This window comes from Achromobacter sp. JCM 18799 (genome assembly GCF_055395645.1).
Map to the genome: position 1 here is coordinate 331,568 of NZ_AP043866.1, position 224,587 is coordinate 556,154.

Annotated in this window: 203 protein-coding genes, 1 tRNA gene, 2 pseudogenes and 1 riboswitch (2 of these 207 cut by a window edge); of the genes and pseudogenes, 112 read left to right on the top strand and 94 right to left on the bottom strand. The window is 67.1% G+C overall.

What is annotated here, in order from left to right; translation table 11 throughout:
- Positions 1-94 carry the 5' portion of a GntR family transcriptional regulator gene (locus ACZ5YA_RS01840; protein ID WP_280014927.1) on the bottom strand. Its footprint begins 590 nt before the window's first position, so only the first 94 of its 684 coding nucleotides appear in the window; its start codon is at positions 92-94; the stop codon falls past the left edge of the window.
- Positions 95-105: 11 nt separating this feature from the next.
- Entirely contained in the window at positions 106-1,881 is a 1,776-nt protein-coding gene (locus ACZ5YA_RS01845) for an IlvD/Edd family dehydratase (RefSeq protein ID WP_464091924.1), read from the bottom strand.
- A gap of 220 nt (positions 1,882-2,101) precedes the next feature.
- On the opposite strand from ACZ5YA_RS01845, the gene ACZ5YA_RS01850 reads away from it, so the two are divergent.
- Entirely contained in the window at positions 2,102-3,097 is a 996-nt protein-coding gene (locus ACZ5YA_RS01850) for a Bug family tripartite tricarboxylate transporter substrate binding protein (protein WP_059378475.1), read from the top strand.
- A gap of 259 nt (positions 3,098-3,356) precedes the next feature.
- On the opposite strand, the gene ACZ5YA_RS01855 is transcribed toward ACZ5YA_RS01850, so the two are convergent.
- Positions 3,357-4,436 (bottom strand): IS630 family transposase, encoded by a 1,080-nt coding sequence (locus ACZ5YA_RS01855; RefSeq protein WP_005801445.1) that lies wholly within the window; start codon positions 4,434-4,436, stop codon positions 3,357-3,359.
- Between the two features lie 130 nt (positions 4,437-4,566).
- Between ACZ5YA_RS01855 and pdeR the strand changes: the two genes are divergently transcribed.
- Positions 4,567-6,564, top strand: coding sequence for a cyclic di-GMP phosphodiesterase (gene pdeR, locus ACZ5YA_RS01860; protein ID WP_251880683.1), 1,998 nt, complete (start codon positions 4,567-4,569; stop codon positions 6,562-6,564).
- A gap of 24 nt (positions 6,565-6,588) precedes the next feature.
- On the opposite strand, the gene ACZ5YA_RS01865 is transcribed toward pdeR, so the two are convergent.
- The gene (locus ACZ5YA_RS01865) at positions 6,589-7,473 is read right to left on the bottom strand and encodes a crotonase/enoyl-CoA hydratase family protein (protein ID WP_054459094.1); all 885 of its coding nucleotides are present in this window, start codon (positions 7,471-7,473) and stop codon (positions 6,589-6,591) included.
- Positions 7,474-7,819: 346 nt separating this feature from the next.
- A complete protein-coding gene (locus ACZ5YA_RS01870; protein ID WP_464091925.1) occupies positions 7,820-8,563 on the bottom strand; it encodes an SDR family oxidoreductase in 744 nt (247 codons plus the stop codon).
- 116 nt (positions 8,564-8,679) lie between these two features.
- On the opposite strand from ACZ5YA_RS01870, the gene ACZ5YA_RS01875 reads away from it, so the two are divergent.
- Positions 8,680-9,591 (top strand): LysR family transcriptional regulator, encoded by a 912-nt coding sequence (locus tag ACZ5YA_RS01875; RefSeq protein ID WP_118933883.1) that lies wholly within the window; start codon positions 8,680-8,682, stop codon positions 9,589-9,591.
- Here ACZ5YA_RS01875 and ACZ5YA_RS01880 read toward each other — a convergent pair.
- The 4 genes and pseudogenes from ACZ5YA_RS01880 to ACZ5YA_RS01895 all read right to left on the bottom strand — a co-directional run bounded on the left by ACZ5YA_RS01880 (position 9,570) and on the right by ACZ5YA_RS01895 (position 14,586).
- Positions 9,570-10,964 carry a GntP family permease gene (locus ACZ5YA_RS01880; protein ID WP_059378482.1) on the bottom strand — a complete coding sequence of 465 codons (1,395 nt, stop codon included), beginning with the start codon at positions 10,962-10,964 and terminating at the stop codon, positions 9,570-9,572. The genes ACZ5YA_RS01875 and ACZ5YA_RS01880 overlap by 22 nt on opposite strands.
- Before the next feature lie 86 nt (positions 10,965-11,050).
- Positions 11,051-11,858, bottom strand: a pseudogene (locus ACZ5YA_RS01885) (aminoglycoside phosphotransferase family protein).
- A gap of 29 nt (positions 11,859-11,887) precedes the next feature.
- Positions 11,888-13,153, bottom strand: a complete 1,266-nt coding sequence (locus tag ACZ5YA_RS01890) for an MFS transporter (RefSeq protein ID WP_464091926.1) — start codon at positions 13,151-13,153, stop codon at positions 11,888-11,890.
- Between the two features lie 8 nt (positions 13,154-13,161).
- Positions 13,162-14,586 (bottom strand): amidase, encoded by a 1,425-nt coding sequence (locus ACZ5YA_RS01895; RefSeq protein WP_464091927.1) that lies wholly within the window; start codon positions 14,584-14,586, stop codon positions 13,162-13,164.
- 124 nt (positions 14,587-14,710) lie between these two features.
- Between ACZ5YA_RS01895 and gcvA the strand changes: the two genes are divergently transcribed.
- Positions 14,711-15,607, top strand: coding sequence for a transcriptional regulator GcvA (gcvA, locus tag ACZ5YA_RS01900; RefSeq protein WP_251880675.1), 897 nt, complete (start codon positions 14,711-14,713; stop codon positions 15,605-15,607).
- 4 nt (positions 15,608-15,611) lie between these two features.
- Here the strand turns inward: gcvA and ACZ5YA_RS01905 are convergent, their stop codons facing one another.
- Entirely contained in the window at positions 15,612-16,055 is a 444-nt protein-coding gene (locus ACZ5YA_RS01905) for an NUDIX hydrolase (protein ID WP_464091928.1), read from the bottom strand.
- A 148-nt stretch (positions 16,056-16,203) separates the two neighbouring features.
- Between ACZ5YA_RS01905 and ACZ5YA_RS01910 the strand changes: the two genes are divergently transcribed.
- The 4 genes from ACZ5YA_RS01910 to ACZ5YA_RS01925 all read left to right on the top strand — a co-directional run bounded on the left by ACZ5YA_RS01910 (position 16,204) and on the right by ACZ5YA_RS01925 (position 19,984).
- On the top strand, positions 16,204-17,079 hold the full coding sequence (locus ACZ5YA_RS01910) for a LysR family transcriptional regulator (protein WP_059378492.1): 876 nt from the start codon (positions 16,204-16,206) through the stop codon (positions 17,077-17,079).
- Between the two features lie 131 nt (positions 17,080-17,210).
- Positions 17,211-17,996 carry an aldolase gene (locus ACZ5YA_RS01915; protein ID WP_059378493.1) on the top strand — a complete coding sequence of 262 codons (786 nt, stop codon included), beginning with the start codon at positions 17,211-17,213 and terminating at the stop codon, positions 17,994-17,996.
- A gap of 45 nt (positions 17,997-18,041) precedes the next feature.
- Positions 18,042-19,379 carry an MFS transporter gene (locus tag ACZ5YA_RS01920; protein WP_118933899.1) on the top strand — a complete coding sequence of 446 codons (1,338 nt, stop codon included), beginning with the start codon at positions 18,042-18,044 and terminating at the stop codon, positions 19,377-19,379.
- Between the two features lie 11 nt (positions 19,380-19,390).
- Entirely contained in the window at positions 19,391-19,984 is a 594-nt protein-coding gene (locus ACZ5YA_RS01925) for a 2-hydroxychromene-2-carboxylate isomerase (RefSeq protein ID WP_059378509.1), read from the top strand.
- 60 nt (positions 19,985-20,044) lie between these two features.
- Here the strand turns inward: ACZ5YA_RS01925 and ACZ5YA_RS01930 are convergent, their stop codons facing one another.
- Positions 20,045-21,361 (bottom strand): MFS transporter, encoded by a 1,317-nt coding sequence (locus ACZ5YA_RS01930; protein WP_410469187.1) that lies wholly within the window; start codon positions 21,359-21,361, stop codon positions 20,045-20,047.
- Between the two features lie 252 nt (positions 21,362-21,613).
- Positions 21,614-22,504 (bottom strand): LysR family transcriptional regulator, encoded by an 891-nt coding sequence (locus ACZ5YA_RS01935; protein WP_464091929.1) that lies wholly within the window; start codon positions 22,502-22,504, stop codon positions 21,614-21,616.
- A gap of 99 nt (positions 22,505-22,603) precedes the next feature.
- On the opposite strand from ACZ5YA_RS01935, the gene ACZ5YA_RS01940 reads away from it, so the two are divergent.
- Positions 22,604-23,959, top strand: a complete 1,356-nt coding sequence (locus tag ACZ5YA_RS01940) for a dihydroorotase (protein ID WP_306632969.1) — start codon at positions 22,604-22,606, stop codon at positions 23,957-23,959.
- Between the two features lie 11 nt (positions 23,960-23,970).
- On the top strand, positions 23,971-25,233 hold the full coding sequence (locus tag ACZ5YA_RS01945) for an allantoate amidohydrolase (RefSeq protein ID WP_464091930.1): 1,263 nt from the start codon (positions 23,971-23,973) through the stop codon (positions 25,231-25,233).
- Between the two features lie 34 nt (positions 25,234-25,267).
- Here ACZ5YA_RS01945 and ACZ5YA_RS01950 read toward each other — a convergent pair whose 3' ends face one another.
- The 4 genes from ACZ5YA_RS01950 to ACZ5YA_RS01965 form a co-directional block, all read right to left on the bottom strand.
- A complete protein-coding gene (locus ACZ5YA_RS01950; protein ID WP_464091931.1) occupies positions 25,268-26,506 on the bottom strand; it encodes an ABC transporter substrate-binding protein in 1,239 nt (412 codons plus the stop codon).
- Positions 26,507-26,629: 123 nt separating this feature from the next.
- Positions 26,630-27,373, bottom strand: a complete 744-nt coding sequence (locus ACZ5YA_RS01955; RefSeq protein WP_059380589.1) for a GntR family transcriptional regulator — start codon at positions 27,371-27,373, stop codon at positions 26,630-26,632.
- A 2-nt stretch (positions 27,374-27,375) separates the two neighbouring features.
- Positions 27,376-28,992, bottom strand: coding sequence for an AMP-binding protein (locus ACZ5YA_RS01960; RefSeq protein WP_464091932.1), 1,617 nt, complete (start codon positions 28,990-28,992; stop codon positions 27,376-27,378).
- Positions 28,993-28,995: 3 nt separating this feature from the next.
- Positions 28,996-30,036, bottom strand: coding sequence for a cyclase family protein (locus ACZ5YA_RS01965; RefSeq protein ID WP_251880668.1), 1,041 nt, complete (start codon positions 30,034-30,036; stop codon positions 28,996-28,998).
- A gap of 103 nt (positions 30,037-30,139) precedes the next feature.
- Here ACZ5YA_RS01965 and ACZ5YA_RS01970 point away from each other — a divergent pair, with 103 nt between their 5' ends.
- Both ACZ5YA_RS01970 and ACZ5YA_RS01975 read left to right on the top strand, forming a co-directional pair.
- On the top strand, positions 30,140-31,135 hold the full coding sequence (locus ACZ5YA_RS01970; protein WP_059380587.1) for a Bug family tripartite tricarboxylate transporter substrate binding protein: 996 nt from the start codon (positions 30,140-30,142) through the stop codon (positions 31,133-31,135).
- On the top strand, positions 31,132-31,854 hold the full coding sequence (locus ACZ5YA_RS01975; RefSeq protein WP_059380586.1) for an SDR family oxidoreductase: 723 nt from the start codon (positions 31,132-31,134) through the stop codon (positions 31,852-31,854). Before ACZ5YA_RS01970 ends, ACZ5YA_RS01975 begins: the two co-directional genes overlap by 4 nt.
- Here the strand turns inward: ACZ5YA_RS01975 and ACZ5YA_RS01980 are convergent.
- On the bottom strand, positions 31,851-32,726 hold the full coding sequence (locus tag ACZ5YA_RS01980; RefSeq protein WP_118935028.1) for a GlxA family transcriptional regulator: 876 nt from the start codon (positions 32,724-32,726) through the stop codon (positions 31,851-31,853). The two genes, ACZ5YA_RS01975 and ACZ5YA_RS01980, sit on opposite strands and share 4 nt — an antisense overlap.
- A 90-nt stretch (positions 32,727-32,816) precedes the next feature.
- On the opposite strand from ACZ5YA_RS01980, the gene ACZ5YA_RS01985 reads away from it, so the two are divergent.
- Entirely contained in the window at positions 32,817-33,491 is a 675-nt protein-coding gene (locus tag ACZ5YA_RS01985) for a DJ-1/PfpI family protein (RefSeq protein WP_464091933.1), read from the top strand.
- Between the two features lie 19 nt (positions 33,492-33,510).
- On the opposite strand, the gene ACZ5YA_RS01990 is transcribed toward ACZ5YA_RS01985, so the two are convergent.
- Positions 33,511-33,993 (bottom strand): Lrp/AsnC family transcriptional regulator, encoded by a 483-nt coding sequence (locus ACZ5YA_RS01990; RefSeq protein WP_054454795.1) that lies wholly within the window; start codon positions 33,991-33,993, stop codon positions 33,511-33,513.
- Positions 33,994-34,135: 142 nt separating this feature from the next.
- Here ACZ5YA_RS01990 and ACZ5YA_RS01995 point away from each other — a divergent pair, with 142 nt between their 5' ends.
- Positions 34,136-34,759 (top strand): LysE family translocator, encoded by a 624-nt coding sequence (locus tag ACZ5YA_RS01995; protein ID WP_464091934.1) that lies wholly within the window; start codon positions 34,136-34,138, stop codon positions 34,757-34,759.
- 43 nt (positions 34,760-34,802) lie between these two features.
- Here ACZ5YA_RS01995 and ACZ5YA_RS02000 read toward each other — a convergent pair whose 3' ends face one another.
- Positions 34,803-36,689 carry an ABC transporter ATP-binding protein gene (locus tag ACZ5YA_RS02000; protein ID WP_059380583.1) on the bottom strand — a complete coding sequence of 629 codons (1,887 nt, stop codon included), beginning with the start codon at positions 36,687-36,689 and terminating at the stop codon, positions 34,803-34,805.
- 352 nt (positions 36,690-37,041) lie between these two features.
- Positions 37,042-37,755 (bottom strand): GntR family transcriptional regulator, encoded by a 714-nt coding sequence (locus tag ACZ5YA_RS02005; protein ID WP_280014901.1) that lies wholly within the window; start codon positions 37,753-37,755, stop codon positions 37,042-37,044.
- A gap of 139 nt (positions 37,756-37,894) precedes the next feature.
- Between ACZ5YA_RS02005 and ACZ5YA_RS02010 the strand changes: the two genes are divergently transcribed.
- The 14 genes from ACZ5YA_RS02010 to ACZ5YA_RS02075 all read left to right on the top strand — a co-directional run bounded on the left by ACZ5YA_RS02010 (position 37,895) and on the right by ACZ5YA_RS02075 (position 49,383).
- On the top strand, positions 37,895-38,758 hold the full coding sequence (locus ACZ5YA_RS02010) for a VOC family protein (RefSeq protein ID WP_054456504.1): 864 nt from the start codon (positions 37,895-37,897) through the stop codon (positions 38,756-38,758).
- Positions 38,755-39,480, top strand: coding sequence for a class II aldolase/adducin family protein (locus tag ACZ5YA_RS02015; protein ID WP_464091935.1), 726 nt, complete (start codon positions 38,755-38,757; stop codon positions 39,478-39,480). The genes ACZ5YA_RS02010 and ACZ5YA_RS02015 overlap by 4 nt, the downstream gene beginning before the upstream one ends.
- Positions 39,477-40,931 carry a 2-hydroxymuconic semialdehyde dehydrogenase gene (locus tag ACZ5YA_RS02020; RefSeq protein WP_059374175.1) on the top strand — a complete coding sequence of 485 codons (1,455 nt, stop codon included), beginning with the start codon at positions 39,477-39,479 and terminating at the stop codon, positions 40,929-40,931. Before ACZ5YA_RS02015 ends, ACZ5YA_RS02020 begins: the two co-directional genes overlap by 4 nt.
- 74 nt (positions 40,932-41,005) lie before the next feature.
- The gene (locus ACZ5YA_RS02025) at positions 41,006-42,181 is read left to right on the top strand and encodes an ABC transporter substrate-binding protein (RefSeq protein WP_059374176.1); all 1,176 of its coding nucleotides are present in this window, start codon (positions 41,006-41,008) and stop codon (positions 42,179-42,181) included.
- 19 nt (positions 42,182-42,200) lie between these two features.
- The gene (locus ACZ5YA_RS02030; protein WP_059374177.1) at positions 42,201-43,121 is read left to right on the top strand and encodes a branched-chain amino acid ABC transporter permease; all 921 of its coding nucleotides are present in this window, start codon (positions 42,201-42,203) and stop codon (positions 43,119-43,121) included.
- Positions 43,122-43,149: 28 nt separating this feature from the next.
- Positions 43,150-44,181: a branched-chain amino acid ABC transporter permease gene (locus ACZ5YA_RS02035; protein ID WP_059374463.1), complete on the top strand. Its 1,032-nt coding sequence runs from the start codon at positions 43,150-43,152 to the stop codon at positions 44,179-44,181.
- A complete protein-coding gene (locus tag ACZ5YA_RS02040) occupies positions 44,178-44,951 on the top strand; it encodes an ABC transporter ATP-binding protein (RefSeq protein WP_280014898.1) in 774 nt (257 codons plus the stop codon). Before ACZ5YA_RS02035 ends, ACZ5YA_RS02040 begins: the two co-directional genes overlap by 4 nt.
- 11 nt (positions 44,952-44,962) lie before the next feature.
- Positions 44,963-45,661, top strand: a complete 699-nt coding sequence (locus ACZ5YA_RS02045; RefSeq protein ID WP_118932987.1) for an ABC transporter ATP-binding protein — start codon at positions 44,963-44,965, stop codon at positions 45,659-45,661.
- A 1-nt stretch (position 45,662) separates the two neighbouring features.
- The gene (locus ACZ5YA_RS02050; RefSeq protein WP_251880660.1) at positions 45,663-46,433 is read left to right on the top strand and encodes an SDR family NAD(P)-dependent oxidoreductase; all 771 of its coding nucleotides are present in this window, start codon (positions 45,663-45,665) and stop codon (positions 46,431-46,433) included.
- Between the two features lie 89 nt (positions 46,434-46,522).
- Positions 46,523-46,966, top strand: a complete 444-nt coding sequence (gene aac(6'), locus ACZ5YA_RS02055) for an aminoglycoside 6'-N-acetyltransferase (RefSeq protein WP_280014896.1) — start codon at positions 46,523-46,525, stop codon at positions 46,964-46,966.
- 98 nt (positions 46,967-47,064) lie between these two features.
- Positions 47,065-47,316 (top strand): hypothetical protein, encoded by a 252-nt coding sequence (locus ACZ5YA_RS02060; protein WP_059374182.1) that lies wholly within the window; start codon positions 47,065-47,067, stop codon positions 47,314-47,316.
- A gap of 3 nt (positions 47,317-47,319) precedes the next feature.
- Positions 47,320-47,988 carry a hypothetical protein gene (locus tag ACZ5YA_RS02065; protein ID WP_464091936.1) on the top strand — a complete coding sequence of 223 codons (669 nt, stop codon included), beginning with the start codon at positions 47,320-47,322 and terminating at the stop codon, positions 47,986-47,988.
- A 68-nt stretch (positions 47,989-48,056) separates the two neighbouring features.
- Positions 48,057-48,359: an ArsR/SmtB family transcription factor gene (locus ACZ5YA_RS02070; protein ID WP_054456511.1), complete on the top strand. Its 303-nt coding sequence runs from the start codon at positions 48,057-48,059 to the stop codon at positions 48,357-48,359.
- A 61-nt stretch (positions 48,360-48,420) separates the two neighbouring features.
- The gene (locus tag ACZ5YA_RS02075; RefSeq protein WP_251880654.1) at positions 48,421-49,383 is read left to right on the top strand and encodes a zinc-dependent alcohol dehydrogenase family protein; all 963 of its coding nucleotides are present in this window, start codon (positions 48,421-48,423) and stop codon (positions 49,381-49,383) included.
- Between the two features lie 16 nt (positions 49,384-49,399).
- On the opposite strand, the gene ACZ5YA_RS02080 is transcribed toward ACZ5YA_RS02075, so the two are convergent.
- The 14 genes from ACZ5YA_RS02080 to ACZ5YA_RS02145 all read right to left on the bottom strand — a co-directional run bounded on the left by ACZ5YA_RS02080 (position 49,400) and on the right by ACZ5YA_RS02145 (position 64,793).
- Positions 49,400-51,802 (bottom strand): TonB-dependent siderophore receptor, encoded by a 2,403-nt coding sequence (locus ACZ5YA_RS02080; RefSeq protein WP_251880653.1) that lies wholly within the window; start codon positions 51,800-51,802, stop codon positions 49,400-49,402.
- Positions 51,803-51,916: 114 nt separating this feature from the next.
- The gene (locus tag ACZ5YA_RS02085) at positions 51,917-52,942 is read right to left on the bottom strand and encodes a FecR domain-containing protein (RefSeq protein WP_464091937.1); all 1,026 of its coding nucleotides are present in this window, start codon (positions 52,940-52,942) and stop codon (positions 51,917-51,919) included.
- Positions 52,943-52,976: 34 nt separating this feature from the next.
- On the bottom strand, positions 52,977-53,483 hold the full coding sequence (locus tag ACZ5YA_RS02090; RefSeq protein WP_059374186.1) for a sigma-70 family RNA polymerase sigma factor: 507 nt from the start codon (positions 53,481-53,483) through the stop codon (positions 52,977-52,979).
- A 194-nt stretch (positions 53,484-53,677) separates the two neighbouring features.
- A complete protein-coding gene (locus ACZ5YA_RS02095; RefSeq protein ID WP_464091938.1) occupies positions 53,678-54,187 on the bottom strand; it encodes a flavin reductase family protein in 510 nt (169 codons plus the stop codon).
- 75 nt (positions 54,188-54,262) lie between these two features.
- Positions 54,263-55,291: a methionine synthase gene (locus tag ACZ5YA_RS02100; protein ID WP_118933039.1), complete on the bottom strand. Its 1,029-nt coding sequence runs from the start codon at positions 55,289-55,291 to the stop codon at positions 54,263-54,265.
- A 26-nt stretch (positions 55,292-55,317) separates the two neighbouring features.
- Positions 55,318-56,301, bottom strand: coding sequence for a DUF1852 domain-containing protein (locus ACZ5YA_RS02105; protein ID WP_118932994.1), 984 nt, complete (start codon positions 56,299-56,301; stop codon positions 55,318-55,320).
- A 236-nt stretch (positions 56,302-56,537) separates the two neighbouring features.
- A complete protein-coding gene (locus ACZ5YA_RS02110; RefSeq protein ID WP_059374189.1) occupies positions 56,538-57,428 on the bottom strand; it encodes a LysR family transcriptional regulator in 891 nt (296 codons plus the stop codon).
- Between the two features lie 56 nt (positions 57,429-57,484).
- Positions 57,485-59,962 carry a TonB-dependent siderophore receptor gene (locus ACZ5YA_RS02115; RefSeq protein ID WP_464091939.1) on the bottom strand — a complete coding sequence of 826 codons (2,478 nt, stop codon included), beginning with the start codon at positions 59,960-59,962 and terminating at the stop codon, positions 57,485-57,487.
- A 140-nt stretch (positions 59,963-60,102) separates the two neighbouring features.
- Entirely contained in the window at positions 60,103-61,062 is a 960-nt protein-coding gene (locus tag ACZ5YA_RS02120) for a FecR domain-containing protein (protein WP_464091940.1), read from the bottom strand.
- Positions 61,059-61,571 carry a sigma-70 family RNA polymerase sigma factor gene (locus tag ACZ5YA_RS02125; protein WP_118932997.1) on the bottom strand — a complete coding sequence of 171 codons (513 nt, stop codon included), beginning with the start codon at positions 61,569-61,571 and terminating at the stop codon, positions 61,059-61,061. Before ACZ5YA_RS02125 ends, ACZ5YA_RS02120 begins: the two co-directional genes overlap by 4 nt.
- Positions 61,572-61,726: 155 nt before the next feature.
- Positions 61,727-62,062, bottom strand: a complete 336-nt coding sequence (locus ACZ5YA_RS02130) for a hypothetical protein (protein ID WP_251880648.1) — start codon at positions 62,060-62,062, stop codon at positions 61,727-61,729.
- Positions 62,063-62,920, bottom strand: a complete 858-nt coding sequence (locus ACZ5YA_RS02135; RefSeq protein WP_464091941.1) for a hypothetical protein — start codon at positions 62,918-62,920, stop codon at positions 62,063-62,065. It abuts the gene before it with no gap.
- Between the two features lie 309 nt (positions 62,921-63,229).
- The gene (locus ACZ5YA_RS02140; RefSeq protein WP_464091942.1) at positions 63,230-64,396 is read right to left on the bottom strand and encodes an oxidoreductase; all 1,167 of its coding nucleotides are present in this window, start codon (positions 64,394-64,396) and stop codon (positions 63,230-63,232) included.
- A 1-nt stretch (position 64,397) separates the two neighbouring features.
- A complete protein-coding gene (locus ACZ5YA_RS02145) occupies positions 64,398-64,793 on the bottom strand; it encodes a RidA family protein (protein WP_118932999.1) in 396 nt (131 codons plus the stop codon).
- A 139-nt stretch (positions 64,794-64,932) separates the two neighbouring features.
- Here ACZ5YA_RS02145 and ACZ5YA_RS02150 point away from each other — a divergent pair, with 139 nt between their 5' ends.
- Positions 64,933-65,841 (top strand): LysR substrate-binding domain-containing protein, encoded by a 909-nt coding sequence (locus tag ACZ5YA_RS02150; protein ID WP_464091943.1) that lies wholly within the window; start codon positions 64,933-64,935, stop codon positions 65,839-65,841.
- A gap of 31 nt (positions 65,842-65,872) precedes the next feature.
- Here ACZ5YA_RS02150 and ACZ5YA_RS02155 read toward each other — a convergent pair.
- Positions 65,873-66,564, bottom strand: a pseudogene (locus ACZ5YA_RS02155) (TetR/AcrR family transcriptional regulator).
- A gap of 15 nt (positions 66,565-66,579) precedes the next feature.
- Here ACZ5YA_RS02155 and ACZ5YA_RS02160 point away from each other — a divergent pair.
- Positions 66,580-68,007, top strand: a complete 1,428-nt coding sequence (locus tag ACZ5YA_RS02160) for an MFS transporter (RefSeq protein ID WP_464091944.1) — start codon at positions 66,580-66,582, stop codon at positions 68,005-68,007.
- On the opposite strand, the gene ACZ5YA_RS02165 is transcribed toward ACZ5YA_RS02160, so the two are convergent.
- On the bottom strand, positions 67,985-68,914 hold the full coding sequence (locus ACZ5YA_RS02165; protein WP_118933001.1) for a LysR family transcriptional regulator: 930 nt from the start codon (positions 68,912-68,914) through the stop codon (positions 67,985-67,987). The genes ACZ5YA_RS02160 and ACZ5YA_RS02165 overlap by 23 nt on opposite strands.
- A gap of 153 nt (positions 68,915-69,067) precedes the next feature.
- On the opposite strand from ACZ5YA_RS02165, the gene ACZ5YA_RS02170 reads away from it, so the two are divergent.
- The gene (locus ACZ5YA_RS02170; RefSeq protein WP_464091945.1) at positions 69,068-71,650 is read left to right on the top strand and encodes a penicillin G acylase; all 2,583 of its coding nucleotides are present in this window, start codon (positions 69,068-69,070) and stop codon (positions 71,648-71,650) included.
- Here the strand turns inward: ACZ5YA_RS02170 and ACZ5YA_RS02175 are convergent.
- On the bottom strand, positions 71,622-75,233 hold the full coding sequence (locus tag ACZ5YA_RS02175; protein ID WP_464091946.1) for an ABC transporter ATP-binding protein/permease: 3,612 nt from the start codon (positions 75,231-75,233) through the stop codon (positions 71,622-71,624). The genes ACZ5YA_RS02170 and ACZ5YA_RS02175 overlap by 29 nt on opposite strands.
- 92 nt (positions 75,234-75,325) lie before the next feature.
- Between ACZ5YA_RS02175 and ACZ5YA_RS02180 the strand changes: the two genes are divergently transcribed.
- Entirely contained in the window at positions 75,326-76,294 is a 969-nt protein-coding gene (locus ACZ5YA_RS02180) for a LysR substrate-binding domain-containing protein (RefSeq protein WP_059374199.1), read from the top strand.
- 15 nt (positions 76,295-76,309) lie between these two features.
- On the opposite strand, the gene ACZ5YA_RS02185 is transcribed toward ACZ5YA_RS02180, so the two are convergent.
- The 10 genes from ACZ5YA_RS02185 to ACZ5YA_RS02230 form a co-directional block, all read right to left on the bottom strand.
- Positions 76,310-77,038, bottom strand: coding sequence for a GntR family transcriptional regulator (locus ACZ5YA_RS02185; RefSeq protein WP_059374200.1), 729 nt, complete (start codon positions 77,036-77,038; stop codon positions 76,310-76,312).
- Positions 77,035-78,564, bottom strand: a complete 1,530-nt coding sequence (locus tag ACZ5YA_RS02190; protein WP_118933004.1) for an AMP-binding protein — start codon at positions 78,562-78,564, stop codon at positions 77,035-77,037. Before ACZ5YA_RS02190 ends, ACZ5YA_RS02185 begins: the two co-directional genes overlap by 4 nt.
- Positions 78,565-78,593: 29 nt before the next feature.
- Positions 78,594-79,832 carry a thiolase family protein gene (locus tag ACZ5YA_RS02195; RefSeq protein ID WP_464091947.1) on the bottom strand — a complete coding sequence of 413 codons (1,239 nt, stop codon included), beginning with the start codon at positions 79,830-79,832 and terminating at the stop codon, positions 78,594-78,596.
- The gene (locus tag ACZ5YA_RS02200) at positions 79,829-80,536 is read right to left on the bottom strand and encodes an ABC transporter ATP-binding protein (RefSeq protein ID WP_059374203.1); all 708 of its coding nucleotides are present in this window, start codon (positions 80,534-80,536) and stop codon (positions 79,829-79,831) included. The genes ACZ5YA_RS02195 and ACZ5YA_RS02200 overlap by 4 nt, the downstream gene beginning before the upstream one ends.
- Positions 80,533-81,288, bottom strand: coding sequence for an ABC transporter ATP-binding protein (locus tag ACZ5YA_RS02205; RefSeq protein WP_118933007.1), 756 nt, complete (start codon positions 81,286-81,288; stop codon positions 80,533-80,535). Before ACZ5YA_RS02205 ends, ACZ5YA_RS02200 begins: the two co-directional genes overlap by 4 nt.
- On the bottom strand, positions 81,285-82,301 hold the full coding sequence (locus ACZ5YA_RS02210) for a branched-chain amino acid ABC transporter permease (protein WP_464091948.1): 1,017 nt from the start codon (positions 82,299-82,301) through the stop codon (positions 81,285-81,287). The genes ACZ5YA_RS02205 and ACZ5YA_RS02210 overlap by 4 nt, the downstream gene beginning before the upstream one ends.
- Complete coding sequence (locus ACZ5YA_RS02215) at positions 82,298-83,155, bottom strand: branched-chain amino acid ABC transporter permease (RefSeq protein ID WP_059374206.1); 858 nt, start codon at positions 83,153-83,155, stop codon at positions 82,298-82,300. Before ACZ5YA_RS02215 ends, ACZ5YA_RS02210 begins: the two co-directional genes overlap by 4 nt.
- 83 nt (positions 83,156-83,238) lie before the next feature.
- Positions 83,239-84,420, bottom strand: a complete 1,182-nt coding sequence (locus ACZ5YA_RS02220; RefSeq protein WP_118933009.1) for an ABC transporter substrate-binding protein — start codon at positions 84,418-84,420, stop codon at positions 83,239-83,241.
- 173 nt (positions 84,421-84,593) lie between these two features.
- Complete coding sequence (hutG, locus tag ACZ5YA_RS02225; RefSeq protein WP_118933010.1) at positions 84,594-85,397, bottom strand: N-formylglutamate deformylase; 804 nt, start codon at positions 85,395-85,397, stop codon at positions 84,594-84,596.
- A gap of 118 nt (positions 85,398-85,515) precedes the next feature.
- On the bottom strand, positions 85,516-86,469 hold the full coding sequence (locus tag ACZ5YA_RS02230) for a LysR family transcriptional regulator (RefSeq protein ID WP_280014878.1): 954 nt from the start codon (positions 86,467-86,469) through the stop codon (positions 85,516-85,518).
- 104 nt (positions 86,470-86,573) lie between these two features.
- Between ACZ5YA_RS02230 and ACZ5YA_RS02235 the strand changes: the two genes are divergently transcribed.
- The gene (locus tag ACZ5YA_RS02235; protein WP_464091949.1) at positions 86,574-87,839 is read left to right on the top strand and encodes an MFS transporter; all 1,266 of its coding nucleotides are present in this window, start codon (positions 86,574-86,576) and stop codon (positions 87,837-87,839) included.
- Here ACZ5YA_RS02235 and ACZ5YA_RS02240 read toward each other — a convergent pair.
- On the bottom strand, positions 87,800-88,438 hold the full coding sequence (locus ACZ5YA_RS02240; protein WP_059374210.1) for a TetR/AcrR family transcriptional regulator: 639 nt from the start codon (positions 88,436-88,438) through the stop codon (positions 87,800-87,802). The two genes, ACZ5YA_RS02235 and ACZ5YA_RS02240, sit on opposite strands and share 40 nt — an antisense overlap.
- A gap of 150 nt (positions 88,439-88,588) precedes the next feature.
- On the opposite strand from ACZ5YA_RS02240, the gene ACZ5YA_RS02245 reads away from it, so the two are divergent.
- From ACZ5YA_RS02245 to ACZ5YA_RS02260, 4 genes are read left to right on the top strand one after another with little or no spacing between them, the layout of a single operon-like run.
- A complete protein-coding gene (locus ACZ5YA_RS02245) occupies positions 88,589-89,272 on the top strand; it encodes a MarC family NAAT transporter (protein ID WP_059374211.1) in 684 nt (227 codons plus the stop codon).
- Positions 89,259-90,293 carry an Lnb N-terminal periplasmic domain-containing protein gene (locus ACZ5YA_RS02250; RefSeq protein WP_306632920.1) on the top strand — a complete coding sequence of 345 codons (1,035 nt, stop codon included), beginning with the start codon at positions 89,259-89,261 and terminating at the stop codon, positions 90,291-90,293. The genes ACZ5YA_RS02245 and ACZ5YA_RS02250 overlap by 14 nt, the downstream gene beginning before the upstream one ends.
- Entirely contained in the window at positions 90,290-92,191 is a 1,902-nt protein-coding gene (locus ACZ5YA_RS02255; protein ID WP_464091950.1) for an esterase/lipase family protein, read from the top strand. The genes ACZ5YA_RS02250 and ACZ5YA_RS02255 overlap by 4 nt, the downstream gene beginning before the upstream one ends.
- Positions 92,191-92,412, top strand: coding sequence for a hypothetical protein (locus ACZ5YA_RS02260; protein ID WP_124260369.1), 222 nt, complete (start codon positions 92,191-92,193; stop codon positions 92,410-92,412). Before ACZ5YA_RS02255 ends, ACZ5YA_RS02260 begins: the two co-directional genes overlap by 1 nt.
- A gap of 47 nt (positions 92,413-92,459) precedes the next feature.
- On the opposite strand, the gene ACZ5YA_RS02265 is transcribed toward ACZ5YA_RS02260, so the two are convergent.
- Complete coding sequence (locus ACZ5YA_RS02265; protein WP_059374215.1) at positions 92,460-93,740, bottom strand: LLM class flavin-dependent oxidoreductase; 1,281 nt, start codon at positions 93,738-93,740, stop codon at positions 92,460-92,462.
- Between the two features lie 174 nt (positions 93,741-93,914).
- Positions 93,915-94,021, top strand: a riboswitch (TPP riboswitch).
- A gap of 102 nt (positions 94,022-94,123) precedes the next feature.
- Between ACZ5YA_RS02265 and ACZ5YA_RS02270 the strand changes: the two genes are divergently transcribed.
- Complete coding sequence (locus tag ACZ5YA_RS02270; protein WP_464091951.1) at positions 94,124-95,575, top strand: sodium:solute symporter family protein; 1,452 nt, start codon at positions 94,124-94,126, stop codon at positions 95,573-95,575.
- 47 nt (positions 95,576-95,622) lie between these two features.
- On the opposite strand, the gene ACZ5YA_RS02275 is transcribed toward ACZ5YA_RS02270, so the two are convergent.
- Genes ACZ5YA_RS02275 through ACZ5YA_RS02285 form a run of 3 tightly spaced genes read right to left on the bottom strand, consistent with a single transcriptional unit; the run spans position 95,623 to position 99,506 of the window.
- Positions 95,623-97,134 (bottom strand): AMP-binding protein, encoded by a 1,512-nt coding sequence (locus ACZ5YA_RS02275; protein ID WP_059374217.1) that lies wholly within the window; start codon positions 97,132-97,134, stop codon positions 95,623-95,625.
- Entirely contained in the window at positions 97,131-98,345 is a 1,215-nt protein-coding gene (locus tag ACZ5YA_RS02280; RefSeq protein ID WP_059374218.1) for a thiolase family protein, read from the bottom strand. The genes ACZ5YA_RS02275 and ACZ5YA_RS02280 overlap by 4 nt, the downstream gene beginning before the upstream one ends.
- A gap of 27 nt (positions 98,346-98,372) precedes the next feature.
- On the bottom strand, positions 98,373-99,506 hold the full coding sequence (locus ACZ5YA_RS02285; RefSeq protein ID WP_059374219.1) for an ABC transporter substrate-binding protein: 1,134 nt from the start codon (positions 99,504-99,506) through the stop codon (positions 98,373-98,375).
- Positions 99,507-99,628: 122 nt separating this feature from the next.
- Between ACZ5YA_RS02285 and ACZ5YA_RS02290 the strand changes: the two genes are divergently transcribed.
- Together ACZ5YA_RS02290 and ACZ5YA_RS02295 are read left to right on the top strand one after the other, a co-directional pair.
- On the top strand, positions 99,629-100,585 hold the full coding sequence (locus tag ACZ5YA_RS02290; RefSeq protein WP_059374220.1) for a LysR substrate-binding domain-containing protein: 957 nt from the start codon (positions 99,629-99,631) through the stop codon (positions 100,583-100,585).
- Between the two features lie 160 nt (positions 100,586-100,745).
- Positions 100,746-101,459: an autoinducer binding domain-containing protein gene (locus tag ACZ5YA_RS02295; RefSeq protein WP_059374221.1), complete on the top strand. Its 714-nt coding sequence runs from the start codon at positions 100,746-100,748 to the stop codon at positions 101,457-101,459.
- Between the two features lie 134 nt (positions 101,460-101,593).
- Here ACZ5YA_RS02295 and ACZ5YA_RS02300 read toward each other — a convergent pair.
- Together ACZ5YA_RS02300 and xth are read right to left on the bottom strand one after the other, a co-directional pair.
- Positions 101,594-101,669: transfer RNA gene (locus ACZ5YA_RS02300), tRNA-Ala, on the bottom strand.
- Between the two features lie 66 nt (positions 101,670-101,735).
- The gene (gene xth, locus ACZ5YA_RS02305; RefSeq protein WP_059374222.1) at positions 101,736-102,518 is read right to left on the bottom strand and encodes an exodeoxyribonuclease III; all 783 of its coding nucleotides are present in this window, start codon (positions 102,516-102,518) and stop codon (positions 101,736-101,738) included.
- A gap of 349 nt (positions 102,519-102,867) precedes the next feature.
- Between xth and ACZ5YA_RS02310 the strand changes: the two genes are divergently transcribed.
- The 5 genes from ACZ5YA_RS02310 to ACZ5YA_RS02330 all read left to right on the top strand — a co-directional run bounded on the left by ACZ5YA_RS02310 (position 102,868) and on the right by ACZ5YA_RS02330 (position 104,898).
- Positions 102,868-103,389 carry a sigma-70 family RNA polymerase sigma factor gene (locus tag ACZ5YA_RS02310; protein ID WP_464091952.1) on the top strand — a complete coding sequence of 174 codons (522 nt, stop codon included), beginning with the start codon at positions 102,868-102,870 and terminating at the stop codon, positions 103,387-103,389.
- A gap of 151 nt (positions 103,390-103,540) precedes the next feature.
- Positions 103,541-103,789, top strand: coding sequence for a FecR/PupR family sigma factor regulator (locus ACZ5YA_RS02315; protein WP_464091953.1), 249 nt, complete (start codon positions 103,541-103,543; stop codon positions 103,787-103,789).
- 284 nt (positions 103,790-104,073) lie between these two features.
- On the top strand, positions 104,074-104,214 hold the full coding sequence (locus tag ACZ5YA_RS02320; RefSeq protein ID WP_464091954.1) for a hypothetical protein: 141 nt from the start codon (positions 104,074-104,076) through the stop codon (positions 104,212-104,214).
- Positions 104,215-104,416: 202 nt separating this feature from the next.
- Entirely contained in the window at positions 104,417-104,683 is a 267-nt protein-coding gene (locus ACZ5YA_RS02325; protein ID WP_059374273.1) for a hypothetical protein, read from the top strand.
- Positions 104,680-104,898, top strand: a complete 219-nt coding sequence (locus ACZ5YA_RS02330) for a hypothetical protein (RefSeq protein WP_059374274.1) — start codon at positions 104,680-104,682, stop codon at positions 104,896-104,898. Before ACZ5YA_RS02325 ends, ACZ5YA_RS02330 begins: the two co-directional genes overlap by 4 nt.
- 41 nt (positions 104,899-104,939) lie before the next feature.
- On the opposite strand, the gene ACZ5YA_RS02335 is transcribed toward ACZ5YA_RS02330, so the two are convergent.
- A complete protein-coding gene (locus ACZ5YA_RS02335) occupies positions 104,940-105,725 on the bottom strand; it encodes a 3-oxoacyl-ACP reductase (protein ID WP_059374275.1) in 786 nt (261 codons plus the stop codon).
- Positions 105,726-105,743: 18 nt separating this feature from the next.
- On the bottom strand, positions 105,744-106,547 hold the full coding sequence (locus tag ACZ5YA_RS02340) for a FadR/GntR family transcriptional regulator (RefSeq protein WP_054456557.1): 804 nt from the start codon (positions 106,545-106,547) through the stop codon (positions 105,744-105,746).
- Between the two features lie 245 nt (positions 106,548-106,792).
- Between ACZ5YA_RS02340 and ACZ5YA_RS02345 the strand changes: the two genes are divergently transcribed.
- Both ACZ5YA_RS02345 and ACZ5YA_RS02350 read left to right on the top strand, forming a co-directional pair.
- Positions 106,793-108,229 (top strand): aldehyde dehydrogenase family protein, encoded by a 1,437-nt coding sequence (locus ACZ5YA_RS02345; RefSeq protein ID WP_187523986.1) that lies wholly within the window; start codon positions 106,793-106,795, stop codon positions 108,227-108,229.
- Positions 108,230-108,319: 90 nt separating this feature from the next.
- Positions 108,320-109,024 carry a riboflavin synthase gene (locus ACZ5YA_RS02350; RefSeq protein WP_059374277.1) on the top strand — a complete coding sequence of 235 codons (705 nt, stop codon included), beginning with the start codon at positions 108,320-108,322 and terminating at the stop codon, positions 109,022-109,024.
- A 33-nt stretch (positions 109,025-109,057) separates the two neighbouring features.
- On the opposite strand, the gene ACZ5YA_RS02355 is transcribed toward ACZ5YA_RS02350, so the two are convergent.
- From ACZ5YA_RS02355 to ACZ5YA_RS02365, 3 genes are all read right to left on the bottom strand, one after another.
- Positions 109,058-109,579: a 2'-5' RNA ligase family protein gene (locus ACZ5YA_RS02355; RefSeq protein ID WP_280014786.1), complete on the bottom strand. Its 522-nt coding sequence runs from the start codon at positions 109,577-109,579 to the stop codon at positions 109,058-109,060.
- 65 nt (positions 109,580-109,644) lie between these two features.
- Positions 109,645-111,138: a M81 family metallopeptidase gene (locus ACZ5YA_RS02360; RefSeq protein ID WP_280014784.1), complete on the bottom strand. Its 1,494-nt coding sequence runs from the start codon at positions 111,136-111,138 to the stop codon at positions 109,645-109,647.
- 23 nt (positions 111,139-111,161) lie between these two features.
- Positions 111,162-112,463: an MFS transporter gene (locus ACZ5YA_RS02365; RefSeq protein ID WP_118933024.1), complete on the bottom strand. Its 1,302-nt coding sequence runs from the start codon at positions 112,461-112,463 to the stop codon at positions 111,162-111,164.
- Positions 112,464-112,656: 193 nt separating this feature from the next.
- Here ACZ5YA_RS02365 and ACZ5YA_RS02370 point away from each other — a divergent pair, with 193 nt between their 5' ends.
- Complete coding sequence (locus ACZ5YA_RS02370) at positions 112,657-113,571, top strand: LysR family transcriptional regulator (protein ID WP_251880631.1); 915 nt, start codon at positions 112,657-112,659, stop codon at positions 113,569-113,571.
- Between the two features lie 57 nt (positions 113,572-113,628).
- Entirely contained in the window at positions 113,629-114,213 is a 585-nt protein-coding gene (speG, locus tag ACZ5YA_RS02375; protein WP_013393257.1) for a spermidine N1-acetyltransferase, read from the top strand.
- Between the two features lie 70 nt (positions 114,214-114,283).
- Here speG and rtcR read toward each other — a convergent pair whose 3' ends face one another.
- Complete coding sequence (rtcR, locus tag ACZ5YA_RS02380) at positions 114,284-115,897, bottom strand: RNA repair transcriptional activator RtcR (RefSeq protein WP_280014780.1); 1,614 nt, start codon at positions 115,895-115,897, stop codon at positions 114,284-114,286.
- 207 nt (positions 115,898-116,104) lie between these two features.
- Here rtcR and ACZ5YA_RS02385 point away from each other — a divergent pair, with 207 nt between their 5' ends.
- From ACZ5YA_RS02385 to rtcA, 4 genes are all read left to right on the top strand, one after another.
- On the top strand, positions 116,105-117,667 hold the full coding sequence (locus tag ACZ5YA_RS02385; RefSeq protein ID WP_464091955.1) for a vWA domain-containing protein: 1,563 nt from the start codon (positions 116,105-116,107) through the stop codon (positions 117,665-117,667).
- A gap of 282 nt (positions 117,668-117,949) precedes the next feature.
- The gene (locus ACZ5YA_RS02390) at positions 117,950-119,173 is read left to right on the top strand and encodes an RtcB family protein (RefSeq protein WP_464091956.1); all 1,224 of its coding nucleotides are present in this window, start codon (positions 117,950-117,952) and stop codon (positions 119,171-119,173) included.
- Between the two features lie 39 nt (positions 119,174-119,212).
- Positions 119,213-120,031: a nucleotidyltransferase domain-containing protein gene (locus ACZ5YA_RS02395; RefSeq protein ID WP_118933027.1), complete on the top strand. Its 819-nt coding sequence runs from the start codon at positions 119,213-119,215 to the stop codon at positions 120,029-120,031.
- A gap of 17 nt (positions 120,032-120,048) precedes the next feature.
- Positions 120,049-121,092 carry an RNA 3'-terminal phosphate cyclase gene (rtcA, locus tag ACZ5YA_RS02400; protein WP_464091957.1) on the top strand — a complete coding sequence of 348 codons (1,044 nt, stop codon included), beginning with the start codon at positions 120,049-120,051 and terminating at the stop codon, positions 121,090-121,092.
- A gap of 12 nt (positions 121,093-121,104) precedes the next feature.
- Here the strand turns inward: rtcA and ACZ5YA_RS02405 are convergent, their stop codons facing one another.
- A complete protein-coding gene (locus ACZ5YA_RS02405) occupies positions 121,105-123,495 on the bottom strand; it encodes a heavy metal translocating P-type ATPase (protein ID WP_306632899.1) in 2,391 nt (796 codons plus the stop codon).
- A 133-nt stretch (positions 123,496-123,628) separates the two neighbouring features.
- Here ACZ5YA_RS02405 and cadR point away from each other — a divergent pair, with 133 nt between their 5' ends.
- The 6 genes from cadR (at position 123,629) to ACZ5YA_RS02435 (ending at position 128,922) form a co-directional block, all read left to right on the top strand.
- Positions 123,629-124,063 carry a Cd(II)/Pb(II)-responsive transcriptional regulator gene (gene cadR, locus ACZ5YA_RS02410; protein WP_054456564.1) on the top strand — a complete coding sequence of 145 codons (435 nt, stop codon included), beginning with the start codon at positions 123,629-123,631 and terminating at the stop codon, positions 124,061-124,063.
- A gap of 188 nt (positions 124,064-124,251) precedes the next feature.
- The gene (locus tag ACZ5YA_RS02415; RefSeq protein WP_464091958.1) at positions 124,252-125,433 is read left to right on the top strand and encodes a CaiB/BaiF CoA transferase family protein; all 1,182 of its coding nucleotides are present in this window, start codon (positions 124,252-124,254) and stop codon (positions 125,431-125,433) included.
- Between the two features lie 79 nt (positions 125,434-125,512).
- Entirely contained in the window at positions 125,513-126,256 is a 744-nt protein-coding gene (locus ACZ5YA_RS02420; protein WP_251880625.1) for a FadR/GntR family transcriptional regulator, read from the top strand.
- Positions 126,253-127,068: an enoyl-CoA hydratase gene (locus ACZ5YA_RS02425; protein WP_059374288.1), complete on the top strand. Its 816-nt coding sequence runs from the start codon at positions 126,253-126,255 to the stop codon at positions 127,066-127,068. The genes ACZ5YA_RS02420 and ACZ5YA_RS02425 overlap by 4 nt, the downstream gene beginning before the upstream one ends.
- Before the next feature lie 178 nt (positions 127,069-127,246).
- Entirely contained in the window at positions 127,247-128,230 is a 984-nt protein-coding gene (locus ACZ5YA_RS02430) for a Bug family tripartite tricarboxylate transporter substrate binding protein (RefSeq protein ID WP_118933033.1), read from the top strand.
- Between the two features lie 86 nt (positions 128,231-128,316).
- Entirely contained in the window at positions 128,317-128,922 is a 606-nt protein-coding gene (locus ACZ5YA_RS02435) for a nitroreductase family protein (RefSeq protein ID WP_464091959.1), read from the top strand.
- Here the strand turns inward: ACZ5YA_RS02435 and ACZ5YA_RS02440 are convergent.
- Positions 128,883-130,379: an MFS transporter gene (locus ACZ5YA_RS02440; protein WP_464091960.1), complete on the bottom strand. Its 1,497-nt coding sequence runs from the start codon at positions 130,377-130,379 to the stop codon at positions 128,883-128,885. The genes ACZ5YA_RS02435 and ACZ5YA_RS02440 overlap by 40 nt on opposite strands.
- A 118-nt stretch (positions 130,380-130,497) precedes the next feature.
- Between ACZ5YA_RS02440 and ACZ5YA_RS02445 the strand changes: the two genes are divergently transcribed.
- The gene (locus tag ACZ5YA_RS02445; protein ID WP_464091961.1) at positions 130,498-131,325 is read left to right on the top strand and encodes an AraC family transcriptional regulator; all 828 of its coding nucleotides are present in this window, start codon (positions 130,498-130,500) and stop codon (positions 131,323-131,325) included.
- Between the two features lie 196 nt (positions 131,326-131,521).
- Here the strand turns inward: ACZ5YA_RS02445 and ACZ5YA_RS02450 are convergent, their stop codons facing one another.
- Positions 131,522-131,863, bottom strand: coding sequence for a hypothetical protein (locus tag ACZ5YA_RS02450; RefSeq protein WP_059374290.1), 342 nt, complete (start codon positions 131,861-131,863; stop codon positions 131,522-131,524).
- A 272-nt stretch (positions 131,864-132,135) separates the two neighbouring features.
- Here ACZ5YA_RS02450 and ACZ5YA_RS02455 point away from each other — a divergent pair, with 272 nt between their 5' ends.
- From ACZ5YA_RS02455 to lpdA, 4 genes are read left to right on the top strand one after another with little or no spacing between them, the layout of a single operon-like run.
- The gene (locus ACZ5YA_RS02455) at positions 132,136-133,368 is read left to right on the top strand and encodes a 3-methyl-2-oxobutanoate dehydrogenase (2-methylpropanoyl-transferring) subunit alpha (RefSeq protein WP_059374291.1); all 1,233 of its coding nucleotides are present in this window, start codon (positions 132,136-132,138) and stop codon (positions 133,366-133,368) included.
- 2 nt (positions 133,369-133,370) lie between these two features.
- Positions 133,371-134,414 carry an alpha-ketoacid dehydrogenase subunit beta gene (locus tag ACZ5YA_RS02460; RefSeq protein ID WP_059374292.1) on the top strand — a complete coding sequence of 348 codons (1,044 nt, stop codon included), beginning with the start codon at positions 133,371-133,373 and terminating at the stop codon, positions 134,412-134,414.
- 3 nt (positions 134,415-134,417) lie between these two features.
- Complete coding sequence (locus ACZ5YA_RS02465; RefSeq protein WP_187774051.1) at positions 134,418-135,746, top strand: dihydrolipoamide acetyltransferase family protein; 1,329 nt, start codon at positions 134,418-134,420, stop codon at positions 135,744-135,746.
- 2 nt (positions 135,747-135,748) lie between these two features.
- Positions 135,749-137,152 (top strand): dihydrolipoyl dehydrogenase, encoded by a 1,404-nt coding sequence (gene lpdA / locus ACZ5YA_RS02470; RefSeq protein ID WP_464091962.1) that lies wholly within the window; start codon positions 135,749-135,751, stop codon positions 137,150-137,152.
- 54 nt (positions 137,153-137,206) lie between these two features.
- Here lpdA and ACZ5YA_RS02475 read toward each other — a convergent pair whose 3' ends face one another.
- Positions 137,207-138,118 (bottom strand): LysR substrate-binding domain-containing protein, encoded by a 912-nt coding sequence (locus ACZ5YA_RS02475; protein ID WP_059374295.1) that lies wholly within the window; start codon positions 138,116-138,118, stop codon positions 137,207-137,209.
- A gap of 89 nt (positions 138,119-138,207) precedes the next feature.
- Here ACZ5YA_RS02475 and ACZ5YA_RS02480 point away from each other — a divergent pair, with 89 nt between their 5' ends.
- Both ACZ5YA_RS02480 and ACZ5YA_RS02485 read left to right on the top strand, forming a co-directional pair.
- Positions 138,208-139,491 (top strand): amidase, encoded by a 1,284-nt coding sequence (locus ACZ5YA_RS02480; RefSeq protein WP_464091963.1) that lies wholly within the window; start codon positions 138,208-138,210, stop codon positions 139,489-139,491.
- Position 139,492: 1 nt separating this feature from the next.
- The gene (locus ACZ5YA_RS02485) at positions 139,493-140,470 is read left to right on the top strand and encodes a Bug family tripartite tricarboxylate transporter substrate binding protein (protein WP_251880617.1); all 978 of its coding nucleotides are present in this window, start codon (positions 139,493-139,495) and stop codon (positions 140,468-140,470) included.
- A gap of 3 nt (positions 140,471-140,473) precedes the next feature.
- On the opposite strand, the gene ACZ5YA_RS02490 is transcribed toward ACZ5YA_RS02485, so the two are convergent.
- Complete coding sequence (locus tag ACZ5YA_RS02490; protein WP_464091964.1) at positions 140,474-142,477, bottom strand: PEP/pyruvate-binding domain-containing protein; 2,004 nt, start codon at positions 142,475-142,477, stop codon at positions 140,474-140,476.
- A gap of 432 nt (positions 142,478-142,909) precedes the next feature.
- Here ACZ5YA_RS02490 and cnbCb point away from each other — a divergent pair, with 432 nt between their 5' ends.
- Both cnbCb and ACZ5YA_RS02500 read left to right on the top strand, forming a co-directional pair.
- Complete coding sequence (cnbCb, locus tag ACZ5YA_RS02495) at positions 142,910-143,836, top strand: 2-aminophenol 1,6-dioxygenase subunit beta (protein WP_464091965.1); 927 nt, start codon at positions 142,910-142,912, stop codon at positions 143,834-143,836.
- A 19-nt stretch (positions 143,837-143,855) separates the two neighbouring features.
- Positions 143,856-144,674 (top strand): DODA-type extradiol aromatic ring-opening family dioxygenase, encoded by an 819-nt coding sequence (locus tag ACZ5YA_RS02500; protein WP_280016401.1) that lies wholly within the window; start codon positions 143,856-143,858, stop codon positions 144,672-144,674.
- Positions 144,675-144,736: 62 nt separating this feature from the next.
- On the opposite strand, the gene ACZ5YA_RS02505 is transcribed toward ACZ5YA_RS02500, so the two are convergent.
- From ACZ5YA_RS02505 to ACZ5YA_RS02540, 8 genes are read right to left on the bottom strand one after another with little or no spacing between them, the layout of a single operon-like run.
- Positions 144,737-146,290, bottom strand: coding sequence for a fumarate hydratase (locus ACZ5YA_RS02505; protein WP_419343060.1), 1,554 nt, complete (start codon positions 146,288-146,290; stop codon positions 144,737-144,739).
- A 38-nt stretch (positions 146,291-146,328) separates the two neighbouring features.
- The gene (locus ACZ5YA_RS02510; protein ID WP_187524041.1) at positions 146,329-147,681 is read right to left on the bottom strand and encodes an MFS transporter; all 1,353 of its coding nucleotides are present in this window, start codon (positions 147,679-147,681) and stop codon (positions 146,329-146,331) included.
- A gap of 54 nt (positions 147,682-147,735) precedes the next feature.
- The gene (maiA, locus tag ACZ5YA_RS02515) at positions 147,736-148,404 is read right to left on the bottom strand and encodes a maleylacetoacetate isomerase (RefSeq protein ID WP_464091966.1); all 669 of its coding nucleotides are present in this window, start codon (positions 148,402-148,404) and stop codon (positions 147,736-147,738) included.
- A gap of 12 nt (positions 148,405-148,416) precedes the next feature.
- Positions 148,417-149,451 (bottom strand): fumarylacetoacetate hydrolase family protein, encoded by a 1,035-nt coding sequence (locus tag ACZ5YA_RS02520; RefSeq protein WP_059374303.1) that lies wholly within the window; start codon positions 149,449-149,451, stop codon positions 148,417-148,419.
- 57 nt (positions 149,452-149,508) lie between these two features.
- Positions 149,509-150,468: an MBL fold metallo-hydrolase gene (locus tag ACZ5YA_RS02525; protein WP_059374304.1), complete on the bottom strand. Its 960-nt coding sequence runs from the start codon at positions 150,466-150,468 to the stop codon at positions 149,509-149,511.
- 33 nt (positions 150,469-150,501) lie between these two features.
- Positions 150,502-151,104 carry a VOC family protein gene (locus ACZ5YA_RS02530; RefSeq protein WP_464091967.1) on the bottom strand — a complete coding sequence of 201 codons (603 nt, stop codon included), beginning with the start codon at positions 151,102-151,104 and terminating at the stop codon, positions 150,502-150,504.
- Positions 151,101-151,307, bottom strand: a complete 207-nt coding sequence (locus ACZ5YA_RS02535) for a DUF2783 domain-containing protein (RefSeq protein WP_280016397.1) — start codon at positions 151,305-151,307, stop codon at positions 151,101-151,103. Before ACZ5YA_RS02535 ends, ACZ5YA_RS02530 begins: the two co-directional genes overlap by 4 nt.
- On the bottom strand, positions 151,282-152,982 hold the full coding sequence (locus tag ACZ5YA_RS02540; protein ID WP_464091968.1) for an FAD-dependent oxidoreductase: 1,701 nt from the start codon (positions 152,980-152,982) through the stop codon (positions 151,282-151,284). The genes ACZ5YA_RS02535 and ACZ5YA_RS02540 overlap by 26 nt, the downstream gene beginning before the upstream one ends.
- A gap of 148 nt (positions 152,983-153,130) precedes the next feature.
- Between ACZ5YA_RS02540 and ACZ5YA_RS02545 the strand changes: the two genes are divergently transcribed.
- Positions 153,131-153,940, top strand: a complete 810-nt coding sequence (locus ACZ5YA_RS02545) for a helix-turn-helix transcriptional regulator (protein ID WP_118934660.1) — start codon at positions 153,131-153,133, stop codon at positions 153,938-153,940.
- A gap of 85 nt (positions 153,941-154,025) precedes the next feature.
- On the opposite strand, the gene ACZ5YA_RS02550 is transcribed toward ACZ5YA_RS02545, so the two are convergent.
- A complete protein-coding gene (locus ACZ5YA_RS02550; RefSeq protein WP_464091969.1) occupies positions 154,026-155,219 on the bottom strand; it encodes an MFS transporter in 1,194 nt (397 codons plus the stop codon).
- Between the two features lie 108 nt (positions 155,220-155,327).
- On the opposite strand from ACZ5YA_RS02550, the gene ACZ5YA_RS02555 reads away from it, so the two are divergent.
- The 3 genes from ACZ5YA_RS02555 to ACZ5YA_RS02565 all read left to right on the top strand — a co-directional run bounded on the left by ACZ5YA_RS02555 (position 155,328) and on the right by ACZ5YA_RS02565 (position 157,058).
- Entirely contained in the window at positions 155,328-156,236 is a 909-nt protein-coding gene (locus tag ACZ5YA_RS02555; RefSeq protein ID WP_464091970.1) for a LysR family transcriptional regulator, read from the top strand.
- 162 nt (positions 156,237-156,398) lie between these two features.
- Positions 156,399-156,584, top strand: coding sequence for a type II toxin-antitoxin system HicA family toxin (locus ACZ5YA_RS02560; RefSeq protein WP_119449491.1), 186 nt, complete (start codon positions 156,399-156,401; stop codon positions 156,582-156,584).
- A gap of 54 nt (positions 156,585-156,638) precedes the next feature.
- Positions 156,639-157,058 (top strand): type II toxin-antitoxin system HicB family antitoxin, encoded by a 420-nt coding sequence (locus ACZ5YA_RS02565; protein ID WP_464091971.1) that lies wholly within the window; start codon positions 156,639-156,641, stop codon positions 157,056-157,058.
- An 83-nt stretch (positions 157,059-157,141) separates the two neighbouring features.
- Here the strand turns inward: ACZ5YA_RS02565 and argH are convergent, their stop codons facing one another.
- Positions 157,142-158,560 carry an argininosuccinate lyase gene (gene argH, locus ACZ5YA_RS02570; RefSeq protein WP_306632870.1) on the bottom strand — a complete coding sequence of 473 codons (1,419 nt, stop codon included), beginning with the start codon at positions 158,558-158,560 and terminating at the stop codon, positions 157,142-157,144.
- A 137-nt stretch (positions 158,561-158,697) separates the two neighbouring features.
- Here argH and ACZ5YA_RS02575 point away from each other — a divergent pair, with 137 nt between their 5' ends.
- From ACZ5YA_RS02575 to ACZ5YA_RS02585, 3 genes are all read left to right on the top strand, one after another.
- Positions 158,698-160,047, top strand: a complete 1,350-nt coding sequence (locus ACZ5YA_RS02575; protein WP_118934652.1) for a mechanosensitive ion channel family protein — start codon at positions 158,698-158,700, stop codon at positions 160,045-160,047.
- A gap of 90 nt (positions 160,048-160,137) precedes the next feature.
- Positions 160,138-162,195, top strand: coding sequence for an NAD(+) synthase (locus ACZ5YA_RS02580; RefSeq protein WP_419343073.1), 2,058 nt, complete (start codon positions 160,138-160,140; stop codon positions 162,193-162,195).
- Between the two features lie 126 nt (positions 162,196-162,321).
- Positions 162,322-162,660: a P-II family nitrogen regulator gene (locus tag ACZ5YA_RS02585; protein ID WP_013393295.1), complete on the top strand. Its 339-nt coding sequence runs from the start codon at positions 162,322-162,324 to the stop codon at positions 162,658-162,660.
- Positions 162,661-162,777: 117 nt separating this feature from the next.
- Here the strand turns inward: ACZ5YA_RS02585 and gspF are convergent, their stop codons facing one another.
- Positions 162,778-163,983: a type II secretion system inner membrane protein GspF gene (gene gspF / locus ACZ5YA_RS02590; protein WP_059374497.1), complete on the bottom strand. Its 1,206-nt coding sequence runs from the start codon at positions 163,981-163,983 to the stop codon at positions 162,778-162,780.
- Between the two features lie 176 nt (positions 163,984-164,159).
- Here gspF and gspD point away from each other — a divergent pair, with 176 nt between their 5' ends.
- Complete coding sequence (gene gspD, locus ACZ5YA_RS02595) at positions 164,160-166,529, top strand: type II secretion system secretin GspD (protein ID WP_464091972.1); 2,370 nt, start codon at positions 164,160-164,162, stop codon at positions 166,527-166,529.
- A complete protein-coding gene (gspE, locus tag ACZ5YA_RS02600) occupies positions 166,526-167,953 on the top strand; it encodes a type II secretion system ATPase GspE (RefSeq protein WP_251880606.1) in 1,428 nt (475 codons plus the stop codon). Before gspD ends, gspE begins: the two co-directional genes overlap by 4 nt.
- 3 nt (positions 167,954-167,956) lie before the next feature.
- On the opposite strand, the gene ACZ5YA_RS02605 is transcribed toward gspE, so the two are convergent.
- From ACZ5YA_RS02605 to ACZ5YA_RS02650, 10 genes are all read right to left on the bottom strand, one after another.
- Positions 167,957-168,205 (bottom strand): prevent-host-death protein, encoded by a 249-nt coding sequence (locus ACZ5YA_RS02605; RefSeq protein ID WP_306632866.1) that lies wholly within the window; start codon positions 168,203-168,205, stop codon positions 167,957-167,959.
- 121 nt (positions 168,206-168,326) lie between these two features.
- Positions 168,327-169,079 (bottom strand): type II secretion system protein N, encoded by a 753-nt coding sequence (gspN, locus tag ACZ5YA_RS02610; RefSeq protein WP_464091973.1) that lies wholly within the window; start codon positions 169,077-169,079, stop codon positions 168,327-168,329.
- Between the two features lies 1 nt (position 169,080).
- A complete protein-coding gene (gene gspM, locus ACZ5YA_RS02615; protein WP_306632865.1) occupies positions 169,081-169,668 on the bottom strand; it encodes a type II secretion system protein GspM in 588 nt (195 codons plus the stop codon).
- Positions 169,665-170,657 (bottom strand): type II secretion system protein GspL, encoded by a 993-nt coding sequence (gene gspL, locus ACZ5YA_RS02620; protein ID WP_464091974.1) that lies wholly within the window; start codon positions 170,655-170,657, stop codon positions 169,665-169,667. Before gspL ends, gspM begins: the two co-directional genes overlap by 4 nt.
- The gene (gene gspK / locus ACZ5YA_RS02625; protein ID WP_280016386.1) at positions 170,654-171,598 is read right to left on the bottom strand and encodes a type II secretion system minor pseudopilin GspK; all 945 of its coding nucleotides are present in this window, start codon (positions 171,596-171,598) and stop codon (positions 170,654-170,656) included. Before gspK ends, gspL begins: the two co-directional genes overlap by 4 nt.
- The gene (locus tag ACZ5YA_RS02630; protein WP_306632862.1) at positions 171,595-172,200 is read right to left on the bottom strand and encodes a PulJ/GspJ family protein; all 606 of its coding nucleotides are present in this window, start codon (positions 172,198-172,200) and stop codon (positions 171,595-171,597) included. The genes gspK and ACZ5YA_RS02630 overlap by 4 nt, the downstream gene beginning before the upstream one ends.
- A gap of 2 nt (positions 172,201-172,202) precedes the next feature.
- Positions 172,203-172,604 (bottom strand): type II secretion system minor pseudopilin GspI, encoded by a 402-nt coding sequence (gene gspI, locus ACZ5YA_RS02635; protein WP_059374318.1) that lies wholly within the window; start codon positions 172,602-172,604, stop codon positions 172,203-172,205.
- Positions 172,591-173,079 (bottom strand): type II secretion system minor pseudopilin GspH, encoded by a 489-nt coding sequence (gene gspH / locus ACZ5YA_RS02640; RefSeq protein WP_280016384.1) that lies wholly within the window; start codon positions 173,077-173,079, stop codon positions 172,591-172,593. The genes gspI and gspH overlap by 14 nt, the downstream gene beginning before the upstream one ends.
- The gene (gspG, locus tag ACZ5YA_RS02645) at positions 173,051-173,479 is read right to left on the bottom strand and encodes a type II secretion system major pseudopilin GspG (RefSeq protein ID WP_059374320.1); all 429 of its coding nucleotides are present in this window, start codon (positions 173,477-173,479) and stop codon (positions 173,051-173,053) included. Before gspG ends, gspH begins: the two co-directional genes overlap by 29 nt.
- A 110-nt stretch (positions 173,480-173,589) precedes the next feature.
- Positions 173,590-174,024 (bottom strand): hypothetical protein, encoded by a 435-nt coding sequence (locus ACZ5YA_RS02650; protein WP_464091975.1) that lies wholly within the window; start codon positions 174,022-174,024, stop codon positions 173,590-173,592.
- A 197-nt stretch (positions 174,025-174,221) separates the two neighbouring features.
- Here ACZ5YA_RS02650 and ACZ5YA_RS02655 point away from each other — a divergent pair, with 197 nt between their 5' ends.
- The 4 genes from ACZ5YA_RS02655 (at position 174,222) to ACZ5YA_RS02670 (ending at position 180,774) form a co-directional block, all read left to right on the top strand.
- Positions 174,222-176,165, top strand: a complete 1,944-nt coding sequence (locus tag ACZ5YA_RS02655) for a PhoX family protein (RefSeq protein ID WP_419343088.1) — start codon at positions 174,222-174,224, stop codon at positions 176,163-176,165.
- A gap of 194 nt (positions 176,166-176,359) precedes the next feature.
- Entirely contained in the window at positions 176,360-178,366 is a 2,007-nt protein-coding gene (locus ACZ5YA_RS02660; RefSeq protein ID WP_464091976.1) for an alkaline phosphatase family protein, read from the top strand.
- Between the two features lie 18 nt (positions 178,367-178,384).
- A complete protein-coding gene (locus ACZ5YA_RS02665) occupies positions 178,385-178,567 on the top strand; it encodes a hypothetical protein (protein ID WP_059374323.1) in 183 nt (60 codons plus the stop codon).
- Between the two features lie 35 nt (positions 178,568-178,602).
- On the top strand, positions 178,603-180,774 hold the full coding sequence (locus ACZ5YA_RS02670) for a phosphocholine-specific phospholipase C (protein ID WP_251880582.1): 2,172 nt from the start codon (positions 178,603-178,605) through the stop codon (positions 180,772-180,774).
- 3 nt (positions 180,775-180,777) lie between these two features.
- Here ACZ5YA_RS02670 and ACZ5YA_RS02675 read toward each other — a convergent pair whose 3' ends face one another.
- Complete coding sequence (locus tag ACZ5YA_RS02675; protein ID WP_118933542.1) at positions 180,778-181,680, bottom strand: LysR family transcriptional regulator; 903 nt, start codon at positions 181,678-181,680, stop codon at positions 180,778-180,780.
- A gap of 93 nt (positions 181,681-181,773) precedes the next feature.
- Here ACZ5YA_RS02675 and ggt point away from each other — a divergent pair, with 93 nt between their 5' ends.
- From ggt to ACZ5YA_RS02700, 5 genes are all read left to right on the top strand, one after another.
- Positions 181,774-183,402, top strand: a complete 1,629-nt coding sequence (gene ggt / locus ACZ5YA_RS02680; RefSeq protein WP_059374330.1) for a gamma-glutamyltransferase — start codon at positions 181,774-181,776, stop codon at positions 183,400-183,402.
- A gap of 35 nt (positions 183,403-183,437) precedes the next feature.
- A complete protein-coding gene (locus ACZ5YA_RS02685; RefSeq protein WP_464091977.1) occupies positions 183,438-184,949 on the top strand; it encodes an ABC transporter substrate-binding protein in 1,512 nt (503 codons plus the stop codon).
- Between the two features lie 129 nt (positions 184,950-185,078).
- A complete protein-coding gene (locus ACZ5YA_RS02690) occupies positions 185,079-186,023 on the top strand; it encodes an ABC transporter permease (RefSeq protein WP_059374332.1) in 945 nt (314 codons plus the stop codon).
- Positions 186,020-186,898, top strand: a complete 879-nt coding sequence (locus ACZ5YA_RS02695) for an ABC transporter permease (protein ID WP_054456608.1) — start codon at positions 186,020-186,022, stop codon at positions 186,896-186,898. Before ACZ5YA_RS02690 ends, ACZ5YA_RS02695 begins: the two co-directional genes overlap by 4 nt.
- A gap of 17 nt (positions 186,899-186,915) precedes the next feature.
- Complete coding sequence (locus ACZ5YA_RS02700; protein WP_118933543.1) at positions 186,916-188,772, top strand: dipeptide ABC transporter ATP-binding protein; 1,857 nt, start codon at positions 186,916-186,918, stop codon at positions 188,770-188,772.
- Between the two features lie 63 nt (positions 188,773-188,835).
- Here the strand turns inward: ACZ5YA_RS02700 and ACZ5YA_RS02705 are convergent, their stop codons facing one another.
- Positions 188,836-189,477: a LysE family translocator gene (locus ACZ5YA_RS02705; RefSeq protein WP_464091978.1), complete on the bottom strand. Its 642-nt coding sequence runs from the start codon at positions 189,475-189,477 to the stop codon at positions 188,836-188,838.
- A 151-nt stretch (positions 189,478-189,628) separates the two neighbouring features.
- On the opposite strand from ACZ5YA_RS02705, the gene ACZ5YA_RS02710 reads away from it, so the two are divergent.
- Complete coding sequence (locus tag ACZ5YA_RS02710; RefSeq protein WP_059374335.1) at positions 189,629-190,165, top strand: YaeQ family protein; 537 nt, start codon at positions 189,629-189,631, stop codon at positions 190,163-190,165.
- A 16-nt stretch (positions 190,166-190,181) separates the two neighbouring features.
- Here ACZ5YA_RS02710 and ACZ5YA_RS02715 read toward each other — a convergent pair whose 3' ends face one another.
- Positions 190,182-191,162 (bottom strand): Bug family tripartite tricarboxylate transporter substrate binding protein, encoded by a 981-nt coding sequence (locus ACZ5YA_RS02715; RefSeq protein ID WP_165867902.1) that lies wholly within the window; start codon positions 191,160-191,162, stop codon positions 190,182-190,184.
- A gap of 22 nt (positions 191,163-191,184) precedes the next feature.
- Positions 191,185-193,431, bottom strand: coding sequence for an arylsulfatase (locus ACZ5YA_RS02720; protein WP_464091979.1), 2,247 nt, complete (start codon positions 193,429-193,431; stop codon positions 191,185-191,187).
- 99 nt (positions 193,432-193,530) lie between these two features.
- On the opposite strand from ACZ5YA_RS02720, the gene ACZ5YA_RS02725 reads away from it, so the two are divergent.
- A complete protein-coding gene (locus ACZ5YA_RS02725) occupies positions 193,531-194,943 on the top strand; it encodes an aminotransferase-like domain-containing protein (protein WP_419343096.1) in 1,413 nt (470 codons plus the stop codon).
- 22 nt (positions 194,944-194,965) lie between these two features.
- On the opposite strand, the gene ACZ5YA_RS02730 is transcribed toward ACZ5YA_RS02725, so the two are convergent.
- Positions 194,966-196,072: a hypothetical protein gene (locus tag ACZ5YA_RS02730; RefSeq protein ID WP_464091980.1), complete on the bottom strand. Its 1,107-nt coding sequence runs from the start codon at positions 196,070-196,072 to the stop codon at positions 194,966-194,968.
- Positions 196,065-196,694: a hypothetical protein gene (locus ACZ5YA_RS02735; RefSeq protein WP_118933549.1), complete on the bottom strand. Its 630-nt coding sequence runs from the start codon at positions 196,692-196,694 to the stop codon at positions 196,065-196,067. Before ACZ5YA_RS02735 ends, ACZ5YA_RS02730 begins: the two co-directional genes overlap by 8 nt.
- A gap of 117 nt (positions 196,695-196,811) precedes the next feature.
- Between ACZ5YA_RS02735 and ACZ5YA_RS02740 the strand changes: the two genes are divergently transcribed.
- The 14 genes from ACZ5YA_RS02740 to ACZ5YA_RS02805 all read left to right on the top strand — a co-directional run bounded on the left by ACZ5YA_RS02740 (position 196,812) and on the right by ACZ5YA_RS02805 (position 212,290).
- A complete protein-coding gene (locus tag ACZ5YA_RS02740) occupies positions 196,812-198,518 on the top strand; it encodes a sensor domain-containing diguanylate cyclase (protein WP_118933550.1) in 1,707 nt (568 codons plus the stop codon).
- Between the two features lie 62 nt (positions 198,519-198,580).
- Positions 198,581-199,378 (top strand): GntR family transcriptional regulator, encoded by a 798-nt coding sequence (locus tag ACZ5YA_RS02745; protein ID WP_118933551.1) that lies wholly within the window; start codon positions 198,581-198,583, stop codon positions 199,376-199,378.
- Positions 199,379-199,395: 17 nt separating this feature from the next.
- On the top strand, positions 199,396-200,601 hold the full coding sequence (locus ACZ5YA_RS02750) for an ABC transporter substrate-binding protein (RefSeq protein ID WP_059374343.1): 1,206 nt from the start codon (positions 199,396-199,398) through the stop codon (positions 200,599-200,601).
- Positions 200,602-200,603: 2 nt separating this feature from the next.
- A complete protein-coding gene (locus ACZ5YA_RS02755; protein ID WP_059374344.1) occupies positions 200,604-201,476 on the top strand; it encodes a branched-chain amino acid ABC transporter permease in 873 nt (290 codons plus the stop codon).
- Positions 201,477-201,478: 2 nt separating this feature from the next.
- On the top strand, positions 201,479-202,450 hold the full coding sequence (locus tag ACZ5YA_RS02760) for a branched-chain amino acid ABC transporter permease (RefSeq protein ID WP_251880562.1): 972 nt from the start codon (positions 201,479-201,481) through the stop codon (positions 202,448-202,450).
- Complete coding sequence (locus ACZ5YA_RS02765; RefSeq protein ID WP_059374346.1) at positions 202,443-203,198, top strand: ABC transporter ATP-binding protein; 756 nt, start codon at positions 202,443-202,445, stop codon at positions 203,196-203,198. Before ACZ5YA_RS02760 ends, ACZ5YA_RS02765 begins: the two co-directional genes overlap by 8 nt.
- Entirely contained in the window at positions 203,195-203,905 is a 711-nt protein-coding gene (locus ACZ5YA_RS02770; protein ID WP_419343101.1) for an ABC transporter ATP-binding protein, read from the top strand. Before ACZ5YA_RS02765 ends, ACZ5YA_RS02770 begins: the two co-directional genes overlap by 4 nt.
- A 2-nt stretch (positions 203,906-203,907) precedes the next feature.
- On the top strand, positions 203,908-205,176 hold the full coding sequence (locus ACZ5YA_RS02775) for a 3-isopropylmalate dehydratase large subunit (protein WP_464091981.1): 1,269 nt from the start codon (positions 203,908-203,910) through the stop codon (positions 205,174-205,176).
- Positions 205,173-205,673 (top strand): LeuD/DmdB family oxidoreductase small subunit, encoded by a 501-nt coding sequence (locus ACZ5YA_RS02780; RefSeq protein ID WP_464091982.1) that lies wholly within the window; start codon positions 205,173-205,175, stop codon positions 205,671-205,673. Before ACZ5YA_RS02775 ends, ACZ5YA_RS02780 begins: the two co-directional genes overlap by 4 nt.
- Before the next feature lie 10 nt (positions 205,674-205,683).
- Positions 205,684-207,354 carry a hydantoinase B/oxoprolinase family protein gene (locus tag ACZ5YA_RS02785; RefSeq protein WP_118933557.1) on the top strand — a complete coding sequence of 557 codons (1,671 nt, stop codon included), beginning with the start codon at positions 205,684-205,686 and terminating at the stop codon, positions 207,352-207,354.
- Positions 207,351-209,399, top strand: a complete 2,049-nt coding sequence (locus ACZ5YA_RS02790) for a hydantoinase/oxoprolinase family protein (RefSeq protein ID WP_118933558.1) — start codon at positions 207,351-207,353, stop codon at positions 209,397-209,399. Before ACZ5YA_RS02785 ends, ACZ5YA_RS02790 begins: the two co-directional genes overlap by 4 nt.
- 11 nt (positions 209,400-209,410) lie before the next feature.
- Complete coding sequence (locus ACZ5YA_RS02795) at positions 209,411-210,019, top strand: cysteine hydrolase family protein (protein ID WP_059374360.1); 609 nt, start codon at positions 209,411-209,413, stop codon at positions 210,017-210,019.
- Positions 210,016-211,413 (top strand): FAD-dependent oxidoreductase, encoded by a 1,398-nt coding sequence (locus tag ACZ5YA_RS02800; protein WP_464091983.1) that lies wholly within the window; start codon positions 210,016-210,018, stop codon positions 211,411-211,413. Before ACZ5YA_RS02795 ends, ACZ5YA_RS02800 begins: the two co-directional genes overlap by 4 nt.
- Positions 211,414-211,426: 13 nt before the next feature.
- Positions 211,427-212,290 carry an isocitrate lyase/PEP mutase family protein gene (locus ACZ5YA_RS02805; RefSeq protein ID WP_251880556.1) on the top strand — a complete coding sequence of 288 codons (864 nt, stop codon included), beginning with the start codon at positions 211,427-211,429 and terminating at the stop codon, positions 212,288-212,290.
- A gap of 10 nt (positions 212,291-212,300) precedes the next feature.
- Here ACZ5YA_RS02805 and ACZ5YA_RS02810 read toward each other — a convergent pair whose 3' ends face one another.
- Positions 212,301-212,921 carry a chorismate--pyruvate lyase family protein gene (locus ACZ5YA_RS02810; RefSeq protein WP_464091984.1) on the bottom strand — a complete coding sequence of 207 codons (621 nt, stop codon included), beginning with the start codon at positions 212,919-212,921 and terminating at the stop codon, positions 212,301-212,303.
- A gap of 289 nt (positions 212,922-213,210) precedes the next feature.
- Between ACZ5YA_RS02810 and ACZ5YA_RS02815 the strand changes: the two genes are divergently transcribed.
- From ACZ5YA_RS02815 to ACZ5YA_RS02855, 9 genes are all read left to right on the top strand, one after another.
- Entirely contained in the window at positions 213,211-214,101 is an 891-nt protein-coding gene (locus ACZ5YA_RS02815; RefSeq protein ID WP_251880554.1) for a nitrilase family protein, read from the top strand.
- A gap of 37 nt (positions 214,102-214,138) precedes the next feature.
- The gene (locus ACZ5YA_RS02820) at positions 214,139-215,305 is read left to right on the top strand and encodes a substrate-binding protein (RefSeq protein WP_464091985.1); all 1,167 of its coding nucleotides are present in this window, start codon (positions 214,139-214,141) and stop codon (positions 215,303-215,305) included.
- A gap of 53 nt (positions 215,306-215,358) precedes the next feature.
- Positions 215,359-216,192: a branched-chain amino acid ABC transporter permease gene (locus ACZ5YA_RS02825; protein WP_059374371.1), complete on the top strand. Its 834-nt coding sequence runs from the start codon at positions 215,359-215,361 to the stop codon at positions 216,190-216,192.
- Positions 216,185-218,011, top strand: coding sequence for a branched-chain amino acid ABC transporter ATP-binding protein/permease (locus ACZ5YA_RS02830; protein ID WP_118933562.1), 1,827 nt, complete (start codon positions 216,185-216,187; stop codon positions 218,009-218,011). Before ACZ5YA_RS02825 ends, ACZ5YA_RS02830 begins: the two co-directional genes overlap by 8 nt.
- The gene (locus ACZ5YA_RS02835) at positions 218,008-218,724 is read left to right on the top strand and encodes an ABC transporter ATP-binding protein (RefSeq protein ID WP_118933563.1); all 717 of its coding nucleotides are present in this window, start codon (positions 218,008-218,010) and stop codon (positions 218,722-218,724) included. The genes ACZ5YA_RS02830 and ACZ5YA_RS02835 overlap by 4 nt, the downstream gene beginning before the upstream one ends.
- Before the next feature lie 61 nt (positions 218,725-218,785).
- Positions 218,786-219,949 carry a transporter substrate-binding domain-containing protein gene (locus ACZ5YA_RS02840; RefSeq protein WP_059374375.1) on the top strand — a complete coding sequence of 388 codons (1,164 nt, stop codon included), beginning with the start codon at positions 218,786-218,788 and terminating at the stop codon, positions 219,947-219,949.
- Positions 219,950-219,951: 2 nt separating this feature from the next.
- Positions 219,952-220,587: an ANTAR domain-containing response regulator gene (locus ACZ5YA_RS02845; protein WP_054456633.1), complete on the top strand. Its 636-nt coding sequence runs from the start codon at positions 219,952-219,954 to the stop codon at positions 220,585-220,587.
- A 34-nt stretch (positions 220,588-220,621) separates the two neighbouring features.
- Positions 220,622-222,121, top strand: a complete 1,500-nt coding sequence (locus tag ACZ5YA_RS02850; RefSeq protein ID WP_280016367.1) for a M81 family metallopeptidase — start codon at positions 220,622-220,624, stop codon at positions 222,119-222,121.
- Positions 222,122-222,156: 35 nt separating this feature from the next.
- Positions 222,157-222,888 (top strand): pseudouridine synthase, encoded by a 732-nt coding sequence (locus ACZ5YA_RS02855; protein ID WP_280016366.1) that lies wholly within the window; start codon positions 222,157-222,159, stop codon positions 222,886-222,888.
- A 67-nt stretch (positions 222,889-222,955) separates the two neighbouring features.
- Here the strand turns inward: ACZ5YA_RS02855 and ACZ5YA_RS02860 are convergent, their stop codons facing one another.
- Complete coding sequence (locus ACZ5YA_RS02860; protein ID WP_059374511.1) at positions 222,956-223,861, bottom strand: LysR family transcriptional regulator; 906 nt, start codon at positions 223,859-223,861, stop codon at positions 222,956-222,958.
- A gap of 255 nt (positions 223,862-224,116) precedes the next feature.
- On the opposite strand from ACZ5YA_RS02860, the gene ACZ5YA_RS02865 reads away from it, so the two are divergent.
- Positions 224,117-224,587: the start of an efflux RND transporter periplasmic adaptor subunit gene (locus ACZ5YA_RS02865; RefSeq protein WP_059374384.1), read on the top strand. Its footprint extends 726 nt past the window's final position; the window shows 471 of its 1,197 coding nt (coding positions 1-471); it begins with the start codon at positions 224,117-224,119; the stop codon falls past the right edge of the window.

A 224,587-nucleotide genomic window follows, 5' to 3' on the forward strand; every position in this document is an offset into this window, starting at 1 on the left:
GGCCGAAGACGATGTCTTCTTCCAGGATGGCGACCGCGGCCTGCGCGGCGTCCGGGGCCAGTACCGGCGCGGAGTCGGGGGCGAGGGCGTCCATGGGCTTGCCGCCTACTTCTTGGGCACGGTGTCGCGCGTGACGCCGGCGCGCAGGAAGTCGAAGTCCACGCCCTGGTCGGCCTGGGTCACGGTCTGCAGGAACAGCTTGCGGTAGCCGCGTTCGGCGACGGGGCGGACGATGGGCTGGGCCGCGGCGCGGCGCGCCAGTTCGGCGTCGTCCACCAGCAGCGCGATCTCGCGGTTGGCCACCGACAGGCGGATGCGGTCGCCGTTCTGCACGTAGGCCAGCGGGCCGCCGATGGCGGCTTCGGGCGTGACGTGCAGCACGATGGTGCCGGCGGCGGTGCCGCTCATGCGGCCGTCGGAGATGCGCACCATGTCCTTCACGCCGGCGCGCGCCAGCTTCCTGGGGATGGGCATGTAGCCGGCTTCGGGCATGCCCGGCGCGCCGGTCGGGCCGATGCGCTTGAGCACCAGGATGTCTTCGGCGGTGACGTCCAGCGCCTCGTCGTCGATGCGCCGCGCCATGTCCTCGGCGTCCTCGAACACCACGGCGCGGCCTTCGTGCTCCATCAGCTTGGGGTTGGCGGCGGATTGCTTGATGATGGCGCCGCCGGGGGCCAGGTTGCCGCGCAGCACGGCCAGGCCGCCCACGGGGTAGATGGGCGAGGCCGCCGTGCGGATCACGTCCTGCGGGAAAGCGGGCGGGGCGTCGTCGAGTTCCTCGCCCAGCGTGCGGCCCGACACGGTCAGCGCGTCCAGGTGCAGGTAGGGACGCAGCTCGCGCAGCAGCGCCGGCATGCCGCCGGCGTGGTGGAAGTCTTCCATGTAGTGCTGGCCGGAGGGCTTGAGGTCGACCAGCACGGGCGTTTCGCGGCTGATGCGGTCCAGTCCGGCCAGGTCGATGTCGATGCCCAGGCGGCCGGCGATGGCCGTCAGGTGCACGATGCCGTTGGTGGAGCCGCCGATGGCCAGCAGCACGCGCAGGGCGTTCTCGATGGATTTGCCGTTGAGGATGCGCTCAGGCGTTAGGCGCGAGGCGGCCATGGCCACGGCGGTGGCGCCGGTCTTCTCGGCGACGCGCACGCGGTCGGCGGTGACGGCCGGGGCCGACGCGCCGCCGGCCACCATCATGCCCAGGGCTTCGGTGATGCAGGCCATGGTGCTGGCCGTACCCATCACGGAACAGGTGCCCACGCTGGCGACCAGCTGGTTGTTCACGTCCGAGATCTCGGCCGCGTCGATCTCTTCGGCGCGGTAGCGGCCCCAGTAGCGGCGGCAGTCGGTGCAGGCGCCCACGCGCTCGCCGCGGTGCGAGCCGGTCAGCATGGATCCCGTGACCAGCTGGATGGCGGGCACGCCGGCGGACGCCGCGCCCATCAGTTGGGCCGGTACGGTCTTGTCGCAGCCGCCGATCAATACCACGGCGTCCATGGGCTGGGCCCGGATCATTTCCTCGGTGTCCATGGACATGAGGTTGCGCAGGTACATGCTGGTGGGCTGGGAGAAGCTCTCGTGCACCGAAATGGTGGGGAAGTCCATGGGCAGGCCGCCGGCCAGCATGACGCCGCGCTTGACCGCCTCGATCAGTTGCGGGGCGTTGCCGTGGCAGGGGTTGTAGCTGCTGCCCGTGTTGACGATGCCGATGATGGGGCGCGACAAGGCGTCGTCGGTCAAGCCCGCTCCCTTGATGAAGGCCTTGCGCAGGAACAGCGAAAAGCCGGTGTCGCCGTAGTTGGTGAGCCCGCGGGCCACGCCGCGCGCCGTGGCGCCGTCACTGCTGAAAGGGCCCGGCGCAGCTGCGTGGTTCTTGGTCTCGTCCTTCATTTTTGATCTCGATAATATTATTGATAATCTGATGACGGCATCATAGCCAGCCTTTGAAAACGCCCGCAAGCGATTTATCAGTGCCGTTTAATTGATCTTATTAATAGATCAGTCGATAGAAAAATTCTGATTCTTCAATCAAGTTGCCGAACCTACACTGGCCCGGTTGACGAGCCGGGCGTCCGTTTCATTCCTATACCCATCCCGGCAGGAGACCTACATGTCAGACCTGCGTCTGCGGCCGCGCCGCGCCGTGTTGTTTTCCCTGCTGGCCTTGTGCGCCGGCATGTCCGCTCCCGCCCTGGCCGCCGACGCCTACCCCGACAAGCCCATCCGCATGATCGTGCCGTACCCGCCCGGAGGCGCGACCGACGTCATCGGCCGCGTGCTGGCGCAGGAGCTGACCGGCGCGCTGGGCCAGTCGGTGATCGTGGAGAACCGGGCGGGCGCCGCCGGCAACATCGGCGCCGACCAGGTCGCCAAGGCGCAGCCCGACGGCTACACGCTGCTGATGGGCGCGCTGACCAGCCATTCCATCAACGCCGCCCTGTACCGCGGCCGCGTCACCTATGACGTGGAGAAGAGCTTCGCGCCGGTGTCCATCGTGGGCACGGTGCCGCTGGTGTTCGTGGTGAATCCGTCGGTGCAGGCGAAAACGCTGGCCGAGTTCATCGCGCTGGCCAAGTCCAAGCCCGGCTACATCACCATGGGTTCTGCCGGCAACGGTTCGCCGCAGCATCTGGCCGCCGAAATGTTCAAGCGCACCGCTGGCGTGGAAGTGCTGCACGTGCCCTACAAGGGTAGCGGCCCGGCCATGACCGACCTGATGGGCGGGCAGGTGCTCAGCATGATCGAAACCGTGCCCGCGGCGCAGGGCAGCATCAAGGCCGGCAAGCTGCGCGCGCTGGCGGTGACGTCGGCGCAACGGGTGGACGCGCTGCCGGACGTGCCGACCGCGGCCGAAGCCGGCCTGAAGGATTTCGAGGTCAGTTCGATGTTCGGGATCGTGGCGCCGGCCAATACCCCGGCGCCGGTGATCGAGCGTTTGAATGGCGAGCTGAAGAAGATCCTGGCCAAGCCGGAGGTCCAGGCCTCGCTGCTGAACCAGGGCGCCATCGCCACCTGGACCACGCCAGCCGACGCCGGCGCCCGCGTGTCGGCCGAGCTGGCGCGTTGGACCAAGGTCATCGACGAAGCGGGCGTGAAGGGGGATTAATACCCCTAAAGTTGTGGCTATACGTCACACGCCGGAAGTTCCGCCGGGAACCTCCGGCGATTTTGTTTGTGCGCGCGCTCGCGAAAGACGCAACAAGGCTTGCGCGCAAACTGAGGAATACGCACTGAAAAAAGGGTGCATGCAAAGTTTTGCGCTATGAACCGCCAAAAGGGACGCAATAAACCGCAATAAAGCTCTCGCGAGATTGTATACAGTGGTTGACCCCGAATAGACTAGTGTGGTGTCTCAAAAGTAATCATCAAATAATGGTACTCGCTGCCCGCGCCACAGATGCCAAGATGGTGTCCGCACTTTTATGCCACACGAACGGCTTGGGATCCTCGTTGTGACGATCAATGTATTCCCGTATGGATTGCTCCAGCTGAGCAACGCTGGTGTGGGCGCTGCGCTTGATCCACTGCTCGCTGATCTGGCTAAAGAAACGCTCGACCAGATTGAGCCAGGACGCTGAGGTGGGCGTGAAGTGAACGTGGTAGCGAGGATGGGCTGCTAGCCAGGCCCGCACTGCCTGCGTCTTGTGCGTGCCGTAGTTGTCCATGATCAGGTGGATGTCTTGTTCGCCAGGCACCGCTGCATCGATGGCTTTGAGGAACTGCAGGAATTCCACACTGCGGTGACGGCGCTTGAGCTGTCCTATGACTTTGCCAGTGGCCACATCCAGCGCTGCAAACAGCGACGTTGTGCCATGGCGCTTGTAATCGTGCGTGCGCGTGCTGGGTTTGCCAAACGTCAGTGGTAACCCTGGTTGGGTGCGATCCAGAGCCTGGATCTGGCTCTTCTCGTCCACGCACAGCACCAAGGCGCGATCGGGTGGTGCCATATACAGCCCCACCACATCCCGTACCTTGTCCACGAAATGGGGATCCGTCGATAGCTTGAAGGTTTCTTGCAGGTGCGGCTTCAGCCCAAAGGCATGCCAGATGCGCTGCACCGTCGCGGGCGATACGCCAGCGTGCCGACTCATCTGGCGCACGCTCCAGTGCGTGGCGTTGTCAGGCTTGCTCTGGCGAACCTTGTCCACAATGAGCTGAACCTGCTCGTCGCCCACACTGCGCGGGCGGCCAGCGCGCGGGGCATCGGTCAAACCCGCCAGACGATACGCCCGGTAGCGCCGCCGCCACTTGGAGACAGTTTGCACCGTCGTGCCCAAGCGTTGGGCAATCATGGTGCCCGACTCCCCATCTGCGCAGCCCAGCACGATTCGCATGCGCAGCTTCTCGTCCTCGGGCGCTTTGCGTACGCGCAGTCGCGCATGCAGCTCTGCGCGCTCGGCATCGGTGATCTGCAGCTTCGTGGCGGGGCGTCCAGGGTGGGCCATCAGCGTAGTCTCCTATAAGGAAGCTGATTCGACCAACACCGGTCAAAATAGTTCTATCTATTTTTGAGACACCACACTAGGCCGTAATGTAGTTTGCGGGCCTTCCCAGGACGGCAGAAGGGGGATAACAATGACAGACGACCAGGACGAAAAGTCGATTCTGTACACGCATTTCGGAACGCATAGTCCGTATTGGCGTCTGTCCGCCGATAGCGACGCGTTCGAACTTGCAGCAGTCAAGGGCGCAGCCAATATCGCGATGGCATTGCGCCCGGAACAAGCCGAGACGATACGCAGCCTGACGGGCATCACGTCCAGCGTGCGCATCGACATCTCGCTGTACGGCGACATGCTCAGGCTCCACCTGGTGGGCCGCAAGATCAATCCCAACGAATGGGCCGGCACCGCGTCCGCCCATTCCGACACTGAATCCGTGGCCAAGGATCTGGTCGAAGGCCTGTCCTTTGCCGAGACCGTGGTGTCCGAGGCCAACTCGGTCATCGTCATCGTCGACCAGAACGGCCGGGTGCAGCGCTTCAACAAGCTCAGCGAGGAATACACCGGCAAGCGCGAGCAGGACATCATCGGCCGCAGCGTGTTCGAGATGTTCATGACGCGCGAAGAGGCGATCGCCTCGCGCCGCAATATCGCCGAGTTCTACAAGCGTGGGCAATCCTACGAGGCCGAGCGCCTCATCAATACGGTCAAGGGGCCGCGCCTCTTCCTGTTCCGCAACAAGTTCGTCACCAGCGGCAGCGGCGAAAAGCGCGTCTACCTGATCTGCTCGGGCACCGACATCACCGAGGAACGCCAGGCGCAGGAGCGCCTGCGGGTGCTGGCCAATACCGACATGCTGACCAACCTGCCCAACCGCCACGCGATCACGACGCGGCTGAAGGCGGCGCTGGCGGCGGGCGAGGACGGGCGGGGCGGCGTGCTGTTCCTGGACCTGGACAATTTCAAGCGCATCAACGATCACTACGGCCACGGCTTCGGCGACCGTCTGTTGAAGTCGGTGGCGGTCGCGATCTCGTCCTGCCTCGCCGAAGGCCAGACCCTGGCGCGGCTGGGCGGGGACGAATTCATCGTGCTGCACGAGGCCGCGCAGACCTGGGAGCTGGAGGCGACCGCCCAGCGCATCATCGAACGGCTGCGCGAGCCTTTCCGCCAGGGGCTGATCGAGGTCTACACCAGTTGCTCCATCGGCATCGCCATGTATCCGGAGCACGGCGCCGACCTGGACAGCGTGGTGCGCAGCGCCGACATCGCCATGTATGTGGCCAAGGAAGCGGGGCGCCATACCTACCGCGTGTTCCAGCCCGAGATGGACCGCCGCAACGCGGACTACGTCTGGCTGGACACCAATCTGCGCAAGGCGCTGGCCGAAGACCATCTGATGCTGTACTACCAGCCCAAGCTGGCCGGCCGCAATGGCGAGGTCGACGGGGTCGAAGCCCTGGTGCGCTGGCGTTCGCCGGAACGCGGCATGGTCGGCCCCGCCGTCTTCATTCCGTACGCCGAGGAGTCGGGCCTGATCTCGCCGCTGGGCGTATGGGTCATGCGTGAAGCGGCCAGGCAGGCCGCGGCCTGGAAGCGCGACGGCCTGAACATCCGCATCGCCATCAACATGTCGGCGCGGCAGTTGAATGACAAGGGCGTGGTCAGCGACTTCATGCGCGCCATCAACGACGCCAGCCTGGATCCCTGCCTGCTGGACATCGAACTGACCGAAAGCTGCCTGATCGACGACGAAGGCGCCGCCATCGAACTGATCAAGCAGTTCCGCCAACTTGGCGCGCGGGTCCATCTGGACGACTTCGGCACCGGCTATTCCTCGTTGTCGCAGCTGGCCCGCATTCCGCTGGACGCGATCAAGCTGGACGCCAGCTTCGTGCGCGGCGTCAACGAGAACCCGGTGTCGCAGGCGCTGGCGCGCGCCATCGTCGCGGTGGCGCGCACGCTGGAGCTCAAGGTGATCGCCGAGGGCGTGGAAACCACCGAAGAAGCCGTGTTCGTCGACACCCTGGGCGTGGACGCCAAACAGGGCTACCTGTACGCCAAGCCCATGCCGGCGGCGGAGTTCACCGCCTGGCTGGCTCAGCGCCGCCGGCTGCATCTCATTGCCTGACGCAGCCGGCAGCGCCTTACCGCATCAATGCATGGTGGCTTCCAGCGCGGACTCCGCGCTGGAAGAACTGCGGCGGTTCTGCGCCATCACCAGGCGCTCCATGTAGGCGCGGTCCTTCGGGTCGATCGAGAACGCGGCTTCGACCCAATCTTCGGTAATGTCCATCAGCTCCGAGCGCGACAGGCTCAGCACGCGCTGGCGCGCGCGCAACATGGCGCGCATGCCGTTGAGCTTGGGCCGCATCACGTCGATGAAGGTGCGCGTGGCCTTGTAGGCGTCGCCCGGCTCGAACAGCACGTCGACCAGGCCGCGGCCATGGAACCATTCGGCGGTGTGGGATTCGCCCGTGCCTATCAGTTCTTCGGCCAGCTTCATGCCCGAGCGCCGCGCCACCAGCGAGTAGCCGCCCATGCCAGGGAAGAGGTTGAACGCCATTTCAGGAAAGCCCATGCGGGCGGTGTTCTGCGCCAGCACGAAGTGGTGCGCCAACGCGGCCTCGAAGCCGCCGCCCAGGGCGGTGCCTTCGATCATCGCCAGCGAGATCGCGCCAGTGTCGAAGCCGCGGGTGGCGGCATGCACGCAATCCACGCAAGCCCGGGCGTACGCCCGCAGCGCTTCGCGCTTGCCGGTGCGTATGGCTTCCGCGAAGAAATTCAGATCGCCGCCCACGTTATAGATCTGAGGAACGAGCGAGCCGGTGACCCAGAAGTCGATCGGCAGGCCAGAGTCCTTGGCGGCGCGCGCCAGGGTCATGATCTCGTCGATCAGTTCATGGTTGAAGCACGGACGCGGTTGAGCGCGCAGCATCATCCACATGACCCGACGTCCCTCCTCGTAGAACGCCGAGAGCTGCTTCAGGTTGCCGGCGGCGGTGAAGGGGTGGCAATCCGGATGAATGAGTTGATTCATTTACTTTCGTCCAATTGATCAAGGTGAGTCGGAGTACTACGGGATCAGCCTAATACAGACCTTCCGGCTCTCGTCTCATGCAAAACTCGTCCAGCTGGCCAGACTTGTCCGTAAGTCAAAGGCCCGAGTGATCAACGGAGAAACGCGATGAGCGGACGCAGCCGCTCAACCCATCAGGCGATGGGGGCATGGGTAAAACGGATGAGGGGTACACGCAATTTCGCGGCTATCGGGGCGATGCGCCGCGCGTGCGCCGAAGTCGGCGCGCTCATGCGTAGGGATGAGGGATGGCGCGGCCGGGCGGCCGCGCGCGGGCTTGCGTTTTGCGGTGCTGGAATGCGCCAGGTCAGGCGACGCCGCCGTTGGCGCGCAGGATCTGGCCGTTGACCCAACCCGCCTCGGGGCCCGCCAGGAACGACACCACGTTGGCGATGTCATCGGGCTGGCCCAGGCGCTCCAGCGGCGGCATCTTGGCATAGTGCTCGATCAGCTCGGGGCTCTTGCCGTTGAGGAAGAGGTCGGTGGCGACGGGGCCGGGCGCCACCGCGTTGACGGTGATGCGGCGGCCGCGCAATTCCTTGGCGAACACCTGGGTGAGGCTTTCCACCGCCGCCTTGCTGGCGATGTAGACGGAGTAGTTCGGCAGGTTGAGCGCGATGGTGGTGCTGGACACGTTGACGATGCTGCCGCCGTCGGCCAGCCGCGTGGCGGCTTCGCGCAGCGTGTTGAAGGTGCCGCGGGTGTTGATGCCGAAGGTCTGGTCGTAGAGCTCGTCGCTGGTTTCGGCCAGCGGCACCATCTTCAGGATGCCGGCGCTGTTGACCAGCACGTCGATGCGCCCCAACTCCGCTTCCACCTGGTCGAACATGGCGCGCACCTGGTCCACCCGCGACACGTCGGCGCGCACGGCCAGGGCGCGGCCGCCCGCCGCGCGGATGTCATCGGCCAGGGTTGCGGCCTCGGCGGCGCTGGAGGCGTAGTTGATGGCGACGGCGTGGCCGTCTCGCGCCAGGCGGCGGACGATGGCGGCGCCTATGCCGCGCGATCCGCCGGTGACGAGCGCGATGCGTTGCGTGGCCTGGGTGTTCATGTCGTATCTCCGGTTGGATTGGGGGGTGAGGCGTATCTTGAACTATTCCAGAAGAAAGATAATTACTCTATATTCGCTAACATAATTTCATCTGCATTAATAATAGGTGAGTGACGATGGACCGGTTCCAGGAAATGCTGGTGTTCGTGCGCATCGCCGAAAGGCGCAGCTTTTCCAAGGCCGCCGAGGACCTGCAGATTCCGCGCCCCACGGTCACCAACCTGGTCAAGCGGATGGAAGCGCGCCTGGGGGCGCGGCTGCTTGAACGCACCACGCGCCAGGTGCGGCTGACCCATGACGGCGAGGCCCACTACCAGCGCTGCGTGCGGCTCCTGGCGGATCTGGAAGAGGCCGACGGCGCATTCCTGGACACCTCGCCCAAGGGCCTGCTGCGCGTCAACGCGCAGGGCACGCTGGCCAGGTTCTTCGTCATGCCCGGACTGCCGGCCTTCCTGGAACGCTATCCCGACATCGTGCTGCAGCTGGGCGAGGACGACCGGCTGGTGGACCTGGTGCGCGAAGGCGTGGATTGCGTGCTGCGTACCGGCACGCTGCAGGATTCTTCGCTGGTGGGACGCCAGATCGCGCTGATGCCGCAAGTCACGGTGGCCAGCCCCGCCTATCTGGCGCGCTACGGCGAGCCGCGGCGGCTGGAAGACCTGGAAGGCCACCGGGCGGTGGACTACCTGTCCAGCGCCACGGGGCGCAGCCTGCCGCTGGATTTCACGGTCGATGGCAAGAACGTGCAGGTGCGCCCCAGGGCCGTGGTCAGCGTGACCGGCGCGGAGCTCTACACCAGCGCCGCGCTGGCCGGACTGGGATTGGTGCAGGTGCCGCGCTACCGCGTCGAGCGCGAGCTGGCGACGGGCGAGCTGAAGATCGTGCTGCCCGGCGCGCCGCCCGCGCCCATGCCCGTGTCGGTGCTGTATCCGCAGAACCGCCAGGTGTCGGCGCGGGTGCGCGTCTTCACGCAATGGCTGGCGGAGGTCATCGCCGCCGGCCTGGCTCAGACGATGCCGGTCAGGTAGTACACCGCGATCGCCAGGAAGACCGAAGCGGTCGATATCAGCGTGATGGCGAAGATGTCGCCGTAGGACTGGCGGTGCGTCAGGCCCGTGACCGCCAGCAGCGTGATGACCGCGCCGTTGTGCGGCAGCGTGTCCATGCCGCCGCTGGCCATGGCGGCGATGCGGTGCAGCACCTCCATGGGGATGCCCGCCGCGTGGGCGCTGTCGATGAAGGTCTGCGCCATGGCCGCCAGCGCGATGCTCATGCCGCCCGAGGCCGAACCGGTGATGCCGGCCAGCGAGGTCACGGCCACTGCCTCGCCCACCAGCGGGTCGGGGATGGCCTTGAGCGCGTCGGCCACCAGCAGGAAGCCGGGCAGGGCGGCAATCACGCCGCCAAAGCCGTATTCCGCCGCCGTGTTCATCGACGCCAGCAACGCGCCCGACACCGCGTTCTTGCTGCCTTCGGCGAAGTGCGCCTTGATGCCGCGGAACGAGAACAGCAGGATGGTGACGATGCCTGCGATCAGCGCGCCCATCACCGCCCACAGCGCTACCTGGTCTTCGGCATTGACGGGCATGGGCTTGGGCAGGCCGGGCAGCGCGACTTCGGAGCCGGCCGGATACCAGCCCGGTATCCAGCGCGTCAGCAGGTAGTTGACGACGCCCACTACCACCAGCGGCAGCAGGGCGACCAGCGGATGGTGTTCGCGTTCATTGGGCGGCGTGACCGGTTCGTTGCGCAGGTCGGTGCCGTAGGTCTCGCCGGCGGCCGCCGCGCGCTTGCGCCGCCACTCCAGATAGGCGATGCCGGCGGTCAGCGTGAAGCAGGCGCCGATCAGGCCCAGCCAGGGCGCGGCCCAGGTGGTCGTTTCGAAGAAGGTGGTGGGGATGATGTTCTGGATCTGCGGCGTGCCGGGCAGGGCGGTCATGGTGAAGGTGAACGCGCCCAGGGCGATCGCGCCCGGCATCAGCCGCTTCGGGATGCCGCCCTGGCGGAACATCTCGGCCGCGAACGGATAGACCGCGAACACCACCACGAACAGCGACACGCCGCCGTAGGTCAGCACCGCGCAGACCAGCACGATGGCCATGATGGCGCGTTCGGCGCCGATCAGGCGCAGCACCGCCTGCACGATGGCGCGCGAGAAGCCCGACAGCTCGATCAGCTTGCCGAACACGGCGCCCAGCAAGAACACGGGGAAGTAGAGCTTGGCGAAGCCCGCCATGCGCTCCATGAAGATGCCCGAGAACACGGGCGCCAGCGCCGACGGGTCGGTCAGCAGCACCGCGCCCATGGCCGCGATGGGCGCGCACAGGATCACGCTATAGCCTCGATACGCCGCCAGCATCAGGAACGCCAGCGCCGCCACCACGATGAACAATCCGGTCATTCGGTACTCCGGGAATGAAGAGATAAGGGGTGTGGGGCTACACCTTACCGCATCAAACCGGATACCTTGTTTGCAACGGCCGGGATTCAGCGATCCAGCAGCGCCTGCGCCTGGCGGGCGATATCCAGGTCGATCGCGGCGTCCTCGCCTCCACCCATGAACCAGGCGGCGGACAGGCCGCACCAGGCCAGGATCCATTGCAGCAGCCGGCGGCGCTCCAGGCCGGATTGCGCCACGACAAGTTCCAGCCGCCGCTCGAAGCGTCCTGGCACGATGGCGACGGGCGGGATCGGATCCGCCAGGTCCGGGTTGCAGAAGATGTTGGCGTAGTCGAAGGCGCGCTCGCCGTGCAGGCGCTTGGGGTCGATGACCAGCCAGCCGCGCTCGCCGAAGTCCAGGATGTTGTCGTGGTGCACGTCGCCGTGCAGCACTGTCGGGTCGCGCGGGCTGTCGAGCAGGGCGCGGGCGTGGCGCGCTGTGCGCCAGGATGCCGCCTTGCGCCTGCGCCATGGGCCACAGTTCCTCGAACCATTCTTCCAGCGGACGCAGCGCGGGCAGCGGCCGGGCGCGCGGCGCGTGCAGATCCTGCAGCACGCCGCAGATGATGCGGGTGGCCTCGTCGTCGCGCCCATTGCGGGCGTAGTCGGCCAGCGAGCGCGTGCCGGTGGCCCGCTCCAGCAGGATGGCTGCGTCGTCGTGCGCCAGCACGCGCGCGGCGCCCTGGCCGTCCCACCAGCGCATCAGCACGCCGCCTTGCTTCTCGTCTTCCTCGTGCGAGACCTTGAGCATGGCGGGTTGGCCGCGATGGCGCACGGGCAGCAATTGGGCGGCGCGCGTGATGATGGGAGCGCCGTCGGGGGTCAGTTGCCAGCGGGAAAGGTAGGTGTCGAACATGGGCTTGCGGGGAGTGCTGGGACGGACCTCTATAGTAGAACCCGGCGCGGCATGGCCTGCGTCGCGCGTTGCCGCGGCAGCAATGCCGTAATCGCCGCCGCCAGCGCATTGCCTGCCGCGCTGGCGACGATGGGCAGCAGATAGGAGCCGCTGAGGTCGTACGCATGGCCCGCCGCCACCGGGCCGATCAGCGTGCCGAACGCCACGCTGGTGTAGAGCGCGCCGATGATGCCGCTGACGTGGCGGCCGCCGAAGTAATCCATGACCACCGCCGGCATCAAGGCCACCCAGCCGCCGTAGAACGCGCCGAACACCAGCGCGAACAGCGCCAGCGTCCAGAACTGGCCGCAAGCGCCCCATAGCGCCAGCGACGCCGCCATGCCGCCATACATCGTGGCGAGCGAGGCGCGCCGGCCCAGCCGGTCGGCCAGCGAACCCAGCAGGAACCGGCCCGCCGTGCTGCCCACGCCGACCATGCCCAGCAGCAGCACGGCCCGTCCCGGCGCGATGCCGTGATCCAGGGCATAGGGGATGAGATGCACGAAGGGCACGAAGACGCCGAAGGCGCCGGCCATGGCCGCCAGGTACAGCAGCAGGAAGACCCTGCTGCGGATGGCGGCGAGCACCGGCACGCCGGCAGGCGCGGATGCAGGCGCCGCGCGGACGGGGGGCGCGGCGTCGCCATCAGGCTGCAGTCCCCGGTCTTGCGGCGAATTTTCAACCCAGCGCGCCGCGGCGCAGCCCAGCACCGCCACGGCGGCGGCCAGCGCCAGATAGGCGGCGCGCCAGCCCCACAGGTCGATCAAGGCAGAGGCGAGCGGCGGCACCAGCAGCGTGCCCACGCCGATGCCGCTGACCGCCAGCCCCGAGGCCAGCCCGCGCCGGCGCAGGAACCAGCGCTGCACCGCGCCTACCACCGGCACGTAGGCGCAGCCCACGCCCAGCCCGACGCCCAAGCCGTAGGCCAGGTAGATCTGCATCATGCTCTGCGCGGCGCTGGCAAGCGCCAGGCCCAGCGCCACCAGCAGCATGCCTATCCAGGCCATGCGGCGCGAGCCGTAGCGGTCCGCCAGCGGACCGCTGACGACGCCAAAACCGAAGTAGAGGAATCCCGCCAGCGAGAACACCAGCGACACCGCGCCGCGCGTGGCCGAGAAGTCGCGTTGCAAGGCGTCGACGAAGGCGCTGAAGGAATAGGCGCTGCCAAAGCCCAGCAAGGTGATGGCGAAGGCCGCGGCCACCACCCGCCAGCCATGGAAGATCGCGCTGGCGCCGTGTTGCGCATGCAGGTTCATCGCCGGCCTCACAGCGCCGGCCGGCGCAGATGCCAGCTTGTCGCCGCCTGGAACGCGGCGCCCAGCCGGAACAGCACGGATTCGTCCAGATGGGCCGCCACCAGTTGCATGCCCATGGGCATGCCGGCTTCGCACTGCCCGGCGGGCAGCGTCAGGCAGGGATGACCCGTCATGTCGAACACGCAGGTGTAGCGTTGCAGCGCTTCGACCAGTCCGGGCTGCAGTCCCAGGACGCTGATGGCTTCGAGCGTGAGCGGCGCCATGGGCTGCACCGGCGTCAGCAGCGCATCGACCCGGCCGAGCAAGGCATCGACCTTGCCTCGCGTGGCCATGCGGCGCAACAGGATGCGCTGGTATTCGAGGCCGGAGAGCGCGCTTCCCGCTTCGATCACGCCGGCCAGCACCGGTCCGTACTCCGCCTTGCGGGATGGATAGGTGCCGGCGTGCGCAACCGCCGCCTCGACCGCGCAGAGCGGCGCCCAGTCGCGCACGGCCTGCGCGGCGTCCTCGATGGGGAACTGCAGCGGCACCAAGGCCGCGCCCAGCTGTTCGAAGACCCGCATTGCCGTTTCCATCATGCGCTGAGTCCGCGCATCGACGTTGCCGTGGTTCCAGTTCACATCCACGCCGATCCGCAGACCGGCGACCGGAACGGCGGCCTCCAGGGTGTAGCGCGGCACGGGCGCTTGCAGCGCGGTCGGATCCTTCGCATCGGGGCCGGCTATCGCTTCCAGCAGCGCCGCGGCGTCGGCCGCGCTGCGCGCGATGACGCCGGCGTGATCCAGCGAGGCCGCCAGTTCGAACACGCCGTGGCGGCTGACGCGGCCCCAGGTCGGCTTGATGCCGGTCAGCCCCGCGGCCGCGCAAGGCCAGCGGATGGAACCGCCGGTGTCCGAGGCGGTCGCGCCGAAGCACAGGCCGGCGGCCGTCGCCACCGCCGATCCGCTGGATGAGATGCCGATCCAGTAATCCGCGTGCCAGGGATTGCGCGGCGGCGCGACGTCGGGGTGATGGTCGGAGTACGCGCCTTCGGTCATTTGCAGCTGCCCCAGCAGCACGGCGCCCGCGTCGCGCAGGCGGCGGGCTACCGTGGCGTCATGGTCGGCGGGCACGCCGCGGTGAATCGCGGTGCCGGCAGCCGTCGGCACGCCCTTGCGCCGGAACAGGTCCTTCAGCGCGAGGGGGACGCCATGCAGGGGGCCGCGGTAGCGCCCCTGGCGTATTTCGATTTCGGCGGCCTGCGCTTCCTGCAGCGCGGAGGCCGCGGTTACATGGGCATAACTGCGCAGATCGCCGTCCAGCGCTTCGATGCGCCGTAGTTGCGCGCGCGTGATCTCCACCGGCGAGACCTCGCCCGACCGGATCAGGGCGGCGAGCGCCAGCAGGTCAAGGTGGTGCAGGTCGGCGGCCTTGATGTCTTCCGTATAGTTCATCTATTCTTTATCCATCTTGTACATGTCACAGACCCGATCAAGTTAATGTCTGTATGGCGTGGGTACAAACCATGATTTCTATTCGATTTGAATTAGAAAAACTAAATCATTGAATTTTTCGGACATGACCACTCCGCGACTGCCTCCGCTCAACGCGCTGCGGGCCTTCGAAGCTGCCGCCCGCCATCTGTCGGTGAAGGACGCGGCGCAGGAACTGTGCGTGACGCCCGGGGCGGTCAGCCAGATGATCAAGTCGCTGGAGCAGCATCTGGGCGTGGCCCTGTTCCTGCGCGTGAACCGCGGCATCCAGCTGACGGACGCCGGTCACGGCTTCCTGCCGCCGGTGCGCAACGCCTTCCGCCAGATCCTGGCCGCGTCCGCCCGCGTTGCCCAACCGCCCGAAAGCCGCGTGCTCACCGTCAGCACCACCGCGTTCTTCGCATCGGCCTGGCTGATCCCCCGGCTGCACGAGTTCCAAGCCCGCCATCCGGAGATCGATCTGCAGCTCGTCACCAGCAACGCGTTGGCGGCTTTCGGCCGGGACGGCGCGGACATCGCCATCCGCCACGGACTGGGCCGCTATGCGGGACTGCAAAGCGAACACCTGCTGACCGTGGAAGTGGTGCCGGTGGCATCGGCTGCTTTGGTAACCAAGCTGGGCATGCCGGCCGGTGTGCGGGATTTGCTGCGCTGGCCGCGCGTGCACGATGAAGCGCGCAACGGCTGGCAACTGTGGTTCGCGACCCAGGGCGTGGAGGACGCGGGCATGCCTAGAGGCCCCGCTTTCGATGATGGCAGCCTGTTGCTGCAGGCCGTGGCCGCGGGCCAGGGGGCGGGCCTGCTGCCCGTGGCGATGGTGCAGGACGACGTGGCGGCCGGACGTCTGGTCCGGCTGGCCGGCGACGCCTGGCTGGATGAGTTCGGCTACTACCTGGTGTGGCCGGGCAGGGGCGCCATGCCGGAGAAGGCGCGGGTGTTTCGCGATTGGCTGCTGGAAAGCGGCCTGGGGGCGCCTGCCTGAAGCGCTACGGCGCGGCGGACGACAGCGCCGCGGCCTTGCGCGCCAGTTCGGCCACGCCGAAGCTGGTCGCGAGCGAATGATCTTCCAATGCTTCCAGCGGCACCCAGCGGGCGTCGGCGGCGTCGTCGCCCGCCACCGGTTCGCCGGATTGCCAGCGGCACAGCACCGCGATCAGGATGAAGTGGCGGCGCAGCGCGCCCGCGTCGTCGCGGTCGTAGACGTCCACCGCGTCGAACACCTGCAGCGGTTGCGCGCGCACGCTGGTTTCCTCCAGCAGTTCACGCGCGGCGGCGGCAAGCACGCCTTCGCCCGCGTAGATCTTGCCGCCGGGAAAGGCCCAGCGGCCCTGGTCGGGCGGGTTGGCGCGTTGCACCAGCAGCACGCGGCCGTCGCGCACGACGGCGGCGATGGTGGCGGCGATGGGACGTTGGGGCGGGGGCGCGGTCATGCGGGGTTCCTTTGCGCAGCTGGGGGCCGGGTATGCCAGGGTACGCCAAGCCGGGCTTAGCGCAAATCCCCGTGGTGCCGGACCGGCCCCTGGTGCACACTGTCAGCCGCGCCGCATGAGCGCATCGAAAAGGGGGCGGGAGGGCAGCATGGATACACCGGACCGGCAGTTGCGCTATTTCTTGCGCATCGCGGAACTCAAATCGCTATCGCGCGCGGCGGAAGACCTGGACCAGACCCAGTCCGGGCTGAGCCGGCAACTGGCGGCGTTGGAAGCCCACGTGGGCAAGCCGCTGTTCGTGCGCACCGGCCGCGGAGTCGAGCTGACCGAGGCGGGCGCGCGGCTGTTCGACGGCATCCAGCCCGCGTACAAGAACATCGACCGGGTGCTGGAGGCCGTGCGCCAGCGCGAAGGCGTGACGCAGGGCACAGTCCGGCTGGCTACCGTGCATACGCTCAGCTACTACTTCATGGCCGAGGTGGTGGCCAGTTTCGTCAGCAGCCATGAACACGTGAACCTGTCCGTGATGGGCCGCAGTTCGCCCGAGGTAGTGGCGCTGGTGGAAAGCGGCAAGGCGGACGTGGGCTTTGTCTACGACGCGGCGGTCGCTTCGGACAACCTGGCGTCGGCCACGCTGTTCGACGACGACATGTGCCTGATCGTGCGCGGCGACGTGGAACTGCCGGACGACGTCGACCTGGCCGGCATGGACCTGCGGCTGGTAGGCTTTCCGCCGCACTACGCGCTGCGCAAGATGATCCATAGCGCGGGGCTGGAGCCGGAGTTCGTGGCCGAGGCCGAAACCATAGACGCCATGCTCAAGCTGGTGTCCTCGGGCGTGGGCGCCTGTATCCTGCCGTCCCGCATCCCCGACAAGCTGCTGACCGAATACGGCCTGCGCAAGGTCCGGGTCCAGAGCCCCATCTTGCGGCGCCGCGTGGTCGCCATCACCTTGGCCAACCGCCAGCCTTTGCCGCTGGTGAGCGAACTGCTGGCCGTCGCCCACCGCATCGCGCTGCAGTAGCGGAGCCGGCAGGCTCGAATAGCAGCTATGACCCTGGCTGCATGGCTGTATTGCGGCTGGCTTTCCATACTGTGCATACCTCGCGCGGCGTCCGGTGGCGCCGATGACGCGGGCATTACACAGGGGAAGACATGAGCACCGCATTAAGAGAGAAATCATATTTCGACTCCCGCGCCACGCAGGAAATGGCGCAGCATCTGCGCGCCGTGCCGCGCAGCATCCAGGAAACCATGGCCTATGCCTGTCGCATCCTGGCCATGACCGAGCAGGAAGCCGGGCTGGCCGGCCAGATCAGCGTGCGCTCGCAGCGTCCGGGCGCCTACTGGACCTTGCGCTTCGGGCTGGGCTTTGACGAAGCCACGCCGGCCGATTTCATCGAAGTCGACCGCGACCTGCACACGCTGACGGGGGAAGGCATGGCCAACCCGGCCACGCGTTTTCATCTGTGGGTGTACGAGGCGCGGCCCGACGTGCAGTCCATCATCCACACGCATTCGCCCTGGGCCTCGGCGCTGGCCGCGGCGCGCCAGCCGCTGGTGATCTCGCAGATGGACATGACGCCGCTGCACGACGACTGCGCCTTCCTGGGCGAGTGGCCGGGCGTGCCGATCGCGGACCAGGAAGGGGTGATCATCTCCGGCGCGCTGGGCAAAAAGCGCGCCATCATCCTGGCGCATCACGGCTACCTGACGGCCGGCGTTTCGTGCGAAGAGGCGACCTACCTGTCGGTCTACCTGGAGCGCGCGGCGCGCATGCAGATCCGCGCGCAGGCCTTCGGTCCGCTGACGCCGGTCGATGACGCGCTGGCGCGCGAAGCGCACGACTATCTGCTCAAGCCCTCGATCGTCAACGCGACGTTCAATTACTGGGCTCGGCAGACGCATGGCATTGCGCCCTTGCCGTTGCCCGCCGCCTGATACCGCGCAGCCCCATTCTTCCAGCACTTTTTTCGGGGAGTCATGATGATGACGACCAAGCCTGCGGCTGCGCGCTCGCGCCGCGATTACGTGACGGCCGGACTGGCCAGCATGATGGGCACCACCATCGAGTGGTACGACTTTTTTCTCTACGGCACCGCTGCCGCGCTGATCTTCAACAAAATCTTCTTTCCGTCCTTCGACCCGTTGACGGGCACGCTGGCGGCGTTCGCCACCTATTCCGTGGGCTTTTTCGCGCGGCCGCTGGGCGGCGTGATCTTCGGCCATTACGGCGACAAGATCGGCCGCAAATCCATGCTGCTCATCACCCTGTTGCTGATGGGCGTGCCCACCATCCTGATCGGGTTGATCCCTTCGTATGAGCAGATCGGCTACTGGGCCGCAGTGCTGCTGGTGCTGATGCGCTTCCTGCAAGGCATCGCCGTCGGCGGCGAGTGGGGCGGGGCGGTGCTGATGGCGGTGGAACACGCGCCGGACGGCAAGAAGGGCTTTTTCGGCAGCCTGCCGCAGGCCGGCGTGGCGCCGGGCCTGATCCTGTCGTCGCTGGCGATGGGGGCGGTCGCCAGCCTGCCCGAGGCCGACATGCTGGCCTGGGGCTGGCGCCTGCCGTTCCTGGCCAGCGTGGTGTTGCTGCTGGTGGGCTGGTTCATCCGGGTCAAGGTGGCCGAGTCGCCCGACTTCGAGCAGATGAAGGAGAAGGGCGCCAAGGTCGAGGTGCCGGTGGCGGAAGTCCTGAAGCACCACCGCCGCGCGCTGCTGGTGGTGGTGGGCGCCAGGCTGGCGGAGGTGACCTGGTTCTACACCGTGGTGACCTTCTCGCTGGCCTACGCCACGGGCACCCTGGGCATCGCTCGCTCGGTGATGCTGGATGCCACGATCTGGGGCGCGGCCGTGGCGCTGTTCACCATGCCGCTGTTCGGCATGCTGGGCGACAAGATCGGCCACAAGTGGGTATTCATGGTCGGCACCCTGGGCATCCTGGCCTGCGCGCCGGTGTTCTTCCATCTGCTGGGCACGCGGGACACGGGGTGGATCATCCTGGCGGTTTGCCTGGCGGTCGGCCTGGTCTACGCTTGCCTCTACGGGCCGGAAGGCACCTTGTTCTCCAGCCAGTTTCCGGCCGAGGTGCGCTACACCGGCATTTCGCTGGCGGTGCAGGTGTCCGGCGCCATCGGCGGCGGCCTGGCGCCCATCGTGGCGACCTGGCTGCTGGCCAAGGGCGGGGGCGATCCGCAGTACGTGGTGTGGTACTTGAGCATTCTCGGTGTGATCGCTTTGTTCAGCGCCTGGCTGATGCGCAGCGAGGCGCCTGCGGTTGCGGCCCTGCGGGTGCCTGCCCGCGCCAACCTGAGAACGCCATGATTGAGGACGCCATGAAGACCATCGACTACTACTTCTGGATGAACTCCGACTGGGCCTACCTCGGCGCCGACAGGCTGGAGGCGCTGGCGGCCCGGCAGCAGGCGCGGATCCGCTATCTGCCGGTGGACCTGCCCGAGGTCTATGCCCGCACCGGCGGCATCCTGCTGGGCCTGCGCGCGCCGGAGCGCCAGGCTTACCGCGTGACGGAGCTGGCGCGCTGGTGCCGCAAGCTGGACATCCACGTCAATCCGCAGCCGGCCTACATGTGCCCGGATGCCAGCCTGGCTTCGCGCATCGTGATCGCGGCCGACCACGCCGGCCTGCCGGTGGCGGCGCTGTACAAGGCCATCCTGAAAGCGGAGTGGTGCGACGAGCAGGACATCTCCGACGAAGCCACCCTGCGCGCCATCCTGCGGCAGCAGGGGCTGGACGCCCCGGCATTGCTGACCGCGGCGGCCGAGCCCGGCATCGAGGCCGTCTACCGCCGCAACACCAACGACGCGGTCGCGGCCGGGGTGTTCGGATCGCCTTCGTATGTGTACCGGGGCGAGGTGTTCTGGGGCCAGGACCGGTTGGAGATGCTGGAGGAGGCCGTGGCGGCCTGAATAAAGCAGGAGTTGGCGGGCCGTTGTGAACTTCTTGCTCGACGGCCCGCCAGGGCGATGTCAGATATGCTTGCCCTGCGGCAGCACGGTCAGGGCTAGCAGCGCGACGAGACTGGCGGCCATGACATACAGCGCCGGGGCAAAGGCCACGCCCGTGGTGTAAGTGATCCAGGTCAGGATGGCCGGAGCGAAGCCTCCCAGCACGGTTACCGCCGTGTTGTACGTCAGGGACATGCCCGAGGAACGTACCGCGGTGGGAAAGACCTCGGACAGCGCGGCGGGCGCCACGCCGACATACATAGCCACCATCAGACAGAACAATGACTGCACCACGATCAGCGTCATCTGCGTGTGCGATGCCTGCAGCCACATCATCAGGGGATAGACGGCGACCATCAGCACTGCGGCGGCGGCGCGCAGCATGTTGCGGCGTCCGTAGCGGTCCGACAGGGTGCCGGAGAACACACAGCCGCCAGTCAAGAACAGATTGCCCACCAGCGCCGCCAGGAAGGCTTCCGAACTCGTGAACCCCATCGATTTCTGTACGTAGATCGGCATGAAAATGATGAGGGCATAGGGGCCGACTGCCCAGAGCACTGACATGCAGAGGCCGGTCAGCAGTTCCTTGGGATAGTCACGGATGACGGCCAACAGGGGCGCCTTGACGCGGGCATTCTGGCGGGCCTGGCGTTCCTGTTCCTCGCGGAAGTGCGGCGTTTCGTCCAGCGCCGCGCGCATCCACAAGCCCACCGGCGCGATGGCCAGGCCCAGGATGAAGGGTATGCGCCAGCCCCATTCACCAACCTGTTCTTCGGTAAGCAGGGTGGTGACCAGGGTTGCCACGAGCGCGCCCAGCAAATTGGAGATGCCCATGCTTGCCTGCAGCCAGGAAGCGTACTGGCCGCGTTTGCCTGCGGGGGCGTGCTCCACCAGGAAGGCCGTGGCGCCGCCGACTTCGCCGCCGGCCGAGAAGCCTTGCAACACTCGGCCGCAGACGATCAGGAGCGGGGCGCCCACGCCGATGGCGGCATAGGGAGGCGCGGCAGCGATCAGCAGCGTGCCCAGGGCCATCAGCATGATGGTTAGCGTCAGGGTCGCCTTGCGGCCGGCCCGGTCGCCATAGGAGCCAAGCACCAGCGCGCCCAGCGGACGGACCACAAAGCCCAGACCGAAGGCCAGGAACGACGTCATCAATTGCACGGTCGGGTTGGCGTTCTGAAAAAAGTTCTGTCCGATGTAGACCGCGAACAGGGCATAGACGGTGAAGTCATACCATTCGAGCGCATTGCCTGCCGAAGCGGCAATGACTGCCTTGCGTCCGCTGTGATGCTGCGCGGATTGGGTCGCGTTGCGGGTCGGCACGGCCTCGGCTCCCAGGTTCATCGATATGTCCTTCATTGTTTCCCAGTTCAGATCGTGAGCGTTCGGGGGGCGTCCTGGCGCATAGATGACCAGTTCCCCGGAACAGACGAGCGCATCATAGAAATCAATGCCGATAATGTCGTATTACCTTTTGTTCCTGGTCCATAACATCACATTAATCATTCGCCCACGCCATAGCGGGGCGTGGGGGACGGTTCAGGTCAGGATAAGGGATAACCCCAGGAGGCTTGAGCGGACCAGGAGAACCTAGTTGTGCCGCTCCAACTCGTGCAGCACGTTGATGAAAGCCAGCGCGGGGCGCGACAGGGGCTGCAACTGCAAGTAGAAGACGTTCACTGGCGCGTTGACGGTGCCCCGGATGGGCACCGCCACCACGTTCGACCAGGTAGGGCCAGCCACCGTGATTTCGTCCACCAGCGCCACGCCTGCGCCCGCCTGCACCAGGGCGCAGGCGACATGGGCCTGCTGCACCTCGATGAGCGGCTCGGGCCGCGAGTCCTCGTTGCCGAATAGCCGGTTGATCAGCATGCCAAAAGGGATGTCGGCGCTGTAGCCGATCAGGGGTTCGTTGACCAGATCGGGCACCTCTACCTGGCCTTGCGCCGCCAGCGGATGTCCCTTGGGCAGGACCGCGACGATCTTGTTTTCGTAGAGAGGTTGAGAGGCCAGGCTCGGGTGTTCCACCGGCATATAAGCCACGCCCAATTCGATCTGCTGCGTCAGCAAGGCCTGTTGCAGTGTTGCCGGTATCTGAGTTTGCAGCACGATGCGCATCTGGGGATAACGCTTGCGGAACAGCGCGATCGCGCGGGGCAGCAAGGACTGGCCCAGGCTGGGGCTGCAGGACAGCCGCAGTTGCCCCTCGCGGTTTTCGGCGAGATTGTCGGCGACCTCGTTCACGCGCTGCACGTTCTGGTATAGCGCCGTGACTTCCACGAACAGGCGGTGGGCCTCAGGCGTGGGGTAGAGCCGGCCCTTGATGCGCTGGAACAGCGTCAGGCCCAGGCGCTGCTCCGTATAGGCGATCAGCCGGCTGACCGCGGGCTGGGACACGAAAAGCAGCTTGGAGGCGCCACTGATGGAACCGCTGAGCATGATCGCCCGGAAGACTTCGATCTGCCGTAGATTCAATTTCATATGATTAACCTGATGTTAATTCTCACGCACATATAAGCATAAGACGTTTTGGATGGCCGCTCCTACACTGCCTGCACTCAACACAGGATGGAAGCGGTCATGAGCGATTTCGATTTGGTGGTGCGCGGCAATATCGTCGACCCGGATGGCGTGGTGATGGATGGCTGGCTGGCGGTGAGAGACGGCAGGATCGCGGCGCGCGGCGCTGGCCAGGCCCCCGCGGGCCGCGACAGCGTGGATGCGCGGGGCCAGTGGATCGTGCCCGGCGTGGTCGACGGGCAGGTGCACTCGGGCAGCCAGCTGAACCAGGAAGGACTGGGCTGGGCGTCGCGTGCGGCTGCGGCCGGCGGGGTGACGGTCATGGTGGACATGCCCTACGACGATCCGGAACCCGTGGCTTCGCGTCCGCAGCTGGACGCCAAGATCGCCGAGGTGGAGCGCGATTGCCATGTGGACGTGGCGCTGTTCGGCACCCTGAACACCCAGCACGGCCTGGCGGCTGCGGCGGGTCTCATCGAAGGCGGCGTATGCGCCTTCAAGTTTTCGACCTTCGAAGCCACCCCGGGCCGCTTTCCCCGCATCGAAGAAGACGACCTGTATGAAGCCTTCCGCCTGATCGCTCCGTCCGGACTGGTTTGCGGCGTGCACAACCAGATGCAGGAACTGACCCGCAAGAACATCGCGCGGCTGGTCGAGGCCGACGATACCGGCTGGGACGCGTTCATGCGGGCGCATACGCCGCTGATCGAGAACCTGGCGACGGCGCTGATCTATGAAATCGGCGCCGAAACCGGCGCGCGCGCCCATGCGGTACACGTATCGACTTCCCGCGGTTTCGAGATCTGCAACATGTACCGCCGCAATGGCCATCGCGCCAGCATTGAAACCTGCGTGCAGTACCTGATGCTGAACCATGAAGAGCACACCCGCCGCTTCGGCGCGAAAACCAAGCACTATCCGCCGATCCGTCCCAAGGCCGAGGTCGATCTGCTCTGGACCCATATCGCCAAGGATGAGTGCACCTTCGTGTCGTCGGACCATGTCAGCTGGGGCCTGGAGCGCAAGCAGAATCCGAACGTATTCAAGAACTCGTCCGGCGGCCCCGGCCTGGAAACGCTGTTGCCCGCTTTCTGGACCGGCTGCGAAGAGCATGGCATCGCGCCGTCCATGGTGGTGCGCCAACTGAGCCGCAACCCCGCGCAGCACTTCCTGCTGGATGACCGCAAGGGCTCGTTGGAGGTGGGCAAGGACGCCGACATCGTCATCCTCAAGCCGGAACGTTATGCCTTTGATCCGTCCACCAGTCTGTCGGCGGTGCAGTGGAGTTCGTTCGAAGGCCGCGAGTTCACCGTGCGCGTCGCGGGCACCTGGTGCCGCGGCCAGCAGGTCTACGATGGCAAGGGCATCGTCAACCAGAAGGGCGACGGCCGCTTCCTGCGTCCGCGCCAGGCCTGAGGGAAACGGCAATGTCTGTGCAGTTTCCCCCCCTGAACGCCGAGCGCCTCTGGGCCCGCGTCGAAACCCTTTCCCGCTACACCCTGCCCGAGGTCCCCTGGACCCGCCGCGCGTTCTCGCCGCTGTTCGATGAAGCGCGCGCCTGGCTGCGCGGCGAATTCGAGGCCGCGGGCCTCACGACCCGCCTGGACGCCGGCGGCAACCTGATAGGCACGCTGGCCGGGCGCGATCCCGCGCGCAAGCCCATCGCCACCGGCTCGCACTGCGACACCGTGATGGCCGGGGGCCGTTTCGACGGCATCATCGGCGTGCTGGCCGGCATCGAAGTCGCGCACACCCTGCGTGAACAGGGCGTGCAGCTGGAACACCCCTTCGAGGTCATCGACTTCCTGTCCGAGGAGCCCAGCGACTACGGCATTTCCTGTGTCGGCAGCCGCGCGCTCTGCGGTCAGTTGACGCCCGACATGCTGGCGGCCCGCAACCCCGAGGGCGAGACGCTGGCGGCCGGCATCGCGCGCATCGGCGGCGACCCGTCGGCGCTGGGCGCGCCGCTGCGCGCTGCCGATGGCACCGCGGCGTTCGTGGAACTGCATATCGAACAAGGTCCGGTGCTGGAAAGCCGCGGCCTGCCCATCGGCGTGGTCACCAACATCGTCGGCATCCGCCGCGTGCTGATCACGGTGGAAGGCCAGCCCGACCATGCCGGCACCACGCCCATGGACATCCGCCGCGACGCCCTGGTGGGCGCGGCCCGCATCATCGATGCCGCCCACCGCCAGGCCAGCGCGGCCAGCGGCAATCCGCATTACGTGGTCGCCACCGTGGGCCGGCTGTCCATGACGCCCAACGCCGCCAACGCGGTGCCGGGCCGCGTCGAACTGACGCTGGAAATGCGCAGCGACAGCGACGCCGTGCTGGACGCCTTCCCCGAGACTCTGATGGCCGGCGCGGCCACGGACTTGACCGCGCTGCGCCTGTCCGCAAGCTTCACCCAGCTGAGCCGCGCGCGGCCCACCGACTGCACGCCGCTGGTGATGGACGCGGTGCAGGCCGCCGCCGACCAGTTGGGCTACGCCTCCATGCGCCTGCCCAGCGGCGCCGGCCACGACGCGGTCTACATGGCGCCCACCGGCCCCATCGGCATGATCTTCATCCCTTGTCTGAACGGCCGCAGCCATTGCCCGGAAGAGTGGATCGAGCCCGCGCAGCTGCTGGACGGCACCCGCGTGCTGTACCAGTCGGTGCTGGAACTGGACCGCAAGCTGCGGGCATAGCGAGGCGGGCGCCCGCCGGGCGCCCGCAAAACCGTTACTTCTTCACCAACGGGCAGGACGAGCGCGACAGCGGCATGAAGGCCTGATCGCCGGGCAGGGTGGCCACGAGCTTGTAGTAATCCCAGGGGCGCTTGGACTCGGACGGCTTCTTCACTTCGAACAGGTACATGTCGTGCACCATGCGGCCGTCCTCGCGGATGCGGCCGTTGGTGGCGAAGAAGTCGTTGATGGGCATGGACTTCATCTGCTTCATCACCGCCGTGGGTTCGTCGGTGCCGGCCGCCTGCACCGCCTTCAGGTAGTGCATCACCGATGAATATGTGCCGGCCTGGCTCATGTTGGGCATCTTCTTGAGCTTGTCGTAGTAGCGCTGGGACCAGGCCCGGGTCTGGTCGTTCATGTCCCAGTAGAAGGCTTCGGTCAGCGTCAGCCCGGCGGCGGCGTCCAGGCCGATGGCGTGGATGTCGTTGATGTACAGCAGCAGTCCGGCCATGTTCTGGCCACCCTTGGTCAGCCCGAATTCGCTGGCGGCCTTGATGGCGTTGACCGTGTCGCCGCCGGCGTTGGCCAGGCCCACGATCTGCGCGCGGCTGGCCTGGGCCTGCAGCAGGTACGAGGCGAAGTCGCTGGAGCCCAGGGGGTGGCGCGACGCGCCCAGCACGGTGCCGCCGTTGGCCTTGACGACTTCGGTGGCGGACGCCTGCAAGGTGTGGCCGAAAGCGTAGTCGGCCGTCAGGAAGTACCAGCTCTTGCCGCCTTGCTCGACCGTGGCGCGCGCCGTGGTGTTGGCCAGCGACCAGGTGTCGTAGGTGTAGTGCACGGAATAGGGCGAGCACAGGTCGTTGGTGATGCGTTCGGTGCCAGGCCCGCTGAACACCACGATCTTCTTTTTCTCGCGGGCCACTTCCAGCACGGCCAGCGCGGGGGCGGAGCCGGCCACGTCCATGATGGCGTCGACCTTCTGGGTGTCGTACCACTCGCGCGCCTTGGCGGCGGCGATGTCGGCCTTGTTCTGGTGGTCCACCACCATCAGGTCGATCTTCTTGCCCAGCACCGTGCCGCCGAAGTCGGCGATGGCCATTTCGGCGGCGGTCGCGCTGCCCTTGCCCGTGACGTCGGCGTATACGCCGCTCATGTCCAGGATCAGGCCCAGGCGGACCACGTCGTCGGAGATTGCCTGCGCCATGGCGCTGGGCGCGGCGGCAAAGGCGGATAACAGGGCTAGCGTGCTGCGCAACTTCAGGGAAATCCGGGGGGTTCTACGGCATTGCATGGTTGTCTCCTTTATGCCGGATCTTGTTCGGATACTGCTGGCGCTTGGGGATCTGCTGCGGCGCTCTGTTCTGGCTTGACGCTGGCGGGTCGAGGTGGGGGGACTCCTTGTCTTGAATGTGGTCTAGCGATGGGACAGCAGGTCGAATTCCATCCGCACCTTGCTGAACGGGAACTCCAGCCGCGCGTAATACACCACACGGCCGTCGATGCAGGCGTAGCGGCGTATTTCCGCCACGGGCGAGGACACGGGAATCTGCAGGGACTCGGCGGATTCCTGGCCGGCCTCGATCACGTTCAGCACCTGGCGCGCTTCGCTGATGCGCGCGCCGTAGAACTGGTCCAGCACCGGCGCCACGGTGCTCTTGCGGATTTGGGCGCGGTGCTTGCGGAACAGCGCGCTGTCCAGGAAGACCTCGCTGTAGCAGAAGGGGGCGCCATCGGTGGTGTGCACCCGCCGCAGGTACTGGAAGCTGCCGCCGCGGTCGGCGTCGCACGGCATGCCCAGGGTGTCGGGCAGGGGCGAATCGGCGCTGGACTCCACCAGTGAAACCGTGCCCAGCTGGTTGCTCAGCTCCACGGTTTCGGCCCAGGTCTTGGGGATCAGCAGGGTGGGCGTTTCAGGCAGTTCGGCATTGACGAAAGTGCCCGACCCGCGGGAGCGGCGGATCAGGCCATCGTCTTCCAGCAGGCCGAATGCCTGGCGGATGGTCGCCCGTGAAATGCCATAGGTTTCCATCAGCGCTTCCAGCGGCGGAATCTGCTGGCCGGGCCGCCACGTGCGGTTCTGGATATTGCTGCGAAACAGCGCCGCCGCCTGCAGATACAGCGGCTGGGGGCTGCGCGAGAAGAGCTTGGGGTCGGGCATGTTCAGGCGGAGGGCGTCGTGGTCGGAGCCGCGAGTATGGCATCGGCCATTTCGCGCAGCCGATGCTTCTGGATCTTGACCGAGTTGGCGCTTTCCACCGAGGGGAATTCATCCAGCACGGTAAAGCCCGCCGGCGTCTTGAAGCCCGCCATCGCGGCTTTGCACGCGGCGGTCCAGCCCGCCGGGTCGGCCGCGGCGCCCGGTTGCAGCAGCACGAAGGCGTAGGGCACGGTCTTGCCCTTTTGCGTCGCGCCGACCACCTGGCAGGCGCGCACGCCCTGCAGGGTTTCGACCACCTGTTCGATTTCCACCGGATTGACCAGGAAGCCGGACAGGCGCAATGAATCGCCCATGCGGGTCTGGAACACGAACTGGCGCGGATTCAGCGTGTAGCCGAGATCGCCGGTCTTGAAGTAGCCGTCATCCGTGCAGGCGCCGCGGGTGGCCTCGGGATTGTCCAGATAGCCCTGCATCAGGCTGGGCGAGAGGATTTCGAGTTCGCCGGACTGGCCATGCGGCAGGATTTCGCCCGTGGCGGGATCGCGGGCGCGCACGCGCGCCTCGGGGTAGATCAGCGTGCCGCCCGGCTGGTGGCGCGCGGACACGTCGCCCTCGGCGGGATCGCGCGGCTGGCCGGCGACCAGGGCCACCAGCTCGCTGGAACCGTACAGGCCGGTCAGCGGCACGCCGGCCTCGCGGGCCAGGTCCAGCATGTTGTCCAGCGCCGGCGTGAAGCTGGCGAAGCCGAACAGCCGCACCGAGTCGAAGTCGCCTTGGGCTCCCGCCCGCATCATGCCGACCAGGGCCTCGTTGTTGGCGTAGGTGTGCGTCACCGCGTGGCGGCGCACCGCGGCAGAGGACTGGGCGGCGTCGAACACCGGCGCGCAGACCACGGGCGCGCCTTGCGCCAGGCCGCCGGCCAGCGTCGCGAAGCCGAAGGCGCCGCAGAAGGGCGCGCTGGCGAGCACGCAGCTTCGGTCGTCATAGCCATAGGCCCGCGCCACGGTCGCGCCGTGGTTCAACAGCGTGCGCTGGTCGTGCAGCACGAACTTGGGCTTGGACGTGGTGCCGGACGTGGTGAAGCACAGCACACCCGCATTGGGCTGGGCCGGCGGCGCCGCGTCTGCGCAGGACCGCAGGTCCTGGTAGCGGTGGGCAGGCTTGCCATGAAAGCTGGCGGGCAGCGTCTCGTCGGCATTCGTCAGCGCGATCACGCCTTGCAGGCGCTCCAGATGTTCCGGCGCGACCTCGCCCAGGATGCCCTGGAAGTCTATGCCCTTGAACCCCGGCCAGAACACCAGCCAGTCCGCCTTGCCGCGTCCCAGGATGTCAGCCAGCTCCAGCGCCCGGAAGCGCGTGTTGACCGCCAGCACCAGCGCGCCCAGGTGCGCGCAGGCCAGGAACGATTCCACCCAGGCGGCGCAATTGGGCAGCCAGACCGCCACGCGCTGCCCCGGGCGCACGCCGATGCGGGCAAGGCCGGCGGCCAGCGCGCGGCTGTGCGTCCGCAGTTGCGCCGCGCCGATGGGCTGGTCCTGGTCGATCAGCAGCGGCGCATCGGGCTGGCGCGCGGCCAAGGCGTCCAGGTGTTCGGAGAAAGTCGAGTACGGCATGTTCATGGCTTACACCGTGGCGATGGGCGTCACGGGAGAACCCACCGCGCCAGGCATGCGCAAGGGCGGGGCGGTCAGCAGGAAGCGGTTGCGGCCTTGCGCGTGCAGCCAGTCGGCCAGGTCTTTCAGGTACCAGAGTTCGGCCAGCGGCAGGCCCAGCTTGAAGAGGCAATGGTGGTGCAGCGGCAGGATCGAATGTCCAGGGCCGGACGTGCGCGCCGGATAGGCTTCGACCGCATAGTTGTCCGCGCAGATCGCGGCGATGCCGGATTGCGTGATCCAGTCCAGCAGCGCCCGGTCGGAGCCGTCCAGCACGGCGCCGGTCTGTTCCAGCTTGTGCGGGTCGGGCTGGCCGTCCATGGCCACGATTTCCTCGGCAAAGCCGGTGCGCAGCACCAGCATGTCGCCGCGTTCAACCGTGACGTTCTGCGCCCGCATGGCGGCCTGCAGGCCCGCCAGGTCGACGACCGTGCGGCCGGAACCGTACGCGCGCGCCAGGTCCACCAGCACGCCGCGGCCCTGCATGCCTTTTTCGGCATAGCGGTTGATGCCGAGCTTGCGCGCATACGATCCGCCGGGCGGGCAGCAGGCGTCGTCCGAGTTGTCGGGATCCGCGCCGCCGAACACGTCCACGCCGGCCGCGTAGCCGTTGTAGTAGACGCGGCGCGCCTCGCCGTCCCCTTGGATGTCGAACAGCGCGCCCACGTGGCACAGGCCGTCCCACTGGGTGGAGTACTGCATGGACAGCGTGACCTGGTCGTCGGACAGCACGTCCACGGCTTCGGGCTGCACCTGCGACATCTGGAAGTTCAGGTAGGGCGTGCCTTCGCGGAAGGTGGGCTTGAGTGTGGGGGCGTGGCGGCGCGGATTCAGCACGTTGCCGCCCGGCAGGTCCAGCGGCAGCGACAGGCAGAACACCTTGCCCGCGCGCACTTCCCGCACCGCCTGCAGCACTTTTTCCTCGGTCAGCAGGTTCAGGCGGCCGATCTCGTCATCCGGGCCGAAGTCGCCCCAGGTGGAGCCTTCGGGGCGTTGGGTCCAGCGTTTCATCTGCTTGTCTCCTGGAGGTTTTCTATGTTCTTATGAATATAGTACGTATTTACGTACTTTAAAAAGAAATCCGCAATCAGCGGGTTCGATAGGAGACAAGCCCATGACGCAATTCCTGCAACGCAGGTTGGCGATCACTGCGCCGGCCCTGGCCGCGCTGGCCTTCCTGACCTTGCCCGCGGCGCACGCCGCCGGCTATCCCGATCATCCCGTCACCGTCGTCGTGCCTTATCCGCCGGGCGGGGGCGCCGACATCTTCGGCCGCGCCATCGCCCACGCGCTGGAACCGGGCCTGAAGCAGACCGTGCTGGTCGAGAACAAGCCCGGCGCCGGCGGCAACATCGGCATGGCCTACGTGGCGCGCGCCAAGCCCGACGGCTACACGCTGGGCCTGGGCACCATCGGCACCCAGACCATCAACCAGTTCCTCTACAACAACATGGCGTTCGACCCCGAACGCGACCTGGTGCCCATCGCGCTGGTGTCCACCACGCCCAACGTCATCGCCGTCAGCGCCAAGTCGCCCTACAAAACGGTGGCGGACGTGATCAAGGCGGCCCAGCAATCCAAGGACAAGAAGCTGACCTATGCGTCGCCCGGCATCGGGTCCTCGGTGCACCTGACCGGCGCTTATTTCGAAGCCATGGCGGGCGTGACCATGCTGCACGTGCCGTTCAAGGGCACGTCCGCATCGCTGCCGGCGGTGGCCGGCGGGCAGGTCGACCTGCTGTTCGACAACCTGCCGGGCGCGCTGGCGCAGATCAAGGACGGCAATCTGGTCCGAGGCGTGGCGGTCACGTCCGCGGCTCGCGATGCTTCGGTGCCCAACCTGCCGACCGTCGCGGAATCCGGCCTGCCGGGCTTTGACGTCACCGCCTGGTTTGCGCTGTACGCCCCGCGCAACACGCCGGAGCCCGTGGTCCGGCAGCTGATCGAAGCCGCGCGCAGCGGGCTGAAGAATCCGGCCGTCGCGGCCAACTTCGCCGGCATGGGCGCCAAGCCTGGCACGCTCTTCGGCGCGGACCTAGCGGCCTTCGAGGCTGCGGAACGCAAGAAGTGGGGCGGACTCATCAAGGACAAGGGAATCACCGCGCAATGAACACGCCCACCGCACTGGTCACCGGCGGCAGCCGGGGCATAGGCCGCGCCATCGTCGCGCGCCTGATCGACGATGGCTTTCAGGTCGTCAACTTCAGCCGCGGCGCGCCCGAAGCCCTCTTGCCTGGCGAGACGTTCCGCTCGGTCGACCTGAGCGACCCCGCAGTCACCGTGGCCGCCGCGCAGGAGTTGGCGGCCGAACGCCGGATCCTGCATCTGGTCAACAACGCCGGCATGATCCAGGTCGCGCGCATCGGCGACGTCACCCAGGAGCAGATGGCGCGGATCATGGCGCTGAACGTCACGGCGCCGGTCCTGCTGATGCAGGCCCTGCTGCCCGGCATGCGGGCGGCGGGCTACGGGCGTGTGGTGAACATCGGCAGCCGCGCCGCCCTGGGCAAGGACGGACGCACCGTCTACGGCGCGTCCAAGGCGGCGTTGGCCGGGATGACGCGGACCTGGGCGCTGGAGCTGGCGGGCAGCGGCATCACGGTGAACACCGTGGCGCCCGGACCCATCGCGACTGAACTGTTCAACCAGTCCAACCCGCCGGGCGCGCCACAGACCTTGGCCTTGGAGGCGGCGATTCCGGCAGGAAGGGTGGGCCGGCCCGAAGAGGTCGCGCATGCGGTCTCCATGTTCATGGACCGGCGGGCGGGTTTCATGACGGGACAGATGCTGTACGTGTGCGGCGGCGTGTCGGTGGGGCTGGCCGGCTAGCCGCTCAGCGCCTGACCCAGCTGCGCCATTTCCTTCCTGGACATCTTGCCGGATGCCGCCAGCGCCTGCGCCCGTTCCAGGCGCAGGCGCTTGAGCACTTCGGTGGGCGCGACGCCGAAATGCGCGGCGAATTTCCGCTGGAAGGTGCGGCGCGACATCTGGCAGGCATCGGCCATGTCGTCGACCGACCAGCGCGCCGACAACTGCGCCTCGATTTTTTCCACCAGGTCGCGGAACGGCGCGGCCACGCGGTCCTGCATACGCAGCGCCTGGCTGTACTGGCGCTGGTCGCCGTTGCGGCGCATGAATACGACCAACCGGCGCGCGACCCGCTGCGACAGGTCGGCGCCGAAGTCGCGTTCGATCAGCGCCAGCGCCAGGTCGATGCCGGCGGTGACGCCGGCCGAGGTCCAGTACTTGCCGCTTTCGATGTAGATGCGGTCGTCTTCGACGCGCAGGGCCGGGTGTAGCTGGCGCAGCCGGTCGGCCGAGCGCCAGTGGGTGGTGACGGCGCGGCCGTCCAGCAGGCCGGCGGCGGCCAGCACGAAGGCGCCAGTGCAGACGCTGCAGGTGCGTCCGGCGTCCGCGTCGCGGCGGCGCAGCCAGGCGCGCGTCTCGCCATGGGCGCCCGCGAAATCGGCGCCGGGACCGCCGGGTACGAACATCATGTCCAGGCGCTCATCGCCGTCGTCGGCAAAAGTGCCGTCCACCTGCATGCGCAGGCCCTGTTCCCAGGTGCTGACCTGCGGCGTGGCGGCGATGGTGCCCAGGCGGTAGAGCTTGCGGCCGGCTTCCTCGTTGGCCGAACTGAAGGCTTGCCATGGTCCGGCCAGATCCAGCGGCTGGAAGCCGTCGTACAGGACGAATTGCACGCGCAATGGCGCATCGGGCGGCGTATTTGGCGCACGCGTCCGGGCGCGTCCGCCTATGCTGGAAGTCGTCGTTTCTAACGGAGCATCGTCATGCATGTGAATTTTCTCTTGTTCGAAGGGCTGACCCAGCTGGACATGACCGGACCGTACGAAGTGCTGGCAGGCGCGCCGGGCTTCACCGTGGATTTTGTCGCAAAAACGCGCGATCCGGTGCGCAGCGATCGCGGGCTGTGTTTCGTGCCCACGCAGACCATCGCATCGGCGCCGCCCTGCGACTTGCTGGTGGTGCCAGGCGGGCCGGGCACGGATGATGCCATTGTCGACGCCGACTGGGTAGCGTTTACACGTGCGCAAGGCCTGGCGGCGCGCTACGTATTCGGCATCTGCACCGGTTCGCTGCTGCTGGGCGCGGCTGGCCTGCTGCGCGGCAGGCGTGCTTCCAGCCACTGGCGCGCACGTGAACTGCTGTCGCGCTTCGGCGCCATTCCCAGCGATGAGCGCATGTGCGTGGACGGCAAGTTCTACACCGCGGGCGGCGTGACCTCCGGCATCGACATGGGGCTGAAGGTGGTGGCGGACCTGTGCGGCGAGGACGTGGCCAAGCTGATTCAGCTGCAGATCGAATACGACCCCAAGCCGCCGTTTCCTGGCGGCACGCCCAAGACCTCGGAGCCGGCCGTGGTGCGGCGTTATCTGGAGATGTCGCAGGCGCGCTTCGAGCGCCGCTCGCAGGCGGTGGACCGGGCCGCGGCCGCGATGGCGTGAGTTCGTGCGCGCGGCGCGCTCACTTCGCCAGATGATCCAGCGGCAGCGGGCTTTGCGGCTTGACGGTCTGGATGGCGAAGTTGCTGCGGATGTCCTTCACGCCGGGCAGCTTCAATAGCGTGCCCAGCAGAAAGCGTTCGTAGGCGCGCAGGTCGGGCACCACCACCTGCAGCAGAAAGTCGGACTCGCCCGACACCAGGTGCGCGGCGATGACTTCCGGCAAGGTGCTGACTTCCTCGCGGAACAGGGCCGAGTCGCGCTCGTGGTGCCGCTCCACCTTGATGCCGACGAAGACGGTCAGGCCCAGGCCGACTTCGTCCGGCGCCAGGCGGGCTTCGTATCCCTGGATGACGCCGGCTTCTTCCAGCAGCCGCACCCGCCGCAGGCAGGGCGAAGGGGACAGGCCGATCTGTTCGGCGAGTTCGACATTGGTCAGCCGGCCGTTCTGCTGCAGGGCTTCCAGGATCCGGCGGTCGTAGGCGTCCAGTTCGCGTTTTGGCATGAAATTAGGATTAGGTTTGTTTGATTGGCTGAGTATGCCAATCATCATAAATCCAATGGCATGAATAGGATGCACATGCCAGCGCCATTTTCCTAGAATGATAGCCTGAGTCAGGACGAAAAGGAGCGGGGAAATGGCGGATATGGCGATGTTTCTAGGGGCTTTGCTGATCGTCTACGTGGTGCCGGGACCCGACATGATCCTGCTGCTGGAAACCGGTGTGCTGCGCGGCAGAGGGCAGGCGCTGGCGGTGGCCGCGGGGCTGGCCATCGCGCGGGCCGCCCACGTGACCCTGGCCGCGCTGGGATTGGCGGCGCTGTTCAAGACCCATCCCTGGGCGTTCGATGCGGCGCGCACGGTGGGCGGCTGCTATCTGGTCTGGTTGGGCTTGCGGCTATTGCGCGCAGGACCCGTGTCCTACGATGCTTCCGGGCAGGCGCCCGCGAGCCGCGCGGGACTGGGGCCGGCGCTATTGAGCGGCGTGTTGACCAATGTGCTCAATCCCAAGGCCTTGCTGTTCTGCTCGGTGCTGCTGCCGCAATTCGTGTCGCCCGCCCAGGGGCCGATAGGCCAGCAGTTCGCCGTGCTGGGCGTGATCCTGGTCAGCCTGGGCCTGGCGCTGGACGTGCTGTGCGCGTTGGCGGGCGGGGCGGTGGGGCGCTGGATGTCGGCCAGCCCCCGTGCGCAGAAGATCCAGAGCCGGGCGTTCGGGCTGGCGTTGATCGGCTTCGGCTTGCGCCTGACCGTGGCCCAGCGTCCGGCCTGAACCGCCGGCCCCGCAGCTTGCGCCGCGGGACCGGCCGCCAGGTTTACTTGGCGTAGGCGTACGAGGACTCGTCGGCTTCCTCGTCCTTCGGCCGCGGCGGGACCGCGCCGTCCTCCAGCAATTCCGACTGCGTCAGGCCCTTGGTCAGCTCCAGCGCCTGGCGTTCGAACAGGCGCCGGTACAGGCCGCCCTTCAGGCGGATCAGCGCGTCGTGGCTGCCTTCCTCGATGACGCGGCCGCGGTCCATCACCAGCAGGCGGTCCAGCGCGCGCACCGTGGACAGGCGGTGCGCCACCACCAGCGTGGTGCGGCCCACCATCAGGCGGTCCATGGCCTGCTGGATCAGCACTTCGCTTTCGCTGTCCAGGCTGGACGTGGCTTCGTCCAGGATCAGGATGGGCGCATCGGCCAGGAAGGCGCGGGCCAGGGCCACGCGCTGGCGTTCACCGCCCGACAGCTTGACGCCGCGTTCGCCGACCAGCGTGTCGTAGCCCTTGGGCAGCGCCATGATGAAGTCATGGGCGCTGGCCAGCCTTGCCGCCTGCTCGATCTCGGCCTGCGTGGCGCCGGGGCGGGCATAGGCGATGTTCTCCGCCAGCGTGCGGTGGAACAGCACGGGTTCCTGCTGCACGATGGCGATCTGGCTGCGCAAGGACGCCTGCCGCGCCTGGGCGATGTCCTGCCCGTCGATCGTGATGCGGCCGTCGTTCACGTCGTACAGGCGCTGGATCAGCTTGATGAACGTGGTCTTGCCCGAACCCGAATGGCCGACCAGGCCGACCCGTTCGCCCGGGGCGATGCGCACCGAGAAATGGTCATACAGCGCCTTGTCGTGCGCGCCATAGCGGAACGTCACGTCCTCGAAGCGGATCTCGCCGGCCGTGACGCGTAGCTCGCCCGCGCCGGGCCGGTCGTCCACGCCCAGCGGCTGCTTTTCCAGCGCGACCAGTTCTTCCATGTCGTTGACCGAACGTTGCAGGTTGCGGATGTGCATGCCCACGTCGCGCAGATAGCCTTGCAGCATGAAGAACATCGTCAGGGCGAAGGTGATGTCGCCCACGCTGGCCTGGCCGCGCGACCACAGCAGCAGCGACGCGCCCAGGATGCCCGCCTGCATGGCGACCAGCATGGCGCCCTGGATGCCGCCGTTGATCGTGCCGCGGATCCAGGTGCGGCGCGTGCGGCGGCGCCATTTGTCGACGACGCGGTCCAGCCTGACTTCTTCGCGCGCTTCGGCGCCGAAGGCCTTGACGACCGCATTGCAGCTGACGGCGTCGGCCAGCGCGCCGCCCATGCGCGTGTCCCAGGCGTTGCCCAGGCGCGCGGCCGGCGCCACATAGCCCAGCGACAACGCCGCGGTCACGGCGATGTACAGCACCGAGCCCAGGCCCACCACCAGCCCCATGATGGGCCAGTGCGCGCCCAGCAGGGCGGTGGCGCCCACCAGCATCACGACCGACGGCAACAGCGCGATCAGCAGCGTGTCGTTGAGGATGTCCACCGCCCACATGCCGCGCGTGATCTTGCGCACCGTGGAGCCGGCGAAGCTGTTGGCGTGCCAGTCCGTGGAAAAGCGCTGCACGCGGTAGAACGCGCTGGACACGATCCCATTCATCATCTTCAGCGTGAAGGTGATGATGTTCTGGAATATGGCCTGGCGCAGCAGCGTGCCGCCGATGCCCAGCGCGATCAGCAGCCAGAACGCGGTGACGGCCGCGCTCCAGACGATTTCGTCGCCGGCCGCGCCCGAGGCCACTGCGTCAACCAGTTTGCCAGCGTACAGCGGCGTCAGCACATCGGTCACCGCCGACAGCAGGGCGAGCACGATGATGCCGGAGGTACGCCAGGGCTGCGCGCGCCAATGGCGGAAGGTAAAGCCAAGGACATCCTTGAAGGTCTGTCCTCGTAGATCGATTTTTTTTCTGGCCATTGCAATGGCCCGGCGTCACCAGGACGCCGGGAGTCCTTGTGTGGAAAGAGGAAGGAGCGGCCTGCGCGGCGAGGCGCGGGCGATTGCGTTCAGGTTTTTGGGGCAGGCACGGAGGACCAGTCGCTAGATAGGCATCCAGCGATGGGTCCGCGCGGGCGACGACTTAATGGCGTCGCGGGGACACGCGCGGGATGGCGGTATGCGGATTCATCATCTTGCGCCTCCCAGTGGTGTGAGATGTGGGGGAAAAGGAATGGGCAGAGGCCCGAATTGAAGATTCTATAGAAGTGGTGTAGGCGAAGCAACGGGTAGGCGCGCGCCGGTGTGGGTTTTTTTCAACTGCGCGCGGCGTTCAGCCCGGGGTGAACAGCGTGGGCGGCAGGCGCGCCACGGCGTCGTAGGTCAGGCGGATGTGGGCGGCCAGCAGGTCACAGGCGCGGTCGGCATCGCGCGCCAGCGTGGCGTCCAGGATGCCCTTGTGCTCATCGTCCAGGTCGCGCGCGATGGGTTTGCGCGTGACGGTCAGGCGGCGGTAGCGCTCGGCCTGCTGGTACAGGATGCCCAGGAAATGGTGCAGCCAGCGCGACGGACAGGCGCGGATCAGTTCGCGGTGGAACTCGCGGTTGCGCTGTTCCCATTCTTCAAAGCGGGTGTCGGGGTCGGCGGCCAGGCGCTGTTCGGCCTTGCTCAGCCGGTGGAAGGCGGCCAGCACCGCGCTTTCCCAGTCGTCGTCGCCCAGCGCGATGGACTGGCGCAGGGCCTGGGTTTCAAGCAGCACGCGGTTCTCGGTGATGTCGCGGAAGTCTTCCAGCGAGATCGGCGTGACGTGGAAGCCGCGCTGTCCTTGCGCGATGACCAGCGCGTCCGACACCAGCAGCGCCAGCGCCTCGCGCAGCGTGCCTGCGCCCACGCCGTAATCGTCCTTCAGGTGTTCGACGCGCAGGCGGGAACCTGGCGGATGCACGCCCTGGATGATGTCGCGGCGCAGATTGACATAGGCCGCGCCGACCAGGGTGTTGGCCGAGGCGGAATGGGCGAGCGGGGGGAGGGTGGCGCCGTCTGACATGGGAGCTACTTTATCACTGCGTTCAAAAAATCTCGATAAAAATTATTGACGCCGAGATTTATGCTGCTTATCGTAGAAAAAAAGCGTCGAGACCACGACCGGCACGGAGCCGGCGGCAGGCGCAACCTGGAGACAAGCAGTGATACGGCTACACGACATCCGGTACGTCCGGCTGGGTACCCGCGACCTGGAATCCGCGGTCCGCTACGCGACCGCGGTGCTGGGGCTGGAAGTGGCGCGCAAGGAGCACGGCGCGGTCTACTTCAAGTCCGATTCGCGCGACCACACCCTTTGCTACTTCGAAGGCGATCCGCGCGACCACACCACCGCATTCGAAGTGGACACGTCCGAAGAACTCGAGCATGCCGGCGCGGTGCTGGAGCGCAGCGGCTATCAGGTCGCCGCAGGCAAGCGCGAGGACGCCGAGCAGCGCTACGTGCGCGATTTCCTCAGTTTCATCGACCCCTCCGGCAACCGCATCGAGCTGGTGCACGCGCCGCATCACAGCGGCCGCCGCTACTTCCCCAGCCGCGATGCGGGCGTGACCGGCTTTTCGCATATCGGCCTGCGCACGCTGGACGCGCGGCGCGACGAAGCCTTCTGGACCGGCCTGCTGTCGGCCCGGGTCAGCGACCGCATCGGCGAAGCGCCGCTGCTGCGCATCGACGAAGTGCACCACAAGATTGCGCTGTTCCCGTCCAGCTATCCGGGCGTGCAGCACATCAACCATCAGGTCGAAAGCATCGACGACATCATGCGCGCCTGGTATCAGCTGAAGGAATGGCAGGTGCCGATCCGCTTCGGCCCCGGGCGGCATCCGACCTCGGGGGCGATGTTCCTGTATTTCGACGGCCCCGACGGCATGATCTACGAATACTCCACCGGCGTGCGCCTGATCACCGCCGAAGACGAGAAGACCTACCGGCCGCGCAGCTTTCCCGCGGTGCCGTCCTCGTTCTGCATGTGGGGCGCCAAGCCCGACATCCCGGAGTTCAAGACGTGAGCGCCGCGCCGATGAAAGCCGACGCCGGCCAGGAAGCCCTGGTGCGGACGGCGGCGCGCGGCCTGGCCCGCGCCGGCCTGGTCCACGCCTACGGCCATTGCAGCAGCCGCCTCGACGCCGGTCACTTCCTGGTATGCGCCGCGCGGCCCATGGGCCTGATCGAGCCGGGCAAGGCGGGCACGGTGGTGCCGGTGCATGGCGAGCTGCCCGAGGGCGTGCTGGGCGAGGTCCGCATCCATCAGCACATCTACCGCATGCGCCCCGAAGTGGGCGGGGTGGTGCGTTCCATGCCGCCCACGGTCATGACGCTGTCCTCGGCCCGGCTGACGCCGCAGCCGCGCCATGGCATGGGCTCGTATTTTTCTCCGTCCGTGCCGCTCTGGGACGATCCGCAGCTGGTGCGCAGCGACGCCCAGGCGCGCGGCGTGGCCCAGACCCTGGGCGCGGCGCGCGCCGTGGCCATGCGCGGCAACGGCGCGGTGGTGGCGGCCGAATCGCTGATGCATGCCGTGGTGCTGACCTGGTATCTGGAGGATGCCGCGCGCATCGAATGGCAACTGCGCTCGGCCGGCCTGGCCGAAGGCGCGCCCACGCTCTCGCCGGAAGAGGCGGCTACCCGCGCCGTGGGCACGGGCCGCATCTACGAGCGCATGTGGGAATACCTGACCGCCGGCGACCCTGAAGCGGCGCTGGCAGACCTGTCACAACCGAGGACGCAATGACCGATTTCCGCAATTTCATCAACGGCGAATGGGTCGCCACGGACAAGACGTTCGACAACCGCGATCCGGTCGACAACCGCCTGATCGGACGCATCCACGAGGCCGGCGACGCCGAGGTCGACGCCGCCGTGCGGGCCGCCAAGGCGGCGCTGCGCGGCCCCTGGGGCAAACTCAAGACGCAGCAGCGCGTGGAGCTGCTGCACGCGGTGGCCGACGGCATCATCCGCCGCTTCGACGAGTTCGTCGATGCCGAGATCGCCGACACCGGCAAGCCCTACGACCTGGCCAGCCATCTGGACATTCCGCGCGGCGCGGCGAACTTCAAGATCTTCGCCGACCTGGTGCGCAACATTCCCAACGAGACCTTCGACCTGGAAACGCCGGATGGCGGCCATGCGCTGAACTACGGCGTGCGCGTGCCGCGCGGCGTGATCGGCGTGATCTGCCCCTGGAACCTGCCGCTGCTGCTGATGACCTGGAAGGTGGGGCCGGCGCTGGCCTGCGGCAACACCGTGGTGGTCAAGCCTTCCGAAGACACCCCGGCCACGGCCACGCTGCTGGGCGAAGTCATGAACGAGGTCGGCGTGCCGCCCGGCGTCTATAACGTGGTGCATGGCCGCGGCCCCGGCTCGGCGGGCGAAAAGCTCACGCGCCATCCGCTGGTCGACGGCATCACCTTCACCGGCGAAACCCGCACCGGCGAAGCTATCATGCAGGCCGCGGCGGTGGGCGTGCGCCCCGTGTCCTTCGAACTGGGCGGCAAGAACGCGGGCATCGTGTTCGCCGACGCGGACTTCGACAAGGCGGTGGCCGGCATCGCGCGCGCCGCCTTCGACAACACCGGGCAGGTCTGCCTGGGCACCGAGCGCGTCTACGTGCAGCGGCCGATCTTTGACCGCTTCGTGGCGGCGCTGGGCGAGCGCGCCCGTGGCTTCAAGCTGGGCCGTCCGAAGGACCCTGGCGTCAACCTGGGGCCGCTGATCTCGCAGCGTCACCGCGACAAGGTGCTGGGCTACTACGCCCGCGCCCGCGAAGAGGGCGCCACGGTGGTCGCGGGCGGCGGCGTGCCGGACATGCCGGATGAGCTGGCCGGCGGCGCGTGGATCCAGCCCACCGTGTGGACCGGACTGCCGGAAACCTCGGCCGTGATCCAGCAGGAAATCTTCGGCCCCTGCTGCCACATCGCGCCCTTCGACACGGAAGAAGAAGCCGTCGCGCTGGCCAACGCCACGCCCTACGGCCTGGCGGCCTCGGTCTGGACCAGCAACGTGGGCACCGCCCATCGCATGGGGCAGGCCCTGGAAGTGGGCATCTGCTGGATCAATTCCTGGTTCCTGCGCGACCTGCGCACGGCCTTCGGCGGGGCCAAGCAGTCCGGCATCGGCCGCGAGGGCGGCGTGCATTCGCTCGAGTTCTACACGGAGCTGCGCAATGTCTGCGTGAAGCTCTGACCTGTAAGCAAGCCTTAGTACCGGCAGGCGCCGCGCAGAACGGCGCCGCCGTCCATCCCCCAAGGAGACTTAGCATGCAAGCATACGCACGCGGCCTGTCCGCGCTGGCCGCGGTCGCGGCCTTGACCGTGGCCAACGCCGCAATGGCGGACATCCGCATCGGCTTTACCGGGGTGCTGTCCGGCCCCCAGGCGGCATTGGGCCAGGATCAGTACGACGGCCTGATGTTGGGCATCGAGCAGCTGGGCGGCAGCCTGGGCGGCCAGAAGGCCGTGGTGATCCGCGACGACGACCAGCTCAAGCCCGACGTGGGCGCGCAGATCGTGCAGAAGTTCATCGAGAAGGACAAGGTGGACGTGATCGTCGGCCTGGGCTTCTCCAATGTGCTCATGGCCGAACTGCGGCGCATCAAGGAGTCGGGCGTGGTGGCCCTGTCCACCAATGCCGGGCCCGCGCCCATCGCCGGCCGCATGTGCCTGCCCAACCTGTTCGTACTCGGCTGGCAGAACGACAGCATGTCCGAAGCCATGGGCAAGTACGTCAAGGACCAGGGCTACAAGCGCGCCTACCTGATGTCGTCCAACTACCAGGCCGGCAAGGACAAGCTGGCGGGCTTCAAGCGCTTCTATGGCGCCGCGCCCGCCGACGAGATCTACACCCAGCTGGGGCAGCTGGATTATTCGGCCGAGATCTCGCGCATGCAGTCGGCCTCGCCCGACGCGCTGTTCGTGTTCTACACCGGTGGGGTGGGCGTGAACTTCGTGCGCCAGCTGCGCCAGGCCGGCCTGATGGAAAAACTGCCGTTCTTCTCGGAAAGCCTGATCGACTCCAACACGCTGACCGCGCTGAAGGAACAGGCGGTGGGCGCGATCTACGGCACGCCTTGGGCCACCACGCTGGACAACCCGCAGAACCGCAAGTTCGTCGAGGCCTTCAAGGCCAAGTACGGACGCTTGCCGTCGGAATATGCGGTAGGCGGCTATGACGCGGCGTTCCTGCTGGATGCCGCCATCAAGCAGCAGGGCGGCAAGGTCGGCGACAGCAAGGCGCTGGCCGCGGCGGTAAAGGCCGCCGGCGCCAACTTCCCCACGGTGCGCGGCAAGTTCCGCTTCAACAGCAACAACATGCCGGTGCAGGACCTGTATGCCTATCAGGTCGTGAAGGAAGGCGACAGCGTGGGCCTGAAGCAGCTGGCCAAGGTGTTCACCGACCACCAGGACGCCTACGTGGCGGACTGCCCGCTGAAGTAACCGTCCCGGGAGACGCCCCATGAACGGATCCTTGCTGTTGTCGCAGATGCTCAATGGCCTGCAGCTCGGCGCCTTGCTGTTCCTGCTGTCCTCGGGGCTGACCCTGATCTTCGGCATCATGAACTTCATCAACCTGGCGCACGGGTCGCTGTACATGATCGGCGCTTTCCTGGGCGCCACCGCCTACAACGCCAGCGGCTCGTTCGCCTTCGCCATCCTGGCGGCGGTGACGGGCAGCGGCCTGGTGGGCGTGGCGCTGGAACGCCTGATCGCGCGGCCGCTGTACAAGCACGACCACCTGTACCAAGTGCTGGCCACCTTCGGGCTGATGATGTTCTTCAATGAACTGGCTTCCGTCATCTGGGGCAGCCGGCCGTATTACGCCGCCGTGCCGCAGGGGCTGGAAGGTGCCGTCAGCCTGTTCGGCAACGACTATCCGGTGTATCGCCTGATGATCATCGGCGTGGGTGCGCTGGTGGCGGTGGGCGCCTGGTTCCTGATCCAGCGCACGCGCTTCGGCATGTTGATCCGCGCGGGCGCCAGCAACGCGCCCATGGCCAGCGTGCTGGGCGCCAACGTGGACCTGCAGAAGACGCTGCTGTTCCTGCTGGGCGCGGTGCTGGCCGGCGTGGCGGGGGCGTTGGCGGGGCCGATCCTGTCGGTGCAGTCCGGCATGGGCGAGCCGGTGCTGATCCTGGCGCTGGTGGTGATCGTGGTCGGCGGCATCGGCTCGGTGCGCGGCACGCTGGTCGCGGCGCTGCTGATCGCGATGATAGACACGCTGGGCCGGGCCTTCCTGCCCGACCTGCTGCGCGCCGTGTTCGACGCCTCTGTCGCCAACGCGGTCGGGCCGGCCCTGGCTTCCATGCTGATCTACGTGCTGATGGCCGTGGTGCTGGCGTTCCGGCCGCAAGGCCTGGTCTTCTCGGCGCGCCGTTGACGCGCGCTTGTACTGGGGTTGGATCATCATGCAAGAACACACATACCGGCGCTGGGCGCTGCCCTTGCTGTTCCTGGTCCTGGCCGGCGTGCCTTTCGTGGCGCAATGGCTGGGCGAACCGTTCTACGTGACGCTGGGCGCGCGCATCCTGATCTATGCGTTGGCCGCGCTGGCGCTGAACCTGGTGCTGGGCTTTGCCGGATTGGTGAGCTTCGGCCACGCCATGTTCCTGGGCCTGGGCTGCTATGCCGTGGGCATCCTCAGCTATTACGGCTTCGGCAACGGCTGGCTGCAACTGGCCGTCTGCATCGCCGTATGCGCGCTGGTGGCGCTGATCGTCGGCACGGTCTGCCTGCGCACCTCGGGCATAGGCTTCATCATGATTACGCTGGCGTTTGCGCAGATGTTCTATTTCCTGGCGGTCAGCCTGCGCGAGTATGGCGGCGACGACGGCCTGAACATCTACGAAGCCAGTTCCTTCGGCCTGTTCGACCTGGGCGGCAGCCAGCCGGTGTACTGGGCGGCCTGGGCGGTGCTGCTGGTGTCCAGCCTGGCGATGCTGCGCCTGCGCCGCTCGCCCTTCGGCATGATCCTGCGCGCCACCCATGCCAACCCGCGCCGCGTGGACGCGCTGGGCTACTCGGTATTCGGCGTGCGTCTGACGGCCTACGTGGCCTCTGGCGTGCTGACCGGCGTGGCCGGGCTGCTGCTGGCCAACCTGACCGCCTTCGCCTCGCCCAGCTACATGTCCTGGCCGGTGTCGGGCGAGCTCATCGTCATGGTGGTGATAGGCGGGCTGGGCAATGTGCTGGGGCCGATCTTCGGCGCCGTTGCCTATCTGTTGATGGAAGAAGCCTTCAAGAGCATGACGCAGCATTGGATGCTGCTGATGGGGCCGGCGGTGGTGATCATCGCCATGGTGGCCAAGGGCGGCTATGCCAATTCGCTGGCCTGGCTGCGGCGTCCGCCGCCCGCCGCGCCCGCAGCTCAGCCGCCGGCCGCGGGTGAGCAACAGGACCGCCGCCCGCCGGACGCGATCGCCAAGGAGGCTTCGGCATGAGCACGCAAACCGCTGCCGCGCCCGTTGGACTGTCCACGCAGGACCTGGTGCGCCGCTTCGGCGGCCTGAAGGCGACCGACGGCGTGTCGCTGGACGTGGCCCCTGGCGAACTGCACGCGCTGATCGGCCCCAACGGCGCGGGCAAGACGACTTTGATCAACCTGCTGTCGGGCGAGCTGCGGCCCGATGGCGGCGCCGTGCGCCTGGGCGCCGCCGACGTTTCCCGCGCCTCGGTGCAGGAACGCGTGGCGCTGGGCATGCTGCGTTCCTATCAGGTGACCTCGGTGTTCGACAGCTACACGGTGCTGGACAACGCCTGCCTGGCGGCCTTGCGCAAGCGCCGCCGGCGCCTGTCGGGCTGGACCGCCTTGCGCGATTGCGCCGACGTGGTCGACGCCGCGACCGAGGCGCTGCGGGCCTGCCAGCTGGAAGATGTGGCCGAGGCGCAGGTGGACAGCCTGGCCTACGGCCAGCGCCGCCAGCTGGAGATTGCCATGGCCTTGGCGGGCGAGCCGTCGGTGCTGCTGCTGGACGAGCCCATGGCCGGGATGAGCGCGGCCGAAAGCGCCGGCGTGATCGCCTTGCTGCAAAGCCTGAAGGGCCGCTACACCATCGTGCTGGTCGAACACGACATGAACGCCGTGTTTGCGCTGGCCGACCGCATCAGCGTGCTGGTCTACGGCAAAGTCATCGCCACCGGCAGCGCGGACCAGATACGCAACCATCCCGACGTGCGCCGCGCCTATCTGGGCGACGACGCCGACGCATAAGGAGCCCCGCCATGTTGAGCATCAGCGGATTGACGGCGGCCTACGGGCATTGCCAGGCCTTGTTCGGCGTAGACCTGGACGTGGGCCAGGGCGAGGTCGTCGGCCTGATCGGCCGCAACGGCATGGGCCGCAGCACCGTCATCAAATGCCTGTTCGGCCTGCTGCCGGCCAGCCAGGGCAGCATCCGCTACGGCGAACGGTCCCTGCGCGGACTGGCGCCGTACCGCATCGGCCGGCTGGGCCTGTCGCTGGTGCCTGAAGGGCGCCAGATCTTCCCGACCCTGACGGTGGAAGAGAACCTGATCGCCACGGCGATACACCGCGGCGGCGGCCGCGGCTGGACGCTGGAACGCGTGTATGAACTGTTTCCGCGCCTGCACGAACGCCGCGCCAACCTGGGCACGCAACTATCCGGCGGCGAGCAGCAGATGCTGGCGCTGGGCCGGGCGCTGATGACCAACCCCAGCCTCTTGGTGCTGGACGAAGCCACCGAAGGGCTGGCGCCGGTGGTGCGCGCCGAAATCTGGCGCGTGCTGGCCCAATTGAAAGCCGAAGGTTTGTCGATGATCGTGGTGGACAAGAACACCACGGCCTTGCTGCGCCTGTCGGACCGCAACGTCATCCTCGACAAGGGCGTGACGGTGTGGCGCGGCAGCTCGGCGGAATTGTCCCAGCGGCCCGACCTGGTGGCCGCCTACGTAGGAGTCTGAAATGAGATTGCAGGACAAGGTGGCGCTGGTCACCGGCGCGGCCGGGGGCATTGGACTGGCGATCGCGCGGCGCTTCGCGGCCGAGGGCGCATACGTGCTGCTGGCCGACCGCAAGGAGGCCGAACTGATGGCCGCGGCCCGCGCCCTGGGCGATCGCGCCGCCGCGCTGGTGGCCGACGTGACCGACCCTGCCGACGCCCAGAAGCTGGCCGACGAGTGCGTGCGGCGCTGGGGCGGCCTGGACATCTGCGTCTGCAACGCCGGCGTGATCCGCGCGGCGGACTTCCTGGACCTGAAGCTGGAAGACCTGGATGCGGTCATGAACGTCAACGTGCGCGGCACCTTCCTGGTGGCGCAGGCCGCCGCGCGCGCCATGGTGGCGGGCGGACGCGGCAACGGCGCCATCGTGACCCTGTCCTCGATGACGGCGGAACTGGCGATGCCAGACCAGTTGGCATACGGCGCCAGCAAAGGCGCGGTGCGCCAGATGACCAAGTCGATGGCGCTGTCCCTGGCGCCGCACGGCATCCGCGTCAACGCCATCGGCCCCGGCAGCATCGACACCGAGATCCTGGCCACGATCACCAGCAACCCCGAAGCCCGCCGGACCGTGCTGTCGCGCATTCCGATGCAGCGCCTGGGATCGACGGACGAAGTCGCCAAGGTGGCGGTGTTCCTGGCCAGCGATGACGCCAGCTACGTGACCGGGCAGACGGTGTACGCGGATGGCGGCAGGCTGGCGCTGAACTATACGGTGCCGGTGCAGGAGTAGGGGGCGCGTGCCGACGCCGGATGGGTTTCGACAGCGGTCGGGGCAGGGTGATAAATTTTCGGGCGTCACCTGGAAAACGAACCCTGTCCATGAAAACCGCCGCAATTACCTCCTCCCGGGATAACGCCTGGCTCCAACTGCGCATGGCGCTTTGGCCTGACGCGTCAGCTGCCGAGCATCAGGACGATATGGACGATCAGGTCTGCGCGCCGGACCGGTACGTTCAGTTCCTGGTGCGCGCCGACGACGGGCTCGCGATTGGGTTGGCCGAAGCTTCCATCAGGACGGACTACGTAAATGGAACGGACTCCAGTCCGGTGGCGTTCCTGGAAGGCCTGTACGTCATGCCCGAGGCCAGGCGGCAGGGCGCGGCCAGGGCCTTGATTGCTGCCGTCCGGGCATGGGCCAGCGACAGGGGGTGCAAGGAGCTGGCCTCGGATACCGCGCTGGACAATGTCGTAAGCCAGGCCGCGCACGCGCGTCTGGGATTCAGCGAGACGGAGCGGGTCGTCTATTTCAACATGCCGATCTGAGACGCCAACGCGAGCCTCGCATTGCGAGTAAGGTATGGGCTGGAGGCCCTGATTTTCCGGCACCCAGGCCTGTGCCCTTCAGCGGGAACCCGAACACCATGAAGATACTTCGTCCGGCGCTGCGGACCGTTCTTGCCGCAGCCGCATGCACCTTGATCGCCGCTTGCGCGGACAAACCTCCCCAGCAAACCGAGCTGGACTACCGCAGCCGCTCTCCGTCCACGGGGCAGGGCACGAACAACGCGCCTGGATCCTCGGACCAACGCCTGACCATACAATCCGGCGAAGGCGAGCGCCTGAATCTGCCCTGGTTCGTCCGGGATACGCAGGAATGGATCAATAGCAACTGACACATGACCAAGCCCATGACCATGCGATGGATACTCCTGGCGCTTGCCGCGCTGGCGGTGTCGCCCGCCATCAATGCCCAAACCACTTCCAAGCCTGCCGCCTGGACCCCGCCCGGCCCGACCGCATGCAGCTTCTCCGGCTGGACGACGAACGACAAGCCGGCCATCCAGGTGCGCGCGGCGGCATCCGCTCAGGCAGCGGTGCTGGGCAACCTGCCGACGACGCGCGGCGACGGCCCCGATCCCGGGATCGACTACTACAGCGTGACCTTCGACGTGACCGAGGCGCGCGACGGCTGGCTCAAGATCAGGAACGCTAGCGACGACAAGACCGGCGACGAACAGAGCAAGCCGCGGCCCGTGTATCGGGGCGAGGGTTGGATCGAAGCCGCGGATGCGCAGGTCGGCATCCAGTCGGCGCGAGGCTACGCCCGGCCGGATGCAGACAGTGAACGTTTGCTGGACCTGGGCGGCGACTGGCTGACCGAGCGCGCCACGCTGCGCGGCATCGTCGCCTGCCAGGGCGAATGGCTGTTGCTGGACTACGAGCTGCGCAACAGCGACACGTTCGAGCCGCTGGCGCCCAAGGACCGCACGCGCGGGCGGGCGTGGTTTCGCGGCGTCTGCTCGTCGTCGGAGACGACTTGCGATATGCGGTCGGTGGACAAGTGAGCAGACGAGTAGGCGTTCGCGCGAATCCAACTTATTGACATATCGGGAAATCCCGATATTATGACGGCATGGATCTGCTCGAAATATTCAAAGCCCTCTCCAACCGTACGCGCCTTGAGATCCTCAAAGGACTGAAGGACCCCGCGAAGAACTTCCCGCCGCAGGACGAAGGCGATGTTCACACGGTGGGCGTCTGCGTCAGCAGCATCCAGGAAGGCGTGGGGCTGTCGCAGTCCACGGTGTCTGACTACCTGGCGACGCTGCAACGCGCCGGCCTGGTGGAAGCCAGGCGCATTGGTCAGTGGACCTACTACAAGCGGAACGAAGCAACCATACGCGCTCTTGCCGGGCTCATCGGCAAAGAGCTGTAATTTTTTTGCAGGTAAATATCGGAATTTCCCGATATCCCTATTTTTCGAATCAAGGAAAGCCATGAAAGCGATGACACTCCAATCATTCGGCGGCCCGGAGTCGTTCGAACTCCGCGACCTGCCCAAGCCCGTGCCGCAGGCGGGACAAGTCCTGGTCCGGGTACACGCCACCTCGATCAATCCCCTGGATTACCAGGTCCGGCGCGGCGACTATGCCGATCTGGTGCCGCTGCCGGCCATCACCGGGCACGACGTCTCGGGCGTGGTTGAAGCCGTGGGGCCGGGCGTGACGGCTTTCGTTCCTGGCGACGAAGTCTGGTACACCCCGCAAATCTTCGACGGGCCGGGCAGCTATGCCGAGTACCACGTCGCAGCAGAAGGCATCGTCGGCAGGAAGCCGCCCGCGCTCAGCCATCTGGAGGCGGCAAGCCTGAGCCTGGTCGGCGGGACCGCTTGGGAAGCGCTGGTCGTGCGCGCGGGGCTGAGAGTCGGGGAGAGCGTTCTGGTGCACGGCGGCGCGGGCGGCGTCGGCCATGTGGCGATCCAGCTGGCGAAGGCCATCGGAGCTCAGGTGTACACGACCGTGCGCGCAGCCAACGCGGAATTCGCACGCAGCATGGGCGCCGACGGGGTCATCGACTACGAAAAGGAAGACTACGTCGACGCCGTCATGCGCGAGACGGGCGGGCGCGGCGTCGACGTCGTGTTCGACACCATTGGCGGCAATAGCCTGGCGCGCAGCCCCGATGCGCTGGCGCAACTGGGGCGGGTCGTCTCGATCGTGGACATCGCCCAGCCGCAAAACCTGATCCAGGCCTGGGGCAAGAATGCGAGCTACCACTTCGTGTTCACGCGGCAGAACCGCGGCAAGCTCGACGAGCTGAGCGCGTTGGTTGCGCGCGGCCAACTACGGCCGCACGTGGGCGCGGTCTATGCGCTTGCCGAGATCCCGCTCGCCCATGCGCGGCTGGAGAGTCCCAATCACGGGGTGCGCGGCAAGATTGCGATTGCCGTTGCGCCCTAGGCTTGGGGGCGGCTGCTTACCAGTTGATGCGTGCCGTCAGCGTGATGTTGCGTTCATCGCCATAGAAGCAGGTGCCGGGGCAGGCGGCCACATAGGTCTTGTTGGCCAGGTTCTTCACGTTCAGGGCGAACTGCCACTTGTCCCATTGATAGCGCAGCGCGGCATCGTACGTGGTGTACGACGGCACCGCCAGGTCGTAGATCTCCTGGCGTCCCACGTAGCGCACGCCGACGCCCGCGCTCAGGCCCGGCACGGAAGCAAAGCGGTAGTCCATCCAGAGCGAGGCCATGTTGCGCGGGACCGAAGCGGGCCGCGAGCCTTCATTGCCCAGATTGCTCTTGGTGACGCGGGCATCCGTCGTTGCCAGCGCCGCCACCAGGTCCAGTTGGCGATTCAGGCTGGCGCGGGCCTCGATCTCGGCGCCCTTCGAACGCACTTCGCCGGTCTGCACCAGGAAGCCCGCGTGGGCGGGATCGCTGGTCAGCACATTGCGTTGCGTGATTTCGTAGAGCGCCACGGTGATGGACGCGTCCACGCCCTTGGGTTCGTACTTCAGGCCGATCTCGTGCTGCACGCCCGTGGTCGGTTTGAAGGGATTGGCGTTGAAGTCCAGGCCCGGGGTGGGCTGGAAGGACTTGCTGTAGCTGTAGTAGGGGGCCAGGCCGTTGTCGAACAGGTACATCAGGCCGGCGCGCGGCGTGAAGGCATGGGAGCTCTCTTCACCCGTACCCGGCCTTGTGTCGGTGCGGACCGAATCGTAGCGGCCGCCCAGCAGCACGATCCAGCGGTCCTTGAACTTGATCTGGTCCTGCGCGTAGAAGCCCAGTTGGCGCATGCTGTTTTCGGAATAGTTGGCGGGGCCAAGATTCGGCCGGGCGCCATAGACGGGCTTGTACAGATCGATCGGCGCGATGCTGCCGAACTCCTGGGAACGCGTGAATTCGCTCTTGCTCCAGTCGATTCCGAACAGCAGCGTGTGTTCGACGCTGCCGTGGCGCAGCTTGCCCAGCAGCTGGTTGTCCACGGCGAGTCCCTTGTCTGTGTCGTAACGGGTTATGGCATAGCGATTGCCCAGGGCGGGGGTCGACGGATTCACGCGCGCGCTCACGGCGGCATACTGGTTGTCGGCCTTGTGTTCGTAGGCCAGCAGGTTCTGTTTCACCTGCCAGTCGTCGTTCAACCGGTGTTCGAGCAGGTAGCCCAGGGTCGTGCCCTTCACGACATAGCGGTCGAAGCCGGGTTCGCCGACGAAGCGGGAGCGCGATATGGGGCCGTTGGGATTGGATAGCAGCGTGCCTTCCAGCGGTTTGCCTGAATCGTAGGGGCTGTCGGTCCGGCTGTAGCTGGCCAGGAGCGTGATCAAGGTGGCGTCGCTGATCTGCCACTCCAGCGCGCCGGCAAGCGACCTGCGGTCATTGTTGATGTAATCGATCATGGTGTCGCTGTCGCGCGCCAGTCCAGTGAGGCGGTAGCGCACGTTTCCGTCCTCCGTCACCGGGCCGCCCAGGTCCATGGCGATCTGCTTCTTGTTCCAGCTGCCTGTCTGCAATTCGAATTCGCGCAAGGGTTCCGCCGTGGGGCGCTTGCTGACCAGGTTGATGATGCCGCCCGGCGCGGCCTGGCCGTACAGGATCGAGGCCGGCCCCTTGAGCAGCTCGATGCGCTCGAAGTTGTAAGGCTCGATCGCGCCGCTGAGCGAATTGATGGGGAACTTGGTGCCGTTCAGATACAGCGGGGCCGCGCCCGTGATATTGAAGCCGCGGACCGTGAAGCGTGTGCCTATGTGCCTGAGCGCTCCGCCTTCCAGCGACATGACGCTGGCGGTGTAGCCCAGCGCCTGGTCGAGCGAGTCCGCAGCCTGCGCGACCACTTGGTCGCGCGGAACCACCGATACGGACTGGGGCGTTTCGTGCAGCGGCGTGTCGGTCTTGGTGGCGGTCGCGCTGCGGTGGGCGACGAATCCCTGCACCGGGCCGGAGGCGGACTCATGGATGCCCGTGACCGTGACCGCGGGCAAGGTCTGCGCGGACTCCTGGCCCGTCTGCCCGCCGGGCAGCGGGCGCAGCACGTAGCCGCCATTCGGCTGCAGGCGGGCCGCCAGTCCGGTGCCCGCCAGCAGCCTGGCCAAGCCCTCGGACGCCTGGAAGCTGCCTTGCAGGCCGGAACTGCGCTTGTCCGCGATATCGCTGGCCGAATAGGACAGCATCAATCCGCTTTCGAGCGCATAGCGGGTCAGCGCGCTTTCCAGCGGGCCGGCGGGGATCGCGTAGGTCCTGGCGCTGGCTTGGGCCAGGACAGGGTGCGTGCCGGCGCTCAAGGCGACGCCCGTTGCCGTGAACCAGAAGGCGCGGCTTGCGGCCAGCGCCAGAGTGCTGCGGGTAAGGAGGCGCGCGGCGCGCCGAGACAGGCGGTAGTCCATGAGAGATACGGTTTCCGGTAGAAAAATGTGGCTTCTATTAGGTTTGCCACTTGAGAATCGGAAACCCCTCACGTTTGCCCAAAAAATCAGGCGGATGTCTTGCGCATCGCGGCGCTAGATCGTGCGCAGGCGCACGGTGACCCAATACCGCGTCATCCGGTCGACTTCGATCGGATGAGTCCGGCGCAGCATGTCCAGCACCCGGTCGGTGTCGTCCAGCGGATAGACGCCGGAAACCTTCAGGCGGCCGGCATCGGTATCGCAGGACAGCCGGCCGGGCATGTACTGCGCAAGTTCAGTAATGAAATCGGACAGAGGCATGTCCTGCGCGACCAGCATGCCCACGGACCATGAGGCGTCACGCGGGCTGGAGGGGCGGCTGGGCCCCATCGAGTCTTGGGTGAACGAGGCCTGTTCGCCAGCATGGATAAGCCGCGGCGCGTCCACATCTAGCGCGGGACGGATTTCCACTGTGCCCTCGAACACCGCGACGTGGCTGCGGCCTGGGAACTGGCGCACGCTGTAGCGGGTGCCCAGGGCCCGCACGCGGCCCTGGGCCGTCTCCACGATGAAGGGGCGTCCAGCAGGCGAGACCGGATCGGGAGCGGTGGCGACGAGTATCTGGCCGCGCAGCAGCCGGACCAGGCGCTGCGCGCCATCGAAGCGCACGTCGATGGCGCTTCCGGTGTCCAGGTCGATGCGGCTGGCGTCGGCCAGCGTGATGCCCTGGCGTTCGCCGGTACGCGTGTGATAGTCGGACTGCCAGTCTTGCCAGCCGCGCCACAGGCTGTCGCGCGCCAGCCAGGCGCCGCCGCCGGCGAACAGGGCCAGGGCCAGAGTCTTGACGGCGCGGCGGCGCGCCCGGCCGCCTCGTTCATCATGCGCCAGCGTGCCGAGCACCAGCGGCGTGTTCAATTCCCGCAGTTGCTGGCCGAACGTCTCGATGTGCCGCCAGGCGCGCTCATGGTCGGGATGCGCCTGGCGCCAGCGTTGGCAGGCTTCGCGCGTGGCGTTGCTGGCATCGGCGGCTTGCAGTGCGACCAGCCATTCCACGGCGCGCAGGCTGACACTCGCGGGCAGCGGCGGGCCGTCCAGCAGGGGAAATGCGGTCGGGCTCGGGTCCGTGGAGGCGATGGGCATGGCGGTGTGGGGCGCGGCCGCAAGAGGGCGGCGATCAGGCGCCGAAAAAACAAAGGTGCGCCGCTTTTGCGATATGGCGCTGCACGGTAGCGAGCGAGACGTTCAGCGTTGCGGCGATGTCCGCCTGCTTCATGCCTTCAAGCTGCGAGAGCAGGAATGCCTGGCGCACCGGCGCGGCCAGCGTATCCAGGCGGCGGTCCAGTTCGATCAGCGTCTCGAGCAGGATGGCGCGCGTCTCGGGGCCAGGCGCTTCCCGCTCCGGCAGGTTGGCCAGGCTGGCCAGATAGGCCTCTTCGATCCTGCGGCGCCGCATGAAATTGGACACCACGCCCTGCGCCACCGTGGTCAGCAGCGCGCGCGGTTCGCGCACCGCGACGGTCTCGCCCCGGACCAGCAGGCGCATGAACGTATCGTGTGCGAGATCGGCCGCGTCAGAGGAATTGCCCAGCCGCCGCCGCAGCCAGCCTTTCAGCCAGCCATGGTGATTCGCGTACAGCACATCGATGCCCTGGGGCGGCACTGCAAACTCGGTCGCGGACATGCGGCCCTCCGGCTCGTCGCGGGCCAGGAGGAAACCGGTACCCGGAAATAATGAGAATCATCCGCATTCTAAGATGAGTCGCGACGCGCCGACAAGAGGCCGGAGGGCAAGGAGCCGGTGGCGGTTCTTCTCGATCCGGCCTGGCAAGGCTCCCGATTGATTGAAGCGTAGAAGAGGGCAGCGGAGGCAAACCTTCAAACCGCGCCGTGCGCGGCGATGTTCCGATACTGTCCTTTGAAATACAGCAACGGCTGCGTGGAAGCAGCTTCTTGCAGATCCAACGCTTTCACTTCGCCAATCACGATCAGGTGATCGCCTGCGGCGTGTTCGGCATAGATCTCGCAATCAAGCCAGTGTAGGCTGCCGGCGATGATGGGATTGCCGAGCGGCGATTCCTGCCACGCGACTTCGTGCCACTTGTCCGTGCCGCGCTGGGCGAATTGGTTGGAAATCCTGATTTGCTCGTCTGACAGGATATTGACTACGAACCGGCCTGCCCGGCGAATCTTGGGGTAGCTGGCCGAACTGGTCATCACATTGAACGACACCAGCGGCGGATTCATCGAAACGCTATGGAACGACTGGCAGGTGAAGCCTATCGGCTCGCCTTCGATGTGCGACGTTATTACCGTGATGCCGGACGCGTAGTGCCCGAGAGCTTCGCGAAAGCGCCTGGGCTCGATCGCAGTACTGGAAAGTGACATAGTGGGGGTTGAATACTGGGTGCAGCTCGATTTGGTCGCCGCGAGCCGCTCGCGACGACCATTTCCGCCTGGGAATCAGTTCGAGAGTTCCCTGCGGACGATTTCAGCGCCGGCGCTCAAGGCGCTCAGCTTGCCTCGTGCGACTGCGCGGGACAGAGGAGCCATGCCGCAGTTGGTGCAAGGATAGAGCTTGTCGGCATCGACAAATTGCAGCGCCTTGCGCAGGGTGTCGGCGACTTCCTCGGGAGTTTCAATGGTATTGGTCGCCACATCGATGGCGCCGACCATCACCTTCTTGCCCCGAATCAGCTCGATCAGATCCATGGGAACGCGAGAGTTCTGGCATTCCAGCGAGACGATGTCGATACTGGATTTTTGCAGCTTGGGAAAAGCCTCTTCGTATTGCCGCCACTCCGATCCCAGCGTCTTCTTCCAATCCGTATTGGCCTTGATGCCATAGCCATAGCAGATGTGGACGGCGGTTTCGCACTTGAGCCCTTCAATGGCTTTTTCCAGCGTGGCCACGCCCCAATCATTCACTTCGTCAAAGAACACGTTGAAGGCGGGCTCGTCAAACTGGATGATGTCGACGCCAGCAGCCTCCAGTTCCCGGGCTTCCTGATTGAGAATCTTGGCGAATTCCCACGCCAGCTTTTCGCGGCTTTGATAGTGGCCATCGTAAAGCGTATCGATCATCGTCATGGGACCCGGCAAGGCCCATTTGATCGGTTGCTTGGTCTGCTGGCGCAAGAACTTGGCGTCTTCGACGAACACGGGCTTGCGGCGCGCCACGGCGCCCACGACCGTCGGCACGCTGGCATCGTAGCGGTCGCGGATCCTGACCGTCTTGCGGTTCTCGAAATCAACGCCTTCCAGGTGCTCGATAAACGTCGTCACGAAATGCTGACGCGTTTGTTCGCCATCGCTGACGATATCGATGCCGGCGTGCTGCTGTTCCTGCAGAGACAAACGCAGCGCATCCTGCTTGCCTTCGGCCAAGCCCTCGTCCTGCAATTTCCAGGGAGACCAGAGTTTTTCAGGTTCTGCGAGCCAGGAGGGTTTAGGCAGGCTGCCGGCAGTGGAAGTAGGTAGCAATTTTTTCACAATAGATGCCTTGGTGCTTTTGATGATCAAAGAGGGGTGTTTGCGGACCACTGCTCAAGAATCGCCTGGTATGGTTTGATGAAATGCTCTTCGACAAACCGTCCCTGCTCTATAGCCAGCTGGCTACGCTCCTCTCGGTCATAGACAATCCGGGTCAACGAATAATCCTGGTGCTTCAAACTGGGCTGATAGGATCTTCCGGCCGCGGAATTCGCGTTGTAGATCTCTGGCCGGTAAATCTTCTGGAAAGTGTCCATCGTGCTGATGGTGCTGATGAGCTCAAGATTGGTGTAGTCGCTCAGCAAATCGCCGGAAAAATAAAAAGCCAAGGGCGCGGCGCTGTTCGGCGGCATGAAGTAACGAACCTTCATCCCCATCTTCTTGAAATATTCATCCGTCAGCGAGTATTCATCCTGCTGGTATTCCACGCCCAGTACGGGGTGCTGATTTTCAGTCCGATGATAGGTCTTGCTGCTGGATACGCTCAGGCATATGACGGGCGGCTTGCTGAAGTGCTCTTTGTAAGTGCTTGAATTTACAAAGCACTTGAACAGCTTGCCGTGGAGGTCTCCAAAATTGTCCGGAGTGCTGAACGTGGCTTGATTCTTGGTGTGTTCCAGCAGCAGCACGCTGAAGTCGTAATCCCGCACATACGAGGAGAAGTTGTTCCCTACGATGCCTTCAATGCGCTCGTTGGTCTTGCTGTCGACGATGCTGGTCTTCAGTATTTCGATCAAGGGGAGGGCATTGCCGCTGCTTGCGCCGTCTATGCTCATCTCGACGGAAATGATCTCAAGGTTGACGGCATAGCGGTCGCCCTTGGGATTGTCCCAATGCGCCAAGGCATTGAAGCGATTGTCAATCATCCGGAGGGTGTTGCGCAGGTTCTCCTGGCGACTCGTGCCCCTGGCCAGATTGGCGAAGTTGGTCGTGATCCGCGTATTGTCTGAAGGACGATAGTCCTCATCGAAACAAATGCTCTTGATGGCAAATGCAAACTCGTTACTCATGGTGCTCTGCTGCCCTGAATCCTGGATAAAACCCGCGTCTATTTCCTGCTTTTTCAGCGCTGCTTTTTTTATTCAGCAGTCTTGACATTGACGATATAGGAGGCGTAGTTTATGTCGGGCTATCCATGAATAAAAGTGAATTGATCTCATGAAGCCATTAGCTTCATTCATGGATGGATTTGCGGTCGATCGGTCTCGGATCCGACCGCCTGGCGAGCAGACGCTACCGTGAAGAATCAAGCCGCGGCGGGCCTTTTGGCTTGTTCAATGAATGCACGCAGGTAGTCGATTCCCACATCCGCCTCGCGAGCGCCTAGATAAATGTGCTTGGCAATGCCTTTCTTGCCCAGCCGGACTGGCACCACATTCATGGTGTCCGCGTACTCCAGCACCAGCCAGCGTGGCAACGCCGCCACCCCGCGGCCGCTGGCGACCATCTGCAGCATGATGTCCGTGGTCTCGATGGCCTTGTGCCGCCTGGGCGTGATGCCGGCCGGCGTCAGGAACATGTTGTAGATGTCGAGCCTGTCGACCGGCACCGGATAGGCCACCAGCACTTCGTTGGAGAGTTGTTTGGGGGTGACGTACTCCTCCCGGGCGAGAGGATGGTTGCCAGCGACGACCAGCACCTGTTCGTAGTCGAATACAGGCTCGAACACGAGTCCGGGCTTGTTCAGCGGATCGGGTGTGACCAGCAGGTCGATTTCGTAGCCGAACAGCGCCCCGATGCCCCCGAACTGGAATTTCTGCTTCACATCCACGTCCACATCCGGCCAGGCCGCCAGATACGGGGAGACGATCTTCAGCAGCCACTGGTAGCAGGGATGGCATTCCATGCCGATGCGCAGCGACCCGCGCTCTCCCTGGGCGAACTGGCGCAGACGCTCTTCGGCCAGAGCCAGTTGCGGCAACACCCGGTTGGCCACCGCCAACAGGTATTGACCGGCTTGGGTGAGTCGCAGGCTGCGGCCTTCACGCAGCCAGATGTCGGTCCCCAGTTGCTGCTCCAGCTTCTTCATGCTGTGGCTCAGGGCCGACTGCGTCACGTGCAGGACGCCTGCGGCGGCAGTCAGCGAACCCTGCTTTTCGACCTCCTGCACGATGGATAGATGGATACGATCAAGCATGATGAAAATTCATGGTTTATTGAGATAAAACCATTCTACTTAATCGTTTTCCCCTATCAGAAGGTCCCGCGTACCGTCAGCGTCGCGTTGCGCGGTTCACCATAGAAGCTGCCCCATCCCGGCGCGCCTATCGTCTGGTAGTAGGTCTTGTTGAACAGGTTGTTGACGTTCAATGCCGCCGACCAGTTCTTGTTGATCTTGTAGCCGATGCGCGCATTCCAGACGGCGTAAGGCGCCTGCGAGACCCGCACCGAGCGGGTTTCCGTGTAGCTGCCGGTCTGGTAGTTCACGCCGCCGCCCAAGGTCCACGCCGACCATTCGCCGGGCAGGCGGTAGTCGGACCACAGGCGCAGGATATGCTTGGGCGTTACCGTGCGTCCGAAGTTGGTGCTGGATACCTCGGTGTCGTCCAGGAACTTCAGGGTGTTGAAGGTGTAGCCGGCAAACAGCTGCCAGCCGGGGGCCACCTCGCCACTGATTTCGGCGTCCACGCCCTGGCTGCGCACCTTGCCGCTGGACAGATAGCAGATGTCGCCCACGGAGCATGCGCTGACCAGGTCTTGCTGGGCGCGGTTCTTCTGGTCGACTCGGAAGAGGGCGACCGAGGCGTTGACCCGGCCGTCGAGCAGCTCGCCCTTGATGCCCGCTTCATAGTTCTTGCCCAGGATGGGGTCCAGTATCTGGCCCGATGCGTCCACGGCGTTCTGCGGTTCGAAGATCTCCGCAAAGCTGACGTAGCCGGACCACTGGGGATTGAAGGCGTAGATCAGGCCGCCGTAGGGCGTGACGACGCCATTTTCCTTGTAGGGGTCGGTGTACTGCTTGCCATCGTCCCGGTACTTGCCGGTGTTTTCGTACCAGCTGACGCGGGCGCCCGCCACCAGCGTCAACGGATCGGCCAACTTGAAGCGGCCGACGCCGTAGACGCCGGTCTGCTTCATCGTGATGACGGTCGCGGCGCCGCGGTAGGCGTTCTCGCGCAGCCAGTCATCGGTGGGTTCGGGCACGTGGTGATCCGGATCCCAGACGTTCACGGCGCGGTTCAGGCGCGCAGTCGCGAAATCGTTCTTGCTGGTCAGTTCGTTGATGCTGGCGCCCACGCTGATCGAGTGCTTGCGGCCCAGCGCCTCAAACGCGCCGTCCACGTCCAGGTTGAGCGCCTTGTTGTGCGTGGAGAAATCGAAGATGCCGGCGTACATCGTCGGCCCGAGCCCGGTGGCCGGATTGACCGCGCCTTCGGTGAAGGCGTATTTGGAATCGTTGGACTCCTGGGTGGAAGTCCCGGTAAGTTTCAGCGACCAGTCCTGGTTGAAGCGGTGCGCGAGTTCGGCGAACACCGTGGTCTGCTTGCCGTTCCAGCGGTTCCAGTCTTGCGAGAGCGAGGTCGAACGCTTCAGCCCGATGTCGTCGCCGTTGGTGTAGTGGGGCAGGCCGTGGAAGAACGGCGTGGATCGCAGTTCTTCGTAGCTGATGCCGCCGGTCAAGGTGGTGGCGGGTCCCAGGTCGTAGCTCAGTACGCCGTACAGCACGCCGGTGCGGCTGTCGGCGTTGTCGTAGAAGTATTCCCGGTCGTTGTAGCTGGCCACGGCGCGGCCGCGCAGGGAGCCTGACGCGTTCAAGGGGCCGGTCGCATCGATGTCGGCGCGATAGTTGTTCCAGGAGCCGCCGCTGGCCAACAGCTGCACCTGGTTTTCGGCCAGTGGGCGCTTGCGCACCAGGTTGACCGCGGCGCTGGGCGAACCGGCGCCCTGCAGCAGGCCGGTGGCGCCTCGGATGATTTCCACGCGGTCCAGGATCACGGTGCTGCTGGTGAAGCTGTTGGCCTGGGGGTAATAGAACGCGCGGTTGACGCCGTCGAACTGATAGCTGTCGACCCGGAAGCCGCGCGAGAACACATAGTTTCCGCCCATCGGGCTCTTGTAGAGCGTCATGCCGGTGCTGTTGGCCAGCACGTCGTCCAGCGTGTTGGCGTTCTGGTCGTCCATGCGCTGGCGCGTCACCACTGTGACCGACTGCGGGATCTCTTTCAGGGTCTGCTCGCCCTTGCCTATGGTCACGATCCCGCTGGTATAGCTGCCCGTGCCTTCCGTGACGGCCGGGTCGGCCATGCCCGTCACCGTGACTGGCGCGAGAGTGGTCGCGTCTCCTTGCTGAATGCGGCGCAGGTGATAACCCTCTCCGTTGGCGTTGGCCACGGCTTGCAGGCCCGTGCCTGCAAGCAGGCGCGTGAGGCCCTGTTCCGCGGTGTAGCGGCCCGTAAGCCCTTGCGTCATCACCCCGCGGGTCAGCGTCGGCGACGCGGCCACGGTGATGTTGGCGGCGACTCCGAACTGGCCCAGCGCTTCATCCAGCGTCGTAGGGGCGATGGCGAAAGCGACCCCTTGCGCGGTCGCGGGCTGAGCCCAGGACGCGGCGGGCGCGGCGAATGGAGCCATTGCGGCCAGAGCCAGATGGACGGCAAGGCGCAAGCGCGCCGGACCTGCCCCGGGCGTCTGGGGCGCGGCAAGAGTAGAGGGTGTATGGCGTGCTGCCATGAGGGCTTCCTGGTTCGTCGATGGGTAGGGCCAGACCGCGGGCGCCTCGGGTCTGTCTCTATGTCTAACGAACCACATCCGAAAATCTTCGCTGGCGTTACAAATTTCCCGGGAGAGCGCCCGGGCTGCGGCTCCGCGCGTCAGGCGCGATCGACGCTGACCCAATAGCGCGTGCGGTATCGCAGCCTCAGGTCGAGTACGCCGGCCAGCACTTCCAGCGCCCGGTCGGTGTCGTCGATGCGGAAGGCCCCCGTGACTTCGAGGTCCGCCACCCTGGGGGCGCAGCGCAGGATGCCGACGCGATAGCGTCCCAGTTCCGCGAGGAACTGATCCAGCCGCATGCGGTTCGCGACCAGCATGCCTGCGGCCCAGGCAGGCTCGGTGCCGTCGACCCGGGTTGCGGGAGACAGCGTGCGGTCGTTGAATTCCGCCTGTTCGCCGGCATGCACGGTCCGCCCGGCGGGGGCCACGCGCACAGCCCCTTCAAAGACGGCAAGACGCGTCGAGCCATCGCTGTCGTCCAGTTGGCGCACGGCAAAGCGCGTGCCGAGCGGCGTGAGCAGGCCGTGCCGGGTCTGTACGCTGAAGGGGCGTCCAGCGCCATCCGCGGCCGTCGCGATCAGGATTTCTCCGCTGCGCAGTGTGACGCGGCGTTGCTGCGCGTCGTAGCGCAGCGCCACCGCGGTATCGGTGTTCAGGGTCAGGAGGGTGCCGTCGGGCAGGGTCATGGTCCGCTGCTCGCCGGTGGCGGTGCGATAGACGGTGCTGCCTTCCCACCAGCCCTCGCGCGCGCCCGCCCATGCCAACGTGCCCAGGCAGAAGCCGCCGGCCGCCCATTTCATGACGCTGCGGCGCGAACGCTGTTCGCAGTAGCGCAGGATGGTCTGGCTGGCGGCGCCCTCGGATACTGTGGTGGCATTGATCTCGCGCCCGATGCCCTGGAGGCGTTGCCACGCGAGCTCGTGGCGCACGTCTGCCTGGCGCCACGCCGCACAGGCGGCCTGCGTGGCCGCGTCGGGGGCATCCCCGGTCCGCATCATCCATCGCGCCGCCTGCTTGATGATGTCGGGATGCAGCCGTTCGGCCTGGGCGGCGTTCATGCGTACAGCACCGCGTAGCAATGCTCCCAGGCCTTGACGATGTCGCGCTGCACGGCCGCCACCGAAATATCGAGTTGCCGGGCGATGTCGCGGTAGGGCAGGCCTTCCACCTGCGCCAGCACGAAGACCCGGCGCGCCCGTGGCGGCAACTGCTCCAGCATGCGGCATACGGCGTTCAGCGCTTCCATCACCAGCGCGTGCGTTTCGGGGCTGGGCTCGACGGCCTCGTTGCGCGATGCCAGCGTTTCCAGATAGGCCTGTTCCACGGCGCGGCGGCGCGACTGGTCGATCAGAAGACGCTTGGCGACGGTGGTGAGAAAGCCGCGCGGCTCGGCAAACGCCGCGCGCGACTCGCTGCGCATGACGCGTTCGAAGGTGTCGTGCGCCAGATCCGCGGCGTTTTCGGTATTGCCGCTGAGCCGGCGGCGCAGCATTTGCACGAGCCAGCCGTGATGCTCTCGATACAGGCTGACGAAATCGTCGGAGGAGGCAAAGTCGGCGGGGGGCAAGGGGGGGTCCGTTCAAATGCTAATGGGAATGATTGCTAATTGTATAGGATCATTGTTCTGGGCATGCCTGGCTTGTATGGTGAGCTTCAAAAGAGTAGGGGCCTGGACATTCCAGGCCCCAACGGTGTAATACGCGTCGGCTGTTGCGGGACGTCTTAGCGCTGTGGGTCGCCGATATCCAACCAACGATCATCGATCTCGATGCGGCCCGCCAGGCGCATGGGATCGTATTGGTCGGAATTCAAGCTGGCTGGCCTGCCGCTGCGGCTGAGAGCCCTAATGGAGCGCCTGTCAGGTTCGCCGGCAGCAGTGCGACTGTAGGCGTAGGCCAGCTCGAGTGCCTCGCTATATGTCTCATAGTCCGAATCGGAGAGCGAGTAGGCGCAGGCATTGTACGAGTCGCCTTCGTTGTCACCTTCGGGAACCGTGACGGCTGCCAGTTTCCTCAGGGATGCGAGCACCTCGCGCAGGGAGGGCTTGGGGATCAACATTCACGGCTCCCTTGAGGTATCAGGCGTGCCGCTGAAGAGCTCAGCAGACCGCTGTTTGAGTTTGCGGTCGAAAGCGGCTACGTCACCGGGAAGGGTTGCCCGGTCGGTGAAGTGGCGCGTTGCCTTTTCCTGATAAGACGAGCCGATCGCATTGCTCAGTACGGTCGTCGAATCGAGTTTCTGATGTATGACGAGCAGCCCGTCCATAGGTTCGATGACCACATCCGGAAAACCACCCCGCAAGGTCAGTAGGGCGGCGTCCTGCCAGTAAGGCGCCATGTCTGCAAGGACTTTTTCATACTCAGCCTGCCTCGCGCCAAAAAGCACAGCGCGTTCCTCGCTAGGGAAGCGGTGAAGGAAGTACGAACGCGACTTTGCCATCGTGACAAAACTGAAAGCGCCGCGCTCCTTGGCAAAGGCATTCGTGCGTTCAAGGATCGCCAAGTACTCATTGAAGTTTGCGTAGCCGTTGAATCGTGCCAACAACTCGATGCGCTTCTGGTTGCCGATACCATTCTGGATCGTTTGCAGCATTGCCTCGTGTTGTTCCAACTCAGCCTGCTCGGTCGCAGAGCGGCGGATGCCCGAGAGAGCCCGGATCGATTCGCTTAGCCTGTACGAAAAGTTCTTGACGCTGGCGATCTCGGCGAAGTTCTCACGGCTTAGAGGCATAGTCTGGTGGCCGTAATAGGCCCAAGACGCCAGTGCCTCGATATCACGCACATCATGAGCCGGTTTTGGCGTTGGAGGCGCGAAACGAAGGTGAGGGATCAATACTTTCGGGAAGACGGACAACGCGCTGGCGATGTCTGCCTTCTGAGCTTCCAATTCGGAAGAAAAGGGGGAAATAAGCGACATGTTGACTCCATAGATGCAGGATTGCTAATCCACACAGTGGTGTGGCATCAAAACATCCGGCAGGAGTCGTGCTGCTTCGGCTCGCCTGCGATTTACGCAGGCGGACAGGCGTCGGAGAGCCAATGAAGAGTATAGCGGGGATTTCGGATTCCAACCACCTTGCCCTACGATGCGCTTGCAGATAGTAGCGGGAGCAAAGACATTGATGACCTATCGCACCCAAGGATTCGGGTCGGTGCGCAGAGACTGCGTCTGCTGGGCCATCGACGGACTCGATGGCCCAGCAAACGTCGCCGTTCGCTGGTCGCTTCATTTGGAACAAGGTCCAAGAACAGGTATCAAGGCTTCCCCACGATGTCGCGCCGCATTGGCCAGGTCCGCAATCGGCGCCAGCAGCGCCCGATCAAAACTCTCCAGCGCCGCGCCCGCGCGCAATCTTGCAGGCCAATCGGAATGCGTCAGCGCGCCGCGTCCGAGCGAGACGAAGTCTGCCTCCTGCCGCGCCATCATCCCGCCGGCCGCCATCGGGTCATGCAGCGACCCGTTGGCCAGTACCGGGACCGCAACGTGCTGCCGCGCCAATGCCGCGAGGCTTGGACCCTGATCTCCAAAAGCCGGACGCCAAGCCTCGAACTCGGTCGTGTGCAGGTAGTCGATGGGCTGCGCGCCCAGCGTGCGGTAGATCTGCGCCGCATCGGCCTCGCCGCCTTCCCACTTGTGGCTGAAGTCATTGACCTTGCCCTGCGAGCTGCGCACGCCCACGACATAGCGCGGTCCGGTAGCCCGGCGCACGGCCTGGATGACCTCCACCGTCAAGCGCAGCCGGTTGTCCAGGCTGCCGCCATAGCGGTCCGCGCGCAGATTGGTGTAGCTGGTGAGGAACTGGTCCAGCAGGTAGCCGTTGGCGCCGTGGATTTCGACGCCGTCGAAGCCGGCCTCCTGCGCCCTGCGCGCAGCCTGGGCAAAGCCGTCGATGGCCTCTGCGATGTCCTTGTCCGACATGGCTTCAGGCATCCGGTACGGCCCGTCGCCCCTATAGAACGCCATTTGCTGTCCCTTGGGCTGTACGGCCGACGGACCCTTGGTCGTGCCGCAATGAGGATTGCCCTGCGACAGCGCGCCCGCATGCATAAGCTGCGCGATGATGCGGCCGCCGTGCGCGTGCACGCGGTCGACCACGGTGCGCCAGGCGTCGCGCTGCGCGTCGTCGGTCAGGCCGGGCTGGAACAGGTAGCCCTGCGCATGCGCCCGGTCGGTGTAGATGCCCTCGGTGATCACCAGGCCGAAGCCGCCGGCCGCGAAGGCTTGGTAGTAATCGGCCATTTGCGACGTGGCGCGGCCATCTTCCGTGGCGCTGACTCGAGTCATGGGGGCGACGGCGAGACGATTGGCCAGGGTCAAGCCCCTTTCCAGCTGTAGCGGCGTGAACAGTCCGACCTGCGCAGCATCGTTCGTACGATAGTCGAGCGCGCCCATGTCAACGGCCCTCCTGCGGACGCACGGCGGCGATGGCCTCGATCTCGATCATGGCGGCCGGGTCGTAGAGCGCCTTGATCTCGGCGATCGTGTCGGCGGGGTAGGGGGCCGAGAAGTGGCGGCGGCGCAGCGTGACCACGTCCTGGAAGTGCCCCATGTCGGTGACGAAGATGGTGACCTTGATGACGTCCTTCAGGCTGGAGCCGCCGGCTTCGAGCGCGCGGCGCAAGTTCAGGAAGGCTTGTTCGCCTTGAGCCAGAAAGCCGCCCTCGACGATCTTGCCGTCATCGCCGGCGCCCGCCTGGCCGGAGATGAAAAGCAGGTTGCCGAACTGGATGCCCTGCGACAGCAGGAAGGGTTCGTAGTTGTCGGGCTGGGTGACGACGCGCTGTAGCATGATGCGATTTCCTTCATTTATGGTTTGGAGGTGAATCAGCGCGAAAATCGCTGATCCATATCGTAAATGTAGGAATATGCGGGGATGCTGACAAAGGTTCATTTATCAGCTATAAGATGAGAAAATCTCATCCATAACCATGCAACGCCGATCTCTTCCGCTCTCCGGACTGCGCGTATTCGAGGCCGCCGCGCGCCTGGGCAGTTTCAAGGCCGCGGCCGAGGAACTGGCCGTGACGCCGACCGCCGTCAGCCATCAGATCCGCGCGCTGGAAGCGCAGACCGGGCTGGTGCTGTTCGATCGTCACGTGCGCAGGGTGTCGCTGACCGAGGCGGGCGCGCAGCTCTATCCCGTGCTGCGGGATGGCTTCGATGCCTTCGAGGCGGCGCTGGCGCGCCTGACGCAGCAGCGCACGCGGATGCAGGTGAGCATCTCCGCGACCAACGCCTTCACGGTGAAGTGGCTGGTGCCGCGCATGGCGGATTTCCGCGGCAAGCATCCCGGCATCGACCTGCAGTTGCAGGCCAGCGACGACGTGGTCGATCTGCGATCGGCCGCGGTCGACATCGCGATCCGCTATGGCCGCGGGCCGTATCCGGGCCTCGTCGCGCAGCCGCTGTTCACGGACCGGTTCGCGCCCGTGGCGAATCCGCGGCTGGGCGTGGCCTCACCGGACGATCTGGTCGGCGTGCCGTTGATCCGTTTCAACTGGAAGCGGTCCCATCCGGACAATCCGACCTGGGAGCGCTGGTTCGAGGTTGCGCGCCGTTCCCTGCCACGGCAGGCGAGCCAGCTGCGTTTTTCCGATGAGGGCCATGCCATACAGGCGGCCGTCGCCGGCCATGGCGTGGCGCTGGTCAGCCTGGCGTTGATAGCGGAAGAGCTGGAAGCGGGCCATCTGGTGCAGCCCTTCGGCCCGGTGATCGCCGGGCATACCTACCATCTGGCCATGCCCGCCGACCGGCCGCCCTCGGCGCCGGTCCAGGCCGTGGCGCAATGGTTGCGCATGCAGGCGGCGGCGCACGAGCCGGGTCGCAAGAAAGCGTAGGCGGGCCGATCGGGAGCCTGGTTCGCGGTTGTCAGCGAGCCGCTTTTGCAAGCACTTCCATGGCGGCTGCCTTGGCGCGGCCGAACTCCGCATGGTCGTCCATCGACGCGGCGACATTGGCGTATGCCTGGTAGGCCAATAGCTCCATGACCAGTTTCGCCTCGTCGGCGTCGGCCGCGATTTGCCCTTGCGCCCGGGCTTCGCGGAGCAATTCGTGAAGACGCGCGCGTCCTGCCTCGCGATATTGCTGGATGGCGTCGCGCAGGGGGCCGGGACGCGCACGATACTCGCTGCTTACCGCAGTGATGACGCAGCCGCCCGGCAGCTGGCGGGTCTCCACGAAGTCGAACCAGCCGGTCATCAGGGCGCGCAGCCGCGTCAGCGGCGTGCGCTTGCGCATGGCCGGTTCGACGACCTGGGTCTGGTACAGGCCTATCGCATGGGCCAAGGCTGCCAGTTGCAGGTTTTCCTTGTCGCCGAACAGAACCTGAAGATTGCTTTTCCCCACTTCGGCCATGTCGGCCACCTGGCCGAAGGTGAGGCCGCCCAGTCCTTCGACGGAGAGGAGCTTTACGGCTTCGTCCAGCACGCGGGTGCGCGCGCGCTCGCCGCGCAGGCGGCGGCCATCGGTTGGGGGAGAGGGGGGCAACGGGTTCATCGGACCTTGTTTTTCTGCTTGCACGGGTTTCATTCTTTCACGATACTATAAATACGATCGTACATATATAAATGTAAAGAATGAACCCTGAATCCACGCTGCAAGCTGAAAAGAACCGCCCCTGGCGCGCCCTCGCGGTGCTGTTGACGGGCAACTTCGTGACGATCCTGGATCTCTTCATCGTCAATGTCGCGTTGCCCAGCATCCAGAGCGGCTTGTCGGCATCCGATACCGATCTGCAGCTGATCGTGGTGGCTTACGCATTGGCTTATGGCCTGTGCCTGATCAATGGCGCGCGTTTGGGCGATCTGTTCGGGCGGCGGCGCTTGTTCCTGGCCGGCATGGGGCTGTTCACCGTGGCTTCGGCGCTATGCGGGGTGGCGGTTACGCCGTGGCAGCTCATCCTGGCGCGCGCCTTGCAGGGGGTGGGGGCGGGCGTGCTGATGCCGCAGGTGCTGGCTTCGATCAGGGTGGTGTTCGAGGGCGAGGCGCGCAGGCGCGCGTTCGGCATCATGGGCGCGGTGCAGGGCGTGGCCGCAAGCGTCTCGCAGCTGCTGGGCGGCATGCTCATCACGCTGAATCCGCTGGATCTGGGGTGGCGGCTGGTGTTTCTCATCAACGTGCCGATAGGCATTGCCGCGTTGCTCGCGGGGCGCCGGGCGCTTCCCGAATGGCGCGCGCCGGTTCCGACGCGGGTGGACCTGCGCGGCGCGCTTGCGGGCGCTGCCGGGCTGGCCCTGATCCTGGTGCCTGTCATGGAGGGACGAGAGCATGGCTGGCCCTGGTGGTCGCTTGCCGGGCCTGTGCTGGCGTTGGGCGTGCTGGCGTATTTCGTCCGCTATGAGAAAACGCTGGCCCGGCGCGGTGGCGTGCCTGTGCTGGATATGGCGCTGTTTGCCAACCGGCCATTCGTGGCTGGCATAGGCGCGGTGTTCTTCTTTTTTTCAGCCATCAGTTCGTTCTTCTTCGCGTTGACGCTGCTGTTGCAGTTCGGGCTCGGATTCGCGCCGCTGGCGGCGGGCGCCGTGTTCACGCCTTCGGCGCTGGCGTTCTTTGGCGCGTCGCTTGCCGGTCCGAAACTGGCCGCCCGCCATGGACGCGGGGCGCTGCTGTTCGGTGTGCTGGTCTTCACCGCGGGCTTGGCGCTGTCTGCGGTTACCGCCGCGACGCAGCCCCAGAACCTGGCGCTGCTGGTGGCCTCGCTGGTGCTGAATGGCGCAGGGCAAGGGCTGGTGATCCCGCTGGCATTCAACGCCATTCTGGGTTCGGTGCGGGAGGAGCAGGCCGGCATGGCTTCCGGCATGCTCAGCACCTTGCAAGTCGTGGGGACTTCCACCGGCGTGGCGGTGGTGGGCGGCGTGATCTTCACAATGCTCGAGGCCGCGGGAAGCCTGTCCGCCGGCGATGGCGCATCGGTCCATGGGCGGGCGCTGGCGGCGGCCATGCTTTACAACATTGCCGCCGCGCTGCTCAGCCTCGTCCTTTTCAGGCTGGCGACGCGCCGATAGGCGCCAAGAATCCGTCCCAGCATTCCCGGGTGAACTCATACAACGCATCCTGCGCCGTCAACGGCGTGCGCCCTGCCAGCCGGGCCAGCGCGTAGTGTCCCTGGCGCTGCGGGTCGGACGGGATCGGCACTTCGACCAGCAGGCCGGCTTCCTGCTGCTGGCGCGTGACGCAGATCACGCCCAATAGCAAGGCGTCCGTGCGCAGCGCCAATTCCACCAGCGCGTCCAGATTCTCGCAGCGGTGCGTGACCATTTGTTCCGGCGCGCCGCCTGGCCCCAGGGTTTCCGCCAGCCGCAGCGAGACTTCCGGGCTGAGAGTGGTGGATGCCACGGGGTATTGGCGGATTTGTTCTATGCCTGGCCGCTTGTGGGCGAGGATGGGATGGCCCTTGCGGCAGACCAGGCCCGCGCGCAGCGCAGGCAGGGCGCGGGTTTCCAGGTCGGCCGCGTCATACAGCATGCGGGCGTCGCAGACCATGGCGTCGATGCGTTCGTCGCGCAGCATTTCCAGCAAGGCGGCGGTGGCGCCCAGTTCGACGCCCACGCGCACCTGGGGATGGCGCTCGGCCATGTGGGCCAGGAAGGGCGACAGCAGCAGGGACGCGGGCGCCGGGCTCAGCCCGATGGACAGCGTGCCCGATTCGCCGCTATGCAGGGTTTTCAGCTCGCGCTGCAGCTCGGCTTCCTCGAAGCGCATGCGGCGCGCGCGTTCGGCCACGCAGGCGCCGTAGGGCGTGAGGCGCACGCGACGGGTGCCGCGGTCGAGCAAGGGCAGGCCCAGTTCGGCTTCGAGCGCCTGGATGCTGCGGCTGAGCGCTGGTTGCGACAGATTGACCGCCTCTGCGGCGCGCGAGTAAGTGCCGTGTTCGACCACCGCCAGCAGGTGTTTGAGTTTCTGAAAATCCATGCTCATGCCGCATAAATACTATGAAATAAATGCATTGGAATTATAGATAAGCTATTCGTATCATGGTCCGCAGACGGCGCCCGCAGAGGCGCCGCACACCGCGTCCGGGACTCGCACCGCGGCGCGGCTCGTCAAATACGGAGACAGATTCGAATGAAGCAGCACTTGTTGTCGGCCGCCATCCTGGCGGCCTGCGCGGCCATGGGCGCTCAAGCCCAGGCCCAGGAAGTCCAGCAGAACGCGCAGAAGCAGTCCCAGGTCGCGATGCGCCCGGCGGGCGCGGCCAGCGGCCAGGTCACGATACGGCGCGACGGCTATGGCATGCCGCACGTCTACGCCAACACCGTGTACGGCATTTTCTACGGCTATGGCTATGCGGTGGCGCAGGACCGCCTCTTCCAGATGGAAATGGCGCGGCGCAGTACCCAGGGCCGCGTGGCCGAGGTGTTGGGCCAGTCCATGGTGGCGTTCGACAAATCCATCCGCGGCAATTTCTCGCCGGAGCGCATCCAGCGCCAACTGGCCGCGCTGCCGGCATCCGAGCGCCAGATCCTGGACGGCTATGCGGCCGGCATGAACGCCTGGATCGCGCGGGTGCGCGCCGAGCCCGGCAGCCTGATGCCCAAGGAGTTCAACGATCTGCGCTTCCAGCCCGCGGACTGGACGGCCTATGACGTGGCGATGGTGTTCGTGGGCACGATGGCCAACCGCTTCTCCGATGCCAATAGCGAGATCGACAACCTGGCGCTGCTGACCGCCCTGAAGGACCGGCATGGCGACGAGCGCGCCATGCAGATCTTCAATCAGCTGCGCTGGATGACCGACAGCCGCGCGCCGACCACCGTGCCCGAGGAAGAGGGCGTGTACCGGCCCGATGGCGCCAAGCCCTCCGCCAGGCTGTCCTATGCGCTGCCGCGCTACGACGGCACGCCGCCCATGCTGGAACGCGTGGCGCGCGATCCGCAGACGCGCGGCGTGCTGGACGAGGCGCCCGCGGCCGCGTCGGCGCGCCTGCTGGCGCAGTTCGCGGAATCGGGGCAACCCGGCATCGCCGGTTTTCCGACCACCAGCAATATGTGGATCGTGGGCCGCGACCATGCCAAGGACGCCCGTTCCATCCTGCTGAACGGGCCGCAGTTCGGCTGGTGGAATCCCGCCTACACCTACGGCATCGGCCTGCATGGCGCGGGCTTCGACGTGGTTGGCAACACGCCGTTCGCCTATCCCAGCATCCTGTTCGGCCACAACGCGCACGTGACCTGGGGCTCGACCGCGGGCTTTGGCGACGACGTGGACATCTACGCCGAAAAACTCGATCCGAACGACCGTACGCGCTACTTCCACGACGGCGTCTGGAAGACGATGGAAAAGCGCACCGAGCTCATCGAGGTCAAGGATGGGCAGCCGGTGGTGATGGACGTGTACCGCACGGTGCACGGCATCGTCACCAAGTTCGATGACAAGCAGCACGTGGCCTATGCCAAGGCGCGCGCCTGGGAAGGCTTTGAGCTGCAATCGCTGATGGCCTGGACCCACAAGGCGCAGTCGCGCAATTGGGACCAGTGGAAGCAGCAGGCGGCGCGCCATGCGCTGACCATCAATTGGTACTACGCCGACGACAAGGGCAATATCGGCTACGCACACACGGGCTTCTATCCCAAGCGCCGTCCGGGCCACGATCCGCGCCTGCCCGTGCCGGGCACGGGCGAGATGGACTGGGACGGCATGCTGCCGTTCTCGACCAATCCTCAGGTCTACAACCCGCGCCAAGGCTTCATCGCCAACTGGAACAACCAGCCTATGCGCGGCTATCCGTCCACCGACCTGTTCGCCATCGTGTGGGGCCAGGCCGACCGCTACGCCGAGATCGAGACCCGCCTGAAAGCCATGACGGCCAATGGCGGCAAGGTCAGCGCGCAGCAAATGTGGGACCTGATCCGCACCACCAGCTATGCCGACGTGAACCGGCGCCACTTCCTGCCGTTCCTGCAGCAGGCGGTGCAGGGGCTGCCGGCGGACGATGCGCGAGCCAGGCTGGTTGCGGGGCTGGCGTCCTGGGACGGCATGGGCACGAGCGACAAGCAGGCCGGCTATTACGACAACGCGGGGCCTGCCGTGATGGACGCCTGGCTGCGCGCCATGCTCAAGCGCACGCTGGCCGACGAGATGCCCGCGGACTTCTTCAAGTGGTACAGCGCCACCGGCTATCCGACGCAGGCGGCACCCGCCACGGGATCGGTCAACCTGACGGTGGGGGTGAAGGCGCTGTTCAACGCGCTGGCCGGCCGCGATTCGGGCGTGCCGCAGAAGTACGACTTCTTCAACGGCCAGCGGCCGCAGGACGTGAGCCTGGCCGCGCTGGATGATGCGCTGGCGGCGTTGCAGAAGGCCTACGGCCAGGATCCGGCAAGCTGGCGCATACCCGCGCCGCCCATGGTGTTCGCGCCCAAGAACTTCCTGGGCGTGCCGCAGGCGGACGACAAGGCGGTGTTGAGCTTCCCGGCCACGCAGAACCGCGGCACCGAGAACAACATGACGGTGTTCGACGGCCAGGGCGTGCGCGCGGTCGACGTGGTGGCGCCGGGGCAGAGCGGTTTCGTCGCCCCGGACGGCACGCCGTCGGCCCACACCCGCGACCAGTTCGACCTGTACACCAGCTTCGGCAACAAGCGGGTCTGGTTCACGGACGCGGAAGTGCGCGCCAACGCTAAGTCGGTAGAGACGTTGCGCTATTGACGGCGTAGCCGCCCTGGTGGCTGGCCAGGCGCGCATAGACCCCTTGCCGCTTGAGCAACTGGTCGTGCGTGCCGGCCTCCGCCAGCGTGCCGCGTTCCAGCACCAGGATCAGGTCGGCATCGCGTATCGTCGACAGGCGGTGCGCGATGACCAGCGTGGTGCGGTGGCGCATCAGCACGTCCAGCGCGCCGCGTACCTGCATTTCCGATAGCGTGTCCAGGTGCGAGGTGGCTTCGTCCAGGATCAGCACGGGGGCGTTCTTCAGGAAGGCGCGGGCAATCGAGATGCGCTGGCGCTGGCCGCCCGACAACTGCATGCCGCGTTCACCCACGCGCGTCGCCAGGCCCTCTGGCAGAGCGCGCACGAAGTCCGCCAGCGCGGCTTGCTCCAGCGCGCGCGCCAGGTCCGCGGGGCTGGCTTCGGGCCGGGCCAGCCGGATGTTGCCTTCCAGCGTGTCGTTGAACAGATAGGTGTCCTGCGTCACCAGCGCCACGCGCTCGCGCAGGCCGTCGAGCTGCAGTTCGCGCAGGTCCACGCCATCGAGCTTGACCTGTCCCGCGCGCGGATCCCAGAAGCGCAGCAGCAGGCTGGCCACCGTGCTCTTGCCCGCGCCCGATGCGCCCACCACCGCCACGGTGGCGCCGGCCGGCACCTTGAAGCTCAGGTCGCGCAAGGTGTCCGCGTTCTTGCCCGGATAAGCGAAGCTGACGTGCTCGAAGGCCAGCGACAGGCCGTGGGCGGAGACGGGGGCCGGCAGCGGTCCGTCCGTCACCGGTTCCGGTTCGTTGGCGACCACGTGCAGGCGGCGGGTGGCGGCGATGGTGTCCGCCAATTGCCGGCTGACCTGCGAGATCTCGGACACGGGCAGGAAAGTAGCCAGCGCGATCAGCACCAACAGGGGCAGCATGCCGGCCGACAGCGCGCCGGCCGATACCTGCAGCGCGCCCACGACGGCCACCGCCAGGCCGCCCAGGCCCATCGCGATTTCAAAACCCGCGGTCTGGCGCGACAGGTCGTCCAGGATGTCCAGGCGGCGGGTGCGGTAGCGGTCCGCCACGCGCAGGAATTCATCGCGGCGGCGGCCGGTGGCCTGGAAGGCGGTCAGGTCGGCCAGGCCCTGGATGGTGTCGGTGGTGTGCGCGCTCATCTCGCCCAGCGCCTCGCGCGCCTTGTCGCCCAGCGCGTCGACCTTGCGGCGTCCGCGCACCGGCGACACCAGCGCATAGGCCAGGAAGGGCAGCAGCGCCAGCGCCACCGGCCAGCTGTAGACGCCCAGGAAACCCAGCACGGACAGCGGCACCAGCACCGAGACGATGGCGGGAGCGATGGTGTGGGCGTAGAAGTACTCCACCATTTCCACGTCCTGGGTGGCCAGCGCCACCAGGTCGCCGGAGCGGCGCTGCAACAGGTAGGCCGGCGCCAGGCGCTCCAGCTTGTCGTAGAGCTTGACCCGCATGTCGGCCAGCAGCTGGTACGCCATGGCGTGGGCCAGCCAGGACTCCAGCCAGTGGAACAGCGCGGCCAGGGGCGCTGCGACCAGCAGGCCGGCGATCAGGGCCGAATAGTCGCGGCCGTCGCGGATGGCGGCGACGATCAGCGCGCTGAACACGCCCACGCCGATGTAGGCCGCGACCCGCGCCACGCCCAGCAGGATCGTGGCGGTCAGCGTGCCGCGCCACGGCCGCACCACTGAAAGCAGGGTGCCGAGCGTGGCGCGCCAGCCGACCTGCACCGCGTCCGCGTCCAGCGAGCGCAGGGCCGGGCCTTGTCCGCCAGATTCCTGAGCGGGATCATCGCGGTTCGTCGTCTGCGCAGGGGCGGCGGCGGCCGGGGCGGCGGATCCCGCCGACGGATTGCGGTGCGCGGCCGCCTGTTCGTGCATCAGGCGGTAGTACAGGCCGCCTTGCCGCATCAGTTCCGCATGGGGGCCTTCTTCCGCGACCCGGCCCTGGTCCAGCACCAGGCAGCGGTCGGCGCCGATGACGCTGGCCAGGCGGTGCGCCAGGATCAGCGTGGTACGGCCGGCCATCAAGCGGTCCAGCGCCTGCTGGATCAGCGCCTCATTCTCGGTGTCCACCGACGACAGCGCCTCGTCCAGGATCAGGATGGGCGCGTCGCGCAGCAGCGCGCGGGCGATCGCCACGCGCTGGCGCTGGCCGCCGGACAGCTGCAGGCCGCGCTCGCCGATGCGGGTGGCGTAGCCCTCGGGCAGCGCCATGATGAAGTCGTCGATATTGGCGGCGCGGGCGGCGGCGCGCACCTGTTCGTGGGTCGCGTCGGGGCGGCCCAGCCGCAGGTTGTCGTCGATGGTGCCGTGGAACAGCGTGATGTCCTGGCTCACCAGCGCGATGTGCGACAGCAGCGCCTGCGTGTCGAGTTCGTTCACGTCATGGCCGCCGATGCGGATGCGGCCGGACTGCGGCACGCATTCGCGCAGCAGCAGGCGCACGATGGTGGACTTGCCGGCGCCGCTGGGGCCGACCACGCCAACCCGTTCGCCCGCCGCGATGCGGAAGCTCAAGCCCTGGTGGGCGCGGCGCTCGGGCGTGTAGGAAAACGCCACGTTGTCGAATTCGATGGTGGGCGCGAGCCGGCCTGGCGTCTTGCCGCCGGCCTCCGGCGCGGGCGTCAGCGGCTGCGCGTCCGTCAACGCATGGATGCTGGCGGCGGCCGACTGGCCCAGCATGCCCCGGTGCAGCACCGAGCGCAGGTCGCGCAGCGGGCGGAAGATCTCGGTGCCGGCCATCAGCACGATCAGCAGGGCCTCCACGCTCATGTCGCCGTGGGCCACGCGCCAGGCGCCCAGCGTCAGCGCCAGCGCCGCGCCCAGGGCCACGCCCAGGTCGCTGATGCCGCGCGTCAAGAGGCTGACCGACAGCACCCAGAAGGTGTTGTCCGACAGGCTGCGGGCGCGGGCCGCCAGCCGCTGGCCCCAGGCCTTGCCCTGGCCATAGGACTTTAGCGTGGGCAGGCCCTGCACGGCGTCCAGGAAGTCCTCGCCGAAATCGTTCAGGGACTTGCTGCGGGCCAGGCTGGCGCGGCGGTCCAGCATGTGCACCGCCATCGGCCCGAACAGCGCGAACAGCGCGGCCGCCAGGAACACCAGCGCGGTGGGCACGTCCCAGAACGCGATCACGGCGAAGATGGCGAAGGGCGCCGCGGCGGCGATCGCGACTTGCGGCAGGTATTGGCCGAAGAAGGCTTGCAACTGCTCGACCCCGTCGACCACCGTCAGCATCACGCCGCCCGTGCGCTGGTTGGCGAACCAGGCCGGGCCCAGGCTCACGATGCGGTCATAAAGTCGGGCGCGCAGCGCATGCTGCACGGTGGCGGCGCAGCGGTTGGCCTGCACAGTGCGCCAGTGGTCCAGGAAGGCGCGCAGCAGCACCATGGCGGCGGCCCACAGCGCGGGGGCGAGCCAGTCCTGCCAGGGGGCGCCGTCGAACACGCGGGCCAGCAGCTGGCCCAGGAACACGTAGCGGGCGATGCCGGCGGCCAGGGCCAGCAGGCCCAGGCAGATGCCGCCCGCCATGCCGGCGCGCAGGCCCGCCGTCAACTGCCAGAGGCGCGAATCGAAATACATAGCAAACTCCTTTCAGTGCTTGCATGGTCCCCGATCCCGCGACCCGGCGAAAGCGATAGTTTTTCAATCTAGGGTTGAGCTAGACTTGACCCATGGCCGATCTCCCCAACCACACGCCGCCCCTGGCGGCCTTGCGCGCCTTCGAGGCCGTCGCCCGCCTCGGCAGCCTGAGCCGCGCCGCCGCCGAACTCCACGTCACCAAAAGCGCCGTCAGCCATCAGCTGCGGGCGCTGGAGGCGGATCTGGGGGTGGCGCTGCTGCGCCGCGGCGGCACGGTACGCCGCGCCGAAACCACCGCGGCGGGCGCGGATCTGCTGGCGTCGGTGCAACAGGCCTTGACCCTGTTGGAGACCGCCTGCCGCAACGTGCGGGCCTCGGCCCGCGGCAAACGGCGCAATACCCTGAACGTTTCCGCCAACCCGTCGCTGGCCGCCATGTGGCTGGCGCCGCGCATCGGACGTTTCATCGAGCTGCACCCCGGCATCGACATCCAGGTGTACCTGCACGCCAGCCAGGACCCGGCCTGGAAAAGCCAGGACATAGACCTGGCGTTCCTGCACGTGCGCGCCATGGGGCCGCATATCGCGGAACCCGGCGACATTCCGCTCATGACCGAAACGGTGGTGCCGGTTTGCAGTCCGTCCCTGGTCGATCCGGCCGAGCGCGGCGATCCCGCCGTGTTCCTGCGCCATCGCTGGCTGGAGGAAAAGCACGTGGACAGCCCCGAGACCGACTGGCGCACCTGGAGCCCGCGCCTGGGACTGGCCGAATCGGACTGGCAGGAGCCCATGGTGCTGAGCGGCCTGAGCACGGTCGCCGCGGCCGCGGCCGCCGGCGTCGGTATTGCCTTGGGGCGTGCGCCGCTGATCGACGAGGAATTGGCCAGCGGCCGGCTGGTACCCCTGGTGCCGCAGCTGCGCATGGCAGGCTCCTGGGGCTACGTGATGCGGATCCAGGCCAACCGGCCGATGGACGCCGCCTTGCCGACGCTGGTGGAGTTCCTGGCGGAAGAAGGGCGCAGCACCGGCGCCTGGCAGAACCTGGCGGACGCGGGGCGTTGAGCCCGCGTCCGGGCGTCAGTCCGCGCCGCCCCGGCCGCGCGGCGGAGAGCTGATGGTGACCGCCGAGGTGACGATCAGCTCCATCAGGATGTTGCGCGCGAGGTTTTCGGCATAGTCGTTGCGCGCCTCCGCCGTGGCGATGGCGCGTTCGACCGACCCCTCCACGATGGCGTTGATCTGCTGGATGTGCAGCTCGCAGATCTGCACCAGGTCCGGGTGGCGCTTCTGGTGGAAGTACAGGAAGCGCCGCGCCAGCGTCTGCAGCATGGCGTGGAACTCGGCCGCGTAGCTGTTGCGCGAGGCGACGCCGATCTGGCTGGTCAGGCTGAAATGCAGGCGCATGTACATGCGCATGTCGTTGACCGCCTTCAGGTCTTCGAGCTCCCGGGCCAGGCGCGCCAGTTCGGCGCGCTCGCCGTCGTCGGCCCACTGCGCCGCCTGCGCCACGATCAGCCGTTCGATCTCGCGGCGCGCCTGGATGATCTTCAACTGGCCTTGGTAGTCGATCTCGGAGATGAAGATGCCTTGGCGCGGGGCGATTTCCACCAGGCGCTGGAACGCCAGCTTCTGCAGGGCGTCGCGCACCGGCGAGCGGCCGATCCCGACGCGTTCGCTCAGGGTGGTTTCCGACCACTGGCTGCCGGGCGGCAGTTCGCCGGTGACGATCATTTCCTCCAGGGCGCAATAGGCCTTTTCGGTCTGGCTGACAGCGGTGCGGCCAAAGAGGGGGAAAGCTTGGGTCATGGAGTCGGAAGCGCGCGTTGTTGAAGTTCGCGTTTTAACACTTTGCCGGTGCTGTTTTTCGGCAACTCATCCAGAAAGACGTAGCGTTTGGGGCGCTTGAAGCGCGCGATCGATTCCAGGCACAGCCGGTCCAGGTCCCGGTCCGAGGCCTGGGCGCCGGGCTTCAACACCACGAAGGCCAGCACCGACTCGCCCCATTCGGGGTCGGGGCTGCCGACCACCGAGACTTCCTGCACGGCATCGTGGCGCATCAGCGCCTCTTCGACCTCGCGCGGATAGATGTTGGTGCCACCGCTGATGATGACGTCCTTGGAACGGTCTTTCAGGTGCAGCAGGCCGCGCTCGTCCAGGATGCCGATATCGCCCGTGTGCAGCCAGCCGCCGGCCAGCGTGTCGGTGGTGGCGCGCGGATTGTTCCAGTAGCCCTGCATGACCGTTGGCCCGCTGACGACGACTTCGCCCAATTCGCCAGGGGCTGCGGGCCGGCCGGATGCCTCGCGGATTTCGACGTCCATGGCCGACTGGATGTATCCCACCGAGCCCAGCAGCGCGTCATCGTTGCGAGCTACCGCGTCGGCAATCTGGGTCGCGGACAGGGCCGAGATCGACATGGGGCTTTCACCCTGTCCGTAGATCTGCGCCACGCGCGCGCCGTAGCAGGCCACCGCGTCCTTGATGTCCTCGATGTAGAAGGGCGCGCCGCCCACGATCAGCGTGCGCAGACCGGGGGGCGCGCCGCCCGCCAGGCGGGCGTGGCGCACCATGCGCTGCACGATGGTGGGCGAGGCGAACAGGCTGACATTGCGGTAGTGCGTCAGCAGCCCTGATAATTCGTCTTCGTCCAGGCCGCCGCTGTCCGGCACGATCTGCAAGGCGCCGTGCAGCCAGTACGGAATGCTGTAGAGGCCGCCGCCATGCGACAGCGGCGCCACGTGGACCATGGCGTCGCCAGGCTGTACCGACTGCACGTCGGCATAGAAGTTCAGGCACATGCCGAACAGGTTGGCGTGGCTGAGCATGACGCCCTTGGGCTTGCCGGTGGTGCCGCTGGTATAGAACAGCCAGGCCAGGTCCTGCGGCGGACGCGTTTCCAGGGGCAGCCGGGGACCCAGGGCGCCGGCCGCGTAGTCGGCCGATTCCACGTCCACCACGCGCGTCGCGGGCAGGCTGCGAGCGACGGGCGCCAGCGCCTGCAGCAATTCGCCTTGCGACAGGCACAGGCGCGCATCGCAGTCGCGCAGGATGTACTCGAGTTCGTTGGGATGCAGCTTGGCGTTGACCGGCACGGCGCACAGGCCGGCGTGCCAGATGGCGAGCATCGATTCGATATAGCTGGGGTGGTTGCGCAGCGCCAGCATGACGCGCTGGCCGGGCGCCAGGCCCAGCGGGCCGCGCAGCCAGCCGGCCAGCGCCTGCACCCGGGCCTGGAGCTGGGCGTAGCTGAGGGGATCGCGGGTGCCAGCGGCCAGCGCCGGCTGGTCGGCATAGGTGGTGGCGCTGCGGTGAAAGAGAGAGCTGAGATGCATGGCGGTTTCTGGGTTGATGGGGGCGTGGATCAGCGGCCAAGCAGGGTGATGCAGGTCACTGCCTCTTCCACGCCGTTGAAGCCGCCGCCGTTCTCGGCGATGGCGAAGCGCGCGCCTTCGACCTGGCGGGCGCCGGCTTCGCCGCGCAGCTGGATCACCATTTCATGGACCTGCGCCAGCCCGGTCGCGCCGATGGGGTGGCCGCGCGACAGCAGGCCGCCGGATACGTTGATGGGGATGCGGCCGCCCAGGCTGGTGGCGCCGGATTCGGCCATCGGTCCGCCTTCGCCGAAGGCGCAGAAGCCCAGCGCCTCGGTCTGCTGGATCTCGGCAAATGCCGTGGCGTCGTGCACTTCCGCCAGCGACATGTCCTGCGGGCCGACCCCCGCGCGTTCATAGGCTTCGAGCGCGGCCAGGTGGCACAGGTGTTGGTCGTAGCGGTCGGCCGGGCGGTCCATGGCGGTGCGCAGCACGCTGGCGTACAGGCGCACGGCGCGGGCGCGTTGCAGGCGCTTCAGGCCCTGGGCGTTGCAGACGATGGCGGCGGCCGCGCCGTCGCTGATGGGCGCGCACATGGGCAGGGTCAGCGGCCAGGACACGGGCCGGGCGGCCAGGGCCTCGTCTATCGTCATGGGGTACTGGAACTGGGCCAGCGGATTGCAGGTGGAATGCATGTGGTTCTTGGCGGCCACGGCGGCGAGCTGGCGCTGGGTGGTGCCGAAAGTCTTCATGTGCAGCCGCGCCAGGCTGGCGTAGATGTCCATGAATACGCTGCGCTTGCCAGGCTCTTCGAAGCCGGGCGGGGGCGTCACGTCGGGCGCCAGCGCCATCAGGCGCGCCATCTGCGCTTGTGCGTCGTGCACGTCCCAGGCGCCGTCGAACACGGCGAAGCTCTTCGCCTTGTCCTCGGAAAACAGCTTGTCCACGCCCACGGCCAGGCAGATGTCGCCCGCACCCGAGGCCACGTACAGGTGCGCCGCGTTCAACGCGGTGCTGGAGCTGGCGCAGGCGTTCTCCACGTTGGTGACGGGGATGCCGGCAATGCCCATGGCCTTCAGCGCGACCTGGCCCGCCACCATGTATTGGCCTTCGATGGAACCCTGGCCAGCGGTGGCGAAGTACGCTGCCTGCAGGTCGGCGGCGTCGCAGCCCGCATCGGCCAACGCCTGCGTCACCGCGTCGCGCACCAGGTCCTTGACGCTTTTGGCAGGCTGCTTGTCGAAGCGGGTGATGCCCACGCCCGCGATGTAGGTGGTGTCGTTGTTCATGCTTGGATGCCCGTGGTGAGGATGGATTCAATGATGTGGCGGTTGGTCTCGACTTCGGCGGCCGATCCGCTCCAGGCGATTTCGCCGTGGTCCAGCACGTACTGGCGGTGCGCCAGGCGGGCGGGGACCTTCAGGTTCTGCTCGACCAGCACAATGCCGGTGCCTTGGCGGTGGACTTCGGCGAACACTTCGATCAGTTCGTTGACAATGCGCGGCGCCAACCCCTCGGTCGGTTCGTCCAGCAGCAGGACGCGCGGATTGCCCAGCAGCGCGCGCGCGATCGACAACATCTGCTGTTCGCCGCCGGACAACTGGTCGCCATGGAAGCCTATGCGTTCACCCAGCCGGGGAAAGACCCGCAGCACGCGGTCCTGCGTCCAGTAGCCGGGCTGGTGCGCCAGCGCGCCCATGCGCAGGTTTTCGCGCACGGTCAGGTTGGGGAAGATGCGGCGGGTGTCAGGCACCAGCGCGATGCCGTCGCGGCTGATCTGTTCGACGGCGCGGCGCGTGGCGTCCTGGCCGCCGATCAGCCGGTTGCCGGCCGAAAGGGGCAGCAGCCCGATCAGCGTTTTGAGCACGGTGGACTTGCCGGCGCCGTTGCGCCCCACGATGGCGACGATTTCGTCCTGGGCCGCGCGCAAGCCTATGTTCTTGAGCGCCAACGCCTGGCCGTAATGCACGCTGGCATGTTGCAGTTCGATCATGCCGCCACCTCTTCGCCCAGGTAGACGGCGCGCACGGTGGCGTCGTCGCGGATGGCGGCGGGCGGCCCCTCGGCGACCTTGCGGCCGTTGGACAGCACCACGATGTGTTCCGACAGCGTCATGATCACGTCCATGTTGTGTTCGATCAGCAGTACCGTGCGGCCGGCGGCCGCATGGCGGATCAGGCGGTTGGCGGCGGCGATTTCGTGGTGGCCGACGCCGGCCAGCGGTTCGTCCAGCAGCAGGATGCGCGGATCGGGCAGCAGGGTCAGGCCCAGTTCCAGCGCCCGTTGCAAGCCATACGACAAGGTGCCCGCCACGGTGTCGCGCCAGGCCGTCAGGTCGGTCAGCTCCAGCATGGCGTCGATGGTGGACGCCAGGCGGCGGTCGTAGCGTGGCGCCAGCCAGAACGGCAGCAGATGGGAGTGGCTGATCTGCGCGGCGATGCGCAGGTTCTCCAGCACCGTCATTTCAGGAAAGATCTTGGTGATCTGGAAGCTGCGGCCTATGCCGTGCCTGGCGCGCTCATGGGCCCGCAGGCGCGAGATGTCCGCGCCGTGGCACAGGATGCGCCCGCCATGCCCGGGCAGGTTGCCGGACAGCACGTTGAGCAGGGTGGTCTTGCCCGCGCCGTTGGGGCCGATCAGGCCGTAGACGCGGCCGGTTTCGAAGGCGTAGCTGAAGTCCTCGATGGCGCGTAGCGCGCCGAAGGTGACGCTGACCTGTTCGCATTGCAGGGCGATGTCGCTCATGACGGGCTCCCTTCGCGCGGGGCCAGCGGCACGGTGGGCGCGGATGGACTGGCGGGGGCGGACGCCGGGGGGCGCTTGCGGCTCCAGCGTGCCTGCAGCGCGCCCAGCACCCCTTGCGGGAAGTACAGCGTGGCCAGAATGAAGACCAGGCCCAGGATGCCGTACCAATAGGGCGTCCAGCCGCTGAGCCATTCCTTCAGGGCTTCGAACAGCAGCACGCCGGCCACCGGCCCCCACAGCGTGCCGGCGCCGCCCAGCAGGGTCATGATGATGACGTCGCCGGAGGTGGTCCAATGCAGCATCTGCGGATTCATGTACATCAGCACCGCGGCCAGCAGTCCGCCCGCCAGGCCGCCGACGGCGCCGGACACGAGGAAGGTGATCTGCTTCAGGCGCTGCACGTTGTAGCCCAGCTGGGCGGCGCGGATCTCGTTCTGGCGCACGCCCGCGACCGCGCGGCCGAAGGGCGAAGCGCGCAGCATCGCCATCAGCGCCATCACCAGGGCGAACACGGCGGCGACATACCAATAGAAGTTCACGGTATCGAAGAAGTCGATGCCGGCGAGTTCCGGCCGGCCGATGCCGGGCAGGCCGTCCGCGCCGCCGGTCCATTCGCGCAGCTTGCTGTCGGCCAGGATGTACATGAGCTGCGACAGCGCCAGCGTGACCAGCGCAAAGAAGATCCCCGAGACCCGCAGCGCGAATACGCTGAAGATCCAGGCGCAGGCCGCGCCCGCCACGATGGCGAGCGCCAGCCCGGCCTCGAACGGCAGGCCGTAGCGCTGGGTCGCCAGCGCCAGCGCGTAGCCGCCCGTACCCAGGAAGGCGGCGTGGCCGAAGGACACCATGCCCAGCAGACCGAACACCAGGTCGAAACCCACGGCGAAGATGGACCACACCATGATCAGGATGGTCAGGTTCAACAGAAAGTCGTTTTGCGTGCAGAAGGGCACCGCGATCACCGCGGCGGCCATGCCTGCCGCGATGGCGGCATCTTGGCGGGAAGTCGTCATGCCAGCCTCGCTTGGCGGGAGAACAGTCCTTGCGGACGGGTGAGCAGGGTGGCGATCAGCATGGCGAACGTCAGGATGTCGACCCAGCTGGGCATGAAGGTGTAGCCCACCGCGCGCACCATGCCGATCAGCAGCGACGCCGCGACCACGCCGCGGATGTTGCCCAGCCCGCCCAGGATCACCACGATGAAGCAGTCGATGATGGTGTTGGTGGCCATGCCCAGCTCGATCGGAAACAGCGGCGCGGAGATGGCGCCGGCCAGCCCGGCCAGCGCCGCGCCCACGCCGAACACCGCGCTGCGGATGGTGGCGGCCGGCAGACCCAGGATGCGCACCATTTCGCCGTCGCTGCTGGCGGCGCGGACCAGCATGCCGAAGGTGCTTTTCTCCAGCACGAAGAACAGCGCGGCGGACACCAGCAGGCCGAAGGCGATGACGAACAGGCGGTAGACCGGGATGGTGCTGCCGGCCAGCTCGACCGTGCCCGCCAGCAGCGCCGGCATTGGCGTTTCCTGGTAGCCCAGGCCCCAGACGAACTTCACGGCCTCGCTGATGACGAGGATGAAGCCGAAGGTCAGGATCAGCTGATAGAAGTGCGGGCGGTTGTACAGCGGCCGCAGGGCCAGCCTTTCCATCGCCACGCCGACGAGGCCGACGCCCACCGTTGCCACGACCAGCCCGGCGATGAAGGAACCGGTGCGCAACTGGATGTCGAAGGCCAGGTAGGCGCCCAGCATGTACAGCGCGCCATGGGCGAAGTTGATGACGCCCAGCATGCCGAAGATAAGCGTAAGGCCGGACGCCAGCAGGAATAGCAGCATTCCCAGGCTCAGGCCGATGATCACGGTGGACATGGCAGAAATCCGTCAGGCGGCGCGCAGGGCGCGCCGGGGGGAGAGCCGGTCCGCGGGGACCGGCGGATGCGTGACGCGTGGCTTCAGCCCGCGCAGGGTTCGAAAACCTGATCCGGCGGGAACACCTTGACGATGTCCATGACGTAGGCCGGCTGCGGCGGCTTGCCCGTGGCCACCACGCCCCACAGGCCGTTCTGCATGGCCTGGTGGTCGCAGGCGCGCATGGTCTTCTTGCCTTCCACGGAGTTGGCGCGTTCGCTGGCGGCAAACGCCTCGACCCACTTTTCCTTGTCCCAGGTGCCGGTCTTGTCGACCACGTCCAGCCACCAGCTCATGCCGTCGTAGGCTTCGCCTGCGGCGGCCGAGGGGAACTCGTTGTATTTCTTGCGGAAAGCCTCGACGAAGGCCTTGTTGGCGTCGTTCTCGACGGTGAAGTGATATCTCACGCCCGATTGCACGCCGACCGCGGTGGGGCCGACGCCGGCTGCCATGGTCTCGTCGGCGATCACCGGACCGAAGATCTTGCGCGTCTTGCCAAGTTCGATCTGGCCGGCCTGCTTGACCATGGTGACGGCGTCCGAGCCGGTCATGAACAGCGCCACGCCGTCGGCGTTGGAGCGCGCGATCTTGTCGGCGATTGAGGAATAGTCGCGGTTGCCCAGCGGCGGGAAGTCGGCGCCCACGATCTCGATGCCGGCCTTCTCGGCTTCGCGCCGGTACCAGTCCCAGCTGTCGCGCGTGGCCTGGTAGTCGGCCGTCACGCCGTAGATGCGCTTGAGCTTCTGCTCCTTGGAGTAGGCCAGCGCCATGCGCTGCTCCATGCCCAGCGTGTTGGAGGTGCGGAAGGTGTAGCGCGAGCCGCCCGGCACCGTGATCTTGTCGTCGGCCGACATGGTGACCAGATGGGGAATCTTGCGCTGCTTGGCGATGTTCATGATGGCCAGCGTGCTGGCCGAGCTGACCGCGCCGAAGATCATCTGCGATCCATCGGAGATCAGGCGGGTGGTTTTCTGTACCGCGGGCTGCGGCTTGGTTTCATCGTCTTCCCAGGTGACCTGGATGGGCTTGCCCAGCACCTTGCCGCCGCGCTGCTCGATGGCGATGGTGACGCCCTTGCGCATGTCTTCGCCAAAGATGCCGTAGGTCCCCGACAGCGAGACCACGCCGCCGATCTTGAACGTGTCGGGATCGGCGGCGCGCGCCCCTGTCGCATACAGGGCGCACAGCGCCAGCGCGCCGCAGGCGGCGTGACTCCATGTCTTCATTTTTGTCTCCATGTATTTTTCATTATGGCTCGTAATGTTTTACGTAGCTCAGTTGAAATACTACGTTTTGGACTGTGATGTGAAAAATTGGGGAATACCCGAGCGCCCAGACAAAAAAACCGCCCCGAGGCGGCTAGCGCCTGGGGCGGTTTGGGGTGGAGGCCGGCTTGCGGTCAGCGCTGGCGCGCCTTGGTCTGCTCCAGCGCCGACTGCACCATGCCTTCGACCAGCGGAATGACCTTGTCCGCCAGCTCGGGCCGATAGCCGTAGGGATGCGTTTCGTCCATGTAGGTGGACTGGCACATTTCCAGCTGGATGGCGTGAACGTTGTCGGCGGGCTTGCCGTAGTGGCGTGTGATGTAGCCGCCCTTGAAGCGGCCGTTCACCGCCCAGGTGTAGGCGGTGTTTTCGCGCAGCCGCTCTTCGACTGGCGCCAGGATGTCGGGCGCGCAGGCCGCGCCGTCGGCGGTGCCGATGTTCAGGTCGGGCAGCTTGCCTTCGAACAGGCGCGGCAGCACGCTGGCGATCGAGTGCGCTTCCCACAGCAGCACGGTGCCGTGCTCGGCCTTGATGCGGTCGATTTCCTCGCACAGCTTGGCGTGGTAGGGCTTCCAGTAGGTCTGCAGCCGGTGCTCGCGTTCCGCGTCGGTCAGGACGGCCGCGTTGCGGTAGAGGGCGTCGCCGCGGAAAGTCTGGGTCGGGCACAGACCGGTCTTGGTCTGGCCGGGATACAGGCTTTCATCGTTGGGCGGACGGTTCAGGTCTACCACGTAGCGCGAATAGCGCGCGCCAATGACGGACGCGCCCAGCGTCTCGGCGAACTTGTACAGCGTGTCCAGGTGCCAGTCGGTGTCGCCCGACTGCAGTCCCAGCGGCGTCATCTGCGCGCGCTGCGCGTCGGGGATCATGCTGCCCAGGTGGGGAATGGAGATCAGCAGCGGCGCCGTGCCGCGGCTGAATTGGTAGATATCGCTCAAGTAAAACTCCGGGGGAAATGGCGGGGCGCAGGCAAGGGCATGCCTGGCAGCGTCCCTGGGTATCCGGTATTGCGCCCGGCGGGGCAATGCCGGCAATCATAGTGGATCGGGCGCATGCCTAAGGCCGCGGCGGCGCGGCGTCGCCGGCCCAGGGCGCGCCGCCGCGCCATCTGTCGGCGATGGCGTCGATCAGGACGCGCACCTTGGGCGCCAGATGGCGGCGGTGCGGATAGACCGCGCACACCGGCGCGCCAGGTGGAGCTACGGATTCCAGCACCGGCGCGAGGCGGCCGGCGCGCAAGTCCTCGCCCACCAGGAAGGCGCCCAATTGGACGATGCCTTCGCCCGCCAGCGCGGCGTCGCGCAGCGCTTCGGTGTTGCCCAGCCGCAGGCGTCCAGCGACATGCACGCTGCGTTCCTGGCCGTTGACGGCAAAGCGCCAGGGGACCAGCGCGCCGGCATGGGTGTAGGCCAGGGTGTGGTGGCCGGCCAGGTCGTCCGGGCTGGCCGGCACGCCATGGCGGTCCAGGTAACCGGGGGCGGCGCAGGTGATCAGGCGGTGCGGCGCCAGCACGCGGCGCACCAGCCGGCTGTCGGTTTCGCCGCCGATGCGGATGGCGACGTCCACGCCGTCGCGCACCAGGTCGATGTAGTCATCCGAAAAGCTGACGTCCGCCTCGACTTCGGGCCAATCGCGCAGGTACTCGCGCAGCAGCGGCATGATGTGCAGCCGCCCCAGCGATACCGGCAGGTCGATGCGCAGCCGGCCGCGCGGCGCCTGCTTGCGGCTGGCCATGGCGTCGGTGGCGTTGTCGACCTCGGACAGGATGCGCTGCGCGTGTTCGTAGAAGACGCGGCCCTCATCGCTGAGGCTGACGCTGCGCGTGCTGCGATGGAGCAGCCGCGCGCCCAGGCCCAGTTCCAGGCGCGCGATGCACTTGCCGACGGCCGAACGCGACAGGCCCAGCTTTTCGGCCGCGGCGGTAAAGCTCTGCGTGTCAGCCACGCGCACGAATGCGAGCAGGTCGCCGATGTGATCCAACCGGGCGGCGGGGTAGGATGAATTGCGCACGATTCGTCCCTTGTGTTTATTGATATTCCTACTTTATCAGCGAAATGGAAACAGTAGACTGCCTAGGGGTCGGCCCGGCAAGGGCCTTACTGGAACCCCTGATCATGACCCGCGGCATTTCCCCTGAAGACCACGCCCTCGCTGGCGCTTCGTGTACCGAACCCATGCCCGAGCGCGCCGGCTGGCGCGCGTGGCTGGGCGTGATCGCCGTGGGCCTGGCGACCTTTTGCGTGGTCACGACCGAAATGCTGCCGGTCGGGCTGTTCGTGCCCATCACCGCGGCGCTGGACGTTTCGGTGGGCATGGGCGGCTTCATGCTGTTCGTGCCCGCCATCCTGGCGGCGCTGTTCGCGCCGCTGGTCGTCATCGGCGTAAAGGGGGCGGACCGCCGCGTGATCCTTGGCGGTCTGCTGGCGTTGCTGGTATGCGCCAACGCGGCCAGCGCCTGGGCGCCCAGCATGCCTTGGTTCCTGGCGGCGCGGGTGCTGGTGGGCTTTTGCATCGGCGGCGTCTGGGCGATCGCTGGCGGACTGGCGGGCCGGCTGGTCGGGCCGGGCTCGGTGGGATTGGCCACGTCCGTCATTTTCGGCGGCGTCGCGGTGGCGTCCGTGCTGGGCGTGCCCCTGGGCGCCTTCATCGGCGAGCTGGCCGGCTGGCGCGCGGCCTTCGGCGCCATGGCGGCGCTGTGCGCGGCCGTGCTGCTGCTGAATCTGCTCAGCCTGCCGCCGTTGCCCGCGGCGCGCACGCTGCGTCCGCGCCAACTGGTGTCGCAATTGGCCAATCCGAGCTTGCGGCGGGGTCTCCTGATCACGCTGTTCCTGGTCGCGGGCCATTTCATGGCCTACACCTTCGTTCGTCCGCTGCTGCAGATCCACGCGGCGTTCGGCCAGAACTGGATCGGACCGCTGCTTTTCGCCTACGGCGCGGCAGGCGTGGCGGGCAACTTCCTGGGCGGGGCCGCGGCCGCCAGGCGGCCGGCCGCGACGCTGCTGCTGATCGCGCTCAGCCTGCTGGTGGTCTTGCTGCTGCTGGGCGTACTGGGGCAACTGCGCCCGGCCGCCGCGGCCTTGCTCTTGCTGTGGGGCTTGGCCTATGGCGCGGTGTCGGTGTCGCTGCAAACCTGGATGATGAAGGCCGCGCCGGATGCCGTGGAAGCCGCCACCTCGCTGTTCGTCGCGATGTTCAACCTGGGCATCGCGGCAGGTTCGCTGCTGGGCGTGCCCAGCGTGGACGCGCTGGGGCTGCGGACCAATTTGTGGCTGGCCGCGGCCTGCATGCTGTGGCCGGCGTTGATGCTGGCGCGGGCAGGGTGGCGCGAGTGGCGCGGCGGCTACGCGCGAAAGGCGCGCAACAGGGTGTCCACGCCGTAGCGGCAGGTAGCCAGATGCTCTTCGTTCGGGCCTTCGGCGCGGCCGCCGGTCAGCCGCGCGTGCGACGCGATGCCGTCGATCAGGTTGCCCAGGGTACGCGCCGCCTGGCGCGGATCGTCGATGCGCAGTTCTCCGCGATCGCATGCCCGTTTCAGGCACTGTTCCAGGGGCGCATGCAGTTGCACTTCCACCGCCAGCCGCAGGGATTCGGCCAGGTGCGGCAGGCGATGCGATTCCGAAACAATCAGGCGGTAGAGCGCGGCCGATTTGGGTAGCAGGGAGTAGTTCAAGAGGCGTCGCGACAGCTCGTGCAGGGCGGGGCCGACGGGCTGGTCCAGCATGGTGTCCGGGAATACCGTCGCGCGCATGTCGTTCAATTCATGCTCCAGCACCGCGACCAGCAACCCCTCCTTGTTGCCGAACAACTGGTAGGCGGTGGCCGCCGATCCACCGGCCTGCCGCACGATGCTCTGGATGGAGGTTTGCGCGTAGCCGTGCTCCAGCAGTGACTGTGTGGCGGCTTCGAGCAGGCGCTCGCGGCGCGCCTCGCCCCGGCTGGTCAGCGCGCGCGGCGCCGTATCGTCTGGAATCGTGTTCACTTCATTCCCATGGCCGCGTGTCGGTCGCGGACTCTCTAGCGCCACGCGGGTGCCTGGCTAAAAATGTGTAATGTATAGTACATTACGCACTTGACTTCATTCAAGCAGCTGTGACCCGCCGCAACGGCGCCGCCTGCAGCGCTCATCACCATGATCGACGACCTGGTTCAATTGGGAAAACTGGTCAGCCTGGGGCTGGCCTTGATGCTGCCCCTGGCCAACCCCCTGACCTCCATGACATTGCTGCTGTCCCTGGGCCAGCAGATTCCCTATAAAGAGCGAGAACGCCAGGTCACGCAGGCCGCCTTTTACGTGGTTGGCATCATGCTGGTCACCTACTACGCCGGCGCCTGGATCATGCATACCTTCGGCATTTCGATTCCGGGGCTGCGCATCGCGGGCGGACTGATCGTAGCCAGCATCGGCTTCAGCATGGTGTTCCCGTCCGCGCCGTCGACCGCCTCCGAGGCCGACGTGGCTGACGCCCAGGCCAATCGGCAGACGCCCAACATCGCCTTCGTGCCGCTGGCGATGCCGGGCACGGCGGGTCCGGGCTCCATCGCCATGATCATCAGCGGCGCGGCAACCCTCGATGCCTCGGTGACGCAGACCTATGCGCCCTGGGTGATGGCGGTGACGCCCATCCTGGTGTTCTCCCTGCTTGGCCTGTTGTTCTGGATTTGCCTGCGGTCGGCGGGCCGCATCGTGGCCGTGATCGGCCAGGGCGGGGTGGAGGCCATCTCCCGCATCATGGGCTTCCTGCTCGTGTGCATGGCGGTGCAGTTCGTGATCAACGGCGTTCTGGAAATCGTGCAACAGCATGGCGGCATCTAAACGGGCCCGGCGCGGCTGCCTGGCGATTGCCGGGCGCGTCATCTTCAGCCTTGTTCTCATTCTGTCCGCGCTGTGGGGCGGCCTGGCCCTGGCCTACCGCTTGCCGGGCGGCGCGGTAGTGCAAGGCGCGGCGGCGCTGGCCTGGGCCGGGCTGTGCCTGTACGCGGCCATCGCGCTGTGGCGCGGGCGCGCGCGGCGCGCCGCCTGGACCTGGCTGGTCGGCATGGCCGCGCTATGCGTCTGGTGGCAGACACTGGCCCCGTCCAACGACCGCATCTGGGCCGACGACGTGGCGCGCACGCTGCGCGGCAGCGTCTCCGGATCCATCGTCACCTTGGACAGCGTGCGCAATTTCGATTGGCAGGCCGATACCGACACGCGCTACACGGCGCGCTGGGAAAGCCAGCAATACAACCTGAACGAGCTGGTTTCCGTAGACATGGTCCTGTCGTACTGGGGCAGCCCGGCCATCGCCCATACGCTGGTCTCCTTCGGCTTCACCGACGGCCGCCACGTCGTGTTCTCGGTCGAGATCCGCAAGGAGCGCGGCGAACAGTTTTCCGAGGTCGGCGGCTTCTTCAAGCAGTTCGAACTGAGCGTGATCGCAGCGCAGGAGCGCGACATCCTCTACGTGCGAGCCGGGCCGCGCGCCGAACGCGTGTACCTGTATCCCGTCGACATGCCCGTGGCCGCCATGCGTGAACTGTTCCTGTCCTATGTGCGTACCGCCAACGAGCTGGCCGACGCGCCGCGCTTCTATCACACGGTGACGGCCAACTGCACGACGCTGGTCTACAGCATGGTGCGCGCCATCGTGCCGGGCCTGCCAATGGACTACCGCATCCTCCTGTCGGGCTACCTGCCGGAATACCTCTACGAACAAGGGGGGCTGGATACCAGCAAGCCTCTGGCCCAGTTGCGCGAACAAGCCTACCTCGGCAAGCCGGCCTTACCCGGTCCGGATCCGGTTGAGTTCTCGCGCGCCATCCGCCAACCGCCCGCCGCCGGGGCCGCGCAATGAGCGGAATCTGGACGGCCGGCGCGAAGGGCTGCGCGATCCTGGCCCTGCTGGCGTGCGCCGGCTGCGCAGGCGTCAAGGTATCGTCTGTCAGCACCCAGGATTACATCGCCCAGCGCCGCGGCGACGTGCTCACCACCGGCCAGCTGAGCGCGTCCGCGCGCGAGTCCATGGCCGTGCTGGGCCTGAACGCGCAGGAATGCCGCAAGGACCGCGACGCCTGCACCCATGCGCTTGCCACCATGGATGGACTGGACAGCGAACGGCGCCTCTCCACGCTGTCCGAAGTCTGGCTGATGGAGGCGCTGGCCACGGAAAAACAGCGCCCCGACAGCCAGGCCGGCCAGGACGAGCTGCTGGACGCCTATCTGCAGACGGCGCGGGCCGCCTACGCCTATCTGTTCTTCACGCCGCGCTCGCCCAGCGACCGCGCCTTCGAGGACCGCCAGACGCAGGTGCGCGACTATTACAACTACGCGGTGCAACAGGCCGTCACGCGCCTGTTCGAGCAGCATCGCGGCCGTCCGCCGGAGCCCGGGGCCAGCATGGCGGCGGGGCCCTGGCAGGTGGTGGGCGAGATGTCCGACGTCAAACTGCCCGGCGGCAAGCAGTTTCCGCACGAACTGGTGCCCGCGGCGAACTTGACCTTCCGCGGGCTGCGCAGCATGTACCGGCGCGACGGCTTCGGCGCCGAACTGGTGGCGGTCACGGCGCGCCGCGTGAACGATGCCGACACCTTCAAGACGCCGTACAGCGAAACGCCGTTTCCCGCCGTGACCGTCATCATGGGCTTTCCCGGCGATACGCTGGAACAGGTCATGGCCACGCAAAACGCGACCCTGGCAGCCTACGACCCCTACAAGCGGGACACGGTGGAACTGGCCGGCACGACGGTGCCGCTGGCCGCCAACTTCACCTCCGGCTACGGCTTGTGGCTGGCGCGCTCGGGCTTCGCCACCCAGGCGCTGCGCAACGTGCTGGGCAATGAAGAGGGCATCGACGCGCCGCACGTCTATCTGTTGCAGCCCTACGACCCCGACCGGCGCACGGTCGTCATGCTGCACGGCCTGGCCAGCAGCCCCGAGGCCTGGATCAACGTCGCCAACGAAGTGCTGGGCGACGAAACCCTGCGCCAGAATTACCAGATCTGGCAGGTTTATTACCCGACCAACGCGCCGCTGGCGCTGAACAACCGCGCCATCCGCGACGCGCTGCGCCAGACGATCGGGCATTTCGATCCCATGGGCGCGGCGCAGGCTTCGCGCGACGCCGTCATCATCGGGCACAGCATGGGCGGCGTATTGAGCCGGTTGCTGGTATCCTCCTCCGGCACCGTGCTGTGGGATGCGCTGCGCGACCACGCCAAGCTGGACGATGCCCGCCTGGCCCAGGCGCGCGCCGAATTCGATCCGGTGTTGAGCTTCGAGGCGTTTCCCGGTATTTCACGCGCGGTGTTCATCGCGGCGCCGCACCGGGGCACGCCCTTTGCCGAGAACACTTTGTCGCGTTGGCTGTCCAACCTGATCACGCTGCCCGTGACCGTAGTCAGGCAGTTCGCCAAGCTCAACAGGCTGGCCGACGGCGATGGGCCGGCCCGCGAATCCTCGATCCGGATATCCAATGGCGTGGACAACCTGAGCGAAAAGGACCAATTTGTGAGACTGACCGCGTCCATGCCGATTTCGCCGGCGGTGCGTTACCACAGCATCATCGCGAACAACACGCCCGGCGTCCCGCTGGCGGATTCGGATGACGGCCTGGTCCCGTACCGCAGCGCGCATCTGGACGAGGCCGAATCCGAGAAGATCATCGACTTCTCGCATAGCGTGCAGGAGACGCCGCAGGCGATCCTGGAGCTCAGGCGCATTTTGCGGCTGCAGCTGGAACAGGGGGCGCGCTGATGCACGGGTTATTGTTCGGCCTGCTGGGCGCTGCCGCCGGTATCTTGATTGCGGCGTTGTTGCGCCAGCCGGGCGTGCTGCTCTATGACTGGATCGCGACGCGCGCGGCGGCCAGGCGTCAGGCCGTCCTGCGCAAACGCCAAGCCCTGATCGTCGAGGCGGCGGCGCGCGATGCCGCGAAGGCCAAGCGCGGCCGGCCGCCTGTCACGCAAGCCGGATAACCCTGAGCGGCGTGCCGAGATGGCCCGCCGGGGACGGCCGCGCCGGCCTATCGGGATCCCAGTCCCAGGTGCCCGCGCAGCGTGCTGTGTTGGTACTCGGTGCGGAACAAGCCCCGGCGTTGCAGCACCGGAATCACGTGCTCGACGAAATCATCGATCCCCCCGGGCAGGGAAGGCGGCATCAGATTGAAGCCATCGGCGCCTTCGTTGCGGTACCAATGCTCCATCCGGTCGGCGATCTGTTCGGGCGTGCCCACCATGGTGCAGTGGCCGCCGCCGGCCGCCAGCCGTCCGAGCAACTGGCGCACGGTGGGCTTTTCGGTTTCGATGATGCGCAGGATGGTCGCGTAGCGGCCCTTGGGGCCGGTGAATTCCGCCAGGGGCGGCAGAGCCGGCACGGGCGCGTCCAGCTCCCAGGCGGAGCAGTCCTGCAGCACGAACATGCCCAGCTGGCGCAGCGAAGCGTCGCTGGGCAGCAACACGTCGAGCTCGCGCTGCTTGGCCCGGGCCTCGGCCTCGGTCGAACCCACGTAGGTGACCAGGCCCGGCATGATCGGCACGAAATCCTGGCGTCCCGCGGCCAGCACGCGCCGCTTGATGTCGCGGTAGTAGGCTTGCGCAGCGGGCAGGTCGTAGGCGACGGCGTAGATCGCTTCGGCGCGCCGGGCGGCCAGATCGCGCCCCTGGTCCGAGGCGCCGGCCTGGAACAGCACCGGGCGGCCTTGCGGCGGACGCGGCACCGTCAGGGGGCCATCCACCAGGAAATGCTCGCCGTGATGGCCGATCTTGTGCACGCGCGCGGGCACGCCGTAGTCGCCGGCGCGGTCGATGGCCAGGGCATCCGCGTCCCACGAGTCAAACAGCTTCAAGGCGACGTCGACGAATTCCTCGGCGCGCGCATAGCGCCAGTCATGCCCCGGCATGGACTCGTAGCCATGATTGCGCGCTTCCGCGTCGAACATGGACGTGACTACGTTCCAACCCATCCGACCGCCCGAAATATGGTCCAGCGAGGCCACCATGCGGGCCGCGTGAAAGGGCGTGAAGAAGGTGCTGGAGACCGTGCTGATCAGGCCGATGCGGGAGGTGGCGCGCGCGATCGCGGCCATGGCGGTCAGCGGTTCCAGGTGCCAGCGCGGGCCGTCGCCGATGTTGTCGACCGATTGCCCATCGGCAAAGAAGATGGCGTCCAGCTTGCCGCGTTCGGCGGTGCGCGCCAGTTCTTCGTAATAGGCGATGTCGCCCAGCCGCTCGGCGGCCGAGTCCGGATGGCGCCAGGCGGCGCGGTGATGGCCGCAGCCGAAAATGAACAGGTTCAGATGCAGCATGGCGATCCGGCCCGGACAGGGGCGGTAAAAGGCGCGATAGGCATGGTCAGGCTCTACGATTGCAGCGGCGGACAGGAAAACGGCCGCCGCACGCGGGCGAACTTAGCACAAAAGCCGCTGGCGGGCGTCCGCGCCTGGCGCGTTGACATTGGCGTGCCGCTCTCCTAATCTTGCGGCAATTCCTGGGGGAGCCCTGCAAGGGCTGAGATTCCGCGACATCGCGGTAACCCTTTGAACCTGATCCGGGTAATGCCGGCGAAGGGAAGGACATCGCGCAGTCCGCGCGCCCTCCCTAGACTTTCATTCATCTTGCGGCCTGCGTACCAGCGGGGCCGCCGCGTTGCGCGTCCGGCTGCCCGCCGGCAGCGGGAGGACCGAAACCCATGTTGACCCAATCCACCGCCCTGATGTGGCTGCTGCTGTTTTCGGGCGGCTTTGCCGTGGCCAGCGTGCTGTACACGCGCCGCAAGCGCGGCACGCTGGAGGACTACATCGTCGCCCGCAACAGCCAGGGCGCCTTCGGCACCATCCTGACGCTGATGGCTTCGACCCTGGGCGCGTGGATCCTGTTCTCGCCCGCGCAGGCTGCCACCTGGGGCGGCCTGGCGGCGGTGATCGGCTACGCGCTGGGATCGATGTCGCCGCGCCTGGTCATGATTCCGCTGGGACGGCGCATGCGCGAACTGATTCCCCACGGACACACCCTGACGGAGTTCCTGATGGCGCGCTACGGCCGGCCCATGTACGGCCTGGCGCTGTTCATCATGCTGTTTTATCTCTTCATTGCCCTGTCGGCCGAAGTCACGGCGATCGCCAAGCTGGTCACCATGCTGGCGCCCGTGCCGCTGTGGGCCACCGCGGCCATCGTGATGGGCACCACCTTGCTCTACACCACCTACGGCGGCCTGCGCTCGTCGATCTTCACCGACCAGGTGCAGATGATGGTGATCGTGCCCCTGCTGGTGATTCTGTGCGTGGTCGGCTGGCAGGCCGTGGGCGGCGCCATGCCCACCATCGAAGCGCTGCAGGCCAAGGCGCCGCAGCTGCTGGACCTGACCGATCCGGTGGGCATCAAGGCGGGGCTGACCTTTTTCGTCGCCATCTTGCTGACGGGGATTTTCCACCAGGGCAACTGGCAGCGCATCTATGCCGCCCGCGATGCCCGCTCTATGCGCAACGGCTTCCTGCTGGGCGGCCTGCTGGTCGCGCCCTTCATCTTCCTCATGGGACTGTTCGGCCTGGCCTTCGTCGGCCTGGCGCCCCAGGGCGACAGCTCCATCGCGCTCTTCAGCGTCATCATGCCGCATGCGCCCGCGTGGTTCGTGATCGCGTTGATTCCCTTGGGGCTGTCGCTGGTCATGAGCACCGCCGACACGGCGATCAGCGCCGTCTCCAGCATCATCGCGGTCGACATGCGCCGCCTGATGCCCAACGCCAGTTCCATGACCATGAAGCGCCTGGCGCGCTGGCTGGTGCTGTTGATGGCCATTCCGGTCATGATCGTGGCCTCGCAGGGCTACAGCGTGCTGTACCTGTTCCTGCTGGCCGACCTGCTGTGCTCCGCCGCCGCCTTTCCGGTGTTCTATGGATTGTTCAGCCGCAAGCACGACGGCCTCACCGCCACTGTCGCGACCCTCTCCGGCTTGGCGGCGGGCCTGTTCTACTTCCCGGCGCCGGGCGACAAGCCCTCGTTCCTGCTGGAGTCCTTCCTGCTGGCGGCGGTGGTGCCGGTGGTGACGACGGTGCTGATGCGATGCCTGCTGCGCGGCCGCAAGGAGTTCGATTTCTCGACCCTGAGCGCGGCGGTGCGCAGGCTGGATCGGGACCCGGCGTGAGCAGCGGGCCGGCCGCGTGACGCCCCTGCCGGGGCGTCGCGCAGCCTTTATGGCGCGCGCAGCGCCTTCTTGTCCACCTTGTTGGCGCCCGTGTAGGGCAGGGCGTCGAGTATGCAGACGACCGCCGGCACCTTGTAGCGCGCCAGGTTCGACTGGCAGTGCGCGATCAGCCCGGCTTCGTCGATTGCCGCGCCCGGCCGCAGGACGACGAAGGCGCGGATGACCTCGCCGCGATAGCTGTCCGGCCAACCCACCGCCGCGGCTTCGGCCACGTCCGGATGCAGGTACAGCACCTCGTCGATCTCGCGCGGGTAGACGTTGTAGCCACCGGAAATCACCAGATCCTTTTTGCGGTCGCGGATGTACAGGAAACCGTCCTCCGCGAACTCGCCGATATCGCCCGTATAGAGCCAGCCGTCGCGCAGGGTTTCAGCGGTGGCGTCCGGCCTGGCCAGATAGCCTTGCATGATCTGCGGCCCACGCGCGCGGATTTCGCCGCGCTGGCCGGGCGGCAGCACGACCGTGCCTGATTCCAGGTCGACCACCTGCACCTCGGTGCCGGCCACGGGCGTGCCGACCGAACCATGGCGGGCGCCGGCCGGGCCGTTGTAGGTGAGGATGGGGCCCGCTTCAGTCTGGCCGTAGCCCTCGTAGATCGGCGCGCCTACCGCAGCTTCCCAGCGCCGGTGCACTTCTTCGGCCAGCGGGGCGGATCCGGAATAGCAGACGCGCACGCTGGACCAGTCGGTGGCCGCGAAGCGCGGGTGCGACAGCAAGCCGGTGTAGATGGTGGGGCTGCCGGGAAACAACGTAATGCGCTCGCGCTCTACGGTGTCGCAGACGTCGTCGGGCCGGTAACGCGGCAGCACCACCAGCGTGGCCGCGGCGCTGGCGGCCAGGAACAGGCCCATGGCCATGCCGTAGGAATGGAACAGCGGCATGGCGCAAAGCACGCTGTCGGCGCCGTAGCGGGTGGGCAGGGCCAATTCCCGCTGCAGCACATTGGTGGCGATGGCGTCGCGTCCGAGGATCACGCCCTTGGGGTGTCCGGTCGTGCCGCCGGTGTATTGGAGCAAGGCCGGCGCCTGGGCGTCGGCATCGTCCAGCGGCGCATCGTCCAGGCCTGGCTCCGGCTTCAGCCACTCACGGGCCTCGTCTTCGGCGACCAACGGGATGCCCAGCGCCGCGGCCAGCGACGCCGCGACGGCCGCCGATGCCGCGTCCGCAATCAGCAGAGCGGGCTGCGCGTCGCGCAGGATGAACTCCAGTTCGCGCGCGGTATACAGCGGATTGAGCGGCACATGCTGGTTGCCGGAGCACTGTAGCGCTAGCGTCACCACGCAGGCCAGGTCCGAATTGCCCAGCAGCGTTGCGATGCGCGCGCCGCAAGGCGCGTGGACGCGCAGATGGCGGGCCGTCGCCCAGACTTCGGCGGCGTAGCGCCGGTAATCGACGCGACGTGTGCCGCAAACCAGGGCCGTGCGCTCGGGCCAGTCGCGCGCCGCGCGGGCCAGCAGGGCGGGAATGCGCAGGACGCCTTCAAGGCTGGATTGGCTCATCGTGCCGCTCCGCCAGCGTCCACGCGCAAGACCACGGCCATCGCGCTGTCGCCGGCCGCGCAGCCCGTGAACAGGCCCAGGCCGCCGCCACGCTCGGCCAGTTCTTCGATGAGCTCGATGACGGACCGAAGGCCGGTCGGGCTTTGAGGATGGCCCCACACCAGCGAGCAGCCATAGTTGTTCATGGCCATGACGTCGAACCCCGTGGCGCGCGCCAGCGCAATGTCCGAGACCACGAAGGGGTTGTGCGTCTTCACCGCATGCAGGTCGGACACGGCCAGGTTGGCGCGTTGCAGCGCGTGGCCGGCGGCTTCGATCGGCGCCTGCGGCATATAGCCCTTTTCGGTGCGCGACTGGCCGAAGCCCAGAATCTCGATGCCGATCTCGGGGCGGCGCGACAACTCACGCGCACGCGCGGCGGTTGCCAGAACCATGCCCGCGTTGCCGTCGGCCGGATGCGTCTGCCCGCCATAGGTGATGGTGCCGCCGGGCAGCACGGGCGCCAGGCGCGCCAGACCCGCTTCTGTGGTGGCATGGATGCCTTCGTCACCTTCCAGCACCGATGCGATTTTGGCGTAGCGCGGGTCGGGCACCTCGAAGGGCAGCGTCATGTAACGCTGTTGGAACCGGCGGCCGCCGGCGCAGGCCTGCGCGTACTGCTCGTAGCGGCGCAGCGTGACGGCATTCTGTTCGTCCGTGGAGATGCCATGGCGTTCGGCCACGCGCTCGCCGGTCTGCAGCATGGACAGGCCGCTCCAGGGATCGTGCGAAAAATTGTCCAACACCCAGTTTTCATGCGCGCCGGAGCCGCCGGGGCCGGCGGGATCGGGATGGTAGAGCTGCGGGCCGTTGGACACGCGGTCGGCCATGAGGACCAGCGAGGTTTCGGCGTTGCCGAGCATGAGTTCGGCCGCGGCCGCGGCCAGGCCCCGCACCGAGGTGGCGCAAGCCTGCGAGACCACCGGCCCCGCCAGATGGGGCGCGCCCAGCATGCCGGCCACCCAGGGCAGGCCGTAGAACGAGCCCTGCTGCGGCACCGAGCAGCCCAGCACCGCGCTTTGCAGCGCCGCGGGCGAGATGCCGCGGCGCTCCAGTTCACGGCTGGCGGTCCAGGCCGCGAAACGCAGGCTGTGCAGGCGCGACAGGCTGCCCTGCCAGCGCGAGAATGGGGTGCTCCAATACACGCCATAGGGAATGTGTACGCCGGTCATGCGGACTCCTGTTGCAAGAAGGGCGGCTTACGGCAGGAACTGCCAGGCGCCCGAACGGGCCTGCATCAGCACGACGCCGCGCTCGTCCAGACCGTTGTGGTTGGTGGGCGACATCATGTAGATGCCCTGGGTGCCGACGGTGCCCTGCAGGCTTTCCAGGGCGTCGCGCAGCGCCTGGCGGAAGGCGGGGGTGCCGGGCTGGGTGCCCGCGGGAATCTTGGCCACGGCCGCGTCCAGCAACAGATAGGCGTCGTAGGTGTAAGGCGCGAAGGCGTTGCGCGAATCGGCGCCGTAGGTCGATTCATACTGCTGGGCGTAGCGCGTGGCGACCGGCTTGATCGGGCTGTCCGCGGGCAGCTGTTCCACCACCTGTACCGGGCCGCTGGGCACAATGACGCCATCCACGCCCTTGCCGCCCAGCTTCAGGAAATCCTTGTTGATCACGCCATGCGTGTTGTACTGGACGCCCTGATAGCCGCGTTCGCGCAGCGACAGATGGGGCAGGGCGCCCGGCGTGCCCGAGCCGCCGACCAACACCGCGCCGGGGTTGAGAGCGACAATCTTCAGCACCTGCGCCGTGACCGAGTTGTCGGTGCGCGCGTAGCGTTCGTTGCTGAGCACCGTGATGCCGCGCTTGGCGGCCGATTCCTGCAACGCGCGGTAGACGGCGTCGCCCCAGGCGTCCGAGAAGCCGATGTAGGCCACGCTCTTCACGCCGCGCTTGGCCATGTCGGCGGTCAGCGAGTCCACCATCAGGTCTATGCCATGGGCCACCACGAAGATCCATTCGGCGCGGTCGGGGCTGACCATGATGGGCGCCAACGAGAGCTGCGGCGTGCGCGCTTCGCGGGCGACTTCCGTGACCGCCATCGAGGTCGGCACATTGCTCGGGCCGATGATGGCGTCCACCTTGTTCTCGGTGATCAGCTTGCGCGCCGTCCTGACCGCGGACGACGGATCGGTCGCATCGTCCAGCGCGATGTACTCCACCGGTTGGCCGCCCAGCGTCTTGGGCAGTAGCGGCACGGTGCTGCGGTATAGCGACCCCATGGAGGCTCCGGGGCCGGTGCTGCTGGCGATCACGCCGATGCGGATGTCGGCGGACGCGGCGGCGGGCGCCAGGGCGCAGGCCAGCGCCAGCGCGGCAAGACGATGAAACATGGCTATTCCCCTTTTTTTGGATATCACCCGGTTAGCGGGATGACCCTAGTATGGGCGTGTTGGCGATAACTGGATAATTGCGATTCCTTATCAATCGATAACCAACTTGCCGGGCGTATTCCATGCCGGACATCCCCCCTTTGCAGCAGCTGCGGTCGCGCCTGCGCATCCGCCACCTGGTCTTGCTGGACGAGCTGGGACGGGTCGGCAATCTGCACCGGGCAGCCGAAGCGATGCACCTCAGCCAGCCCGCGCTGAGCAAGCTGCTGGGCGAGGCCGAAGCGCTGGCCGGTCAGCCCTTGTTCGAGCGTTCGCATCACGGCGTCGCGCCGACCGCGCTGGGTTTGCTGATGATCGACCGCGCCCGCCTGCTGCTGAACGAACTCGACGCGACGCACGCCGAACTCGCCGCCGCTGCCAACGGCGCAAGCGGCAAGGTGAGGGCGGGCATTTTCCCGGTGGTGGCGCATCTGCTCGTGCCCCTGGCGGCGCAACGCCTGCAGGAGACGCATCCGGCGCTGCGCATCGAGCTGTCCGAAGGCCTGGAAAAGCAGTTGTTGCCCGCCTTGCGCGCAGGCGAGCTGGACTGCGTGGTGGGACGGCTCGGGGTGGAGGGGGCGGACGCCGACCTGCAATGCGAGATTCTTTACGACGAGGCCACCGCCGTGGTCTGCGGCCCGGCCCATCCGCTGGCCTCGCGCAGCCGGTTGAGCGGCGCGGCGCTGGACAAATGCCGCTGGGTGCTGCCGTCGCGCAACGCGGCGCTCTACAGCATGGTCGCCGCCGCCGTGTCGGCGCGCGGCGCGGGCTTCCCGCAGGTTGCCATCGAATCCAGCGCCATTCTGACGATCGTCTCGCTATTGCAGCGGACCTCGCTGCTGTCGGCCATTCCGCTGCGTGTGGCTCGTGCTCTGGCGGCCAACGGGCAACTGGCCATCCTGCCGCTGGCCTTGCAGGCGCGGCTGCACCCCGTGGGCATCATGACGCGGCGGGACGTGCGCACTGCGGCTGCGGCATCGTTGTTCCTGGATGCGTTGCGAGACGCCGCGACGACGATGCGCGTCGATGCAAACGTTTGAATATCGCCTGTCAATAAATAAAAAATGAACAAGTAATTATATTTGTTTAAATTTTGAAATATTTCAGGAGTTTAACTATATTGTGACTGCGGCGTTATTGATTTTCAGCCGTGCGATTTTCAAATGATGGCGATGCAAATGCACGAGGGTGGAATTCGGAATGAAGCCGTGGGCACAAGACCTTTTATTGGCGACTAATAGCGCGACCACTGAGCAAGCCGTTTTCACGGAGGTGGCCACCGCTGCATTGAATCTGGGGTTTTCTTATTGCGGGTATGTGGTGGGGGCGGCCTTGCCGTTTACCAATCCCCAGGTCGTCATGATCAGCAATTATCCAATCTCCTGGCAGGAGCGTTACGCGCAGGCGCGTTACGTGGAGATCGACCCCACCGTAAAGCACTGCGGCCAGTCCGCGATACCCATCGTCTGGTCGGACAGGGTGTTTGCGGGAACGCCTGAGCTTTGGGACGAGGCGCAGGCGGCGGGCCTTTGTGTGGGGTGGTCTCAGTCGAACCTGGACGCTTACGGAACCGGGGGGATGCTGACGCTGGCCAGACAGAAGGAGCAACTCTCCGACGAGGAACTGATTAGCAAGGAATTGCGCATGCGATGGCTGGTGACCGCTGCGCACCTGGCATTGAGCAGGGTCACGCTGCCGCGATTCAAATTGGCGCCGGATACTCCATTGACGCGTCGCGAGACCGAAATTCTAAAATGGGCGGCGGACGGAAAGACCAGCAGCGACGTGTCCGAAATACTGGCGATTGCCGAGTCGACGGTCAGATTTCACACGAAGAACGCCATTTCCAAGCTCGGCGCCCGAAATCGGACTGCAGCCGTGGCGCGCGCCGCGCTGCTCGGACTCTTGCGATAGGTGGGCGGCGCATTGGCGGCCCGCCGATCTCCGCATGCTGCGGGATCGAGATTCCGCAGGCGCCGGAATCCGGCGCATAAAGCAAAACAGGGCACCACATCGCTAAATGTAGTGCCCTGTCTTGGCGGGAATTTTGGTGGAGCGGAGGAGGATCGAACTCCCGACCTTCGCATTGCGAACGCGACGCTCTCCCAGCTGAGCTACCGCCCCAATGAAGCAAGACCAAGACTATACAGGAATGTTCTTGGCCTGCGCAATATGCCGTCGTGCAAAAAATCAGGCGAATTCCAAGGTTGCCACCACAGGGGCGTGATCGGACGGTTGCTCGTTGCGGCGCGGCTCCTTGTCGATGACGCAGGCGGTGCAGCGTTTGACCAGCGGCGCGGACAGAAGGACGTGATCAATGCGCAAGCCGGCATTGCGGCGGAACGCGAACTGGCGGTAGTCCCACCAGCTGAAGGATTTCTCCGGCTGCTCGAAAAGGCGGAAGGAATCCGCCAGTCCCAGGTCGATCAGGGCGCCGAAGGCCTTGCGCTCCGGCTCGGACACCAGCACCTGGCCTTCCCATTTCTCGGGGTTATGCACGTCTTCGTCGGCTGGCGCGACGTTGTAGTCGCCCAGCACCGCCAGCCGCGGATACTGCTTGATCTCGTCGGCCAGCCAGGCGCGCATGGCTTCGAACCAGTCCAGCTTGTAGGCGTACTTGTCCGAACCCACCGCCTGGCCGTTGGGGCAGTAGGCGCAGACGACGCGTACGTCGCCTTCGGCGCTGGGAAAGGTCAGCGCCAGGACGCGCTGCTGCGGATCCTCATAGCCGGGAATGTTGCGCACCATGGACGTGCCGGGCACGCGCGAAATGATGGCGACGCCGTTATAGGTTTTCTGGCCGGCCCAGACGGCGCGGTAGCCGGCCTCGGTGAAGGCGGCTTCGGGGAACTTGTCGTCCGTGAGCTTGAGTTCCTGGATGCACAGCACGTCGACGGGATTGGCTGCCAGCCAGTCCAGCACCTGCGGCAGGCGCACATTCAGGGAGTTCACGTTCCAGGTGGCTAATTTCATGATTTTCGTAGACCGTTCATTCATGCGGCTTGCGGCGGCGTCGCCCGCCACGATCCCGGTTCCAGTTGATCTTCTGGCCATGCATCCGGGGCGTGGTCGGCGGTCGCCGGGGACAGACGCAGATGATACCGTGGCTGCGCCGCCCGGGCCCGCGGCCTGTCCGCGCTGAAGCTGACTCTCAGGCTTTCAGGGCGCCATGCAGTAGCTAGCTTGAGGCCCTATAAAAAGAGCTGGGTTGGGCGAACAAAGGGGGCGCGGCGTTAGATATTCGATCTTCCATTAATAATAATTTTTCTCAATAGATTGAGTTATTTCAAGTCACCATAGATCTGTGCGCGGAGGCACTTCGATGTTCATGGGTTCGCAGGGGGCGGGGCTTGGAGACGTTTTCATTGCACATCGGGCGCAGCTGCGTCGCATCGCGCAAAGAATCGTCGGCACGCCGGAGATCGCGGATGAAGTGACGCAAGACGCCTACCTGAAGCTCATTGAAGGGTCATGCGCGCGCGACGTCAGCGAACCTTTTGGTTACTGCTGCCAGGTGGTCCGTAATCTGGCGTTGGACCATTGCCGCCGTCAGGCCGTCGAATCCACGTATCGCATTTATACGGACGATGGGGAATTGCCGCAGGTCGCTGGCGGCTGCGTGCCGGAGCGTCGCTTCCAGGAGCGGCAGGTGATCGATGCCATCGACCAGATCCTCGGCACCTTGCCGCCCAGGACGCGGCGCGCCTTCGAACTCTATAGGCTCGGCGGTTTGACGCAACGTGAGGTGGCGCGGCAAATGGGCTGCTCGGCCACGCTTGTGAACTTTATGCTCCGGGATGCCACTGAGGCCGTCGCCAGCTGCCGCGATTTGTTGGAGGTCTGAGTCCGCAGGCATCGGGCTGCGCAGTTGCGCCTTGGGCTTGGTTGGCGCAAGCATGCGGTTCGGACGGTATGCCGCCGCCCAAAGAAGTTATCGTGGATAGCCTTTTCCTATACCATAGCGCCGACTAGCCATTCAGGCCCGACGGTAGCCAATGGGCGATGACATCGATTCGAAGCAAGACCCGGTCTGGGATGCTGCCTGGTCCTGGGTGCTGCGCCACCACGAGCACGATAGCTTCGACGCAAACGCTGAAGCCGAATTGGTGCAATGGCTTGCCGTCGATGCGGCCCATCGTCAGGCCTACGACAAGGCCGGCCGCCTGTGGTTGATGGTGGGCTTGGTTCCTCCCGCGAACGATATCGATATCCCCGGCGCCGAGGAGCGCGGCGGCAAGGCCTAGTTTTCAGGCTTGTTTTCGCCACGTTTGCAGCCATCGACGCCGTGCCGCTGTGAGCGGTTTGCATCTCCTTCCCCCCGCACGCTCGATCAGCGCCGCATTCGCAAGGATGCGCTTGCACATGTTCGCGCGCTGCGTGACCGGCGGCTGGCGCGCTGTCGACGGCGTCAAGGGAGGCAAGAAAACCGTTCTCGATTATGTCGAGAAGACTTGGACCGACATGCGGCCGCTGTCGCCGCGCAGGTGGATGGACGAACAATCTGCGGCGATGCAAGGCCGGCCATGGCATGGCAAGCCACGACGACCGCTATTTCCATCTGGCCGACCGCCTGATACGGATGGAGAACGGTCAGATCACGGCGATCGAAACGTCGGTTGCAGGGGATCTGGCGAAGTTGGCGCCCGCCGAGCTGGTTGCCGTGCAATGAGAGGCTGTCGTTCCTCGGCGTTGCCCAGATAGTTTATGTGTGAATTTTTATTTCCACCCTGAGTGGATGGCGCAGCCTGGGATGGCTCGCTCCAGGCCGCGGGCGGGGAAGTACACAAAATGTTCTATTTTTTGCGGTTTTCTAATGCCTGAGAATTGACGCGGCGTCTACGCTCCCTACAGTTTCCTGAACGGAGAGGAGTATGAAGCCCCTTGATTTGGATCAGGTTCCTCCTGGCGCGGCCGGAGTTCCCGGCATCCCCATCGTCGGCTGGCTGTTGGACGGGCCGCAGCCCGAGTTCACCGATATCGTCAGCGTTGCCCGCCAATGGATGGCGGACGGGCAGCGCGTGTCCGAAGTGGTGCGGGCGCAGGACTGCCGGGGAGCGCCCGCGACGGGGCCTGGGCTCATCCTGATGCGCGCCTGCGGCCTCGCGGGAAAGCGCTCGGGCGCGGAGAGAAAACAATGAAAACCGGAGTGATCAGGCTCAACGGGCATCAGCTCGAATATGAACTCAGGCCGCTGGCGGCGCAGCAAGGCTACGAAGCCTGGGTACGCACCGCGCCAGGCCGCGAATGGACGCGGATAGGCGTGGGCGATTCCGCCTTCGTGAGCGAGGATGCCGCGCTCAAGGGCATCAAGTACGCCGCAGTGGAAATCAGCGCGCGACGGCTGCAGGCCTAGGGTTTGCCGGCCCATGGCGCGTCAGGCCGTCGCGTCTTGCATCAGCCTTTTACCAGCCCGCCGTCGACGATCAGGTTCTGTCCGGTCACCGCGCGCGACCAGGGGCTGGCGAAGAACAGCACGGCGTCGGCGAATTGCTCGGGCGTGGTGACTTCGCGCAGCGGCGTGCCCGCGGCAATCATGTCGAAGACCGCGTCCGGCGTGGCCGCCGAGGCGTCGGTGGTGCGCAGCAAGCCGCCCGAAACCATATTGACGGTAATGCCATCGGCCCCCAATTCATGCGACAAGGTGCGGGTGAAAGCCAGCAGCGCGGCCTTGGCCGCGGTGTAGTCGTGGTACGGCACCACCGGGTTCTGGACCAGGTTGGTGCCGACGTTGATGATGCGTCCGCCGCCAGCTGTCCGCATGCCGGGCAGGGCTGCCTGCGTGGTGTTGAGCGCGGCGCGCACGCTGCCTTCCAGCTGCGCGTTCATCTGTGTCCAGTCCAGTGCGCCGGCATGCGGACGGGCGTCGCCGTTGAACTGGAAGGCCGGCAGGGCGTTGTTGACGACCGTGGCAACGGGCTGGCCGAAATGCTTGGCGGCCTGCGCGAACATGGCGGCGACGGCGGCCGGGTCGCGCACGTCGGCCTGCAGCGCGATGGCGCGGTCCGGCGCGCTGGCGGCCAGCGCCTGCGCGCGTTCGGCGCTGTTCAGATAGTTGACGACGACCTTGGCGCCTTCGCGCAGGAAGGCGCGGGCGATGGCGGCGCCCAGGCCGCGGCTGGCGCCGGTGACGACGACGAGTTGCTGGTTCAGGTCCAGGGAGGGGCGTTGCTGCGATGACATGTCGTTAAGGCTTCCTGCTCAGTGTTCCGAGCCGCTGTTCAGCATGCGGCTGCGGGCTTTTTCAATATGGGCGCGCATGACGTTGCGTGCGCCTTCGGCGTCCTGTTCCTGGATCAGCCGGTAAATGTGGCGGTGTTCCTCGATGGCGGCGCGGGTGCGCTTCCAGGGTTCGCTGTGGACCAGGTGGCGCATGACGTTCACGGCGTGGCTGACGTCGTACTCCAGGGACTTCAGCACCTGCACGAAGCGCTGGTTGCTGGTGGCCGCGGCGATGGCGCGGTGGAATCCGTAATCGTGATGGTGGGCGATGGCGCCGGAAGCGTCGGCTTCTTCGTAGCCGGTCAGCATGCGGTCCATTTCGCGCAGGTCTTCGTCGGTGCGGCGCAAGGCGGCCAGGTAGGCGCATTCGGGCTCGATCACCATGCGCAGTTCCAGGCCTTCCAGGATGTGGCCAACGCGGCGCGCCGGGTCCACCGCGGGCATGCCGCCCATCAGGTCGGGCTTTGCGCGCACGTAGGTGCCCGAGCCGCGGATGGAGTCCACCAGCTGGTCTTCGCGCAGCCGATCCAGCGCCTGCCTGACCACTGGCCGCGATACCTCGAACAGCGCGGCCAGCTCCAGTTCCGTCGGCAGCTTGTTGCCGGGCGCGATCTTGCCGGTGGCAATGGCATAGAACAGGCTTTCGTAGACGCGCTCCGCAAAGCGCTCGGCGCGCACGTAGCCCAGGCCCGAGGCCACTTCCGCCAGCACGTCCAATTCCGGCCGGGGGCGGTCCACGGCTTGCAGCAGCGATTCCAGCTGTGGATCCCGCACATTGCTCATCGTCATTCCTACATGCATTGCCGGGCTTGTCAGTCACCATGACAAATCCGGGGTGGCGTTAAGCCGCTGAATTATTAGGGATTACCCGAGGTGACCAGGAAATATCCTGACTCTTGGGACAAAAGCTGTCAATTCAATTGACAAGTTGCGGGCCGCTCCCGTACCTTGACCCGAAACCAAAACGCAATCCGCGCGCGACGCCATATCCCCGCAACCGGCCGTCCGGCCGCTACTTTACTCCGCACATCGTGACTCAGAAGAACTTTATCGCCAACCAATGGGTGGCAGCCGCCACCGGTGAAACCATTCCCGTCCTGAACCCGTCCGATGGCAAGCCCTTCGAGGCGATCGCGCGCTCGGGCGCCGCGGACGTGGATCGCGCGGTGACCGCGGCGCGCGAGGCTTTCGAAGGGGAGTGGGGCCAGATGGCGCCCGCCGCGCGCAGCCGCCTGCTGATGCGCATCGCCTTCGCGCTGCTGGACCGCCAGGAAGAACTGGCACAGCTGGAATCGGCGGACACCGGCAAGCCCATCAAGCAGGCACGCGCCGATGCCGCCGCCGTGGCGCGCTACTTCGAGTTCTATGCCGGCGCGGTCGACAAGCTGCATGGCGAGACCATTCCCTACACCCCGGGCTTCACCGTGCTGACGGTGCGCGAAGCGCACGGCGTCACCGGCCACATCGTGCCCTGGAACTACCCGCTGCAGATCTTCGGCCGCAGCGTGGGCGCGGCTCTGGCCGCCGGCAACGCCTGCGTGGTCAAGCCGGCGGAAGACGCCTGCCTGTCGCTCCTGAAGCTGGCGGAGATCGCCGCCGAAGTCGGCCTGCCGGCCGGCGCGCTGAACATCTGCACGGGTTATGGCCATGAAGCCGGCGCGGCGCTGTCCGCCCACCCGGGCATCGACCATATCTCGTTCACCGGTTCGCCGCAGACGGGCAAGATGGTGGCGCATGCCGCCGCCGAGAACCATGTGCCGGTCACGCTGGAACTGGGCGGCAAGTCGCCCCAGATCGTGTTCGACGACGCCGACCTGGACGCCGCCATGCCGGTGCTGCTGGCGGCCATCATCCAGAACGCGGGCCAGACCTGCTCGGCCGGCAGCCGCGTGCTGATCCAGCGCGGCGTGTACGAAACGGTGCTCAAGCGCCTGTCCGACGCGTTTTCGGCCACCGTCACCGGTCCGGCCGCGGCCGACCTGGACGTGGGTCCGCTGATCAACGCGCGCCAGCAGGACCGCGTGCGCGGCTTCCTGGCTGAAGCCGAGGCCGAAGGCATGAAGGTCGCCGCCCGCGGCAAGTTGAAGGAAGGCACGCCCGAGGCCGGTTTCTACCAGCCGCCCGTACTGTTCCGCGACGTGCCGCCCAACAGCCGCCTGGCGCAGGAAGAAGTCTTCGGTCCGGTGCTGGCCGCCATGGTGTTCGACACCGAGGAAGAGGCGCTGGAAATCGCCAATGGCACGCTGTACGGCCTGGTGGCCGGCGTCTGGACCCGCGACGGCGGCCGCCAGCTGCGCCTGGCGCGCAAGCTGCGCGCCGGTCAGGTGTTCATCAACAATTACGGCGCCGGCGGCGGCGTGGAGCTGCCCTTCGGCGGTTCGCGCCAATCGGGCTACGGCCGCGAGAAGGGCTTTGAAGCGCTGTACGGCTTCACCACCCTGAAGACGATCGCCATCCGCCACTGATCCTGGCTTGCGGGCAGTCCGGCCCCTGGCAAAATATCGGTTAACGTTGATGTTTTGCTTCAGGGGCCCGGCCCCGCATTCAGGATCCGTATGTTCACCGGTATTGTTCAAGGCACCGCGAAGATCGCCAAGATCGCGGATCGCGAAGGCCTGCGCACTTTCACGCTGGATTTCCCCCCTGGTTTTTGCGTGGACCTGGCCATCGGCGCCAGCGTGTCCACCGATGGCGTCTGCCTGACCGTCACGGAAATCCTGTCCGAGAACCAGGCGACTTTCGACGTCATGCTGCAAAGCCTGGCCATCACCACCCTGGGCAGCTACCAGGAGGGCGACCGCGCCAACGTCGAGCGGGCCGCCAAGGATGGCGCCGAGATCGGCGGCCATCCCTTGTCCGGGCACGTGGACTTCACCTCTGAAGTGGTGATGGTGAAGTCATCCGACACCAACCGTCTGATGCGCTTCAGCATCCCCGAGGCTTTCCGCAAGTATGTCTTCGCCAAGGGCTATATCGCCATCAACGGCGCCAGCCTGACCGTATCGGAAGTCAATCGCGCCGAGGGCTGGTTCGAGGTCTGGCTGATTCCGGAAACCCGCCGCATGACGGTGTTCGAGGACAAGCAGGTGGGCGATTTCGTCAACATCGAAATCGAACGCAGCACCCAGGTGGTGGTCGATACCGTGCGCGAAACCGTGCAGGAAAGCCTGGGCAGGCTGCAGCCGCTGCTGGAAGCCATCCTGAAGGAAAAGGGCCTGACGCTGGAAGACTTCGTCAGTCCGCAGGGCAAGCTGAAGTAGTGAGCGGGGGCGGGGCAGGCCGCGCCTGGCCCCTCAGCCGGAAAGCCGGGCCGAAGTCAGATCGGTCAGCACGCCATTTTCCAGGACGGCCATCGTCAACCTGTCGACCGTGCCGCGGATTTCGAGTCCGTTGCGGTTGAGTTCGTCGCACAGCGATTTCATCAGTGCGCGATTGGTGGACGACCCCATGGTGATGTGCGGCACATAAGGAATGTCCAGGCGCAAGGTCGGCGCCAGCACCTGGCGGTACAGGGCGTCATGCAGGCGCGACAGCTGGCTGTGGCCTTCATCGGGAACCAGGTACGCATAAGCGTGCGCGGAGTCGGCGCCCAGCATGGCGTAGCGGCATACGAAGTCTATCGGGCCGAGCAGGCCGGCGACTTCTTCGAGGTGCTGCTGGTAGGCCTGTTCGTCGATGCCCGCGCAGCCAAATGCCATGGTGAAGTGCGCTTGCACCAGCGGATGCTGGCCGTCATGCTGGCGCCGGCACTCCTCGATGAACGCGGAGTCCGGCGCGCTGAGGCGCGGATAGGCGAGCGTGTGGAGCTTTTTCATGCCTCCAGTCTGCCACTGCGTCGCGCGAAAGCAAACCCCGCCGGCTGGCGGCGGGGTGGGGGGGCTCAGTCAGAGAACGGCTTGCCTTGCGGACGCACGCGGATGCCGGGCTGCAGCCGGGTCCAGGGCAGGTCGGCCGGGTCGGCCTGCATCGGGCCGGGCGCCTTGGCCACCAGCACTTCGTGGGCGATGGGCTGGAAGTCCGCACGGAAGTGCACGGAACTCTTCACCACCAGTATCGCCATCTCCTCGGGCTGCACGCCGCCGACGCGGAACAGGTTGCGGTCCAGCATCTGCGACTTGGTGGCGCTGACCACCACCCGCACGCCGCCGATCCGCAGGCCGGCCACGGCTTCCAGGTCGACGTCCATGCCGTTCATCATCGGTCCGTCAAAGCGCAGCTTGCCGGGCGACAGGGTTTCGACCACGAATTCGCCTTCGAAAGCCGAATCGCCTGCCACGCCGGATTGGCCGCCCAGGCTCAGCCGGACCTTGCCGCCGACGCCGGCCGCCGTGGCCTGGCGCACCGCCTCGGGGTCGTAGAACAGCCCCAGCGCCGCATTCTGGGCGTCGGCCTGAACCAGCGCACGCAGCATGCCGGTGGTGTTGGCGTCGCCGCCCGCGCCCGGATTGTCCTGCGTGTCGGCGATGACCACCGGGCGCGACGCGCCCGCCGCCAGGGCCTGCGCGCGGCGCACGGCCTCGGACGGTTCGAGGAAGTCGGGCGACCATTGCGGCTCCAGTTCCAGCACGCGCTGGTACAGGGTTTCGGTCACGCTTTCGACGGCTGCCGCATCGGTGCCGTAGGCCCAGACCACCGGGCCGCACTCGGGGAAGTCGGCCGCCGGAAAACCCGGCGCGAACGAGATGGAGGTCACGCCGGGCGTCCGCTCCAGGCGTTCCAGCAGTTCGTACACGCCTTGCGAGGGCTGCAGCATCGTGCACATGCCATTGATGGGAATCAGGAAGGGCAGGCGGCGCTCGCTGCGGTGCCAGTTGCCGCCGGCCGCGATGCGGGCCAGCAGCAGGCGCGCCGCGTGCACGCCGGTATCCGCCATGTCCACGTGCGGGTAGGTGCGGAACGCGGCCAGGCCGTCGGCTTCATGCAGCATCTGCGCGGTCACGTTGGCGTGCAGGTCCAGGCTGGCGACTACCGGAACCGTCGGGCCGACGATCTGGCGCATGCGCGCCAGCAGTTCGCCTTCGCCGTCATCGAGGTGCTCGGCCACCATGGCGCCGTGCAGGTCCAGATAGACGGCGTCATAGGCGCCCTTGCGGGCGGCGTCCAGGATTTCGCCGGCGATCCGTTCGTAGGCGTCGCGCGTCACGTGCGCGGACGGGCTGGCGCCGGCCCAGATCACGGTTTCCATGGTGTGGCCCTGCGCGGTCATCGCGTTGATGAAGCCGCCGGCGGGGATGTTGACCTCGCGCAGCGCCAGCATGTCCTTGCCGCGCACCATGGCGGGGAAGCCTTCGCCGCGCACGAAGTTGTCGTAGGCGGCGAGCGACGGCGCGAAGGTGTTGGTTTCGTGCTGGAAGCCAGCAACCAGAATATGCATGATCGTTTCCTGTGAGTTGGACTTCAGGCGCGGGCGGGCGCGGAACGGGGCGGACGGTTCACCAGCAGGAGCAGGGCGCCTGCCACCAGCAAGGCGGAAATCACGTACAGGCCGCCAGCCAGCGTGCCGGTGGCTTCCTTGGACCAGCCGATGATGGACGGGCTGAGGAAGCCGCCGAGCAGGCCGATGCTGTTGATGAGGGCGATGCCGCCGGCTGCTGCCTCTCCTTTGAGGTACTGCGAAGGAATCGCCCAGAATACCGTGTACGAGGCCCACATGAAGCCCGTGGCGAGCGTGATGGCCGTCAGGGATAGCGCGAATTGCGTCGGCGCGGCGGTGGCGATGCAGAGCGACACGCCGGCCAGCAGGGCGGGCACCAGGGTGTGCCAGCGCCGTTCCTGCATGCGGTCCGAGCTGCGCGCGAACCACAGCATGAAGGCGGCCGCCGCGATGTACGGAACGGCGGAATACAGGCCGATTTCCATAGTGTCCTGCACGCCGGCCAGCTTGAGCAGCGTGGGCAGCCAGAAGCTGACGGCATAGATGCCGCAAATCAGGCAGAAGTACGTCAACGCCATGCGGTAGATGGCGGGATCGCGCAGCACCTGCTTGAAGGCATGCTTCTGCTGCGCGCCTCGGGTTTCCAGGTCGGCGGCCAGCAGCGCCTTTTCATCGGCGCTGAGCCACTTGGCCTCGGCGGGCTTGTCGTCCAGGTAGCGGTAGGCGATCACGCCCAGCAGCACGCAGGGCAGGCCTTCCAGCAGGAACATCCATTGCCAGCCGTCCAGGCCGTGCGCGCCCGAGAACGCGGTCATGATCCAGGCGGATACCGGACCGCCGACGATGCCGCCGATGGGGCCGGCCAGCATCACCACCGCCATGACGCCGGCCATGCGCGACTGCGAATACCAGTAGGTCAGGTAGAAGATCATGCCGGGCGCGAAGCCGGCTTCGAACACGCCCAGCATGAAGCGCAGGATGTAGAAGCTCCATTCGCCCTGCACGAACAGCATCGAGGCGGAGGTCAGGCCCCACAGCACCATGATGCGGCTGATCGTGCGGCGCGCGCCGATGCGGGTCAGCAACAGGTTGCTGGGCACTTCGAAGATGACGTAGCCCAGGAAGAAGATGCCGGCGCCCAGGCCGTAGACGGCGTCGGAGATGCCGATGTCCTGCTGCATCTGCAGCTTGGCGAAGCCGATGTTGATGCGGTCCAGGTAGGCAAAGACGTAACAGAGCAGCAAGAAGGGCAGCAGGCGCCACGTGATCTTGCGATAGAGCGGGGCCAGGCGCGGGTCCGCGCCCGGCGTGGTCGGATGGGGCATTGCATGTCTCCTCGCGCGGGTCTGGCGCCCGCGGTGGCTGGGGTTGGGCCGGAATCCTCATGGCTTCCGGGCCGCCATATTGGAAGACTGCGGCGTTCCGAACAATGACCGGGGTGATAAATTATCGTTGCCCTATGGGCAACACTCGAATCACTTTCAACTGGCGCGGCCTAGCGCCCCAGGAATGCGGGATATGCAGGAAATCAGCCAGGTCCGCCTGAAGTACTTCAACGAGGTCATGGCCTGCGGCTCGATACGGGGCGCGGCCGACAAGCTGGATACGGCGGCCTCGGTCATCAGCCGGCAGATCCAGCTGCTGGAAAAGGAGCTGGGCGTGCAACTGTTCGAGCGGCGCTCGCGCGGACTGACGCCCACCGAGGCCGCCGACATGCTGCTGGAGTACCACCGCGGCTGCCGCGCCCAGCAGGAACACCTGAACGCGCGCCTGCAGGAATTGCGCGGCATGCAGCGCGGCAACGTGCAGCTGATGATCAGCGAAGGCTTCATCGACGGCTTGATGGAGCACGTGGTCGGACCGTTCTGCATCGAATATCCGCAGATCAACATCAGCGTCAACGTCGGTTCGGTCAACGAGGTGGTCGAGGCGGTGGCTTCGGACGCGGCCCACATCGGGCTGGCCTACAACCCGCCGGTGGACCCGCGGCTGCGCTGCCGCGCCAGCCGCAAGCATCCGGTCTGCCTGCTGGCGGGCCGCGGCCACGCCTTGGCCTCGCGTCCAGGGCCGCTGACCATCGCCGACATCATGCCGTATCCCTTCGCGCTGATGTCCGCGCCCTACGGGCTGCGCCAGGCGGTGGACCTGCTGGAATTCACCGAGCGCATCCACCTGACGCCCAGCCTCACCACCAATTCGCTGCGCGTACTGAAGCAGTACGCAATGACGGGGGCCGGCGTGACGCTGATGCCGAACCTGGGCGTGCATCATGAGCTGGCCAGCGGCGAACTGGTGGCGATTCCGATCGCGCATCCCATCCTGAGCGCGCCCGAATGCCAGGCGCTCCTGCGGCTGGGAAGGCCGCTGTCGTCCGCCGCCAATGAGGTCATGCGGCGCATCGAACAACGCCTGCCGGCGTTCTCGGGCGGCTGAGCGCCAGCGCGTCGGGCCGCGCCCGCTTACAATGGGCGCACTTTCGGAGGTATCACCATGTCGGTCACAACCGATATCAAAATACGCCCCCTGGAGCGTGGCGACCTGCACTTCGTGCACAAGATCAACAATAACGACGTCATCATGCGTTATTGGTTCGAAGAGCCCTACGAGGCCTACGACGAACTGGTCGCCCTGTATGACCGCCACTTGCACGACCAGAACGAGCGGCGCTTCATCATCGAGCACGACACCGGGCAGCCCGCCGGCCTGGTCGAGCTGGTGGAAATCGACTACATCCACCGCCGCGCCGAATTCCAGATCATCATCGCGCCCAGCTATCAGGGCCGGGGCTACGCCAAGGCGGCGACGCGCATCGCGGTGGGCTATGCCTTTCGCGTGCTGAACCTGCACAAGGTCTATCTGGTGGTGGACAAGGACAACACCGCCGCCGTGCACATCTACGAGCGCTGCGGCTTCCAGATCGAAGGGCTGTTGAAGGAAGAGTTCTTTTCCAACGGCGGCTACCGCGACGCCTACCGCATGGCCCTGCTGCAGCACGACCATCTGCGCGATGTGGGGCCTGGCGCGCCGGATGCGCCGGTGCTGCGCGACTGGCCGCAGGAAGAGCAGGCGGGCTGAGGCGGGCATGGTTGCCAGCAAAGCGTCGGGCAGAGTTGCCCGGCGCTTGTTCCTTGCCGGCTGGGCGGCGTCAGCCTTCGCGGCCCGAAACGCTTTCCCAGTTCAAGCCGAATTTCAGCAGATATTTGCGCAGGCGGTCAGCATCGTTGACCACGGTGCGTTGCGCGCGCGAGCGGTTGTACAGCTTGCGTCCCGCCTCGGACAGCGAGTCCGATTGCCGGCACACGCCGATGACGGCTTGGAGCTGCAGGCGATCGAACAGGTCGAGGCCATCGGCCGCGTCGGCGGGCAGCAGCGCGTCCAGGCGCGTCCTGTCGCCGTCGCGGTCCGCGGGCGCGCCGCGCTGCCATAGCCAGTTCAGACGCTGGATCTCGGCTTCCACCAGTTCCAGCGGGATCCGGCCGCCGTCCGCCAGCGTCGCCAGCCGCGTGATACTGGCCGACAGGTCGCGGAAGTTGCCGATCCATTTGGCCTCGGACGATCTGGCGAACTTCAGGTAGCGCGTGCGCGCTTCGGCGTTGAACCGGACCACGGCGCCGGTTTCCTCGGCGGACCGCATGAGCAGGTGGTCGACGTTGGGCTCGATGTCCTCGGGCCGCTGCGCCAGTCCGGGCAGGTCATAGGACCACAGGTTGATGCGCGCATACAGGTCTTCGCGGAAGCGCCCCTGCGCCACGTCCACGCGCAGGTCGCGGTGGGTGCCGGCGATCAGCTGGAAGTCGCTGCTGGTCTCGCGGTCGCTGCCCATGGGCAGGAAGCGCTTTTCTTCCACGGCCTTGAGCAGCATGGCCTGCTCGTCCAGGCCGAGTTCGCCGATTTCGTCCAGGAACAGCACGCCCTGGTGGGCCGTGCGCAGCAGGCCAGCCCGGTCCGCGGCCGCGCCGGTGAAAGCGCCTTTTTTGTGGCCGAACAGCGTCGAGGCGGCGCCGTCGCCGCGCAGCGTGGCGCAATTGACCTCGACGAATTCGCCCTGGACCTGGTGACGGGACTTCTTCAATTCGTACATGCGGCGCGCCAGGTGCGACTTGCCCGCGCCGGTGGGGCCGGTCAGCAGGATGGGCGCCTGCGAGCGCACCGCCACCCGTTCTATCTCTTCGATCAGCGTATTGAACGCCTTGTTGCGCGTGGCAATGCCGCTCTTGAGGAATTGCAGCGCGTCCTCGCGCGCCTGGCTGAAGCGGCGGGCCAGCACGTCGTAGCGCGACAGGTCCAGATCGATCAGCGTGTACTTGCCGGGACCTTCGCCCGCCTGCTTCCTGGGCGGCGCGGTCTGCAATAGCACGCCAGGAATGGCGCGCGACTCCACCATCAGGAACATGCAGATCTGCGCGACGTGCGTGCCGGTGGTGATGTGCGCCCAGTACTGCTCGCGCTCCGGGTCGAAACGATAGCCGCGCGTCCAGTCGTAGAGCGCCCCGTACATTTCGCCAAAATCCCAGGGATCGGCGAAGTCCATCGGGATCAGGTTCACGATGGTGTCGGGCGACAGGTTGGCGATGTCCTGCTGCATCACCTGGGCCAGCGCCTTGTAGCGCGTCGGATAGAACAGCTCGAGCCTGTGGATCAGCGTGTCTTCGTGCTGGACCAGCGATACCGTGGGCCGCCATTTCGCCCAGCGGCCTGCACCCTGGCCGGCATCCAGCTGGGTGCCGAGGAAGCCGATGACGACGTTCTTCTTTTGCATAGTTTTTTGGATAAAAGACTAGCTAATATTCTATATAAATCCTAGAGACGATGAGATGAGATTTTCTTCCTGCCCGTTTTGGAAATTAATTAATAGTTAAAAATCAATGGCTTGAGAAAAATTTCCGAGCGATCTGGCAAAGTTGGCACGCCCTTTGCATAAGGAGATGCATAGACAACGAATCGCATGCAAGAAGGAGAACGCTCCATGGTCAACACGCAACTCTTCCAATCCCTGCGCGGCGCGCTGCTGCCGGCAGCCTTGGACGCCAATCAGGAACGGGCGCCGGCCTATGAATTCGGCCCGCGCCATCAACTGGCCCAGCTTGCCGTTACCGGCTGCCTGCGCCAGACGTTCTACGCCCAGGCGCAGGATCAGCTGGATCGCGTGCTGGCACTGGCCGCGAGCGTAGATCCGGCCTTCGTGGCCAAGACGGCGATCCATGCCCGCGAATCCGGCTACATGAAGGACATGCCGGCGCTGCTGGCCGCAATCCTGGCCGTGCGCGACCTGAGCCTGCTGGCCCAGGTGTTCCCGCGAGTGGTGGACAACGGCAAGATGCTGCGCAACTTCGTGCAGATCCTGCGCAGCGGGGCCGTGGGCCGCAAGTCGCTGGGCACTCGGCCGAAAAAGCTGGTGCAGCGCTGGTTGCTGCACGCCACGGAAAAGCAGTTGCTGAACGCGGCCGTGGGCAATGCGCCGTCGCTCGCCGACGTGGTGAAGATGGTGCATCCCAAGCCTGCCGAGGCCTGGCGCGCGGCCTGGTTCGCCTGGCTGATCGGCAAGCCCTATGACGAAGCCGCGTTGCCGCCCGCGACGCAGGCGTTTGAGCGCTACAAGCGCGATGCCACGGGCGTGCCGCCGGACGTGCCGTTTCAGATGCTGACCTCGCTCGAGATGAGGCCGGCGCAGTGGGCCCAGGTCGCGCGGGCCGGGTCCTGGCAGATGGTGCGCCAGAACCTGAATACCTTTGCGCGCCACGGGGTGTTCGAACTGCCGGGCATGGCGAAGGCCATTGCCGCCAAGCTGCGCGATCCGCAGGCCGTGGCCCAGGCGCGGGTGTTGCCGTACCAGCTCATGTCGGCCTTCAAGGCGACGGGCGAGGCGGTTCCGGCGGTGGTGCGGGATGCGCTGCAGGACGCGATGGAGCTGGCGATCGCCAACGTGCCCCGCTTCAGCGGTCGTGTGGTCGTGTGTCCCGACGTGTCGGGTTCGATGCAGTCCGCGGTAACGGGCTGGGCCGGGTCGGCGACGTCGGCGGTGCGCTGCATCGACGTGGCGGCCTTGGTGGCGGCCGCCGTGCTGCGCAAGAACGGCCGCGCCCGGGTGCTGCCGTTCGAGTGCGACGTGGTCGATGTGCGGCTGAACCCGCGCGATTCGGTCATGACCAACGCCCAGAAGCTGGCTGAAGTCGGCGGAGGCGGCACCAGCTGCAGCGCGCCGCTGGCTTGCCTGAACCGGGAACGGGCCAAGGTGGACCTGGTGATCCTGGTCTCGGACAACGAGTCCTGGATGGATGCGCGGCGCCAGGGAGCGACCGAAACCATGCGCCAGTGGGAGGCGCTGAAACAGCGCAACCCGCGCGCGCGGCTGGTGTGTATCGATATCCAGCCGCAGGCGACCACGCAGGCGGCGGAGCGTTCCGACATTCTGAACGTGGGCGGTTTTTCCGACGCCGTGTTCGAGATGGTGGCAAGCTTCGCCGAAGGACGGATGGGCGCCGAGCACTGGATCGGCGAGATCGAGGCCGTGTCGCTGGGAGTCCAGTAGGCGGCCAGGCCGCCGCAGGAAATTGATGTACCGATTACGCGCGAATGCCGGCAGGACTACATCGGATGCCACGGGGTTCAAATCCCCAGGCCGGGAAACCGGAGCAGGCTACGTCTTGCCAATCTGGTCGCGCATTGTCTTGCTCCGGAGGAGGTTCCTCCGGGGCGAGTTGGACGAATGCGGGCGGGACTACATTCCAAATTGTCCGTCTCGCCCACGAACTAGTCGTCCGTTGCTCGCCTTATGCAACAGTATTGTTCAATAGAAAAGAAGAAGATCAACATGTCGAATCAGAACTACAACGTCGAGGAAATCGCTGGCGGCGTGCCGGTGAAAATGTGGACCAAGGGCGTGCCCGTCGAAGACGACGCCAAGCGCCAGCTGGCGAACGCCGCCCATCTGCCCATCGTGTTCAAGCACATCGCGGCCATGCCGGACGTGCACTTGGGCATCGGCGCGACCGTGGGATCGGTGATCCCGACGGTCAAGGCCATCATCCCGGCGGCGGTGGGCGTGGACATCGGTTGCGGCATGATGGCCGCCAAGACCACGCTGCGCGCCGAGGACCTGCCCGACAACCTGGGCCCGCTGCGTGCGGCCATCGAGCAGGCCGTGCCGCACGGCTCGGCGCCGCGCGGACGTCGCGACACGGGCAGCTGGGAGAACCCGCCCGTGTCGGTGGACCAGGTCTGGGCCACGCTGGCAGACGAGTTCGATGCCTTGTGCGAGCTGCATCCGCGCCTGCGCAACACCAACAACCGCAAGCACCTGGGCACGCTGGGCACGGGCAATCACTTCATCGAGGTTTGCCTGGATGAGGCGGGCTTTGTGTGGTTCATGCTGCACTCTGGTTCGCGCGGCGTGGGCAACGCCATCGGCACGCATTTCATCGAGCTGGCCAAGAAGGACGCGCAGCGCCACCAGAGCAATCTGCCGGACGAGAACCTGGCCTACTTCGAGGAAGGCGCCCAGTATTTCGGCCACTATGTGCGCGCGGTGTCGTGGGCGCAGCAGTTCGCGCTGCGCAACCGCGAGGTGATGATGGCCAACCTGATCGCGACGGTGCGCAAGGTCATCGCCAAGCCCTTCGAGTCGCACGTGGAGGCGGTGAACTGCCACCACAACTACGTGCAGCGCGAACGCCACTTTGGCGAGGACGTGTTCGTGACCCGCAAGGGCGCGGTCAGCGCCAAGCGCGGCGAACTGGGCATCATCCCGGGCAGCATGGGGGCGCGCAGCTACATCGTGCGCGGCCTGGGCAACCCGGAGAGCTTCGAGAGCTGCAGCCACGGCGCGGGCCGCGTCATGAGCCGCACCAAGGCAAAGAAGATGTACACGGTGCAAGACCAGGTCCGCGCAACAGAAGGCGTGGAATGCCGCAAGGACGCCAATGTCATCGACGAAATTCCGATGGCCTACAAGGACATCGACGCCGTCATGGCGGCGCAGCGCGACCTGGTGGAAGTGGTGCACACCCTGAAGCAGGTGGTGTGCGTGAAAGGCTGACGGAGCGGGGCGCGGGCCCCATTCCCCAAGGAGAAGAACATGAAGCAGGAAAGCGTCATGAGCGCGCATCCGGTGTCGGACGACATGCGCGCGCTCATCGCCGAGAAACTCGCCGACATCGAGCGCCAGCACCAGGTGACGGTGCTGTACGCCTGCGAGTCGGGCAGCCGGGGCTGGGGTTTCGCCTCGCCCGATAGCGACTACGACGTGCGTTTCGTCTACGTGCACCGGCTGTCCTGGTACCTGACCGTGCTGCCGGGGCGCGACGTCATCGAACAACCCATCAGCGGCGACCTGGACATCAACGGCTGGGACCTGCGCAAGACCCTGGGACTGCTGCGCGATTCCAATCCCACGCTGCTGGAATGGCTGCGTTCGCCCATCGTCTATCGCGCCGTCGAGCCCTGGGCGCCGCGCTTGCGGGCGCTGGCCGAAGAGGAGTTCTCGCTGGTCCGCGGCTATCACCATTACGTGTCCATGGCCCGCAAGAATCTGCGCGAGCATCTGCTGGGCGAGGTCGTGCGCTACAAGAAGTACCTGTACGTGCTGCGGCCGCTGCTGGCGGCGCGCTGGATCAGGGACGGACGCGGTGCGCCGCCCATGCGCTTTGCCGAGCTGGCGAGCGCGACGCTGACCGACCAGGCGCTGCTCGATGAACTCAACGCCTTGCTGGAGGTGAAGATGCGCGCCGGAGAGGCCGCGACCAGCCCGCGCTGGCCGGGCCTGCACGACTTCATCCTGCGCGAGTTGGAAACGGCGCAGGCGCACGTTCCGGTTGCGGGCGACAGGCCGGACCTGTCGCGGCTGGATCAGTACCTGCACGATGCCGTCCTGCATTTCGATGCCGGACCCGAGTGAAACAGAATTGGATGTGTATGAAAGTGATAGAAATCGACGGGGCCGCCGGAGAGGGCGGCGGCCAACTCCTGCGGACGTCGCTGGCGCTGTCCATGTGCACGGGCCAGCCGTTCGCCATGACCCGCATCCGGGCGGGGCGGGCCAAGCCCGGGCTGATGCGGCAGCATCTGGGCTGCGTCAACGCCGCGGCCGAGATCAGCGGCGCGCGCACGCAGGGCGCGGAATTGAACTCGCAGTCGCTGAGCTTCGCGCCAGGCAAACCGCGGGCGGGTGACTACCGTTTCCATCTGGGCACGGCGGGCAGTTGCGGACTGCTGCTGCAGACGCTGTGGCCGGCCCTGATGATGGCGGACGCGCCCAGCCGCCTGTCGCTGGGCGGCGGCACGCATAACCCGGCCGCGCCGCCGTTCCATTTCCTGGCGCGCAGCTATGCGCCCCTGCTGGGGCGGCTCGGCGCGCGGGCGGAACTGAACCTGCGCCGATTGGGCTTCTACCCCGCAGGCGGCGGCGAGATCGACGTCTCGATCTGGCCTGCCGCCGACGCGCTGGAGCCGTTCGACCTGACCGAGCGCGGCGCGCCCGCCGCGCGCTACGCCGAGTGTTATGCGCCAGCCCTGCCGCGCGCGGTCGCGCGGCGCGAACTGGAGCATCTGGGCGAGGCGTTGGGCTGGACCGCGGAGCAGTTGCGCGTCGCGCCCGCGCGCCAGCACGAGGGGCCGGGCAACGCGCTGCTGGCGACGCTGGAGCATGAGCACGTTTGCGAGGTCTACACCCGTTTCGGCGCCAAGGGCGTGGGCGCTGAGCAGGTGGCCCAGGAGCTGGCGCAGGACCTGCGCGGCTATCTGGACAGTGATGCGGCGCTGGGGCCGTACCTGGCGGATCAGTGGGCCTTGCCGCTGGCCCTGGCCGTCTGGCGCCGTGGCCGGCCCGCGCGCTACACCTGTACCGAACTGACCGCGCATGCGCACAGCAACTTCGCGGCCATCCAGCAGTTTTTGCCGGTGAAGTTCGCCGCCGTCCCGCAAGGCGCGGGCTGGCGCGTATCGGTCGAGCCCGCCTAGGGCGGGCTGGTCCTAGTGGGCGGCAGGCGCCGCCCGCAACAGCCGCAAGCCGTTCGCCACCACCAGCAGGCTGGCGCCCACGTCGGCGAACACCGCCATCCACAGCGTGGCGTTGCCGGTCATGGCCAAGGTCAGGAACACGGCCTTGATGCCCAGCGCCAGCGCGATGTTCTGCACCAGCACGCGATGCGTGGCGTGGGACAGGCGCAGGAAGGTGCCGATCTTGCGCAGGTCGTCGTCCATCAGGGCGACGTCGGCCGTTTCGATGGCGGTGCCGGTGCCGGCCGCGCCCATGGCGAAGCCGATGTCGGCGCGGGCCAGGGCGGGGGCGTCGTTGATGCCGTCGCCCACCATGCCGACGCGGCCGCCCGACGCCAGCTTGCTTTCGATGGCGGTCAGCTTGTCTTCGGGCAACTGGTCGCCGCGGGCTTCGTCGATGCCGACCTGTTGCGCGATGGCTTGCGCCGTGGGCGTGTTGTCGCCCGTCAGCATCAGGGTGCGCACGCCCAGGGCGTGCAGGTCCGCGATGGCGGCGGCGCTGGTCGGCTTGACCGTGTCGGCCACGGCGGCCACGGCCAGCACGCGGCTGCCGTCGGTCAGCGCGATGGCGCTCTTGCCCTGGCGTTCCAGTTCATCCAGGCGCGCTTCCAGCTTGGGGCTGGAGACGCCCAGTTCGCGCATCAGGCGGCGGTTGCCCAGCTGGAAGGTCACGCCGTCCAGCGTGGCGCTGACGCCGCGGCCGGGCAGGGCGGTGAAGTCCCGCACGTCCAGCAAGGCCGTGCCGGCGTCGCGCGCGGCATTGGCCACGGCCAGCGACACCGGGTGGTCGGAGCGGGCGGCCAGGCTGGCGGCGACCAGCGCGGCCGGTTGGCGGCTTTGGTCGGACACATCCCAATCCTGGATGTCGGTCTGCACCGGCTTGCCGTGGGTCAGCGTGCCGGTCTTGTCCAGCGCCAGCCATTTCAGGTTGCGGCCTTCTTCGAGATACACGCCGCCCTTGACCAGGATGCCGCGGCGCGAGGCCGCGGTCAGGCCGCTGACGATGCTGACCGGGGTGGAAATGACCAGCGCGCAGGGGCAGGCGATGATCAACAGCGCCAGGGCGCGGTAGATCGCGTCGAACCAGGGCTGGCTCCAGAACAGCGGGGGCAGCACCGCCACCAGCACCGCGATGCCCACCACGGTCGGCGTATAGATGCGCGAGAAGCGGTCTATGAAGCGCTGGGTCGGCGCGCGCGCGCCTTGCGCCTGTTCGACGGCGTGGATGATGCGCGCCAGCGTGGTGTTGCCCGCCGCTGCGGTGACGCGGTATTCGAAGGAGCCGGCGGCGTTCACGGTAGCCGCGTAAACCGGGTCGTTCTGTGTCTTTTCCACCGGCAGGCTTTCACCGGTGATGGGGGACTGGTCCACCGCCGAGCTGCCGCTGACGATGATGCCATCGGCCGCGATGCGTTCGCCCGGGCGCACCCGCACGATGTCGCCCACCTGCAATTTGGCGGCGGGCACTTCCAGCCAGTCGCCATTGGCCTGGCGCACGGTGGCGGTTTCCGGCGCCAGGTCGAGCAGGCCGCGGATGGCGTTGCGCGCCCGGTCCAGGGAGCGGGCTTCGATCAGTTCGGCTACGTTGAACAGGAACATCACCATGGCCGCTTCGGGCCATTGGCCGATCAGCACGGCGCCGGTGACGGCGATGCTCATCAGGGCATTGATGTTGAGGTTGCCGTTGCGCACGGCGATCCAGCCCTTGCGGTACGTGCTGACGCCGCAGGCCAGGATGGCGGCCACGGCCAGGGCCGCGGTGACGCCCAGCGGCCAGCCGGCGAAATGCGACAGTTCCGACAGCGCCGCCAGGACGCCGGAGCCGCCGATCAGCCACCAGTTCACCGGCTTGGCGGCGGGGGCGGGTGTGCCGGGGGCGTTGTCGGCCAGGGGCTCGGGCGTCATGTCCAGCGACTTGATGGCGGCCATGACGCGGTCCAGCGCGCCTTCGGCATGCACCACCGTCAGGACGCGCTGCATCAGGTTGAAGTCCAACGCGTGCACGTCGGCCATGTTGTCGAGCTTCTTGCGGATCAGCGTTTCCTCGGTGGGGCAGTCCATCTGTCCGATGCGCAGGCGCGCCAGCGACTGGCCGGGGCCGGCGGTAAGCGCGGCCGCGCCGGCGCCCGAGACGCTGAAGGGCTGGCCGTCGCCGTGGCCGCAGCAGGCGTCGCCGCCGTGGTCGTGCTTGCGACCGTGGGCGTGATCGTGGCCGGCGTGGTCGTGGCTGTGATCGTGGCCCGCGTGGCTGTGATCCGCGTGATCATGCCCCGCATGATCGTGTCCGGCATGCGCCTGGGCGTTCTTGGCGGGAGCGTCGCATGCGTCATGCGCGCAGCAGGCGCCGCCTTGCCCGGCGGGCATATGTTCGTGTTTTTTGACCGGAGGTAAAGACATCGTCCTCTGCCTTGAAATAAGCTGGTGACGCTATTCCACACCTTGGAGTTACTATAGGGTCAACCCCCTATATCAATCGGATGCGATCCGGGAGGCAGCGATGCGTATCGGCGAATTGGCCACGGCGGCCGGGACCACGGTCGAGACCGTCAGGTATTACGAGAAAGAAGGGCTGTTGCCGGCCCCGGAACGGGGGCTGAACAATTACCGCAGCTACGGCCAGCCCCATCTGGAGCGGCTGCGGCTGATTCGCAATTGCCGGGCGCTGGACATGACGCAGGACGAGATCCGCGCCATTCTGTCGCTGGCGGACAACCATCAAAGCGGTTGCGGCCCCATCAATGAACTGTTCGACGAGCACATCTCCCACGTGGACGAGCGCATCGCCGAGCTGACCCAGCTCAAGACCCAGCTCACCGAACTGCGCCAGCGCTGCCTGTCGGCCCGGCCCGACACGGAAGACTGCGGCATCCTGCATGGCCTGAGCGAAATGCAGGTCGAAGAGCGCCAGGAACGCCACACCCACCTGGGCTGACACCGGCCCTGCAAAGGGCGGCATCACGGAATACAGGCCTGATGGCCTAGGGAAAACCCGCCGCGCAAAAAGCGCGGCGGCGTCTTGTTGCGCCCAAAATCAACATGTAAGATGTCCAACATCCAACAAATAATGACAAGGCGGCGCGGTTCACCCCCCAGCGACGCCGAACAGAGAGGCAGACAAGCATGGATTCCAAGCCCTTGGGCCGATTCACCGTCCTGGACCTGACGCGAGTGCGCTCGGGACCCGCCGCCGTGCGCCAGTTCGCGGACTGGGGCGCCACCGTCATCAAGATCGAAGAGCCGGGTGACGAGCAGGACGACAAGCCGGGCGGTTCCGCCCAGTTCGCCGACTACCAGAACACCCACCGCAACAAGCGCAGCGTCACGCTGAACCTGAAGCACCCGCAGGGCCGGGCGCTGTTCCTGGACCTGGTGCGCCAGGCCGACGTGGTGGTGGAAAACTACCGGCCCAACGTCAAGTTCAAGTTGGGCATCGACTACGAGACGTTGCGCCAGGTGAACCCGCGCATCGTCTACGCCAGCGTGTCCGGCTTCGGGCAGGACGGCCCCTACGCCGGACGGCCAGGGCTGGACCAGATCGCACAGGGCATAGGCGGGCTGATGTCGGTGACGGGCGAGCCCGGCCGTGGCCCCATGCGGGCCGGGATCCCGGTGGCGGACCTGACTTCCGGCCTGTTCTGCGCCATCGGCATCTTCATCGCGCTGCTGGAGCGCGAGGTGTCGGGGCAGGGGCAGTGGGTGCAGACCTCGTTGCTGCAATCGCAGGTCTGGATGATGGATTTCCAGGCGATGCGCTGGCTGATGAACGGCGAGGTGCCGGGCCAGAGCGGCAACGACCATCCCACCAGCAGCCCGACCGGCGTGTTTCCCACCAGTGACGGCTATATGAACATCGCGGCCATGGGCAACGATATCTATGCGCGCCTGTGCCGCGTGCTGGAACTGCCGGAACTGATCGAGGACGAGCGCTTCCTGACCGTGCTGCTGCGGGCGCGCAACCGTCCGGCGCTGAACGCGGCCATCGGCGCGCGCACCGCGACCCGACGCACCGTCGAATGGATCGCGTTGATGAACAAGGAAGGCGTGCCTTGCGGTCCGATCCTGGGCATGGACCAGACCTTCGAGGATCCGCAGGTGCGCCACCTGGGACTCAGCCGCGAGATTCGCCATCCCGCGCTGGGGCCGATCTCGGTGGTGGGGCAGCCGATGATCCTGAGCCGCTCGAGCGCTGGGGAAATGGCGCCCGCGCCCGAGCGCGGCCAGCACAATGGCGACGTCTACGGCGGCATGCTGGGCTTGGCGCCCGCCGACTTGCAGCAGCTGGCCCGCGAAGGCGTCATTTAAGGGATCCGTCCAGGCACCGAGCATAAAATCGCCGCCAAGGCCGCCCGCGTATCCGGCGGCCCAGACGGAGACAGCCCCCATGAACGCACCATCCACCGCCGCCGACCAGGTCTTTTCCAGCCTGGGACGCCCCGACAACCTGCCGGACGAGATCGCTTCGCAGATCCGCCAGAAGATCGTGGCGCGCGAATTCGAGCCCGGCCAGCGTCTGCCCACGGAGTTCGAGCTGGCGCAGATGTTCGCCGTCAGCCGCAACGTGGTGCGCGAGGCGATCGCGCGGCTGAAGCTGTCGGGGTACGTGGATACGCGGCGCGGCGTGGGTTCCTTCGTGGCGCAGGACGTGGGCACGCGCAATTTCGAGATCGCGCCCGAAGACCTGCTGCAGCCCGAGCCGCTGGCGCACATCTTCCAACTGCGCGTGGAGCTGGAATCCGGCGCGGCCGCGCAGGCGGCCTTGCACCGCACCCCCGAACAGATCGAAACCCTGCGCCAGGCCCTGCAACGGGTAGACGCGGCTGGCAACGACTGGCAGGCCGGCGCCGACCACGCGCTGGACTTCCACATGGCCGTGGGCGAGGCCACCAACAACCCTTACTTCGTGCGCCTGTTGGCGCACCTGCGCCACGTGTTCCGCGGCGCCGTGCGCACGCTGCGCTACACCAGCGCGGGCACCGAGCGCGTGCCGGAAATCGAACGCGAACATCACCGCATCTTCGATGCCATCGTGGCTGGCGACAGCGAGGCCGCGCGCCTTGCCATGCGCGCCCACCTGACCAATGGCATTCAACGGCACCAGACAGTCATACAAGGAAAGCAACCGTGACCATACAACGCATCCTGCAGGGCGATATCACCGACAGCATCGTGGCCGAAAAGCGCGGCGCGGTGGGCTGGCTGACCTTCAACGATCCGCAGCGGCACAACGCCGTGTCGTTCGCCATGTGGGAGGCGGTGCCGGTGGTGCTGGAAGCCTTCCGCCAGGACCCGGAGATCCGGGCGGTGGTGCTGCAGGGCGCGGGCGGCAAGGCCTTCGTCAGCGGCGCCAACATCTCGCAGTTCGACAAGCTGCGCAGCGGCGAAGACGCCGTGGTGGAATACGAACGCGTGGCCGAAACCGCGCAGCTGGCGCTGTACGACTACGACAAGCCCACGATTGCGTACATCCAGGGCTATTGCATCGGCGGCGGCCTGAACATCGCCCTGTGCTGCGACATCCGCATCGCCTCGGACAACAGCAGCTTCGCCATTCCCGCCGGCAAGCTGGGCCTGGGCTACCGCCTGACCGCGATCCGCAACCTGGTGACGGCGGTCGGTCCGGCCAACGCGTTGGAGATTTTCCTTACGGCGGCGCGTTACGACGCCCATCAGGCCAAGGAACTGGGCCTGATCCGCAGGGTGGCCCCGGCGGACGAACTGCCGCAGGTGCTGGAGACCATGCTGGCGCAGATCCAGGCCAACGCGCCGCTGACGCTGCGCGCCGGCAAGAAGATGATCCGGCAGCTCCAGCAGCTGGGGCCGGAAGTCGACGTGGAAGGCATGCGCCGCCTGGTGCTGGAGTGTTTCGAAAGCAATGACTACCGCGAAGGCCGCAAGGCGTTCGCGGAAAAGAGAGCGCCGGTGTTCACCGGCACCTGATCTCCGGCCGCGGGCCGGATTCCCTACGCGGCTTGCAGGTCCGCGCCGTCGCCGGCGCGGCCCGGGGGAGGCTTGCGTCCTGAATCCGTCGCGGACCGGATCAACCCGGCCACCGATCCCACCGGGGACGGCCAGGCCATAGACCGCGCAGCAGAAGCGCGGCGACGAGGAGACAGACATGAAAGCGGTTCATCTGAGGGCAGGCCTGGCGGGTTTGGCGGCGTGGCTGTGCGCGGCGCCGCTGCACGCGCAGGGGGCGTACCCTAGCCAGCCGGTGCGCATCGTGGTGGGCTACGCCGCCGGCGGCACCACGGACATCCTGGCGCGGGCGCTGGGCGAGCAGTTGAGCAAGGAGCTCAAGCAGCCCGTCATCATCGAAAACAAGGCCGGCGCCGCCGGCAACATCGCCGCGGCCTCCGTGCAGCAGGCCGCGCCCGATGGCTACACCTTGTTCATGGCCACCGTGTCCAGCCATGGCATCAATCCGGTCGTGTACAAGAAGTCGCTGGGCTACGACCCGGTGGGCGGCTTCACGCCGGTCAGCATGATCGCGTCCATCCCGCTGGTGCTGGTCGCCAATCCCAAGCTGCCGGTCGCCTCGGTGGCCGATCTGGTCAAGCTGGCGCGCGAGAAGCCGGGCGACCTGAACTATTCCTCCAGCGGCAATGGCTCGCCGGTGCACGTGGCTGGCGCCATGTTCGCCTCGGAGGCCAAGGTGCAGATCCAGCACGTGCCGTACCGGGGCGGGTCGCTGGCCAATTCCTCGGTCATGAGCGGCGAAACCCAGTTCAGCTTCGCCACCTTGCCGGCGGCCTTGCCGCAGGTTCGCGCGGGCGCCTTGCGCGCCCTGGCCGTGACCACGCGTGACCGTTCGGCAGAACTGCCCGACGTGCCGACGGTGGCCGAGGACCCGATGTTCAAGGGCTACGAGATCAACACCTGGAATGCGTTGATGGCCCCCAAGGGCACGCCCGACGCGGTGGTGGCGGTGCTGAACCAGGCGGTGGCGCGCTCGCTGGCGGTGCCGGCCCTGCAGACCCGCTTCAAGGGCGAGGGCGCCACGCCCGGCGCCAGCAGCCCGGCCGAGCTGGGCCAGTTCGTCAACGCGGAGCTGGCGCGCTGGGCGGGCGTCATCAAAGAGGTCGGCATCCAGATCGAATGACCTCTGGCGGTCCGGGGGGATGACGGCCCGTGGCGGCGGAGTGGCGTAATATGAATTGTGTTTCTTTCTCATTGACGCCTGATCCGATGACCACTAGCCAGAACGCCACCCCGACCGCCACCCCGTTGCACGCCCTGAATACGCGCCGTTCCTTCAAGTTCCTCCGCGCCCCGGCGCCCAAGCCCGAGGAACTCGAACAGATCCTGCAGGCGGCCATGTCGGCGCCCGACCATGGCGCCTTGCGCCCGTGGCGTTTCGTGGTGATCCAGGGCGAGGCCATCGGCAAGCTGGCCGATCTGGCGCTGGACGCCGTCAAGCGCAGCGGCGATCCGCGCATGACGCCGGAAAAGGAAAAGTCGGTGCGCGAATGGATGGCCGGCGTGCCGCTCTTCGTCGCGGTGGCGCAGAAGATCGCGCACGACATCACTAAGATTCCGGAGCAGGAACAGCTGCTGGCCACCGGCGCCGCCACCATGAACCTGCTGAACGCCGTGCACATGCTGGGTTACGGCGCGTTCTGGAGCACCGGTATCGGCACCTACGTCGAAGACGTGCAGAACGCGCTGGGCCTGGACGCGCTGGACTACCGTTTCCTGGGCTTCTTGGCCATTGGCACGCCGGCTTGCGCGGTGCCGCCGGCCAACCGCCCGGACTACCGGGAATTCGTCACGGAGTGGACCGGTCCGGTCTGAGTCCGCTGTGTTTCTCCCTGGCCGCCCGAGACGGGCGTACGCTGAAGCAGCAGCGAAGCCAGGGCAGAGACGATGCTGAGCAGCCCCGCGATCAGGAATGCCGCGTGATACCCGGCCAGTTCAGCCACTTGCGGTATCTCGCCGCCGGCCAGGTGAGCCGTCGTCACGCCATGGGCCACAGAAGCCAGAATGGCAATGCCGACGGCGCCGCCCAATTGGCGTGAGGTGTTTTGCAGACCTGCCGCCAATCCAGAATCCTGGCGGGGTACCCCGGCCAGCACGGCCTGGGTCGCGCTCATCATCACCAGGCCGTTACCTGCGCCGACCAGCAGGGTCGGTAGCAGAAGTTCGGTCGCATGCACTGGATGCATGGGCAGCCAATAGAGCCAGATCAACCCTCCCGCAGCGATCAAGCCGCCGATCAATGGCAAGCGGGTGAAACCGGCATCGCGCAAAGAGCGGGAAGCCATTGCCGCGATTGCCAGGGCGAGGGCCATCGGCAACAGTGCCAAGCCTGTTTCCAGCGGGTTGCGTCCATCAATGCGCTGCAGCGCCAAAGACAGGAAGAACGCCGAGGCCGTGAGAATTGCGCCTAGCCCCGAGACCATGACCATCCCGATGGGAACATTGCGCAATCGGAAGATGCCGAATCGGACCAGCGGCTGCTTGGCGCGAAATTCCCGGAACACGAACGCCAGGAACATGATCAGTGCAAAAACCATTGCATTGAATACGAGCGTGTCGCTCCAGCCTGCATGAGCCGATTGCGATATGGCGTACAGAAATGATGCCAAGGACAGCGTCACCGTGATGGCTCCCGGTACGTCCAACTTGGCCCTTGGCGTATCCGGATGCAGCGGACTCAGGCTGAGCATGACCGCTACGAACAGAATCAGGCCCAGCGGTACATTGACGAACATGACCCAGCGCCAATCGACCAGACTGGTCAGCACGCCGCCGATCACCACGCCGAAAGCAGAACCCATCGCGGCGCACGCTGCCCAACAACCAATCGCGCGATCCTGGCCGGCTCCAGGGGGATGAGCAGCCACGATCACAGCCAGCGGCGATGTTGCCAGCGCTGCGGCGCCAAATCCTTGCACTGCGCGAGCAACCAGCAGGATCGCTCCTGATTGCGCCAAGCCACCCATCAGGCTGGCGCCAGTGAACAACGCCAATCCCCATAGCAACACGTTTCGCCGGCCATAGATGTCGCTGGCGCGAGCCGCCAGCAGCATGAAGCCACCCAGCAGCAAAAGATAGATATCGACCACCCATTGAAGCTGTACCGCAGATAGCCCCAGGTCGTCCCGCATCGACGGGAGCGCGACACTCACGATGGCGCCATCCATCACGACCATGAAGGCGCACAGGCAGGCGACCAGGGTGGCAACCCAAGTTGAAATTCCATCGCGTAAAAGCGGTGGGGGCATGACTGGCGTAGAGGTGGAAGACATGTGTACCTGATCCCGAATGAACAATGGTCAATCTATCGTTGTGAAACCTGCAGATAGGCCATTGTGGTTGGCGGGAGGTAAACTGATATAACGGCAAATGGACTAAAAATAGTGAAAAATGGCCAATACGCCCGAACCGGCCCGACTCTCTCCAACCGTTGATCTCAGCGAGTGGCTCGAAGGACCTTTCCTTATCGCGCTGAGAGGCAATGACAATCCCGACAATGAATTCCAGCTCGGGACGCGGGAGTACGACTGGCATCAGCATGCGAGAGGCCAGGTCTTCTGTGTCGAAGCGGGGATGATTCAGGTCAGGACACAGCATGGCTCGTGGCTGCTGCCTCCGCACCGTGCAGGCTGGATACCGCCGAACATTCCCCATCAGGTGCGGGTAAGTGGCGCGCTGACGGGCTGGAGCCTGCTGATCACTCCTCATGGAGGAAGACGGCTACCGAAACAGCCGTGCGTCATCGGCATTTCGGAGGTCTTGCATGCTCTGGTGCGGCGTGCCGAGAATTGGGATAAGCATGCGCTGCTGGCACCGGAGCAGGTTCGCATCGCCGCGGTCATCCTCGACGAAATCAGCCGAGCGCCGCATGAGTCGCTTCACATCCCCATGCCTTCCGACCCGCGGCTGGCCCGTGTGGCGCAGGCGATTCTGGAAAACCCTGGCAATCCGCGCACATTGGAGGACTGGGCGCAGTGGGGAGCCATGTCGGCCCGAACCTTGAGGCGGCTGATCCTGTCGGAAACAGGCTTGAGCTTCGCCCAATGGCGCCAGCAGGCGCAATTGGGACACGCGCTGGAAATGCTGGCGCGCGGTGCGTCAGTAACGGATGTTTCCGATCAATTGGGTTACGCCTCGCCAAGCAACTTCATTGCCATGTTCCGCCGCGCCTTCGGAGATTCGCCCGCGCATTACTTCTTGACCAAAAAAGGAAGCTAGAGATGGCAATGTCCTTCGCGGACTACGCCACTGACCGCCGCGTGGCTTCAGGGCTAGTCATCGCGGTGCATTCATACTGCCCATGGTCGGCAATGCGAGGAAGACCGGCAATCGCAAGAACCAAGCCTGACCCATGGCCCCGCATGGCCTGTTTTGCTGTTGCGCGCGCAAGGAAAAACCGGGCGGCGGCAATTCTTCATGGGCGGCGTGCCTGGCGCCGGTCCCCGAACGGCCGGAAGGCCAGGCGCACGAGCCTCTCCAGGCTCCAGCCCGCGAAGTAGAAGAGGGCCAGCGTGGGCAGTCCGATCAGCAGGTAGCCGCCGACCCAGGACAGGCCTTCCAGCAAACGGTCCAAGTTCAGTTCATGCAGTAGCGCCAGTTGCAGCGCCAGCGGCAATTGCAGCAGCACGAAACGCCCCTTGTCGTCGCCGCCGGCCGACAGCGCGGCGGCAACGCAGAGGATGACGATGGCGAGGTACAGCGCGGCGAACACGATGCCGGTCCAGCTGAACCATTTCGAGGCGGTCAATCGGGGCACGTCGGTTTCCAGCGGATCAGGGACAGGCAGTATATGACGTCGCCGGCCGCCGCCACCGCGACCCCGCCAGCGCCGCATGGCCCGCGACCGGCGCGGGCAACGAGGCCCGGCGCGGCCCCTGTTTCGGGGCTGCGCCCTGTGCTACTCTGGCTGCCGGTCGTGCATGTTCATCCCTTTGCACCGGCCGACGATGGCAATGTCCGAGGTCACCCCCTTGGGCAGTGTCTTGGTAAGAAGAATGCGCATGACACGATCAAGCGTGGAGACAATACATGAGCCAATATGGGCCGTTGAAGTTGCACGTCCCGGAGCCTACAGGGCGCCCGGGTTGCAAGACCGATTTTTCCTACCTGCACCTGTCGCCGCCCGGCGATGTGCCCAAACCCCCCATTGATGTTGCCGCGGTCGATACCGGCGGACTGGCCTACAGCCTGGTCCGGGTGATCGCGGACGACGGCAGCGCCGTCGGACCGTGGGCGCCGGAACTCAGCCATGAGCAGCTGCGCGCCGGCATGCGCAACATGCTGAAGACGCGTCTGTTCGATGCGCGCATGCTGACCGCCCAGCGCAAGAAGAAGATCTCGTTCTACATGCAGAGCCTGGGCGAAGAGGCCATCGGCACGGCCCACGCCATGGCGCTGGAGCAGGGCGACATGTGCTTTCCGACCTACCGCCAGCAAAGCATCCTGCTGGCGCGCGACGCCTCGCTGGTCACCATGATGTGCCAGCTGATGTCCAACGAACGCGATCCGCTCAAGGGGCGCCAACTACCGGTCATGTATTCCGACCGCGAACGGGGCTTCTTCAGCATCTCCGGCAACCTGGCCACGCAATTCATCCAGGCGGTGGGCTGGGGCATGGCCTCGGCCATCAAGGGCGATACCCGCATCGCTTCTGGCTGGATCGGCGACGGCGCCACCGCCGAGGCCGACTTCCACACCGCACTGACCTTCGCCCACGTCTACCGCGCGCCGGTCATCCTGAACGTGGTCAACAACCAGTGGGCCATCTCCACCTTCCAGGCCATCGCCGGCGGCGAAGGCGCGACCTTCGCGGGCCGCGGCGTGGGCTGCGGCATCGCCTCGCTGCGGGTGGACGGCAACGATTTCCTGGCGGTCTACTCCGCCTCGCGCTGGGCCGCCGAACGCGCCCGCAGCAATCTGGGGCCGACCCTGATCGAATGGGTGACCTACCGCGCCGGGCCGCACTCGACGTCCGACGATCCCTCCAAGTACCGTCCCGGCGACGATTGGAGCCACTTCCCGCTGGGCGATCCGATCGCGCGTTTCAAGAAGCACCTGATCCTGCTGGGCATCTGGTCCGACGAAGAGCATGAAGCCGTCAAGGCCGAGCTCGACGCCGAGATCCTGGCGGCGCAGAAGGAAGCGGAAAGCTACGGCACCCTGGTGGACGGCCACGTCCCCAGCGCCGCCAGCATCTTTGAAGACGTGTACAAGGACATGCCGGAGCATCTGCGCCGGCAGCGTCAGCAGCTCGGAGTCTGATCATGGCTATCGATAACAACGCTGGTCCGGCCTCCGCGCCGATGACCATGATCCAGGCTTTGCGCTCGGCCATGGATGTGATGCTGGAGCGCGACAACAACGTGGTGGTGTTCGGGCAGGACGTCGGCTATTTCGGCGGCGTGTTCCGCTGCACCGAAGGCCTGCAGGCCAAGTACGGCAGCTCGCGCGTGTTCGACACGCCCATCTCCGAAGGCGGCATCGTCGGCGTGGCGGTGGGCATGGGCGCCTACGGCTTGCGCCCCGTCTGCGAGATCCAGTTCGCCGATTATTTCTATCCCGCTTCGGACCAGATCGTGTCCGAGGCCGCGCGCCTGCGCTACCGCTCGGTCAACGAATTCGTCGCGCCCATGACCATCCGCATGCCTTGCGGCGGCGGCATCTACGGCGGCCAGACGCACAGCCAGAGCCCCGAGGCCATGTTCACGCAGGTCTGCGGGCTGCGCACGGTGATGCCGTCCAATCCGTACGATGCCAAGGGCCTACTGATCGCGTCCATCGAGAACGACGACCCGGTCATCTTCCTGGAGCCCAAGCGGCTCTACAACGGCCCGTTCGATGGCCACCATGACCGGCCCGTCACGCCCTGGACCGGGCGGCCGGGCAGCGTGGTGCCCACCGGCTACTACACCGTGCCGCTGGACTCGGCCGCCATCGTGCGGCCCGGCAACGCGCTGACCGTGCTGACCTACGGCACCACCGTGCACGTGTCGCTGACGGCCGCCGAGGAAACCGGCATCGACGCCGAGATCATCGACCTGCGCAGCCTGTGGCCGCTGGACCTGGACGCCATCGTCAACTCGGTCAAGAAGACCGGCCGTTGCGTGGTGGTGCACGAAGCCACGCGCACCTGCGGCTTCGGCGCCGAGCTGATCGCGCTGGTGCAGGAACACTGCTTCCATCATCTGGAGGCGCCCGTGGAACGCGTGACCGGCTGGGATACGCCGTATCCCCACGCGCAGGAATGGGCGTACTTCCCCGGCCCGCGCCGGGTCGGCGAAGCGTTCAAGCGCGCGATGGAGGGTTGAGAGATGGGTATTCATGTCATCAAGATGCCCGACATCGGCGAAGGCATCGCGGAAGTGGAACTGGTCGCCTGGCACGTGAAGATCGGCGACATGGTGGCCGAGGACCAGCCCCTGGCCGACGTCATGACGGACAAGGCCACGGTCGAGATTCCCGCGCCGGTGGTCGGCCGCGTGGTCGCGCTGGGCGGGGACGTGGGCCAGGTCATGGCGGTGGGCGGCGAGCTGATCCGCCTGGAAGTCGAAGGCGAGGGCAACCTGAAGCCCGGCGCCGATGCGCCGCCGGCCAAGGCGGCTGCGGCTCCCGCGGCGGCACAACCTGCCGCCGCAGCGCCTGCGCCGCAGTCCGCGCCTGCGCCGAAGGCAGAGGCCGCCGCGCTCGCGAAGCCGGCCGCGCCGCCAGCCGCGCCGGCCAAGCCCGCGCGCCAGGCGACCGCCGCCGTCGCGCGCCAGCCCGGCGACAAGCCGCTGGCGTCGCCCGCGGTGCGCAAGCGCGCCTGGGACCTGGGCGTCGAACTGCGCTACGTGCACGGCAGCGGCCCGGCCGGCCGCATCCTGCACGAAGACCTGGACGCCTACCTGCAAGGGCAGGGCGGGGGCGCCCAAGCCCGCGGCGGCGTGGCCTACGCCGAGCGCAACGACGAGGAAAACGTGCCGGTCATCGGCCTGCGCCGCAAGATCGCGCAGAAGATGGCGGAGTCCAAACGCCGCATTCCGCACTTCAGCTACGTCGAGGAAATCGACGTGACCGAACTGGAAGAGTTGCGCGCCAGCCTCAACCAGAAGTGGGGCGCGACGCGCGGCAAGCTCACGCTATTGCCGCTGCTGGCGCGCGCCATGGTGGTGGCGCTGCGCGATTTTCCGCAGATCAACGCGCGCTACGACGACGAGGGCGGCGTGGTCACGCGCTACGGCGGGGTCCACATCGGCATCGCCACGCAGAGCGACGGCGGCCTGATGGTGCCGGTCATGCGCCACGCCGAGGCGCGCGACCTCTGGTCCATGGCGGCCGAGATCGTCCGCCTGGCCGAGGCGGTGCGCACGGGTAGCGCCAGCCGCGACGAGCTGTCGGGGTCGACCATCACCATTACCAGCCTGGGGCCTTTGGGCGGCATCGTCACCACGCCGGTGATCAACCATCCCGAGGTCGGCATCGTGGGCGTGAACCGCATCGTCGAGCGGCCCGCTATCCGCAATGGCGCCGTGGTGGCGCGCAAGCTGATGAACCTGTCGTCGTCCTTCGACCACCGCGTGGTGGACGGCATGGACGCGGCGCGCTTCATCCAGGCGGTGCGCGCGCTGCTGGAACAACCCGCGCTGCTTTTCGTGGAGTAAGCATGAGCCAGATCACTAAGACTACGACTTTGCTGGTGATCGGCGGCGGCCCCGGCGGCTACGTCGCCGCCATCCGCGCCGGCCAGCTGGGCGTGCCGACCATCCTGGTCGAAGGCGCCCAGCTGGGCGGCACCTGCCTGAACATCGGCTGCATCCCCTCCAAGGCGCTGATCCACGCGGCCGAGGAATTCGACAAGGCGCGCCACTACGCGGGCAAGTCGGCGCTGGGCATTTCCGTGTCGGCGCCCGCTATCGACCTGGCCCAGACCGTGGCCTGGAAGGACGGCATCGTCGGCAAGCTGACCGGCGGCGTGGCCGCGTTGCTGAAGAAGAACGGCGTGGAAGTGGTGCGCGGCTGGGCCCGGTTGCTGGACGGCAAGACCGTGGAAGTGGAAGGCGGCGAGTCCGGCGTCATCCGCATCCAGTGCGAACATCTGCTGCTGGCGGCGGGATCCGAACCGACGCCGCTGCCGTCCATGCCTTTCGGCGGCATGGTGGTGTCGTCCACCGAAGCCTTGTCGCCTGCCAGCATCCCCAGGCAATTGGTGGTGGTGGGCGGCGGCTACATCGGCCTGGAACTCGGCACCGTGTACCGCAAGCTGGGCGCCGAAGTGGCCGTGGTGGAAGCGCAGGACCGCATCCTGCCGACCTACGACGCCGAACTTACCAAGCCGGTGGCGGCGGCGCTAGGCAAAATGGGCGTGGACCTGCACCTGGGCCGCAAGGTGCTGGGCCTGAACGGAGCCGGCAATGCGGTGCGCGTGCAGGACGCGGCGGGCGTCGAAACCCTGCTGCCGGCCGACCGCGTGCTGATCGCGGTGGGACGGCGTCCGCGCACGCAGGATTGGGGGCTGGAAAGCCTGCAGCTGGACCGCAAGGGCAACGCGCTGCGCATCGACGACCAGTGCCGCACCTCCATGCGCGACGTCTGGGCCATCGGCGACATCGCCGGCGAACCCATGTTGGCGCACCGCGCCATGGCGCAGGGCGAGATGGTGGCCGAGCTGGTTTCGGGCAAGCGCCGCCATTTCCAGCCTGCCTCCATCCCGGCGGTCTGCTTCACCGACCCCGAGGTCGTGGTGGCGGGCCTGTCGCCCGCGGAGGCGGAAAGCGCGGGGCTGGACTGCCTGACGGCGTCCTTCCCGTTCGCCGCCAACGGCCGCTCGATGACGCTGGAATCCACCGACGGCTTCGTGCGCGTGGTCGTGCGCCGCGACAACCACCTGATCGTGGGCTGGCAGGCAGTGGGACGCGGCGTGTCCGAGCTGTCGACGGCCTTCGGCCAGTCGCTGGAAATGGGCGCCACGCTGGAAGACGTGGCGGGCACCATTCACGCGCATCCGACGCTGGGCGAAGCGGTGCAGGAAGCGGCGCTCAAGGCGCTGGGCCACGCGCTGCACATCTAGGCGCAACGGAACGCCGCGCTTGCGCGGCGTTCCAACGCAAGCCCGGACAAGTGCCTAGCGAGGGGTTACGGCTTGCGCCAATGCGGCGCTGAATCCTTCCACCGCAGGATTGCCTTGGTCGCGCAACGCCGCCAGCACCACCTGGGCCGTGGCTCCCGCCACAGCGCGCAAAGGCAGGAAGCGCAATGAATCCGAGCGCATGCGGGACAATGATTGGGGTACCAGTGCAGGGCCGACGCCGGCTTCCACCAGCGTCAGCAAAGTCGGAATGACGCTTTCCTGCGCAATTTCCGGCTTCAGCTGCGCGCGCGCGTACAGCGCCTGGATCATGCTGCGGAAGTACGGCGAGACGTCCTGGCGGTAACCCACCAAGGGATATTCCAGCAGTTCTTCCAGCGAAACATCACGCTGATGCGCCAGCGCATGATCATGGCGCAGCGCCACGCGCAGGGGCTCTTCGTAGATGACGCGGGTCACGATATCCGCATCCAGCGGATGCGGTCGCATCAGCGCCACATCGACGGCGCGCGACCGCAGCGCCGGCTCCATGTCGACGGAATTCATTTCGCGCAGATCGATGCGGACTTCCGGGTGTGCATCGCGGTAATGGCTGAGCGCCGACACCAGCGGCGAGCTTGCCGCGCTGGGCGTGATGCCTATCACCAGTGACCCGGTCTCGCCGCGGGCCGTGCGCCGCGCCTGCCGCAGCATCAGCTGGGTGTCGGCTGCGATCTTGCGCGCTCGTTCATACATGATTTCGCCAGCAGGCGTCAGCTTTACCGAGCGCGTGGTGCGTACGAACAGCGGCACGCCGACGATCGCTTCCAGCCGCTTGATCTGCTGCGTGAGGGGCGGTTGGGTCATGAACAAGCGCGCCGCCGCCCGCGCGAAGTGCAGTTCTTCCGCCAGCGTGCAGAACAGGACCAGCAAGCGACCGTCCAGGAAGATTAATTCGGATTTCGACATAATCAGGGCGAAATTACATATTGGACATAGATTAGTCGAGTTCCTAAGATGCCGCATCGCTACACACCGCCGGCATTCCGGATTCGCACATGTCCCTCGCTTCCATTCCTGCCTCAGTCGCCGCCATCGCTCAAAGCGTGAGGGAAGGCGAGGTGGCGGCGTTCGCGGCGGCGCGCCAGAGCCTGGCGGCCATTGCGCGGCAAGACCCGGCAATCCGCGCCTGGAGCCATGTGCTGCCCGCCGCGGCGCTGGAGCAGATGGACCCGGCGCAGCACGCCGTTGGCGCGCTGGCCGGCGTGCCTATCGGCATCAAGGATGTGATCGACGTAGCGGACATGCCCACAGGTTTCGGCGCGCCTGGCTTGATTACCGGCAAGGCGGCGTTCGACGCCTGCAGCGTCGGCATGCTGCGGGCGGTCGGCGCGATCCCCGTGGGCAAGACCGTGACCGCCGAGTTCGCGTTCAGGACACCGGGCCCCACCCGCAATCCCCATGCCCTGGCGCATACACCCGGCGGCTCCTCCAGCGGCTCCGCCGCCGCGGTGGCGGCCGGCATGGTGCCGGCCGCGTTGGGCACGCAGACGGGGGGCTCCATGATCCGTCCGGCGGCCTATTGCGGCGTTGTCGGGTTCAAACCCAGCGCCGGCCGAGTGTTCCGGGACGGCATGAAGCTCACTTGCGAATCGTTGGACACCATAGGCTGGTACGCGAACAGCGTGGCGGACGCCCAGCTCATCGCGGACGTGCTCGTGGGCGGCGCGCATGCGCCCGTACCGTCCGGTCGCCAACTGACCGTCGCGGTGCAATTGAACAATCCGAAAGCCGGATTGTGTGTCGAGAGCCGTGCCGAGATCGATCGCGCCCTTGCGGTGCTGGCCGCGCATGGCGTGCAGTGCGTGGCCGTGCAAGCCGAACGCGAGACGGCGCTCTTGCTGCAGGCGCACGATGTGATCATGCACTACGAGTTCGCACGCAGTCTGGCGCCGGTAGTGGAGCGCCAAGGCCATGCCCTGAGCGCCGTCTTGCGCCAGGCGGTGACGCGTGGCCTGGCCATCGGGGCAGGGGAGTACCACGAGATGCTTGGGATGCAGGCAGCGTTGCGCCAGGGCTGGGGCGCGCTCTATGGCGGCGCCGACTTGGTGCTTACGCCCAGCACGCCGGGGCCGGCGCCCCTTGGGCTGGAGCACACCGGCGACGCTTCATACAACAAGATCTGGTCGGTGCTGGGGTGGCCATGCCTGCACCTGCCGACCGGATTCAGCCGCGCGGGACTGCCCATGGGCATGCAATTGGTCGGCGATCTGGGCAAGGACCTGGCCTTGCTCGCCATCGGCCGGGATTTACATCATCTGCTGAAACAGCAAGGGGAATGAAATGGGATTCAAGAAACTGAGGCAGGGCGTGCTGGCCCTGTGCGCCGCCGCAGCGGTGACAGGATTGGGGCAGGCCCACGCCGCCTTTCCCGACCGTCCGATCAATGTCGTCGTGCCCACGGCGGCCGGCGGCACGGTGGATATCGTTGCGCGCATCATGGCGGAAAAACTCGGCGCCGAGCTGGGACAGCCCGTGGTTGTCATCAACAAGCCCGGCGCCGGCGGCGTCGTCGGCACGCAGGCGTTCCTGCGCGAGCCGCAGGATGGCTACACCGTGCTGTTCACGGCGAACAGCAATCAGCTGATCGTGCCTTGGGTCTACAAAGATGCGAAGTTCGATCCGATCAAGGACTTCGCGCCGATCGCCGCGGTGGGCGAAGTGCCCAACGTGCTGTGCGTGAACCCGGCCTTTCCCGCGAAGGACATGAAGGAGTTCATGGCCTTGATCAAGGCCCACCCGGAAAAGTACCAGTACGCCTCGGCCGGCGCGGGGACCTTGAACCATCTGCTGGGCGTCATGCTGGACCAGATGGGCGGGCTGCGCATGCAGCACATTCCCTATCGCGGCGTGTCGCCGGCCATGGCGGATGTGATGGGCAATCAGGTGCCGATGCTGTTCGCCAGCCTGCCCTCGGCGGTGGAAGGCATCAAGGCCGGCAAGCTGCGCGCGCTGGGCGTCAGCAGCGAAAAGCGCAACGCCTTGCTGCCCGATGTTCCTGCCATCAACGAAGCCATACCAGGATTCCGCGGCGACCTGTGGGTAGCGTTCTATGGCGCAAAGGAGGCGCCCCGCGCGACTATCGAGACCTTGCATCAGGCCATCCGCAAAGTCCTGGCCGACCAGGCGCTGCAACAGAAGTTCGACCAGCTGGGGGTCACCATGATGCATGACGGGCCGGCCGAGCTGGCGGCGCGCCAGCAGGCCGAGTTCATGCAGTGGAAGCAGGTCGTGCAGGCCTCGGGAGCGAGTCCGGATTAAGGCCTAACGGCTGCCGTCGATGTACGGCCGGGCCTGCAGGATCAGGATGTCGTCACCCTGCACGGCCCATTCGATATCCTGGTCCGCGCCGCCCAGGCGCTGCTTGACCTGGCTGCCCACGGCAGCCAGGCGCGCCACCAGGGCATCGTTCAACACCTGGCGCGCGCCCTCGATCGGCACTTCGCGCACGCCGCCCGCGGCGTCCGCCACCAGTTGGGTGTCTTCGGCGGAGCGGGTCAGCACCTGCACCGCCTTGGACCAGCTGGAGTACATCAGCTGTTCGGCCTGCCGCTTGCCTTCCACCACCTTGATGCCCAGGCCGCGCTTGGCCGAGATGTAGGTGACGTAGCGGCGCGAGGCGTCGAAGGGATCGCGGGTGATCATGACGCCCGAGCTGTCCGATGCCGCCGCCTGTTGCACCAGCACCGCCATCACCACGCCGTCCTGGCCGATGCCGGCCGCGCGCCGGGCTTCGTACGCTTCGTAGTTGTAGACCGAGGCCCACACGGTCTGCACGGCTTGCGCCAGCGCGTCGGCCTGCGTCACGTTGGGCACGGTGGTGTAGAGCCCCGCGCCGCTGAATCCCGGCAGGTCCTCGGAATTGGACGAGCTGCGCACGAACACGCCGCGGCCCTGCAGCTGCTTTTGCCAGCGTTCGCGCCAGGCGGCGGCCAAGGCCGGATCCGGTTGGGCCTGGATGATGTCCTGGCGCAGCGCAGCCAGTTCGGCGCGGCGCACGTTGGCGTCGCCGGTGAAGTCCGCCCGCTGCTCCAGCGCGGCCATGCGCTGCGGCACGCCCAGCTGCGCCATGAAGGCCGCGTACTGCGCGAAGGGGATGCAGAAGCCGTCCGGCACGGTGGCCGCAGGCGGCAGCGTGGACTTCAGCGCGCCCAGGTTGGCCGCCTTCACGCCGCAATGGCGGCTGTCGCGCGTGACCATGCCGGAGAGCGGCTTGATCGCCTTGACCGTCAGGTCGGGCTTGGGCAGCGGCTGGGCAGCTCTGGGCGGCGGGGCTTCAGGCTTGGCGATGCGTTGCACCTGATAGCCGCTGCTGGTGACGGTCAGCTCGACCCATTGGCCGTCGTGCTCGCGCAGTGCGGCGACGGCATCGCGCACATAGGCGTTGGGAATGCGCCAGCCCTTTGCCAGCAGATTGACGTGGGACAGCAGGGTGGAGGGGCGCTGCGTGACGAGGCCGGCCACGGGCGGCAGCGCCACCGGAACCTCGTCCAGCACCAGGATGTCGGTCGGCGCCAGGTCCGGCGTGTCGTCCACCGAAGCCACGATGCGCAGCCGGCCTTGCGCCTGGCCGGTGTTCAGCGGCAGGAAGGTCTGTTCGCGCAGCAGCGATTCCTGCGTCACGGGCTTCAGGCCAGTATTCTGCGCGACCTGTTCGTGCAGCGTGGAATTGGCCTTGAAGCGCACGGGCTCGTAGAAGCTGGCCTGCAGTTTTTCCTCGGTCAGCTTCAACAGCTCCGGGGTGAGCCGGTCGCCTTCCCAGAATTCATAGGTGTAGCCGGGCAGGTCGCGCTGCCAACTGAGCGTGCCGAACAGCAGGCGCCGCTGCGGCTCCTTGTACTGTGCGATCAGCGTGGCCTTGTCGTTGGCGGGCAAGAGGCGACGTTCACGCGCGAAGTTCTCGTGCAGCGTGTAGCGCGGTGTGTTGACGTAGTAGATCTTGCCGCCCTGTTTCCGGTCGATCACGAACAGCACGTGGGGGATCTCCAACGGCGTGCCGGGGTTGTAGACCCGGGCAAGCTGCTGGAATTCGGCCTGGATCTGGATTTTCCCCAGGAAGGCGGGGCCGGTTTTCCTGGCGTCTTCCGCCTGCTGCGCCGCGCGCTCGTCGGCGGTCAACGGCCGCGAGTTTTCATAGGGCGAAGGCTTGCGGGCGGTTTGCGACTGGACGGGCGGGCCAAAGCTGGCCGCCGCCGCGCCCAGCGCGGCCAGGACGATCAGGCGGGTCAGGTGGCGGGACGAAAGGCGGCGGGCGGAAGATGGACTCATGAACGGGCGGGCGGGGCGCAGGGAGCCGCGATGATATCGGAGTGCCGCCGGCGTTTGTTTCTGGATGTGGCCAACTATGCGTTGACGTTGCTGCGGGGCGCAAAATACCCAATTTCAGTGATGTGCCTGGGGCCAGGAATGGCGTCTAATTCCGCCCAGGCTTGATCGCGCCCGCCGGCGCCGCGAGAAACCGGCCATCTCCGTACGAGTGGATGGAGACGGTTTTTCCGCAAGGTCTTTTTTAAGGAGCAGCTATCGCTGCTCTTTTTTTTCGCCTGCTCGGGAAATTCCCTAGCTGCTGAGGGCGTGCCGCCCGTTGACAGCGGCCTGCAGTGACTCGATACTCGAATCCAGTACGTATACGTACAAAATAATGGGCCTCGCAGCATCGGTCGACATCGGGTTCCCACGGCTCTCGCAAAGGAGTAAGCAATGAAGGACGGCGAAATTCTTTCCGGATTCCTGGCTCCCCATCCGCCGCACCTGGTGTACGGCGAGAACCCGCCGCAGAACGAGCCGCGCTCGCGCGGCGGCTGGGAAACCTTGCGCTGGGCCTACGATCATGTGCGCGAGAGCATCGAACGCCTGCGGCCCGATGTGCTGCTGGTGCATTCGCCGCACTGGATCACGCAGGTGGGCCACCATTTCCTGGGCGTGCCGCGCCTGGCGGGCCGCTCGGTGGACCCGATCTTTCCCGACCTGTTCCGCTACGACTTCGGCATGGACGTGGACGTAGAACTGGCCGAAGCCTGCTGCGAGGAAGGCCGCAAGCTGGGCCTGGTCACCAAGATGATGCGCAACCCGAAGTTCAGGGTGGACTACGGCACCATCACCACGCTGCACATGGTGCGGCCGCAATGGGACATTCCGGTGGTGGGGCTGTCGGCGAACAACACGCCGTACTACCTCAACACCAAAGAGGGGCTCAAGGAAATGGACCTGCTGGGCCGGGCCACGCGCGAAGCCATACGCAAGAGCGGGCGGCGCGCGGTACTGCTGGCCAGCAATACGCTGTCGCACTGGCATTTTCATGAACAGCCCGAGGTGCCCGAGGACATGTCCAAGGAGCATCCAGCGCGCTACGACGGCTATCTGTGGGACATCCGCATGATCGAGCTGATGCGCAAGGGCAGGATGGGCGAGGTGTTCGAGCTGCTGCCGCAGTTCATCGACGAAGCCTTCGCTGAAGTGAAATCCGGCGCCTTCACCTGGATGCACGCGGCCATGGGCTATCCGCAGCTGGCGGGCAAGTTCCACGGCTACGGCACCGTGATCGGCACCGGTAACGCGGTGATGGAATGGAATCTTCAGGAGGCCGGGCTGTCCCGCCTCGACGCATCCGCCGGTGCGACCGCCTAGCCCTCGAAGGACACATGCCATGACCCTCGTTTCCGCATTTCTCGTTCCCGGCAGCCCGCTGCCGCAATTGCGCAGCGACGTGGCGCCCTGGGGGCGGCTGAACCAGGCGCTGCGCGCGGCCGGCAAGTCGCTGGCGGCTTCCCGGCCCGACGTGGTGCTGGTGTATTCGACCCAGTGGATGGCAGTGCTGGACCAGCTATGGATCACCCGCGCGCGCAGCACTGGCGTGCACGTGGATGAGAACTGGCACGAGTATGGCGAGCTGCCCTTCGACATCGCCAGCGACACGGTTCTGGCCGAAGCCTGTGTGCAGGGCTGCCGCGATGCCGGCATCCATGCGCGCGGCGTGGACTACGACCACTTTCCGATCGACACGGGCACCATCACGGTCAGCACGCTGATGGGCTTCGGCACCGATCAGCTACCGGTGACGCTGGCGGCCAACAACCTCTACCACGACCACGCGCAGACGGAGCAGCTCAGCCGCATCGCCGTGCAGGCGGCCGCGCTCCAGAACAAGCGGGCAGCGGTCATCGGCATAGGCGGACTGTCCAACACCATGTTCCGCGAGCCGGTGGCGCCGGACTCGGATTGTGTGATCTCGCCGGCCGACGACGAGTGGAACCGCCGCATGCTGGCGTTGCTGGAAAGCGGCGATGCCGGACAACTGCGTGAACTCATGCCCGAGTACGCCGGGCAGGCCAAGGCGGAGATGGGCTTCAAGCACATGTCCTGGCTGCTGGGCGCGTTGGGCGGGCAGTTCCGCGGCGCCAAGGTGCTGGAATATGCGCCGCTGTATGGCAGCGGCGGGGCGGTGGTGGAATTCAAGGTGGGTTGAGGGCGCGCCGGGGCGCGGCGGGATCCAGGCTGCCCCTACCAGGACGGCTTCGACCTTCGTCGTCAGGCAGTCCCCGTCAACGCCACCGGTATTTCCCTGGCCCCCGCCGTCCGGCGCCACTGCGCCGGCCCCGACACATGCAGGTTGCCGCCTTCGGCGTCCACCGCCACGGTCACGGGCATGTCCTGGACTTCGAACTCATGGATCGCTTCCATGCCCAGGTCCTCGAAGGCGACCACGCGTGCGCTGCGGATGGCGCGGGACACGAGATAGGCGGCGCCGCCCACGGCGATCAGGTAGGCCGCCCGGTGGCGCCGGATCGCCTCGACCGCCTGCGGACCGCGCTCCGCCTTGCCTATCATCGCCAGCAGTCCCGTGCGCTCCAGCATCATGCCGGTGTAGCCGTCCATGCGCGTCGACGTGGTGGGGCCGGCGGGTCCGACGGCTTCGTCGCGCACGGCGTCCACCGGCCCCACGTAGTAGATGGCGCGGCCGCGGAAGTCGGCCGGCAATGGTTCGCCGCGGGCCAGCATTTCGCGGATGCGCTGGTGCGCGGCATCGCGTCCGGTCAGCATGCGGCCATTGAGCAACAGGGTTTCGCCCGCGCGCCAGGATGCGACTTCCTCGCGGGTAAGCGTGTCCAGGTTCACGCGCCGGCCGGCGCTGGATCCGCGCGCGGCTCCCAGGTCGGGCCACAGGTCCAGCGACGGCGGGGCCAGGTGCGCGGGGCCGGAACCGTCCAGCACGAAGCGGGCATGGCGCGTGGCCGCGCAATTGGGGATCAGCGCGACGGGCTTGGCGGCGGCGTGCGTGGGGTAGGTCTTGATCTTCACGTCCAGCACGGTGGTGAGGCCGCCCAGGCCCTGCGCGCCCACGCCCAGCGCGTTGATGCGTTCGTGCAGTTCCAGCCGCAGCGCGTCCTCGGGCGCCAGCGCGTCGCCGCGCCGCGCCCGCGCCTGCAATTCATGCATGTCCAGCGGCTGCATCAGGCTTTCCTTGGCCAGCAGCACCGCCTTTTCGGCCGTGCCGCCCACGCCTATGCCCAGCATGCCGGGCGGACACCAGCCGGCGCCCATGGCGGGTATCTGCGCCAGCACCCAGTCGACGATGCTGTCGGCCGGGTTCAGCATGGCCAGCCGCGCCTTGTTTTCCGAGCCGCCGCCCTTGGCCGCGACCGTGACGGCCACGCTGGCGCCCGGCACGATGCGCGTGCTGATGACGGCGGGCGTGTTGTCGCGGGTGTTGCCGCGGCCGAACAGCGGGTCGGCCACCACCGAGGCCCGCAACGGATTGTCCGGGTCCAGGTAGGCGCGCCGCACGCCGGCGTTGACGGCGTCTTCCAGGCTGGCGGTAAAGCCCTCCCAGCGCACGTCCATGCCGACTTCCAGGAAGACGTTGACGATGCCGGTGTCCTGGCAGATCGGCCGGCGGCCGATGGCGGCCATGCGCGAGCTGGCCAGGATCTGCGCCATGGCGTCGCGCGCCGGCGCGCTGGCCTCGCATTCGTAGGCGCGGGCCAGGTGCGCGATGTAATCGGCCGGATGGTAGTGGCTGATGTACTGCAGCGCGCTGGCGATGGATTCGATCAGGTCGTCCTGGCGGATGAAGGTGCTCATGGCATGCGTGGGTAGGTGGCTTCAGCAGAGGATCAAGTTCAGTCGGCGTGCAGCGTGACGCCGGGCCGGTCCTTGACCAGGCTCACGGCCACGAAGGACACCAAGGCCATGGCGATGACGTAGACACCCACATGCCAGGACTGTCCGGTGGCGGTGATGATGGACTGCGCGATCATCGCGGCGAAGGCGCCGCCCAGGATGGAGCCCAGCGCGTAGCCCGCCGACACGCCCGAGTAGCGCACGTCGGCCGGGAACATCTCGGCGTACAGCGCGGCCTGCGGGCCATAGGTCAGGCCCAGCGGCACCGACAACACGGCCAGGGCGAAGGCGAATTGCATGACGTCGCCGGAGTCGACGAAGGACCACATCGGCACCGCCCACAGCGCCAGCAGCACGTAGCCGAGCTGGAAGGTGCGCACGCGGCCGATGCGGTCGCCGAGCCAGCCGCCCAGCAGCGTGGTGCCCAGCCAGCAGGCCGCGGCCAGCGTGCAGATCATCAGCACCTGCTGCGGCGGCATGCGCAGCGCCCGGCTGCCGTAGCTGATGAAGAAGCCGACCAGCAGGTAGCCGGCCGTGCTGTTGCCCACGAAGATCAGCGTGGTCAGCAGGATCTGGCGCGGATGCTTGCGCAACAGCGTGCCCAGCGGCGCAGAGGAATGGCTGCGGCGCGACTGCATCTCCAGGAACACGGGGGATTCCTCGACCGCGCGGCGGATGAAGACGCCGACGACGATGAGCGCGATGGACAGCAGGAAGGACACCCGCCAACCCCAGGCCATGAAATTGTCGGGGCCGACCAACGAGGTAATGCACCACAGCACGCCGGTGGCGACGATCATGCCCAGCGGCACGCCGATCTGCGGAAAGGCGCCGAACAGCGAACGCCGGTCGCGGGGCGCGTGCTCGACCGCCATGAGGGCCGCGCCGCCCCATTCGCCGCCAGCGGAGAAGCCTTGCAGCACGCGCAGCGTCACCAGCATCACCGGCGCCCAGATGCCGATCTGCGCATAGGTGGGCAGCACGCCGATCAGCGCCGTGGACACGCCCATCAGGATCAGCGTGGCCGCCAGCACCCGCTTGCGGCCGTAGCGGTCGCCCAGATGGCCGCAGACGATGGCGCCCAGCGGCCGGAACAGGAAGGCCACGCCCACGGTCGCGAACGACAGGATCAACGACAGTTCCGGGTTCTCCTTGGCGAAAGGCGCGAAGAACAGCGAGCCCAGCACCAGGCCGGCCGCCTGGACGTAGATGAAATAGTCGTACCACTCGATGGCCGAGCCGACCAGCGTGGCGGCCAGCACCTTGCGGTCGTCGGCGCTGACCAGCGGGCCGGACGCGGAACGGCCGGGGGCTGCGACGGCGGCGCCGTCGGCGGGGATTTCTGTCTGCATGATTGTCTCCGTGGGGGGAATGCGGCGGTTCAGCTTCTTATTCGGGGGTGTTGCCTAGGCCGCCGCGCTCTGCGGCGCGTCGGGTTGGTTTTCCGGACGGGCCGCTACGAACGCGGGCAGGCCGGCGCAGGCCTGGACGATGGCGCGGACCCGCTCGAAGGGCGTCAGGTCCGCGCCGTAGCGCAAGGCGTTGTAGACCTGCGGGATCAGGTAGCACTCGACCAGCGTGGGCGCGGCGCCCAGCGCGTAGCGGCCGTCCTGCGCCGAGGGCAGCGCCGCCTCGAAGGCCTGGAAGCCTTCGGCGCACCAGTGGCGGTACCAGTCCTGGATCTGTTCGTCATCCGCGCCGAACTGGGCGCGCAGGCGCTTGAGCGCACGCAGGTTGTTGAGCGGATGCATTTCGCAGGCGATCAATTGCGCCAGTGCGCGGGCTTGCGCGCGCAGCGCCGGATCGGCCGGCAGCAGCGGCGCGCCGGGATGGCGCTCGTCCAGGTACTCGATGATGGCCAGCGACTGCTGCAGGCGCAGGCCGTCGATTTCCAGCATGGGTACCAGGCCGAAGGGCGCCAGCGATCGGTAGGCGGGCTGCTGGTGTTCGCCCTTGACCATGTGCCAGGTGACCTGCCGGTAAGGCAGGCCCTTCAAGGCCAGGGCGATGCGGACCCGGTAGGCCGCGGAACTGCGCCAGTAGCTGTGCAGGGTGAGGGCAGGCGTATCGGCCACGGCGGTCTCCGGTCAGGCGGCGGCAGTTTCGGGCGTACCGGCCGATACGGCGCCAGGCATTGGGCGCGTGCCGGGAATGCGCACCTGCTGGTCGATGTCGCCGAACAGGCTTGCGCCCGCGTCGTCGCGCATGCCGATGCGCACCCGGTCGCCGTGCTTGAGGAAGGGCGTGCGCATTTCGCCGTCGCGCAGCTTTTCCCGCACGCGCGCCTCGACCAGGCAGCACACGCCGGCGGCGTCGCTGGCATTCGAAATGGTGCCGCTGCCCACCAGGGTGCCGGCGCCCAGGCGGCGCGTGCGGGCCGCGTGCGCGATCAGTTCGCCGAAATGGAATTGCATTTCCTCGCCCGCCTGGGGCTGGCCGATCTGCCGGCCGTTTAGCCACACCTGCATGGCGCGGTGCAGCTTGCCGCCGCGCCAGTAGGGCGCGAGCTCGTCGGGTGTGACCAGCACGGGCGACAGCGCCGATGCGGGCTTGCCCTGCAGGAAGCCGAAGCCCTTGGACAGCTCGGGCAGCACCACGTTACGCAGGGTCACGTCGTTGACCAGGCCCAGCAGCACGACGTGTTCGAGCGCCGCGTCCGGGTCCACGCCCAGCGGCACGTCGTCGGTCACGACCACGATCTCCGCCTCCAGGTCCACGCCCAGTTCCTCGCTGGCGGCGGTGATGTCTTCGCAGGGGCCCATGAAGTCATCCGAGGCGCCCTGGTACATCAGCGGATCGGTCAGGAACGAAGGCGGCATCTCGCCGCCGCGGGCGCGGCGTGTCAATTCCACGTGGTTCAGGTAGGCCGACGCGTCCAGCCATTGGTAGGCGCGCGGCAGGGGCGCGGCGCAGCGGGCGGGGTCGAAGGGCTGGCTGGCGCCTTCGCGGGCGTTCAGCGCTTCGTATTCGGCCTGCAGCAGCGGCGCGGCGCGGGCCCAGTCGTCCAGCGCCTGCTGCAAGGTGGCGGCGATGTGCGGCACGGTGCGCATGCGGGTCAGGTTGCGGTCGACGACGGCCAGGGCGCCGTCGCGGGCGCCGTTGGTCAGGGTGGCGAGTTTCATCTTAAGGTGCTCCGTATCGGAAAGGCAGGCCCGCGGCGGGGCCTCGTCGTGCGGGGATCAGGCGGTGAGTTCCGCCCACATGTCGCGGTCGCGCTGGGCGGTCCAGACGCGCGGATCGGCGATGCCGCTGGCCTCGTCATAAGCGCGCGAAACGTCGAAGGGAATGGCGTGTTCGTAGATGACGACGTGGCCGAACTCGGGGTCCATGACGCGGCGCGTGTCTTCATAGACCTGCTTCAGGCTCTTGCCTTGCTCCACGCCCTGGCGGGCGCAGCCGTACAGCGTTTCGACCCAGCTGCGCGTGTAGCCGATGGCCTCGCGGCAGGCGGCGGGCGTGGTCAGGGCGGGACCGCGGCCCGGCACCATCTGGCGCGGTTGCAGCGCTTGCAACGCGTCCAGCGTGGCGGGCCAGTCCGACAGGTAGGCATCGCCCGTGTAGACGCCCGCGTTGAATTCCACCAGGTCGCCGGAGAAACAGATGCCCTGCGACGGAATCCAGACGATGGAGTCGCCCCGGGTGTGGCCGGCGCCCAGGTGCAGCATGCGCACTTCGAGGCTGCCCAGGAACACGGTCAGCTCGCGCTCGAACACCACGGTGGGCCAGGTCAGCCCGGGGATGGTCTCGGCGGACTGGAACAGCCGCGGGAAGCGGCCGATCTCCGAGTCCATGTCGGCCTGGCCGCGTTCGACGATGAGCTCATGCGTGCCGCGGCTGGCGTACACGTTGGCCGCGCCCTCGGCCACGAAGGCGGACGCGCCCAGCACGCGCACGGCGTGGTAGTGCGTCAGCGCCACATGGCGGATGGGTTTGTCGGTGACGCCGCGGATGGCTTGGATCAGCGCCTGCGCCATGGCCGGGGTGGCGGTCGCGTCGACCACCATCACGCTGTCGTCGCCGATGATCACGCCCGAGTTGGGGTCGCCGTCGGCCACGTAGGCGTAGGCGTTGTCGGACAGGCGCTCGAAGGAGATCTTCTTTTCCGCCAGGTCGGCCTGGGAGGCGAAGGGTTTGCTCATGGTGTTCCTTTGATGGATGGAAAGAGGGGCGGCTCAGCCGGCGTGGGCTTGGCGGCGCTGCTGGCTGCTGGTGCCGCTGGCGCCAGGCATCAGCCCGGCGGCCTTGTCGCGGGTCCAGGCAGCCAGGTCGTCATGGGCGCTGCGGCGTTTGCGAGCCACGTAGTCGTCCACGGGCAGGCGCAGGGTCAGTTCGAGCCGGATGCCGTTGGGGTCGAAGAAATAGATCGAGCGGATGAAGTGGTGGTCGGTCGGCCCCACCACCTCGACGCCGTGGGACAGCAGCCGCTGGCGCATCCGTTCCAGCTCGGCTTCGCCGCCGATTTCCATGGCGAAGTGGTTGACCCAGCGCGGCGTGGCAGGGTCGGGCTGGCTCAGTCCGTTGTCGCCCAGGTCGAAGAAGGCGATGTGGGAGCCGTCGGCGAATTCGAAGAACAGGTGCACGAAGGGACAGTGTTCGCCGGTGGAGGGCACGCGTTCTTCCTTGACCACATGCACCAGTGGCAGGCCCAGGATGTCTTCGTAGAAATGCCGGGTTTCCTCCGCGTCGCGGCAGCGCCAGGCGAAGTGATGCAGGCCCTGGATGGCGGGGCAGGCGGGGGGGTGTTGCAGCGTCATGGCGCCGTCTCCGTGGTTCATGGAATGTTCAAGGCGGGCGAGCCGGGCTGGATCGCCAGCATCTCGTCGACCGCCGCCTGCACCCGGGCCGCGTCGTCCACGGCTTCGATGAGCAGCAGCGACAGCCGGGCCAGGCTGTCGCGCTGGGCCGCGGGGTCGGGCACGTTGGTCAGCGCGATAAGGCGCTCGAGCAGGTCGTCAAGCTGTTGCTGGGATAGCGGCATGGCTGGCGCCTCCGGTTGAGCGGTAGAGGCCGCGGGCCTCGGGCAGGGGTTCGGGACAGGCGCCGGGGGCATCCAGCGCCGCGTTGATCCAGGCCTGCACGGCCTCGGGATCGCGCGTCTCGGGCGTGGCGGCGGCCATGACATGCTGGTCGGGGCGCAGCAGCCAGGCCTGGCCGTCCAGCGTCTGGCCGAGCTGGTGCGCCAGGGCGGCGCGTCCGCGCTCATCGCAAAGCGGGCCGACGGCGATCCAGCGCAGCAGGCCGTCGCCGTCCTCCGCGCCGGCGGGCAGGGCATCGCCGAACACCAGCACGGTGAACCAGGGGCCGAGCAGCCCATGCAGGGTCAGGCCGTCGCTTTGCCGCAGCACCACGTTGGGCAGCGCGCGCCCGGCCAGGGCGTGCGCGCCGCGCGCCAACGCCGACGCCGGATAGACGGCCGGCATGCACAGGCGGCCGGTGTTGATCATGCGGGCGGCGGTGGCGTGGCGCGGCGCCAGGTCGATGATGGCGTCGCGCCACAGCGCGGCCGAGCGGGCCGCACCCGGGTAGACGAAGCGCGAGGAACGGCGCGCCTGGCGGATGTTCTCCATCGCCGCGTGCTTGCGCTCCACGCTGTAGGTGTCCAGCAGTGAGTCGCCCGCGCGGCATTGCAGCAGCAGGGCCAGCTTCCAGCCCAGGTTGTCGGCGTCCTGGATGCCGCCGTTGCCGCCGCGCGCACCGAACGGCGCGACCAGGTGGGCCGAGTCGCCCGCGAACAGCACGCGGCCGTGGCGCAGACTGTCCAGGCATTCATGGCGGTAGGCCCAGACGCCGTGCCAGGCGATGTCGAATTCCACGCGTTCGCCCAGCAGGTCCCAGACGCGCTGGCGCATGGCCGCGTCGGTGGCCGCCTCGGCCGGGTCTTCGTCCGCACGCAGCTGGAAATCCAGCCGCCAGGTATCGTCGGCCATCTTGTGGCGCCAGACCGCGCGGCCATGGTTGCTGCGCGCGTCCAGCCAGGTCCAGCGTTCCTCCGGCCAGGTGGTGTCGCGCAGCACGATGTCGATGATGATCCAGCGGTCCTCGGTCTGGTCGTACACCCGCGGGCTGAGGCCCAGCATGCCGCGCACCGCGCTCTTGGCGCCGTCGCAGGCGACGACCCATTGCGCGCGGCACGGGTAGGGGCCGTCGGGCGTCTCCACCTGCAGCGTCGTCGGGCCGTCCGCTTGCGGTTCGATGCCGGCGACGCGGTTCAGCCAGCGCAGCTCGGCCAGCGGCTCGCGCATCAGCGCGTCCACCAGGAAGGCTTCCAGGTAGTACTGCTGCAGGTTGACGAAGCCGTTGTGGCGCATGTCGGGCTGGTCCTGCAGCGTGAAGGACGCCACCGCCATGTCGCGGCACAGCACGCGGCCCACGTTCCAGCGCACGCCCTTGCCGACCACGTCGCCGGCCATGCCGAGCCGGTCGAAGATGTCCAGCGTGCGCTGCGCCCAGACCATGCCGCGCGAGGCCAGGCCGCGTACGCCGACGGTGTTGTCGTCGTCCAGCACGACTACGGGGATGCCCCGCCGCACCAGGTCCAGCGCCAGCGTCAGCCCGGTCAATCCGGCCCCCACGACCGCCACCGGATGCGGATCGCGGCGCGGGCGGTCCATTTCCTCGGGCCTGACGTATGGATAGATGGGAAGCTCTTTCATCGTTTTCCCTAGTTCGATGTGGTTTGTTGCAGGCCCCACTCTAGGAGCGCCGCGCGGGCCCGTCATGTCCTCACGGAAGAGGACATCGCGGCGGCGGGGGATGACCTTAGAATCGGGAAAACACGCGCAAGCGGGGGAAAACGACACCATGGAAGAGACAAACAACCCTATGCCCGCGGGCGGGGGGCCGGACCGTTGGGCCGAGTCCGCCGTCATGGACCTGGGCGGTCCGATGTTCCATGCCGCGCTGCTGCTGGCACTGCGCGAAACCGTGGCCGCCGACCACGTGTCGCACGTGTTCTACGGCCAGGAAGGCTCGGTGCAGTATTCGTCGGCCGCCAGCCTGCTGAACCAGTCCCTGATCGAATGGACCACCAACGTATTCGTGGACAACGAGTTCTACCGGCGCGACCCCAATTACGGCCTGCTGCGCGACATGGCCTGCCGGCCCGGCCATCATCCCGACCTGGTCGTCCAGACCGCGTCGCCCGAACGCATCGCGGATGACGAGTACCGCCGCCTGCTGTTCGAGCGCCCGGGCTTCGCCAGCAAGATTTCGCTCATCGGCTGCCGCGACGAGGGCATCAGCTACCTGAACCTGTATTTCTCGCACGCCCATTCGCCGAACGTGGCCGAGCTGATGCGCGGGCGTGCGCCCTTGCTGATCGCGCTGGCGCGGCGCCATCACCAGTTGTGCCGCGTGCAAGCGGACGCGCCGCGCGCGCCGTCCTGGTGCAGCGGACTGTCGCTGCGCGAGATCCAGGTGGCGGACCTGCTGCGCCAGGGCCATACCGCGAAGGAAGTGGGGCGCGAACTGGGCCTGTCCCCCACCACCGTGGTCACCTACAAGAACCGCATCTTCAAGAAGAACAACGTGGCCAGCCTGAAGGAGTTCCTGATCAAGGCGCCGGCCGCATGCGCCGTGCCGGCCTGTATGCCGGAGGCGGGCAGGCGCTGAGCAACGCGCCTGCGTTCGGGGTTGCAGCCGCTGCTGCCGGGTTTCCAGCCTCCGGGCGCACGGTGGCCGCTCGCGCGATTCGGGATCAGACCTTGACGGATGGCCGCAGACGGGCGACGGCAGGAACCGCCAGGGCCGCCAGCAGCGCCACGGCCCCGGCGATATAGCCCACGCTGCCCAGCCCCCATTGCGCGATCGCCCATCCGCCCAGCATGGCGCCGGCGCCAATGCCGGCATTGGCTGCCGACACGTTCAGCGTCCCCGCCATGGCCTGTGCTTGCGGCGCGACCTGCATCACGCGCACCTGGCACACCGGATACAGGGCCGTGTTGGCGATGCTCCAGGCAGCCAGCGCCGGCAGCAGCCCGGCTGGCGTCGACGCCAGCGGCACGGCGGCCATCATGCCCAGGCCCAGCAGCAGGGTGAACGCCAGGGTCGCGGCCAGCGGATTGCGGTCGGCCGCCAGTCCGCCCAGCCAGTTGCCCGCCAGGCCCGCCGCGCCAAACCCCATCAGCCACCAACCCACCTGCGCCGGCGGCACGCCGGCGATACGTTCCAGCACATCGGCGAGATAGGTGTAGGCAGTGAACATCGCGGTGAACACCGCGACGGACAGGGCGATGTGGGCCAGCATGCGAGGGTCGCGCAGTATCCGCGCCTGCTCGCGCAGGCCCGCGCGCGGCGGGCGCGGCAAGGCCGGCATGCAGGCCCACATCAAGGCGGCCAGCGCCAGGGACAGCGCTGCCAGTCCCCAGAAACTGCCGCGCCAGCCTATGGACGCGGCCGCCAGGGTGCCTAGCGGAATGCCGAACAGCAGCGCGGCGGAAATGCCCAGGTAGACGCGCGCCACCGCCTGTCCGGCACGGCGGGGGCCGGCCAGTTGCGCCGCGGCTTCGCTGGCCGTGCCCCAGAACACCGGCAGGGCCAGCGCGGGGATGAAGCGCGCCAGCGCCAGCACCCAGATGTTGGGCGCGGCAGCGGCCAGCGCATTGGCGGCGGCGAAGACCAGCAGGATCGCGACGAACAGGCGCTTGCGCTCCACGTGCGATAGGGCCGCCGTCAGCAAGGGCCCCGACAGCATCACGGTGAACGCGAACAGGGTTACAAGCTGGCCCGCGGCGGATACGGAGATGGACAGGTCGCGGGCCAGTTCGGGCAGCAGTCCCACGATCAGGAACTCCGTGGAAACGATGACGAAGGCCGCGACGGCGAGGATGGCGATGGAAAGCGTGGCGGAGCGGGCGGGGACAGATGGCGATGCCAGGGAGGTTTCGAGCATGGATGGGTTCAAGAGCAAGACGGCCTTGAACGATATTGGAGATAGAATTTCTTATCTCAGGTATTTATTCCTTGAATTAAGGAATCTGATTCCTTAATAATCGCCGCCATGATCCCGTCCGAACGCCTGAAAGGCATCGAAGCTTTCGTCACCACCGCGGACGCGGGCAGCTTCACCGCCGCCGCTGACCGGCTCCACCTCACCGCGTCGGCGGTGGGCAAGAGCGTCGCGCGGCTGGAAGCCCGCCTGCGCACCCGCCTGTTCGAACGCAGCACCCGCCGCCTGGCGCTGACGGATGCGGGCAGCGCCTACTACCGCACCTGCGTGCGCGTACTGGCCGAATTGCAGGACGCCGAAGCGGTGCTGGCGGCGCAGCGCCAGGAACCGGCCGGCCGCCTGCGCCTGGACCTGCCCGCAACCTTTGGCCGCCGGGTCGCGCTGCCGCTGCTGTTGCAGTTCGCCAAGCGCCATCCGTTGTTGCGGGCGCAAGTGTCGTTCACGGACCGTCATGTGGATCTGGCCGCCGAAGGCATAGACGTGGCCGTGCGCATCGGCGGGCCGCAGCAGTGGGCGCCCGGCCTGGGCCATCGTTACCTGGGTTCGGAGAGCGTGATTTTCTGCGCTTCGCCACAATACCTGGCGCAACGCGGCACGCCGCTCACCGCCGACGACCTGGCGCAGCATGACGCGGTGGCCTACGGCCGCGCGGACGGGGAGCCGCCGGTGTGGCGCATCGCGCAGGACGCCGGACCCGCCAGCCTGCGGCCGATCGACGGCGTGATGCTGCTTGACAGCGCCGAAGCCCAGGTCGACGCCGTCGCCGCCGGCTTCGGCATCGCGCAACTGGCGACCTGGCTGGCGGCCGACGCTTTGCGCGATGGGCGGGTGGTCGAAGTGCTGCCGCAATTGGCCACCGAAGGCCTGCCGTTGCACCTGGCGTGGCCGCTGGGCAAGCAGTTGTTGCCCAAGGTGGATGCGGTGGTGGAGATGCTGGGGGAGTCGCTCAGTATCGTCTAGCGGGTGGCCGCAATATCGTTCGGTCCGAGAAAGTGACACCTCTACGCCGCGTTGTCCCTACGTCTTCTACGCTCATAGCGGGAGGAGAACGGCTCAAGTAAACACTTCTGTTTATTTATTCAACATTTTTGTTTATGCTCAATCAAGCCGTGGCCATTGCTCATGAAGTACAGCGAGTTCAAGAGATGGCTGGAACGACAAGGGGCAGTGTTTGTGCCGCACAAGTCAGGCAGCAGCCATTACCGGGTTACCTTGAACGGCGTGACCACGATCTTTCCACATCACGGGTCCAAGGAAATGGGCAAGCATCTGGAAAGCGAAATCAAGAAACAGCTCGGTTTGAAATGACGCCTGCGTCACGCGGACAGCCTTGCCTGGCACATTCATAAGACGGAAGCCCGAATGCTGACCTATCCCTATACCCTGACTCGCGACTCCAACGATACGTGGCTAGTCCGGTTTCGCGATATTCCAGAAGCGCTAACCGTAGGGCAGGACGTCGATGAAGCGGCGATCAACGCCGAAGAGGCGCTCGAAGCTGCGCTGGAGATCTACTTCGAGGCGCGCCGCCCCATTCCCATGCCCTCCAAGCCTGCCAAGGGTCAGGCGTCAGTAACCTTGCCCGCCTTGGTCACCAGCAAGGTCTTTCTGTCGAACGAGATGATTCTTCAGGGGGTGCGCAAGGCCGAGTTGGCGAGGCGCATGGGGGTTCACATGCCGCAAGTGGACCGCTTGCTCAACGTGCGGCACGCATCCCGGATCGAGCAAGTCGAATCTGCCCTTGGGCAGCTAGGGCGCCGTCTGGACGTGTCGATTGCCTGAGGCTGGCACACCTGCAAGTCCCGCGCTCCAATGAAAATCGGCCCCGATAACGGGGCCGATCATCTTGCATCGAAAAGCCAGGCTTATTCCGCCGTTTCCTGCAGCACGCGGCGGGCTTCCTCGGCCACGCGCTCGGGGGCGGTGCCGCCCACGTGCTTGCGGGCCGCGACCGAGCCTTCCAGGGTCAGGACCTGGTGCACGTCGTCGCCGATGCTGGCGTGGTAGGCCTTGAGTTCGTCCAGCGACAGGTCGGCCAGGTCGCAGCCGCGCTGTTCGCAGTCGCGCACGGCGTGGGCCACGACTTCGTGGGCGTCGCGGAACGGCACGCCGCGCTTGACCAGGTAGTCGGCCAGGTCGGTGGCGGTGGCGAAGCCCTGCAGGGCGGCGGCGCGCATGTTGTCGGCCTTGACCTTGATGCCGCCGGCCATGTCCGCGAAGATCGTCAGCGTGTCGCGCACGGTGTCGACGGTGTCGAACAGGCCTTCCTTGTCTTCCTGGTTGTCCTTGTTGTAGGCCAGGGGCTGGCCTTTCATCAGGGTCAGCAGGGCGACCAGGTGGCCGTTGACGCGGCCGGTCTTGCCGCGGGCCAGCTCGGGCACGTCGGGGTTCTTTTTCTGCGGCATGATCGAGCTGCCGGTGCAGAAGCGGTCGGCCAGGTCGATGAAGCCCACGCGCGGGCTCATCCAGAGCACCAGCTCTTCGGACAGGCGCGAGACGTGCGTCATGATCAGCGCGCCGGCGGCGCAGAATTCGATGGCGAAGTCGCGGTCGGACACGGCGTCCAGCGAATTGCGGCACACGCCGTCAAAGCCCAGGGTCTTGGCGACGCGCTCGCGGTCGATCGGGTAGGACGTGCCGGCCAGGGCGGCGGCGCCCAGCGGCAAGCGGTTCACGCGGCGGCGGCAGTCGGCCAGGCGCTCGGCGTCGCGGCCGAACATTTCGGCATAGGCCATCAGATGATGGCCAAAGGTGACGGGCTGGGCGACTTGCAGGTGCGTGAAGCCGGGCATGATGGTGCCGGCGTTGTCCAGCGCCACCGTGGCCAGGGCGTGGCGCAGCTGGCGCAGCAGGTCCAGCAGGTTGTCGATTTCGGCGCGCAGCCACAGGCGGATGTCGGTGGCGACCTGGTCGTTACGCGAACGGCCGGTGTGCAGGCGCTTGCCCGCGTCGCCCACCAGTTCCACCAGGCGCTTTTCGATGTTCAGGTGCACGTCTTCGAGGTCGAGCAGCCATTGGAAGCTGCCGGCGTCGATTTCGGACAGGATCTGCGTCATGCCGCGCTGGATGTCGGCCAGGTCCTGGGCGCCGATGATGCCCTGGGCGGCCAGCATGTCCGCGTGCGCGAGCGAACCTTGAATGTCGTAGCGCGCCAGGCGCTTGTCGAAATCCACGGACGCCGTATAGCGCTTGACGAGTTCGGAAACCGGTTCCGAGAACCGGGCGGACCAGGCCTGCGCCTTGTTGGCGAACTGGTTTTGATCGGGGGAGGGAGTGTTTGCCATGATGGACAGAATTATAGGGCCTGGCGCGCAAGGCCGGCGGCGCCGGGCGCGGGTCCCGCGGGCGGCGAACCCTCCGGCCTGGCCTTTGTCGGATAATCCTGGATTAGTTTCAAGACCTTAGAGCAGGAAGAGAGTCTATGCCCCTGGAATGGGAAGAACTGGTCACCCAATTGGATACCCATCTGCCGCGCGAAGCCTGGGCGCAGACCTTGATCGGGATCGGCGCGCTGATCCTGGCCGCGTTGTTCGTGCAGTGGGTGGTGGCGCGGGTCGTGCTGCTGCTGGCGCACCGCGTGCTGGTGCTGAGCGGCCGCGGCGACTGGGACAAGGCCCTGCAACGCCGCCGCGCCTACCAGAACCTCTGGTATGCGGTGCCGTTCGCGGTGGTGTCGCTGGGTATAGATCTGGTGCCGCATGTCGAGCGGGCGGTGACCATCGTCGGGCGGCTGGCGCATGCCGGCGCCTGGATCTGCGTGTTCATGGCGTTTTCCGGGGTGCTGAGCGCCTGGCAGGATACCTATTCCGCCACCACCCGGGCGCAGACCCGCTCCATCAAGGGCTATATCCAGATCGGCAAGCTGATCCTGATGGCGGTATGCACCGTTTTGGTGCTTTCCATCCTGATCGACCGCTCGCCGCTCTGGATGATTTCCGGCCTGGGCGCGCTGTCCGCCGTGCTGCTGCTGGTGTTCAAGGACACGCTGCTGTCGCTGGTGGCCAGCACCCAGCTGACCAGCAACGACATGCTGCGCATCGGCGACTGGATCGAAATGCCGCAGTCCAACGCCGACGGCTTCGTCAAGGACATCGCGCTGCACACGGTCAAGGTGCAGAACTGGGACAACACCGTCACCACGGTGCCCACCTACAAGCTGTTCTCGGAGAGCTACCGCAACTACCGCCACATGTTCGAATCGGGCGGACGGCGCATCAAGCGCACCGTCCGCATCGACTCGGCCAGCGTGCGCTTCCTGACCGACGACGAGGCGCAGCGGCTGATGCGTTTTCGCCTCTTGCACGACTACCTGCAGGCCAAGACCCACGATATCGCCCAGGCCAACCAGACCATGGGCGAACTGGCCAGCGTGCCGGCCAACCGCCGCCGCCTGACCAATATCGGCACCTTGCGCGCCTATGCGCTGGCCTACCTGAAGCAGAATCCCGAGGTCCGCCAGGACATGGCGATGATGGTGCGCATGATGGAGCCCACCTCCGAGGGCATCCCGGTCGAGGTCTATTGCTTTACCGCCGTCACCGCCTGGGTCGAGTACGAGCGCATCCAGGGCGACATCTTCGACCATCTGCTGGCCATCCTGCCCGAACTGGGCCTGCGCCTGTACCAGCAGCCGTCCGGCGCCGACATCGGCGCGATGGGCGTCCACCTGCGCGAAGGCGCCTTGCAGGCTGCGCTGGCCGGTGAAGGCGGCCGTCCGGGCCTGGCCGCGCCGTCGGAACGCGGACTGACCGACGAGAAGATGCCGCGCTAGCGGACAGCGGGCGCGGCAAGGCGCCGGGGCGGGGCCGGCGGGTGGCCCCGTGAGATAATCCAGGCGTTGAAATCCCAGGCGATAGACCCGATGTCGAACCCGTTCTTCAACCTGTATTCCCACGGCTTTGCCCGGGTGGCCGTCGGCGTGCCCGAATGCAAGGTCGCGGACCCCGCGTTCAATGCCGCCCAGACCATCGCGCTGGCGCAGCAGGCCGCCCAGGGCGGCGCGGTGCTGGCGGCGTTTCCCGAGCTGGGCCTGTCCGCCTATACCTGCGACGACCTGTTCCACCAGAAGGCCTTGCTGGACGAATGCGAGGCCGCGCTGGCCCAGGTGGTGGCGGCAACCGCGGAAATGGACATCGCCGTCGTGGTCGGCGCGCCGCTGCGCGTGGCCCACCAGCTGTTCAATTGCGCCGTGGTCGCCGCCGGCGGCCGCGTGCTGGGCGTGGTGCCCAAGAGCTACCTGCCCAACTACGGCGAATTCTACGAAGCGCGCCAGTTCAGCGCCGGGGATTGCGCAGCCGTGTCCGAGATCAGCCTGCTGGGGCAGACCGTGCCGTTCGGCTCCGAGCTGGTCTTCCAGATGGAAAAGCTGCCGCTGTTCCAGTTCCACGTCGAAATCTGCGAAGACGTCTGGGTGCCGATCCCGCCGTCTTCCTACGCCGCGCTGGCGGGCGCCACCGTGTTGGTGAACCTGTCGGCCTCCAATATCGTGGTCGGCAAGTCCGAATACCGCCACCAACTGGTGGCGCAGCAGTCGGCGCGCTGCCTGTCGGCCTACATGTACACCTCCGCCGGGCGGGGCGAGTCCTCCACCGACATGGCCTGGGACGGCCAGGCGCTGATCTACGAAAACGGCGAACTGCTGGGCGAATCCGAACGTTTCCTCGGTCATTCCCATCTGCTGTTCGCGGACGTGGACCTCGAACGCCTGTCGCGCGAACGCATGCGCCAGACCACCTTCGGCCAGTCCGTGCGCCGCCATCAGGACGAAGTCCGCAAGTTCCGCAGTGTGGCAGTGCCCGTGAATCCGCCGCTGGAAGACGCCGAGCTGCCGCTGGAGCGGCGCGTGGCGCGCTTTCCCTATGTGCCGGCCGACCCGCAGCGCCGCGATGCCCGCTGCAAGGAGGTCTACAGCATCCAGGTGCAGGCCCTGGTCCAGCGCCTGTCGGCCAGCCGCATGTCCAAGGTCGTCATCGGCATTTCCGGCGGGCTGGATTCCACCCATGCGCTGCTGGTCTGCGCCAAGGCCATGGACGCGCTGGACCTGCCGCGCGCCAACATCCTGGCCGTCACCATGCCGGGCTTTGCCACCAGCTCGCGCACGCTGCAGCAGGCGCGCAAGCTGATGGAGGTGGTGGGGTGCACGGCTTCCGAGATCGACATCCGGCCCAGCTGCCTGCAGATGCTCAAGGATCTGGGCCATCCTTATGCCGACGGCAAGCCGGTCTATGACATCACCTTCGAGAACGTGCAGGCCGGCGAACGCACCAACCACCTGTTCCGCATCGCGAATTTCAACAACGCCATCGTCATCGGCACAGGCGACCTGAGCGAGCTGGCCCTGGGCTGGTGCACCTACGGCGTGGGCGACCACATGTCGCACTACAGCGTCAACGCCAGCGTACCCAAGACGCTCATCACCCACCTGGTGCGCTGGGTCGCCGAATCCGGCCGCCTGGGCGAGGAGGGGGCGCAGGTGCTGCTGGACGTGCTGGGCACCGACGTCAGTCCCGAACTGGTGCCGGGCGGAGCCGACGACAAGCCGGTGCAGAAGAGCGAAGACTCCATCGGCCCCTACGAACTGCAGGACTTCAACCTGTACTACACGCTGCGCTACGGCTTTGCGCCGACCAAGGTGGCTTTCCTGGCGCTGGCGGCCTGGCGCGACCGCGAGGCCGGCGCCTGGCCCGAGGGCGGCCACGTGGCCCGCAACCAGTACGATCTGGCGGCCATCAAGCGCAACCTTAAGATTTTCCTGGACCGTTTCTTCCGCCTCAGCCAGTTCAAGCGCACCTGCGTGCCCAACGCGCCCAAGGTCGGCTCCGGCGGTTCGCTGTCGCCGCGCGGCGACTGGCGCGCGCCCAGCGACTCCGAGTCGGCGGTGTGGATGCGCGACGCCGAACGCATTCCCGACGAGGCCTGACCGGGATTTCCCGCCCAAGGGGGACCCGGCGTCCGGGTCCCCGCGGGTGGTATTCTCTTATCCGATGCGCCCTGCAGCCATATCTAGCCAGGGCGCCGCAACAGATCAAAACCCAGGACGACCAACGTGAAACAAGTCACCGCCATCATCAAACCCTTCAAGCTCGACGAAGTCCGCGAAGCGCTGGCCGAAGTCGGCGTCAGCGGCCTGACCGTTACCGAAGTCAAGGGTTTCGGCCGCCAGAAAGGCCATACCGAGCTTTACCGCGGCGCCGAGTACGTGGTGGACTTCCTGCCCAAGATCCGCGTGGAAGTGGTGCTGCCCGACAGCCAGGTCGAAGCCGCCATCGAGGCCGTGGTCAAGGCTGCCCGCACCGGCAAGATCGGCGACGGCAAGATCTTTGTCACTCCGGTCGAACAGGCCATCCGCATCCGCACGGGCGAGAGCGACGAAGAGGCGCTATAAGTTCCACGGGACTTGCGGCTGGCCGGATCCGCCGGCGGCCGCGAGACCGCGGCAGGATGTTGCGGGCTTGGCGCGGCGAGGATCCTGCCGCACCAAGCCCGCAACGCATTTTCCGGCCTAGCGGATGAGCTGGTTCATCTCCAAGATCGGGCTCATCACCGCCAGCACGATCAGCAGCACGAATCCCCCCATCAGCAATATCAGCGCCGGTTCCAGCAGCGCCGTCATGGCCATGGCGCGCCGCTCCAGATCGCGCGACAGGTTCTGCGCGCCGCGGTCCAGCAGTTCAGGCAGGCGGCCGGTCTTCTCGCCGCTGGCGATCAGATGCACCAGCAGCGAAGGAAACACCTTTTGCGCGCCCAAGGATGCCGATAGCGACGCGCCTTCGCGCACGCGCGCCGAGGCTTCGTCCACGGCCTGGCGCAGCACATCGTTGCCCAGGGTGCGGCGCGCCGCCTCCAGGGCCGTCAGCAACGCCACGCCGCTGCCCGAGAGGATCGCCAGCGTGGACGCGAAGCGCGCGGCATTCACGCCCAGTACGAAGCGCCCGGCCAAGGGCAGCTTCAGCACGCGCGCATGCCAGGCGCGCCGCGCGGCGGGCGCGCGCAACGCGTAGCGCCACAGCGCAACTGCGGCCGCCAGCGCCGCGCCGGTCGCGACGCCCCATTCGCGCACGTAGTCCGACAGCGCCAGCATGATGCGCGTCAGGAGCGGCAGCTCCTGCTTGGCCTGGCTGAACGCCGACACCACCTGCGGCACCACATAGCCCAGCAGGAAGATCACGATGATCACCGACACGCAGGCCACCACCGCCGGATAGATGAACGCGGTCAGCACCTTGCTGCGCAAGGCGTTGCGCTCCTCGATGTAGTCCGCCAGCTTCTCCATCACTTGCGCGAGATCGCCCGATTCTTCGCCGGCGCCGATCAGCGCGCGGTAGATCTCCGGGAAGTCGCGCGGCCGCGCGGCCAGGGCGGTCGACAGCTTGTGGCCCGCGCGCACATCGTCGCGCACGCCGCCCAGCGTAGCGGCGATGTGTTTTTTCTCGGCCTGCTCCAGCGTGGCGCTCAGGGCCGCGTCCAGCGGCAGGCTCGCGGCCAGCAGGCTGGCGAGCTGGCGGGTGAGCCAGGCCAGATCCGCATCCGACAGGCGCGTGCGCAGCGATGCGCCGAAGCCTTCGGCGCGCGCCGCGAGGGACGTGGACAGCGGCAGCAGGCCGCGGCCGCGCAGCTGGTTGCGGGCGCCGCGTTCGCTGTCGGCGTCGATCGTGCCGCGCACGATCTTCCCCAACGCGTCGGTGGCTTCGTAACGGAAGGAAGGCATCTGGAAAGCATGGCCAGCGCGCATGAAAAAAACGCGCAAAGCCCCGAATTTAAAGGGTTTCAAGGCCGCTACGATGCCTGCGAATTATGACCGTAGTGTTGCACTGTCACCCCGTATACTCCGACGCGCTTTCACGTTTTTTCACACGATTTCACGTTTCAGGCACCTATCCCGTCATGCGTCATATTGCGCAATTCAGCCTTGCGGTACTGCTCGCCGCAAGCCAGCTCGGACCCGCGGCCAGCACAGTCCATGCTCAACAGACCGACAATCGCGTCAGTCTGAATTTCGTCGACACCGACATCACCGCCGTGCTGCGCGCGCTGTCGCTGTTCACGCAGCGCAACTTCCTGGTGGATCCGCGCGTCAAGGGCAAGCTGACGCTGGTGTCGGACCGTCCCGTGGACAGCGCGCAGGCGTTGTCGATGCTGACGGGCGCGCTGCGCATGCAGGGCTTTGCCATCGTCGATGTGGACGGCGTGACGCGCGTGGTGCCCGAGGCCGACGGCAAGCTGCAAGGCAGCGTGGTGGCGGGCAGCGCACGTCCCGCGCAAGCCGTGGGCGGCGCGCCTGCCGGCGGCGCGGGCCGTGGTCCCGTGCCGGTGTCCGCGTTCGCCAAGGGCAGCAGTGGCGAAATGCTGACCCGCGTGTTCCCCCTGAAGTACGAGAACGCCGCCAACCTGGTGCCGGTGCTGCGCCCCATGGTGCCGCCCAATAACCCGATCAACGCCTATCCCGGCAACAACACGCTGGTGGTGACGGACTACGCCGATAACCTGGAACGGATCGCGCAGGTCATTGCGCGCATCGACGTGCCCAGCTCGATCGACACGGACGTGGTGCCGGTGCGTTCGGCCGTCGCCACCGACCTCGCCATCCTGGCCTCGCAACTGCTGGATACGCAAAGCAGCGATCCGACGCAGCGCATCGCCGTGGTGGCCGATCCGCGCAGCAACAGCGTGCTGGTGCGTTCCGGCAGCCCGGCGCGCACCCGGCTGGCGCGCGATCTCATCATGAAGCTGGACGCGCAGCAGAACCGCGCCGGCAATCTGCACGTGGTCTACATGCGCAACGCGCAGGCCACGCGCATCGCCGAGGTGCTGGGCGGGCTATTGACCGGGCAGGCGAATTCCGCGCCTGGCGCCACGGGTGGCGCCAGCGGCGGCGCGGCGGCGCAGGGCGGAGCGCGCACGCAGAACGCCGCGCCAGGCATGGCTGCCCAGGCGGCGGGCATGGCCGGCATGTCGGGTTCGAACAAAGGCGGATTGTCGGGCGAGCAGGAACGCATCTCGCGCGAAGACAACAGCACGCAGGCCGTGTCGTATTCGGCCGGCGGCGCCACCATCCAGGCCGACCCGGCCACCAACTCGCTCATCATCTCCGCGCCCGAGCCGCTGTACCGCAGCCTGCGTGAAGTCATCGACCAGCTCGACCAGCGTCGCGCGCAGGTGCTGGTGGAAAGCCTGATCGTGGAAGTCAGCGAGGCCAAGGCGGCGGAGTTCGGCATCCAGTGGATGACGGGCGCCGGCAACATCAACAGCGACGGCACCAGCTTCATCGGCGGCACCAACCTGGGCGGCAGCGGCATCACCGGCAAGGGGCCGACCACCATCGACGGCATCGGCAGCGGCCTGAGCCTGGGGGTGGTCAAGGGCACGGTCGACGTGCTGGGCAACAAGGTGATCAACCTGGGCGTGCTGGCGCGCGCCATGGAGAACACCGGCGAAGCCAACATCCTGTCCACGCCCAACCTGCTGACCCTGGACAACCAATCGGCCAGCATCCTGGTGGGCAAGACCGTGCCGTTCGTGACCGGGCAGTACGTGACGTCGGGCAGCAACGGCAGCACCAATCCGTTCCAGACCATCGAACGCGAGGACGTGGGCCTGAAGCTGAACATCCGGCCGCAGATTTCCGAGGGCGGCGCGGTAAAGCTGGACATCTACCAGGAAGTCAGCAGCATCGACGAAAGCCGCTCCAACTCCACCACTGGCATCGTGACCAACAAGCGCGCCATCGACACCAGCGTGCTGATCGACGACGGCCAGATCATCGTGCTGGGCGGCCTGTTGGAAGACAACGTCACGCTCTCCACCAACAGCGTGCCGCTCCTGGGATCCTTGCCCGTGATCGGCTCGTTGTTCCGCTACGATTCGCGCAAGCGCACCAAGACCAACCTGATGGTGTTCCTGCGTCCCTACGTGGTGCGCGACGCCAATCGCACGGCGGGCGTCACCATGGACCGCTACGACTACATGCGCCGCGCGCAGGCGGCGGTGCAGCCAGGCCAGCACTGGGCGCTGCCCGACATGCAGGCGCCGATGCTGCCGGCGCCGGGCTCCGCGCCTTCGGTGTCGAACAACGCCTATGACCTGCGCCCGGAACATCAGGCCGAAACGTTGCGCCGGCCGGCGCCGGTCACGGCCCAGTCCTTCGCGGTGCGCCAGTATCCCGGCACGGAGTCTGCGCGCGACGCTTCGGACGCCATCCGCGTGTCGCGCACGCTGATGCACAGCGTGGCCGTGGACCCCGATACGCTGCTATGAGCGCGCATCCCTTGCCTTATGCCTGGGCCCGGGCGCAGCGCGCGATGTTGTCGCTGCGCGGCGGCCAGGCCCGCTTGACCGTCAGCCCGCGCACGCCGGAATGGGCGGTGCGCGAGATCCGCCGCTGCCACGGCGACATCGAACTGGCGCAGGTCGACGACCAGGCGCTGGAAACCCTGCTGACCGCGGCCTACAGCCACTCGGAAGACGCGGCTTCGGTCATGGGCGTGGCCGAGAACGAGATCGACCTGGACCGCCTGATGCAGGACATGCCCGAGGTGGCTGACCTGCTGGAGGCCCAGGACGACGCGCCCGTGATCCGCATGATCAATGCGCTGTTCGCGCAGGCGGCGCGCGACGGCGCCAGCGACATCCACATCGAACCCTTCGAGACCCACTCGGTGGTGCGCTACCGGGTCGACGGCACCCTGCGCGACGTGGTGTCGCCGCGCAAGGCGCTGCATGCCGCGCTGATCTCGCGCATCAAGATCATGGCGCACCTGGACATCGCCGAAAAGCGCTTGCCGCAGGACGGCCGTATTGCGCTGCGCGTGGGCGGACGGCCCATCGACGTGCGCGTGTCCACCTTGCCCACCGGGCATGGCGAACGTGCGGTGCTGCGCTTGCTGGACAAGGAAGCGGGGCGCCTGCAGCTGGAAAAGCTGGGCATGGATGCGGGCGTGCTGGGCCAGCTGGACCGGTTGATCCGCCAGCCGCACGGCATCGTGCTGGTGACCGGACCCACCGGCAGCGGCAAGACCACCACGCTGTACGCGGCGCTCAGCCGCCTGGACGCCTCTACGAGCAACATCCTCACGGTCGAGGACCCGATCGAGTACGACCTGGCCGGCATCAGCCAGACGCAGGTCAACGCCAAGATCGACATGAGCTTCGCGCTGGCCCTGCGCGCGATCCTGCGGCAGGACCCCGACGTCATCATGATCGGCGAAATCCGCGACCTGGAGACCGCGCAGATCGCGGTGCAGGCCTCGCTCACCGGCCACCTGGTGCTGGCCACGCTGCACACCAACGATTCGGTGTCCGCCGTGACCCGGCTCACGGACATGGGGGTCGAACCCTTCCTGCTGGCGTCGTCGCTATTGGGCGTACTGGCCCAACGCCTGGTGCGCAAGCTGTGCCCGGCGTGCAAGCAGCCCGCCATGCAGGACGGCGCGCGCGTGTTCCGTCCGGTGGGCTGCGACGCCTGCAACCATACCGGCTACAGCGGGCGTTCCGGCATCCACGAACTCTTCACGGTGGACGACGAGGCGCGCCGGCTGATCCACGAAGGACGCGACGAGCGCGAACTGCGGCGCGCGGCGGCCGCGTCAGGCATGCGCACCATGCGCGAGGACGGACAGCGCTGGGTCGACAGCGGGCAGACTTCGCCCGAGGAAATCCTGCGGGTGACGCGGGATGCCTAGGGTCTATATCCGCCAGCGGCCCGGAAAGTCGAAGGAAAGCTGGCGGTGCTTGAGGGCCGACACCGCGCCTAGCGCGTCCTTGACCTTGCGGGCTGCAACATCGAACAAACCCCGGCTAGCGTCGCCGATCAACAGCAGGTGGATACGTTCCTGTTCCAGCCGCTCGGCGTCGATCAGCGCGACGTAGCTTTCACCATTCTTGGTGATGATCTTCTCGGCTCCGGACTTGACCTGATCAGCGAACTGGGACAAATTGGATCGAGCTTGGGGCAACGGAATCACATCGGCGGAGGAGATGCTCTTGACAGGCTCCGTGGGCGAAATACTTGTACCTAACAACGCATAGTCTAGTGCCGAGCCTGCCTTCTCTGGTTCATGTCCCGAAGGTCGTAACATCCCCCGAACGCCGCCCCAGCGCCGACAACAGTCCATCCAGCGCCGCCCGGTCCGCTTCACGCGCGGCGTCGGCGTAGGTCGCCTGGCCCCGGAACTTCAGGCCGCCGCGCCCGCCTGCGCTGCCCTGGCCGGTGACGTCGAGCAGGCCGCTTTCCGTGCTCAGGGCCAGCGTGGCGCCTGACTTGCCACCTTGCACCCGCAGCAGATACGAGCCCACGGGCGCCACCGGCGTCAGCGCGGTGCTGGCGTTGCGCCAGCGCAGTTCGGCCACCGGGCCTGCGGGCAGGGCCGCGCCCAGCCGCAGCGGCTGCCAGCGGATTTCCAGCGCGCCCTGCGGGGCGATGGTGTTCCACGGCGCGCCCAGCGCGGACAGGATGGAGGCGGGCGCGCGCAGCGACTGGGCCGGCACCGACACGCCGTTCCAGGCGGGCGTCGCGCGCAAGGGACCTTGCAGCCAGGGGTGGGAGATATCCAGCGCGAGCGCGTCCCAGCGCCATTGCCACTGCACCGGTTGCGGCAACATGCGGCGCGCGCCGGGAGGTCCCAGCGCGATCCAGGCGCTGCCGCGCCACAAGGTGCCGCTGGCGTCGGCCAGCGTGACCGGCGCCTTGTCCGGCAGCACGGCCAGCAGCCAGCGTGCGGGCAGCACGGTGATGGCGGCTGCGGCGGCACAGACGGTGCCGGCCAGGAGCAGCGCGGCGGACCGTTTGGAAAGTCGGACGGCAGACATCTCAGCCACGCTCCGACGCTTGCGGCGCCGCCAGGCTCACCTTGCCATTGACCAGGCCGGGCAGCGGCCGCCCGTTGACATTGGCGGCACGGGTGAGCTGCACCTCCTTGACGGCCAGGCCCCAGTCGCGCGCCGCACCGTCCAGCCAGCGCAGCAAGGCCGAAGAGGGCGCCTGCTTCAGCGTCAGCAGCATGCCCGATCCCTGCTCGGGCTCGCCCAGCGTCCATAGCTCGGCGGCGAGTCCGGCGCGTTCCAGCGAGGCGCCCAGCTCCGCGGCGCTGGGCATGGCGCCGGCGGGCGCGGCCGACTTGTGCCGCAATGCCGTGGCTTGCGCGGTCAGGTCGGCGACCGTGGCGGCCTGGCCGCGCAGCGCGGGTAATTCCGCCTGCAGCTTGCGCAGCGTGTTCAAGGGCGGTTCGATCAGGGTGACGAAGACCAGCGCGCCGCCCAGCAGCAGGCCGGTCGCGGTCACCAGCCGGCGCTCGCGCGGCGCCAGCGCCCGGTAGCGTTGCCCGGCGCGCGTCAGCGCGGGCGTGAGGGTCTTGGCCAGCGACTGCCTGGCCGCATGCAGGGCTTGCGGGAGTTTCATGGTTGCGCGCGCACGATGCGCCAGGTGTTGTCGTTATCGCCGCGTTCGAGCTTCAGGCCCAGGGCGGCGGCTTGCTGGATCAGCGCGGGGGTTTCCGCGACACGTTGCGACTGCTCGCCGGCGTCGGCCAGCTGCAGCGTCAGCGCCTGTTCGGCGTAGCCCAGGCGGGCCACCTTGTCGGCGGCGAAGGGCAGGGCCTGGGCCGCGGCGCGCGCCAGGGGCAGGAAGTCGGCGGCATTGGCCGCGCCGCGGTTCGCTTGCAGCGCGTCCAGGCCTTGCTGCGCCTGGCGCGGCGGGTCCAGGACCACCGGCAGGTCGGGGAACGCGGCCAGGACCTGCGCGTGCATGCCATTGCGCAACGCGTCGGCTTCGGCTTGCAGCTGCGAGGCGTACAGATTCAGCCCGCCTATCCAGACGACTGCCGCGGCCGCGGCCCAGCGCCAGGCGGGGCGCCAGGCTGAAACGCGGGCCGGCGCCAGCTGGGGCATGGCCAGCGACCACGAAGGCGAGGGCGCCAGCCAGCGGGAATCGGCGGGGTCGCGCAATGGTTCCGTGGCCTCGGCGTCCAGCGCTTGCGGCGCGATGAGCGCCTGCGTGCGCAAGCCCTGCGCATTCAGCAGGCTCCAGCCGCGGCGCACGGGTTCGCGCGCGGCCCAGGCCAGCGGCACCGTGCCGTCGGCCGAGCGCGGGCCGTGGCCGATAGCCAGCGCGTCCAGGTCGCTGAGCACCAGCGGCTCCAGCGCGCTGTGCACCGCGGCCGCAAAGCGGGCGCGCGCCACCGCGGGGATCTGTACGCTGGCGGCGATCACGTCGGCAGGATGCAGCACGGCTTCGCAGGCGGCGTGGGGGTAGGCGTGCCCCAGGGCTTCAAGTGTGAGCTCGCCCTGGCGGGCGCAGCGTCCGCGCCGGTCGAACCAGGAGTAGGGCAGGAGAGAGCCGGAGCCGAACTCGTCCAGCGGGGGCAGCGCGATGCGCAGGATGTTCTTCAAGGAATTTCTCTGGTCCATAAGGTGTCGGGGGCGGCGGGCGGCGAGCTGCGCAGCAGCGCCTGCATGGAGATGCGCGCCCGCTCATAGGCCACGGTGCCGCTGGCCAGGAACCAGCCGCTGGTGGTGGCGACGGCCGGCGCAGGCGTCTTCACGCCCGCGCCGGCCAGGCGGTTGGCGAAATCGCCGGAATTGTTGAACCAGTTGCCGCGGTCGCGTTCGCCCGCCATGGAACGGGCCTGGCTGAGCGACAGGCCGGGCACCAGCGCTGCAAGCACCTCCGCGGGCGCGGTGTTGACGTTGACGCTGGTGGCGACGGGCAGCACTGTCATCGTGCGGCGCAGCTCGTTGCGCGCCGACGGCTCCAGCGCCAGCAGGGCCGCCACTTCGTCCACGCCGCGCGGCAAAGGGGCGCGGGCGTCGGGCGCGGGCCGTCCCTGCGGCGCCGAAGCCGCATCCGCCGGCGGCATCCCGGGCTGCGCGGCCGACATGATGTCCACCATGCGCGCGGCCAGGGTGTCGGGCAGCTGCAGCGTGTTCAGCAGCCGGCGCAGCACCAGTTCCTGCTCGGGCTGCGGCACGCCATTGTTCGCCAGGTTATAGAGGTTGTACTTGCCTTGCTCGTCCTGCACGCGGCCGGAGAACACCGCAACGCGTTCGTCGCCGGGCCGTTCGATGCGCGTGTCCAGCACCGGGGTGGCCCATATCTGGTCGCCGCGGGTGATCGGTTCGCGCTTGCTGTGGTCGCGCACGATCAGGCGGGCCCAGTCTATGCCGCCGGCCAGCATGGCGCGCGCCTGCACCCGCGCCATCTCGTTTTCCACGCGCCGCGTGCTGGCGGTCTGGCGCTGGAACAGTCCGGTGGTCAGGGCGGCGACGATGGCGACGATGATGAGCGCGCTGATGACCGCCGCGCCGCGTTCTGCGTTGCGCGGACGGCTCATGGCAGCTCCAGCACGCGGGTGTAGCGCTCGGGGGATCCCGGCGCGCCGCGTTCCAGCGCGATCTCCAGGCCGCTCGGGGCCGCGGCCTGACTGCCTTCGCCATTCACCCAACCGGTCCCCGGCACCCAGGCGCGCAGCGTCAAGGCCCGCGTGCCGGGCAGCAGGAGGATGCCGTTGTCCGTCGCGGGCAGCGGACTGCGCGCCGCCGACGGTCCGCTGGCGCGCCACAGGCCGTCCTTGCGCACCTGCCATTGCACGCGCTGCCACAGGCCGTTGTCGTCCGGGTCGGGGCGCAGGATCTCGAACACGGGACCGCCGCCTGCGCGGCGCAGCAGGCGCAGGCCGCTGGTGTAAGCCTGCACATCCAGGCCCGCCGGCTCGAAGCTGGGACCGGTGTAGGACAGTTCCACATCGCGCGCCATCTGGCCCAGCGTGCGGACGATGGCATCGATGTCCTCGGCCTGCGCCTCGATCCGCTCGCGCGCGCCGGATACGCTGGCCAGGCCGCGCCAGGCCATCAGACTGACCAGCGCCATCAGGGCCAGGGCCACCAGCACTTCGATCAGTGTGAAGCCCGCTTGGGATCGGGGAGGGTGGCGCATGGCTATCGCAGGCTGGACAAGAGGCCGTCCAGCTGCAGCAGCACGGCGTCCGCCTGCGAGGCGCCGGCGTCGCGCACCTTGATCGACACCTGGCGGAAGCTGCGGTTCATCGAATTCGTAAACTCCATTTCGCACTGCAAAGCCCGGCCGCCCTGCGGACAGGGCGCGCTGCGCGTGCCCGCGCGCGGCAGCGCCTGTTCCAGCCGCAACTGGGCCAGCGCGTTCTGCGCGGCCAGCAGCGCCAGCGTCTTGTCCTGCAGGGCGCGGTTGTTCTCCGCCATGACGCCGGTCGCGCGCAGGGCGGCGCCCATGGCGACGGCGATGATGGCCAGGGCCACCAGCACTTCGATCAGCGTGAACCCGCGTTGCCGATCGGGCGGGCGGGGCGGTTCATTGAATTTCATAGCGGCCCGCGGCGTCGCGCCGCAAGGTGACGCGGGCATCGCCCGCGCTCAGCGTCAGCGTGACGGGCGCGGCGACCCATTCCGTGTTGAACACCAGCGGCCGGTCCGGATCGAGCCGCAGCGCCACCGACGCCGTCGACCAGGATTGCGGGCGCAGCACCTCGTCGCGTTCCAGCCGGTCCGGCGGCAGCGGCCTGTCTTCCTCGGCGTTCGGGCCCGGCAGCCGCCCCTGGCGTTCGAACGACCAGCCCTGTCCATTGGCGAGCCAACGGATGGGACGGCCGTCGCTGCGGGCCTCGCTCTGGGCCACGGTGAAGGCGTCGGCCAGGCGCTGGGCGTCGCCGCGCAGACGGTTGTCGCCGCGGCCGACGGACAGGCTCACCATGCTGGCCGCGATCGCCACGATCACCAGGACCACCAGGACTTCGACCAGCGTGAAGCCGCGCTCAGAGTTCCCAGGAGCCGATGTCGGCATCGCCGCTTTCTCCGCCGGGCTTGTTGTCGGCGCCGAACGAGAACACGTCGATATCGCCTTTGACGCCAGGGCTCAGGTATTGATAGGGATGGCCCCAGGGATCGTTGGGCAGCTTGTCCAGGTAGCCGCGCCAGTTGTTCGCGCCCTCGGGTTTCTGCACCAGCGCGCGCAAGCCCTGCGCGGTGCTGGGGTAGCGGCCATTGTCCAGGCGGTATAGCTTCAGCGCCTGCATGATGCCGGCGATGTCCTGGCGCGCGGCGACCTGGCGGGCCTGGTCGGGACGGTCCAGCACGCGGGGGACGATCAACGCCGCAAGTATCCCCATGATCACAATCACCACCATGATCTCGATGAGGGTGAAACCTTGCTGGCGGGCAAGCCCGCGCGGTAACTGACGCACTTGATGACTCCGGTCTTTCAGTAGGAGCGGAGGATTGTGGACATGAAATATGACAGCAATACTCACGCCGCTGCCAAATCCGCAAAGACCGGGCCCGCGCGCGGCGCGGCCTACTTTTCGCGCGATATGCCGGCGGGCGCGGGCAGGGCGGCCGGCGCTGGCAGGCGGCTTGAGCGTCCGGCCTGTTCCACCATCACCGCGTCCGCGGCGACTGCGCGCAGCACGATGCCGGGGGCCACTTCGCCGCCCGCGCGCCAGGCCAGCGGCGGGCCGCCGTCGACGCTGAGCACGGCGGCGCCGTCGGCGCCCGCGGCGATCACGCCCAGCACGGTGATCTGCGTGCGCATGGCTTCGTCCTTGCCGAACCACAGCGCCACGGGCGTGTTGTCGGCGGCGCGCGGCGCTCCCGCCGATACCGCCGCAGGCAAGGCGCCGGCCTTGGGCGCAAGCAGGATCGACGCCCATACGCCCAGGCCCGCGGCCAGGGCCAGCACGGCAAGAACGCGGAACGCGGCGGGCAGGTTCGGGCGCAGGGAGAAGGGCATGGAACAGGCGGGCAGGGCGGGTTGCGACGGGCCGACTATAGCGTTGCTACATGACAGGCTTGCGATACCCCGCGGTATTTGCCATCGCTCCTGTTGCGCGGGGCCTTCTGTCATCGTTCGTACATGCCCCATGTCTAGCATGCGCTGAAGTCCGGATGCCGCATCCGGGCAGACCTCCTTTCCAACAGGGAACCCGCATGCAAGACCTGAATCAAGCCAATCGCCGCCGACTCCTCAAAATGCTGGGAGGCGCGCCGATGCTGCCGCTGGGCGGCGTCAGCCTGACCGCGCTGCTGGCCGGCTGTAATTCCAGCGATGACGATGACGACAGCACGCCGCCCGTCGCGCCGGTCACCTTCAAGTCCGCCTCCTTCAGGTCCATGGCCGCGCCCTCGCTGTCCCAGCCTGAACTGATGGCGCGTACCACCGTCGCCTCGGCGCTGGAGCTGACGTTCAGCGACGGCTCCAAGCGCAGCGTCGAGCTGGGCTACGAGCCTTTCTTCATGACGGGCGACGCCGTGCCGGACGGCAAGGGCGGCACCGTGGTCGCCGGCGGCTACTACAACCTGGCCGGCGCGCCCATCGTCGACAATTCGGTGCCCGCGAAGGCGCGGCAGTTCTTCTCGAACTGTCCGGACGGCATGTCGCTGCTGTCCTTGTCGGAACCGACCAAGGTGGCGGGCGTGGCCGGCAACGCGCTGTACGCGGTGGTGCAGTTCGAGTACCAGTCCATGGACCAGGCCGGCAAGGACATGTACGGCCTGCTGCCGTCGCAGATCGCGGTGCTGACGCTGTCGCAGGACACCAACACCGGCAAGCTCAGCCTGGTGAAGTACCACACCGTGGACACGTCGTCGGTGCATGGCCTGTGGATCACCTGTGGCGCGAGCCTCTCGCCCTGGAACACCCATCTGTCCAGCGAAGAGTACGAGCCCGACGCCACCACGGCCAAGGCGTCGTCCTCGTTCCAGGCCTACAGCCAGAATCTCTACGGCGATCCGGCCAAGGCCAATCCCTACCACTACGGCCACATGCCCGAGGTCACCGTCAACCCGGACGGCACCGGCACTATCAAGAAGCACTATTGCATGGGCCGCATTTCGCACGAGCTGGTGCAGGTCATGCCGGACCAGCGCACCGCGCTGATGGGCGACGACGCCACCAACGGCGGCCTGTTCATGTTCGTGGCCGACCGCAAGGCCGATCTGTCGGCCGGCACGCTGTATGTCGCCAAATGGAACCAGACCTCGGGCACCGGTCCCGGCGCCGGCACGCTGACCTGGATCAAGCTGGGCCACGCGACCAGCGCCGAAGTGCAGGCGCTGGCCGACCAGCTGAGCGCCGCCGACATCATGGACGTGCGCACCGCCGACCCGCTGGATGCCGCCTTCACCAAGATCCGCTATTCCGGCAAGGACAACTGGGTCAAGCTGCAGCCCGGGCGCAACGTGGCCGCGGCCTTTCTGGAAACCCACCGCTACGCCGCCATGGTGGGCGGCACGCTGGCCTTCTCCAAGATGGAGGGCACCACCGTCAACGCCAAGGACAAGATCGCCTACAGCGCGATGTCGCGCGTGGACAGCTCGATGACCGACGGCTTGTCGCCCGGCTTCAAGGTCGAAGGCCCGGCGGCGGGCGCGGTCTACCAGCTGCACATGAAGGAAGGCCAGGTCGACACCGACGGGAAGGCCATCGACAGCGCCTGGGTGCCGGTGGACATGGCCGCGGTGCCGGAACTGGTGGGCGAAGTGCTGGCCGCGCGCGATGCGCTGGGCAATACCCACGCCGCCGACAAGATCTCCAACCCCGACAACCTCAAGTTCTCGGAGAAGCTGCGCACGCTCTTCGTGGGCGAGGACAGCGGCGGCCACGTCAACAACTTCCTGTGGGCCTACAACGTCGACACCAGGCAGTTGTCGCGCCTGCTGTCCTGCCCGGTGGCCGCGGAATCCACCGGCCTGCAGGCCGTGGACGAGATCAACGGCTGGACCTACATCACCAGCAACTTCCAGCACGCGGCCGATTGGGGCAGCGTGCACTCGGTGGTGCGGCCCACGCTGGAACCCCTGGTCAAGGCCAACTACAAGGACGGCTTTGGCGCGTCGGTGGGTTATCTGACCGGCGTCAAGATCGGCGCCTAGGCTTGCGGCAGGCGCCAGCCTGCCTCCGGCTGTGCCGCGGCTTCCTTCGGGAAGCCGTTTTTTTTGCGGATCGCGCGCAAAAGAATCCTGATCCGTCGATCAAGGTTTCTCTTCTTTGCTTCACGGGGCTTTCACCTTGGCTGGCCATCATGTAGCCCTGCATAAAACCCTGTTCATGACTAGAGAAGAGAAGCATGCAAGCATTGAATTGGAGAAGATGGTGCGCGGCCCTGCTGGCGACCAGCGCCCTGGCGGGCTGCGGAGGCAGCGACGATGACGACGACACCGAAGCGCCGCCGACCCAGCCGCCGGTGACCCAGCCGGACCCCACGCCCGCCGACAAGGTGCTGTTCATCGGCGTCGACGGCCTGACCTACGACGCGATGCGCCGCGGCGTGGCCGACAAGTTCCTGCCCAACATCGCGCAGTTCAATGCCACGCGCGCCTGGACCGGCGGCGTGACGGACGCGCCCACGCAGCAGCCGACGCTGCTGGCGCCGGGCTGGGCGACGTTGCTGACCGGGCAATGGGCCGACCAGCATGGCGTGAGCTACAGCGTGCAGGGCGAAACGCTGCAATCGCCGACCCTGTTCCAGCGCGTCAAGCAGGCGCGTCCCGAAGCGCGCAGCGCCGCCGCCTTCAATTCGACGGTGCTGGCCGGGTTGATCGCCGGTCAACGCGACGCGGGCTATCTGCAGTCGCTGACCGACTGTGCAGGCGCGGACGATTGCGTCGCCGCCCAGGCGCGCGACCGCATTACCGAAGGCTATGACGTGGTGGTGGCGCAGTTCGGCGCGCCGGAACGCGTGGCCTCGGAGAACGGCTTCGGCTCGGCCTATGACAGCGCGATCCGCCAGGCAGACGCCGCCATCGGCGCGCTGGCCAAGCAGATCGCCGACCGCAAGGCGGAGCATCCGGGCGAGAAGTGGCTGGTGATCGTGGCTTCCAGCCACGGCCTGGGCAAGACCGGCGCCAGCGACGGCCGTCCCATGTCCTCGAACAAGACCATCCTGTTGGCCGCCAACCAGCCTGCGCTGCTGGGCGGCAGCGCCGACGATGCATCGTTTGACGGCCTGTGGGACAACAACTGGTACGCGCTGCCCAGCGCGGCCGATGTGACGCCGACGGTGCTGGACCATCTGAAGGCGCTGCCGGCCGCCGCCAAGTACGACATGGCGGGCACGTCGCTTGCCGGCAAGCTGGCGTTGCGCCACACCGCGGCCCGCACCTCCACCGACAACAAGAGCGTGACGCTGAGCTGGGTGCGCGTGGGCGAACCCGCCGGCGACATCGTGGTCAGCCGCGACGGCGTGGAGATCGCGCGCGTGCCTGGCACGGCCGCCGAGTACGTCGACAAGGGTTTCAAGTTCGAGACCGAGGGCGTGCACACCTTGAACTACAGCGTGGCGGTCGGCAACGCGGTCAGCGCGGCGCGCACCACCGTGGCCTACACCAAGCCGCTGCCGCTGCTGGCTTCGCTGCGCACCGGCCTGACGATGCTGTTCCCGTTCGAAGGCAACATGACCGACCTCGCCGCCGGCGGCGGAGCCATCACGCCGTTCGACGGCACGCAGGCGCCGGCCTACGCGGATGCAGGCGTGTTCGGCAAGATGTTCAAGAACGACCGCAGCGCGGCGGCCCTGGGCGGCTTCAAGCTGGACTATCCAGCCGGCATGCTGGACGCGGCCCAGGCCTTCACCATCGGCTTCTGGTATCAGTCCGATGGCACCGCCAATGACCGTTCCATCCTGGGCAACAAGGACTACAACTCCGGCGGCAACCCCGGCATCACCATCGCGCAGTGGGCCGGTCCGGTGCTGTATTTCAACCTGGCTGGCGGCGGCTCGCGGGTCGACATCAACAACGTCAAGTTCACCCCGAACAAGCCGGTCTACGTCGCGATGACCGTGAACAAGACGGCCAAGACCCTGACGGCGTCCGTCTACGACAGCGAACTGGGCTTCTCCCAGCGCACCATCGGCACGGGCTCGGTCGACCTGACCAAGATCGCCGGCGTCTACGGTCCGCACCTGGGCCTGAATGAGGACGGACGCGGCACCTATGGCGTCTGCTGCGCCGGCACCAAGGGTCCCTACACGATGTACTTCGACGACCTGGCGTACTGGTCGCGCGCGCTCACCGAAGCTGAAGTGAAGTCGCTCGCCCTCTCCGGCAAGTCCGTTTCCGAACTGTTTCCCTGATGTATCGAGGATAAAAAAATGAGCATGTCCATGATCTTGCGCGGTTTCCTGCGCCTGGGCGCGGTGCTGATGCTGAGCGCCACGCTGGCTGCCTGCGGCGGCGATGACGGCGACAGCGACGGCGGCAAAGACCCCGGCACCGGCCAACCCGAGACGCCGAAGCCCGAGCCCGTCAAACCCGAATTGCGTTGCGCGCCTTGAGCCGCGCGTCCACCCGATCCATAGGAATAGAATCCGTGACGTTCGATAAAGACCAGGTCCACGCCGGCAAGCGCCGTTTCTTGCGCAACGCGGCCGCCTCGACCGCAGGCTTGACCGCGCTGTCGATGTTTCCGCCGGCGATCCGCCGCGCGCTGGCCATCCCCGCCAACAACCGCACCGGCACCATCAACGACGTCGAGCACGTGGTCATCCTGATGCAGGAAAACCGCTCCTTCGACATGTACTTCGGCACGTTCAAGGGCGTGCGCGGCTTCGGCGACCGCATCACCATCCCGCTGCCTGAAAAGCGCTCGGTCTGGGAGCAGAGCAACGGCACGCGCGTTGTCATGCCGTATCACCTGGACAGCACGCAGGGCAACGCCCAGCGCGTGGCCGGCACGCCGCACGACTACATGGACGCGCAGATGGCCTGGGACGGCGGCCGCATGGACCACTGGCCGCGCTACAAGCAGAACCAGTCCATGGGCTACTACAAGAAGAAGGAAGTGGAGTTCCAGTTCGCGCTGGCCGAAGCCTTCACGCTGTGCGATGCCTACCATTGCTCGACCCACGGCGGCACCAACACCAACCGCCTGTTCCTGTGGACCGGCACCAACGACCCGCTGTCCCTGGGCAACGGCCCTTCGACCCGCAACCAGTGGGACAGCCTGGGCGCCTCGTCCACCGGCTGGACCTGGAAGACCTATCCCGAACGCCTGCAGGAAGCGGGCGTCACCTGGAAGGTTTACCAGAACCTGCCGGAGAACTTCGGCGACAACTCGCTGGCCGGCTTCAAGCAGTACCGCCGCGCCAACGAGCTGGCCGGCAACAGCGCCAACGGCGCGCCGTACCCGGCCTGGACCCCGTCCATGGACGCCGCCAACCCGCTCTACAAGGGCACGGCCAACACCATGCCCGACGGCGGCTTCCTGAAGGCGCTGCGCGAGGACGCCCTCAACGGCACGCTGCCGCAGGTGTCGTGGATCGTGGCGCCCGCCACGTATTCCGAGCACCCCGGTCCGTCCAGCCCGATCCAGGGCGCCTGGTACATCCAGGAAGCGCTGGACGCGCTGACGGCCAATCCCGAGGTCTGGAGCAAGACCGTGCTGCTCATCAACTTCGACGAGAACGACGGCTATTTCGATCACGTGCCGCCGCCCGCCGCGCCCTCGCTGAATCCGGACGGCTCGATGGCCGGCGCCTCCACCGTCAACACCGACCTGGAGCGTCACACCCACGCCTCGGCCCAGGATGCCGCCGACGACCGCGTCTATGGCCCCGGCCCGCGCGTCCCCATGTACGTGGTGTCGCCCTGGAGCCGTGGCGGCTGGGTCAATTCCCAGGCCTTCGACCACACCTCGGTGCTGCGCTTCCTGGAAGCCCGCTTCGGCGTGGCCGAGGACAACATCAGCCCCTGGCGCCGCGCGGTGCTGGGCGACCTGACCTCGGCCTTCAACTTCGCCACGCCCAATAACGAAAAGCTGCCCGACCTGAATCTGCTGACCCGCGCGGGTTCCGACAGTGAGCGCAGCGCGCAGGAAGCGCTGCAGGCCGTGCCGCTGCCCGACCCCAGCACCCAGGCCAAGCCGGTGCAGGAGCAGGGCGTGCGCTATTCCCGCGCCTTGCCCTACGAACTGCACACCAGCGGCCGCGCCCAGCCCGACACGGGCGCCATGCGCCTGGTGTTCTCCAATACGGGCAAGCAGGCGGCGGTGTTCCATGTCTATGACCGCCTGCACCTGGACCGCCTGCCGCGCCGCTACACGGTGGAGCCGGACAAGCAGCTCGAAGGCAGCTGGGACGCGGCGGCCGACGGCGGCAAGTACGACCTCTGGGTGCTGGGCCCCAACGGCTACCACCGCCATTTCGCGGGCGACCTGGCCTTGGCCCGCACGTCGGCGCTGGCGGCGGAAATCCGGGTCTGCTATGAAATCGCCAAGGGCGATGTCTACGTCAGCTTCATCAACGGCGGCCAGAATCCCTGCACCTTCGAAGTCGCGCCCAATGCCTATTACGCCAACCACGAGCGCTGGAAGTTCACCGTGCCCGCGGGCGGCCAGGTCGAACAGCACTGGGCGCTGGAAGGCAGCCAGGGCTGGTACGACTTCACCGTGCGCCTGGCCGAGGATCCGGCCTATCTGCGCCGCTACGCCGGCCGCGTGGAAACCGGCCGTTCGTCGGTGACGGATCCGGCGATGGGGCTGTAAGCCTCAGGCGGCGGTCTGCGGTTCGCGCGCCTGGAACGCCTGGGCGCACGCCTCGCAGATCGCCGCCGTGATGCCCTGGCGCGCATGCTCGCGCCGCTCCAGCATGCCGATGGCGCGCGCCATCGGTCCCAGGTCCTGCGGCAGGGTGAGAATCCGCAGTTCCGGACTGTGCTGCCAGTTGGAGCCGTTGATCAGCGGCAGCAGGGTCACGCCGACTTCCTGGCGCACCAGTTCGACCAGGGTCTCGATCGCGTTGAGTTCCAGGAATTCATTCAGCGGCACCGCCAGGCGGCGCAGCAGCCGGTCTATCTGCAGGCCGGTGCGCTGGGTGCGGTCAAAGCGCAGGAAGGGGTTCTGCGCCAGCACCTGGCGCGCGTCTTCGCCCGGCGCCGAGCGCGGCGCGATCACCACCAGTTGCTCTTCATATAGCGCGGTCCAGCGCGTGCTGGCCATCTTGCGCCCGGCCTCCACCAGGAAGGCCGCGTCCAGCTCGCCGTCCTCGACCTTGCCCGCCAGCTCGCTGGCCTTGCCCGACAGGATGCGCACGTCCAGCTTGGGGTGCTGCTTCTTCATGCCCGATACGACCTTGGACAGGGTGCCCATGCAGGACACGATGCTGCCCACGGCGACCGACCCGGCCAGCTCGCCAGGTACGGTGCGCGGCAGCCGCATGCGGTCGTAGAGGTCCAGCAAGTGCTTGATTTCAGGGAGTAATTCCCGGCCGGCGGCGTTCAGGATGGCGAGCCGGCCGCTGCGGTCGAAGAGTTCGCGGCCCAGTTCCGCTTCCAGGGAGCGCATCTGGAAGCTGACGGCGGCCTGCGTCAGCGCCACTTGCTCGGCCGCTTCCGAAAAGGAACCGTGGTGTGCGACCGCCAGGAAAGTGCGCAGAAAGCGGATGGTACTCACAAAAATCTCTTTTATGACGGAACAAAATTTCAAATTGATTTAATTAAACCACGGGAGTAACTTCGGCCGCTTACCCGTTATGAGACTAGCCACATGAAATCCTTCGACTGGGGCAACCCGTATCCTTCCGTCCGCATTCCGCTGTTCGCCCGCAATGTGGTGTCCACGTCGCATCCGCTGGCGGCGCAGGCAGGGTTGCGCATGCTGCTCAAGGGCGGCAATGCCGTGGACGCCGCCATCGCCGCGGCCGCCACCATCGTCCTGGTCGAACCCGTGTCCTGCGGCCTGGGCGGCGACTGTTTCGCCATCGTCTGGGACGGCAAGGAATTGCACGGCCTGAACTCCTCGGGCGTGGCACCGGCGGCCTGGAGCACCGAATACTTCAAGCGCAAGCACGGCGTGGGCGCCAACGGCCTGGCGATCCAGCCCAAGCGCGGCTGGGACGCCGTGACGGTGCCGGGCGTGGTGGCCGGCTGGGCGGCGCTGCATGAAAAGCTGGGCAAGCTGCCGTTCGAGCAACTGTTCGAACCCGCCATCGAAATCGCCGAGCGCGGCTACGCCGTGCCGCCGGTGGTGGCGCACAAGTGGGCCGCCGCGGCCGAGGAGCTGAAATCGCAGCCGGGCTACGCCCAGGCCTTCCTGCCCGAAGGCCGCGCGCCCAAGGTCGGCGAACACTTCCGTTTCCCGGACGCCGCCAATACGCTGCGCCGCATCGCCGCCTCCAAGGGCCGCGACTTCTATGAAGGCGAACTGGCCGAGCGCATCGCCGCTTTCAGCCAGGAATGCGGCGGCGCCATGACCCTGGAAGACCTGCGCAACTACCGCCCGGAATGGGTCAAGCCCATCTCCAAGTCCTATCGCGGCTACGAGCTGCACGAGATCCCGCCGAACGGGCAGGGCATTGCCGCGCTGATCGCGCTGGGCATCGTCGAACGCTTCGACATGGCCGACATCCCGGTGGACTCGGTGCAGTCGCAGCACATCCAGATCGAAGCCATGAAGCTGGCTTTCGCCGACCTGTACAAGTACGTGGCGGATCCGCGTTCCATGCAGGTGACGCCGGAGCAGATGCTGTCCGACGCCTACCTGGACAGCCGCGCCAAGCTGATCCGCCTGGACCGCGCCACCCATTTCGAGGCGGGCCGTCCGCACGCCGGCGGCACCATCTACCTGACCGCCGCCGATGAAAACGGCATGATGATCTCGTTCATCCAGTCCAACTACATGGGCTTCGGCTCGGGCGTGGTGGTGCCGGGCACCGGCATCAGCATGCAGAACCGCGGCGTGGGCTTCTCGATGGATCCGAAGTCGGCCAACGTGGTCGAAGGCGGCAAGCGTCCCTTCCACACCATCATCCCGGGCTTCCTGACCCGCGGCGGCAAGCCGGTCATGAGCTTTGGCGTGATGGGCGGCGACATGCAGCCGCAAGGCCACATGCAGACCGTGGTGCGCATGCTGGACTATCACCAGAATCCGCAGGCCGCCTGCTGCGCGCCGCGCTGGAAGGTCAACCGCGATTTCACGCTGGACATCGAGACCAATATGAAGGCTTCCACCATTGCGGGCCTGAAAGACCTCGGGCATGCTTTGAAGTCGGTCGACGATCCGTACATGGATTTCGGCGCGGGCCAGTTCATCTGGCGCATGTCCGAAAACGACAACGAGCTTGGCTACGTCGCCGCCAGCGACAGCCGGCGCGATGGTCAGGCGGTCGGCTTCTAATACGCAATAGCGCAGCCACAAGGGGAATTTAAATAATGAAACGCTTGACCTTGACCTTCGGCGCCAGCCTGCTGGCGCTGGCCGCGGGCGCGGCTTCCGCCCAGAACATCCGGATCGGCCTGCAGGAAGATCCGGACGTGCTGGACCCGCACCGGGCGCGCACGTACGTGGGCCGCATCGTCTTCACCTCGCTGTGCGACAAGCTGATCGACATCGATCCCAAGCTGCACTTCGTGCCGCAGCTGGCCACCTCGTGGTCGTTCAGTCCCGACAACAAGGTGCTGACCTTCAAGCTGCGCGAAGACGCGCTGTTCCATGACGGCTCCAAGTTCGACGCCGCCGCGGCCAAGGCCAACCTGGAACGGGCCATGTCCTTGCCGGACAGCCTGCGCAAGGGCGAACTGGCCTCGGTCGAAAAGGTCGACGCGCCTGATGCCGCGACGCTGGTGCTGACGCTGAAAAAGCCCGACGCCACCTTGCTGGCGCAACTGTCCGACCGCGCCGGCATGATGCTGTCGCCCAAGACCTTCACCGACGACGTCGCCGCCGTGGGCCGCAAGCCGGTGTGCTCCGGTCCCTACAAGTTCGTCGAACGCATCCAGAACGACCGCATCGTGCTGGAAAAATTCGACCAGTACTACGACGCCAAGGATTTCGCCTTCAAGCGCGTGACCTTCCTGCCGATCCCGGACACCACCGTGCGCCTGTCCAACCTGCGCGCGGGCGACCTGGACATGCTGGAACGACTGAATCCCTCCGACGTGCCGCAGGTCAAGAGCGACGCCAGCCTGACTTTCGCGCCGGTGGCCGGCCTGGGCTTCCAGCAGTTCATGTTCAACGTCGCCAACGGCAAGCGCGCCGAGGACAATCCGTTCAAGAACAAGCTGGTGCGCCAGGCGTTCCAGTACGCCATCGACCGCAACGCCATCAGCGAAGTGGCCGGCGGCGGCATCTTCGATCCGGCGCAGCAGCCGTTCCCGCCCGCCAGCCCCTACCACAGCGACAAGTTCCCGCCGACCAAGCGCGACGTCGCCAAGGCCAAGGCGCTGCTCAAGCAGGCGGGCTTCGACCGCGTGAAGGCCGAGGTCATGTTCGGCAACAACACCACCACGTCCTCGATCGCCGAGATCGTGCAGGCCATGGCGTCCGAGGCGGGCTTCGACCTGTCGCTGCGCCCGACCGAGTACGCGGCCCTGCAGAAGGAATCGGCCGGCGGCAACTTCCAGGTCGTGATGCTGGGCTGGTCGGGCCGGGTCGATCCGGACGGCAACATCCACGCCTTCGTCACCTGCAAGGGCGCGCTGAACGACGGCCACTACTGCAACCCGGAAGTGGACAAGCTGCTGAACGAGGCCCGCACCGTGCCCGACGAAGCCAAGCGCAAGGCCATCTACGACCAGGCCCAGGCCATCATCCAGGACGAATTGCCCGGGGTGTATAACTACTATCAGCCCTGGCCCTTCGCCATGGCCAAGAAGGTCAAGGGCTTCACGCCTTATCCTGACGGCATGATCCGCCTGAAAGGCGTGACGTTCGCGCAGAAGTGATCGCGGCGCGGTAGTCAAGCGCCGCGCCAGCCGGACGCGCCTCGCGCGTCCGGTTGTCGTTTGCGGCGGCAGGGCGCCGCGGTTTATCTTCCGCGCCCCGTCCGCCGTTCCTGTCTTACGGTTTCTCATATGCTTAAACTCATCTTGCGCCGCGTGCTCGTCGCGATACCGACACTGATACTGGTGTCGATGATCGTCTTCATGCTGCAGAAAATCCTGCCCGGCGACCCGGTGCTGACACTGGCCGGCGAAGAACGCGATCCGGCCGTCCTGGACTACTTGCGCGACAAGTACCGCCTCAACGATCCGCTGCCCGTGCAGTACGCCGCCTGGGCCGGACAGGTCCTGCAAGGCGACCTGGGCAAATCGCTGCGCACCGACGTTCCCGTCACCACGCTGATCGGCCAGAAGCTGCCGGTCACGCTGCAACTGGCCGCCATGGCCATGTTCTTCGCGCTGCTGATCGGCATTCCCATGGGGATCGTCGCCGCGGTGCGCAAGGGCAAGCCCATCGAAATGGGCGCCAACATCGCCGCGCTGTCGGGCATGTCCATCCCCAACTTCTGGCTCGGCATCATCCTCATCATGGTGGTGTCGGTGCAGTGGAAACTGCTGCCGGCCTCGGGCTACGTGTCGCCGTCCGAGGACTTCTGGCTGTCGATCAAGACCATGCTGATGCCGTCCCTGGTGCTGTCCACGGCCATCGCGGCCTACCTCATGCGCCATACCCGTTCGGCCATGCTGGAAGCCCTGTCGGCCGACTATGTGCGTACCGCGCGCGCCAAGGGCGTGTCGCCGCGCAGCGTGGTGCTGCGCCACGCCCTGCGCAATGCGCTCATGCCGATCGTCACGCTGGTGACGCTGCTGTTCGGCGAACTGCTGGCCGGCGCCGTGCTGACCGAGCAGGTCTTCACGATTCCGGGCTTCGGCAAGCTGGTGGTCGACGCGGTCTTTACGCGCGACTACGCGGTGGTGCAGGGCGTGGTGCTCTGCGTGGCGGTGGGTTTCATCATCATGAACCTGCTGGCCGACATCCTGTACATCCTGGTCAATCCCCGCCTGAGGCACTCATGAGCGCAATTCCTGCAACGGCCGCAGCCGTCACGCCGCCCCGCAGCCGCAACCGCGCCTGGGGCAAATTCAAGCGCAACCACATCGCCATGCTGGGCCTGGGGATCGTGCTGTTCTTTGTCGTGATCGCCATCCTGGCGCCGCTGATCGCCAGCCACGATCCCTTCCAGACCAGCTTCACCACCATCCGCAAGGCGCCCTCGGCGTCCTACTGGCTGGGCACGGACGAGCTGGGCCGCGACATCTTCAGCCGCATGGTCTATGGCGCCCGCGCCTCGCTGATGGCGGGCCTGGTGTCGGTCCTGATCGCGCTGGCGGTGGGCGTGCCCTTCGGCCTGGCCGCCGGCTACTTCGGCGGCTGGACCGACAGCATCATCTCCCGCGCCACCGAAGCGCTGCTGGCGATTCCCTTCCTGATCCTGGCCATCGCGCTGGCCGCGTTCCTTGGACCCAGCCTGACCAACGCCATGATCGCCATCGGCGTCTCGGCCGCGCCCAAGTTCATCCGCCTCACGCGCGGACAGGTGCTGGCGGTCAAGAACGAGGACTACGTGCAGAGCGCGCGTGCCCTGGGCGCGTCCGACCTGCGCATCATCGGCCGGCACGTATTCCCCAATGTGATGCCGCCCTTGATCGTGCAGGCCACCATCACCATCGCTACCGCCATCATCGCCGAGGCCAGCCTGTCGTTCCTGGGCCTGGGGCTGCAACCGCCGAATCCGTCCTGGGGTTCGATGCTGAACACCGCCAAGAACTTCATGACCCAGGCGCCCTGGATGTCCATCTTCCCCGGATCGGCCATTTTCCTGGTGGTGCTGGGCTTCAATCTGCTGGGCGACGGCCTGCGCGACGCGCTCGATCCGCGTCAGGAAAAGTAATCACCATGGCAACAACAATGGACCCCAAGCGCGTCGTCCAGGTCAACGACCTGACCGTGCGCTTCAAGACTCCCGAGCGCACCGTGGAAGCGGTGCGCAAAGTCTCCTTCCACGTCGACCGCGGCGAAACCCTGGCCATCGTCGGCGAATCCGGCTCGGGCAAGTCGGTGACCTCGCTGGCGCTGATGCGCCTGGTCGAGTATGGCGGCGGCCGTATCGTCAATGGCGGCATGCTGCTGCGCCGGCGCAGCGGCGAAGTGCTGGACCTGCTCAACGCGCCCGACAGCACGCTGCAGCGCGTGCGCGGCGCGGACGTGGCCATGATCTTCCAGGAGCCCATGACGTCCCTGAACCCCAGCTTCACGGCCGGCAACCAGATTGCCGAAGCCCTGCAGCTGCACCAGGGGCTGGACGCCGCCGCGGCCCGCGCCGAGACGCTGCGCATGCTGGAGCGGGTGCGCATCCCCGAGGCCCGCGCCATCCTGGACCGCTATCCGCACCAGCTATCGGGCGGCATGCGCCAGCGCGTCATGATCGCCATGGCGCTGTCGTGCAAGCCCCAGCTGCTGATCGCCGACGAGCCGACCACGGCCCTGGACGTGACCATCCAGGCCCAGATCCTGCAGCTGATTCGCCAGTTGCAGGAAGAAATGGACATGGGCGTGATCTTCATCACGCACGACATGGGCGTGGTGGCGGAAGTGGCCGACCGCGTGCTGGTCATGTATCGCGGCGACAAGGTGGAAGAGGGCAGCTCGGACGAGGTCTTCGCCCGTCCGCAGCACGCCTACACGCGCGCGCTGCTGTCGGCGGTGCCGCGGCTGGGCGCCATGCAGGGCACGGACGAGCCCGCGCCGTTCCCGCTGCTGCGCGTGGACGACGCCACGGCGCGACCGCAAGCCGCCGCGCCCGTCGCGGCCGCGTCCACCGTGCGCCGCGAAAACGGCCCGGTGCTGAAGGTGCGCGACCTGACCACCAGCTTCGACATCACCGGCGGCATCCTGGGCCGGGTGCAGAAGCGCGTGCACGCGGTTGAGAAGGTCAGTTTCGACCTGTATCCGGGCGAGACGCTGTCGCTGGTGGGCGAGTCCGGCTGCGGCAAGACCACCACCGGCCGTTCGCTGCTGCAGCTGGTCAAGAGCAAGGCCGGCAGCATCGAATTCGACGGCAAGAACATCGGCGCGCTGCGCGGCAGCGCCATGCAGACCCTGCGCCAGCACATCCAGTTCATCTTCCAGGATCCGTTCGCCTCGCTGGATCCGCGCATGACGGTGGGCTACTCCATCATGGAGCCGCTGCTGATCCACGGCGTGGCGCGCGGCAAGGCGGCGCAGGACCGGGTGCGCTGGCTGATGGACAAGTGCGGCCTGTTGCCGGAAATGATCGACCGCTATCCGCACGAGTTCTCGGGCGGCCAGCGCCAGCGCATCTGCATTGCGCGCGCCCTGGCGCTGAACCCCAAGGTGGTGATCGCCGACGAATCCGTGTCGGCGCTGGACGTGTCGATCCAGGCGCAGATCGTCAATCTGTTGCTGGACCTGCAGCGTGAACTGGGCGTGTCGTTCCTGTTCATCTCGCATGACATGGCGGTGGTCGAGCGCGTCAGCCACCGGGTGGCGGTGATGTATCTGGGCCAGATCGTCGAGATCGGCCCGCGCCGGGCCATCTTCGAGAACCCGCAGCATCCCTACACCAAGAAGCTGATGGCGGCGGTGCCCATCGCCGACCCGCAGCGCCGCCACCGCGAGCGCTCGCTGCTGGTCGACGAGATCCCCAGCCCGATGCGCAAGCTGGGCGACGATCCGCTGGTCGAGCCCCTGGTCGCCGTGGGCGAAGGCCACTTCGTGGCCCGCCATTCGATCGGGGTCTATTGAGGCAGAAGGCCGCCGGCTGGCAGCCGGCGGCATCCCCCCCGCTGCGTGCAGGGGGAGCCGAAACTAGCGCTTTTCCAGCGCCAGCTTCAGGCCGAAGGCGATGAAGACCGCGCCCGTCATGCGGTCCAGCCCGCGCATCACGGCCGGCCGCGACAGCCAGCGCGCCAGCGGGCGCGTCGCCGCCACCAGCACGCCAAACCATACTATCCCCAGCATCGCGTGTATGCCTGCCAGCAGCAGGCTGAAGCGCAGCACGTCCGCGCCCGCGGGGATGAACTGCGGCAGGAAGGTGATGTAGAAGATCCCGATCTTCGGATTGAGGGCATTGGTCAGGCAGCCGCGCATGAACCAGCCGCCGGCGCTGGCCGCCGCGGCGGGGGCGGGCGGCGCGGAATCGGGGGTGGCTTGCTTGCCTCGCCGGGCGCCCCACAGCAGCTTCACCCCCAGATAGAACAGGTACAGCGCGGCGCAGATGCGCAGCGCGTCGTAGGCCAGGGTCGATACCAGCAGCAGCGATCCCAGGCCGAATGCCGCCACCACGCCCCAGGCCAGGCATCCGGCGGCGATACCCAGGCCAGCCATGAGCGCGCGGCGGCCGCCCTCGACGGCGGCGGTGCGCAGCACCAGGGCGGTATCCATGCCGGGCGTGACGGTCAGGATGGCGGCGGCCAGGGTAAAGGCGAGCAGGGCGGCGGTGGCGGTCATGGGCGGGGTCCGGTAGCGGGCGTGGCAAGGCGGAGCTGGCCAGTGTAGTGCCGCCGGACCGGCGTCCGCGGCCGTCCGTCGCCGTGCCGCAGCGCCGCAGGCGTTATCATGGCGGCCTTCAGCAATTCGCTACATTCACCGGATTTACGCCATGGCCCTGCGCGCCACCATCTACAAGGCCGAGCTCAACGTCGCCGACACCGACCGCCACTACTACGGCAGCCACTCGCTGACGGTCGCCCGCCATCCCTCGGAAACCGACGAGCGCATGATGGTGCGGCTGGTCGCCTACGCCCTGCACGCGCAGGAGGAACTGGCCTTCACCAAGGGGCTGAGCGACACCGACGAGCCCGACCTGTGGGTCAAGGACCTGACCGGCGCGGTCAAGCTCTGGATCGAAGTCGGCCAGCCCGAAGAGCGCCGCATCCTGCGCGCCTGCGGCCGCGCCGACGAAGTCATCGTCTATTGCTATGGCGGTTCCGCCAGCAAGATCTGGTGGGACGGCGTGAAGAACAAGCTGGAACGCACGCGCAACCTCAAGATCGTGAACCTGCCGTCCGACCAGACCCGCGCCCTGGCCCAGCTGGCCGAGCGCACCATGCGTCTGAACGCCAACATTTCGGACGGCGTGGTGTATTTCTCGGCCGACAAGGGCGAGGTCAGCGTCGAGCCGGAAACCTGGCGCTAGGCTCCCGGCGGGCACGCTATTCGCGCTTGATGCCGGCTTGCTTGACCAGGGCCGGCCAGCGTTGGCGTTCCATGGCTATGAGCTTGGACAGCGCCGCGCCATCGGTGAGCTCCGGTACCGTGCCCATATTCTTCAGCGCGTCCAGAAAGGCCGTGTTTCCAGACATGCCGCGGATGGCCGCGCCGATTTCCGCGACCGCCGCCGGGTCCATGGCGGCCGGTCCGAACAAGGCGAACCAGGCATCGACCTGAAAATTGTCGATGCCGGCCTCCTGCATGGTTTGCACGTCGGGCAGGATGGCCGCGCGGTGGGCGCTGGTGACGGCCAGGGCGCGCAATTTTCCAGATTGGATGAACGGCAGCGCAGACGGCAGGTTGTCGAACAGCAGGTCGACCTCGCCGCCGAGCAGCGCGGTGATGGCCGGCGCGCCTCCCTGGTAGGGCACGTGGGTCAGGTTGAGGCTGGTGCGCGCCTTGAACAGTTCGCCCGTGAGATGCGGGCCGTTACCCGTGCCGGTGGAGGCGAAAAAGCCGCCGCCCTTCTTGTTTTTCAAGTAGGCGATCAGTTCCGGCACGGTCTTGGCCGGCGTGGCGGGATTGACCACCAGCACGTTCGGCACGCTGGCCACCAGGCTCAGCGCGGTCAGGTCCTTCTGCGAGTCATAGGGGATATTGGCGTAGGTGGCGTAATTCAGCGCCAGGTTGCCCGCGCTGCCCACGCCCAGCGTATAGCCGTCAGGCTCGGCGCGGGCAACCTGGTTCGCTCCCAGCCCGCCGCCCGCGCCGGGCTTGTTTTCGACCGCGACCGGCTGTTTCAGCGCCTGCATCAATTGCTGTCCCAGCGCGCGCGCCAGCAGGTCCGTCGTGCCTCCCGGCGGATACCCCACCAGCAGTCTGATCGGTTTGGAGGGGTAATCCGGCGGCGCCGCCGTGGCGCCAGCGGCGAGGATGGACAGCGCCAGGCCCAGCAGCGTTTTTCCCAGTGGTATGCCTTTCATGGTTTGTCTCCGTGTGGCGGGGCTATTGTTGTTTGAATACGGTCCAGAGCTTGCCGTCGGCGCTGTCGCCGCCGTCGTTTTCCAGGTCCACGGCCAGGCGCAGTATGGCGGCATTGAAGTGGAAAGGGGGACGGTAGGCCTCGGTCAGCGGCACGCCCGCCAACCCGCAGGTCAGACCGGCGGTGGTGCTGTAGGTCCACCAGGTTTTCGGCAGCTCAAGTTCTCCCATCAGTTCGCCGTTGACGCGTAGCGCGATGCGTCCGGCATTCTGGCCAGTGCGCGTGAATTGCAGCGTGACGGTGGCGGTGCCTTGCGGCAGCGGGACCGCCAGGCGATGGGCGACGGTTTCCGTATAGATGTACTCGTAGACCAGTTCACCGCCCAGGGCGTACAAGGCAAAGCCGGCGAATCTGCTGCCCCAGGAAAAGACCACGCCTTCGGTGGCGCTCGACAGGTCCGCCAATTCCGCCGTGATGCAGTAGCTGCGGTCGCTGATTTCCGGAACCATGAAGCGGTCGATGCGCGCCATGTCCGGCTGGAATTCGTAGTGCGTGCGGGTTTGCGTGCCCAGGAAGTCGCGGGCGCGCTCGGCCTCGCGGTCGTCCAGCGGCAGCACGCCGAACTCGTCCGCCTGCTGCCACCACAGGTCCAGCAGTTCCCGCAGCTTGTCGGGATGGGACTGGGCCAGATCGCGCGTTTCGGTGAAATCGTCGTCCAGCTTGTAGAGTTCCCAGCGGTCCTCGGTGTCGTAGTCCTGGCCCTTGACGTGGCGCGCCACGGCTTTCCAGCCGCGATCCCAGATGGCGCGGTCGCCCAGCAGTTCGAAATACTGGGTGGTCTTGGCGGTGGGGGCATCGGGCTCGGCAAAGCTGTAGCGCATGCTCACGCCATGCAGCGGCAGCTGCTTGTAGCCCTGATGGACGGATGGCGGCTCCACGCCCAGGCAGTCGAGCACCGTCGGGACGACGTCGATCACATGATGAAACTGGGTGCGCAGCCCGCCGGCCTGCTTGATGCGTTCCGGCCAGTGCATGATCAGCGGGGCGCGCACGCCGCCGCCATGGGTGTCCTTCTTGAACCACTTGAGCGGAGTGTTGGAAACCTGCGCCCATCCCATCGGGTAATGGCTGAATGAATGCTCGCTGCCAATCAGGTCGATATGGGGCAGGGCGGAGGCCACGGTTTCCTGTTCGTGGGTCATGTGCTTGCGCATATTGATCGCGCCCGTGGGGCCGCCCTCGGCGCTGGCGCCGTTATCCGACAGCAGCACGATCAGCGTGTTGTCCAGCTGTCCGATGGACCGCAGATAATCCACCAGGCGGCCGATCTCGGCATCGGTATGGTCCAGGAACGCCGCGTAGGTTTCCTGCAGACGGCAGCCCAGGCGCCGCATGTCTTCCGACAGATCTTCCCATGCGCCTATGCCGGGATTGCGGGGAGCCATCTCCGCATTCTGCGGAACCACGCCAGTGGCCTTTTGCCGGGCGAAACGTTCGGCGCGCACGGCGTCCCAACCCTGGTCGTAACGGCCCTTGTACTTCTGGATGTAGTCGGCGGGAACCTGGTGCGGCCAGTGGCAGGCGCCAAAAGCCAGGTAGCTGAAAAATGGCCGGTTGTCGGACGAGGTCACGTGATCGCGGATCTGCGAGATGGTCTTGTCGACCAGGTCGGATGACAGGTGGTATCCCGGTTGCGGCGCGATATGAATGGGGTGGTTGTCCTCGTAGAGCTCGGGATTCCATTGGTCGATCAGGGCGCCATGAAAGCCGTACCAGCGGGAGAACCCGCGGCCCAGCGGCCAGTCGCCGTGCGGCCCCGATGCACCGTAATCGGCGAGATTGGTCAGATGCCATTTGCCGGTGGCGTAGCAGCCATAGGCATAGTCGCCCAGGATCTCCGGCAAGGTGGCGGCCTGGCGGGTGATCCGCCCTTGATAAGAGGGATAGCCGTTGGCCCATTCCGAAATGATGCCCACGCCGACCGAATGCGCGTTGCGCCCGGTCATGAGGCAGGCCCGGGTGGGCGAACACATGGCGGTGACATGGAAGTTGGTATAGCGCAGCCCGCCCGCAGCCAGCCGGTCCATGTTCGGGGTGTGGATCTCGGAGCCGTAGCAGCCCAGGTCGGAGAAGCCTACGTCGTCGAGCACCAGGAAGAGGACGTTTGGCGCCTGTTCGGGAGCTGCTGGCTTGCGCGGCCAGTCCGGCGTCGAATCGCGGTAGGTCTTGCCGATGACGCCGTTGAACGAGTGGTCGTTGGGGTGAGGCATTGCGCGGTCTCCGTGGGTATCGATTCGTTGTGCCTGCATCGTAGGCCGCTGTACCGCAAAGCCAGTGGTACAGTTGGCCGCTACAGTTGGATATCCGCCATGGCCACTCGTTTCCCGCCGGACCTTCTTTCCGAGCAGATCGCCAACCAGATCAAGCTGCAGATACGGCAGGGTGATCTGGCCCCAGGCGCCAAGCTGCCCTCGCTGCGGCACTACTCGCAGATCAAGGGGGTCGCCAAGAACACGGTGGTGCAGGCCTATGAACTGCTGGTGGCGGATGGCTATGTGGAGCCTCGCCATGGTTCGGGGTTCTACGTGGTGGGCGTGCCGCAGGCGCCGGTTTCGGCGGAGCGCTGGGCGCCGGCCCTGGATCACGCGCTGGCGGGCATCGGCATAGACCGGTCGGCGTTCCATCTGGCTGGAGGCGGCCATTCGGTGGGCGAGGGCCTGCCGCCCTCGGCCTGGCTGGAGAACTGCCGGCTCGACCGCTACATGCACAAGATCGGGCGCAGCGGGCTGGGCAGCGTGTTCCGCTACGGCGACCCCTACGGCTATCTGCCGTTGCGCCAGAGCATTTCGCAAAAGCTCGGCGCCTATGGCATCGAGGCGCGTTCGGACCAGATCATCCTCACCCAGGGCGCCTACCAGGCGGTCGATATCCTGATCCGCCACATGGTCCGGCCGGGAGACACCGTGCTGGTCGACGCGCCCGGCTTCTATCCCACCTTCAACAAGCTCAGCCTGCAAGGCGCAAGAATCATTGGGGTGCCCCGAACGCCGCTAGGGCCCGATCTGGTTTTTCTTAAGCGGGCGCTGCGGGCCAGCCGGGCCAAGCTGTTCTTCACGCAGTCCGTGGGCCATAACCCGACGGGCAGCGACATTTCTGCGGAAACAGCGCGCGAGCTGCTGGCGCTGGCGGCTTCGGCGGGGCTGACGATCGTCGACGATGATGCGCTGGCGGACTACAAGCCGGGGCATTGCGCGCGCCTGGCCTCGCTGGACCAGTTGGAAAACACGATATATGTGGGGAGTTTTTCCAAGTCGCTGTCCAGCGTGGTGCGCGTCGGCTTCCTGGCCTGTGCGCCGCGGCATGTCAGGGAACTGGTGTCGGTCAAGACCGTGCTGTCGCTCAACAGCTCCCCGTTCGCCGAGCGCACGGTTCATGCGGTGATCACTGAAGGACGATTCCACAAGCACGTGCTGGACCTGCAACAGCGGACCCGGCGCGCCGTGAAGGATGCGCTCAGGCAGTTTGGCAAGCATGGCGCGACCGTGTTCTGCACGCCCGAACATTCGCTCTTTCTCTGGGTCAAGCTGCCTGGCGTGGAGGACGCGGCGGCATGCACCCGTGCTCTGTTGGAACGCGGCTTCGCGCTGACGCCCGGGGCCATATTCCTGCCCGAGCCCGGAGCCGTCTCGCCGTGGTTCCGGTTCAATGTGGGCTTCATGCAGGATGCGGAGCGGATGTCCGCGTTATGGCGGGCGATCGCGACGCAGCAGCGCGGAGCGTGAGGCCCGGGCTGCGCCGCGCGCCTCAGCCGCAGGCGTCGGCGGCCTGATTCCCGGGATCGGCGCAGGCGCGCCAGCGGGCCTCGTCCATGGCGGGCAGCAGCAGCACCCGGCTCATCAGGTCCGAATACCAGAAGATCCTGCCAGGCTTGTCGCGCATGGCCTGCCAGACGCGCGCCTGCGCGTCCGCCGAGAGCGGCGCGCGGCCTTGCGCATCGGTCACGCCCTGGGCCAGGATGGTTTGCGTGTCCGGATTCCAGGACTGCATGTCCGGATCGTCCAGCGCCACCTCGTCGGCGATGCTGACGATGCGCCAGTCATTGCCCGGAACCTCGGTGGATAGCTGGTTCAACTCTGCCTGGTGCACCGGATAAGGGCGGGAGTCCGGGGAGGCGTGCGCGAGGGAGGCGTAGGATTTGGCGCCATCCCCGGGGGAATAGCGGCGCACATAACGTTGTTTTGGCTGACCCTCGGCATCATAGGTCTGGACCTGGAATGCGCCGCCTTGCTCGGCGGTATCGATGGCGCGCAGCAGGCGGCCTGCGGCGTCGCGCGCGTAGAACCGGCCGGCGGCCGGCTCTTGCCTGGCGTCGCAAGCTCCATCGCTGAAGGCGGTCAGTGCGCCCCGGGCATCGCGTTTCAGGCAGGCCTGGCCGCTTGCCTCGTAGGTGGCCGGCCGGCGCACCGCGGTCTGTTCGTACTCGACCACGCGCGTCAGGGCGCCGTTGCCGTCGTATTCCAGCGTGTAACCGCCCGACAGGAAGGGGGCGGCGTCGCCGCGCCGGGGCAGGTCGTAGGACTCCGCGCGGCACAGCCGGCCATCGTCGTCGAAGTACAACCTCGTGGGCGCCCGCGAGGCGCTCTCCAGCCGGTAGGCGGACCAATCGACCTTGTCCATCCAGGTCCGGGGCATCGGATCGCCGGTTTCGTCGACCCATACCGGCTTGTTGCGGGCGGCAACGCGTTCGCCCTGGCGGCCCAGCAGGACACGGTCGCCGCCCAGGCCGACCGAGACGGGCACCGCCTTCAGCGCCACGGGCGCGGCGAAATCGACGGCGGCCGGGCCGCAGGCCGCCAGGGCAGGGCCGGCATGCGCGATGGCCGCCAGCAGCAGGACCAGTCGCTTACGCATATTGCTGCGTATCCATGAACTTCACCAGATCCCAGAATTCCTTGGACACGCCGCCCAGCCGCAGCTTGCCCTCATGTTCCTCGAACAGCAGGAAGGGGTAGGCGTCGCGCTCCAGGGTGCCGGGCGCGGGCAGGCGGTAGGGCTTGAAGTTTTCGGGGTCGTTGAAAAAAGACTCCAGCCGGCCGCCGCCGTCCACGTGCATGTAACGCACGCGCAATACTTGTTTCTGATACTTGGCCTGCGTTTCGGGGTAGTTGCCGCCGTCGCCCGCCACCACGGCGTTGGCCAGGGCGGCCAGGAAGACGCGTTGCAAGCCTGCGTAGTGGACCTCGCCGCTGGTGGAGTCGCCGGGAGCCTCCACCAGTGTCCTGACCAGCTGGGTGCCGCGGGAAGCCGGCACGATGGTCTTCGCGAACAGGCTGTCGATGTCGGCCTTGGCCGGATCGGGCGATTGCCGCAGGCGCTGCAGGTCGGCGCGGAAGTCCTCCAGCCATTGCCGGTAACGGGCGTTCTCCGCCTGGCGGTCGAACGCCTGGGCGTGGGCCAGGCCGCCGTGGAGGGTGATCAGGATGGCCAGCAGCAGGAGCCAGGCGCGTTGCAGCAGGCGGGTAGGGTGTTCCATAGGCCGGTGATCATATCGTTCAAAATGATGCTATTTTGGTGCAGAGCGTGACAAAATGTCAGTCATGGCCACCGGCATGGCCATGTCTATGAATCTCGTGTTGAGTCAGGTCCAGACATGCCAGCAACAGGTGACGTTCCCCCTGCATGCGCGCCCGCCGGCGGCGCGGAGAATGTGCAAACCGGGCTCGACGGCCCCCTGGACCGGCTCGTCCGCTTGGCCAGGCGGCAGTTCGGCGTGGACATGGCGCTGGTCGCCTGCAGCGACGCCGACGGCGTCTGGCAGGCCCAGGCAGGCGCCTTGCCTGCCGCCGCGGCCGGCACGCTTCCTTTCTCCGTGGATTGCCCGCTGCACGCCTGCGACGGCCGCCGGCTGGGTACGTTCCGGCTGCTGCACGGCCAGCCGCGGGACTTCGGCGACGAAGACCTGGATGCCTTGCACGATTTCGCCAAACTGGCCGTCGCGGCCGTCGAGAAGCGCGAGGCCCTGGCGGCGGAACGGGCGGCGGAAGACGGCTGGCGCACCGAAGCGCGCAATCTGTCCATGGCCATTGCAGGCAGCGGCACGGGCATCTGGGACCGCAATGTCGTAACCGGCGAAATCACCTATTCGCCGGGCTGGAAGGCCCTGCTGGGCTACGCCGAATCCGAAGTCACCAACCGCATCGAGGACTCCTACAAACGCCTGCACCCCGACGACGCCGACTATGTGCGCGCCGCCATGCAGGCGCATTTCGAGGGCAAGACCGAGAGCTACGAAGTCGAGCACCGCATCCTTTGCAAGGACGGCAGCTACAAGTGGATCTGCAGCCGCGGCAAGGTCGTCAGCCGCGACGCGCAGGGGCGGGCCTTGCGCATGATGGGCACCACCACCGACATCAGCGCGATGCGCGCGATGTCGGAACGCCTGCGGCGCACGGCGGACCTGCTGGTCAACCTGACCGACGCCGTGCCGGGCATGGTGTTCCAGTGCGGCCAGCGGCCCGGGGGCGGGTCGCGCTTCCTGTATGTCAGCGCGGGCATCTGGGACATGTTCGAACTCACGCCTTACGAGGTGCGCACCAACCCCGCGGCGATCGAGCTGCGCGTCCATCCCGAGGACCTGGCCACCTATCACGCCTCGCTGCAGGCCGCGGCCGCGGCGCAGACCCCTTGGCACCTGGAGTTCCGCGTCTGCCTGCCGCAGCAGGGCCTGCGCTGGCGCCAGGGCGACGCCAGTCCGCGCAAGGCGGCCGACGGCAGCGTGGTCTGGCACGGTTTCGTGACCGACATCACCGACCGCAAGCGCGCCGACTTCGAACTGCGCGAACTCGCCGCCACCGACGCCCTGACCACGCTGCCGAACCGCCGCCATTTCATGTCGCGCATCGCCGCGGAACTGGCCCGGATCAAGCGCCAGGGCAGCGATTGCGCCGCCGTGCTGATGTGCGACCTGGACCATTTCAAGCGCATCAACGACACCTGGGGCCACGCCATCGGCGACGGCGTGCTGCAGCACTTCGCCAATACGCTGCGGGCCCAGCTGCGGGCGGTCGATCTGGTGGGGCGCATCGGCGGCGAGGAATTCGCCGTGGTGCTGCCGGATACCGACATCGAGCGCGCGCACGCCTTCGCCACGCGCGTGCAGCAGCGCATTGCGGCCGCGCCGTTTTCGCTGGGCGACGACCGGCATATTCCGCTGACGGTCAGCATCGGCATCTCGACCATGCACACCATGGACGCGGACGCCGAGCTGGCGCTCAGCCGCAGCGACCGCGCCCTGTATTACGCCAAGCAGCGCGGGCGCAACCGGATCGAGTCCGCGCCCTCAGTGTTTTCCCGATAGAACAACCGTCTAAGTCATTTGTTCCATTGACGGTACATTAGGACACTCCTAGAGTTCCCGTCATGGGAACCTCATTACCTCTGCCGAAGTACCACCAGATCTACCTCGTCCTGCGCGAACAGGTGCAGGAAGGGCGCTTCGATCAGGACGGCGTTCCAGGCGAGCACGCGCTGGCCCACCAGTTCGACGTGGCCCGCATCACCATCCGCAAGGCCATGGAGATGCTGGTGGCTGACGGACTGGTGTCGCGCCGGCCCGGCCTGGGTACCTGGCCGCTGCGCGCGCCGGCAAATCCGGCCAGCGCGCCCAAGGCCAATCCGCCGCAGAAGGCGCACCTCACCGGCCTGCTGGAGAACATCGTCAACATGGGCCTGCGCACCTCGGTGCAGGTGCTGGACAGCGCCCTGGTGTCGGCGCCGCCCGTGGTGGCCGAGGCGCTGGACCTGGCGCCCGGCGCGCCCGTGCACAAGAGCCTGCGCGTGCGCAGCACCGAGGCCGGGCCGCTGTCCTACATCACGACCTACGTGCCGCAGGCCGTGGCCGATTTCACGCGCGCAGACCTGGAGCGCGAACCCCTGCTGATGTTGCTGGAAGCGGCCGGCGTGGAGTTCGGCGGCGCGACCCAGACCATTTCGGCGCGGCTGGCCGATGCGCAGGTGGCGCGCCACCTGGACGTGGCCGTGGGCTCCGCGCTGCTGGCCGTGACGCGCATCGTGCGCGACGTGAACGAGCGGCCGGTGCAGCTGCTGCAAGGCCTGTACCGCCCCGATCGCTATCAGTACCAGTTGCAGCTGTCACGCGTCGGCAGCATCGACGCCAAGGTATGGGTCAGCGAAGAGCTGTCCGCCCAATTCCATTGAACTCTCGGAGATCGCCCATGAATTCGCGCCGCACTTTCCTCTATCAATCCGCCGCCGCAGCTGCCCTGGTGTCGGCGCCATGGGTGGCACGCGCCCAGGGCGCCAAACCCGTGAAGGTCGGCATCCTGCATCCGGTGACGGGGGCGCTGGCCTATTCGGGCCAGCAATGCCGCTTGGGCGCGCTGCTGGCGATCGAGGACATCAACAAGGCCGGCGGCATCAAGTCGCTGGGCGGCGCGCCGCTGGAAGCCATGCTGGGCGACGCGCAGTCGCGCCCCGAGGCGGGTTCGGCCGAGGTCGAGAAAATGAACGAGGCGGGCGTGTCGGCCATCGTCGGCGCCTATGCGTCGGCGATCTGCCTGGCCACCACGCAGACCGCGGCCAAGTACAACCTGCCGCACGTGGTGGACGTGGGCGTGGCCGACCAGATCGTCGAGCGCGGCCTGAAGAACACTTTCCGTTTCGGCCCGGGCTACCGCGCCTGTAGCGAACGCGCCATCACCGACCTGGCCGCGCTCAACGACGCGGCGGGCAAGCCGGCCAAGACCGTGATGATCGTGCACGAGGATTCGCTGTTCGGCACCGGCACCGCGGCGCTGCTGTCCAAGGCCCTGCCGCAGCATGGCTTCGAGGTCAAGGACGTGGTCAAGCATCCGAACCCGACCCGCGATTTCAACAACATCGTGCTGCGCATGAAGTCCCTCAATCCGGACATCGTGATCCCGGCCAACTACTACAACGAGTACGCCTTGCTGCTGCGCGCCATGAAGCAGCAGAAGGTGCAGCCCAAGGCGATCTACTCGGTGCTGGGCGGCGCGGCCTCCAGCTACAAGTTCCTGAAGGAATTCCCCGACATCGCCAACGGCATCCTCGACTGCAACCACTGGTTCAACCCCAAGGATGCGCGCGTTGCCCCGCTGAAGGCGCGCGTGGAAGAGAAGGGCGCCTACTTCAGCTACGAGGTCTTCATGACCTATACCTCGGTGCTGCTGCTGGCCGACGCGCTGGAACGCGCCAAGTCCGCCGACCGCGCGGCCATCACCGAGGCGCTGGCCTCCAGCACCTTCTCGGACCACATCATGCCCTACGGCCCGACCAAGTTCGTGGACGGCCAGAACACAGGCGCGCAGCCTCTGCTGACGCAAGTGATCGGCGGCGACATCAAGGTCGTCATCCCGGCCGACTACCGCCAGGCCGATGCCATCTTCCCGCTGAAGGCCTGAGCGTGCTCGATCCCGCCATCCTCTTTTCCTCGGTGCTCAACGGCCTGACCACGGGCGCGGTGTACGCGCTGATCGCCCTGGGCCTGACCTTGATCTACGGCGTGCTGCACATCATCAACTTCGCCCATGGGGCGGCGTTGATGGTGGCGTTGTACGCCGTGTATCTGCTGAAGGACCGCCTCGGCATCGACCCCTACGCCGCGTTGCCGCTGGTGGTGGCGGGCATGTTCGCGCTGGGCTATGCCCTGCAGCGCTACGTGATCAACCGCGCCAGCCACGGCAAGGACGAGAACATCCTGCTGGTGACGCTGGGCCTGGCCATCGTGCTGGAGAACCTGGCGCTGGTGTGGTTCAAGTCGGACACGCGCACCATCGACACGGCCTACACGCTGTCCACGGTGGAGATCGGGCCGGCCATGATCGCCTTGCCCAAGATCATCGCCTTCTGCGGCGCGCTGGCGGTGGCGGCGGTGCTGTTCTGGATCATCCGCAGCACCGACCTGGGCCGGGCGATCCGCGCGGTGGCCAAGGAAAAGCAGGGCGCCAAGCTCATGGGCATAGACGTGGAAAAGGTCTACGCGCTGTCGTTCGGCATCGGCATGGCCTGCCTGGGCGCGGCGGCCTGCTTCCTGCTGCCGGCGTACTACGTGAATCCGCAGGTCGGCGGCGGCTTCGTGCTGGTGGCCTTCACCATCGTGGTGCTGGGCGGCATGGGCAGCTTCGTGGGCGCGCTGGTCGGCGGCCTGCTGATTGGCGTGGTGGAGTCCATCGGGGGCCTGTTCCTGGGCGACTCTCTGGGCCAGATGGGCATATTCGCGATTTTCATCGCGGTGCTGCTGTTTCGCCCGCAGGGGCTGTTCGGGGCGAGGGGCTGAGCATGGGCAAGGATCTTTTGACTATCGCGCTGTTCGGCGCGGCGTTGGCGGCCGCCGCCGCGCTGACGGAGTCGGGCGTCGCCCTGACCTTCGTGATGATGTCGCTGTACGCGGCGCTGCTGTCGCAGGCCTGGAACATCCTGGGCGGCTACGGCGGCCAGCTGTCGTTCGGCCATGCGCTGTTCTTCGGCGTGGGCGCTTATGCCCAGGCGCTGGGCCAGCTCAACCTGGGCATCAACCCCTGGCTGGCGCTGCCCATGGCCATCGCGCTGGGCGCGCTGGTCGGGCTGGCGGTGGGCGGGCTGACGTTCCGCTATGGCCTGAAGGGCTCCTATTTCGCGCTGGTGACGCTGGCGTTCGCCGAGGTGTTCCGCATCCTGGCGCTGTCGGTGTCGTTCACCGGGGGCGGCGTGGGCCTGATGGTGCCGTTACAGGAGGGCGTGGCGAACATGCAGTTCGCTTCGCGCCGCGGCTACATCTACCTGCTGTTGGGCTTCGTGCTGCTGGCGCTGGTGGTTACGGCATGGCTGCGGCATTCGCGCTTCGGCGCCTATCTGCAGGCGGTGCGCGACAACGAGGACGCGGCGCGCGCCATCGGCGTGAATCCGCTGCGGGTCAAGCTCGGCGGCATCGCGCTGTCGGCCGCCTTCATGAGCGCGGCTGGGGCCTTCTACGTGCAGGTGTTCCAGTACATCGATCCGGGCATCGCCTTCGGCTCGGCCGTGTCGGTGGAGGCGCTGGTCGGCGCCATCGTCGGCGGCCTGGGCACTCTGTGGGGACCGCTGCTGGGGGCGGTCACGCTGCATGCGCTGAGCGACCTGACGCGCAACCTGTTCGGCGAGCTGCCGGGCATCAGCATGGTCATCTACGGCGTGGTGCTCATCGTGATCGTGATGTTCCTGCCCCGCGGCATCACCGGCAGCGGTCAGGCTTTGAGCCGGCTGTTCAATGCCAAGGAGCGCGCCCGTGTCTGAGATCCTGCTGCAAGCGCGCAATCTTTCCATCACTTTCGGCGGCCTGAAGGCAGTCCAGGACGTGAGCCTGGACGTACGCCAGGGCTCGCTGACGGCCCTGGTCGGCCCCAACGGCGCGGGCAAGACCACGCTGTTCGGCCTTTTGTCCGGATTCCTCAAGCCCGGTTCCGGTTCGGTGCATTTCGCCGGCGCGGACATCACCGGCCGCCCGCCGCATGAGTCGGCGCGGCTCGGGCTGACCCGCACCTTCCAGATCGTGCAGCCCTTCGGCGCGCAGACGGTGCGCCAGAACATCGCCGTGGGAGCGCACTTGCGCCTGGGCAACCGCCGCGAGGCGCTGGAAGCGGCCGAAGAGGTGGCCGCCCGTGTGAACCTGCAAGCCTTGCTGGACCGGCCGGCGGCGGACCTGACCGTGGCCGGACGCAAGCGACTGGAGCTGGCGCGCGCGCTGGCCACGCGGCCGCGCCTGCTGCTGCTGGACGAAGTATTGGCGGGGCTCAACCCCAGCGAGATCGACGAGATGATACCGGTGGTGAAGAAGCTGGCCGACGACGGCGTGACCGTGTTGATGATCGAACACGTGATGCGCGCGGTGATGAGCCTGGCCGAGCACGTCTGGGTGCTGGCGCAGGGCCGCCTGATCGCTTCGGGCACGCCGGGCGAGGTCACGCGCGATCCGGCGGTGGTCGAGGCCTATCTGGGCCAGGGCGCGGCGGCCAGGCTGGCCGCGCAGGGAGCGCCGGCATGAGCGCGCTGCTGGAAGTCCAGGGATTGCGCGCCGGCTACGGCCGCATGGAAGTGCTGCGCGGCGTCGACCTGCGGGTGGACCAGGGCGAGATCGTGGTGCTGTTGGGCAGCAACGGCGCCGGCAAGTCCACGCTGAACAACACGGTTTGCGGGCTGTGCCGGCCTTGGGGCGGCACAGTGCGCTTCGAAGGCCAGGACCTGACCGGCCGCCATTACCGCGACGTGGTCAAGGCCGGACTGATCCAGGTGCCCGAAGGCCGCCGCGTGTTCCCCAACCTGAGCGTGCGCGAGAACCTTGAACTGGGTTCGTTCACCCGGGCCCGCGAGCGCCGCGCCGCCAACCTGGAGAAAGTGCTGCACATCTTCCCGCGCCTGCGCGAGCGCCTGGTCCAGCTGGCCGGCACCATGTCCGGCGGTGAACAGCAGATGCTGGCCATCGGCCGCGGCCTGATGGCCGAGCCGCGCCTCCTGATCCTGGACGAGCCGTCGCTGGGCCTGTCGCCGCTGATGGTCGAAGAGCTGTTCGGCTTGATCACGCGCCTGCATGGCGAGGGGCTGGCGATCCTGCTGGTGGAGCAGAACGTGGGCCAGTCGCTGGAAACGGGACAGCGCGCCTACGTGCTGGAAAACGGGGCGGTGCGCTATAGCGGCGCCTGCCCGGAATTGATGGCCAGCGACGACGTGCGCCGGGCCTACCTCGGGATGTAGCCATGGCCGAGCCTCAAACACTGGCGCAGAAGCTGATCGCGGCGGCCTGTGGCCGCGCTTGCGTCGCCGAGGGCGAAATCGTCACCTGCGCGGTCGACCTGGCCATGTTCCATGATTCCAGCGGCCCGCGCCGCCTGCAGCCCATGCTGCAGGAACTGGGCGCCACGCTGTGGGATCCGTCCAGGATCGTGCTGGTCATCGACCACTACGTGCCCGAATCCGACGACGAATCGCGCCGTATCGTGCGCATCGCGCGCGACTGGGCGGCCGAACAGCAGCTGCCCAACGTCTATGACTCGCTCGGCATCTGCCACGTGGTGGTGCCGCAGCACGGGCATATCCGTCCCGGCATGTTCTGCGTGGGCGGGGACTCGCATTCGCCCACGGGCGGCGCGTTCGGCGCCTACATGTTCGGCATCGGCAGCACCGAGATGCTGGGCGTGGCCGTCACCGGGCAGATCTGGGTAAAGGTGCCACAGACCCTGATGATGCGCTGGAACGGCCGGCTGTCGGCTGGCGTGACCGCCAAGGACATGATGCTGCACATGATAGGCCGCTATGGCATGAACGGCGGCCGCTACCAGGCGGTGGAATTCTGCGGCGAGGCGGTGCGCGCCTTGTCGATGCAGGAACGCATGACCTTGTCCAACATGAGCGCGGAGCTGGGCTCGCAGGTCGGCCTGATCGCGCCGGATGCCACCACGGTTGCCTACCTGCGCGAGGCAGGCGTCACGGACGAGATCGATCTGGCGCGCTGGCGCAGCGACGAAGGCGCGCAGGCCGAGTGGCACGAATTCGACGCCGCGGCGCTGGCGCCGCAGGTTGCCGCGCCGCACAGCCCGGCCAATGCGCGCGACGTGGATCAGTATGGCGACGTGCCGCTGCAGGTGGCCTACATCGGCGCCTGCACCGGCGCCAAGCTGGAGGACCTGCGCGCCGCGGCCAGCGTGCTGCGCGGCCGCCGGCTGGCCGCCGGCATGCGCCTGATGGTGGCGCCGGCCAGCCAGCAGGACCAGCGCCAGGCCGAGGCGGAAGGGGTGATGCAGACGCTGCGCGAGGCCGGCGCGGACGTGCTGGCCACCTCCTGCGGCGCCTGTGCGGGCTACGGCGGGTCCATCCCGGACGGCGCCAGCGTCATCGCCACCACGGCGCGCAATTTCAAGGGGCGCATGGGCTCGGAGACGGCCCAGGTCTATCTGGCCTCGCCCTATACGGTGGCGGCATCGGCGGTAGCCGGCCGCATCGCCGATCCCCGGGAGTTCATGGCATGACCGAGCAGTCCGTGACGCACCGCGTCTGGCGCGTGGGCGCAGATATCGACACCGACGCGTTGGCGCCGGGCGCCTATATGAAGTTTGGCATCGACGAGATCGCGCGCCATTGCCTGCAGCGCGTGCGGCCCGAGTTCGCCGCCGGCGCGCGGCCGGGCGACGTGCTGGTGGCCGGCCCCAACTTCGGCATCGGCTCCTCGCGCGAGCAGGCGGCCGCGGCGCTGGTGCGCCTGGGCATCGCCGCGGTGGTCGCGCCATCCTTCAACGGCCTGTATTTCCGCAACGCCTTCAACGTGGGCCTGCTGCTGTTGACCTGCCCACAGGCCGAAACCCTGCAAGAGGGCGAGCGCATCGCCCTGGACCCCGCCGCCGGCCGCATCCACCGCGCCGCGGGGCAACCCGCGGAACTGCATTGCGACACCGTGCCCGCCTTCCTGCTGGAAATGGTGCAGGCCGGCGGACTGCTGAATTTGCTGAAACAGCGCAAAACTCATTAGGAACCACATCATGCTTGATCCCGTCACACTCGCGGTCCTGAAAGGCCGCCTGGAACAGATCGCCGACGAGATGGACGCCACGCTGTACCGCAGCGCGTTCAATCCCATCATCGCCGAGGCCCATGACGCCTGCCACGGCATGTACGATGCCGCCACCGGCGCCACGCTGGTGCAGGGCAAGTCCGGCCTGCCGGTATTCGTGGGCGCGATGGCCTTTGCCGTCAAGGCCGCGGCCAAGGCGGCCGCCGAGCGCGGCGGCATGGTCGACGGCGACGTCTGGCTGTTCAACGATCCCTACGAAGGCGGCACCCACGCCAATGACTTCAAGCTGGTGCGTCCGGTGTTCCGCGACGGCAAGCTGTTCTGCTTCCTGGCCTCGGCGGCCCATTGGCATGACGTCGGCGGCGCGGTGCCGGGCAACTACAACCCCGCCGCCACCGAATGCTGGCAGGAAGCCGTGCAGATTCCGCCGGTGCGCATCGTGCGCGCGGGCGTGCTGGACCTGGACGTGCTGGCCATCCTGAAGGCCAACACGCGCCTGCCGGACAGCCTGTGGGGCGACCTGAACGGGCAGCTGGCGGCGCTGGAACTGGGCGCGGGCCGGCTGGACGGCCTGCTCGACGAATACGGCGACGCCACCGTGCTGGAATCGCTGGACACCTTGCGGGAGCGGGCGCGCCGCCTGATGCGCGACCACATCTCGCGCCTGCCCGACGGCGAATACGCCTTCGAGGACATGCTGGACAACGACGGCGTGCGCGACCAGCCGCTGCGCATCGCGCTCAAACTCATCGTCCGGGGCGACCGCCTGACGCTGGATTTCACCGGCACTTCGCCTGCCTGCGCCGGGCCGGTGAATATCTCTCGCGCCACGGCGATCGCGGCCTGCTATGTGGCCCTGAAGCACCTGTTCCCGGACGTGCCGGCCAATGCCGGCGTGCTGGACGCGGTGGACGTGGTGCTTCCGGACGGCCTGGTGATCTCGGCGGACCGCCCGCGACCGGTCGGAGGCTACACGGAAACCATTCTGCGCATGATCGACGTGATCTTCTGCGCCATGGCCCAGGCCGAGCCGGCGCGCGCGCTGGCGCAGGCCTACGGCACCATCAATGCCTTGTCGATCGCCGGCTACCGTAGCGACCCCGCCCGGCGCGGCCAGCGCTGGGTGATGTTCAGCTTCTTTGGCGGCGGCCATGGCGGCCACTCGGACGGCGACGGGCTCAGCCATGGCAACGCGCCCATCTCCACGGCCACCATTCCGCCGCTGGAAATCCTGGAAGCGGCCTATCCCGTGCGTTTCACGCAATGGGCGCTGCGGCCCGATTCGGCGGGCGACGGCCAGCACCGCGGCGGGCTGGGCGCCATCTATGAAATCGAACTGCTGGAAGACAGCGCCGAGGCCTTCATCTTCGGCGAACGCGGCAAGAGCGCGCCCAAGGGTATCGCCGGCGGCAGGGAAGCGGCGCTGAACGTCTTCCGCTATCAGCAGGACGGCGGCTGGCAGACGCCGCCCATGCGTTCGAAGATGCTGGGCATCCAGCTCAAGCGCGGCGACCGGGTCCGCCTGGAAACACCGGGGGGAGGCGGTTACGGCGAGCCTGCCGCGCGCACGCAGGCGGCGCGCGAGCATGACCGCAAGATGGGTTACGTGAGCGGAAATCTGAAGGAGCAGTCGGCATGAGCGCGGCACAAGGTTTGGTCGTAGGCGTGGACGTGGGCGGTACGTTCACCGATATATTCGTGCTGGACGAGGCGGGCGGCAGCGCCCGCGTGGTGAAGGTGCCTTCCACTCGCGGCGAGGAAGCGCGCGGCTTCATGAACGGCATCGCCCGCGTGGCCGACGGCGCGGACGCCATCGCCACCATCGTGCACGGCACGACGGTAGGCACCAACGCGCTGCTGGAGCGCAAGGTGGCGCGCACCGGCATCATCACCACGGCCGGCTTTCGCGACGTGCTGGAAATGCGCCGGCGCGACCGGCCCCAGACCTGGGGCCTGCGCGGCAACTATGAGCCGGTGGTCCCGCGCGACCTGCGTCTGGAAGTCGAAGAGCGCGTGCTGGCCGACGGCACCTTGCATACGCCAGTGAACCTGGCCCAGGTCGAGGCCGCGGCCCGCCAATTGCTGGAGCAGGGCTGCGAGGCGGTCTGCCTCTTTTTCGTCAACGCCTATGCCAATCCGGCCAATGAGGCGCAGGCCGCGGCCTGCGTGCGCGCGCTCTGGCCCAACGGCAACGTCACCGCCGCCACCGAGGTGCTGCCCGAGATCCGCGAATTCGAGCGCTGCTCCACCGCCGTGCTCAATGCCGCGCTGCAGCCGGTGGTCGGCGGCTATCTGACCCGGCTGGAAGCGGACCTGAAGGACAACGGCTTCGGCGGCGAACTGCTGGTGGTGCAGAGCAACGGCGGCGTGATGTCGCGCCAGACGGCCTGCGACGTGCCGGTGCGCACCGCGCTGTCCGGCCCGGCCGCGGGTGTCATCGCCTGCGCCGCCATCGCGCGCGCCGCGGGCTTTCCCAACGTGGTCAGCGGCGACATGGGCGGCACTTCCTTCGACGTGTCGCTGGTGGCCGACGGCGAGGCCTCGCTGTCGGCGCAGACCGCCATCGACTTCGGCATGGTGGTGCGCGCGCCCATGATCCAGATCGAGACCATCGGCGCGGGCGGCGGCTCTATCGCCAGCGTGGACGCGGGCGGCCTGTTGCAGGTGGGTCCCGAATCCGCCGGCAGCGTGCCGGGGCCGGCCTGCTATGGCCGGGGCAATACCCGTCCCACCGTGACCGACGCCAACGTGCTGCTGGGCCGCATCGCGGCCGAACGCCCGCTGGGCGGCGGGCTGCTTGCCACCATGGACGTGGCGCTGGCGCGCGCCGCCATCGAAGAGCATGTAGCCAAGCCCCTCGGCCTGGACGTGCATGCCGCGGCCGAGGCCATCCTGACCGTGGCCAATGCCAAGATGGCGGGCGCGATCCGCGTCGTGTCCATCGAGCGCGGCCATGACCCGCGCAAGTTCGCCTACATGCCGTTTGGCGGCGGCGGCGCGCTGCACGTCTGCGCCATGATGAACGAAGTGGACGCGGCCCGCGGCATCGTGCCGCGCTATCCCGGCGTGACCTCGGCCTTGGGCTGCGTCATGGCCGACATGCGGCACGACGGCGTGCAGACCTTGAACGTGGCGCTGGCCGCGCTGGACGCCGACGACCTGCTGGCCCGCATCGACGGCCTGGCGCTGGCCTGCCAGGAGCGGCTGGATTCCGCGGGCGTGGGCTTTCAGGGCATACGCGAGAGCATCGAGCTGGACATGCTGTACGTCGGGCAGAGCCATACGGTGCGGGTGGAGGTCGGCCGTGATGAACTGAACCGCGCCGGCATCGGCGCAGCCTTCGAGCGTGCCTACCGCGCCGCCTTCGGCCGCAGCCTGGACGGCATCGCGGTGCGCATCCTGAACCTGCGCTATGCGCGCATCGGCCAGCGACCCAAGTTCGATCTGGCGCTGCTGGCGCCGACCAGCACCGCGATGCCGGACGCGCTGGGCACGCAACCCGTCTTCCACGGCGGGCAATGGCATGACGCCATGCGCTACGCGCGGCTGGATCTGCCGGTGGGCGCGGAGGTGGCGGGGCCCGCCATCCTGGAGCAGCCGGACACCACGATCTGGATCGAGCCCGGCTTTGCCGGCCAGGTCGATTCCCTGGGCAATCTGCTGATCGCCCGCCAGGTTTCCTAGGAGCAGAGCCCATGTCAGCCTTCGATCCCCGCAGCACCGCGCTGGTCGTCATCGATCTGCAGAACGATTTCCTCGCGCCCGGCGGCGCCTATGACCGCGGCGGCGCCGTCAGCCCGCAGGCGCGGGCCTTGCCCGCCCGGGTCGCGCCCGTGGCCCGCGCGCTCAAGGCGCGAGGCGGCTTCGTGGCGGCCAGCCAGTTCACGCTATGGCCGGACGCCCACGGCGAACCCATGATTTCGCCGCATCTGCGGCAGTTGCGCCCATTCCTGCGCAAGGGCGATTTCGTCGCCGGCTCCAAGGGGCAGGCCAACGTGGCCGAGCTGGATGGGCTGGTGGACGTGTCGGTCTGGAAGGTGGCGTACTCCGCCTTCTTCAATACCCAGCTGGACTGGGTGCTGCGGCGCGCGGGCATCTCCAACGTGGTGATCGCCGGCATCGTCACCAATGGCGGCGTGGCCAGCACGGCGCGCGATGCCCACATGCGGGACTATCACGTAGCGGTGCTGGCCGACGGCTGCGCCGCGCCCACGCCGGCCATGCACGATGCCGCGCTGGCGGATTTGCGCACCGTGGCCGACGTGCTGTCCTGCCAGGACTTCCTGGGCAGGCTGGCTTCGTGAGCGCGCCGCAAGTCCTGCGGGGCTTGGCTCCCGGCGCGGACGCGATGCATGTGCCGGTGGCCATCATCGGCGCCGGCGCTTGCGGCCTGACCGCCGCGCTGCGCCTGGCCGATGCCGGCATCGAGACCGTGCTGATCGAGCGCGATGCCGCGCCCAGCGGCTCCACCGCCTTGTCGTCCGGCTTCATTCCGGCGGCGGGATCGGCGGTACAGCGGGCCGCTGGCATCGAGGACGACGCGCAGCGCTTTGCCGCGGACATCCAGGCCAAGGCGGGCGGCACGGCCGCGCCGCAGCTGGTCGATGCCTATACGGGTGCGGCAGCTGCCGCAGTGGACAATCTTGGCCGCCACGGCCTGGATTTCCAGGTGCTGGACGGCTTCCTGTATCCGGGCCACAGCGCCCGCCGCATGCACACCTTGCCCGAGCGCACGGGCGCGGCCCTGGTCGCCGCGCTGGAGCGCGCCGCCACCGGGGCCGGCGCCTATCTGCTGACCCGCGCCCTGGCACGGCAGATCTGGACGGACGAGGGCGGCCGCGTCACCGCGGTGGGCTGCGAACGTCCGGACGGCTCCATCGACGTGATCGGCTGCGACGTGCTGATCCTGGCCTGCAACGGCTTTGGCGGCAATGCCGCGATGGTGGGCGCACATCTGCCGGCCATGCGGGGGGCTGTCTACGGCGGCCATGTCGGCAACGACGGCAGCGCGATCGAATGGGGAGTGCAACTGGGCGCGCGCCTGGCCGACCTGGGCGGCTACCAGGGGCACGGCTCCTGGGCCACGCCGCAGGGCGCACTGATCTCCTGGGCCGTGATGATGGACGGCGGCGTGCAGATCAATGCCGCGGGGCGGCGCTTTCATGACGAGACCCACGGCTATTCCGAGGCCGCGGTCCATGTGCTGGCGCAACCCGGCGGCGTGGCCTGGAACGTATTCGACGACCGCACGCTGGCGCTGGCGCGCGGCTTTCCGGACTTCGTCCAGGCAGAGATGGGCCAGGCGCTGAAGACTTGCGCCGATGTCGGGGCGCTGGCGGCCCTGATCGGCTGCGACGAAGCCACGCTGCGCGCGACGCTGGCGGGGGTGTCGCCCGGCGCCACCGACGCCCTCGGCCGGCGCTTCGAGCGCGCGCTGCAAGCGCCGTACCACGCGATCAAAGTGACGGGCGCGCTGTTCCATACGCAGGGCGGCCTGGACATCGACGCGCATTGCCGTGTGCTGGACCAGATGGGCAACCCCTTGCCCAACCTGCTGGCGGCAGGCGGCGCGGCGCGCGGCGTGTCGGGCAACGACGTGTCCGGCTACCTGTCCGGCAACGGTCTGCTCAGCGCGGTGGCGGGCGGCCATATCGCCGCGGCGACGGCCGCATCCCTGTTCGGCCGCGAGCTTTCCTAGGACTTTCCAAACCATGCACAAACAGAATCTGCAAGCACAGCTGGCCGGCGGCGCCGTGCTGGCTCCCGGCGTCTACGACGCATTGTCCGCGCTCATCGCCGAACAGGCGGGTTTCGGCGCGCTATACCTGTCGGGCGCGTCCATTGCCTACACGCGGCTGGGCCGCTCGGATATCGGCCTCACCACGTACAGCGAGGTCGAGGACACGCTGGCCCGCATCACCGAGCGGGTGGCCACGCCCGTCATCGTGGACGCCGACACGGGCTTCGGCAATGCCTTGAACACGCAACGCACCGTACGCGGACTGGAGCGCGCCGGCGCCGCCATGATCCAGCTGGAAGACCAGACCTTCCCCAAGCGCTGCGGCCACCTGGACGGCAAGTCCGTGATCCCGGCCGCCGAAATGTGCGGCAAGCTGCGCGCCGCGGTGGATGCGCGCGCGCAGGCGTCCACCTTGATCCTGGCGCGCACCGACGCGCTGGCCGTGGAAGGGCTGGAAGCCGCCCTGGACCGCGCCGACTCGTATCTGGAAGCGGGCGCGGACGCGCTGTTCATCGAGGCGTTGCGCACGCCGGAGCAGATGCAGGCGGCGTGCAGCCGTTTTGCGCATCGCGTGCCGCTGCTGGCCAATATGGTCGAAGGCGGCAAGACTCCGGTGCAAAGCGCCGATGCGCTGACCGCGCTGGGATTCCGCATCGTCATCTTTCCTGGCGGCACGGCGCGCGCGGTGGCGCACACGCTGCAGGGTTACTACGCCAGCCTGCGCCAGCATGGCACGACCGCGCCGTGGCGCGAGGGCATGCTGGACTTCGACGGTCTGAACGCCGTGATCGGCACGCCCGAACTGTTGAAGCGCGGGCGCCGCTACGAAGGCTGAGGCCGGGGTGTCAGCGCGGCGTGCGCTGATGCGGCACCAGCGGCGGCACGGGTTGATCAGCAACCAGCTCCCAGAACGCCGGCAGGAAGCACTCGGCCACCAGCAGCGGCTGGCCCTGGCGCCAGAACACCGAGCGGCGCGCCCAGATGCGCCCGCCATCGCGGTCGCGCTGCCCGGTCGGCAATACCCCCAGCGCGGTGGCATGAAACGGCACCGGCGAGGCCAGCCGGCGGCAGGCAAACGGCGAACGCACCACCGTGCTGTCGTGGTAAAGCATGTCCGCCAATGGCCGGGTCAGGAGGCGGCGCATGCCTTGCCAGGCGCCGTGGGACGCGCGCAGCGGCGTCAGGCTGCGGGCGGGCACGCTGTCCACGCCGTCCACCGACATCAGCACCTCACGGATCCATACCGGCGCGCCGGGCGCGATGCCCATCGCCCGGGCTTCATCCAGCGGCGCGCCATCCGCGTATTCGGCCAGCACGCGCAGGCGCACCTGGCCAACCTGGCGCAAGCCGGCGGTCAGCGCGCCGGGGCGGAACAGCCAGTGGCGCGGGGCAGGAGGCAGGATGGGAGGCGCGCTGGCCAGCCAGCCTGCGGCAAGGGGAGGGTGGTGTGCTGCGGGTTTGCTCATGGCTGCGTATTATGCCAAGCCGGGTGGGACGACCCAATGCGTCGCAATGACGCAGCGCCGGAACGCGCGTTTTGGCGGACCGTCCTGCCGTCCGGGAAAGCACTTATTGTCCCAGGAACCCGCGTCTCCCTATCATTCGCACACGGTCAACATTGACCTGAACGGCTTGCAGTACCCCGCAGCAATGATTGCTGCCTGAACATACAGTCTTGGCTATAGAAGCCCCCGACTTGCACGCAATGCGTGGTCGGGGGCTTTTTCGTTTTCAATTTCTGAATATGGAGCTCGCATGCAAGCGTCGGAACCGCAACGTTCTCCCGCCGCCGTGACCTGGGTGGCCAGCGTGCAAATGGAGCCCGCGATCGGCGAAACCGCCGCCAACATCGCGCGTTCCATCGAACTGGTGGAGCAGGCCGCGGCCCAGGGCGCGCGGCTGGTGGTGCTGCCTGAACTGGCCAACACGGGATACATGTTCGATAGCCGCGAGGAGGCCTACGCCCTGGCCGAAGCCGTGCCGGAAGGCCCCAGCTCGCAGGCCTGGATCGCGTTGGCGCAGCGCCTGGGCATCTACCTGGTGGCGGGCATTGCGGAACGCGCCGGCGGACGCCTCTACAACTCCGCGCTGGTCGCGGGCCCGGATGGCTATCTGGGGACCTATCGCAAGCTGCACCTCTGGGGCGACGAGAACCTGTACTTCGAGGCGGGCGACCTGGGATTGCCGGTATTCGACACCGAGCTGGGCCGCATCGGCGTGGCCATCTGCTACGACGGCTGGTTTCCTGAAGTCTACCGGCTGCTGGCGGTGCGCGGCGCGGACATCGTGGCGGTGCCGACCAATTGGGTGCCGATGCCGGGGCAGACCCGCGACGGGCCGGTCATGGCCCATGCGCTGACCATGAGCGGCGCCCACAGCAACGGCTTGACGGTGGTGTGCGCCGACCGGGTCGGCACCGAGCGCGGCCAGCCCTTCGTGGGCCGCAGCCTGATCGTGGGGTCCCAGGGTTGGACGGCGGCAGGACCCGCCAGCATCGACCAGGAGGAGGTGCTGCTGGCGCCCATAGACCTGAAGGCCTCGCGCCGCGCGCGCCAGTTGAATGATTTCAACCATGTGCTGCGCGACAGGCGCCGCGACATCTATGACGAGCAGTTGGGCGCCGCCGCAGGCCTGCGGCAACGCTGAACGACGGTCCACGGCCGTTCCCCCAAGGAGAAAACCCATGAAGAGCCTATTGAATAGCTGCCGGATCCGCCTGTCGTTTGTCGCATTGCTGGCTGGCGCTGCCAGCGCGCATGCCGCCGAACCGTTGCGCATCGGCGTGCCCGTCGGCCTGTCCGGCGCAAACAGCGTGGTCGCGCCGGGCGTGGTGCAGGCCTCGCAACTGGCTGCCGACGAGATCAATGCGGCCGGCGGCATCCTGGGCCGCCAGATCGTGCTGGAGATCGCCGATGACGCCTCGGGCGCGGTCGGGGCGCAGAAGGCGTATGACACCCTGGTGTTCCAGAAAAAGGTGGACGCGATCATCGCCATGGAAACCAGCGCGGCGCGCAATGCCGCGCTGCCCATCGTGTCGCGCGGCAAGGTGCCCTATATCTACACGTCATTCTATGAAGGCCGTTCCTGCAACCGCTGGCTGCACGTGAATGGCTGGGTGCCGGAACAGCAGGTTGCGCCGGTGGTGGACCACTTCATGCAGGACCGCAAGGCCAAGACCTTCTTCCTGGTGGGCAGCGACTACGCCTTCGGCCGCGGCATGCTCAAGTTCACGCGGGAATATATCGAAAAGCAGGGCGGACGCGTGGTGGGCGAAGAGTACCTGCCGATCGACGGTTCCGATTGGACGCCGGTGGTCTCCAAGATACGCTCGGCCAACCCGGACGCGTTGATCAGCTCCACGGCCGGCGGCGGACCCAACGTCAGCCTGGCCAAGCAGGTCAAGGCTGCTGGCCTGTCCATGCCCTACGGCAATCTGGCGATCGACGAAGGCACGGCCAAGACCATGGGCGACACGGCGGTGGGCATGTACATGTCGGCCTCGTACCTGACCAGCATCGACACGCCGCAGAACCGCAAATTCCTGGACGGCCTGAAGGCGAAGTTCGGCAGCGACGCCAAGACCGCCAACGAATTCTCCGCGCCGCAGTATGAAGCCTTCTACCTGTACAAGGCGGCGGTCGAAAAGGCCGGCGGCACCGATGCGCCCAAGGTGGTGCAGGCCCTGAGCGCAGTCACGTTCGACGGTCCGCGCGGCCCGGTGACCATGGACCGCCAGCGCCACGCGGCGTTGACCATGCGCCTGGGGCAGGTGCAGCAGGACGGTTCCATCAAGATCCTGCAGACCTTCGACAAGGTCGACCCGGGCGCGCAGTGTCCGGACCTGAAGTGACGGCCATGCCATGACAAGCGCCGCCGGTCCTGCCGGCGGCGCCGGAGAGCGATATGGGTTTGCTGCTGGACATCCTGAGCACGGCCGCCATGCTGTTCATCGTGACGGCCGGGCTGATGATCATCTTCGGCGTGATGAAGATCGTCAACTTTGCGCATGGCGCGATTCTTACGCTGGGCAGCTACGCCAGCCTGGTGGTGACGCAGCTGGGGCTGAATCCCTGGCTGGCGCTGCCGTTCGCGCTGGCGGTCGGCGTGCTGGTGGGCATGGGCGTGGAACGGCTGATCGTGCAGCCGCTGTACAAGCGGCCGCTGGACGCCATCCTGGCCACCTGGGGACTGGGCATCGTGATCGGCCAGCTCATCACCATGGCATTCGGGCGCGAAGTGAAGTTCGCGGATTCGCCCATCCACGGCGCCGTGTCCTTCCTGGGCACGGAGTATTCGGCGTACCGCCTGTTCCTGGTGCCCGCGGCCTTGCTGATGTATGCCGCCATGACGCTGCTGCTCAGCGGCACGCGCTTTGGCGTGCGGACCCGGGCCGTGATCATGAACGAGGACCTGGCGCGCGGCCTGGGCATCAATGCCGAGCGCATCCGCTTCACCACCTTCGGCCTGGGAGCGGGGCTGGGCGCGCTGGCCGGCGCGCTGATCACGCCCTTGTCCAGCGTCGACCCGAACATGGGGCTGCCGTGGCTGGTCAGCGCCTTCATGCTGGTCATGGTGTCGGGCCATTCGATCACCGCGCTGCTGCTGACCTGCCTGGTCTACGGCGCCTGCCAGGTGCTGGTAAGCGTCTACGTCAGCCCGATCCTGGGCGGCGTCACCATCGCCGTCCTGGCCGCGCTGACGCTGCGTTTGCGTCCTCAAGGATTCGCCCATGACTGACCGCGCATTGACCCCTCAAACGCTGGCTGGCGCCGCTGACGACGCCTCGGCGCAAAAGGCCGCGCGCAGCCGCAGCCTGCTGGGCCTGGCCGGGCTCTGCCTGGTGCTGACCGCGGCCGGTCCCTGGCTGTTCGACACTTATCTGCTGAACGTGCTGATCAAGGCGCTGTTCTTCGCCGTGGCGGCGGTCACCGTGGATGTGCTGTGGGGCTACACCGGCTACCTGACCTTCGGCCAGTCCGCCTTTTTCGGGGTGGGCGCATATGCCGCGGGCCTGGCCTTCACGCACTACGGATTCTCGCCTGCGATAGCGGCGCTGGCCGCCTTGGCGGCAGTGGGCGCCGCGGCGTTGCTGGCGCTGGTGACCGGCTGGCTGTCGTTCTACCGTGGGGCCTCGCCATTCTTCGCCACGGTGATCTCGTTGGTGCTGCCCATCGTGCTGATGCAGCTGGTGCTGTCCGGCGGCACCTACACCGGCTCTTCGTCCGGCCTGACGGGGTACGAAACCTTCGACTTGTCGCTGGAGGCCTGGTATGTGATCGCGGCGGGAGGCCTGTCCGCGGTGGCGCTGCTGGCCTGGGTGGTGGTGCGCAGCGATGGCGGCCGCATCCTGGTGGCGCTGCGCGACAACGAGGCGCGGTGCAGCTACTTGGGGTTGAACACCGCCCATTGGCGCATCGCGCTGCTGGTGGCCTGCGGCGCGGTGGCCGGCCTGGCGGGCTTCGGCTATGGCGCGTTCAGCGGCGTGGTGGCGCCGGAACTCACGGGCTTCGTCTTCGGCACGGAACTCATCATCTGGGTGGCGCTGGGCGGGCGCGGCACCATCTGGGGGCCGGTGCTGGGAGCCATACTCATCAATGTGGCGGGCTCCTATCTCAGCGGCAACATGCCGTTCGTCTGGCAGTTGCTGCTGGGGGTGACCTTCGTCCTGGTGATCCTGCTGCTGCCGCGGGGGCTTCTGCCCCTGCTGATCGCGCCTTGGCGCGCAAGGTCGGGTAGGGCGGCCACACCCGCGCTGGGTGAGCGCGCCATCCCCGCGCGGCAAGCCGGCGGCGCGGCCCAGGCCTTGAGCCTGGCGGGCGTGTCCAAGCACTTCGGGAGTCTGAAGGTGCTGGAAGGCATAGACCTGCAAGCCCGCGGCGGCGAACTGGTCGGGCTGATCGGCCCCAACGGTGCCGGCAAGACCACGCTGATGCGCTGCATCGCGGACGGCGCCGAGCGGTCCCAGGGCAGGCTGGAACTTTATGGCCACGAAGTGCGGCGCGACGGACCGGAGCAATGCGTGCGCCATGGGCTGGGCCGCAAGTTCCAGAATGCCAACGTGTTCGATACGCTGACCGTGGCCGAAAGCCTGCGCATCGCGACCACGCTGCGCGAACGGCCGTCGTGGTGGCGCCGGTCGCCCACGCTGCATCTGCCGCCCTATGCGCTGGAGACATTGCGCGTGACCGGCCTGGACCACTGCCTGGACCACGTGGCGCGCGACCTGTCGCATGGACAGCAGCAGGCCCTGGAGCTGGCGATGGTGCTGGCGCTGGAACCGGGCATCGTGCTGCTGGACGAGCCCACCGCCGGGCTGAGCAAGGCCGAACGCCTGCAGATCGGCCACGTGCTGTCGTCCCTGGCGCACCGTTATGGCCTGTGCTGCCTGCTGGTGGAACATGACCTGGATTTCGTCAAGGAGATCGCGACGCGCATTGTGGTCCTGCACCAGGGCCGCATCGTCATGGACGGAGGATTCCGCGAGGTCGTGGAATCAGAACTGGTGCGCACCATTTACGCCGGCGGCGCGCCGGCCGCGCAAGGAGCAGGGCAATGACGAGCATCGCAGCGCCGGCGTTGAGCATGGAAGCGGTGTCTAGCGGCTACAAGCGGGCCATGGTGCTGCATGACGTGTCGCTCACGGTCGAGCGCGGCGCCTGCGTGGCGCTGCTGGGCAAGAATGGCATGGGCAAGAGCACCTTGCTCAAGACCGTCATGGGCTATCTGCCCAAGCAGCGCGGGCGGGTCAGCGTGGGCGGGGTCGACGCCACCCGGCTGCGGCCGCACGAAGTGGCGCGCTGCGGCGTGGCCTACGCCGCCCAGGAACAGCCGCTGTTTCCTGACCTGAGCATCCGCGACAACCTGCGCCTGGGACTGCCGCGCGAGCAACTCTTCGACGAACGCTTCGCCCAGATCGCCGAGCTGTTTCCGGTGTTCACGAGCCGCTTGCGCCAGCATGCCGGCACCCTGTCGGGCGGCGAGCAGAAGATGCTGCTGGTGGCGCGCGGGCTGATGCAGCGGCCCGCGCTGCTGCTGTTGGACGAGATCACGGAAGGGCTGCAGCCCTCGGTGATCGAGCGCCTGGGCCGCGCGCTGAACTGGGAACGCGAGCGGCACGGCACGACAATGTTCATCGTGGAGCAGAACGTGGCGTTCGCGCTGGACGTGGCCGATCGTTATCTGGTGCTCAAGCAGGGCAGCATCGTCGATGAAGGCGAGGCTGGCGCGCCCGAGGCGGCGGGCAATATCATTGCTCATCTGAAAGTATGAAGGCCATGCGGCCCGGATTCGCCATGACGCACACGCGCACTACACGTTCAAGGATTCCCTCATGAGTACGCCCCAGGACAAGCACGCAGAGCGGCCGGACTGGCGCATCGGCGTGCTCTATTCGCGCAGCGGCGTCACCGGAACCACGGAATCGCAGCACTTCTTCGGCACGGTACTGGCGGTGGAGGAGATCAACGAACTGGGCGGCGTGCTGGGGCGGCCATTGGCGCCGGTGGTGTATGACCCGCGCAGCGACGCCGAAGAGTACCGCCGGCTGGCGGCCAGGCTGCTGCTGGACGACGAGGTCAGCGTCATCTTTGGCGGCTGCACCTCGCACTGTCGCAAGGCCATGCTGCCGGTGGTCGAGCGCAGCAATTCCCTGCTGTGGTACGGCTCGGTCTACGAAGGCTTCGAATATTCGCCCAACGTCATCTATACCGGCGCGGCGCCGAACCAGGGCAGCATGCAGCTGGCTGCGTACCTGATCCAGAATTGCGGCTCGCGCATCTTCCTGGTGGGCGCGGACTACATCTACCCGCGCGAGACCAACCGCATCATGCGCGAGACGGTCGAGGAGCATGGCGGCGAGATCCTGGATGAAACCTATCTGCCCCTGGGCTGCGACGACAGCGAGATCAACGACGTGGTTGCTGACATTCGCCGCATCCAGCCGGACGTGGTGTTTTCCACCCTGATCGGCTCCGATGCGCAGCGCTTCTACCAGCGCTACCACGAGGCCTGCCAAGCCGAAGGCGCGGCCACCGCCCACATCCCCATCGCCAGCCTGACGATGGCCGAGTCGGAGGTGGCGGAGATCGGGCCGCGGCGCTGTGTGGGCCACATCACCGCTGCGACCTATTTCAATACGGTGGATACGCCCGCCAACGCGCATTTCCTGGAACGCTGGCGCGCCCGCTTTGGCGACCATCCCGCCAGCGTCTATGCCGAGACCTGCTACAGCCAGATGCACCTGTTCGCGCGCGCCTTGCAGCGCGTGGGCAGCATGGACACCCGCAAACTGGTGCAGGCGGTGCATCAGGTGCAGTTCGACGCGCCGGACGGGCAGATGTCCGTGCTGGCGGAAAACAACCATAGCGTGCTGACGCCGCGCATAGGCGTGTGCCGCGAGGACGGACGCTTCGACATCGTCTGGGAAAGCGACGAACCCGTGAAGCCGGACCCGTACCTCACCGCGTTCGGCCTGGACGAGTTCTGGTTGAAATAGCCATGGACCATAGCCTACGCCGCCTCTACGAGGACCTGCGCAGCGTGGCCGTCGCCGTGGTGTATCCGCCGGGCGAGGACCGCGACCTGCTGGTCGAACAGCTCAAGCGCATCGGTTGCCGCATCCATCTGCACTGGCCGTTTCCGGATGGCCCGCCCGCCGGCGTGGACGTCATCTTCTTCCAGGTATCGCAATGCGGCCGCAACAGCGCCGCCTGGACGGCCAGCGAGGTCGAGGCCACCCTGATCGCCTTGTCCGAGTACGAAACCCCGACCACGCTGAAGCAATTGCTGAAGACCAACGCGCACGGCGTGCTGACGCGGCCGTTCCGCTCCGCGGGGGTGCTCAGCACGCTGGTGCTGGCGCGTTCGGCCAAGCAGTTCCAGAGTCGCCAGCAGTCCAAGATCAACAAGCTGGAAAGCACGATCAAGGCGCGGCGCGTCATCGAAAAGGCCATCCGCGTGCTGATGGACCACCAGCGCCTGGATGAGCGCGCCGCCTATGAGCACATGCGGACCCGGGCGACGGGCCTGCGCGTGAGCGTGGCGGAAGTGGCCGCGATGATCGTCGAGGCCAGCGAGGCCATGGAAAAGCTTGGCCTGGGGGCCTTGCGCCCGGGGCCGTCCCAGAACAACTGAACGAACTGAATGCGCATGCCGAAGGAGCCGGACAATGAAGGTCATGATCGCCCGCCTGAACCACGAGACCAACACGTTCTCGCCGGTGCCCACGCCGCTGTCCGCATTCGGCAATGACGGCCCCGCCTTCGGCGCCCAGGCCTATGCAGAGAACAAGGGCAAGCGCACGGCCATGTCCGCCTTCATCGATATTGCCGAGGCCAACGGCGCGACGGTGGTGACGCCGGTTTCCGCCACGGCCTACCCCAGCGGCCGGGTGTCGGCAGAAGCCTATAGCCAACTGTGCGATGCAATCGTGGCCGGCGCTCAGGGCTGCGGCGCCATCCTGCTGGATCTGCATGGCGCGATGGTGGCCGAAACTACCGACGACGGCGAAGGCGACCTGCTCGAACGCCTGCGATGCCGCACGCCCGACGTACCCATCGCCGTGGCGCTGGACCTGCACGGCAATGTCACGCCCAAGATGATGGCCAACGCCGACGTGATCATCAGCTTCAAGACCTATCCGCACGTGGACATGTACGAGACCGGCGAGCACGCGGGCCGCATCCTGTACGACTGGCTCAATGGCGGCCCGCGCCCGGTGATGGCCTGGCGCCGCCTGCCGCTGATGACGCACACCCTGCGCAGCGCCACGGCCCAGGGCGCCATGCGCCGCGCGGTGCAGGCGGCGCGGGGCGCGGAAGCGGACGGCATGCTGGGCGTCTCCGTGCTGGCGGGCTTCGCCCTGGCTGACATCCCCAATCCATGCCTGAGCGTGGTCGTGGTGGGCTCCGGGCCGCGGGAGCAGGCGGAACGGGTCGCAAGCGATATGGCGCAGGCCATCTGGGCCGAGCGCGACGGCTACTTCTACGATAGCGAGCCCCTGGGCGAGTCGCTGGCCCGCGCGGCGCAACTGGCCCGCGGCGCGGACAAGCCCGTGCTCCTGCTGGACCATGGCGACAACTGCATGTCCGGCGGCACCTGCGACACCATGGAGGTGCTGACGGCCGCGGTCGACGCCGGCCTGACGGGCATCATTGCGGGCCTGTACTGCGACCCAGAGGCAGTCGCCGCGCTGGCCGCGGCGGGCGAGGGCGCGCAGGTGGAGCTGGCGGTGGGCAACAAACGGCCGATTCCGGCCATCGGCCGCCCGGCGGCGCCCGTGCTGCTGCGCGGAGTGGTCCGCGCCGTGACTGGCGGCGAGTATGTCATTACCGGTCCGACGTACACGGGGCAGACGGCATGCATGGGCCGCAGCGCGGTGTTGGACATAGGCGCCGCGCAATTGGTGATCACCGAGAGAACCCACGAGCCCTGGGATCTGGGCGTGTTCGAGAGCATGGGGCTGGATCCGCGCCGGGCCCGCTTCGTGCTGGTGAAGTCGCGCATGTATTGCCGCCCTGTGTTCGAACCTATCTCTCAGGCGCTGGTGGAATGCGCCAGCGCGGGCGTCACCAGCTCGGACTTCGCGCTGTTTCCCTATCAGCGGCGCAGCCGGCCGCTCCATCCGCTGGATCCCATGGCGCCGTCGGACTACGACCCCGCGGCCTGAAGAGGGGGGCATGGCGTCCGCATACAATACCGGCCATGGAAAAAGTACGTATCTCCAAGCTCATGTCCGAGCGTGGGCTGTGTTCGCGCCGCGAGGCCGACACCTATATCGAGCGCGGCTGGGTCCGCGTGGACGGCGTTGTGGTATCCGAACTGGGCGCCCGGGCCTACCCTGACCAGGTCATCACCCTGGAGCGCGCCGCGCAGGCGCGCCAGACCTCGCGCGTCACCATCCTGATCAACAAGCCCGTGGGCTACGTCTCGGGCCAGGCCGAAAAGGGCTATACGCCCGCCGTGGCCCTGATCGACTCCCGCTCCCGCTATGCCGGCGACCGCGCGCCGCAGCGTTTCGAACGTTCGCACCTGGACGGGCTGGCCGTGGCCGGCCGCCTGGACATCGATTCCCAAGGCCTGCTGGTGCTGACCCAGGACGGGCGCATCGCCAAGCACCTGATCGGCGAAGATTCCAGCGTGGACAAGGAGTACCTGGTGCGGGTGCAGGGCAACCTGTCCGAAAACGGGTTGGCGCTGTTGAACCACGGCCTGTCCCTGGACGGCAAGGCGCTCAAGCCGGCGCAGGTGCGTTGGCAGAACAGCGACCAACTGCGTTTTGTGCTGCGGGAAGGCAAAAAGCGGCAGATCCGCCGCATGTGCGAACTGGTAGGCCTGAAGGTGATAGGCCTGAAACGGGTGCGCATCGGACGGGTGTCGCTGGGTGACCTGCCGCTGGGCCAATGGCGCTACCTGCGCGAAGACGAGCGCTTCTGATTGGACGAACTGGCCGACAGGTGTTGTCGGGCAGTCCTAAATTTTTCAATCTGTTTCCGACTTCCGTTTATTTCATGAAAGCGGGAGTATTCTTCGCCTGCCCGACATCGCCCAGGCGCTCCATCAGGAATTCGATGAAGATCCGGGTCTTGGCGGGCAGCAGCCGCGTCTCCGTCACCGCGTAGACCGGAAACGGACCCAGTTGCCAGTCAGGCAGCACACGCTGCAATTGGCCGGACTGCTGTTCGGCCGACTGGTCGCCCAGCAGCACCACGATGCCCGCGCCCAGCAGGGCCAGGCGCCGGGCCATGGCGACGCCGTTGACGGAAAAGCGGTTGCCGGGAGTGAATTCGATGTGCTGCTGGCCGTCGGTCAGGGGCCAGCGGGTCACCTGTCCGGCGCCCTTGGCGCGGAACTCTATGCACTCGTGGCGGGTCAAGTCGCTGGGATGCCGCGGTTCGCCGTGCTTCTTCAGGTATTCGCGCGAGGCGTACAGATGGGCCGGCAGCATGCCCAAGAGCCTCGCAATCTGTGACGAATCGGGCAGTTCGCCGATTTCGATCGAAATATCGCAGGTCTGGAACACGCGCTGCGCGTGATCCGGATTGGCCAGGTCCAGGAAAAACGTGACGTCGGGGTAGCGGCGGGAAAATTCCATGAACGATTCAGCCAGGAAGTCCGTGCCGAAATCCGCGGGCATGTTCACCCGCAGCGGCCCGGCCGGCGTATCGACCAGCTTCTGCAGTTCCTCATGGGCGATCTGCGCCTCGGCCACGATGCGCTGGCAGCGGTCGAAGTACAGGCGGCCCGCGTCGGTCAGTTCGACCTTGCGGGTGGTGCGGCTGAGCAGGCGCAGGCCCACAGAGCGCTCCAGTTCGGCCACCTGGCGGGACAGTGTCGATTTCGGCACGCCGAGCATCGCCGCCGCGCGGCTGAAGCTGCGCGTTTTGGCGACTTCGACGAATAGTTCCATGCCTTGCAAGCGTTTCATGGCGGAATTTTGTCATATTCAACGGTGAAGCCATTGTCCCATAAATGGAATGATGTTTTCTCAACATGCCTCTTTGTTTCTGGGGCGGGATAACGCAGAATGCGAGTTCTGCAATGCAGCAATGCGACAAAGCCCAGCCTGCGTGTTCGAGGCAAATCCACCCAATCGATGCGCACGGAACGCTCATTACGCGATCCGGGGCGGGCTTTTTTTTTGTTGAAATCGGGAATGCAATCTATGGATAAGAAAAGCGCTATGTGGCGCAGCGCGGCAGTCGTCACGCTGACGGCATCGGCCCTCATGCTGGCCGCTTGCGGCAAGAAGCAAGACGCTCCCCAGGCGGGCAAGCCCCAGGTAACGGTAGTGACGCTTGCCACGCAGCCCGTTTCGCTGACGACTGAACTGCCTGGCCGCACCTCGCCGTTCCGCGTGGCCGAAGTGCGTCCCCAGGTCAATGGCATCGTCCAGAAGCGCCTCTTTACCGAAGGCGGCGAGGTCAAGGCGGGCCAGCAGCTCTACCAGATCGATCCCGCGCTCTACCAGGCCAGCCTGGACAGCCAGAAGGCCGCCCTGGCGCGCGCCCAGGCGCAGCAAAAGACGGCCGCGCTGCTGGCCGAGCGCTACAAGCCGCTGGTCGCCACCCGCGCGGTCAGCCAGCAGACCTATGACAACGCCGTCGCCTCGCGCGATCAGGCCGCCGCCGACGTG

What these genes read in the sequence shown, in the direction of transcription:
- ACZ5YA_RS01845 (WP_464091924.1), bottom strand. Translation starts at nt 1,881, where the DNA reads ATGAAGGACGAGACCAAGAACCACGCAGCTGCGCCGGGCCCTTTCAGC.
- ACZ5YA_RS01850 (WP_059378475.1), top strand. Translation starts at nt 2,102, where the DNA reads ATGTCAGACCTGCGTCTGCGGCCGCGCCGCGCCGTGTTGTTTTCCCTG.
- ACZ5YA_RS01855 (WP_005801445.1), bottom strand. Translation starts at nt 4,436, where the DNA reads ATGGCCCACCCTGGACGCCCCGCCACGAAGCTGCAGATCACCGATGCC.
- pdeR (WP_251880683.1), top strand. Translation starts at nt 4,567, where the DNA reads ATGACAGACGACCAGGACGAAAAGTCGATTCTGTACACGCATTTCGGA.
- ACZ5YA_RS01865 (WP_054459094.1), bottom strand. Translation starts at nt 7,473, where the DNA reads ATGAATCAACTCATTCATCCGGATTGCCACCCCTTCACCGCCGCCGGC.
- ACZ5YA_RS01870 (WP_464091925.1), bottom strand. Translation starts at nt 8,563, where the DNA reads ATGAACACCCAGGCCACGCAACGCATCGCGCTCGTCACCGGCGGATCG.
- ACZ5YA_RS01875 (WP_118933883.1), top strand. Translation starts at nt 8,680, where the DNA reads ATGGACCGGTTCCAGGAAATGCTGGTGTTCGTGCGCATCGCCGAAAGG.
- ACZ5YA_RS01880 (WP_059378482.1), bottom strand. Translation starts at nt 10,964, where the DNA reads ATGACCGGATTGTTCATCGTGGTGGCGGCGCTGGCGTTCCTGATGCTG.
- ACZ5YA_RS01890 (WP_464091926.1), bottom strand. Translation starts at nt 13,153, where the DNA reads ATGAACCTGCATGCGCAACACGGCGCCAGCGCGATCTTCCATGGCTGG.
- ACZ5YA_RS01895 (WP_464091927.1), bottom strand. Translation starts at nt 14,586, where the DNA reads ATGAACTATACGGAAGACATCAAGGCCGCCGACCTGCACCACCTTGAC.
- gcvA (WP_251880675.1), top strand. Translation starts at nt 14,711, where the DNA reads ATGACCACTCCGCGACTGCCTCCGCTCAACGCGCTGCGGGCCTTCGAA.
- ACZ5YA_RS01905 (WP_464091928.1), bottom strand. Translation starts at nt 16,055, where the DNA reads ATGACCGCGCCCCCGCCCCAACGTCCCATCGCCGCCACCATCGCCGCC.
- ACZ5YA_RS01910 (WP_059378492.1), top strand. Translation starts at nt 16,204, where the DNA reads ATGGATACACCGGACCGGCAGTTGCGCTATTTCTTGCGCATCGCGGAA.
- ACZ5YA_RS01915 (WP_059378493.1), top strand. Translation starts at nt 17,211, where the DNA reads ATGAGCACCGCATTAAGAGAGAAATCATATTTCGACTCCCGCGCCACG.
- ACZ5YA_RS01920 (WP_118933899.1), top strand. Translation starts at nt 18,042, where the DNA reads ATGATGACGACCAAGCCTGCGGCTGCGCGCTCGCGCCGCGATTACGTG.
- ACZ5YA_RS01925 (WP_059378509.1), top strand. Translation starts at nt 19,391, where the DNA reads ATGAAGACCATCGACTACTACTTCTGGATGAACTCCGACTGGGCCTAC.
- ACZ5YA_RS01935 (WP_464091929.1), bottom strand. Translation starts at nt 22,504, where the DNA reads ATGAAATTGAATCTACGGCAGATCGAAGTCTTCCGGGCGATCATGCTC.
- ACZ5YA_RS01940 (WP_306632969.1), top strand. Translation starts at nt 22,604, where the DNA reads ATGAGCGATTTCGATTTGGTGGTGCGCGGCAATATCGTCGACCCGGAT.
- ACZ5YA_RS01945 (WP_464091930.1), top strand. Translation starts at nt 23,971, where the DNA reads ATGTCTGTGCAGTTTCCCCCCCTGAACGCCGAGCGCCTCTGGGCCCGC.
- ACZ5YA_RS01950 (WP_464091931.1), bottom strand. Translation starts at nt 26,506, where the DNA reads ATGCAATGCCGTAGAACCCCCCGGATTTCCCTGAAGTTGCGCAGCACG.
- ACZ5YA_RS01955 (WP_059380589.1), bottom strand. Translation starts at nt 27,373, where the DNA reads ATGCCCGACCCCAAGCTCTTCTCGCGCAGCCCCCAGCCGCTGTATCTG.
- ACZ5YA_RS01960 (WP_464091932.1), bottom strand. Translation starts at nt 28,992, where the DNA reads ATGAACATGCCGTACTCGACTTTCTCCGAACACCTGGACGCCTTGGCC.
- ACZ5YA_RS01965 (WP_251880668.1), bottom strand. Translation starts at nt 30,036, where the DNA reads ATGAAACGCTGGACCCAACGCCCCGAAGGCTCCACCTGGGGCGACTTC.
- ACZ5YA_RS01970 (WP_059380587.1), top strand. Translation starts at nt 30,140, where the DNA reads ATGACGCAATTCCTGCAACGCAGGTTGGCGATCACTGCGCCGGCCCTG.
- ACZ5YA_RS01975 (WP_059380586.1), top strand. Translation starts at nt 31,132, where the DNA reads ATGAACACGCCCACCGCACTGGTCACCGGCGGCAGCCGGGGCATAGGC.
- ACZ5YA_RS01985 (WP_464091933.1), top strand. Translation starts at nt 32,817, where the DNA reads ATGCATGTGAATTTTCTCTTGTTCGAAGGGCTGACCCAGCTGGACATG.
- ACZ5YA_RS01990 (WP_054454795.1), bottom strand. Translation starts at nt 33,993, where the DNA reads ATGCCAAAACGCGAACTGGACGCCTACGACCGCCGGATCCTGGAAGCC.
- ACZ5YA_RS01995 (WP_464091934.1), top strand. Translation starts at nt 34,136, where the DNA reads ATGGCGATGTTTCTAGGGGCTTTGCTGATCGTCTACGTGGTGCCGGGA.
- ACZ5YA_RS02000 (WP_059380583.1), bottom strand. Translation starts at nt 36,689, where the DNA reads ATGGCCAGAAAAAAAATCGATCTACGAGGACAGACCTTCAAGGATGTC.
- ACZ5YA_RS02005 (WP_280014901.1), bottom strand. Translation starts at nt 37,755, where the DNA reads ATGTCAGACGGCGCCACCCTCCCCCCGCTCGCCCATTCCGCCTCGGCC.
- ACZ5YA_RS02020 (WP_059374175.1), top strand. Translation starts at nt 39,477, where the DNA reads ATGACCGATTTCCGCAATTTCATCAACGGCGAATGGGTCGCCACGGAC.
- ACZ5YA_RS02025 (WP_059374176.1), top strand. Translation starts at nt 41,006, where the DNA reads ATGCAAGCATACGCACGCGGCCTGTCCGCGCTGGCCGCGGTCGCGGCC.
- ACZ5YA_RS02030 (WP_059374177.1), top strand. Translation starts at nt 42,201, where the DNA reads ATGAACGGATCCTTGCTGTTGTCGCAGATGCTCAATGGCCTGCAGCTC.
- ACZ5YA_RS02035 (WP_059374463.1), top strand. Translation starts at nt 43,150, where the DNA reads ATGCAAGAACACACATACCGGCGCTGGGCGCTGCCCTTGCTGTTCCTG.
- ACZ5YA_RS02040 (WP_280014898.1), top strand. Translation starts at nt 44,178, where the DNA reads ATGAGCACGCAAACCGCTGCCGCGCCCGTTGGACTGTCCACGCAGGAC.
- ACZ5YA_RS02045 (WP_118932987.1), top strand. Translation starts at nt 44,963, where the DNA reads ATGTTGAGCATCAGCGGATTGACGGCGGCCTACGGGCATTGCCAGGCC.
- ACZ5YA_RS02050 (WP_251880660.1), top strand. Translation starts at nt 45,663, where the DNA reads ATGAGATTGCAGGACAAGGTGGCGCTGGTCACCGGCGCGGCCGGGGGC.
- ACZ5YA_RS02060 (WP_059374182.1), top strand. Translation starts at nt 47,065, where the DNA reads ATGAAGATACTTCGTCCGGCGCTGCGGACCGTTCTTGCCGCAGCCGCA.
- ACZ5YA_RS02065 (WP_464091936.1), top strand. Translation starts at nt 47,320, where the DNA reads ATGACCAAGCCCATGACCATGCGATGGATACTCCTGGCGCTTGCCGCG.
- ACZ5YA_RS02070 (WP_054456511.1), top strand. Translation starts at nt 48,057, where the DNA reads ATGGATCTGCTCGAAATATTCAAAGCCCTCTCCAACCGTACGCGCCTT.
- ACZ5YA_RS02075 (WP_251880654.1), top strand. Translation starts at nt 48,421, where the DNA reads ATGAAAGCGATGACACTCCAATCATTCGGCGGCCCGGAGTCGTTCGAA.
- ACZ5YA_RS02080 (WP_251880653.1), bottom strand. Translation starts at nt 51,802, where the DNA reads ATGGACTACCGCCTGTCTCGGCGCGCCGCGCGCCTCCTTACCCGCAGC.
- ACZ5YA_RS02085 (WP_464091937.1), bottom strand. Translation starts at nt 52,942, where the DNA reads ATGCCCATCGCCTCCACGGACCCGAGCCCGACCGCATTTCCCCTGCTG.
- ACZ5YA_RS02090 (WP_059374186.1), bottom strand. Translation starts at nt 53,483, where the DNA reads ATGTCCGCGACCGAGTTTGCAGTGCCGCCCCAGGGCATCGATGTGCTG.
- ACZ5YA_RS02095 (WP_464091938.1), bottom strand. Translation starts at nt 54,187, where the DNA reads ATGTCACTTTCCAGTACTGCGATCGAGCCCAGGCGCTTTCGCGAAGCT.
- ACZ5YA_RS02105 (WP_118932994.1), bottom strand. Translation starts at nt 56,301, where the DNA reads ATGAGTAACGAGTTTGCATTTGCCATCAAGAGCATTTGTTTCGATGAG.
- ACZ5YA_RS02110 (WP_059374189.1), bottom strand. Translation starts at nt 57,428, where the DNA reads ATGCTTGATCGTATCCATCTATCCATCGTGCAGGAGGTCGAAAAGCAG.
- ACZ5YA_RS02115 (WP_464091939.1), bottom strand. Translation starts at nt 59,962, where the DNA reads ATGGCAGCACGCCATACACCCTCTACTCTTGCCGCGCCCCAGACGCCC.
- ACZ5YA_RS02120 (WP_464091940.1), bottom strand. Translation starts at nt 61,062, where the DNA reads ATGAACGCCGCCCAGGCCGAACGGCTGCATCCCGACATCATCAAGCAG.
- ACZ5YA_RS02130 (WP_251880648.1), bottom strand. Translation starts at nt 62,062, where the DNA reads ATGTTGATCCCCAAGCCCTCCCTGCGCGAGGTGCTCGCATCCCTGAGG.
- ACZ5YA_RS02135 (WP_464091941.1), bottom strand. Translation starts at nt 62,920, where the DNA reads ATGTCGCTTATTTCCCCCTTTTCTTCCGAATTGGAAGCTCAGAAGGCA.
- ACZ5YA_RS02140 (WP_464091942.1), bottom strand. Translation starts at nt 64,396, where the DNA reads ATGGGCGCGCTCGACTATCGTACGAACGATGCTGCGCAGGTCGGACTG.
- ACZ5YA_RS02145 (WP_118932999.1), bottom strand. Translation starts at nt 64,793, where the DNA reads ATGCTACAGCGCGTCGTCACCCAGCCCGACAACTACGAACCCTTCCTG.
- ACZ5YA_RS02150 (WP_464091943.1), top strand. Translation starts at nt 64,933, where the DNA reads ATGCAACGCCGATCTCTTCCGCTCTCCGGACTGCGCGTATTCGAGGCC.
- ACZ5YA_RS02160 (WP_464091944.1), top strand. Translation starts at nt 66,580, where the DNA reads ATGAACCCTGAATCCACGCTGCAAGCTGAAAAGAACCGCCCCTGGCGC.
- ACZ5YA_RS02165 (WP_118933001.1), bottom strand. Translation starts at nt 68,914, where the DNA reads ATGGATTTTCAGAAACTCAAACACCTGCTGGCGGTGGTCGAACACGGC.
- ACZ5YA_RS02170 (WP_464091945.1), top strand. Translation starts at nt 69,068, where the DNA reads ATGAAGCAGCACTTGTTGTCGGCCGCCATCCTGGCGGCCTGCGCGGCC.
- ACZ5YA_RS02175 (WP_464091946.1), bottom strand. Translation starts at nt 75,233, where the DNA reads ATGTATTTCGATTCGCGCCTCTGGCAGTTGACGGCGGGCCTGCGCGCC.
- ACZ5YA_RS02180 (WP_059374199.1), top strand. Translation starts at nt 75,326, where the DNA reads ATGGCCGATCTCCCCAACCACACGCCGCCCCTGGCGGCCTTGCGCGCC.
- ACZ5YA_RS02185 (WP_059374200.1), bottom strand. Translation starts at nt 77,038, where the DNA reads ATGACCCAAGCTTTCCCCCTCTTTGGCCGCACCGCTGTCAGCCAGACC.
- ACZ5YA_RS02190 (WP_118933004.1), bottom strand. Translation starts at nt 78,564, where the DNA reads ATGCATCTCAGCTCTCTCTTTCACCGCAGCGCCACCACCTATGCCGAC.
- ACZ5YA_RS02195 (WP_464091947.1), bottom strand. Translation starts at nt 79,832, where the DNA reads ATGAACAACGACACCACCTACATCGCGGGCGTGGGCATCACCCGCTTC.
- ACZ5YA_RS02200 (WP_059374203.1), bottom strand. Translation starts at nt 80,536, where the DNA reads ATGATCGAACTGCAACATGCCAGCGTGCATTACGGCCAGGCGTTGGCG.
- ACZ5YA_RS02205 (WP_118933007.1), bottom strand. Translation starts at nt 81,288, where the DNA reads ATGAGCGACATCGCCCTGCAATGCGAACAGGTCAGCGTCACCTTCGGC.
- ACZ5YA_RS02210 (WP_464091948.1), bottom strand. Translation starts at nt 82,301, where the DNA reads ATGACGACTTCCCGCCAAGATGCCGCCATCGCGGCAGGCATGGCCGCC.
- ACZ5YA_RS02215 (WP_059374206.1), bottom strand. Translation starts at nt 83,155, where the DNA reads ATGTCCACCGTGATCATCGGCCTGAGCCTGGGAATGCTGCTATTCCTG.
- ACZ5YA_RS02220 (WP_118933009.1), bottom strand. Translation starts at nt 84,420, where the DNA reads ATGAAGACATGGAGTCACGCCGCCTGCGGCGCGCTGGCGCTGTGCGCC.
- ACZ5YA_RS02235 (WP_464091949.1), top strand. Translation starts at nt 86,574, where the DNA reads ATGACCCGCGGCATTTCCCCTGAAGACCACGCCCTCGCTGGCGCTTCG.
- ACZ5YA_RS02245 (WP_059374211.1), top strand. Translation starts at nt 88,589, where the DNA reads ATGATCGACGACCTGGTTCAATTGGGAAAACTGGTCAGCCTGGGGCTG.
- ACZ5YA_RS02250 (WP_306632920.1), top strand. Translation starts at nt 89,259, where the DNA reads ATGGCGGCATCTAAACGGGCCCGGCGCGGCTGCCTGGCGATTGCCGGG.
- ACZ5YA_RS02255 (WP_464091950.1), top strand. Translation starts at nt 90,290, where the DNA reads ATGAGCGGAATCTGGACGGCCGGCGCGAAGGGCTGCGCGATCCTGGCC.
- ACZ5YA_RS02260 (WP_124260369.1), top strand. Translation starts at nt 92,191, where the DNA reads ATGCACGGGTTATTGTTCGGCCTGCTGGGCGCTGCCGCCGGTATCTTG.
- ACZ5YA_RS02265 (WP_059374215.1), bottom strand. Translation starts at nt 93,740, where the DNA reads ATGCTGCATCTGAACCTGTTCATTTTCGGCTGCGGCCATCACCGCGCC.
- ACZ5YA_RS02270 (WP_464091951.1), top strand. Translation starts at nt 94,124, where the DNA reads ATGTTGACCCAATCCACCGCCCTGATGTGGCTGCTGCTGTTTTCGGGC.
- ACZ5YA_RS02275 (WP_059374217.1), bottom strand. Translation starts at nt 97,134, where the DNA reads ATGAGCCAATCCAGCCTTGAAGGCGTCCTGCGCATTCCCGCCCTGCTG.
- ACZ5YA_RS02280 (WP_059374218.1), bottom strand. Translation starts at nt 98,345, where the DNA reads ATGACCGGCGTACACATTCCCTATGGCGTGTATTGGAGCACCCCATTC.
- ACZ5YA_RS02285 (WP_059374219.1), bottom strand. Translation starts at nt 99,506, where the DNA reads ATGTTTCATCGTCTTGCCGCGCTGGCGCTGGCCTGCGCCCTGGCGCCC.
- ACZ5YA_RS02290 (WP_059374220.1), top strand. Translation starts at nt 99,629, where the DNA reads ATGCCGGACATCCCCCCTTTGCAGCAGCTGCGGTCGCGCCTGCGCATC.
- ACZ5YA_RS02295 (WP_059374221.1), top strand. Translation starts at nt 100,746, where the DNA reads ATGAAGCCGTGGGCACAAGACCTTTTATTGGCGACTAATAGCGCGACC.
- xth (WP_059374222.1), bottom strand. Translation starts at nt 102,518, where the DNA reads ATGAAATTAGCCACCTGGAACGTGAACTCCCTGAATGTGCGCCTGCCG.
- ACZ5YA_RS02310 (WP_464091952.1), top strand. Translation starts at nt 102,868, where the DNA reads ATGTTCATGGGTTCGCAGGGGGCGGGGCTTGGAGACGTTTTCATTGCA.
- ACZ5YA_RS02315 (WP_464091953.1), top strand. Translation starts at nt 103,541, where the DNA reads ATGGGCGATGACATCGATTCGAAGCAAGACCCGGTCTGGGATGCTGCC.
- ACZ5YA_RS02320 (WP_464091954.1), top strand. Translation starts at nt 104,074, where the DNA reads ATGGCAAGCCACGACGACCGCTATTTCCATCTGGCCGACCGCCTGATA.
- ACZ5YA_RS02325 (WP_059374273.1), top strand. Translation starts at nt 104,417, where the DNA reads ATGAAGCCCCTTGATTTGGATCAGGTTCCTCCTGGCGCGGCCGGAGTT.
- ACZ5YA_RS02330 (WP_059374274.1), top strand. Translation starts at nt 104,680, where the DNA reads ATGAAAACCGGAGTGATCAGGCTCAACGGGCATCAGCTCGAATATGAA.
- ACZ5YA_RS02335 (WP_059374275.1), bottom strand. Translation starts at nt 105,725, where the DNA reads ATGTCATCGCAGCAACGCCCCTCCCTGGACCTGAACCAGCAACTCGTC.
- ACZ5YA_RS02340 (WP_054456557.1), bottom strand. Translation starts at nt 106,547, where the DNA reads ATGAGCAATGTGCGGGATCCACAGCTGGAATCGCTGCTGCAAGCCGTG.
- ACZ5YA_RS02350 (WP_059374277.1), top strand. Translation starts at nt 108,320, where the DNA reads ATGTTCACCGGTATTGTTCAAGGCACCGCGAAGATCGCCAAGATCGCG.
- ACZ5YA_RS02355 (WP_280014786.1), bottom strand. Translation starts at nt 109,579, where the DNA reads ATGAAAAAGCTCCACACGCTCGCCTATCCGCGCCTCAGCGCGCCGGAC.
- ACZ5YA_RS02360 (WP_280014784.1), bottom strand. Translation starts at nt 111,138, where the DNA reads ATGCATATTCTGGTTGCTGGCTTCCAGCACGAAACCAACACCTTCGCG.
- ACZ5YA_RS02365 (WP_118933024.1), bottom strand. Translation starts at nt 112,463, where the DNA reads ATGCCCCATCCGACCACGCCGGGCGCGGACCCGCGCCTGGCCCCGCTC.
- ACZ5YA_RS02370 (WP_251880631.1), top strand. Translation starts at nt 112,657, where the DNA reads ATGCAGGAAATCAGCCAGGTCCGCCTGAAGTACTTCAACGAGGTCATG.
- speG (WP_013393257.1), top strand. Translation starts at nt 113,629, where the DNA reads ATGTCGGTCACAACCGATATCAAAATACGCCCCCTGGAGCGTGGCGAC.
- rtcR (WP_280014780.1), bottom strand. Translation starts at nt 115,897, where the DNA reads ATGCAAAAGAAGAACGTCGTCATCGGCTTCCTCGGCACCCAGCTGGAT.
- ACZ5YA_RS02385 (WP_464091955.1), top strand. Translation starts at nt 116,105, where the DNA reads ATGGTCAACACGCAACTCTTCCAATCCCTGCGCGGCGCGCTGCTGCCG.
- ACZ5YA_RS02390 (WP_464091956.1), top strand. Translation starts at nt 117,950, where the DNA reads ATGTCGAATCAGAACTACAACGTCGAGGAAATCGCTGGCGGCGTGCCG.
- ACZ5YA_RS02395 (WP_118933027.1), top strand. Translation starts at nt 119,213, where the DNA reads ATGAAGCAGGAAAGCGTCATGAGCGCGCATCCGGTGTCGGACGACATG.
- rtcA (WP_464091957.1), top strand. Translation starts at nt 120,049, where the DNA reads ATGAAAGTGATAGAAATCGACGGGGCCGCCGGAGAGGGCGGCGGCCAA.
- ACZ5YA_RS02405 (WP_306632899.1), bottom strand. Translation starts at nt 123,495, where the DNA reads ATGCCCGCCGGGCAAGGCGGCGCCTGCTGCGCGCATGACGCATGCGAC.
- cadR (WP_054456564.1), top strand. Translation starts at nt 123,629, where the DNA reads ATGCGTATCGGCGAATTGGCCACGGCGGCCGGGACCACGGTCGAGACC.
- ACZ5YA_RS02415 (WP_464091958.1), top strand. Translation starts at nt 124,252, where the DNA reads ATGGATTCCAAGCCCTTGGGCCGATTCACCGTCCTGGACCTGACGCGA.
- ACZ5YA_RS02420 (WP_251880625.1), top strand. Translation starts at nt 125,513, where the DNA reads ATGAACGCACCATCCACCGCCGCCGACCAGGTCTTTTCCAGCCTGGGA.
- ACZ5YA_RS02430 (WP_118933033.1), top strand. Translation starts at nt 127,247, where the DNA reads ATGAAAGCGGTTCATCTGAGGGCAGGCCTGGCGGGTTTGGCGGCGTGG.
- ACZ5YA_RS02435 (WP_464091959.1), top strand. Translation starts at nt 128,317, where the DNA reads ATGACCACTAGCCAGAACGCCACCCCGACCGCCACCCCGTTGCACGCC.
- ACZ5YA_RS02440 (WP_464091960.1), bottom strand. Translation starts at nt 130,379, where the DNA reads ATGTCTTCCACCTCTACGCCAGTCATGCCCCCACCGCTTTTACGCGAT.
- ACZ5YA_RS02445 (WP_464091961.1), top strand. Translation starts at nt 130,498, where the DNA reads ATGGCCAATACGCCCGAACCGGCCCGACTCTCTCCAACCGTTGATCTC.
- ACZ5YA_RS02455 (WP_059374291.1), top strand. Translation starts at nt 132,136, where the DNA reads ATGAGCCAATATGGGCCGTTGAAGTTGCACGTCCCGGAGCCTACAGGG.
- ACZ5YA_RS02460 (WP_059374292.1), top strand. Translation starts at nt 133,371, where the DNA reads ATGGCTATCGATAACAACGCTGGTCCGGCCTCCGCGCCGATGACCATG.
- ACZ5YA_RS02465 (WP_187774051.1), top strand. Translation starts at nt 134,418, where the DNA reads ATGGGTATTCATGTCATCAAGATGCCCGACATCGGCGAAGGCATCGCG.
- lpdA (WP_464091962.1), top strand. Translation starts at nt 135,749, where the DNA reads ATGAGCCAGATCACTAAGACTACGACTTTGCTGGTGATCGGCGGCGGC.
- ACZ5YA_RS02475 (WP_059374295.1), bottom strand. Translation starts at nt 138,118, where the DNA reads ATGTCGAAATCCGAATTAATCTTCCTGGACGGTCGCTTGCTGGTCCTG.
- ACZ5YA_RS02480 (WP_464091963.1), top strand. Translation starts at nt 138,208, where the DNA reads ATGTCCCTCGCTTCCATTCCTGCCTCAGTCGCCGCCATCGCTCAAAGC.
- ACZ5YA_RS02485 (WP_251880617.1), top strand. Translation starts at nt 139,493, where the DNA reads ATGGGATTCAAGAAACTGAGGCAGGGCGTGCTGGCCCTGTGCGCCGCC.
- ACZ5YA_RS02490 (WP_464091964.1), bottom strand. Translation starts at nt 142,477, where the DNA reads ATGAGTCCATCTTCCGCCCGCCGCCTTTCGTCCCGCCACCTGACCCGC.
- cnbCb (WP_464091965.1), top strand. Translation starts at nt 142,910, where the DNA reads ATGAAGGACGGCGAAATTCTTTCCGGATTCCTGGCTCCCCATCCGCCG.
- ACZ5YA_RS02500 (WP_280016401.1), top strand. Translation starts at nt 143,856, where the DNA reads ATGACCCTCGTTTCCGCATTTCTCGTTCCCGGCAGCCCGCTGCCGCAA.
- ACZ5YA_RS02505 (WP_419343060.1), bottom strand. Translation starts at nt 146,290, where the DNA reads ATGAGCACCTTCATCCGCCAGGACGACCTGATCGAATCCATCGCCAGC.
- ACZ5YA_RS02510 (WP_187524041.1), bottom strand. Translation starts at nt 147,681, where the DNA reads ATGCAGACAGAAATCCCCGCCGACGGCGCCGCCGTCGCAGCCCCCGGC.
- ACZ5YA_RS02520 (WP_059374303.1), bottom strand. Translation starts at nt 149,451, where the DNA reads ATGAAACTCGCCACCCTGACCAACGGCGCCCGCGACGGCGCCCTGGCC.
- ACZ5YA_RS02525 (WP_059374304.1), bottom strand. Translation starts at nt 150,468, where the DNA reads ATGAGCAAACCCTTCGCCTCCCAGGCCGACCTGGCGGAAAAGAAGATC.
- ACZ5YA_RS02530 (WP_464091967.1), bottom strand. Translation starts at nt 151,104, where the DNA reads ATGAACCACGGAGACGGCGCCATGACGCTGCAACACCCCCCCGCCTGC.
- ACZ5YA_RS02535 (WP_280016397.1), bottom strand. Translation starts at nt 151,307, where the DNA reads ATGCCGCTATCCCAGCAACAGCTTGACGACCTGCTCGAGCGCCTTATC.
- ACZ5YA_RS02540 (WP_464091968.1), bottom strand. Translation starts at nt 152,982, where the DNA reads ATGAAAGAGCTTCCCATCTATCCATACGTCAGGCCCGAGGAAATGGAC.
- ACZ5YA_RS02545 (WP_118934660.1), top strand. Translation starts at nt 153,131, where the DNA reads ATGGAAGAGACAAACAACCCTATGCCCGCGGGCGGGGGGCCGGACCGT.
- ACZ5YA_RS02550 (WP_464091969.1), bottom strand. Translation starts at nt 155,219, where the DNA reads ATGCTCGAAACCTCCCTGGCATCGCCATCTGTCCCCGCCCGCTCCGCC.
- ACZ5YA_RS02555 (WP_464091970.1), top strand. Translation starts at nt 155,328, where the DNA reads ATGATCCCGTCCGAACGCCTGAAAGGCATCGAAGCTTTCGTCACCACC.
- ACZ5YA_RS02560 (WP_119449491.1), top strand. Translation starts at nt 156,399, where the DNA reads ATGAAGTACAGCGAGTTCAAGAGATGGCTGGAACGACAAGGGGCAGTG.
- ACZ5YA_RS02565 (WP_464091971.1), top strand. Translation starts at nt 156,639, where the DNA reads ATGCTGACCTATCCCTATACCCTGACTCGCGACTCCAACGATACGTGG.
- argH (WP_306632870.1), bottom strand. Translation starts at nt 158,560, where the DNA reads ATGGCAAACACTCCCTCCCCCGATCAAAACCAGTTCGCCAACAAGGCG.
- ACZ5YA_RS02575 (WP_118934652.1), top strand. Translation starts at nt 158,698, where the DNA reads ATGCCCCTGGAATGGGAAGAACTGGTCACCCAATTGGATACCCATCTG.
- ACZ5YA_RS02580 (WP_419343073.1), top strand. Translation starts at nt 160,138, where the DNA reads ATGTCGAACCCGTTCTTCAACCTGTATTCCCACGGCTTTGCCCGGGTG.
- gspF (WP_059374497.1), bottom strand. Translation starts at nt 163,983, where the DNA reads ATGCCTTCCTTCCGTTACGAAGCCACCGACGCGTTGGGGAAGATCGTG.
- gspD (WP_464091972.1), top strand. Translation starts at nt 164,160, where the DNA reads ATGCGTCATATTGCGCAATTCAGCCTTGCGGTACTGCTCGCCGCAAGC.
- gspE (WP_251880606.1), top strand. Translation starts at nt 166,526, where the DNA reads ATGAGCGCGCATCCCTTGCCTTATGCCTGGGCCCGGGCGCAGCGCGCG.
- gspN (WP_464091973.1), bottom strand. Translation starts at nt 169,079, where the DNA reads ATGTCTGCCGTCCGACTTTCCAAACGGTCCGCCGCGCTGCTCCTGGCC.
- gspM (WP_306632865.1), bottom strand. Translation starts at nt 169,668, where the DNA reads ATGAAACTCCCGCAAGCCCTGCATGCGGCCAGGCAGTCGCTGGCCAAG.
- gspK (WP_280016386.1), bottom strand. Translation starts at nt 171,598, where the DNA reads ATGAGCCGTCCGCGCAACGCAGAACGCGGCGCGGCGGTCATCAGCGCG.
- ACZ5YA_RS02630 (WP_306632862.1), bottom strand. Translation starts at nt 172,200, where the DNA reads ATGCGCCACCCTCCCCGATCCCAAGCGGGCTTCACACTGATCGAAGTG.
- gspI (WP_059374318.1), bottom strand. Translation starts at nt 172,604, where the DNA reads ATGAAATTCAATGAACCGCCCCGCCCGCCCGATCGGCAACGCGGGTTC.
- gspH (WP_280016384.1), bottom strand. Translation starts at nt 173,079, where the DNA reads ATGCCGACATCGGCTCCTGGGAACTCTGAGCGCGGCTTCACGCTGGTC.
- ACZ5YA_RS02650 (WP_464091975.1), bottom strand. Translation starts at nt 174,024, where the DNA reads ATGCCCTTCTCCCTGCGCCCGAACCTGCCCGCCGCGTTCCGCGTTCTT.
- ACZ5YA_RS02655 (WP_419343088.1), top strand. Translation starts at nt 174,222, where the DNA reads ATGCAAGACCTGAATCAAGCCAATCGCCGCCGACTCCTCAAAATGCTG.
- ACZ5YA_RS02660 (WP_464091976.1), top strand. Translation starts at nt 176,360, where the DNA reads ATGCAAGCATTGAATTGGAGAAGATGGTGCGCGGCCCTGCTGGCGACC.
- ACZ5YA_RS02665 (WP_059374323.1), top strand. Translation starts at nt 178,385, where the DNA reads ATGAGCATGTCCATGATCTTGCGCGGTTTCCTGCGCCTGGGCGCGGTG.
- ggt (WP_059374330.1), top strand. Translation starts at nt 181,774, where the DNA reads ATGAAATCCTTCGACTGGGGCAACCCGTATCCTTCCGTCCGCATTCCG.
- ACZ5YA_RS02685 (WP_464091977.1), top strand. Translation starts at nt 183,438, where the DNA reads ATGAAACGCTTGACCTTGACCTTCGGCGCCAGCCTGCTGGCGCTGGCC.
- ACZ5YA_RS02690 (WP_059374332.1), top strand. Translation starts at nt 185,079, where the DNA reads ATGCTTAAACTCATCTTGCGCCGCGTGCTCGTCGCGATACCGACACTG.
- ACZ5YA_RS02695 (WP_054456608.1), top strand. Translation starts at nt 186,020, where the DNA reads ATGAGCGCAATTCCTGCAACGGCCGCAGCCGTCACGCCGCCCCGCAGC.
- ACZ5YA_RS02700 (WP_118933543.1), top strand. Translation starts at nt 186,916, where the DNA reads ATGGACCCCAAGCGCGTCGTCCAGGTCAACGACCTGACCGTGCGCTTC.
- ACZ5YA_RS02705 (WP_464091978.1), bottom strand. Translation starts at nt 189,477, where the DNA reads ATGACCGCCACCGCCGCCCTGCTCGCCTTTACCCTGGCCGCCGCCATC.
- ACZ5YA_RS02710 (WP_059374335.1), top strand. Translation starts at nt 189,629, where the DNA reads ATGGCCCTGCGCGCCACCATCTACAAGGCCGAGCTCAACGTCGCCGAC.
- ACZ5YA_RS02715 (WP_165867902.1), bottom strand. Translation starts at nt 191,162, where the DNA reads ATGAAAGGCATACCACTGGGAAAAACGCTGCTGGGCCTGGCGCTGTCC.
- ACZ5YA_RS02720 (WP_464091979.1), bottom strand. Translation starts at nt 193,431, where the DNA reads ATGCCTCACCCCAACGACCACTCGTTCAACGGCGTCATCGGCAAGACC.
- ACZ5YA_RS02725 (WP_419343096.1), top strand. Translation starts at nt 193,531, where the DNA reads ATGGCCACTCGTTTCCCGCCGGACCTTCTTTCCGAGCAGATCGCCAAC.
- ACZ5YA_RS02730 (WP_464091980.1), bottom strand. Translation starts at nt 196,072, where the DNA reads ATGCGTAAGCGACTGGTCCTGCTGCTGGCGGCCATCGCGCATGCCGGC.
- ACZ5YA_RS02735 (WP_118933549.1), bottom strand. Translation starts at nt 196,694, where the DNA reads ATGGAACACCCTACCCGCCTGCTGCAACGCGCCTGGCTCCTGCTGCTG.
- ACZ5YA_RS02740 (WP_118933550.1), top strand. Translation starts at nt 196,812, where the DNA reads ATGCCAGCAACAGGTGACGTTCCCCCTGCATGCGCGCCCGCCGGCGGC.
- ACZ5YA_RS02745 (WP_118933551.1), top strand. Translation starts at nt 198,581, where the DNA reads ATGGGAACCTCATTACCTCTGCCGAAGTACCACCAGATCTACCTCGTC.
- ACZ5YA_RS02750 (WP_059374343.1), top strand. Translation starts at nt 199,396, where the DNA reads ATGAATTCGCGCCGCACTTTCCTCTATCAATCCGCCGCCGCAGCTGCC.
- ACZ5YA_RS02760 (WP_251880562.1), top strand. Translation starts at nt 201,479, where the DNA reads ATGGGCAAGGATCTTTTGACTATCGCGCTGTTCGGCGCGGCGTTGGCG.
- ACZ5YA_RS02770 (WP_419343101.1), top strand. Translation starts at nt 203,195, where the DNA reads ATGAGCGCGCTGCTGGAAGTCCAGGGATTGCGCGCCGGCTACGGCCGC.
- ACZ5YA_RS02775 (WP_464091981.1), top strand. Translation starts at nt 203,908, where the DNA reads ATGGCCGAGCCTCAAACACTGGCGCAGAAGCTGATCGCGGCGGCCTGT.
- ACZ5YA_RS02780 (WP_464091982.1), top strand. Translation starts at nt 205,173, where the DNA reads ATGACCGAGCAGTCCGTGACGCACCGCGTCTGGCGCGTGGGCGCAGAT.
- ACZ5YA_RS02785 (WP_118933557.1), top strand. Translation starts at nt 205,684, where the DNA reads ATGCTTGATCCCGTCACACTCGCGGTCCTGAAAGGCCGCCTGGAACAG.
- ACZ5YA_RS02790 (WP_118933558.1), top strand. Translation starts at nt 207,351, where the DNA reads ATGAGCGCGGCACAAGGTTTGGTCGTAGGCGTGGACGTGGGCGGTACG.
- ACZ5YA_RS02795 (WP_059374360.1), top strand. Translation starts at nt 209,411, where the DNA reads ATGTCAGCCTTCGATCCCCGCAGCACCGCGCTGGTCGTCATCGATCTG.
- ACZ5YA_RS02805 (WP_251880556.1), top strand. Translation starts at nt 211,427, where the DNA reads ATGCACAAACAGAATCTGCAAGCACAGCTGGCCGGCGGCGCCGTGCTG.
- ACZ5YA_RS02810 (WP_464091984.1), bottom strand. Translation starts at nt 212,921, where the DNA reads ATGAGCAAACCCGCAGCACACCACCCTCCCCTTGCCGCAGGCTGGCTG.
- ACZ5YA_RS02815 (WP_251880554.1), top strand. Translation starts at nt 213,211, where the DNA reads ATGCAAGCGTCGGAACCGCAACGTTCTCCCGCCGCCGTGACCTGGGTG.
- ACZ5YA_RS02820 (WP_464091985.1), top strand. Translation starts at nt 214,139, where the DNA reads ATGAAGAGCCTATTGAATAGCTGCCGGATCCGCCTGTCGTTTGTCGCA.
- ACZ5YA_RS02825 (WP_059374371.1), top strand. Translation starts at nt 215,359, where the DNA reads ATGGGTTTGCTGCTGGACATCCTGAGCACGGCCGCCATGCTGTTCATC.
- ACZ5YA_RS02830 (WP_118933562.1), top strand. Translation starts at nt 216,185, where the DNA reads ATGACTGACCGCGCATTGACCCCTCAAACGCTGGCTGGCGCCGCTGAC.
- ACZ5YA_RS02835 (WP_118933563.1), top strand. Translation starts at nt 218,008, where the DNA reads ATGACGAGCATCGCAGCGCCGGCGTTGAGCATGGAAGCGGTGTCTAGC.
- ACZ5YA_RS02840 (WP_059374375.1), top strand. Translation starts at nt 218,786, where the DNA reads ATGAGTACGCCCCAGGACAAGCACGCAGAGCGGCCGGACTGGCGCATC.
- ACZ5YA_RS02845 (WP_054456633.1), top strand. Translation starts at nt 219,952, where the DNA reads ATGGACCATAGCCTACGCCGCCTCTACGAGGACCTGCGCAGCGTGGCC.
- ACZ5YA_RS02850 (WP_280016367.1), top strand. Translation starts at nt 220,622, where the DNA reads ATGAAGGTCATGATCGCCCGCCTGAACCACGAGACCAACACGTTCTCG.
- ACZ5YA_RS02855 (WP_280016366.1), top strand. Translation starts at nt 222,157, where the DNA reads ATGGAAAAAGTACGTATCTCCAAGCTCATGTCCGAGCGTGGGCTGTGT.
- ACZ5YA_RS02860 (WP_059374511.1), bottom strand. Translation starts at nt 223,861, where the DNA reads ATGGAACTATTCGTCGAAGTCGCCAAAACGCGCAGCTTCAGCCGCGCG.